This window comes from Xanthomonas sp. NCPPB 1068 (assembly GCF_041479385.2).
Taxonomy (GTDB): Bacteria; Pseudomonadota; Gammaproteobacteria; order Xanthomonadales; family Xanthomonadaceae; genus Xanthomonas; species Xanthomonas cannabis.
Map to the genome: position 1 here is coordinate 3,729,446 of NZ_CM192986.1, position 230,686 is coordinate 3,960,131.

Annotated in this window: 164 protein-coding genes, 2 other RNA genes, 8 pseudogenes and 1 riboswitch (1 of these 175 only partly in view); of the genes and pseudogenes, 80 read left to right on the top strand and 94 right to left on the bottom strand. The window is 65.7% G+C overall.

Annotation, left to right across the window (positions count from 1 at the left end; translation table 11 throughout):
* Nucleotides 1–26: 26 nt before the first annotated feature.
* The 12 genes and pseudogenes from ACCQ12_RS15835 to ACCQ12_RS15890 form a co-directional block, all read right to left on the bottom strand.
* On the bottom strand, nucleotides 27–1,781 hold the full coding sequence (locus tag ACCQ12_RS15835) for a BatD family protein (protein WP_372382206.1): 1,755 nt from the start codon (nucleotides 1,779–1,781) through the stop codon (nucleotides 27–29).
* Entirely contained in the window at nucleotides 1,778–3,601 is a 1,824-nt protein-coding gene (locus ACCQ12_RS15840) for a tetratricopeptide repeat protein (protein WP_372382207.1), read from the bottom strand. Before ACCQ12_RS15840 ends, ACCQ12_RS15835 begins: the two co-directional genes overlap by 4 nt.
* Nucleotides 3,598–4,605 carry a vWA domain-containing protein gene (locus tag ACCQ12_RS15845; RefSeq protein WP_039565391.1) on the bottom strand — a complete coding sequence of 336 codons (1,008 nt, stop codon included), beginning with the start codon at nucleotides 4,603–4,605 and terminating at the stop codon, nucleotides 3,598–3,600. The genes ACCQ12_RS15840 and ACCQ12_RS15845 overlap by 4 nt, the downstream gene beginning before the upstream one ends.
* Nucleotides 4,602–5,063 (bottom strand): DUF4381 domain-containing protein, encoded by a 462-nt coding sequence (locus ACCQ12_RS15850; RefSeq protein ID WP_372383639.1) that lies wholly within the window; start codon nucleotides 5,061–5,063, stop codon nucleotides 4,602–4,604. The genes ACCQ12_RS15845 and ACCQ12_RS15850 overlap by 4 nt, the downstream gene beginning before the upstream one ends.
* Nucleotides 5,064–5,065: 2 nt before the next feature.
* Entirely contained in the window at nucleotides 5,066–6,028 is a 963-nt protein-coding gene (locus tag ACCQ12_RS15855; protein ID WP_372382208.1) for a DUF58 domain-containing protein, read from the bottom strand.
* A 22-nt stretch (nucleotides 6,029–6,050) separates the two neighbouring features.
* Nucleotides 6,051–7,070 (bottom strand): AAA family ATPase, encoded by a 1,020-nt coding sequence (locus ACCQ12_RS15860; RefSeq protein WP_372382209.1) that lies wholly within the window; start codon nucleotides 7,068–7,070, stop codon nucleotides 6,051–6,053.
* A gap of 160 nt (nucleotides 7,071–7,230) precedes the next feature.
* Nucleotides 7,231–8,715, bottom strand: a complete 1,485-nt coding sequence (locus ACCQ12_RS15865) for a type IV pilus secretin PilQ (protein WP_372383640.1) — start codon at nucleotides 8,713–8,715, stop codon at nucleotides 7,231–7,233.
* Nucleotides 8,698–9,141, bottom strand: a pseudogene (locus ACCQ12_RS15870) (AMIN domain-containing protein); the annotation flags it as partial. The pseudogene ACCQ12_RS15870 and the gene ACCQ12_RS15865, both read right to left, overlap by 18 nt.
* Nucleotides 9,131–9,664, bottom strand: coding sequence for a pilus assembly protein PilP (locus ACCQ12_RS15875; protein ID WP_011038332.1), 534 nt, complete (start codon nucleotides 9,662–9,664; stop codon nucleotides 9,131–9,133). The pseudogene ACCQ12_RS15870 and the gene ACCQ12_RS15875, both read right to left, overlap by 11 nt.
* On the bottom strand, nucleotides 9,661–10,326 hold the full coding sequence (locus tag ACCQ12_RS15880; RefSeq protein WP_047695637.1) for a type IV pilus inner membrane component PilO: 666 nt from the start codon (nucleotides 10,324–10,326) through the stop codon (nucleotides 9,661–9,663). The genes ACCQ12_RS15875 and ACCQ12_RS15880 overlap by 4 nt, the downstream gene beginning before the upstream one ends.
* Nucleotides 10,323–11,075, bottom strand: a complete 753-nt coding sequence (locus ACCQ12_RS15885) for a PilN domain-containing protein (RefSeq protein WP_184438467.1) — start codon at nucleotides 11,073–11,075, stop codon at nucleotides 10,323–10,325. The genes ACCQ12_RS15880 and ACCQ12_RS15885 overlap by 4 nt, the downstream gene beginning before the upstream one ends.
* Nucleotides 11,075–12,133 carry a pilus assembly protein PilM gene (locus ACCQ12_RS15890; protein WP_039409920.1) on the bottom strand — a complete coding sequence of 353 codons (1,059 nt, stop codon included), beginning with the start codon at nucleotides 12,131–12,133 and terminating at the stop codon, nucleotides 11,075–11,077. The genes ACCQ12_RS15885 and ACCQ12_RS15890 overlap by 1 nt, the downstream gene beginning before the upstream one ends.
* Nucleotides 12,134–12,348: 215 nt before the next feature.
* On the opposite strand from ACCQ12_RS15890, the gene ACCQ12_RS15895 reads away from it, so the two are divergent.
* Together ACCQ12_RS15895 and ACCQ12_RS15900 are read left to right on the top strand one after the other, a co-directional pair.
* On the top strand, nucleotides 12,349–14,775 hold the full coding sequence (locus tag ACCQ12_RS15895) for a penicillin-binding protein 1A (protein ID WP_506191667.1): 2,427 nt from the start codon (nucleotides 12,349–12,351) through the stop codon (nucleotides 14,773–14,775).
* A gap of 250 nt (nucleotides 14,776–15,025) precedes the next feature.
* Nucleotides 15,026–15,676 carry a hypothetical protein gene (locus ACCQ12_RS15900; protein ID WP_372382210.1) on the top strand — a complete coding sequence of 217 codons (651 nt, stop codon included), beginning with the start codon at nucleotides 15,026–15,028 and terminating at the stop codon, nucleotides 15,674–15,676.
* Between the two features lie 130 nt (nucleotides 15,677–15,806).
* Here the strand turns inward: ACCQ12_RS15900 and ACCQ12_RS15905 are convergent, their stop codons facing one another.
* The 11 genes from ACCQ12_RS15905 to kdgD form a co-directional block, all read right to left on the bottom strand.
* Nucleotides 15,807–17,096, bottom strand: coding sequence for a citrate synthase (locus ACCQ12_RS15905; RefSeq protein WP_039409911.1), 1,290 nt, complete (start codon nucleotides 17,094–17,096; stop codon nucleotides 15,807–15,809).
* A gap of 229 nt (nucleotides 17,097–17,325) precedes the next feature.
* Complete coding sequence (locus ACCQ12_RS15910; protein WP_039409907.1) at nucleotides 17,326–17,568, bottom strand: type B 50S ribosomal protein L31; 243 nt, start codon at nucleotides 17,566–17,568, stop codon at nucleotides 17,326–17,328.
* 72 nt (nucleotides 17,569–17,640) lie between these two features.
* Nucleotides 17,641–18,579 (bottom strand): nucleoside hydrolase, encoded by a 939-nt coding sequence (locus tag ACCQ12_RS15915; RefSeq protein WP_047695641.1) that lies wholly within the window; start codon nucleotides 18,577–18,579, stop codon nucleotides 17,641–17,643.
* 135 nt (nucleotides 18,580–18,714) lie between these two features.
* Nucleotides 18,715–20,859 carry an ATP-dependent DNA helicase RecG gene (recG, locus tag ACCQ12_RS15920; protein ID WP_372382211.1) on the bottom strand — a complete coding sequence of 715 codons (2,145 nt, stop codon included), beginning with the start codon at nucleotides 20,857–20,859 and terminating at the stop codon, nucleotides 18,715–18,717.
* Between the two features lie 30 nt (nucleotides 20,860–20,889).
* On the bottom strand, nucleotides 20,890–21,270 hold the full coding sequence (locus ACCQ12_RS15925; RefSeq protein WP_022972872.1) for a RidA family protein: 381 nt from the start codon (nucleotides 21,268–21,270) through the stop codon (nucleotides 20,890–20,892).
* 349 nt (nucleotides 21,271–21,619) lie between these two features.
* The gene (gene garD / locus ACCQ12_RS15930; protein WP_372382212.1) at nucleotides 21,620–23,161 is read right to left on the bottom strand and encodes a galactarate dehydratase; all 1,542 of its coding nucleotides are present in this window, start codon (nucleotides 23,159–23,161) and stop codon (nucleotides 21,620–21,622) included.
* Nucleotides 23,162–23,196: 35 nt separating this feature from the next.
* Nucleotides 23,197–24,468, bottom strand: coding sequence for an OprD family porin (locus tag ACCQ12_RS15935; protein ID WP_372382213.1), 1,272 nt, complete (start codon nucleotides 24,466–24,468; stop codon nucleotides 23,197–23,199).
* A gap of 76 nt (nucleotides 24,469–24,544) precedes the next feature.
* Complete coding sequence (gene gudD, locus ACCQ12_RS15940) at nucleotides 24,545–25,900, bottom strand: glucarate dehydratase (protein WP_372382214.1); 1,356 nt, start codon at nucleotides 25,898–25,900, stop codon at nucleotides 24,545–24,547.
* 19 nt (nucleotides 25,901–25,919) lie between these two features.
* Entirely contained in the window at nucleotides 25,920–27,299 is a 1,380-nt protein-coding gene (locus ACCQ12_RS15945; RefSeq protein ID WP_372382215.1) for an MFS transporter, read from the bottom strand.
* A gap of 116 nt (nucleotides 27,300–27,415) precedes the next feature.
* Nucleotides 27,416–28,996, bottom strand: coding sequence for an aldehyde dehydrogenase (NADP(+)) (locus ACCQ12_RS15950; protein WP_372382216.1), 1,581 nt, complete (start codon nucleotides 28,994–28,996; stop codon nucleotides 27,416–27,418).
* Complete coding sequence (gene kdgD / locus ACCQ12_RS15955; protein WP_166749216.1) at nucleotides 28,996–29,913, bottom strand: 5-dehydro-4-deoxyglucarate dehydratase; 918 nt, start codon at nucleotides 29,911–29,913, stop codon at nucleotides 28,996–28,998. The genes ACCQ12_RS15950 and kdgD overlap by 1 nt, the downstream gene beginning before the upstream one ends.
* Nucleotides 29,914–30,209: 296 nt before the next feature.
* Between kdgD and ACCQ12_RS15960 the strand changes: the two genes are divergently transcribed.
* Complete coding sequence (locus tag ACCQ12_RS15960) at nucleotides 30,210–31,079, top strand: LysR family transcriptional regulator (RefSeq protein ID WP_039410367.1); 870 nt, start codon at nucleotides 30,210–30,212, stop codon at nucleotides 31,077–31,079.
* A 178-nt stretch (nucleotides 31,080–31,257) separates the two neighbouring features.
* Here the strand turns inward: ACCQ12_RS15960 and ACCQ12_RS15965 are convergent, their stop codons facing one another.
* From ACCQ12_RS15965 to ACCQ12_RS15980, 4 genes are all read right to left on the bottom strand, one after another.
* Entirely contained in the window at nucleotides 31,258–33,429 is a 2,172-nt protein-coding gene (locus tag ACCQ12_RS15965; RefSeq protein WP_104580719.1) for a RelA/SpoT family protein, read from the bottom strand.
* 128 nt (nucleotides 33,430–33,557) lie between these two features.
* Entirely contained in the window at nucleotides 33,558–33,857 is a 300-nt protein-coding gene (rpoZ, locus tag ACCQ12_RS15970) for a DNA-directed RNA polymerase subunit omega (protein ID WP_002812428.1), read from the bottom strand.
* Between the two features lie 290 nt (nucleotides 33,858–34,147).
* Nucleotides 34,148–34,759 carry a guanylate kinase gene (gene gmk, locus ACCQ12_RS15975; RefSeq protein ID WP_005996765.1) on the bottom strand — a complete coding sequence of 204 codons (612 nt, stop codon included), beginning with the start codon at nucleotides 34,757–34,759 and terminating at the stop codon, nucleotides 34,148–34,150.
* Nucleotides 34,760–34,925: 166 nt separating this feature from the next.
* Entirely contained in the window at nucleotides 34,926–35,786 is an 861-nt protein-coding gene (locus ACCQ12_RS15980) for a YicC/YloC family endoribonuclease (RefSeq protein WP_372382217.1), read from the bottom strand.
* 109 nt (nucleotides 35,787–35,895) lie between these two features.
* Here ACCQ12_RS15980 and rph point away from each other — a divergent pair, with 109 nt between their 5' ends.
* From rph to ACCQ12_RS16020, 8 genes are all read left to right on the top strand, one after another.
* Complete coding sequence (gene rph / locus ACCQ12_RS15985) at nucleotides 35,896–36,621, top strand: ribonuclease PH (RefSeq protein ID WP_228335568.1); 726 nt, start codon at nucleotides 35,896–35,898, stop codon at nucleotides 36,619–36,621.
* Nucleotides 36,618–37,010 carry a VOC family protein gene (locus ACCQ12_RS15990; RefSeq protein ID WP_372382218.1) on the top strand — a complete coding sequence of 131 codons (393 nt, stop codon included), beginning with the start codon at nucleotides 36,618–36,620 and terminating at the stop codon, nucleotides 37,008–37,010. Before rph ends, ACCQ12_RS15990 begins: the two co-directional genes overlap by 4 nt.
* Complete coding sequence (rdgB, locus tag ACCQ12_RS15995; protein WP_372382219.1) at nucleotides 37,007–37,606, top strand: RdgB/HAM1 family non-canonical purine NTP pyrophosphatase; 600 nt, start codon at nucleotides 37,007–37,009, stop codon at nucleotides 37,604–37,606. The genes ACCQ12_RS15990 and rdgB overlap by 4 nt, the downstream gene beginning before the upstream one ends.
* Before the next feature lie 15 nt (nucleotides 37,607–37,621).
* The gene (gene hemW / locus ACCQ12_RS16000; RefSeq protein WP_372382220.1) at nucleotides 37,622–38,779 is read left to right on the top strand and encodes a radical SAM family heme chaperone HemW; all 1,158 of its coding nucleotides are present in this window, start codon (nucleotides 37,622–37,624) and stop codon (nucleotides 38,777–38,779) included.
* A gap of 182 nt (nucleotides 38,780–38,961) precedes the next feature.
* Nucleotides 38,962–41,373, top strand: coding sequence for a DUF1631 domain-containing protein (locus ACCQ12_RS16005; protein WP_372382221.1), 2,412 nt, complete (start codon nucleotides 38,962–38,964; stop codon nucleotides 41,371–41,373).
* Nucleotides 41,370–41,717 carry a PilZ domain-containing protein gene (locus ACCQ12_RS16010; RefSeq protein ID WP_047696865.1) on the top strand — a complete coding sequence of 116 codons (348 nt, stop codon included), beginning with the start codon at nucleotides 41,370–41,372 and terminating at the stop codon, nucleotides 41,715–41,717. The genes ACCQ12_RS16005 and ACCQ12_RS16010 overlap by 4 nt, the downstream gene beginning before the upstream one ends.
* A gap of 61 nt (nucleotides 41,718–41,778) precedes the next feature.
* Entirely contained in the window at nucleotides 41,779–43,104 is a 1,326-nt protein-coding gene (gene pepQ, locus ACCQ12_RS16015; protein ID WP_372382222.1) for a Xaa-Pro dipeptidase, read from the top strand.
* A 139-nt stretch (nucleotides 43,105–43,243) separates the two neighbouring features.
* Complete coding sequence (locus tag ACCQ12_RS16020; RefSeq protein ID WP_372382223.1) at nucleotides 43,244–43,642, top strand: XVIPCD domain-containing protein; 399 nt, start codon at nucleotides 43,244–43,246, stop codon at nucleotides 43,640–43,642.
* Nucleotides 43,643–43,800: 158 nt separating this feature from the next.
* Here the strand turns inward: ACCQ12_RS16020 and ACCQ12_RS16025 are convergent, their stop codons facing one another.
* Together ACCQ12_RS16025 and ACCQ12_RS16030 are read right to left on the bottom strand one after the other, a co-directional pair.
* Nucleotides 43,801–45,129 (bottom strand): aminopeptidase P N-terminal domain-containing protein, encoded by a 1,329-nt coding sequence (locus ACCQ12_RS16025; RefSeq protein WP_372382224.1) that lies wholly within the window; start codon nucleotides 45,127–45,129, stop codon nucleotides 43,801–43,803.
* Nucleotides 45,130–45,142: 13 nt separating this feature from the next.
* On the bottom strand, nucleotides 45,143–45,685 hold the full coding sequence (locus ACCQ12_RS16030; RefSeq protein WP_372382225.1) for a YecA/YgfB family protein: 543 nt from the start codon (nucleotides 45,683–45,685) through the stop codon (nucleotides 45,143–45,145).
* A 235-nt stretch (nucleotides 45,686–45,920) separates the two neighbouring features.
* On the opposite strand from ACCQ12_RS16030, the gene ACCQ12_RS16035 reads away from it, so the two are divergent.
* From ACCQ12_RS16035 to ACCQ12_RS16070, 8 genes are all read left to right on the top strand, one after another.
* A complete protein-coding gene (locus tag ACCQ12_RS16035; protein ID WP_039410450.1) occupies nucleotides 45,921–46,142 on the top strand; it encodes a TIGR02449 family protein in 222 nt (73 codons plus the stop codon).
* Nucleotides 46,139–46,438, top strand: a complete 300-nt coding sequence (locus ACCQ12_RS16040) for a cell division protein ZapA (protein WP_166745248.1) — start codon at nucleotides 46,139–46,141, stop codon at nucleotides 46,436–46,438. Before ACCQ12_RS16035 ends, ACCQ12_RS16040 begins: the two co-directional genes overlap by 4 nt.
* A gap of 96 nt (nucleotides 46,439–46,534) precedes the next feature.
* Nucleotides 46,535–46,718: non-coding RNA, 6S RNA (gene ssrS / locus ACCQ12_RS16045), on the top strand.
* Between the two features lie 405 nt (nucleotides 46,719–47,123).
* Entirely contained in the window at nucleotides 47,124–47,714 is a 591-nt protein-coding gene (locus ACCQ12_RS16050; protein WP_372382226.1) for a 5-formyltetrahydrofolate cyclo-ligase, read from the top strand.
* Nucleotides 47,711–48,181, top strand: coding sequence for an EVE domain-containing protein (locus ACCQ12_RS16055; protein ID WP_372382227.1), 471 nt, complete (start codon nucleotides 47,711–47,713; stop codon nucleotides 48,179–48,181). Before ACCQ12_RS16050 ends, ACCQ12_RS16055 begins: the two co-directional genes overlap by 4 nt.
* 94 nt (nucleotides 48,182–48,275) lie before the next feature.
* Complete coding sequence (gene rpiA, locus ACCQ12_RS16060; RefSeq protein WP_039410440.1) at nucleotides 48,276–48,923, top strand: ribose-5-phosphate isomerase RpiA; 648 nt, start codon at nucleotides 48,276–48,278, stop codon at nucleotides 48,921–48,923.
* 421 nt (nucleotides 48,924–49,344) lie between these two features.
* Nucleotides 49,345–49,791 (top strand): DUF192 domain-containing protein, encoded by a 447-nt coding sequence (locus ACCQ12_RS16065; protein ID WP_047696879.1) that lies wholly within the window; start codon nucleotides 49,345–49,347, stop codon nucleotides 49,789–49,791.
* 40 nt (nucleotides 49,792–49,831) lie between these two features.
* Nucleotides 49,832–50,713: a SirB1 family protein gene (locus tag ACCQ12_RS16070; protein ID WP_039410446.1), complete on the top strand. Its 882-nt coding sequence runs from the start codon at nucleotides 49,832–49,834 to the stop codon at nucleotides 50,711–50,713.
* Nucleotides 50,714–50,794: 81 nt separating this feature from the next.
* Here the strand turns inward: ACCQ12_RS16070 and ACCQ12_RS16075 are convergent, their stop codons facing one another.
* Entirely contained in the window at nucleotides 50,795–51,007 is a 213-nt protein-coding gene (locus ACCQ12_RS16075) for a rubredoxin (protein WP_047696986.1), read from the bottom strand.
* 51 nt (nucleotides 51,008–51,058) lie between these two features.
* Here ACCQ12_RS16075 and thiE point away from each other — a divergent pair, with 51 nt between their 5' ends.
* Nucleotides 51,059–51,679 (top strand): thiamine phosphate synthase, encoded by a 621-nt coding sequence (gene thiE, locus ACCQ12_RS16080; RefSeq protein WP_372382228.1) that lies wholly within the window; start codon nucleotides 51,059–51,061, stop codon nucleotides 51,677–51,679.
* Between the two features lie 1,014 nt (nucleotides 51,680–52,693).
* Here thiE and ACCQ12_RS16085 read toward each other — a convergent pair.
* Nucleotides 52,694–55,873 carry an outer membrane beta-barrel protein gene (locus ACCQ12_RS16085; protein ID WP_372382229.1) on the bottom strand — a complete coding sequence of 1,060 codons (3,180 nt, stop codon included), beginning with the start codon at nucleotides 55,871–55,873 and terminating at the stop codon, nucleotides 52,694–52,696.
* Nucleotides 55,874–56,178: 305 nt separating this feature from the next.
* Here ACCQ12_RS16085 and hemL point away from each other — a divergent pair, with 305 nt between their 5' ends.
* Both hemL and ACCQ12_RS16095 read left to right on the top strand, forming a co-directional pair.
* Nucleotides 56,179–57,468, top strand: coding sequence for a glutamate-1-semialdehyde 2,1-aminomutase (gene hemL / locus ACCQ12_RS16090; RefSeq protein ID WP_166749227.1), 1,290 nt, complete (start codon nucleotides 56,179–56,181; stop codon nucleotides 57,466–57,468).
* 538 nt (nucleotides 57,469–58,006) lie between these two features.
* Complete coding sequence (locus ACCQ12_RS16095) at nucleotides 58,007–60,778, top strand: winged helix-turn-helix domain-containing protein (protein ID WP_372382230.1); 2,772 nt, start codon at nucleotides 58,007–58,009, stop codon at nucleotides 60,776–60,778.
* Nucleotides 60,779–60,930: 152 nt separating this feature from the next.
* Here ACCQ12_RS16095 and azu read toward each other — a convergent pair whose 3' ends face one another.
* From azu to ACCQ12_RS16125, 6 genes are all read right to left on the bottom strand, one after another.
* Nucleotides 60,931–61,380: an azurin gene (gene azu, locus ACCQ12_RS16100; protein ID WP_047696891.1), complete on the bottom strand. Its 450-nt coding sequence runs from the start codon at nucleotides 61,378–61,380 to the stop codon at nucleotides 60,931–60,933.
* Nucleotides 61,381–61,600: 220 nt separating this feature from the next.
* On the bottom strand, nucleotides 61,601–62,797 hold the full coding sequence (locus ACCQ12_RS16105) for a pyridoxal phosphate-dependent aminotransferase (protein ID WP_372382231.1): 1,197 nt from the start codon (nucleotides 62,795–62,797) through the stop codon (nucleotides 61,601–61,603).
* 30 nt (nucleotides 62,798–62,827) lie between these two features.
* Nucleotides 62,828–63,331 (bottom strand): RidA family protein, encoded by a 504-nt coding sequence (locus tag ACCQ12_RS16110; RefSeq protein WP_372382232.1) that lies wholly within the window; start codon nucleotides 63,329–63,331, stop codon nucleotides 62,828–62,830.
* A gap of 23 nt (nucleotides 63,332–63,354) precedes the next feature.
* The gene (locus tag ACCQ12_RS16115) at nucleotides 63,355–63,780 is read right to left on the bottom strand and encodes a c-type cytochrome (protein WP_166745255.1); all 426 of its coding nucleotides are present in this window, start codon (nucleotides 63,778–63,780) and stop codon (nucleotides 63,355–63,357) included.
* The gene (locus tag ACCQ12_RS16120) at nucleotides 63,777–65,360 is read right to left on the bottom strand and encodes a flavin monoamine oxidase family protein (protein WP_372383642.1); all 1,584 of its coding nucleotides are present in this window, start codon (nucleotides 65,358–65,360) and stop codon (nucleotides 63,777–63,779) included. Before ACCQ12_RS16120 ends, ACCQ12_RS16115 begins: the two co-directional genes overlap by 4 nt.
* 94 nt (nucleotides 65,361–65,454) lie before the next feature.
* A complete protein-coding gene (locus ACCQ12_RS16125; protein WP_372383643.1) occupies nucleotides 65,455–67,737 on the bottom strand; it encodes a TonB-dependent receptor in 2,283 nt (760 codons plus the stop codon).
* A 297-nt stretch (nucleotides 67,738–68,034) separates the two neighbouring features.
* On the opposite strand from ACCQ12_RS16125, the gene ACCQ12_RS16130 reads away from it, so the two are divergent.
* The gene (locus tag ACCQ12_RS16130) at nucleotides 68,035–68,652 is read left to right on the top strand and encodes an HAD-IA family hydrolase (protein ID WP_372383644.1); all 618 of its coding nucleotides are present in this window, start codon (nucleotides 68,035–68,037) and stop codon (nucleotides 68,650–68,652) included.
* A 336-nt stretch (nucleotides 68,653–68,988) separates the two neighbouring features.
* Here ACCQ12_RS16130 and ACCQ12_RS16135 read toward each other — a convergent pair whose 3' ends face one another.
* Nucleotides 68,989–70,215, bottom strand: a complete 1,227-nt coding sequence (locus ACCQ12_RS16135) for an acetylornithine transaminase (protein ID WP_372382233.1) — start codon at nucleotides 70,213–70,215, stop codon at nucleotides 68,989–68,991.
* Between the two features lie 72 nt (nucleotides 70,216–70,287).
* Here ACCQ12_RS16135 and ACCQ12_RS16140 point away from each other — a divergent pair, with 72 nt between their 5' ends.
* Nucleotides 70,288–71,160: an ion transporter gene (locus ACCQ12_RS16140; protein WP_372382234.1), complete on the top strand. Its 873-nt coding sequence runs from the start codon at nucleotides 70,288–70,290 to the stop codon at nucleotides 71,158–71,160.
* Between the two features lie 114 nt (nucleotides 71,161–71,274).
* Here ACCQ12_RS16140 and ACCQ12_RS16145 read toward each other — a convergent pair whose 3' ends face one another.
* Both ACCQ12_RS16145 and ACCQ12_RS16150 read right to left on the bottom strand, forming a co-directional pair.
* Nucleotides 71,275–72,090: an SDR family oxidoreductase gene (locus tag ACCQ12_RS16145; RefSeq protein WP_372382235.1), complete on the bottom strand. Its 816-nt coding sequence runs from the start codon at nucleotides 72,088–72,090 to the stop codon at nucleotides 71,275–71,277.
* Nucleotides 72,091–72,253: 163 nt separating this feature from the next.
* Complete coding sequence (locus tag ACCQ12_RS16150; RefSeq protein WP_372382236.1) at nucleotides 72,254–72,913, bottom strand: serine/threonine-protein kinase; 660 nt, start codon at nucleotides 72,911–72,913, stop codon at nucleotides 72,254–72,256.
* A 162-nt stretch (nucleotides 72,914–73,075) separates the two neighbouring features.
* Between ACCQ12_RS16150 and ACCQ12_RS16155 the strand changes: the two genes are divergently transcribed.
* Complete coding sequence (locus ACCQ12_RS16155; protein ID WP_372382237.1) at nucleotides 73,076–75,163, top strand: bifunctional DedA family/phosphatase PAP2 family protein; 2,088 nt, start codon at nucleotides 73,076–73,078, stop codon at nucleotides 75,161–75,163.
* Between the two features lie 875 nt (nucleotides 75,164–76,038).
* Nucleotides 76,039–76,961: pseudogene (locus tag ACCQ12_RS16160) on the top strand (IS110 family RNA-guided transposase).
* 502 nt (nucleotides 76,962–77,463) lie between these two features.
* On the opposite strand, the gene ACCQ12_RS16165 reads toward ACCQ12_RS16160, so the two are convergent.
* The 4 genes from ACCQ12_RS16165 to ACCQ12_RS16180 form a co-directional block, all read right to left on the bottom strand.
* On the bottom strand, nucleotides 77,464–78,348 hold the full coding sequence (locus ACCQ12_RS16165) for a bestrophin family protein (protein WP_166749235.1): 885 nt from the start codon (nucleotides 78,346–78,348) through the stop codon (nucleotides 77,464–77,466).
* Nucleotides 78,349–78,495: 147 nt separating this feature from the next.
* Nucleotides 78,496–79,092 carry an LON peptidase substrate-binding domain-containing protein gene (locus ACCQ12_RS16170; RefSeq protein WP_166752144.1) on the bottom strand — a complete coding sequence of 199 codons (597 nt, stop codon included), beginning with the start codon at nucleotides 79,090–79,092 and terminating at the stop codon, nucleotides 78,496–78,498.
* Complete coding sequence (gene mpl / locus ACCQ12_RS16175) at nucleotides 79,092–80,459, bottom strand: UDP-N-acetylmuramate:L-alanyl-gamma-D-glutamyl-meso-diaminopimelate ligase (RefSeq protein ID WP_372382238.1); 1,368 nt, start codon at nucleotides 80,457–80,459, stop codon at nucleotides 79,092–79,094. Before mpl ends, ACCQ12_RS16170 begins: the two co-directional genes overlap by 1 nt.
* A 347-nt stretch (nucleotides 80,460–80,806) precedes the next feature.
* On the bottom strand, nucleotides 80,807–81,370 hold the full coding sequence (locus tag ACCQ12_RS16180; protein ID WP_039407312.1) for an adenylate kinase: 564 nt from the start codon (nucleotides 81,368–81,370) through the stop codon (nucleotides 80,807–80,809).
* Nucleotides 81,371–81,529: 159 nt separating this feature from the next.
* Here ACCQ12_RS16180 and ACCQ12_RS16185 point away from each other — a divergent pair, with 159 nt between their 5' ends.
* Nucleotides 81,530–82,786, top strand: coding sequence for a 6-phosphofructokinase (locus ACCQ12_RS16185; RefSeq protein ID WP_372382239.1), 1,257 nt, complete (start codon nucleotides 81,530–81,532; stop codon nucleotides 82,784–82,786).
* A gap of 258 nt (nucleotides 82,787–83,044) precedes the next feature.
* Here ACCQ12_RS16185 and ACCQ12_RS16190 read toward each other — a convergent pair whose 3' ends face one another.
* Both ACCQ12_RS16190 and ACCQ12_RS16195 read right to left on the bottom strand, forming a co-directional pair.
* A complete protein-coding gene (locus tag ACCQ12_RS16190; protein WP_372382240.1) occupies nucleotides 83,045–83,716 on the bottom strand; it encodes a PA4824 family protein in 672 nt (223 codons plus the stop codon).
* A gap of 232 nt (nucleotides 83,717–83,948) precedes the next feature.
* Nucleotides 83,949–84,473, bottom strand: a complete 525-nt coding sequence (locus ACCQ12_RS16195) for a hypothetical protein (protein WP_166752147.1) — start codon at nucleotides 84,471–84,473, stop codon at nucleotides 83,949–83,951.
* A gap of 247 nt (nucleotides 84,474–84,720) precedes the next feature.
* On the opposite strand from ACCQ12_RS16195, the gene ACCQ12_RS16200 reads away from it, so the two are divergent.
* A complete protein-coding gene (locus tag ACCQ12_RS16200; protein WP_166745263.1) occupies nucleotides 84,721–86,748 on the top strand; it encodes a sodium-translocating pyrophosphatase in 2,028 nt (675 codons plus the stop codon).
* Nucleotides 86,749–87,020: 272 nt separating this feature from the next.
* Here ACCQ12_RS16200 and ACCQ12_RS16205 read toward each other — a convergent pair whose 3' ends face one another.
* Entirely contained in the window at nucleotides 87,021–87,503 is a 483-nt protein-coding gene (locus tag ACCQ12_RS16205; RefSeq protein WP_372382241.1) for a hypothetical protein, read from the bottom strand.
* Nucleotides 87,504–87,700: 197 nt separating this feature from the next.
* On the opposite strand from ACCQ12_RS16205, the gene ppa reads away from it, so the two are divergent.
* Together ppa and ACCQ12_RS16215 are read left to right on the top strand one after the other, a co-directional pair.
* The gene (gene ppa / locus ACCQ12_RS16210) at nucleotides 87,701–88,237 is read left to right on the top strand and encodes an inorganic diphosphatase (protein WP_005990841.1); all 537 of its coding nucleotides are present in this window, start codon (nucleotides 87,701–87,703) and stop codon (nucleotides 88,235–88,237) included.
* 146 nt (nucleotides 88,238–88,383) lie between these two features.
* Nucleotides 88,384–89,499: an HDOD domain-containing protein gene (locus ACCQ12_RS16215; RefSeq protein WP_039407294.1), complete on the top strand. Its 1,116-nt coding sequence runs from the start codon at nucleotides 88,384–88,386 to the stop codon at nucleotides 89,497–89,499.
* Nucleotides 89,500–90,033: 534 nt separating this feature from the next.
* Here the strand turns inward: ACCQ12_RS16215 and ACCQ12_RS16220 are convergent.
* From ACCQ12_RS16220 to ggt, 6 genes are all read right to left on the bottom strand, one after another.
* The gene (locus tag ACCQ12_RS16220; RefSeq protein WP_372382242.1) at nucleotides 90,034–92,925 is read right to left on the bottom strand and encodes a TonB-dependent receptor plug domain-containing protein; all 2,892 of its coding nucleotides are present in this window, start codon (nucleotides 92,923–92,925) and stop codon (nucleotides 90,034–90,036) included.
* Between the two features lie 48 nt (nucleotides 92,926–92,973).
* A complete protein-coding gene (locus tag ACCQ12_RS16225) occupies nucleotides 92,974–93,867 on the bottom strand; it encodes a helix-turn-helix domain-containing protein (protein ID WP_184367575.1) in 894 nt (297 codons plus the stop codon).
* Between the two features lie 110 nt (nucleotides 93,868–93,977).
* Nucleotides 93,978–96,320, bottom strand: coding sequence for a winged helix-turn-helix domain-containing protein (locus ACCQ12_RS16230; RefSeq protein ID WP_372382243.1), 2,343 nt, complete (start codon nucleotides 96,318–96,320; stop codon nucleotides 93,978–93,980).
* A 423-nt stretch (nucleotides 96,321–96,743) separates the two neighbouring features.
* A complete protein-coding gene (thiC, locus tag ACCQ12_RS16235) occupies nucleotides 96,744–98,621 on the bottom strand; it encodes a phosphomethylpyrimidine synthase ThiC (protein WP_372382244.1) in 1,878 nt (625 codons plus the stop codon).
* A gap of 92 nt (nucleotides 98,622–98,713) precedes the next feature.
* Nucleotides 98,714–98,811, bottom strand: a riboswitch (TPP riboswitch).
* Nucleotides 98,812–99,214: 403 nt separating this feature from the next.
* Entirely contained in the window at nucleotides 99,215–101,053 is a 1,839-nt protein-coding gene (locus ACCQ12_RS16240) for a methyl-accepting chemotaxis protein (protein ID WP_166749239.1), read from the bottom strand.
* A 77-nt stretch (nucleotides 101,054–101,130) separates the two neighbouring features.
* Nucleotides 101,131–102,840, bottom strand: coding sequence for a gamma-glutamyltransferase (gene ggt / locus ACCQ12_RS16245; protein ID WP_372382245.1), 1,710 nt, complete (start codon nucleotides 102,838–102,840; stop codon nucleotides 101,131–101,133).
* A gap of 481 nt (nucleotides 102,841–103,321) precedes the next feature.
* On the opposite strand from ggt, the gene ACCQ12_RS16250 reads away from it, so the two are divergent.
* The 6 genes from ACCQ12_RS16250 to ACCQ12_RS16275 all read left to right on the top strand — a co-directional run bounded on the left by ACCQ12_RS16250 (nucleotide 103,322) and on the right by ACCQ12_RS16275 (nucleotide 109,281).
* On the top strand, nucleotides 103,322–103,456 hold the full coding sequence (locus tag ACCQ12_RS16250) for a hypothetical protein (RefSeq protein WP_372382246.1): 135 nt from the start codon (nucleotides 103,322–103,324) through the stop codon (nucleotides 103,454–103,456).
* 48 nt (nucleotides 103,457–103,504) lie between these two features.
* Nucleotides 103,505–104,506 (top strand): ketol-acid reductoisomerase, encoded by a 1,002-nt coding sequence (gene ilvC / locus ACCQ12_RS16255; protein WP_184438382.1) that lies wholly within the window; start codon nucleotides 103,505–103,507, stop codon nucleotides 104,504–104,506.
* Nucleotides 104,507–104,550: 44 nt separating this feature from the next.
* A complete protein-coding gene (gene ilvG, locus ACCQ12_RS16260) occupies nucleotides 104,551–106,272 on the top strand; it encodes an acetolactate synthase 2 catalytic subunit (protein ID WP_372382247.1) in 1,722 nt (573 codons plus the stop codon).
* Nucleotides 106,256–106,513, top strand: a complete 258-nt coding sequence (locus ACCQ12_RS16265) for an ACT domain-containing protein (protein WP_166752157.1) — start codon at nucleotides 106,256–106,258, stop codon at nucleotides 106,511–106,513. Before ilvG ends, ACCQ12_RS16265 begins: the two co-directional genes overlap by 17 nt.
* 138 nt (nucleotides 106,514–106,651) lie before the next feature.
* Entirely contained in the window at nucleotides 106,652–107,722 is a 1,071-nt protein-coding gene (locus tag ACCQ12_RS16270; RefSeq protein ID WP_228888285.1) for a threonine dehydratase, read from the top strand.
* Nucleotides 107,719–109,281, top strand: coding sequence for a 2-isopropylmalate synthase (locus tag ACCQ12_RS16275; RefSeq protein ID WP_047696942.1), 1,563 nt, complete (start codon nucleotides 107,719–107,721; stop codon nucleotides 109,279–109,281). The genes ACCQ12_RS16270 and ACCQ12_RS16275 overlap by 4 nt, the downstream gene beginning before the upstream one ends.
* Before the next feature lie 670 nt (nucleotides 109,282–109,951).
* Here the strand turns inward: ACCQ12_RS16275 and leuB are convergent.
* The 3 genes from leuB to leuC form a co-directional block, all read right to left on the bottom strand.
* Nucleotides 109,952–111,025 carry a 3-isopropylmalate dehydrogenase gene (gene leuB, locus ACCQ12_RS16280; RefSeq protein ID WP_184385939.1) on the bottom strand — a complete coding sequence of 358 codons (1,074 nt, stop codon included), beginning with the start codon at nucleotides 111,023–111,025 and terminating at the stop codon, nucleotides 109,952–109,954.
* A gap of 67 nt (nucleotides 111,026–111,092) precedes the next feature.
* Nucleotides 111,093–111,740, bottom strand: a complete 648-nt coding sequence (gene leuD / locus ACCQ12_RS16285; RefSeq protein ID WP_166752179.1) for a 3-isopropylmalate dehydratase small subunit — start codon at nucleotides 111,738–111,740, stop codon at nucleotides 111,093–111,095.
* Nucleotides 111,741–111,808: 68 nt separating this feature from the next.
* Nucleotides 111,809–113,248, bottom strand: a complete 1,440-nt coding sequence (leuC, locus tag ACCQ12_RS16290) for a 3-isopropylmalate dehydratase large subunit (protein WP_372382248.1) — start codon at nucleotides 113,246–113,248, stop codon at nucleotides 111,809–111,811.
* A 120-nt stretch (nucleotides 113,249–113,368) separates the two neighbouring features.
* Here leuC and ACCQ12_RS16295 point away from each other — a divergent pair, with 120 nt between their 5' ends.
* Nucleotides 113,369–114,247 carry a LysR family transcriptional regulator gene (locus ACCQ12_RS16295; protein WP_047696994.1) on the top strand — a complete coding sequence of 293 codons (879 nt, stop codon included), beginning with the start codon at nucleotides 113,369–113,371 and terminating at the stop codon, nucleotides 114,245–114,247.
* 207 nt (nucleotides 114,248–114,454) lie between these two features.
* Here the strand turns inward: ACCQ12_RS16295 and ACCQ12_RS16300 are convergent, their stop codons facing one another.
* Nucleotides 114,455–117,457 (bottom strand): two-component regulator propeller domain-containing protein, encoded by a 3,003-nt coding sequence (locus ACCQ12_RS16300; RefSeq protein WP_372382249.1) that lies wholly within the window; start codon nucleotides 117,455–117,457, stop codon nucleotides 114,455–114,457.
* A 314-nt stretch (nucleotides 117,458–117,771) separates the two neighbouring features.
* On the opposite strand from ACCQ12_RS16300, the gene ACCQ12_RS16305 reads away from it, so the two are divergent.
* The 3 genes from ACCQ12_RS16305 (at nucleotide 117,772) to ACCQ12_RS16315 (ending at nucleotide 120,613) form a co-directional block, all read left to right on the top strand.
* On the top strand, nucleotides 117,772–118,425 hold the full coding sequence (locus ACCQ12_RS16305; protein ID WP_372382250.1) for a TetR/AcrR family transcriptional regulator: 654 nt from the start codon (nucleotides 117,772–117,774) through the stop codon (nucleotides 118,423–118,425).
* Between the two features lie 128 nt (nucleotides 118,426–118,553).
* Nucleotides 118,554–119,210 (top strand): protein-L-isoaspartate O-methyltransferase family protein, encoded by a 657-nt coding sequence (locus ACCQ12_RS16310; protein WP_047696996.1) that lies wholly within the window; start codon nucleotides 118,554–118,556, stop codon nucleotides 119,208–119,210.
* A gap of 20 nt (nucleotides 119,211–119,230) precedes the next feature.
* A complete protein-coding gene (locus tag ACCQ12_RS16315; protein WP_039406284.1) occupies nucleotides 119,231–120,613 on the top strand; it encodes a TolC family outer membrane protein in 1,383 nt (460 codons plus the stop codon).
* A gap of 277 nt (nucleotides 120,614–120,890) precedes the next feature.
* Here the strand turns inward: ACCQ12_RS16315 and waaA are convergent, their stop codons facing one another.
* Nucleotides 120,891–122,207, bottom strand: coding sequence for a lipid IV(A) 3-deoxy-D-manno-octulosonic acid transferase (gene waaA, locus ACCQ12_RS16320; protein WP_372382251.1), 1,317 nt, complete (start codon nucleotides 122,205–122,207; stop codon nucleotides 120,891–120,893).
* Between the two features lie 60 nt (nucleotides 122,208–122,267).
* On the opposite strand from waaA, the gene ACCQ12_RS16325 reads away from it, so the two are divergent.
* Nucleotides 122,268–123,188, top strand: a complete 921-nt coding sequence (locus tag ACCQ12_RS16325; RefSeq protein WP_166744304.1) for an LpxL/LpxP family Kdo(2)-lipid IV(A) lauroyl/palmitoleoyl acyltransferase — start codon at nucleotides 122,268–122,270, stop codon at nucleotides 123,186–123,188.
* A 60-nt stretch (nucleotides 123,189–123,248) separates the two neighbouring features.
* On the opposite strand, the gene ACCQ12_RS16330 is transcribed toward ACCQ12_RS16325, so the two are convergent.
* From ACCQ12_RS16330 to ACCQ12_RS16340, 3 genes are read right to left on the bottom strand one after another with little or no spacing between them, the layout of a single operon-like run.
* Nucleotides 123,249–124,583, bottom strand: a complete 1,335-nt coding sequence (locus ACCQ12_RS16330; RefSeq protein WP_372382252.1) for an O-antigen ligase family protein — start codon at nucleotides 124,581–124,583, stop codon at nucleotides 123,249–123,251.
* A complete protein-coding gene (locus ACCQ12_RS16335; RefSeq protein WP_372382253.1) occupies nucleotides 124,564–125,676 on the bottom strand; it encodes a glycosyltransferase in 1,113 nt (370 codons plus the stop codon). Before ACCQ12_RS16335 ends, ACCQ12_RS16330 begins: the two co-directional genes overlap by 20 nt.
* A 10-nt stretch (nucleotides 125,677–125,686) precedes the next feature.
* On the bottom strand, nucleotides 125,687–125,884 hold the full coding sequence (locus tag ACCQ12_RS16340; protein WP_039406274.1) for a zinc-finger domain-containing protein: 198 nt from the start codon (nucleotides 125,882–125,884) through the stop codon (nucleotides 125,687–125,689).
* Nucleotides 125,885–126,563: 679 nt separating this feature from the next.
* Between ACCQ12_RS16340 and ACCQ12_RS16345 the strand changes: the two genes are divergently transcribed.
* Entirely contained in the window at nucleotides 126,564–129,908 is a 3,345-nt protein-coding gene (locus tag ACCQ12_RS16345) for a GH92 family glycosyl hydrolase (protein WP_372382254.1), read from the top strand.
* Between the two features lie 299 nt (nucleotides 129,909–130,207).
* Here the strand turns inward: ACCQ12_RS16345 and ACCQ12_RS16350 are convergent, their stop codons facing one another.
* Nucleotides 130,208–132,517, bottom strand: a complete 2,310-nt coding sequence (locus ACCQ12_RS16350) for an NADP-dependent malic enzyme (protein ID WP_039406270.1) — start codon at nucleotides 132,515–132,517, stop codon at nucleotides 130,208–130,210.
* Between the two features lie 211 nt (nucleotides 132,518–132,728).
* Nucleotides 132,729–134,075: a dicarboxylate/amino acid:cation symporter gene (locus tag ACCQ12_RS16355; protein ID WP_047696964.1), complete on the bottom strand. Its 1,347-nt coding sequence runs from the start codon at nucleotides 134,073–134,075 to the stop codon at nucleotides 132,729–132,731.
* A 419-nt stretch (nucleotides 134,076–134,494) separates the two neighbouring features.
* On the opposite strand from ACCQ12_RS16355, the gene ACCQ12_RS16360 reads away from it, so the two are divergent.
* The 8 genes and pseudogenes from ACCQ12_RS16360 (at nucleotide 134,495) to ACCQ12_RS16395 (ending at nucleotide 143,329) form a co-directional block, all read left to right on the top strand.
* On the top strand, nucleotides 134,495–135,667 hold the full coding sequence (locus ACCQ12_RS16360) for an OprO/OprP family phosphate-selective porin (protein WP_047696965.1): 1,173 nt from the start codon (nucleotides 134,495–134,497) through the stop codon (nucleotides 135,665–135,667).
* Between the two features lie 160 nt (nucleotides 135,668–135,827).
* Nucleotides 135,828–136,679: pseudogene (locus ACCQ12_RS16365) on the top strand (OprO/OprP family phosphate-selective porin); the annotation flags it as partial.
* 228 nt (nucleotides 136,680–136,907) lie between these two features.
* Nucleotides 136,908–139,553, top strand: coding sequence for a hybrid sensor histidine kinase/response regulator (locus ACCQ12_RS16370; RefSeq protein ID WP_372382255.1), 2,646 nt, complete (start codon nucleotides 136,908–136,910; stop codon nucleotides 139,551–139,553).
* 289 nt (nucleotides 139,554–139,842) lie between these two features.
* Nucleotides 139,843–140,679, top strand: a complete 837-nt coding sequence (locus tag ACCQ12_RS16375) for a DUF1460 domain-containing protein (RefSeq protein WP_179455444.1) — start codon at nucleotides 139,843–139,845, stop codon at nucleotides 140,677–140,679.
* A gap of 504 nt (nucleotides 140,680–141,183) precedes the next feature.
* Complete coding sequence (locus ACCQ12_RS16380; RefSeq protein ID WP_179455443.1) at nucleotides 141,184–142,254, top strand: aldo/keto reductase; 1,071 nt, start codon at nucleotides 141,184–141,186, stop codon at nucleotides 142,252–142,254.
* Nucleotides 142,255–142,270: 16 nt separating this feature from the next.
* Nucleotides 142,271–142,816, top strand: a complete 546-nt coding sequence (locus ACCQ12_RS16385; RefSeq protein WP_372382256.1) for a nuclear transport factor 2 family protein — start codon at nucleotides 142,271–142,273, stop codon at nucleotides 142,814–142,816.
* An 11-nt stretch (nucleotides 142,817–142,827) separates the two neighbouring features.
* Nucleotides 142,828–143,193 carry an Atu4866 domain-containing protein gene (locus ACCQ12_RS16390; protein ID WP_372383645.1) on the top strand — a complete coding sequence of 122 codons (366 nt, stop codon included), beginning with the start codon at nucleotides 142,828–142,830 and terminating at the stop codon, nucleotides 143,191–143,193.
* Nucleotides 143,194–143,252: 59 nt separating this feature from the next.
* Nucleotides 143,253–143,329: non-coding RNA, sX9 sRNA (locus ACCQ12_RS16395), on the top strand.
* Between the two features lie 86 nt (nucleotides 143,330–143,415).
* Here the strand turns inward: ACCQ12_RS16395 and ACCQ12_RS16400 are convergent.
* Genes ACCQ12_RS16400 through ACCQ12_RS16415 form a run of 4 tightly spaced genes read right to left on the bottom strand, consistent with a single transcriptional unit; the run spans nucleotide 143,416 to nucleotide 147,231 of the window.
* A complete protein-coding gene (locus tag ACCQ12_RS16400) occupies nucleotides 143,416–144,054 on the bottom strand; it encodes a response regulator (RefSeq protein WP_047696977.1) in 639 nt (212 codons plus the stop codon).
* Nucleotides 144,055–144,102: 48 nt separating this feature from the next.
* Nucleotides 144,103–145,152, bottom strand: a complete 1,050-nt coding sequence (locus tag ACCQ12_RS16405) for an ABC transporter substrate-binding protein (RefSeq protein WP_372382257.1) — start codon at nucleotides 145,150–145,152, stop codon at nucleotides 144,103–144,105.
* The gene (locus ACCQ12_RS16410; RefSeq protein ID WP_179455441.1) at nucleotides 145,152–146,537 is read right to left on the bottom strand and encodes a sensor histidine kinase N-terminal domain-containing protein; all 1,386 of its coding nucleotides are present in this window, start codon (nucleotides 146,535–146,537) and stop codon (nucleotides 145,152–145,154) included. The genes ACCQ12_RS16405 and ACCQ12_RS16410 overlap by 1 nt, the downstream gene beginning before the upstream one ends.
* Entirely contained in the window at nucleotides 146,530–147,231 is a 702-nt protein-coding gene (locus ACCQ12_RS16415) for a response regulator transcription factor (protein WP_179455440.1), read from the bottom strand. Before ACCQ12_RS16415 ends, ACCQ12_RS16410 begins: the two co-directional genes overlap by 8 nt.
* A 255-nt stretch (nucleotides 147,232–147,486) precedes the next feature.
* On the opposite strand from ACCQ12_RS16415, the gene ACCQ12_RS16420 reads away from it, so the two are divergent.
* From ACCQ12_RS16420 to ACCQ12_RS16435, 4 genes are all read left to right on the top strand, one after another.
* Nucleotides 147,487–148,680: a porin gene (locus tag ACCQ12_RS16420; RefSeq protein ID WP_166749256.1), complete on the top strand. Its 1,194-nt coding sequence runs from the start codon at nucleotides 147,487–147,489 to the stop codon at nucleotides 148,678–148,680.
* Nucleotides 148,681–148,894: 214 nt separating this feature from the next.
* Nucleotides 148,895–150,223, top strand: a complete 1,329-nt coding sequence (locus ACCQ12_RS16425) for a CitMHS family transporter (protein ID WP_166744294.1) — start codon at nucleotides 148,895–148,897, stop codon at nucleotides 150,221–150,223.
* A 119-nt stretch (nucleotides 150,224–150,342) separates the two neighbouring features.
* The gene (gene phbB / locus ACCQ12_RS16430) at nucleotides 150,343–151,083 is read left to right on the top strand and encodes an acetoacetyl-CoA reductase (RefSeq protein ID WP_039406241.1); all 741 of its coding nucleotides are present in this window, start codon (nucleotides 150,343–150,345) and stop codon (nucleotides 151,081–151,083) included.
* Between the two features lie 227 nt (nucleotides 151,084–151,310).
* Nucleotides 151,311–152,342, top strand: a complete 1,032-nt coding sequence (locus ACCQ12_RS16435) for a LacI family DNA-binding transcriptional regulator (protein ID WP_039406238.1) — start codon at nucleotides 151,311–151,313, stop codon at nucleotides 152,340–152,342.
* Nucleotides 152,343–152,611: 269 nt separating this feature from the next.
* On the opposite strand, the gene ACCQ12_RS16440 is transcribed toward ACCQ12_RS16435, so the two are convergent.
* Together ACCQ12_RS16440 and ACCQ12_RS16445 are read right to left on the bottom strand one after the other, a co-directional pair.
* Nucleotides 152,612–153,592, bottom strand: a complete 981-nt coding sequence (locus tag ACCQ12_RS16440; RefSeq protein ID WP_372382258.1) for an IS5 family transposase — start codon at nucleotides 153,590–153,592, stop codon at nucleotides 152,612–152,614.
* A gap of 72 nt (nucleotides 153,593–153,664) precedes the next feature.
* Entirely contained in the window at nucleotides 153,665–154,990 is a 1,326-nt protein-coding gene (locus ACCQ12_RS16445; protein WP_372382259.1) for an MFS transporter, read from the bottom strand.
* A 266-nt stretch (nucleotides 154,991–155,256) separates the two neighbouring features.
* Between ACCQ12_RS16445 and ACCQ12_RS16450 the strand changes: the two genes are divergently transcribed.
* Nucleotides 155,257–157,710: a TonB-dependent receptor gene (locus ACCQ12_RS16450; RefSeq protein WP_372382260.1), complete on the top strand. Its 2,454-nt coding sequence runs from the start codon at nucleotides 155,257–155,259 to the stop codon at nucleotides 157,708–157,710.
* Between the two features lie 35 nt (nucleotides 157,711–157,745).
* Nucleotides 157,746–159,665, top strand: coding sequence for an alpha-amylase family protein (locus ACCQ12_RS16455; protein ID WP_372382261.1), 1,920 nt, complete (start codon nucleotides 157,746–157,748; stop codon nucleotides 159,663–159,665).
* 178 nt (nucleotides 159,666–159,843) lie between these two features.
* On the opposite strand, the gene ACCQ12_RS16460 is transcribed toward ACCQ12_RS16455, so the two are convergent.
* The 9 genes and pseudogenes from ACCQ12_RS16460 to ACCQ12_RS16500 form a co-directional block, all read right to left on the bottom strand.
* Nucleotides 159,844–160,524 carry a type 1 glutamine amidotransferase domain-containing protein gene (locus tag ACCQ12_RS16460; RefSeq protein WP_372382262.1) on the bottom strand — a complete coding sequence of 227 codons (681 nt, stop codon included), beginning with the start codon at nucleotides 160,522–160,524 and terminating at the stop codon, nucleotides 159,844–159,846.
* Between the two features lie 139 nt (nucleotides 160,525–160,663).
* A complete protein-coding gene (locus ACCQ12_RS16465) occupies nucleotides 160,664–161,926 on the bottom strand; it encodes a flavohemoglobin expression-modulating QEGLA motif protein (RefSeq protein ID WP_166744290.1) in 1,263 nt (420 codons plus the stop codon).
* A 2-nt stretch (nucleotides 161,927–161,928) separates the two neighbouring features.
* Entirely contained in the window at nucleotides 161,929–163,020 is a 1,092-nt protein-coding gene (rsgA, locus tag ACCQ12_RS16470; RefSeq protein ID WP_104581395.1) for a ribosome small subunit-dependent GTPase A, read from the bottom strand.
* A 255-nt stretch (nucleotides 163,021–163,275) separates the two neighbouring features.
* Nucleotides 163,276–164,256 carry an IS5 family transposase gene (locus ACCQ12_RS16475; protein WP_372382263.1) on the bottom strand — a complete coding sequence of 327 codons (981 nt, stop codon included), beginning with the start codon at nucleotides 164,254–164,256 and terminating at the stop codon, nucleotides 163,276–163,278.
* A gap of 78 nt (nucleotides 164,257–164,334) precedes the next feature.
* Nucleotides 164,335–165,443: pseudogene (locus tag ACCQ12_RS16480) on the bottom strand (IS3 family transposase).
* Nucleotides 165,444–165,573: 130 nt separating this feature from the next.
* Nucleotides 165,574–174,867, bottom strand: a complete 9,294-nt coding sequence (locus ACCQ12_RS16485; RefSeq protein ID WP_372382264.1) for a calcium-binding protein — start codon at nucleotides 174,865–174,867, stop codon at nucleotides 165,574–165,576.
* A 15-nt stretch (nucleotides 174,868–174,882) separates the two neighbouring features.
* On the bottom strand, nucleotides 174,883–175,374 hold the full coding sequence (locus ACCQ12_RS16490) for a hypothetical protein (RefSeq protein WP_146093304.1): 492 nt from the start codon (nucleotides 175,372–175,374) through the stop codon (nucleotides 174,883–174,885).
* Between the two features lie 40 nt (nucleotides 175,375–175,414).
* Nucleotides 175,415–176,836 carry an HlyD family type I secretion periplasmic adaptor subunit gene (locus ACCQ12_RS16495; RefSeq protein WP_372382265.1) on the bottom strand — a complete coding sequence of 474 codons (1,422 nt, stop codon included), beginning with the start codon at nucleotides 176,834–176,836 and terminating at the stop codon, nucleotides 175,415–175,417.
* Nucleotides 176,833–178,998 carry a type I secretion system permease/ATPase gene (locus tag ACCQ12_RS16500; RefSeq protein WP_372382266.1) on the bottom strand — a complete coding sequence of 722 codons (2,166 nt, stop codon included), beginning with the start codon at nucleotides 178,996–178,998 and terminating at the stop codon, nucleotides 176,833–176,835. The genes ACCQ12_RS16495 and ACCQ12_RS16500 overlap by 4 nt, the downstream gene beginning before the upstream one ends.
* A gap of 289 nt (nucleotides 178,999–179,287) precedes the next feature.
* Here ACCQ12_RS16500 and ACCQ12_RS16505 point away from each other — a divergent pair, with 289 nt between their 5' ends.
* The 3 genes from ACCQ12_RS16505 to ACCQ12_RS16515 all read left to right on the top strand — a co-directional run bounded on the left by ACCQ12_RS16505 (nucleotide 179,288) and on the right by ACCQ12_RS16515 (nucleotide 182,204).
* Nucleotides 179,288–180,559, top strand: coding sequence for a pyridoxal phosphate-dependent aminotransferase (locus ACCQ12_RS16505; RefSeq protein ID WP_372382267.1), 1,272 nt, complete (start codon nucleotides 179,288–179,290; stop codon nucleotides 180,557–180,559).
* On the top strand, nucleotides 180,559–181,209 hold the full coding sequence (locus tag ACCQ12_RS16510; RefSeq protein WP_372383646.1) for an SGNH/GDSL hydrolase family protein: 651 nt from the start codon (nucleotides 180,559–180,561) through the stop codon (nucleotides 181,207–181,209). Before ACCQ12_RS16505 ends, ACCQ12_RS16510 begins: the two co-directional genes overlap by 1 nt.
* A gap of 323 nt (nucleotides 181,210–181,532) precedes the next feature.
* Complete coding sequence (locus ACCQ12_RS16515) at nucleotides 181,533–182,204, top strand: methyltransferase (RefSeq protein WP_039406302.1); 672 nt, start codon at nucleotides 181,533–181,535, stop codon at nucleotides 182,202–182,204.
* Nucleotides 182,205–183,084: 880 nt separating this feature from the next.
* On the opposite strand, the gene ACCQ12_RS16520 is transcribed toward ACCQ12_RS16515, so the two are convergent.
* Together ACCQ12_RS16520 and ACCQ12_RS16525 are read right to left on the bottom strand one after the other, a co-directional pair.
* Nucleotides 183,085–185,268, bottom strand: coding sequence for a TonB-dependent siderophore receptor (locus ACCQ12_RS16520; RefSeq protein ID WP_372382268.1), 2,184 nt, complete (start codon nucleotides 185,266–185,268; stop codon nucleotides 183,085–183,087).
* A gap of 444 nt (nucleotides 185,269–185,712) precedes the next feature.
* Complete coding sequence (locus tag ACCQ12_RS16525; RefSeq protein WP_372382269.1) at nucleotides 185,713–186,489, bottom strand: polysaccharide deacetylase family protein; 777 nt, start codon at nucleotides 186,487–186,489, stop codon at nucleotides 185,713–185,715.
* A 60-nt stretch (nucleotides 186,490–186,549) separates the two neighbouring features.
* Between ACCQ12_RS16525 and grxD the strand changes: the two genes are divergently transcribed.
* Both grxD and ACCQ12_RS16535 read left to right on the top strand, forming a co-directional pair.
* Nucleotides 186,550–187,476: a Grx4 family monothiol glutaredoxin gene (grxD, locus tag ACCQ12_RS16530; protein WP_039406216.1), complete on the top strand. Its 927-nt coding sequence runs from the start codon at nucleotides 186,550–186,552 to the stop codon at nucleotides 187,474–187,476.
* Between the two features lie 175 nt (nucleotides 187,477–187,651).
* Nucleotides 187,652–188,521 (top strand): hypothetical protein, encoded by an 870-nt coding sequence (locus ACCQ12_RS16535; RefSeq protein WP_372382270.1) that lies wholly within the window; start codon nucleotides 187,652–187,654, stop codon nucleotides 188,519–188,521.
* Between the two features lie 149 nt (nucleotides 188,522–188,670).
* On the opposite strand, the gene ACCQ12_RS16540 is transcribed toward ACCQ12_RS16535, so the two are convergent.
* A complete protein-coding gene (locus tag ACCQ12_RS16540) occupies nucleotides 188,671–189,231 on the bottom strand; it encodes a DUF924 family protein (protein ID WP_104581764.1) in 561 nt (186 codons plus the stop codon).
* Nucleotides 189,232–189,372: 141 nt separating this feature from the next.
* Between ACCQ12_RS16540 and ACCQ12_RS16545 the strand changes: the two genes are divergently transcribed.
* From ACCQ12_RS16545 to ACCQ12_RS16555, 3 genes and pseudogenes are all read left to right on the top strand, one after another.
* The gene (locus tag ACCQ12_RS16545) at nucleotides 189,373–190,773 is read left to right on the top strand and encodes an amidohydrolase (RefSeq protein WP_166744283.1); all 1,401 of its coding nucleotides are present in this window, start codon (nucleotides 189,373–189,375) and stop codon (nucleotides 190,771–190,773) included.
* The gene (locus tag ACCQ12_RS16550) at nucleotides 190,770–192,050 is read left to right on the top strand and encodes an amidohydrolase family protein (RefSeq protein ID WP_372382271.1); all 1,281 of its coding nucleotides are present in this window, start codon (nucleotides 190,770–190,772) and stop codon (nucleotides 192,048–192,050) included. The genes ACCQ12_RS16545 and ACCQ12_RS16550 overlap by 4 nt, the downstream gene beginning before the upstream one ends.
* A gap of 675 nt (nucleotides 192,051–192,725) precedes the next feature.
* Nucleotides 192,726–194,257 (top strand): annotated as a pseudogene (locus tag ACCQ12_RS16555) (rhamnogalacturonan lyase B N-terminal domain-containing protein).
* A 421-nt stretch (nucleotides 194,258–194,678) separates the two neighbouring features.
* Here ACCQ12_RS16555 and ACCQ12_RS16560 read toward each other — a convergent pair.
* Nucleotides 194,679–195,494, bottom strand: coding sequence for a GH12 family glycosyl hydrolase domain-containing protein (locus ACCQ12_RS16560; protein ID WP_047694982.1), 816 nt, complete (start codon nucleotides 195,492–195,494; stop codon nucleotides 194,679–194,681).
* 471 nt (nucleotides 195,495–195,965) lie between these two features.
* Between ACCQ12_RS16560 and ACCQ12_RS16565 the strand changes: the two genes are divergently transcribed.
* Together ACCQ12_RS16565 and ACCQ12_RS16570 are read left to right on the top strand one after the other, a co-directional pair.
* Nucleotides 195,966–196,910, top strand: coding sequence for a DegV family protein (locus ACCQ12_RS16565; protein ID WP_166744279.1), 945 nt, complete (start codon nucleotides 195,966–195,968; stop codon nucleotides 196,908–196,910).
* 86 nt (nucleotides 196,911–196,996) lie between these two features.
* The gene (locus ACCQ12_RS16570; protein ID WP_372382272.1) at nucleotides 196,997–197,335 is read left to right on the top strand and encodes a hypothetical protein; all 339 of its coding nucleotides are present in this window, start codon (nucleotides 196,997–196,999) and stop codon (nucleotides 197,333–197,335) included.
* A gap of 39 nt (nucleotides 197,336–197,374) precedes the next feature.
* On the opposite strand, the gene ACCQ12_RS16575 is transcribed toward ACCQ12_RS16570, so the two are convergent.
* Both ACCQ12_RS16575 and ACCQ12_RS16580 read right to left on the bottom strand, forming a co-directional pair.
* Nucleotides 197,375–198,295 carry a DMT family transporter gene (locus tag ACCQ12_RS16575; RefSeq protein WP_104581768.1) on the bottom strand — a complete coding sequence of 307 codons (921 nt, stop codon included), beginning with the start codon at nucleotides 198,293–198,295 and terminating at the stop codon, nucleotides 197,375–197,377.
* Nucleotides 198,292–198,486, bottom strand: a pseudogene (locus ACCQ12_RS16580) (PhzF family phenazine biosynthesis protein); the annotation flags it as partial. The gene ACCQ12_RS16575 and the pseudogene ACCQ12_RS16580, both read right to left, overlap by 4 nt.
* Before the next feature lie 190 nt (nucleotides 198,487–198,676).
* Between ACCQ12_RS16580 and ACCQ12_RS16585 the strand changes: the two are divergent.
* Nucleotides 198,677–200,086 (top strand): aminotransferase-like domain-containing protein, encoded by a 1,410-nt coding sequence (locus ACCQ12_RS16585; protein ID WP_372382273.1) that lies wholly within the window; start codon nucleotides 198,677–198,679, stop codon nucleotides 200,084–200,086.
* 353 nt (nucleotides 200,087–200,439) lie between these two features.
* Here the strand turns inward: ACCQ12_RS16585 and fghA are convergent, their stop codons facing one another.
* The 6 genes from fghA to ACCQ12_RS16615 all read right to left on the bottom strand — a co-directional run bounded on the left by fghA (nucleotide 200,440) and on the right by ACCQ12_RS16615 (nucleotide 208,846).
* Nucleotides 200,440–201,270 (bottom strand): S-formylglutathione hydrolase, encoded by an 831-nt coding sequence (gene fghA / locus ACCQ12_RS16590; RefSeq protein ID WP_166744276.1) that lies wholly within the window; start codon nucleotides 201,268–201,270, stop codon nucleotides 200,440–200,442.
* Nucleotides 201,271–201,328: 58 nt separating this feature from the next.
* Nucleotides 201,329–201,904: an S-(hydroxymethyl)glutathione synthase gene (gfa, locus tag ACCQ12_RS16595; RefSeq protein WP_047695008.1), complete on the bottom strand. Its 576-nt coding sequence runs from the start codon at nucleotides 201,902–201,904 to the stop codon at nucleotides 201,329–201,331.
* Between the two features lie 69 nt (nucleotides 201,905–201,973).
* Nucleotides 201,974–203,083, bottom strand: a complete 1,110-nt coding sequence (locus ACCQ12_RS16600; protein WP_039411211.1) for an S-(hydroxymethyl)glutathione dehydrogenase/class III alcohol dehydrogenase — start codon at nucleotides 203,081–203,083, stop codon at nucleotides 201,974–201,976.
* Nucleotides 203,084–203,146: 63 nt separating this feature from the next.
* Nucleotides 203,147–203,422 carry a metal/formaldehyde-sensitive transcriptional repressor gene (locus ACCQ12_RS16605; protein WP_039411209.1) on the bottom strand — a complete coding sequence of 92 codons (276 nt, stop codon included), beginning with the start codon at nucleotides 203,420–203,422 and terminating at the stop codon, nucleotides 203,147–203,149.
* 286 nt (nucleotides 203,423–203,708) lie between these two features.
* Nucleotides 203,709–207,332 carry a PAS domain S-box protein gene (locus ACCQ12_RS16610; protein ID WP_372382274.1) on the bottom strand — a complete coding sequence of 1,208 codons (3,624 nt, stop codon included), beginning with the start codon at nucleotides 207,330–207,332 and terminating at the stop codon, nucleotides 203,709–203,711.
* A gap of 398 nt (nucleotides 207,333–207,730) precedes the next feature.
* Nucleotides 207,731–208,846, bottom strand: coding sequence for a glycosyltransferase (locus ACCQ12_RS16615; protein WP_372382275.1), 1,116 nt, complete (start codon nucleotides 208,844–208,846; stop codon nucleotides 207,731–207,733).
* 137 nt (nucleotides 208,847–208,983) lie between these two features.
* On the opposite strand from ACCQ12_RS16615, the gene ACCQ12_RS16620 reads away from it, so the two are divergent.
* From ACCQ12_RS16620 to ACCQ12_RS16630, 3 genes and pseudogenes are all read left to right on the top strand, one after another.
* Entirely contained in the window at nucleotides 208,984–209,703 is a 720-nt protein-coding gene (locus tag ACCQ12_RS16620) for a response regulator (RefSeq protein ID WP_081422439.1), read from the top strand.
* A pseudogene (locus ACCQ12_RS16625) lies at nucleotides 209,700–210,024 on the top strand (two-component sensor histidine kinase); the annotation flags it as partial. The gene ACCQ12_RS16620 and the pseudogene ACCQ12_RS16625, both read left to right, overlap by 4 nt.
* Nucleotides 210,025–210,212: 188 nt before the next feature.
* A pseudogene (locus tag ACCQ12_RS16630) lies at nucleotides 210,213–211,193 on the top strand (ATP-binding protein); the annotation flags it as partial.
* Between the two features lie 204 nt (nucleotides 211,194–211,397).
* Here the strand turns inward: ACCQ12_RS16630 and ACCQ12_RS16635 are convergent.
* Complete coding sequence (locus ACCQ12_RS16635; protein WP_228314524.1) at nucleotides 211,398–212,762, bottom strand: glutamate--cysteine ligase; 1,365 nt, start codon at nucleotides 212,760–212,762, stop codon at nucleotides 211,398–211,400.
* 303 nt (nucleotides 212,763–213,065) lie between these two features.
* Nucleotides 213,066–213,689 (bottom strand): ribosome biogenesis GTP-binding protein YihA/YsxC, encoded by a 624-nt coding sequence (gene yihA, locus ACCQ12_RS16640; RefSeq protein ID WP_039411921.1) that lies wholly within the window; start codon nucleotides 213,687–213,689, stop codon nucleotides 213,066–213,068.
* 144 nt (nucleotides 213,690–213,833) lie between these two features.
* Here yihA and ACCQ12_RS16645 point away from each other — a divergent pair, with 144 nt between their 5' ends.
* The 9 genes from ACCQ12_RS16645 (at nucleotide 213,834) to ACCQ12_RS16685 (ending at nucleotide 224,417) form a co-directional block, all read left to right on the top strand.
* Complete coding sequence (locus tag ACCQ12_RS16645; RefSeq protein ID WP_039411918.1) at nucleotides 213,834–214,631, top strand: c-type cytochrome; 798 nt, start codon at nucleotides 213,834–213,836, stop codon at nucleotides 214,629–214,631.
* Between the two features lie 93 nt (nucleotides 214,632–214,724).
* Complete coding sequence (locus ACCQ12_RS16650; RefSeq protein WP_372382276.1) at nucleotides 214,725–215,375, top strand: thiol:disulfide interchange protein DsbA/DsbL; 651 nt, start codon at nucleotides 214,725–214,727, stop codon at nucleotides 215,373–215,375.
* 91 nt (nucleotides 215,376–215,466) lie between these two features.
* Complete coding sequence (locus tag ACCQ12_RS16655; RefSeq protein ID WP_372382277.1) at nucleotides 215,467–216,282, top strand: thiol:disulfide interchange protein DsbA/DsbL; 816 nt, start codon at nucleotides 215,467–215,469, stop codon at nucleotides 216,280–216,282.
* A gap of 49 nt (nucleotides 216,283–216,331) precedes the next feature.
* Nucleotides 216,332–217,069, top strand: a complete 738-nt coding sequence (locus ACCQ12_RS16660) for an endonuclease/exonuclease/phosphatase family protein (RefSeq protein ID WP_047694993.1) — start codon at nucleotides 216,332–216,334, stop codon at nucleotides 217,067–217,069.
* Nucleotides 217,070–217,203: 134 nt separating this feature from the next.
* Entirely contained in the window at nucleotides 217,204–219,183 is a 1,980-nt protein-coding gene (gene betT, locus ACCQ12_RS16665) for a choline BCCT transporter BetT (protein WP_104581642.1), read from the top strand.
* A 39-nt stretch (nucleotides 219,184–219,222) separates the two neighbouring features.
* Nucleotides 219,223–220,695: a betaine-aldehyde dehydrogenase gene (gene betB, locus ACCQ12_RS16670; protein ID WP_372382278.1), complete on the top strand. Its 1,473-nt coding sequence runs from the start codon at nucleotides 219,223–219,225 to the stop codon at nucleotides 220,693–220,695.
* 143 nt (nucleotides 220,696–220,838) lie between these two features.
* Nucleotides 220,839–222,509: a choline dehydrogenase gene (gene betA / locus ACCQ12_RS16675; RefSeq protein ID WP_372383647.1), complete on the top strand. Its 1,671-nt coding sequence runs from the start codon at nucleotides 220,839–220,841 to the stop codon at nucleotides 222,507–222,509.
* 194 nt (nucleotides 222,510–222,703) lie between these two features.
* The gene (locus ACCQ12_RS16680; RefSeq protein ID WP_047695012.1) at nucleotides 222,704–223,156 is read left to right on the top strand and encodes a MarR family winged helix-turn-helix transcriptional regulator; all 453 of its coding nucleotides are present in this window, start codon (nucleotides 222,704–222,706) and stop codon (nucleotides 223,154–223,156) included.
* A gap of 58 nt (nucleotides 223,157–223,214) precedes the next feature.
* Nucleotides 223,215–224,417, top strand: a complete 1,203-nt coding sequence (locus ACCQ12_RS16685; protein WP_372382279.1) for an FAD-dependent monooxygenase — start codon at nucleotides 223,215–223,217, stop codon at nucleotides 224,415–224,417.
* Between the two features lie 190 nt (nucleotides 224,418–224,607).
* Here the strand turns inward: ACCQ12_RS16685 and ACCQ12_RS16690 are convergent, their stop codons facing one another.
* Nucleotides 224,608–227,487 carry a TonB-dependent receptor gene (locus ACCQ12_RS16690; RefSeq protein ID WP_047694996.1) on the bottom strand — a complete coding sequence of 960 codons (2,880 nt, stop codon included), beginning with the start codon at nucleotides 227,485–227,487 and terminating at the stop codon, nucleotides 224,608–224,610.
* 317 nt (nucleotides 227,488–227,804) lie between these two features.
* On the opposite strand from ACCQ12_RS16690, the gene ACCQ12_RS16695 reads away from it, so the two are divergent.
* The gene (locus tag ACCQ12_RS16695; protein ID WP_372382280.1) at nucleotides 227,805–229,778 is read left to right on the top strand and encodes a transglycosylase SLT domain-containing protein; all 1,974 of its coding nucleotides are present in this window, start codon (nucleotides 227,805–227,807) and stop codon (nucleotides 229,776–229,778) included.
* Between the two features lie 171 nt (nucleotides 229,779–229,949).
* Here the strand turns inward: ACCQ12_RS16695 and ACCQ12_RS16700 are convergent, their stop codons facing one another.
* Nucleotides 229,950–230,686 carry the 3' portion of a pectate lyase family protein gene (locus ACCQ12_RS16700; RefSeq protein WP_228314561.1) on the bottom strand. Its footprint extends 361 nt past the window's final position, so 737 of the gene's 1,098 nt are visible here — the last part of the coding sequence; its start codon lies off the right edge, out of view; its stop codon occupies nucleotides 229,950–229,952.

Sequence of the window (230,686 nt, forward strand, 5' to 3'; positions counted from 1 at the left end):
AACCGCCATCGCTTCATTGCAGCCGATCAAGACGCCGGCGGATACAACGGCGCCAGCACCTCGGGCTCCGCCGCGCTCGCATGCCGCCAGCGGGGACCCTTGGCAAATGCGTCGCGCAGCGCGGCGCGTGCCCCTGCCACATCCCCGTCGCCACCCCAGCGCGCACGTTGCATTCGCGCCACGGCGTCGCGCTGGGCGGGATCGGCCAAGGCGGCCAATACGCTGTCGATATCGGCCACACCGGCCATGCCACAGAGCACGTTTGCCACATCGTCCATGCCCCCGCTGTCCAGCGCGCGGCGCAGCTCGGCCACGCCATGGGTTGCACGCTTGCCGGGCATGGGCGCGTCGCCGACGGCGGCCTCGGTAGCACTGCGTGCCGTGCCGCACCGGCGCCGCAACGCCCATACCAACGTCACCACCCACAACATCGCAAAGCCTGCGGCGGCGGCCATCCATCCCCACGGCTGTTGCGTAGCTGGCGACGGCTGCTGCTGCAACGTCAGCGCACTGGCTGCTGGCGCAGGCGCCGCGTCGTTGCTTGCCGGGCTGCCTGTCGGCGCAGGTGCCGGGGCCGGTGCCGCAAAGGCCCCGCTGCCCGCCGCAACATCCAATGTCAGATCCGGCACCGCTGCAGTCTTGGCCGCGCCTGCGCCGACATCCCACCAGGCCACCTGCAGCCCAGGCACGACCAGCGGGCCGGCGCGGTTGGGCACGATCGAATAGCGGCGCGTCAGGCGCAGCTGCGGCGAGCCGTCCACAAAGCGTTCTTCGTATTGCGGCGGCTCGGCGAACACCTGCGCATCGGGCACGCTTGGCGTGGGCAACTCGGGGAACTGCGCCTGGGTGGCGCCGCGCGCGCTGGCTTCCACCACGAACTGCGTCGCCTCCCCGGCAGTGGCGCGTTGCGGCGTGGCCGTGTAGCGCAACTGCAGGCTGCGCAGCGGCAGCCAGGGCTGCGGCGCGTTGGCCGGCTGGGCGCGCACCTGCAGCGGAATGCTGGCGCTGCGCGCGCTCAGCTCACCATTGCCGCGACCGAAATAATCGTCGAAGAATCCGCCGACCGATCGCCCGTTGAATCGCGCCGGGGGCAGCACCAGCCGGCCGCTGCGCTCGGGCACCAGCAGATAGCGCCGCTCCACCACGTTGTACTGGCGGCCGTTGACCAGCTTGACCGAACTGACGTCATCGCCGATGCGTTGCAGCGACGCGCCATCGGGCGCTTCCAGATCCAGCTCGCCCGATGCCAATTGATTGGCAAAGTACAAGCGCACCACCACCCCCACGCTCTGCTGCACATAGGGCTGCGGGTCGTCCACCCGGGTCTCGACGAAAGCTTCTTCATTGCCCTGCGCCGCACTCGGCCCGCCGGCAGCGCCGCTGGAACTGCTGGCGGCATCGTTCGCCGCTCCAACCACCTGCAGGCGCAGCGGTTCGGTGCGCTCATTGCCCACCCGTATCGCCGGCACGATCAGTTCACCACTCTTGCGCGGCGTCAGCACCACACCGAACAAGGCACGCACCGTCACCGAACCGTTGGTCACCTGCATCTGCTGATTGGCGCTCTTGGCGCCCAGCGAAAAATCGGTGCGCAGCGGCGTGTAATCCGGATCGACGCCGCGTTGGTCGGTTTCGATGTTCAACATCACCACGTCGCCAGCATTGGCGCTATCGCGATCAAGCCACGCACGCGTGACCGCGCCCGCTGGTGCGCCAACCAGCAGCATCATGCAGGCCAGCATGCCGATCGCCGCGCGGCGCAAGTGGTGTCTGCCGATCATCGTCCGTCCCGTTGCCTGCGTTCGTATTCCAGCCTGAATTTGGTCCGCAGCAAGCTGCCCGGATCGTCCGGTACCCGCCGCAACCACGCATCCACCGCCTGGCGTTGCTCGCGTTGCTGCGGCGTCTCGCTTGCGGCGGCGGCCTCCTGCGTGCCGCCTGCGTCCGCCTGTTTGTCGCCCGCCTGCGCCATGGCTTGTTGCATCTTGCGACGCTGCGCCTCATCGGCCTGCTGCTGCGCCCTGGCATCGGCAGACTGCGGTGGCGTGTCCTGCCTGCTCTGCTCGCCTTGCCCGCTTTTGGACTGCGCATCCTGCGACTTGCCGTCCTGCGGGATCTGCGCGTCGGAAGGCTGCTGCTTGCCGTCCTGCGGCTTCTGCCCATCCTGGCCGGACTGCGCGTCCTGCTGATTCTGGCCCGCCTGCTGTTGCCCGTTTCCATCCTGGCCGGGTTGTTTCTGATCCTTGGACTGGCTCTTGCCGTCCCGACCTTTGCCGTCCTCGTTGTCCTGCTGCTGCCGCTTGCGCGCCGCGTCGACTGCCGCGCGATTGGCGATCGCATCCTGCTGGTTGGGATGTTGCTTGAGCGCGCGATCATAGGCTGCAATTGCCTCGTCGTAGCGGCCCTGGCGCGCCAGCGCATTGCCCAGGTTGTACAAGCCCTCGTCGGTCGGCACCGCTTCGAACGCCTTCTGCGCAGCGGCAAAGTCCCCTTTGCGATACGCCTGCACCCCGGCATCCAGACGCCGTTGCTGCACCTGATCGGCACGCTGCCACAAGGTGCCGTCCGCCGCCCGTGCAGGTTGCGCCAGCGGCAACATGCACACCAGTGCCAGCACCGCCACAACCGCGCGCCGACGAAACGCCAGCAGCGCCAACAGCATCACCGGCATCACCAGCCAGTAACCCTCATCGAGCCAGGTCTTGCCGCCGCCGGCTTCGGCCGCCTCATCGGCAAGCGGCTGCTGGGCAGGATCGAGCACGCCCAGCGCCTGCAGATCCGAGTCGTCCGGGGCAATGCGCGCATAGCGCCCGCCACCCTGACCGGCGAGATCGCGCAGGCTGCCCTCGTCGAGTCTTGCCTGGGCGATCTCGCCGCTACCGGTACGGTAAGCGGCACCACGCACACTGCCGATGCCCAGGGCGGAGACACGGAACCCACGTGCGCGTGCGGTGCGGGCAGCGCTTTCTGCCGACCCATCGGCACTGTCACTGACCACCAGGATGTCGCCCTGTTTGAAGCCGGCCTGCTGCAGCAACTGGCTCGCCGCCGTGATCGCCCGATCGGCGCGTTTGCCATCGACCGGCATCACCGACGGCGACAGCGCATCCAGAAACACGGCCACGTTGGCGGCGTCCTGCGTCAGGGGCGCGACGGTGAAACTTTCGCCGGCATAGACCAGCAACGCCACATCGCCACCGGCGCGCTTGCGCAGCAACGTGGCCAGTTTCGCGCGCGCCTGGAGCAGGCGCGAGGGCGGCAGGTCGGTGGCGAGGCTGCTGGAGGACAGATCCAGCACCACCACCAACGGCATGCTGGATTGAAACACCGGGCGCTCGGTCTGCCGCCAGCTCGGCCCGCTCATCGCCACCACCGCCAGCGCATAGGTCAGCGCGGCCAGCGTGAAACCCAGCCATCCGCGCCGCCCGCCGGCCACCAGCAAGGCCGGCAGCAGGTGCGCGTCCACGCTGTGACGCCACACATCGGCACTGCGCCGGCGCACGTGCCACAGCAGCGCCGCCGGCACGATCGCCAGCAACGCCCACAGCCAGTCGGGGCGCAACAGATGCAACGCTGCCAGCAGTTCGGTGGGCGCGCTCATCGCCATCTCCGCGGCAACACGTATGCCAGCAACGCGATCACCATGGCTGCGCCCAGCGGCCAGTAGTAGCGTTCGACCCGCGGCTGCACCGACGGACCCAAGGCCTTCACCGGCTCCAGGCGATCGAGTTCGGCATAGATGCCCGCCAGCTCTTCGGTATCGCGGGCACGGAAAAAACGTCCGCCAGTTTGCTCGGCGATCTTGCGCAGCCCATCCTCGTCGATATCGTCGTTTCCGCCAGCCGGAATCGGCACGCCGAACAGCGAGTACCCGCCGCTGCCACCGAAAGCGATGGTGTGCACACGCACGCCCTCGGCCTTGGCCAGTTCGGCCGCCTTCAACGGGTTGAGCACCCCGGCGGTGTTGACGCCATCGGTGAGCAGGACCACCACCCGCTGGCCCTGCTTCTGCTCGCGCAGCCGCTTCACCGACAACGCGATCGCATCGCCGATCGCAGTCTCGCGCCCGGCCAGCCCCACCACGCTGTCGGCCAACTGGTCGCGTACGGAGGTCAGATCCGCGGTCAGCGGCGTCAGTGCATACGCGCGCTGGCCGAACACCAGCAAGCCGACGCGATCGCCGTCGCGCCGATCCAGAAAGTCCGACAGCACCGCCTTGGCGGCGGTGAGGCGATCGACCACGTTGCCACCGAGCACCATGTCCGGTTCGCTCATGCTGCCGGAAAGATCCACCGCCAGCATCATCTGCCGTGCTTCGCGCGGCGGCTGGATCACCTCGCCCAGCTGCTGCGGACGCGCCAGCGCGGCGCACAACAAGAACCAGCCCAGCCACGCCAGCCAGCGCGGCATGCGCAACGACGGCGCGCGTTGCGCCTGGGCTACCGCATGCAGCTGATCGGCATACGGCACGCGCAGCGCCGCAGACTCCTGGCCGCGTTGCGGCCAGAACCACATCAGCAGCGGCAGCGGCATCAACCACCACGCCCAGGGCCAGGCGCAATGCGCCAGCGCGTCCTGCCACTGCGACCACTGCAGCCAGTTCATCGCTGGCCCCGCATCAGACCCAGAAACCGGGCACGCGCCAGTGCCTGCACCGCGTCCAGGTCGGCCACCGCCGGGGCGCGCTGAAAGCCGCCGTCGAGCAGCGCGCGACCCGGCCCTTGCGAAAATGCGCGCGTCTTGCTGTTGCGGCCATCCAGAAACTTCAGCCAGGCATCGCCCTGCAACCGATCGGCCTGCGCATCGACGCGCCGCGCAGCGCGGCGCAGCAGGGCCGACAGCGCTGCCAGACGCTGCGCAGGCGTTGCGGCACGCTGCAGCTCTGCATCGAAAGCCGCCAGCCAGCGACGTTGCCGTTGGCGGCGACGCCACCACCAGAACCACACACCGGCCAGCACCAGCACGAATGCCGCGATCAGCAGCCACCAGCCCGGCGCCAGCGGCCACCACGGCGGCGACGGCGGCAGATGAACATCGCGCAGCGGCAGTGCCTGCGGGCTCATCGTCATGCGCCCCGCATGAGGGTGCTGCCGCCCAGCCACGCGTCGCTGGCATCGTCGGTGGACAGGCGATGCACGCGTACGCCGCGCGATTGCAGCAGTGTGGCCAGCTGCTCCAGCGGCGCGACGAACTCGGCCTGCCAGCGCGCGCGCGCAGCCTGGCTGGCAAGATCCACCGCAATGCGCTCACCGCGCACATCGAAACTCAGGGCGCGGGCTGGCGGCGACAGCTCCAGCGGGTCAACCAGCACGATCACCACCACCTCGTGATGCAACGCCAGGCCGGACCAGCGCGTTGCGGAGATCCGGCTCGCACTGCGCGCATCGGCCAGCACGGTCAGGCGCGCGCCTGGCCGCAGGAGCCGCGCCGCATGATCCAGGGCAACCTCCAACCCGGCGTCGCCAGCAGGCGGCTGCGCATACCAGCGCGCCAGGGCATCGAGCACCGGCAGCACACCGCGCTGCCCCGACCGCGGCGCGATCGGCGCCTCGCTGGCGGTGCCGCGCAAGGCCGCGACACGGTCGCCCTGGCGCTGCGCCAGCCATGCCGCCACGGCGCCGGCACGGGCGGCCTGCACCGACTTGTAACGCACGCGGGTACCGAAGAAGAGCGCAGGCGAGGTGTCGGCCACGATCAGGCTCAAGCGCTCGCGCTCGGCCTGAAACAGCTTGGTATGCGCCCGCCCGGTGCGCGCGGTGACGCGCCAATCGATATGCCGCGCATCGTCACCGGCCACGTACTCGCGCGACTCGGCATATTCCATCCCACGCCCGCGCGTGGCGGCCGGCACCGGCCCCACCAGCCCATGCCGGCCACGCCCCGGTTGCCCGCGATGCTGCGCGGTGCCGCGCAACGCGATCAACTCGGCAAGACTGGGCCGCAGGCCGTCACCGGCCACGGATGCCGGTGGGTTCGCTGGGAGGAAGGACGGAATCGAAGACATCGGGCTCGGGCGGGAGGGCCGCATACCTCGGTAGCACGCTGCCCGATCAGGGCAGCGGAATCTTGTCCAGCAACGCGGTGACCAGGCGCTCGCCATCCCACCCTTCGGCGGTGGCTTCGTAGCTGGGCAATACGCGGTGGCGCAACACGTCCGGCGCAATGGCCCGGATGTCGTCGGGGGTGACGTAGTCGCGCCCGGCCAGCCACGCGCGCGCACGCGCGCAGCGCTCCAGGGCGATCGAACCGCGCGGGCTCGCGCCCCAGGCGATGCGCCGCGCCAATGCCGGGTCGTAGCGCTGCGGGTCGCGCGAGGCCAGCACGATCTCGATCAGATACCGCTCAAGCTGCGGCGCCAGGTGCACATCCAGCACCACGCGGCGTGCGGCGAAGACGTCGTCCAACGGAATCCTGTCGGGGACGGTCTCGTGCTTTTCCAGAGTGTCGCGGGCCGCCTCGCGCGCCAGACGCAGGATTTCCGCCTCGGCATCGGCCTGCGGATAGCCAATGCGCACATGCATCAGGAAACGGTCCAACTGCGCTTCGGGCAGCGGGAACGTGCCCTCCTGCTCGATCGGATTCTGTGTCGCCATCACCAGGAACAGCTGCGGCAGCGCGTACGTATGCCGGCCAACGGTCACCTGCTGTTCGCCCATCGCCTCCAGCAGCGCCGACTGCACCTTGGCCGGCGCACGATTGATCTCGTCGGCCAGCAGGATGGGGTGGAAGATCGGCCCCGGCATGAACTCGAACCGGCTGTCCTGCGGCCGCCAGATCTCGGTACCGGTCAGATCGGCGGGCAACAGATCCGGGGTGAACTGCACCCGTGCAAAATCCGCTTCCAGCCGCGAGGCCAGCGCGCGGATCGCGGTGGTCTTGGCCAGGCCCGGCGCGCCCTCCACCAGCAGATGGCCATCGGCCAGCAGGGCGATCAACAGCCGTTCCACCAGCGCGGACTGGCCAACGATGCGCTGCGCCAGCGACTCGCGCAGCGAGGTGAATTGACGATGCAGCCGGTCCTCGGCGGGCGCGGCGGCGGCTTCTGGCGGGAGGAGCGGCGGTGCGTTCATAGGTCCAGTGTGACCGATTCGAACGCGATTGGTTCACCTTCAACCCACGCATTGTTCAGTGAGTGACGGGGGTCATGCCCGGGATTAGCCAGCTGCAGGCATCCATACACGACAAAGCCTGGCAGCGAGTCGCATGCCAGGCTTTGTCTAAGCCAGCAGATCAGCGAACCGCGGACGCGACGCGGAGCACCTTCGGTGTAATGAACACCAGCAGTTCGGCCTTGCTCTTGCTGCGGCCGCGACTCTTGAACAGATTGCCAAGGAACGGGACGTCACCAAGAAACGGAACCTTGTTGACACTGGCGCGATCAGTGAACTCGTACACGCCACCAATCACGACCGTCTGCCCGTCGTCCACAAGCACGGCCGTGTTGATTTCGCGACGGTTGATCGACGGCACCGTGCCGTAGTTGGGCAGTTCGATCAGCTGATCAACTTCGTCCTTCTTTACATTCATGTTGAGAAAGACGCGATTGTCGTTGGTGATCGTCGGCGTTACCTTCAGCTCCAGGAGCACTTCCTTGAACTGGACATTGGGCGTCGCCGCCTGGCCCGCAGTACCGCCGGTAATAGTGACATAGCCAATTTCACGCCCCTGCTTGATCACACCTTCACGCTGATTGGACGTCACGATGCGAGGGTTGGAGATCACCTCGCCTCGACCTTCCTGCTGGAGGGCGGAGAGCTCAAGATCCAGATTGAAATTGGAACCCAGCAGCGTGTAGGCGAGGCTCGGCGCAGAAGCGCCGCTGGTAAAGGCGCCCGTCGGCAGATTAACGTTCAGGCCTCGACCCGCAGCAGTTCCACCGCCGCTAACGGTATTGCCGATAGTCGCAACGTTATCGCCATAAGTATGCGTACCGCCCAGCCCGAATCGCGCACCCAAATCACGCGCAAACGTATCGGTTGCAATCACGATACGACCTTCGATCAACACCTGATCCACCGGGCGGTCGATATGCGAGATCAGCTCGCGCATCTGCGCGACCTTTTTCGGAATGTCGCTGATCATCAAGGTGTTGGTGCGTTCATCAGCAACCAAACGTCCGCGAGGCGACAAAAAGCCATTATCTTGCTGACCGGCACCACCTTGCCCGCCTTGCCCACCACCACCACCGCCAATCCCCTTCGCCTCCGTCAGCGCCTTAAAGATCACCGCCGCATTGTGGTAATTGATCTGCACATAATCGGTGATCAGATCCTCGCGGTTCTCGATCGCGATACGCGCGTCTTCCTTGTCCTGCTCGAACTTGGCCAGCTCCGGCTGCGGGGCGACCCAGACCACGCCGCCATCGCGGCGCTTGTCCAGGCCCTTGGCGCGCAGCACGATGTCCAGCGCCTGGTCCCACGGCACGTTCATCAGGCGCAGGGTGACGTTGCCCTGCACGGTGTCGGAGGCGACGATGTTGAGGTTGGACTCTTCGGCGATCAGCTGCAGCACGGTGCGCACCGGCACGTCCTGGAAGTTGAACGTCACCGGGCGACCACTGTAGCCGCGCGCGGCAATCTGCGCGGCGGCCTGGGTGACCGACGCGGCGCTCACGCCGCCAACGGCCGGCTGGCCCTTGCGCGGAGTGATTTCCACCACGTATTCGTTGCCGGTCTGGTAGGCCAGCGAGTCGAAGGCGCCCTTGGTCGACAGCACCAGCTGCGAACCGGAACCGGACGGCTTGACCTCCACCCGCTGCACCGGCGTGGCGAAGTCGGTGACGTTGAGCGGGCGCTGCAGCTCGGGCGGCAGCTTGGCGTTGCTGATGTCCACCAGCACGCTGTCGCCCTGGGTGCGCAGATCGGGGCTGGCGCCCTGCCCGTCGAACTTCAGGATCAGGCGGCCCGCGCCATCGTCACCGCGTTTGAAATCGATCTTGGACACCGCCAGGCTCGCCGGAGCGGTCTTGGCAGGGTCCTGCGCGGGCTGTGTCAGCGCGGCGGCGGCAAACGCGCTGCCGCCGGCCAGCGCCAGCGCGCATCCCAACGCGCAGGCCTGGAGCATCGCGTGGCGTCGAACCGGACGCAGCCGCTGGGCATTGGAAAACGTCATCGTGCTATCCCCTATCACTTTATTGATCATCCAATGCGAGCGCGGCCGGCCGTTCAAGCCATCCACCCGCACCGTCCGGCACAAGTTCAATCAGCTCGATGCGGTCTTCGTAGACCCCGGTCACCCGGCCATCGCTCTGTCCCAGATACACACCCGGCCGCACGCGGTAGGTCACCTTGTCCGGTGCCATCACCAGCGCGATCAGACCCGAGCCGCCCCCAATGGTCCCCACCATGTCGAGAGCGTCGAGCGGAAAGGCCTCCAACGGCTCCTTGCGCCGGTTCGGATCCGGACGCGTGCCGTTGCCGCCTTCCGCACTGACCCAGGCGTCGCTGAACGGGTCGCGCATCACCTGTGCGGCATATTCGAACGTCTCGAACTGCTGCATCACCGGCAACGGCTCCAGCGGCGGCGCAGGGCGCGCGCGCACTTCGGCCACCCAGGCTTCCAGATTCGGCGCATCGCCCGGGGTGCTGGTCACACCGCGCGTGCACGCCGGCAATACAGCAATTAGCGCCACGCAGGACAGGATCTTGAGCAGTTTCATGGTCATTGGCCGCCCTTCTTCGCCGCGTCGGCCGCCGCCTTCTCCTGCTCGGCCATTTCCTCATCGTCCAGATAACGATAGGTCTTGACCGTGCCGGACAGCTCCAGCGCGCCGCGCGGTGTGATGCCGGCCTTGGCATCCTTGGGCTTGAGGTTGATGTCGTGCATGGTCAGGATCACCACGCGCGGCAGCGATGCCACGCCGCTGACGAAGGCGCCAAACTGGTGGTAGCTGCCCACCATGCGCAGGGCGATCGGCTTCTCGGCATAGAACTCCTTCGGCGATTCCGGTCCCGGCTGGAACAGCTCGTTGGACAGGCCGCTGGACAACGCGGTCTGCGAGATGTCGATGATCAGATCCGGCATTTCGGTCTTGCTGGGTAGCTGACGCAGCATCTGCTGCAGCACCTGCTCCATCTGCGCGAGCTGCTGCTTGAGCGGCTCCAGATTCACCGCGCGCCCCTGCTGGGTCTCGAACTCGGCGCGCAGCTGGGATTCGGTGCCTTCCAGCCCTTCCAGCTCATCGCGCTTGCCGCTGATCAACAGGAACCAGGCCAGCACCAGGATGAACAGGCCAACCACCACGCAGAACACGATGCGTGCCTGCTGCGGCCAACCGCCGATGTTGTTGAAATCCAGATCGCTGAGCTTGAATGATTTCTTACTCATGACGCCGCCCCCTCCTGCGGCCGGTTGGCGGGCGCCGGTGCTGCCTGCGTCGGTGCAGGCGCCGCTGCCGGGGCAGCAGGCGTGGCACCGGCAGGTGCTGCACCCGGTGCAGTGGTACCCGGCGCGGCCGGATCCACCACGCCCGGCGTCGTGCCGTTCTTGTCAGCTTCGTTCGGGTTGGCCAGCTTGACCTTGAGCGTGAACACGTACGGCAGCGTCTTGGTGTCCATCGACGAGGTGGCAGGCTGCCCGGCCTTGTCCTGGCTCTTGGCCTCGATGATCGACAGGTCCGGATTGGTCATCCAGCCCGAACCTTCCAGGTTGCGCATGTAGGCACTGACCCGGGCATTGGATTGCGAGCGGCCTTCCAGCGTCAGGATGTCGCCGTCCTGCTTGATGTTGGTCAGCGCCACGCCATCGGGAATGGTGCGCACCAGCGAATCGAACAGGTGCACCATCTGCGAGCGGTTGGCCTGCAGCTCCTCGATCACCTTCTTGCGCGCAAGCAGGCGGTCCTTCTTCTTGTCGAGTTCCTTGATCTCTTCGTTCTGCGCCTTGACCTTGTCGATCTCGGTGGTCAGGAACGCATTGCGCTCGGTCTGGCCGGTGATCTGCGCGTCGTAGTAGAACCAGATCAACGCCGACAACAGCACCCCGCCCAATGCGGCGAAGCCCAGCATCGAATAGAACTCGCGCTCACGCGCCTTCCGGCGCTCGGCGCGCCAGGGCAATAGATTGATTCTTGCCATCAGTCAAAGCTCCTCAGGGCCAGGCCGGTGGCGATCATCAAGGCGGGCGCATCCAGCGCCAGCGCATGGGCCTGAACCTTCGGGCCCAGCGTCATCTGTGCGAGCGGGTTGGCGACCACGGTGGTCACGCCCAGCTGCTCTTCCACCATCTCCGGCAGGCGTGACAGCGCGGCGCACCCGCCGGCCAGCACGATGCAGTCGACACGATTGAATTCGCTGCCCGCATAGAAGAACTGCAGCAAACGGCTGATCTGCTGCACCGTCGCTTCCTTGAACGGCTCCAGCACTTCGACCTCGTAACTTTCCGGCAGCCCGCCCTGGCGCTTGGCCAGGCCGGCTTCTTCGTAGGTCAGGCCATAGCGGCGCATCACTTCGTCGGTGAGCTGCTTGCCACCGAACACCTGTTCGCGGCTGTACAGGCTGCGCCCGGAGCGCAGCACGCTGAGCGTGGTCATGGTGGCGCCGATGTCGACCAGCGCAACCACCGCATCGGCGGCGACCGGCAGTTCGCTGGCGACCAGGGCGAACGCGTTTTCGACCGCGAAGGCCTCCACGTCCATCACCTTGGCGGTCAGGCCACCCAGTTCCAGCGCCGACTGGCGCAGTTCCACGTTTTCCGAGCGCGAGGCGGCCAGCAGCACCTGGACCATGTCCGGGCTGTTGGGCATCGGGCCCAGCACCTCGAAATCGAGATTCACTTCCTCGATCGGGTACGGAATGTAATTGGTGGCTTCCAGTTCGACCTGGGCCTCCATGTCGCTGTCGTCCAGGTCGGCCGGCATCGGGATCAACTTGGTGATCACCGCCGAGCCAGCCACGGCAGCTGCCGCGTTCTTGGCCTTGCTGCCGGAACGGTTGATGGCGCGGCGAATGGCTTCGCCGACCGCCTCCACTTCGACGATGTTCTTTTCCACCACCGCATTGGGCGGCAACGGTTCAACCGCGTAGTGCTCCACGCGGAAACGATTCCCGCTGCGCGACAGCTGCAACAGCTTGACCGCAGTGGAACTGATATCGACACCAATCAGTGGCGACTGACTCTTGGGTAGAAGCCCCACGGTAACTCCCCTGCCGACGGGCACTTGGACGCATGTCTGCGCCCTCGTATTAATAATCAAATTTTAACAGTTGACAAGCCCTTCACGCGCAAGGCAATGACCCCGCGACCGTGACCCCTTTGCTGTCTTCTGCGATCCCCAGAGTTCGGCCCCAGCCAAACCCGGCGTCATCTATACTCTGTGACCAAGAAATCTGCAATCGGAATCTCTCTTACATGCCCCGTATTCGCCGTTGGCTGGGCTGGATCCTGGCCGCGCTCGTCGTGCTCGCACTGCTTGGCGCTATCGCTGCCGGCGGCCTGTATTACGCCATTTCCTCGAAGTTGCCCGATGTGCAGTCGCTCAAGCAGGTCGAGCTGCAGGAGCCGATGTACGTGTATGCCAGCGACGGCCGCCTGATGGCCGTGTATGGCGAGACCCGGCGCTATCCGATCCAGATGAAGGAGGTGCCGTTGCGGCTGAAGCAGGCATTCCTGGCGACCGAGGACGCGCGCTTCTACGAGCACGGGGGCGTGGACTACAAGGGCATCGGCCGTGCGGTGTGGCTGCTGGCCACCACCGACGCCAAGCGCGTGCCGGGCGGCTCGACCATCACCCAGCAGGTGGCGCGGCAGTTCTTCCTCAGTTCCGAGTACAGCTACACCCGCAAGCTCGCCGAGATCCTGCTGGCACGCAAGATCGAGAGTGAGCTGAGCAAGGACGAGATCTTCGAGCTCTATCTCAACAAGAGCTTTTTCGGCAATCGCGCCTACGGCGTGGGTGCGGCCGCCGAGTACTACTTCGGCAAGAAGATGAGTGAGCTGAGCCTGGACGAGATGGCCTCGCTGGCCGGCATTCCCAAGTTCCCGTCCAGCGGCAACCCGATCAGCAACCCGGAACGCGCCCGCGAACGGCGCGACTACTACGTGCTGCAGCGCATGGCCGACCTGGGTTTCGTCAGCCAGGCCGAAGCCGATGCGGCCAAGGCGGTGCCGATGCATGCCAAGCCGCACGAGCCGCCGGTCGAGGTCTACGCGCCGTACGTGGCCGAACTGGTCCGCCAGGAGATGATCGCCAAGTACGGTGGCGATGTGCTCAACAAGGGCTACCACGTCACCACCACCATCGATGCCACCCTGCAGACGGGCGCGGACGTGGCCATCAACGACGGTTTGCGGTTGTACGACCACCGCCACGGCTGGCATGGCGTGGAGCAGCATTTCGACGTCGCCGCCGAAGCCGACGCGGCCGCGCTGGCCAAACATCTGCAAGGCGCCTATACCCAGGGCGGGCTGCGCCCGGTGATCGTGGCGCGCAGCAACCCCGATGGCGGCGTCACTGTCGTGCAGCACGACAAGACCGAGCTCACCCTGCCTGCCTCGGCCAGCCGCTGGACCGGCAGGACGCCCGCCAAGCTGCTGACGCGCGGCGACCTGACCCGCATCCGGCCAGGCGAAAAGGACGGCGAGTGGATCATCGACCAGCTGCCGCGTGGCCAGGCGGCCCTGGTGTCGCTGGACGCCAACAGCGGCGCACTGCGCGCACTGGTCGGCGGGTTCAGCTTTGCCGGCAACAAGTTCAATCGCGCCACCCAGGCACGCCGCCAGCCAGGCTCGAGTTTCAAGCCCTTCGTGTACGCGGCGGCCTTCGAAAAGGGCTTCAACCCGGCCTCGATCGTGCTGGATGCGCCGGTGGTGTTCCGCGACCGCCGCGGCAAGACCTGGTCGCCACAGAACGATGGCGGCGGATTCCGCGGCCCGATGCGCCTGCGCGAGGCGCTGGTGCAGTCACGCAACCTGGTGTCGGTGCGGCTGCTGGATGCGATCGGCGTCGATTTTGCACGCAAATACATCAGCCAGTTCGGTTTCCAGGAAGCAGAGCTGCCGCCCAACCTGTCGATGTCGCTGGGCACCGCATCGCTGACCCCGCTCTCGGTGGCACGCGGCTATGCGGTGTTCGCCAACGGCGGCTCACGCGTGGACACCTGGATCGTGGACGAGATCAAGGACCGCGATGGCAACGTCATCTTCAAAGAAGTGCCTGCCGTGGCCTGCCGCACCTGCGCACTGCAGGGCGGCAATGTCGCCCCGGTCAGCCAGGTGGTGGACGGTTTCAACTTCGGCGCGCAGGCACCGGCAACACCGCCTGCACCGGTAGCCGATGCCGCACCCACGCCGGCAGACGCCCCGCCGGCACCGATTGCCGAAACCAAGATCGCCCCGCGCGCCATCGACGAGCGCACCGCCTACCAGCTGGTGTCGATGATGCGCGACGTGGTCCAGCGCGGCACCGGCACCGCGGCCAAGGTGCTCGGCCGCGAGGACGTCGGCGGCAAGACCGGTTCCACCAACGACCACCGCGACGCCTGGTTCTCCGGCTTCGGCGGCCCCTACGCCACCACCGTGTGGGTGGGCCGCGACGACTTCCGCTCGCTGGGCTATCGCGAATACGGCGGCAAGGCCGCCCTGCCGATCTGGATCGACTACATGCGCGTGGCACTCAAGGACAAGCCGATCGCCGCCAACGACCCGCCCGATGGCATGACCCAGGCCACCATCAATGGAGCGGTCGAATGGGTCAAGAACGAGGACCTGGATCGCCTGCAGGATTACGACTACGGCCTGCAGGAGCAGCAGGACGAGAAGGCCTTCGATATTTTCTGACGACCGGGAATCGGGAGTCGGGATTGAGGAATGGGGAATCGGAACAGCGGGGCTGCTCCGGTTCCCCTTTTTCCTGGGCGGGTGAGGCAGGTGCAGTGACGCGAACAGGCAGCTGCCGTTGTGGCTGATTGCCTGATTGAGCGAAATCGGCAGTACGACGCGGTTCGTGCGCGACATGGCGCGACGCATTCGCCATGTCTTCATGCAGCTGTTGTAGAGTCGAACCCAGGTTCATCAGGGGAGCCGGGTCATGCAACACGCACGCGAGCACGCCGATACACGCACCCGGGAGCGTCGCCATCGTCTGGCGCATGAGGCCGCCCGCCTGATGGCCGAGGGCGGTATCCGCGATTTTCATCAGGCCAAGCTCAAGGCCGCCAGCCGGCTCGGCATTCATGACGATGCCTCGTTGCCGCGCAACCGCGAGATCGAAGATGCATTGCGCGAATACCAACGCTTGTTCGCCGGACCCGGGCATGGCATGCGTCTACGCCAACGCCGCGAAGCCGCCGTGCGTGCACTGGAATTTCTCAGCCCGTTTCAACCGCGACTGACCGGCCCGGTGCTGGACGGCACCGCCGATGCGAACGCGCCGGTGCAATTGCAGTTGCATAGCGACGACACGGATGCAGTGCAGCGGTTTCTGGAAGACCACCGCATTCCGGCCGAGGCGCGCACCCGCCGTCTGCGCCTGGATCGCGACCGCACTGGTGACTTCCCGGTGTGGCTGTTCAGTGCCGAGGAGCTCACCTTCGACCTGACCGTGCTGCCCTACGACGCGTTGCGGCAGGCACCGCTGTCGCAGTTGGACGAAAAACCGATGCCGCGCGCCTCGGCGGCGCAGGTGCGGCAGCTGCTGGCCGATGACGAGCGCCAGGGTTACGTACAGCAACTGCCCTGAGCCGTACCGAACACGCGGCGCCACCGGGCCCAGGCGTGCAGACCCAGTCACTCATCCGGCAGACCGCAAGCCACGACGCAAAACGCCCCGCGGTGCGGGGCGTTTGCTTACGCAGACAACTTGAAACCGCTTAGCGCTTGGCGCTGTCGGTGTAGTCGCGCTTGTCGTAGCCGGTGTAGATCTGGCGCGGACGGCCGATCTTCATTTCCGGGTCGACCTGCTGCTCCAGCCAATGCGACACCCAGCCGGCGGTACGCGCAATGGCGAACATCACGGTGAACATTTCCACCGGGATATTGAGCGCCTTGTAGATCAGGCCCGAGTAGAAGTCGACGTTGGGGTACAGCTTGCGCTGCACGAAGTAGTCGTCCTTCAGAGCGGCTTCTTCCAGCTTCAATGCCACTTCCAGCAACGGGTCGTTGACGCCCAGCTCGCCCAGCACCTTGTGGGTCATCTCGCGGATGATCTTGGCGCGTGGGTCGAAGTTCTTGTAGACGCGGTGACCGAAGCCCATCAGACGGAACGAGGAGTTCTTGTCCTTGGCCTTGGCAACGGCGGACTCGACGTTATCGGCGGTGCCGATCTCTTCGAGCATCTTCAGCACCGCTTCGTTGGCGCCGCCGTGTGCCGGGCCCCACAGTGCGGTGATGCCGGCAGCCACCGACGCGTACGGGTTGGCACCGGTTGAACCGACCAGGCGCACCGTCGAAGTGGAGGCGTTCTGTTCGTGGTCGGCGTGCAGGATGAACAGCAGATCCAGCGCCTTGGCCACGACCGGGTTGATCTCCAGCGGCTCGCTCGGCACTTCGAACATCATGTGCAGGAAGCGGTCGACGTAGTTCAGGTTGTTGCGCGGGTAGCGGATCGGCCAGCCGATCGAATAGCGGTACGCGGCAGCTGCCAGGGTCGGCACCTTGGCGATCAGACGGATGGCGGCCTGACGGCGCTGCTCCGGATCGTTGAGGTCCAGGGTGTCGTGGTAGAACGCCGACAGCGAAGCGACCGAGCCGGCCAGCATGGCCATCGGGTGCGCGTCGTGGCGGAAACCGCCGAGGAAGTTCTTCAGCGACTCATGCATCATCGTGTGATGCGTCACTTCGTGGTCGAACTTCTTGAATTCGTCCGCCGTCGGCAGTTCGCCGTTCATCAACAGGTACGAAACTTCCAGGAAGCTGGACTTCTCGGCCAACTGTTCGATCGGGTAGCCGCGGTACAACAGCACGCCATTGTCGCCATCGATATAGGTGATGGCCGACTTGCAGCTGGCGGTGGCGGTGAAGCCCGAGTCGTAGGTGAACAGACCGGTTTCTTTGGTCAGCTTGGAAATATCGACGCAGTCATTGCCCAGCGTGGGCTTGAGAACCGGCAGAACGACCGACTTGTCGCCGGCGTTGAGCGTGACCTGATCAAGATCGGACACTGTGTACGCTCCTTCAGTGGAAGGCGCCTGATCCCACATGGGCAGGCACGTGATGGAAGTCCAAGGGGTCGCCTCGGATCACGTCATTATCGCACAGCAGCATTTTGGCCGTCGCTTGGACAGAAGTCGTAGACGCACTGGCCGGGGGCGCGCAAACGAAGCGCGGGCGACCCAAAAAACAACGGCCGCGCAATGCGCGGCCGCTGCCGGTACAGCCCGTCCTGCAAGTTCAGCGCGCGTAGCGCTTCTGGAACTTGTCGATACGGCCGCCGGTGTCGATCACCTTGTGCTTGCCGGTATAGAACGGGTGCGACGCCGAGGAAATTTCCACCTTGACCAGCGGATATTCCTGGCCGTCTTCCCACTTCACGGTCTCTTTCGAGCTCATGGTGGAACGGGTCAGAATCTTGAAATCGGACGTCACGTCGTGAAAGACGACGTCTTTGTAGTTGGGATGCACGTTATCTTTCATGGACTTGGCGCCGGGCTGCCTGGATAAGCCGGGCATTATAGCGGCCCCCACTTGCCCGGCGCAAGGCGGGCCCTAACTGGCGGCCAGGGCGGCCCCGACCAGGCCGTAGAACTGCTGAAGGTCATAGGCCAGCAGCAGGTTGGCGTTGTCGGGCGCCCCACCCTGGCGGTTCCAGTCCACCAGGGTCATGCCGCGGGTATGGGTGCCCGAAAGCTCGATGTGCACCGGGCGCTGCTCCAGCTTCTGCGCGCCTTCCGGATGCAGGGCGAACGCCATGGCCAGCGCATCGGCCGCATACCAGTACTCGCCGCGGCTGTCTTCCGACCACAGCCGGGTCTTGCGCGAGATTTCCTCGTAGAAGCGGGCGCGGGGGGTGTCGGCGGCCAGCCACTGCTCCACGTCCCGGTGCAGCAGGCCGTGCGCGATGGTGGCCTCCCAGTCGGCGACGTCGAACTGCGGGAAGCCGCGGAACACGATGTGGGCGGCCTCCGGGTCGAAGCCGATGTTGAATTCGGCCGCCGCGGTGATGTTGCCGTGCCCAGTCAGCGCCCCGCCCATCACCACCAGCCGTGCCACGCGCTGCGGCAGGGTCGGGTCCAGGGTGAGCGCCAGCGCAAGATTGGTCAGCGGGCCAAGCGCGACCAGCAGCAGCTCGCCGGCGTGTTCGTGCGACAGGCGCAGGATGGCGAGCGCCGCATGCTCGGCCTCGGCAGTGCGCTTGGCCGGTGCCAGCCCCACGTCGCCGAAGCCGTCGATACCGTGCACGTGCGCCGCATCCACCGAGGGGTGCAGCAGCGGCTGCGGGCAGCCGGCGTAGACCGGCACATCGGTGCGCCCGGCGATCTCGCACACCTTCAAGGCGTTGCGCACGGTGTGATCCAGGCCGACGTTACCGGCGGCGATGGTCAGCCCGACCACCTCGTGGCGGGTGTCGTTGAAGGCCATCAGCAGCGCCAGCGCGTCATCCACGCCCGGGTCGGTGTCGATCAGCAGCGGTATTCTTTTTGTCATGGGATTCGGGATTGGGCATTCGGGATTCGTTACCGCATCTTCGCAAGGATCGGCCGGCCACGCGAATCAACGACGCCCAGGTCGCAGCAATCCGCTTTGACGATTCCCCAATCCCGACTCCCGATTCCCGGCCGCTCAAGCGGCCGCATACCGCACCGCGCCACCGATCCAGCGCGCGACGACGCGGTCGGCGATTTCCGGCGCGTCGGCGAGCAGCCGTTCGGCCAGCACCTGCACGCGCGGCAGCAAGCCGGCGTCACGCGCTAGGTAGGCGATGCGGAAGCTGGCAAGGCCGGTCTGCCGTGTGCCGAGCAGTTCGCCGGGGCCGCGCAACTCCAGATCCTTTTCCGCGATCACGAAGCCGTCGTTGGTCTGACGCATGGTTTCCAGACGCTGGCGCGCCATCATCGACAGCGGGCCCTGGTACAGCAGCACGCAACTGGAAGCGGCCGCGCCGCGACCGACCCGGCCGCGCAGCTGGTGCAACTGTGCCAGGCCCAGGCGCTCGGCGTTTTCGATGATCATCAGCGAGGCATTGGGCACGTCCACGCCGACTTCGATCACGGTGGTGGCCACCAGCAGATCGCTGCGGCCCTGCTTGAAATCGAGCATGGCCTTTTGTTTCTCAGCCGGCTTCATGCGGCCATGCACGAGTGCGACGCGCACGCCGGGCAGTTGCGCCGACAAGGCCTCGAAGGTGACTTCTGCGGCCTGCGCTTCGATGCGTGGCGGCCCGTTTGGCGCACCCTTGCCGGGGTCTTCGCTTTCTTCGATCAGTGTGCACACCCAGTACGCCTGCCGTCCTTCGGCGCAGGCGGCGCGGATGCGTTCGACCAACTCGGGGCGGCGTTCTGCGCTCAGCACGATGGTCTGCACCGGCGTGCGGCCAGGCGGTAGTTCGTCGATGGACGAGACGTCCAGATCGGCGTAGGTCGACATCGCCAGCGTGCGCGGGATCGGCGTGGCGGTCATCACCAGCTGATGCGGCACGCTGCCGGCGCCCGCACCCTTGTCGCGCAATGCCAGGCGCTGATGCACGCCGAAGCGGTGCTGCTCATCGATGATGGCCAACGCCAGGTCATGGAAGACCACCGCCTCCTGCATCAACGCATGCGTGCCGACCACCACCTGCGCCTGGCCGGAGGCGACCTCGGCCATCGCCGCAGCGCGCGCCTTGCCGGTGACCTTGCCGGCCAGCCAGACGATGCGCACGCCCAACGGCTCCAGCCAGCCGCGCAGATTGGTGAGGTGCTGCTCGGCCAGCAGTTCGGTGGGCGCGGCGAGTGCGACCTGTTTGCCCTGTTCCACCGCCAGCATCGCCGCCAGCGCAGCAACCACGGTCTTGCCGCTGCCGACATCGCCCTGCACCAGCCGCAGCATCGGCGATGGCTGCGCAAGGTCGTGCGCGATCTGTGCGAACACGCGTTGTTGCGCGCCGGTGAGCTGGAACGGCAATACGCTGCGCAATTGCTGCACCAACGTGCCATTGCCGGGCAACACCGGCGCATGAAACCGCTGCAGCGCGATGCGCTGGCGACGCAGGCTGAGCTGGTGTGCCAGCAGTTCTTCGATGGCCAGGCGCTGCTGGGCCGGATGCCCGCCGGCGAGCAACTGCTGCGGGTCGGTATTCACCGGCGGGCGATGCATGGTCAGCAATGCCTCGCGCAGCGATGGCAGTTGCTCGTCCTGCAGCCAGTGCGGCGGCAGCAATTCCAGCGCCGCTTCCGGCGGCAGACGCTCCAGCGCCTGGCCGATGAGCTTGCGCAACGTGGCCGGGCCGACACCTTCGAGCACCGGATAGACCGGGTCCAGGCTGTCGCCCAGACCCGCGTCTTCGTCCGGCGCGAGCACGCGGTAGCTGGGGTGCACGATTTCCCAGCCCTGCTGGCCGGGCTTGGGGGTGCCGAACACGCGCACGCGCGTGCCAACGGCAAACTGCGCCACCTGTGCGGCGCGGAAATGGAAGAAGCGCAGGACCACGCTACCGTGCGAATCGTCCGAGACCGCCACGCGCAGCACCGGGCGGAAGCGGAAGCCGCGTTCCACCGCATCGACCCGCCCTTCGATCTGCGCCGGCACGCCGCTCTGCAGCTGCGCGATCGTGGTCAGGCGGGTGCGGTCTTCATAGCGTAGCGGCAGATGCAGCCACAGGTCCTGCACGCTCAGAATGCCGCGCGCGGCGAATTTGTCGGCCACCTTCGGGCCGACCCCGGGCAGGCTGGACAGCGGTGCCTGGCCGGCGGCGGCCAGGGCCGGGGTGACGGGACGCGCGCGCGGCACGACGGATCGAATCGGCTCAGTTGCGCACGATCACTCGAGCACCATCACCGCATCGACTTCGAAGCCGGCGCCCTTGGGCAGGCCGGACACTTCGATGGTGGAGCGCGCGGGGAACGGGGCCTGGAAATAGTCCTGCATCACCGCGTTGACGGCGGCGAACTGGCCGAGGTCGGTGAGATACAGGCCCAGGCGCACGATCTTGTCGAGCGAGCCGCCGGCCGCTTCGGCCACCGCCTTGAGGTTGTCGAACGCGCGACGTGCCTGCGCACCGATATCGCCCGGCACGATCTCGCCGGTGGCCGGGTCGAGCGGAATCTGGCCGGAGAAATACACGGTGTTGCCGGCACGCACGGCCTGCGAATACGGGCCGATGGCGGCGGGCGCCTGGTCGGTATGGATGATCTGGGACATGGCGACTCCGTCAACGCTGAAAACGAACGCGCATTGTATCGGCGCATGCGGTTGACGGGCGAATGGGGGAATGAGGGATGGCTGCGCGCGGGCGGTAGCTGGCGGACTAGCGGCGCGTTGCTCGGTGGACTGGGCGTCTTGCCATGGTATTGGTTGCGGCTGGCTTTCGCTTGCGCGCGCCATGGCTTCAGTGAGGCTGTGGGTGTGCGCTGCTGGACGCTTGTGGCGTAGTGCGTGAGGCTGCGCACGTACCCTCATCCGCCCCTTCGGGACACCTTCTCCCCCATGAAGGGGGACAATGTCCCGACGGGAGAAGGGAGGCGCGCCTTCTCCCGTGAGAGGGCCAGGACTAGGTAATCGGCGCCGGATTGAACAGCGCCAGGTCGTTGTGCAGGCGGTGGTGCTCGGTCCAGGTGCGCTGGCCGCTGGCCACATCCAGATAGCGCTGGAACAACTCCCAGCCCAATTGCTCCAGCGTCTTGGTGCCGGTGGCCACGCCGCCGGCATCGATGTCCATCAGGTCGGACCAGCGCTGCGCCAGTTCGCTGCGGGTGGCCACCTTGATCACCGGGACCATGCCCAGGCCGTAAGGCGTGCCGCGCCCGGTGGTAAACACATGCAGGTTCATGCCGGCCGCCACCTGCAGCGTGCCGCAGACAAAATCGCTGGCCGGGGTGGCGCAGTACTGCAGGCCGCGCCCTTTGACGCGCTCGCCCGGCGGGACAACGCCATTGATCGGGGAGGAGCCGGACTTGGCGATCGAGCCCATCGCCTTTTCCACGATATTGGCCAGCCCGCCCTTCTTGTTGCCCGGTGTCGTGTTGGCGCTGCGGTCGGCCTGGCCGCGTGCCAGATAGGCGTCGTACCAGGCCATTTCGCGCACCAGCGCCTTGGCCACATCGGCATTGGCCGCGCGCGGCACCAGCAGGTGGATGCCGTCGCGCACTTCGGTGTTTTCGGAGAACATCACCGTGGCGCCGGCACGCACCAGCAGGTCGGCGGCCACGCCCAGACCCGGATTGGCGGTGACGCCGGAAAACGCATCGCTGCCGCCGCACTGCATGCCCACCACCAGCTCGCTGGCCGGCACGGTTTCGCGGCGGCGGGTATCCAGATGGCGCAGCCGTTCTTCGGCCATGGTCATGATCGAGCTAACCATGTCGGCAAAGCCCAGGCTGGCTTCCTGCAGCCGGTAGACGCCGCTATCGTCGGCGCTGGCATCGTCCGGGAGCAGGCGTTCGGGGGCGAGCTTTTCGCAGCCAAGCCCAACGATCAGCGCCTGCCCACCGAAGTTGGGACTGCGGGCGATGTTGCGCAGCGTGCGGATGGGAATGATCGCCTCCGGCGCAGTGATCGCCACGCCGCAGCCGTAGACGTGGTTGATCGCCACCACGTCATCGACATTGGGATACCTGGGCAGCAGCTCGGTGCGGATGCGCTCTACCGCATGTTCGAGCACGCCGACCACGCATTGCACGCTGGTCATGATGCCCAGGATGTTGCGCGTGCCCACGCTGCCATCGCGATTGCGGTAGCCCTGGAAGGTGTAGCCGTGAAGCGGCTCAGGCTCCGGCGCGAGGTGCAGCGCCAGATCCAGTGCGGCCAGCTCTGGGGCCTCGGGCATCGCCAGCAGCTGCTCGCTGACCCACGCGCCGCGCGCGATGTCGGCGTTGGCGGTGCCGATCACCGCGCCCAGGCGGATCACCGCTGCGCCCGCGGGCAGGTCCACCAGCGCGATCTTGTGGCCTTGCGGAATGTGCTCGATGGCGGTCAAGCCATCGGCGAAGGCGGCACCGGCCGGCGCGCCGTCATCGTTGACCACGATGGCGACATTGTCGCGCGCATGGGCGCGGATGCTGAGCCAACGGGTGGGTTGCCGGGTTGCGGACATCGTGGGGCTACCTTGCAAACGTGGGGTGGACTGCATTACCGGTCGGGGCTGTCGAACTGGCGCTGGTACTGCAGGATCAGGCGGTTCTCATCGACATTGCGCTGGTAATTGGAGCGGAAGGTGCCGTTGAACCAGATGACGCTCACATGTTTGAAACGCTCGCCCTGGAATTGATATGTAGTCAACACATCGCGCGCCCATTCGCGGCCTTCGCCCGCATAGGTTGCCGGGCGTGCACTGTCGCCACTGATGTAGCGCGCCATGATGCTGAGCCCGGGGATGCCGATGCTCTTGCCATCGATGCTGTAGCGCAGCTGCCAGCTGCGTTCGCCGCGTTCGAGAAAGTCGTTGATGAAGGTCCAGTTGAAGACATTGCCGTCGGTGCCGCCCGGCCACGGCATGGCGCTGAGCCCGGTCAGCTTCTGATAGCCGGCACCGAATTCCTGCCCACCCGTGCGCCAGGACAGCATGCTGCTGAACATGCGGTTGTCGATGAGGCCGGCACGTGACTGGCCGATGTCGTCGGTGCGGAAATAGCGCAGGTCGACGCGGAGCTGGTCCTTGCCGAACGTGTGCGTCTGGATCAGGTTGTACAGCTGCTGGCGGTAGATGTCTTCCATCACCGCGCCCTGATAGCGCAGCTGCGTTCCGGGCACCAGCGTGTAGGTGGCCGATACCAGGTTGAGCGCATCCGAATCCGGCGTACCCAGAAAGCGCCGGTTCTTGTTGGTCAAGGTGATCGGCACGCGCGAGTCGCCATCGCGATACCAGGCGCTGGTGAAGCGGGCAAGCAGCAGGTCGAGCTTGGGGATGTCCTTGGATTCCAGCGTCACGCCCTGGAACGTCTCCGGCATGATGCGGGTGATGCTGGCGCGTACCAGCGGCTCGTTGGGAATGAAGCTGCCCCATTTCACCTCGGTCTGCGAGGCGCGCAGCTTGAGCGTGGGTGCCACGCGCACCAACGCATGTTGCGCGGTGCCGTCGTCATTGTTGGGCAGCAACCCGGTGCCGCCTTCGGCACGCACGCCATCGAGCTTGAAGTCGCCGATGCCGAGCAGATCCAGCCCGGCACCGATCGGGCCGCGCGCGTAACCGCTCTTGGCATCCACCACGAAGCCCTGTGCCCATTCGGCGCGCTTGCCCTGCCCGTCGCCGCTGCGGAAATCGCGGTTGTAGTAGAAGTTGAGCGCGGTGACCTCGGCCGTTGCGCCGTTCCAGAATCCCGCGTCCGGTTCCTGCGCCCGCGCACGGCCGCCCGCACCGACCGCCAGCAGCGCCGCGCCGCTGAGTGCCATCATGCTTTTCATTGCTCGGTTCTCCACCTGCGGTGACCACGCGGTCAGGCGCTGCTGCCCACGCGCGGGCAGCAGGCGTCGGCACGCTTCAGCGCACCAGGCACGGCCGCTTGTTGTCGAAGGTCCAGTCGGGAATCAGCGCCTGCATGGCGGCCGCGTCATCGCGCGCGCCCAAGCCCAGGCTTTGATAGGTGCGATGCGCCGCGTCCAGTGCATCCAGGTCCAGTTCCACACCCAGGCCGGGCTTGGCCGGCACCTGGATCTGGCCGCCTGCAATCTGCAACGGGTTGCGCGTCAACCGTTGGCCGTCCTGCCAGATCCAGTGCGTATCGATCGCCGTCACCTGCCCCGGCGCTGCGGCGGCCACGTGGGTGAACATCGCCAGCGAAATATCGAAATGGTTGTTGGAATGCGAGCCCCAGGTCAGGCCCCAGTCGCGGCACAGTTGCGCCACCCGCACCGAGCCCTGCAGCGTCCAGAAATGCGGATCTGCCAGCGGGATGTCCACCGACTGCAGCTGGATGGCGTGACCCATCTGCCGCCAGTCGGTGGCGATCATGTTGGTGGCGGTGGGCAGGCCGGTGGCGCGGCGGAATTCGGCCATCACTTCGCGACCGGAATAGCCCTGCTCGGCGCCGCACGGGTCCTCCGCATACGCCATGACCCCGTGCATGTCGCGGCACAGCGCGATGGCCTGCTGCAACGACCATGCGCCGTTGGGATCGAGCGTGATGCGCGCCTGCGGAAAGCGCGCATGCAAGGCGTGGATGGCCTCGATTTCGGCTTCCCCGCGCAGCACGCCGCCCTTGAGCTTGAAATCGCGGAAGCCGTATTTTTCGTACGCGGCTTCCGCCAGCCGCACCACCGCTGCCGGGGTCAAGGCTTCCTGGTCGCGCACCGCTTCCCAGGCATCGCTCGCATCGCTGCCGTCGCGGTAATCGAGCCCGGTCTTGCGGCGGTCGCCGATGAAAAACAAATAGCCCAGCACATCGACCGCATCGCGCTGCTGACCTTCGCCGAGCAGTGCGGCGACCGGTTGATCGAGAAATTGCCCCAGCAGATCCAGCAACGCCGCTTCGATGGCGGTGACCGCATGGATGGTGATGCGCAGATCGAAGGTCTGCAGCCCGCGTCCGGCGCTGTCGCGATCGGCGAAGGCGGTGCGCACCTGGTTGAGGATGCGCTGGTAATCGGCGATGGAGCGGTTGCGAATGAGTGCGGCTGCTTCGTTCAACAACCCGGCGATGGCAGCGCCGCCCGGCACTTCGCCCACACCAATGCGCCCGGACGAATCGCGCAACACCAGCACGTTGCGGGTGAAGTACGGCGCATGCGCGCCACTGAGGTTGAGCAGCATGCTGTCCTGGCCGGCCACCGGCACCACGCGCACGTCGGTGATGCGTGGCGTGGTGCCGATGGCTGCAGGTGATGTGTGGATGGTCATGAGGATTCTCCGAGGATGGTCACAGCGGTGCGGGCACGGGCATGGACGGGCCGCCGGGAGGCGCCTTCAGTTCCACGCGCTTGATGTCGCCCACGATCACCAGATAGGACACCACCGCCAGCAATGCGTTGAGCCCGACGAACACCAGGGCCCACTCGAAGCTGCCGGTGGTGGAGACGATGTAGCCAATGACGATTGGCGTGGTGATGCCGGCGATGTTGCCGAAGGTGTTGAACAAACCACCGGACAAGCCGGCGATCTCCTTGGGCGAGGTGTCGGCCACCACCGCCCAGCCCAGCGCGCCGATCCCCTTGCCGAAGAACGCCAGCGCCATCAGCCCGACCACCATCCATTCGGCCTGCACGTAGTTGCAGCCGATCATCGTCACCGACATCAGCATGCCGATCACGATCGGCGTCTTGCGCGAGACGGTGAGCGAATAGCCGCGCCGCACCATGCGGTCGGACACATAGCCGCCCAGCACGCCACCGATGAAGCCGCACACCGCCGGCAGCGAGGCCACGAAACCCGCTTCCAGGATCGACATGCCACGCTCCTTGACCAGGTACACCGGGAACCAGGTCAGGAAGAAATACGTCAGCGTGGTGATGCAGTACTGGCCGATATACACGCCCAGCAACATGCGGTTGCACAGCAGCTGTTTGGCGTAATGCCACTGGGTGCCTTTGGGCTGACTGCCGGGCTTGTTGCCCTGCTCCATGTCCACCAGTGCGCCGTTGCGCTGGATGTAGTGCAGCTCCTGTGCGCTCAGGCGCGGATGTTCGCGCGGTGCGTAGATGGTCTTGCGCCATAGCGCTGCCAGCAACACGCCCACGCCTCCCATCACCAGGAACACGTGTTCCCAACCCCAGGCATGCACCAGCCAGCCCATCAGCGGCGCAAATGCCACCGTGGCGAAGTACTGCGCGGAATTGAAGATGGACGCGGCCAGGCCGCGCTCGGCGGTGGGAAACCAGGCCGCCACGATGCGGCTATTGCCCGGGAACGACGGCGCTTCGGCAATGCCGACCAGAAAGCGCAGCACGAACAACGTGGTGACCGCCCAGGCCACCGGCACCCAGCCGATGAAGCCCTGCAATGCCGTGAAGACCGACCAGATCAGCAGCGACAGGCCATACACGCGGCGCGAGCCGAAGCGGTCGAGCAGCCAGCCACCGGGAATCTGCCCGGCCACATACGCCCAACCGAACGCAGAGAAGATGAAGCCCATCTGCAGCGCGTCGATGCCCAGCGCATCCTGGACCGCGGAACCTGCGATGGACAAGGTGGCGCGATCGGCATAGTTGATCGTGGTCACCACGAACAACATCAGCAGGATCAAATAGCGCCTGCGCGGAACTGTCGTCGAACCGACAGTCGTTGAATCGGTAGCCATCATCGTTCCTCACCTATGACGATGGAAGCGCAGTGCGCTTCGGTACTCCAAATGGCGCCTGCAGCTGGCATGCCGGACCCTCCTCCGGCACGCCTCAGGCATGGTTGCCGCCGGTGCTGTCAGTCGTGCCCCAGTGCGCCGTCGACGCGTCGCCACACGCCGAGCGGATTGCCGTGCGCCACGGCAGCAGGCAGCAACGCGGCGGGCAGGTCCTGGTAGCAGACCGGCCGCAGGAAGCGATTGATCGCCAGCGTGCCCACCGAGGTGCTACGGCTGTCGGAGGTGGCCGGGGACGGGCCACCGTGCACCATGGCGTGACAGACCTCCACGCCGGTCGGCCAATCGTTGACCAGGATGCGGCCGGCCTTGCGTTCCAGCACCGGCAGCAGCGTGGCAGCCAGCGCGGTGTCGTCGGCATCCATGTGCAAGGTGGCGGTGAGCTGGCCTTCCAGGTGCTCGCTCAGCGCGCGCAGCTGATCGATATCCCTGCAGCGGACCAGCAACGACGAGGCACCGAACACTTCGGCTTGCAGTGCCTCGTCGGCCAGAAATGCATCGGCATCGGTGCCGAACAACGCAGCCGGGCAGCGCCCGGATTCCGCCGCAGCGCCGCGCGCCAGCGTGGCGACCTGTGGATGTGCCGCCAGGCGTTGGACGCCTTGCGCAAAGGCATCGCCGATGCCTGCGGTCAGCATCGCCGCCGGCGAGACGTCCTGCAGCGCCTGTGTCGCAGACGCGATAAAGGCATCCACCGCCGGAGAATCGATCGCCAGCAGCAAGCCGGGATTCGTGCAGAACTGCCCGGCCCCCAGGGTCAGCGAACCGACGAAGGCCTTGCCCAGGGCCGGCGCGCGCGCCTGCAATGCCTGCGGCAACAGGTACACCGGGTTGATCGCACTCATTTCCGCGTACACCGGAATCGGCTCGCGGCGGGCGGCGGCGACCTTGACCAGCGCCAGGCCGCCAGCGCGCGAGCCGGTGAAGCCCACCGCCTTGATGCGTGCATCGGCCACCAGCTGCGTCCCGATCTCGATGCCTGCGTCGAACAGCAGCGAGAACACACCCTCGGGCAGGTCGCATTGCGCCACGGCGGCCTGGATCGCGCGGCCCACCAGTTCGGAGGTGCCCGGATGCGCGCCGTGCGCCTTGACCACCACCGGGCATCCGGCTGCCAGCGCCGACACCGTATCGCCGCCAGCCACCGAAAACGCCAGCGGGAAATTGCTGGCACCGAACACTGCTACCGGCCCCAGCGCGATATGCCGCTGGCGCAGATCCGCACGCGGCAACGGCGTGCGCTGCGGCAATGCCGGGTCGATGCGCGCCTGCAACCAGCTGCCTTCGCGCACCACGGTGGCGAACAGGCGCAGCTGCCCGACCGTGCGACCGCGCTCGCCTTCGAGCCGGGCGCGCGGCAGCCCGCTTTCGCGCATGGCGCGCTCGATCAAGGCATCGCCCAGCGCCAGGATCTGCTCGGCAATGGTTTCCAGAAAGACCGCGCGTGCTTCCAGCGTGGTTTCGCGGTAAGTGTCGAAGGCCGACTGCGCCAACGCGCAAGCCTGCTCCAGCTCCTGCGCGCTCACCGAGCCGAAAGCCGGCTGCAGCGATTCGCCGCTGGCCGCATCCACGCCATGAAAGTGCGCGCCGGTGCCTTGCACGCAGCGCTGCCCGATCAGCGATTGACCTGTGATGGCATGCATCAGCGGCGCCCTCCGATCAGTTGCTTGAGCTGCGCGGATTCTTCATCGGTCAGGTCCGCCAGCGGCGTGCGCACCGGCCCGGCCGGGCGGCCGACCGCGCGCATGCCGGCCTTGACGATGGACACCGCATAGCCGGCGCGGCGATTGCGCAGCACCGTGTACGGCAACACGAAGTCGTTGAGCTCGCGGTAGATGGTGGCGTGGTCGCGCGCGCGCACGGCAGCGTAGAAGTCCAAAGCCCATTCGGGCAGGAAATTGAAGATGGCCGACGAATACGTGGTGACGCCCATTTCCAGATACGGCAGCGCGAAGGTTTCGGCGGTGGGCAGGCCGCCCACGTACAGCAAGCGGTCGCCCAGCCGCGCGTAGATGCGGGTCATGCGGTCCACATCGCCGATGCCGTCCTTGTAGCCCACCAGGTTGGGGCAACGCTCGGCCACGCGCGCCAGCGTCACATCGTCGAGCCGAGCGTTGGCGCGGCCGTAGACGATCACGCCCAGCGAGGTCGCCTTGCAGACGCGCTCGACATGCTCGGCCACGCCGTCGGCATCGCACTCGGTCAGGTACGGCGGAAACAGCAGGATGCCGTCGGCGTCGTTGCGTTCGGCGGCCTGCGCCATCTCGATCGCGATCGAAGTGCCGTAGCCGGCCGGCGCAATCACCGGCATGCGGCCGGCGGTCTGGGTCACGGCGGCACGCACCGCGCGGTTCACTTCATCCAGCGTCAGCGAAAACAGTTCGCCGGTCCCGCCGGCGGCAAACAGGCCGGCAGCCGGGTGCGAGGACAACCAGTCCAGGTTGCTGCGGTAGGCGGGCTCGTCGAAGGCGAAGTCGGCATCGAAATGGGTGACCGGAAACGACAACAGACCGGAGCCAAGCGCCTGGGCCATTTCGGTCGGGGTGTATCTGCTGCTCATTGGACAAACGCTCCTGGGCGGGGGATGCGATTGATCCTGGGACGGCAGATCGTTGCCGGTCCAAACCAAAGGACGTATTGTTTGATACATCAATTGAATCAATAGCCTCACCAGCCGCCGCAATGAGCCGCAAATGACTGCTTTGCAACGGTTTTCTCGAGTCTTTGTAATTACCAATGGTTGCGCCCGTCAGCCACTGCACGCCTGCCCATGCGCCCATTCATCGGCGCTGGCGATACGCAGATGTTGCGGGTGCAGCATCCAATTCCAGCACTTCGACAGCCAAGACCTTCGCCATGTTCGATCTGCAGCAACTGCGTTGCTTTGTGGCCGTCGCCGACGAGCTGCACTTTCGGCGCGCGGCCGAGCGCCTGAACATGACCCAGCCGCCGCTGAGCCGGCAGATTCAGCTGCTGGAGCACAGCGTTGGCACCGCGCTGCTGGAGCGCAATAGCCGGCATGTGCGACTGACCCAGGCCGGGCGCAGCCTGCTGGCCGAAGCGCGCGCGATCCTGCGCATGGCCGAAAACGCCGGCTTGCGTGCACGGCGGATCGGCACCGGCGATGCCGGCAGCGTATCGGTGGGCTTTACCGCTGGCGCCAGCTACCGCTTCCTGCCCGAGGCGATTGCGCGCTGGCGCAGCGAAGCGCCGGATGTGGACCTGCAACTCAAGGAAATGGTCAGCCTGGCGCAGCTGGATGCGCTGGACGCCGGGCGGCTGGATATCGGCCTGCTGCGTCCGCCGATCCAGCGCCAGGGCCTGCACAGCCGCTGCGTGGCCCGCGAACCGCTGATCGCCGCGCTGCCGGAAGACTCGCCGCTGGCGCAACACGACAGCCTGCGCCTGCAGGATTTCGACGGCCAGCCACTGGTCAATTACGCGCCAGACGAAGCGCGCTATTTCTACGACCTGCTGGCGCAGCTGTTCGGCGCACGCGGCATCGCACCGCGCTCGGTGCAGTACGTCAGCCAGATCCATTCGGTGTTGGCGCTGGTGCGCGGCGGCATGGGCATGGCCTTGGTACCGGAAGGCGCCAGCGGCCTGCGCTACGCCGGCATCGTCTACCTGCCGCTGCGCGATGAAACGCCGGCCACGCCGGTGGAATTGCATCTGGTGTGGAAGCAGGACAACGACAACCCGGCGCTGCGCCGGTTGATTGCCTGAGCGCAACGAATGAAGCGCATGTTCACCGGCAGCAACGTCGAGCGGCAAACAAAACGACGGCGCTCACCGGCAGGCGAGCGCGTGCGATACCCCTGCCGCATCTGCCACGCATGCACGGCAGTTGCTGCCTATCGTCCGTGACTCACTTCGTCCGCGACTCGCTGACGACGGCCAGCTCTTACTGCCGCCCCACGCTCTGCACCACATGCAGGCGGCGCAGCCGGCGCATCACTTCGGCCAGATGGCGGCGGTCGCGCACCTGGATATTGAAACGCAGCACGGCCGCGTTGAAGTCGCGGTCCAGGTAATCCACGCGTTCGATATTGGACTGGCTCTGCGCAATGGCCGCGGCCAATTGCGCCAGCACGCCGGTGCGGTTTTCCACTTCCACCACCAGCGCGGTGTCGTAGTCACCGGTCACGCTGGAATCCCAGTCGATCGGCACCCAGCGCTCGGGCGACTTGCGCAGCTCGGCCAGGTTCGGGCAATCCAGCCGGTGCACCACGATGCCCTTGCCGGCGGTGTGGTAGCCCATGATCTCGTCGCCAGGAATCGGCTGGCAACAGTTGGCGAAACTGATCACGCCGCGTTCGCTGCCGTCGATCAGGATCTTTTCGTGCGAATGCTTGGAATGGCCGCCACCACGCAATTCCGCGTAAGCCATCAACGCCTGCGCGGCCTGGGTCGGCATCCAGTTGCCAAGTGCAACATCGGCCAGCAAGGCTTCCAGGCGTGGGTAGCGGTGCTCGTTGAGGAAGGCGTCCAGGCGGCCCTTGGGCAGCCGCTCCAGCGAGGAGTCCATCGCCTCCAGCGCACGATCGAGCATGCGGTGGCCCAGCTGCACGGCATCTTCGTGCTCGAGCTGCTTGAGCTGATGGCGGATGGCGGTGCGCGCCTTGCTGCTGACCACAAATTCCAGCCACTGCGGCTTGGGCGTGGCCGAGCGCGCGGTGATGATTTCCACCGCCTGCCCGCTGACCAGCTTGGTGCGCAGCGGTACCAGCTTCTTGTCCACGCGCGAGGCCACCGCGCGGTTGCCCACGTCGGTATGCACCGCGTAGGCGAAATCCAGCGCGGTGGAATTGCGCGGCAGCGCCAGGATCTTGCCCTTGGGCGTGAACAGATAGACCTCGTCCGGGAACAGGTCGACCTTGACGTTGTCCAGGAATTCCAGCGACGAGCCGGCGGCGCGCTGCGAATCGATCAGCTCCACGATCCAGTCGTGCGCGCGGCTCTGCGCGCTATTGGGCGAGGCCGAGCCGACCTTGTAGGTCCAATGCGCGGCAACGCCGCGTTCGGCGATCAGGTCCATCTCTTCGGTGCGGATCTGCACTTCGATCGGCGAGCCGTAGGGCCCGAACAACACCGTGTGCAGGGATTGGTAGCCGTTGGCCTTGGGGATCGCGATGAAATCGCGGAAGCGCCCGTCCAGCGGCTTGAATGTGGCATGCACCGCGCCGAGGGCGTGGTAGCAATCGGCCACTGAACGCACCACCAGGCGGAAGCCGAACACGTCCATCACCTGGTCGAAGGATTTGTTCTCTTCGTGCATCTTGGAATAGATGCTCCAGGGCGTCTTGATGCGGCTGACCAGCCGATGTTCCAGCCCTTCCTTGGCCAGGCGCTGCGACAGCTGCACTTCCACCTGCGCCATCGATTCGCGCCGCACCACCGGCTGGCTGCGGATGTGTTTCTCGATGATGGCGTGGCGCCACGGATACAGCGCGCGGAAGCCCAGGTTCTGCAGCTCGGACTTGATCAGGCTCATGCCCAGGCGCTGCGCGATGGGTGCGTAGATCTCCAGCGTCTCGCGTGCGATACGGCCGCGCGCTTCGGTGCTTTGCGCGCCGAGCGTGCGCATGTTGTGCAGGCGGTCGGCCAGCTTGATCATGATCACGCGCAGGTCGCGCGACATCGCCAGCAGCATCTTGCGGAAACTTTCCGCCGCCGCTTCCTGGCGGTCGCGGAACTTGAGCTTGTCCAGCTTGGTGACGCCATCGACCAGCTCGGCCACCGCTTCGCCGAATTCGGACGCCAGCTCCTCGCGGGTCAGCGGCGTGTCTTCGATGGTGTCGTGCAGGATCGCGGCGATCAGCGATTCCATGTCCAGGCCCAGCTCGGCCAGCACGCCGGCCACGGCCACCGGATGGGTGATGTAGGGCTCGCCGGATTTACGGGTCTGGCCGGCATGCGCGGTGGCGCCAACCTCCCAGGCACGGCGCAGGATCGGCAGCTGCTCCCTGGGCAGGTAGCTGGCGGCGCGTTCGAAGTGCAGGACGTAGTCGGGAATGGCCTGGTCGGAAGACGGAGACGTCACGACGGTCGCCTGGGCAGTGGGGCCTGGGTTCATGGCGGAAGACTATGCCAGCGGCGCAGTGACGGCAAACGTTTGCACACCCCGGCGTACTGCCGGAGCCCCAAACGAAAACAGCCCGCGTGGATGCGGGCTGTTCGAATCGATCGCCGTGACGCGGGCAATCAATCGTCGTTCTTGGACATGTCTTCGTCGGCGACCACTTCGGCGGCGGCCCATTCCAGTGCTTCGCGCTCGGCACGCTCGCGCTCGGCTTTCTCGACTTCGTCGATCAGCGCGTTGTCGATCCGGCGTGCGGCGATCTCGCGCAGTGCCATCACGGTGGGCTTGTCGCTGGCGTCGGCGTTTTCGATCAGCGGCTGCACGCCGTTGGCGAGCTGACGGGCGCGCTTGGAGGCCATCATGACCAGCTCGAAACGGTTGTTCACGACTTCCAGGCAATCTTCTACGGTAATGCGGGCCATGCGGGCTCCCGGCGACCAGCAACGGCCGCGCATCGAATGAGGGAAAGGGGGCGGAGTGTACGCCTGCACGGTTGAGCGGGCAACCGATGGCCGTTCAGTTTCCTTTGGAATCAGCGACTTGGACCCGTGCACCAGGCCAGGGAATCCTTGCCGGTGCGCAGACCCGGCCCCTGCCCACCCGCTGAGCGCGTCCACTGCACCCGAATGCGAGCCGCCTGGCGCCCTGCCGCATGGCCGGATCAGTGCCCGCCACGCCACCCACGCTGCGGGCGACGGTCACGCATGCGCCGTCAGTCCAGCAAGGCCTGGATCAGCCCGGCATGCCGCTGCTGCTGCGCCTGCCGGCGCAAGCGGCTGGCGGTGAAGATGGCGCACATCTCCGACACGGCGGTGTCGAAGGTTTCGTTGATGATCACGTAGTCGAACTCTTCGAAATGCAGCATCTCCTCGCGCGCGGCAGCCAGACGCTGTGCCATCACGTCCTCGCTGTCCTGCCCGCGCTTGCGCATGCGCTCGTCCAGCGCCTGGCGCGACGGCGGCAGGATGAACACGCTCACCGCATCGGGCACCTTCTGGCGCACCTGGCGCGCGCCCTGCCAGTCGATCTCCAGCAACACGTCGTGCCCGGCGGCCAGCTGCGGCTCCACCGACTGCCGCGCAGTGCCCTTCCAGTCGCCATGCACCAGCGCGTACTCGAAAAAGTCGCCCGCCTCGATCATGCCCTGGAACTCGTCGGCAGAGACGAAATGGTAGTGCTCGGCATGCCGCTCGCCCGGCCGAGGCGCGCGCGAGGTGAACGAGATCGACAGGGCGATCTTGGGATCACGCGCCAAGGTGGCGTTGACGATGCTGCTCTTGCCGGCGCCCGAGGGGGCCGCAACGATATAGAGGGTGCCGCGCATAGGATCAGGGATTCGGGATTGGGGAGTCGGGATTCGCGAACGGACTGCGGACCGGTACCACCGGGGTCGACATGCTACCGGGATTGGCCGCAGCCCGCAGACATCGGGAACCGGCAACTGCCCCATCCCGAATCTCGAATCCCGAATCCCGAATCCCGAATCCCGGCTACTCGATGTTCTGCACCTGCTCGCGGATCTGGTCGATCAACACCTTCAGATCCACGGCGGCGTTGGAGGTGCGGCTGTCTACCGACTTGGAGCCCAGTGTGTTGGCTTCGCGGTTGAACTCCTGCAGCAGGAAGTCCAGGCGGCGGCCCACCGGCTCGCGCTGCTTGAGCACGCGACGGATCTCGGCGATGTGGCTGGACAGGCGGTCGAGCTCCTCGTCCACGTCCAGCTTCTGCAGCCACAGCACCAGCTCCTGCTCGGTGCGGCCGGGGTCCACCGGATGCGGCAGATCGGCCAGGCGTGCGGCCAGCTTGACGCGCTGCCCTTCGCGAATTGCCGGAATCAGCGTGCGCACCTCGGCGGCGATACGTTCGATCGCATCCACCCGCTCGCTGATCGCCGCGGCCAGCTTGCTGCCCTCACGCTCGCGCGCAGCAACAAAGCTGTCGACCACCTCGTCCAGCAAGGCCAACGCCTGCGCCTGCAGCGCGGGCGCATCCACGTCCTGTACCTGCAGCACGCCCGGCAGCTGCAGCAGGTCGGTGAAGCCCACCTGCAGCTTGGGGAAGACGCCTTGCAGCCGCGCGGCAAGCGCGCCCAGTTCCTGCAGCAGTGCTTCGTTGACGGCCAGAGTCTGTGCGTTTTCCGGCGCGCGCAGGCGCAGCGTCAGGTCCAGCTTGCCGCGGCTGTTCTTGGCAGCCACGCGCTCGCGCAGCAGCGGCTCCAGCGCACGCAATTCTTCCGGCAGGCGCGTGCCCACTTCCAGAAAGCGGTGGTTGACCGAGCGCAGCTCGCAACCGAGCGTGCCCCAGGGCGTGATGCGTTCGCCGCCAGCAAACGCGGTCATGCTTCGGATCATCGTGAATCCCGTGCCGTCAAAGCGCGAATGGTACCCTAGCCGCCCTTGCCGGCTGCCTGCACGCCGCGCACTGACGCCCGACCCACCTCCCGACTTCCGGACTCATCGCATGACCTTTTCCCGTCCCAGCGGCCGCACGGCCGACCAGCTGCGCCCGGTGCGCATCGAACGCGCCTTCACCCGCCATGCCGAAGGCTCGGTGCTGGTGAGCTTCGGCGACACCCGCGTGCTGTGCACCGCCAGCGTGGAAAACCGCGTGCCGGGCTTCCTGCGCGGCAAGGGCGAAGGTTGGGTCACCGCCGAATACGGCATGTTGCCGCGCTCCACCCACACCCGTTCCGATCGCGAGGCCGCCCGTGGCAAGCAGGGCGGGCGCACGCTGGAAATCCAGCGACTGATCGGCCGCGCACTGCGCGCCTGCGTGGACCGCAACGCGCTGGGCGAGCGCACCATCACCCTGGACTGCGACGTGCTGCAGGCCGATGGCGGCACCCGCACCGCGGCCATCACCGGCGCCTACGTGGCGCTGGCCGACGCAGTGAACCTGCTGCTCAAGCGCGGCGACATCAAGAAGCACCCGTTGATTGGCGCGGTGGCTGCGGTGTCGGTCGGCATCTATCGTGGTGAACCGGTGCTGGATCTGGATTACCCGGAAGACAGCGACTGCGATACCGACATGAATGTGGTGATGAACGATGGCGGCGGCTTCATCGAGCTGCAGGGCACGGCCGAAGGCCATGCCTTCCGTCGCGACGAACTCAACGCGCTGCTGTCGCTGGCCGAAAAGGGCATGGGCGAGCTGTTCGCGTTGCAACGCGCCGCACTGGCCGGATGAGCCGTCGCATCGCCCTGACCACCTTGCTGGTTGCCGACTACGATGCGGCGATTGCCTGGTACACCGGCGCGCTGGGCTTCCACGTGCTGGAAGATCGCGCACTGGGCGATGGCAAACGCTGGGTGGTGATCGGCCCGGGCGGCACGCGGGATGCCGGCCTGCTGCTCGCGCAGCCGGCCGACGCCGCGCAACGCGCGCGCATCGGCGATCAGACCGGTGGGCGCGTGGATCATTTTCTCTACACCGACGACTTCTGGCGCGACCATGCGGCCATGCAGGCCTTCGGCGTGGAATTCCTGGAAACCCCGCGCGACGAGCCGTATGGCACGGTCGTGGTGTTCCGCGATCTGTACGGCACCAAGTGGGATCTGCTGGAGCCCAAGCAATGAAGCAACTGGTATTGGCCAGCGGCAACGCCGGCAAGCTGGAAGAACTGCGCGCCATGCTGGCGGCACTGCCGCTGCGCATCGTCGCGCAGGGCGAGCTGGGCGTGGAAGACGTGCCGGAAACCGGCCTGACCTTCGTCGAGAACGCGTTGATCAAGGCACGCCATGCCAGCGCGGTGACCGGCTTGCCGGCGCTGGCCGATGATTCGGGCCTGATCGTCGATGCGCTGGGCGGTGCGCCCGGTTTGTACAGCGCGCGCTACGCCGGCAGCCCCACCGATGCGCAGGCCAACAACGCCAAGTTGCTCGATGCCATGCGCGACGTGCCCGCCGAACGCCGCAGCGCGCGGTTTTATGCGGTGATCGTGTTGCTGCGTCACCCGGAAGATCCGCAGCCGCTGATCGCCGAAGGCAGCTGGGAGGGCGTGATCACCACGCAACCGCGTGGCGATGGCGGCTTCGGCTACAACCCGGTGTTTCTGGATCCGGTATACGGCCTGACCGCCGCGGAGATGGACACCGCCTTGAAGAACCGCCTCAGCCATCGCGCGGTGGCCTTGGCCACGCTGCAGCACAAGCTGCATGCGTTGGCGTTGTGAATCACGCCTAGCGTAATGCCCCAACTGATCCCGCCGCCATTGTCGCTCTACGTGCACCTGCCCTGGTGCGTGCGCAAATGCCCGTACTGCGATTTCAACTCGCATGCGGCCAAGGGCGTGCTGCCGTTCGAGGAATACGTAGATGCGTTGATCCGCGACCTGGATGCGGACCTGCCGCTGGTGTGGGGGCGCGTGGTGCATTCGGTGTTCTTCGGCGGCGGCACGCCGAGCCTGTTTCCGCCACAGGCGATCGACCGGTTTCTGCAGGCGGCGGCCGCGCGGCTGCGCTTTGCACCGAATCTGGAGATCACCCTGGAAACCAATCCAGGCACCGCCGAGCATGGCCGCTTCGACGGCTATCGCGCCGCCGGCGTGAACCGCCTGAGCTTCGGCGTGCAGAGCTTCGACGATGTGGCATTGCAGCGGCTAGGGCGCATCCACGATAGCGCCGAGGCCGAACGTGCGATCAAGCTGGCGCAGGATGCCGGCTACGAGAATGTCAATATCGACCTGATGTACGCGCTGCCCGAGCAGACCCTGGCGCAGGCCGAGCGCGACCTTGAACGCGCCTTCGCGTTGCAGCCCACCCACATGTCGCATTACCAGCTCACGCTGGAGCCGAACACGGTGTTCTTCGCGCGGCCGCCCAAGGGCATCCCCGACGACGATGCGGCCTGGGATATCCAGGAACATTGCCAAGCGCTGCTCGCCGAGGCCGGCTATGCGCAGTACGAAGTCAGCGCCTATGCCAAGCCGGGCCGGCAGTGCGCGCACAACCTCAATTACTGGCGGTTTGGCGACTACCTGGGTATCGGCGCAGGTGCGCACGGCAAGATCAGTTCCGGCGCCGAACAACACGTGCTGCGGCGCTGGAAGCACAAGCATCCGCAGAGCTACCTGGCCAGCGCCGGCACGCCCGCATCGGTCGGTGGCGACGAGGTCGTGCCGCGCGAGCGGCTACCGTTCGAATACATGCTCAACCTGCTGCGGCTGCACGAAGGGTTTCGCCTGGGCGATTTCGAAGCGTGCACCGGCCTGGCCGCGTCGGCCATCGCCGCACCGGTCGCGCGTGCGGTGGCACAGGGTTGGCTGGTCGAACAGGACGGGCGCGTGCTGCCCACCGAGCTGGGCCGCCGCTTCACCAACGATGTGGTCGAGCTGTTTTTGCCCTGAGCACGCGCCCCCTGCTGCGCCGGCAAGATTGCGGTGCGGCGAACATGCGCCAGCGTGGGCTCGTGCCCCGTTGACACGGCGCGGCCGGCACCGGGCTCCTGGCACCTCGCATCGCGATGATCGCTGCGCGGCCGGAAAACATGCTACATAGCTCACGCTTCGCACCGAGCCCATCTCCCCGGATGTCCACGCCCCTGTCCTCCCTGCAGCCCACGCTCAGCGGCCCGATCGCCGACGCGCCCGTTTCCGCGCGCGGCCGGCGCCTGCTTGGCATGTTGCATGCGCAGTGCGTGCAGGCGCTCGGCGGCCCGCTACGGCTGACCATCGTCGAGCTGGAACGCGCGCTGCTGCATCAGGCCGAGCACGCACGCAACAGCCAGATTCAGGCCGATACCTACGCGCAGATGCGCGGCCTGCGCGATCATATCGACCGCTTTCCGCAGCTGTTCCTGCAGCATCTGGCGCAGGACCTGGCGGCATTGCAGGAGCGCCCTGCGCTGATGCCGCCCGCCGATGCGTCCACGCCACCGCAGACGCTGACCTTGGTGGAAGACACCGACATCGATCGCGACATCGTGCTCAGCGACATCGCCCGCCGCGAGACCTCGCGGCGTGCCGATGCGCTGCAACTGCTCGCGCAACGTCTGGCAGTGATCGGCGCAGTGCCGGAATTCGAGCTCGACGCCCTGCCGCTCGGGCCTTATGCCCTGTGCCGGATCGTGCGTGAGTGCGGCCAGTGCCTGGGTCTCGGCCTGGATGGGCAGCTCGCGCTGTACAAGGTCTTCGAGCATCAGGTGATGGATCGCCTGGGCGATGTCTACGAGAGCGCCAATGCCACGCTCGCGCAGGAAGGCATCCTGCCCGGGCTGATCTATCACCCCTACCTGGTCAAGCCCACCCATGTGCAGACGCGCCGCACCGCGCCAGCCGGTGCGGCGACACCTGCAGGCAACGCCGCAGCAGGCACACACGGCAGCGCGCAGCGCCCCCCGCGGCCGGCCAACGGCTGGCACGGGCACGCCGCTCCGAACGCCTGGCAGAGTGCCCTGCTCGATCCGCAAGGCCTGCCCCCTGCAGCGTCGGGTGCTACCAGCAGCATGCACGCGGCCTCGCCCGGGTTGAACGAGGCCGCACACGCACTTGGCGGCCTGATGTCCTCGGCACGCCACTGGCAGGCAGCCGGCACCGCTGGCGCGCATGGCGCTACCGCCCCGGGCAGCTTGCTGCAGGCCGCCGCCCAGCCGGCTGCAGCGCCGGCAGCCAGCGCTGCGCCCTGCGTGCCCAAGGCCGCGCTGGGCAAGGCACTGGCCAGCCTGCAGGGCGCGCCGGGCGCACGCCCCGGTGCATTGTCGCCGGCACCCGGTATCGATGCGGTGCAGCGCCAGGTGCTGGAGCTGCTGCGCGCCGAGCACGGCGCAGACGCCACGCTGTCGCCGCAGGACAACGACACCTTCGACCTGCTTGGTCTGCTTTACGCACAGATGCAACGCGAAGTGCGCGATCACACACCTGCGCAGGCCCTGCTCGCCAGGCTGCAGGTGCCGGTGGTACGCGCAGCCCTGGCCGACACGCATTTCTTCGTGCGCGACCAGCACCCGGTGCGCGAGCTACTCAACACCGTGGCCGAGTCCGGCGCGGTGTGGCTGGGCGAGGACGATGTGGACCCGCAGCTGCTGCACAAGCTGGGCGCCGCGGTCGACACCATCGTCAACGATTACCAGGGCGACGAGGCGACCTTTGCCGCCGCCAACGATGACATCCAGGCGCATCTGCGCACCCTGGCGCGCAAGGCCGACGTGGCCGAACGCCGGCATGTGGATGCCGCGCGCGGCAAGGAACGGCTGGAAACTGCCAAACAGCAGGCGCAGGCGCGGATCGAGCAGGTGTGCGACGACAGCGCACCGCCGCGGTTCGTGCAATCGCTGCTGCGCCAGGCCTGGTCCGACGTGCTCACGCTCACCCTGCTGCGGCAAGGCGAGCAGTCGCCGGAGTGGGACGAGCGCCTGGCGCTGACCACGCGCATCGCCGAGGTCACCTGCCGCAACAAGGGCGAGCCCACCGACATTGCGCTCGGCACCGATGTCGAAACCGCGCTGCTGCAGGTGGGCTATCACCACGACGAAGCGGCCGCGATTGCGCGCCGCCTGTCCACACCCGGCGGCGACGATGCGCTTAGCTCGCGCACCGAACTGGCCGCCAAGCTCAAGGCGCGCGCGCGCCTGGGCGAGCAGGCCGACACTGCAGCGCACAAGCCCGCCGCCATACCGCGCACGCCGGCCGAAGATGCCTGCTACACGCAGCTACGCAGCCTGCCGTTCGGGACCTGGTTCGAATTCGTGATCAACCAGCAAGGCGACCTGCGCCGGCAACGCCTGTCCTGGTACAGCCCGATGACCGGCCATGCATTGTTCGTCAATCAGCGCGGGCAAAAGATCGGCGAGCACTCGCTGGACGGGCTGGCGCGGCTGATGGCCGGCGGCCAGGCGCGCCTGCTGGTCGAAGAGAAATCCCGCCTGATCGACCGTGCCTGGCATGCCACCGTGCGTACGCTGCGCAGCCTGGCCGGCCACGCTCCCGCAGAGGCCTTGCCATGATCCAGGACACCCGCCGTGCGCCGCGCCGCCAACCAAACGACATGGTGCCGGTGATCGACATGCTCAGCGAAGCGCAGATCGGCCGGGTCGGCAATGTCTCGGAAACCGGCATGCTGCTGCTGGCCTCGGTTGCCCTGCACGACGACGCGCTGTACCAGCTGCGTTTCAGCCTGCCCGAACGCGTTGGCCGCGCCACCGAGATCGACGTCGGCGTGCACCTGCTGTGGTCGGAGCCGGCGCATGCGCCCGGGCAGGCCTGGGCCGGCTTCCGGTTCCTGAGCATGTCCGAGCCGCATCGCCAGCGCCTGCGCGCCTGGATCGCCGAAGAACACATGGTCGGCTGACGCAGCGCAGTGCGATTGCGGCAAACTTGCGCATTGCTTCGCATTGCCGATCGAGTCCCGCATGACCCAGCCCTCCTTGAGCCACCTGTATTCCGACCACCTGCGCACGCTGACCGCGCGTGCCGACCAGGCGCTGCAACGCGGCGGCTTCGATCATCTGGTGGTCCCCAGCGGCAGCACGCACTACCAGGTGTTCGACGACCGCGATTACCCCTATGCGGTCAACCCGCAGTTCAAGACCTGGGTGCCGCTGACGCGGGTGCCCGACAGCTGGCTGGTCTACACCCCGGGCCAGCGGCCGACGGTGATCTTCCACCAACCGTTCGACTACTGGCACGTGGTGCCCGACGCGCCCAGCGGCTGGTGGGTGGAGCACTGCGACATCCACATCATCCGCACCCCGGAACAGGCGCTGGCGCTGCTGCCCAGGCAGGTCGAGCGCTGCGCCATCCTCGGCGAGGCGCGCAGCGCACTCGGCGCCTACGTGCCGAACAACCCGCAGCCGGTGCTCGACTACCTGGACTATCAGCGCGCCTTCAAGACCCCGTACGAGCTGGCGTTGATGCGCATCGCCCAGCAGCTGGCAGTGCGCGGCCATCGTGCCGCCGAAGCGGCGTTTCGCGCCGGCCAGAGCGAATTCGGCATCCATATGGCCTACTGCGCGGCCGTGGGCCAGGATGCCAACACGCTGCCATACGGCAACATCATCGCGCTCAACGAGCATGGCGCAGTGCTGCATTACACCGAGCTCGGCCAGCAGCCACCGCAGCCGCTGCGCAGCTTCCTGATCGATGCCGGCGCGTCGGCACATGGCTATGCCAGCGACATCACCCGCACGTACGCCGCCGATACCGGCAGCGAATTCCAGGCCCTGATCGATGCAGTCGACGCCGCGCAGACCCGCATGGGCCAGGCCGTGCGCGCCGGCGTGGACTACAAGCAGCTGCACATCGATGCGCATCTGGCGTTGATGGGCATCCTCCAGCAGTTCGGCATCATCACCGTGTCGCCGGAGGCCGCGCTGGCCACCGGCGTCAGTGCCGCGTTCTTCCCGCATGGCCTGGGCCACCTGATCGGCCTGCAGGTACACGATGTGGCCGGCTTTGCCGCCAGCGACCGCGGCGGCCGCATCGAACGCCCGGCAGGCCATCCCTACCTGCGCCTGACCCGCGTGCTGGAACCAGGCATGGTGGTGACCATCGAGCCGGGTGTGTACTTCATCGACATGCTGCTGGACGAAGTGAAGAAGAACGGCCACGCCGCCAGCATCGACTGGCAGCGCGTGGAGCAGTTCAAACCGTACGGCGGCATTCGCATCGAAGATGAAGTGGCGTGCACCGACGACGCGCCGGAAAACCTGACCCGCCCGGTCTTCGCCGCCGCTTGAGCAGCAGGCGCGGCCGACCACACCACGGTGTGCAATGCCGGGCCACAATGGCGAAAGACCTGAAATGGGCGCCCAACCGCGCCATCCACCACCCGATCACGCCCCGCTACGCTGCAGCACCACCACACGGAACACTGCCATGAACGACCCACGCCAGAGCGCGCACCCGGACCACGCGATGTACCAGCAGATCGAACGCGGCGTGCATGCGATCGATGCGGCGCACGGTCGCACGCCCGATCAGACCAGCGCACGTCTCACCGCCGCCTTGTTGCCGCTGGCCAAGGAAGGCGGGCTGTCGCGCGTGGATCACGTGCTGATGAGCGAAGCAAACCATCGCGGCGTGCACGGCGGCGAGAACGTGTTCGTGGTGCAAGGCGACCCGTCCAATCCGGCGCACCTGCGTGCGCACATGAAAACCGAACAGGCGCTGGGCACACCGGAAGAACAATCCTTCGAGCGCGCGCGTCAACTCGCCGGGCCGAGCGAGCCGGTGCAGCACCCCGACCGCACCCAGACGCCGCAGCTGGGCCAATAAACGCAGCCGACAAAACGCCTGTGCAGTCGCCAGGCGGGCGCAGCTGGTGCCTGGGATCGGCGTAAGCACGCGTCCATTGCGGCGACTGCGTTTTGCCTGCGCCTTCATGACGCTCACTGCGGTGTGTTGGCCGCTGCGACCCTGCCGCGCGCCGGCGGTTACGCGCTGCCGGCCATCACCGCTTCGATCTCGTCGGCGCTGCGCGCCAGTGCATCGGTCAGCACGCGGTGGCCATCGCCGGTGATCAGCACGTTGTCTTCGGTGCGGATGCCGATGCCGCGCCACCTGGGCTCCACCGTGGTGTCGTCGGCAGAGACATAGAGCCCCGGCTCGATGGTGAACACCATGCCGGGTTCCAGCAGGCGCGAGTCGCCGGCCAGCCGGTAATCGCCGACATCGTGCACGTCAAGGCCCAGCCAGTGGCCGGTCTTGTGTCGATAGAAGCGCTTGTAATGCCCCTCGGCGATGTTGCGTTCCAGCTTGCCCTTGAGCAGGCCCAGGCGTAGCAGGCCCTCGGTCAAGGTCTCCACCGCGGCCAGATGCCCGGCCTCATAGGCCACGCCGGGGCACGCCTGCGCGAGCGCCGCCGCCTGCGCCGCACCGACCAGATCGTGCAGGGCGCGCTGTGCCGGCGTGAAGCGGCCGTTGACCGGGAACGTGCGGGTGATGTCGGCCGCATACCCACGGTATTCGGCACCGGCATCGATCAGCACCAGATCGCCGTCGCGGCTGCGCGCGTTGTTGGCGCGGTAATGCAGCACGCAGGCGTTGCTGCCGGTGCCGACGATGCTGCCGTAGGCCGGCCACCCATCGGCGGCGCGAAATTCGCGCTCCACTTCGGCCTGCAGTTCGTACTCGTGCACGCCCGGGCGTGCCAGTCTCATGGCGGCCAGGTGCGCACGCACGCTGATGTCGGCGGCCTGCTGCATCAAGGCGAGTTCATCGCGCGACTTGAACAGGCGCTGCTCGTGCAGTAGATGCCCCAGCTCCAGGAATTCATGCGGTGGCTGCGCGCCATGACGCACCTGCTCGCGCACCCGCTTGAGCCAGCCGATCAGCTTCAGATCGAAATCGACATCGCGGCCGAAGTGGTAATAGACCCGGCTGCGCCCTTCCAGCAGACCCGGCAGGATCTCGTCCACATCGTCGATGGGGTACGCGTCGTCCATGCCGTAGCGTTCCACCGCCCCTTCCTGCCCCTCACGCGGGCCGTCCCAGGCTTCGCGCTCGGCATCGCGCTCGCGGCAGAACAGGATGGCTTCGCCGTGCCGGCGACCGGGCACCAGCACCAGCACCGCCTCGGGCTCGGGAAAGCCGCTCAGATACCAGAAGTCCGAATCCTGCCGGTACGGGTAATGGGTGTCGTGGCTGCGCACGCGCTCGGGAGCGGCGGGCAGGATCAGGATGGCGTGCTCGCCGGCCATCTGCATCAGTTGCTTGCGCCGGCGCGCATACTCGGCCGCGCCGATCCCGGTGAGCTTCTTCATGACGGAACGACGATCAGTTCAGACGTTGGCGAAAACGCGGCCCCATGACGCAGTCGCCGTGCAGCAACAGCACCGCCACGCGGACGAATTCCTCTATCTCGGCCAGGGCGGTGTCGTCTTCTTCGCCGGCATCGAAATCGTCGCTGGATGCCTGCGCCAGGCGGGCCAGATCCTGCAGCGCTTCTTCGCCTTCTTCGGTGAGCGCCGGGCGCTGCTGCGCGGCCAACCCGAAGCCGCCCAGAAACGCGCGGCACCAATCGAACAGCGCATCGGTACGCGCCGGCAACGGGGCGCCATCTTCGACCAGCAGCAGATCGAACGCAAAGTCGCGGTCTTCCAGCTGTGCCACGGTGGCCTGGTGCAACCGATCCAGCGCGCCGCCCTGCCTGGGCGCCGCCTGGGCGTTGTCGGCCAGGATGCGGGCCAGCCAGTCGCCGCTGTCGGCCCCACCACCGGACAACCACCCGCATAGCCCACCGTGCAACTCCGCCGCAGAGGACGCCAGCCCAAGCTGACGGCTTTCAGTTTGCACAGCGGTTACGTCAGGCAGATCCATCGGGTCATCCAGGCTAGGAACAGAAGGCACCCGCGCGAGGCGGGCGACGAGACTTTCCAGTGTATCAAGGCCGCCCGTCCCAACCGCGATCCGGTCGCTCCATGCAGCGTTCCAGGGGCCACGCGCTGCAGCGGGTCAGGCCGGCGGCAGCCCTTGGCAGGCTTGGCTTCATGGCGCGTGACCGGCCTGTGAGCGGCGCTTGACCGTGACGCGCGCGCGCCCCTATCGTGAGCGCATGGACAACGCTGCCGCCCTCGCTCAGATCCGCGCACTCGCCGCCCGCGTGGAGGCGCTTGTGGAGCGGACGCAACGGTTGACCGACGAGAACCGTAGCCTGCGCCATCAGCAGGAACAATTGATCGGCGAGCGTTCGCAACTGCTGACCAAGAACGAGCAGGCACGCTCGCGGGTGGAAGCCATGATCGTGCGGTTGAAGTCACTGGAGCAGCACACGTGAGCAGCAACGAACCGGTCAGCGTGCGTATTCTGGATCGTGAATACACGGTTGGCGTGACTGCCGAAGAACGCGAGAGCCTCACCGCTGCAGCACGCCTGCTGGATTTGCGCATGCGCGAGATCCGTGGCAGCAACCGCATGGCAGCGGTCGATCGTGTGGCGGTGCTGGCTGCGCTCAATCTTGCACATGAGTTGCAGCAGTTGCGCGACCAACAAGCGCTCTACGATCGTGAATTGGCGAATACGCTGGACAGCTTGAACCGTCGCCTGGACGGCCTGGCCGACACACCACGTTGAGCGCGACGTCGCACTGCCGTCGCAAAGATGAATTTTTGCGACCGCGTGCCGACGAATGGGCTAGCCATCGCGCAGCAGAGGTCTATACTTCACCTGCGTTCTCTGCTGTAAACGACAGCGTGCAAAACATTCGCCTTGTCCCTTAATTACGACCACGGGGGCGCGACGAAGCCGGGTGTGCAAGTCCGCCTTGTAGCGGGAAGCCCGATGGCCTCACAACGTCCCCACTTGAACCCCGGGTTCAAGGTCGTTTCGCCCGCATCGTCACCGCGGAGAATGCAAATCTGAAACGGCGCCTTCGGGCGTCGTTTCTTTTTGTGTGTTTGGCGAAGCGTTTGGGCATGACGCCTGCCGCGCGCAGCGATGCAGCCTTTGTGTCCTGGGGCGCTGATGCGGACTTGGCCTGTCAATGATGCGACACCCTGGAGGGCAGCCTCAGGAGCGCACGTGCGCAGCATGTCATCGGACGGAACGCACGAAGACATGTTCTCTACGCCAAGCGCGTGAGCACCGCGCTCCGCCAACCGGCCACGAGGCGATTGCCCGGCGGCACGTCCAGACCTGGTGCCCGACGTTCCGACCGGACGCCGGACGTTCGAACGAGATGTTGAACATTGCGACATGGCGCTAGGCAGCTGGACCTGGGCCATCGACAATATGCGCCTTCGACCGCTGCGAGACACCGATGACCCAGGACCGAGACGCGCTGCGTCAGCAGTTGCGTGCGCAACGCCGCAGCCTGCCGGCCACGCAGCGACTGGCCGCCGCCGATGTATTGGCCGAACGCTTGCTGGCGCTGCCGTTCGCGCCGCGGGCCGGTGCGGTGGCCGGGTATTGGGCGATGGATGGCGAGATCGCACTGCACCGCTGGCAGCTGAGCTTGCCGGCCGGCGTGCGCTACTGCCTGCCGGTGCTGGACGGACGTGTGCTGCGCTTTGCGCCATGGCGGCCGGGCCAGGGACTGGTCAGCAATCGCTACGGGATTCCCGAGCCGGACGTGGATCTGGCCGATACGCTGGCGCCACAGGACATGGCCTTGGTGGTGACCCCGCTGACCGGTTTCGACGCGGCGTGCCGGCGGCTGGGCATGGGGGGCGGCTGGTATGATCGCAGCTTCGCGTTCCGGCATCGCCAAGCGCCGCCGCCCTGGCTGGTGGGCGTCGGCTTTGCCGCACAGCAGGTGCCTGCCTTGCCGACCGAATCCTGGGACGTGGGCGTGGACGCCATTTGCACCGAACACGCCACTTTCCTGAAAGACGACAGCCTCTCTGCATGACTGCCCGCAAGCGCTACTGGTTGATGAAGTCCGAGCCGGATACGTTCTCCATCGATGATCTGGAACGCGTCGGCACCGAGCCGTGGAACGGCGTGCGCAACTACCAGGCGCGCAATTTCATGCGCGACGGCATGCAGGTGGGCGACGGGGTGTTCTTCTATCACTCCAACTGCAAGGTGCCCGGCATCGTCGGCATCGCCAAGGTCGCCAGCACTGCGTATCCGGACGACACCCAGTTCGACCCAAAATCCGACTACCACGACCCCAAGTCCACGCGCGAAGACCCACGCTGGATGCTGGTGGACGTGGCGTTCGAGCGCAAACTCAAGCGCACGATTTCGCTGGATGAAATCAAGCAACACGCCGATGCACTGGGCGAAGGCTTCCCGCTGATCGCGCGCGGCAATCGCCTGTCGATCCTGCCGGTGACCGCCGCGCAGTGGAAGTTGCTTTTAGGGCTCGAATAACCGGGATTGGGGCTTGGGGATTCGCTCAATGCCCGCCCGCGTTGCACCGCCTAGACGAATCCCAAATCTCCAATCACTAATCCCGAGCTCCCAAATGTCCGACGCAAAACGCCTGGCCGCCGAGAAGGCACTCGATTACGTGGAAGACGGCATGATCGTCGGTGTCGGTACCGGCTCGACGGTGGCCTACTTCATCGATGCGCTGGGCCGTATCGGCCACCGCATCAAGGGCGCGGTCTCCAGTTCCGAACAGAGCACCGCACGCCTGCGCCAGCACGGCATCGAGGTGCTGGATCTCAACCACACCGGCAATCTGTCGGTGTACGTGGACGGCGCCGACGAGTGCGACCCGAACCGCTGCCTGATCAAGGGCGGCGGTGCGGCACTGACCCGCGAGAAGATCATTGCCGAGGCCAGTGAACGCTTCATCTGCATCGTCGACCCGAGCAAGCAAGTGCCGGTGCTGGGCAAGTTTCCGCTGCCGGTGGAGGTGATTCCGATGGCACGCAGCCTGGTTGCTCGCCAGATCCTGGCGTTGACCGGCGGCCAGCCGGTGTGGCGCGACGGCGTGGTGACCGACAACGGCAACGTGGTGCTGGACGTACACAACCTGCAGATCACCGATCCGGTGGCGTTGGAGCGCAGCTTGAACCAGATTCCGGGCGTGGTCTGCGTGGGCCTGTTTGCGCGCCGCCCGGCCGATGTGGTGATCGTCGGCGGCACACCGCCGCGCGTGCTCTGAGGCACGACGCGGACGATGTTCGTGCGCCCGACGGCGCGCAGACATTCCGACACCAGGGCCGCGCCGGCAGCGCAGCGTTGCAGATGGTCTCTTCACAGCGGTGGCCAGTGCCGCGACTCTCGAACGCTGCACGCCCGGCGCAACTTGCTCGCTGTCTACATACAGAGGTCCGCACGCGGCGCATCTGTAAGCGGAACGTGTCTCCCCGCTCGCAGGCGGATGCAGTGCGCTACCGTTGCGGAGCGACCTTCCCGCATCCCGCGCGCTGGGCGAGGCGGCACCGTGGCCGCGCGATGCGCAGCGGGCAATCAGCCCGTCCCGATGCCTTGCCCGGCACCGCACTGCATCGCCTGCCGCCGCGACTTGACGCACGCCGGTGCATGGCAGAAGGTGCGCCATCCCCGCCTCATCGGTTTGCCGCATGCGCCCTGCCCGCTTCCTTGGTCTTGCCTGTCTGCTCCTGCTTGGCGGCTGCGCCAGCGGCGGCTCCTGGGTGGAACTGGCCGGTACGCGCTATCAGGTAGAACTGGCACAGAACGATGCCGACCGGACCAAGGGGCTGATGTTCCGCGACGCCATGGACGAAGACCGCGGCATGCTGTTCATCCACGACCGCCAGGAACCGATGGCCTACTGGATGAAGAACACCAAGATCGCGCTGGATATCCTGTATTTCGACAACCAGCGCCGGCTGGTGTCGCAACAGCGCGATGTGCCGCCGTGCTCGGCCGGCGACGCCTGCCCGCCTTACCCCAGCAAGGCGCCGGCCCGCTATGTGCTGGAGCTCAATGCCGGCCAGGCCGCCAGGCTCAACCTGCAGGACGGCGCCGAACTCACTTTCAGCCCGGATATTCCCAAGCTGAAGTGATTCACAGCGATGCGGTGTCTCCTGTCAGGAAGTACCGGACTTGAACCCCGCGCCGCTTGCCGACACTCTTGTCAGCATGGTCGACATGCTCCCACTTCCCCATTGGACCGCGCTCGCCAGCCTGGACGACGATGCGGTGCCACTGATGTCCACCGCGTTGCTGATCGCACGCGACGAGTATCCACAGCTGGATGCCGAGCTGTATGACACGCTGGTGCAGAGCCACGTCGAGCACCTGCGCCGCGAGGTGGAGGCGATCGATCTGTGGCCGCTGAAGATGGCGGCAGTCAACCGCTACCTGTTCGATGAACTGGGTTATTCCGGCAATCACGACGAGTACTACGACCCCCGCAACAGCTATCTGAACCAGGTGTTCGAGCGCCGGCTGGGCAATCCGATCTCGCTGGCGATGGTGCAGATCGAGGTGGCCCGGCGCCTGGGCATCCCGCTGGCGGGGGTGTCGTTTCCAGGACATTTCCTGGTGCGCCTGCCGGTCGACGACGGGGTCCTGGTGATGGACCCGTTCAACGGTGGTCGCCCGCTGGGCGTGGACGAGCTGCGCGAGCGCGCGCGCCCGCACCTGGGCGGCGAAATCCCCGACGACCGTGCGCTGGCGCAAATTCTCGACCCGGCACCGCACCGCGCGATCCTGATCCGCATTTTGCGCAACCTGCACGGCGTGTACGCCGATGCCGAGCACTGGGACCGCGCCGCACGCAGCGCCGACCGCATCCTGAAGCTGGTGCCCGACCAACCCGAAGCACTGCGCGACCGCGGCATGGCCTATCTGCATCTGGGCCATCGCAATGGCGCCCGCCACGATCTCTCGCGCTACCTGCTACTCAACCCGAGCGCGCAGGACGCGGCCCATCTGCACGAGCACCTGGTGGAACTGAACAGCCAGCGCGCGCGGGCGCACTGAGCCCCCCGCGCACTTCTACCCGCTCAGCCGCTACGGCATGGCGCGGCAGGTGGTCGATGCCCGGTCCGGGCAGGCAAGCGGTCAGTCGACTTCCACCATTTCGAAGTCGTCCTTGGTGACACCGCAATCGGGGCAGGTCCAGCTCTCGGGCACGTCCTGCCAGGCGGTGCCGGGCGCAATGCCTTCTTCGGGAATGCCGTCGGCCTCGTGGTAGAGGAACCCGCAGACCACGCACATCCAGGTGCGGTAGGTGGTGGTGGATGTGTCGCTCATCGGATAATCGCGGTCACGCAACGGTGGGGCCAGCATTGTCCCATCCCATCCACCGCTTTCGGAAGCGCTGCCATGCCCCAACGCCTTGACGCCCGCGGCGTGTACCTGATCACCCCGGACGAGCCCAATACCCAGCGCCTGCTCCTGCGCACCGTGCCGTTATTGCCAGCAATCGCCTGGCTGCAATATCGCAACAAGCAGGCCGATGGGGCGCTGCGGTTGCGCCAGGCCAGCGCCCTGCGCGAGGCCTGCGCGGCGCACGGTGTGCCCTTGATCATCAACGACGATGCGCAACTGGCCGCGCAGGTCGGTGCGCAGGGGGTGCATCTGGGCGAAGACGATGGCGAGGTGGCAGCCGCACGCGGGCGGCTGGGGCCGCAGGCGATCATCGGGGTGTCGTGCTACGACGAGATCGAGCGCGCGCGCGCCGCCGCCGCCGCGGGTGCCAGCTATGTCGCGTTCGGTGCGTTTTTCCCGACCACCACCAAGCAGACCACCCGGCGCGCGACGCCGGCGCTACTGCAGCAAGCGGCCGAGCTTGGTCTACCCCGGGTGGCGATCGGCGGCATCGCAACTGCGCAGGTGCCCGCGCTGGTGACTGCAGGTGCCGACCTGATTGCCGTGGTCAGCGGCGTGTATGCGGCGCCAGATCCGGTCGCAGCAGTGCAGGCATACCGCGCAGGGTTTGCGTGATAATGCGGCAAGCGTTGAAGACGATCGATGCTGGCTGCGTCGTACGCCGTCGCGCAGGATTGATGCCTTGCTTGCACCAGGCACACCGACCATCGTGACGGGGCCTTGCCCGCTCACCGTCGCGGGACCCTTGGCGTCCCGCAATCGGTGAGGACACCGCATCACACACCTGGCTGGTCGTTTTGTCGAAAAACGAAGATGCCGCGTCGCCAGCTTGCCGGCTGCTTGTTGAAACCTGTGCGCACCGACCATCTCCGTTGGTCCTTGCCCGCCCACCGTCGCGGGACCCTTGGCGGCATGGATGCCGCCACGGAGCTACATGGCGTACTTGCAGCGTGTCCCGCGATGGTGGGCGGGCAAGGGCCCTGCAGCAAAGGCGAAGATGATCCGCTCTCCGCCTGATCTGTCCGTAGCGAGCAACCAGGTTGAGACACCTGCACCGTGCGTATCGCGATCGCTTGGCTGTCTTCACGTCTGGTCGAATGCGCGGTGCCCTCACCGCTTGCGGGACACGCCGTGAATCCGTCCCTGGAGGCTCGGTGGCGGCATCCATGCCGCCACACGGTCCCGCAATCGGCGAGGACACCACGCCAGACAGTTGGTTGGTGGTTTTGTTGAAGAGCAAAAGCACCGCGTCGCCAGTTTGCCAAGCGCTGGTTGAGAGCCTTGCCCACCGACCATCTCGACTGGTCCTTGCCCGCCCACCGTCGCGGGACCCTTGGCGGCATGGATGCCGCCACGGAGCTACATGGACGTACTTGCAGCGTGTCCCGTGATGGTGGGCAGGCAAGGGCCCTGCAGCAATTCGCAGATCATCCGCTCTGCGAAGTTGCTGCAACCTGCGCGTCGGGGCTGTTCGACTACATCGGACAATCCGCTTAGCCAAGCCATCACCCAGGCTGCCTGCCTTCACTCATCACGGTGACGTCAATTCGGCCGCCATCACCCAAAACGAAAACAGCGACGCGTGCTTTCACGCGTCGCTGCCGGGACTGCCTTTGTCGCGTGATCCGATCAGAAATCGTAGCTCAACGTCACCCGGCCAGAGCGCGGTGCCTGGTAGGCCACCACCTGATTCCATAGCGGGTTGGTGGTGTTGTCGGGCAGCTGCGAGAACGGATAGATGTTCGTCGCGGTCTGCTCGTTGGTGATGTTGAACACGTCGAAGCGCAAGGCCAGCTTGCCGTCGGCAAAGGCCGGCTTGTAGGTCACGCCCATGTCGAGCTGGGCGATCCAGCCCAGGCGCCCCTGCGAGCCCGGGGGCGATGCCACGCCGGTGCCGGTTTCCGGGTTGTAGCAGTAGTGGTACGGACCGCCGGTGATGGCGCTGCCGCCGTAGCCGGCCGGATCGCGGCCGCTGTATTCGGTGCCGTAGTAATTGCCCAGGCAGTTATGCGGCGCGCCGGAGATCAGGCTGAAATTGGCCGAGGCGCCCCATTGCGGGTTGAACTGGTAGAAGCCGAACAGCTTGAGCTGATGGCGGTGATCGTTGGATTGATCGCCGTTGAAATGTTCCATCAGTGCTGCGTGGTCCCAGCTCTGCGTTGTGGAAACCGACGCCTGACCCTGATAGCTGCCGAGTGCGCCGCCGGTACGCCACAGGTCCGAACGCACCTGGCCTTCGGTGGTGCCGTAGCTATGCGACCACACGTAATTGACCTTGGCGTACCACTGGCCGTCGAACGGACGCTCCAGGTTGAACTCCACGGCCGAGTAGTTGCGCTTGAACTTCGGGAAGCCCGCCGCTTCGCGGCTGACCGACACCTCGTGGAACTGGCCGTCGGTGCCGATCACGCCCCAGGTGTTGGTCTGGCCGGGATTGATCAGCGAGGCGCCTGCGACTTGCGAGAAATCGATGGTCACGCCCTGCGCGGCGGCCGCGTTGATCAGCGCAGTGTTGGAGACGTCGTAGTTCTGGTCGTCGATACCGGCATTGAGACGCCGGTGGGTGCCGCGCACGCCGAGCACCCAGCCGCTTTCGAGCTGCTTGGTGAAACCCAGGATGACTTCATCCTGGTTCTCGCCTTCGATGTCCTTGGCCACTGCGGTGCGCACATCGGCGATGCGGCCGAAGCGCGAATTGGCCGATACGGCCGAGCCGAGCTGCTGCGCCAACACCGGCGTGCCGTCGGCATTGATGCCGCTGTAGGTGAAATAGGTATCGGTGGTGGTGGCCGGTGTGAACAAGCTGACGGCCGACAGCGGCAGACCGAGGTAATAGCGGCCAACGTTACCGAACACCTTCAGGCTGGAATCGCCATTGACGTCCCAGCTGAAGCCCAAGCGCGGCGCCCACGCGTTATCCACTTCAATATAGGGGTCGCCGAACGGGGTGTAGTTGGTGAACTCGTCCTTGCGCAGGCCGATGCTCAACAACAGGTTGTCGGTGACCTGCCACTTGTCTTCGATGTAATAGGCGCGTTGCTTGGCCTCGTAGGAGTACAGGCTGGTGTTGATGTTGCGCACCACGTAGTAGCCACTGGACCCGTTGACCGGATCGACCAGGCCCGGGCTTGGCGCGCCGATGCCGCCGGCTTCGTTGGCAGACTGGCTGACCAGCCCGCCGGTGGCCAACCCGTTGGGGTCGTTGGTCTGGCCGTAGGTCCAGGCGAAGCCGGGGCCGGACAGCACCGAGCCGACGTCGATGCCTTCGGACTTCTGGTTGTCGATACCGAAATTGAGCGTGTGGTGGCCGAGGCGCCATTCCAGATTCAGGCGCTGATTGTCTTTCTTGTATTCGCGATCCGGCGAACTGACCGAGGTGACCAGCTGGTTGCCGATACGCGGCGTGCCGCCGGTGTAGGCCGGATTCTGCAACGCCGCGCTATTGATCACCGGTCCCCCGGCCGCGTTGTAGTTGAACGGGGTCAGCTCGTCGGGGGTGCGCATCTTGCCGTACAGCGCGGTCACGGTGAGGTTGTCACCCAGGTAGCCGGTGTACTTGCCGGTAAACAGCGTTGGGCCGGTCTTCCAGGTGGATTCGTCGGTGAAATAGCTGCCACGCGTGCGGTTGACATAGTCGTAGCGATAAATCGAGCCGTTGGTCTCCGCCTCGTCGCTGGCACCGGTCACCTCGATCAGGTGGTTGTCGGTGATGTTCCAGTCCACCTTGGCGTACCAGCGCTTCTGCTTGTAGTCGTAGTCGGTCAGGCCGCCGGTGCGGCCGTTGTCGGTGTCGCGATTGGTGCCCACGCGCACGCCATCCGAATCCACCTGCTCTGCGGCCAGGAAGAAGAACAACTTGTCCTGGATGATCGGGCCACCGACGTAGGCGCTGTAAGTGGTCTGGTTGGCCTCGGCTTCGCTGGCCGGCTGGTACAGGCCATTGGCCGCACGCGCGTAGCGGTAGGCGGCGTTGTTGACGGTGCTGGCCTGGCTGTCCGGGCGCCAGTAGATGTCGCCCTGGTTGGCACGCAGGCCGTTCGGCTCCCAGATCACCGCCGCGCCGAACTTCCACTCGTTGGTGCCGCGCTTGCCGATCTGGTTGATCACACCGCCGTTGGCGCGCCCGTACTGTGCGCCATAGCCGCCGGTGAAGATTTCCTGCTGGTCGATGGCTCCGTACGGCAGGGTCAGGCCGCCGAGATTGTTGCTGATGGTGGTGGTATTGAAACCATTGAGGTAATACGCGTTTTCGCTGGCGGCCGAGCCACCGAAGCTGGGCAGCGAGCCGCCGAGCGGGCCGTTGTCGAAACCGCCGCTGTTGACCACCACGCCCGGCGCCAGCAGCGCGATCGCTTCGGCGGTGCGGCCCAACGGCAGCTGCGCCAGCTGCTCTGCAGTGACCACGGTGCGGGTATCCACGCTGCTGACGTCGATGGTGGCCAGGCTGGCCGCGTTGACGGTGACGCTGTCCAGGGTCTGCACGCCGCTCCCCGCGGCGCTGGCGGCGAACGACACGTCGGTGTTGGCGCCCACGGTAATGGCCACGTTCTCGCGGGTTTCCACTACCGCGCCGTCGCGCTTGACCGTCACCTTGTAGGTGCCCAACGGCAGATTGCCGGCGGTGTACCGGCCACGCGCGTCCACCGGCACTTCGCGGCTGAGGCCACTGTTGTTTTCCACCACCACGCTGGTGCCGCTGCCCTGCCCCACGCTGCCGACGATGCTGCCGGTGGTCGACTGCGCGTGTGCACCGCCGATGGCCACCACCAGGGCCAACGCCAGCGCACGCTTCTGGATACTACGGTTCATGCTTTCTCCCCAAGTCTGGAACGGTCGGCAAGGCGACTGGATGAACGGGGCCAACGGCCACCGGAATCACACTTTCTGAACATCTGCAGCGGGGCGCCAATGACCGCATGCCATCAGCTCATGCCCAAACGCCCGGTCCCCTTGTGTCCGATCATAGGCAGCCGGGTTGCCCTACCCGCCGGCTCCGACGGGTAGGCAGGCCTCTGCCGGGTAGGCGCGCGAGGCCGCAGGCCTGACAATGGCGAACGCGATGCCCGCTGCCGGGCATCGATGTCCCCACTGGTATTCCTCAAGGATCTGCGCGCATGAACCACACCCGCTCCCACGCCCTGTTCGCCCAGGCGCAGACGCTGCTGCCCGGCGGCGTCAACTCACCCGTGCGGGCGTTCAAGTCGGTGGGCGGCGAGCCGTTCTTCGTGGCCCGTGCCGACGGCCCGTACCTGTACGACGTCGACGACAACCGCTATATCGACTACGTGGGCTCATGGGGTCCGATGATTGCCGGGCACAACCACCCGACGGTGCGCGAGGCGGTGGAACGCGCGATCCGCGACGGGCTGTCGTTCGGCGCGCCGTGCGCGGCGGAAGTGACGATGGCGCAGACCATCACCCGGCTGGTGCCCTCGTGCGAGATGGTGCGCATGGTCAACTCCGGCACCGAGGCCACGCTGTCGGCGGTGCGCCTGGCGCGCGGCGCCACCGGGCGTAACCGCATCATCAAGTTCGAAGGCTGCTACCACGGCCACGGCGACTCGTTCCTGGTCAAGGCCGGCAGCGGCATGCTGACCCTGGGCGTGCCCACCTCGCCGGGCGTGCCGGCCGGCTTGAGCGAGCTGACCGCCACGCTGAGCTTCAACGACTTCGAAGGCGCCACCGCATTGTTCGACGAGATCGGCGCCGACGTGGCGGCAGTGATCATCGAGCCAGTGGTGGGCAATGCCAACTGCATTCCGCCACTGGCGGGCTATCTGCAGCACCTGCGCACGTTGTGCACGCGGCATGGCGGGCTGCTGATCTTCGACGAAGTGATGACCGGCTTCCGCGTGGCGCTGGGTGGCGCGCAGGCGCTCTATGGCGTCACGCCGGATCTGACCACCTTCGGCAAGATCATCGGCGGCGGCATGCCGGTGGGCGCGTACGGCGGCCGGCGCGAGCTGATGGAGCAGATCGCCCCGGCCGGGCCGATCTACCAGGCCGGCACCTTGTCGGGCAATCCGGTGGCCATGGCCGCCGGCCTGGCGATGCTGGAACTGGTGCAGGAACCGGGCTTCCACGCCCGCCTCAGCGAGGCGACCGGCGTGCTGTGCGAAGGCCTGGAAGATGCCGCGCGCGCGGCCGGCATTGCCGTCACCACCAACCAGGTGGGCGGCATGTTCGGGCTGTTCTTCAGCGACGAGATCGTGGAGAGCTACGCGCAGGCCACCGCCTGCGACACCACCACCTTCAACCGCTTCTTCCACGCGATGCTGCAGCGGGGCGTGTACCTGGCGCCGTCGGCGTACGAGGCCGGCTTCATGTCCAGCGCGCACGACGAGGCCGTGATCGAGGCCACGCTCGCCGCAGCACGCGAGGCGTTTGCAGACGTCGCACGCTGACGCGTCATGGGGTAAGACGGCGTCCGCGCCGCGCTTCGCCTTCAGCACGTGCCGAGGGCGCAGGTGCGGCGCTGAGACAGCCAGCCAAGCCAGACGCCCGCAGCCGATAACGGCCGCCCCGATGGCGCCGGACGTGGATGCCGGCGCGGGCCCAGCGGGGCCGGGCATGCACCGCAGGGACCGAAGTGAATGCGCACGCCGCGGGCTGGGCGCGCCGGTCGGTGACGCCGGATCAGACACACCTGTTCTACGCACGCCGCTGGCGCGGGCAGACGCCACCACAACCCGATCCACCCGATGGCCCGCCTCGACCCTGGCGGCGATGGCGTGAAAACCGCCACACACTTTGCTTTTGTCGTGAGGCTGTCATACCTTTCTGAAAGGTGCTCAGGGACGGGCATGGGTGGGGACCCGCGAAGCAGCCGATCCGTCGTTGTCGCCGTCTCGGTGACCTGCGTGCCGTCGCCGCTGTTTCATCACGTTGTGCAGCGTGTCGAGCCGGCGCGCTGTTGACGCTTGCCACGGCCGCCCTCGCCTCATGCTCAAGCCTGTTGCGTTGCTCACTCCGCGCCCGTCACCGCCGCGCGACCCCGCTCTTCCGGATTGGCTGCTTGCCAGCAAGCTGGAGCCGCCTTCGCCGCACCCGGGCGCGGTGATGCGCGAGGCATTGCTGAGGGCACTGGATCAGGGCCAGATGCGTCCGTTGACCCTGCTGCTGGCCCCGCCCGGGTTCGGCAAGACCACGGTGCTGGCGCAATGGCATGCGCAGCTGCGCGCGCGTGATGCGGCGTCGGTGGCCTGGCTGTCGCTGGACGAAGCCGATGCCGATGCCGCGCGCTTTGTGGGTCATCTCGCCCTGGCGCTGCAGGGTGCAGGCGCCGATGCCGCGCTGTGCACCAGCGTGATGCACCACTGCGAGCAGGACCCGCGCGATGCGGTCGCGGTGCTGATTCGCGCCCTGCGCGCGGCACCGCGGCGCATCAGCGTGATCGTCGACGACTACGACCGGCTCGGAAGCGGCCTGGTCGATGAGCTGGTGCTGCGCCTGGTGGAACACAGCGGCGGGCGCCTGCATCTGTTGCTTGCCACCCGTCGCGTGCCGGCGCTGCCGCTGGCGCGGCTGGAACTGCAGGCACAGCTCGGTCGCATCGGCAGCGCGCAACTGGCACTGGACACCGACGAAGCGCGCACGCTGCTGGGGCCGCAGGTCGCGGCGCCGGTGGTGGAGACCCTGCTGCACTACACCGAAGGTTGGCCGGTAGCGCTGCATCTGGCGCGGCTGTGGCTGGAGGGCGATGCACAACGTCAGCAGGAAGTGACCGCACGCTTCTCCGGGCGCAGCACGCAGATTGCCGCGTATCTGGCCGAGCAAGTGGTCAACGACCTGGATGCATCAACGCGCGACCTGCTGTTGCGCACCAGCCTGCTGGAACGCCTCAACGCCTCGCTGGCCGATGCGCTGCGCCAGCGCGACGACAGTGGACGGCTGCTCGCCCGGCTGGAGCATTTCCACGGCCTGCTGGTGCCGCTGGATGGCGAGCGCGAATGGTTCCGCTATCACCCCCTGTTTGCCGACTTCCTGCAGCAATTGCTCGATCGCGAACACCCTGGCCAGGCCGTCCAGCTGCATCAGCGTGCAGCCCGCTGGTTTGGCGACCATCAGCACCTGGCCGACGCGGTACGACACGCCGCGCATGGCCAGTGCGGCGATCTGGCGGCCAGCTACATCGCGCGCGCCGGCACCTGGCAGTTGCTGCTGACGCACGGACTGCACGAGGTGCGTGCATTGCTGCGCCATTTCGACCACCGCACCATCCGCGAGACGCCGGCGCTCAACCTCACCCAGGCGCATCTGCACATCAAGCTGGGCGAGTTCAGCCATGCGCGCCTGTTGCTGGAACGCTTCCGCGATTTCCCGGCGGCCCTGCGCGAACCGCTGCAGCGCGACTACACCGTGGTGGTGGCCGTGCTGCGCGACCGCCTGGACGAAATCTGCGGCAACCCCCATGGCCTGACCCAGATCGCGGCACAGGCGCGCGCACTGGACGAGGACGACCAGCTTGGCCGCGGCATGCTGCTCTGCATCTGCGCCACCACCGCCATCGCACAGGGGGCGTTTGCAGTGGCAGAACGCTACGCACTGGCGGCACGCGAGGCGATGCAGCGCGGCGGCAGCGATGCGGGCGCCGGCCAGGCGCTGCTGGCGCTGGGCCAGAGTTTTTTCTACCGTGGGCAGCTCGGCGACGCCGAGGCATGCTACCGGCAAGCGCTGCACGGGTGCGCGCACACGCCACAGCCAGACCGCGTGCTGGAGGCGGCCGGCCAGTGCCTGCTCGCGCAACTGCATTACGAGCGTGGCCACCACGACGACGCGGCGGACCTGCTGCATCCGGCACTGGAAACGCTCGAGCAACACGATGCCGGCGTGGATGTGCTGGCAGCCGCGTACGACACCGCATTGGGACTGGAGCGCGTACGCGACCATAGCGGACGCAGCGCCCTGGCGGTGCTCGACCATATCGAGCAGATCGCCCACGGGCGCAAGCTGATGCGGCTGTCCGAGCTGGCGTCGGCGTGGCGCTTGATGCTGCTGCTGGAACATCCCGGCAACGCGGCCATCGATGTGCTGATCGCGCGCACCGGCGGCGAATCCTCGCTGGCACACACATTGCGCGCGGCGCACCGGTGGCGCGATCGCGCGGCGATGGGGTTCGCACTGGCACGCTGGCACCGCCTGGCCGGACGCAGCAGCGCAGCCCTGGTCATCCTCGGCCAGATCGAGCAGGCCTGCCTGAGCAACGACAACCTGTGCCATCTCGCGCGCACCCGTGCCCGCATCGCGTTGGTGCTGCAGCAACGCGGCGAACTGCTCGCCGCCCTGCCCTACCTGTACAGCGCCCTGGACCACGTGGCGCTGACACAGAGTTGGCAGGCGATCGTCGAACTCGGCCTGCCCGCCAAGGCGATGCTGCGCTCGCTCCGGCAGCACGACCCGCACACCGTGGGCGGCACCACGCGTGCCTTGACCATCCAGGCCCTGCTCGAACGCCTTAGCGGCGACGACGATCCTTCCAGCGACGTGTTCAGCGAGCGTGAGCTGGAAGTGCTGGCACAGCTGGCGCGTGGCTATTCCAACAAGCAGATCGCCCGCCACCTGCACCTGTCGGAAAACACGGTCAAATTCCATCTCAAGAATCTGTACCGCAAGCTCGATGCACGCAGCCGCGAAGGCGCATTGGCGCAGGCGCTGCAGCGCGGTGTGTTACGCAGCGGGGACGTCCAGCACGCAACGGACGCACCGCCACCGTGAGGGGCGTGCACGTCATGGTGCCTGCCTGGCGCGCCTGACATGGCGGGAACGGCGCGCGACCACGTAGCGATGCAGCAGCGTCGTTCACACGATGCCGGAGGCAGCCAACCGATGCACCGCGCCACAGGGACCGGCCCCGTGGCGCGCCGCGGTCATCCGAAGCTCAGCGTGCCCTTCATCATCGCCCAGTGCCCGGGAAACGAGCAGAAGAACGTGTACGCGCCGCCCTTGGTCAATGCGCTGGTGGGAAAGCTGACGGTGGTGCTGTCGCCGCCGCCGATGACCTTGGTATGCGCGATCACGCGCGCATCGGCCTTGGGCAGGTAGCTGTCGGCAATGGTCGAGCGCACGCCGGCGTTGGCAACCGCCTGGAAATCGGCGGACTTGGTCAGCACCCAGTTGTGGCCCATCACCGTGGCGGCCATCTTGCCGGAGTGCTTGAGCGTCAGGTCCACCTGCGTGCAGTCGGGCGCCAGCTTGATGGCGCTCTGGTCGAACTTCATCTGGTCGTTGCCGGTGATGGTCACCGCACATGTCCGGGCCCAGGCCGAAGGTGCCATCAGCACCAGGCCGAGCACAGCAATCGTCGAAAACAGCTTCAAGGCACACTCCTGCGGTAAGAAATACGCGATGCATCCAACCCCACCGACGCTCGCGCTGCGCCGGCCTTGCCAGGGTACTGCCTGGCCGCGATCTACAGAACCTCGGCTGCAGCTCGCGTGCGCGTAGCGAGCACGGGCAGCGAGCAGATGCCACCGGGGCATCGCATGTTGCAGATCGCGCCTGCCACCGCGCACACCATGCCAGCGCGCAATCCCTGCCTCAGGCGTAATGGAAACACCCATCCAGTGACGCATGCGCCGCGGCCTGCGGCACCGGCAAGGGGCCGCGCTTGCCGGCCATCACCTGCACGAAGGCCTGCTTGAAGCGTGCCATCTCCGCCTCGGTACCCACCGTGATCCGCGACCACGTGGGCCACACCGGCCAGCTGCGGCCGATGAAGACTCCATGCGTTGCCATGTCGTCCTTGAAGCCTGCGGCCGGCCGCCTCACATCGACCATGAAGCAATTGCTCTCCGAGGCCGTGCAGGCATAGCCCTGCCGGACCAGGAACTCGATGACATCCTGCCGGGTGGCCGCGGTGCGTGCACGCCGCTGCGGCACCAGCGCCGGATCGCGCAGACTGGCCAGGCCTGCGGCCGCTGCGGTCACCGGCAGGCTGTTGACGCTGTAGAACATCAGTTTGGCCAGCAGCTCCGGGCGTGCGGCCGCGTACCCCAAGCGGATGCCGGCCATACCGTAGAGCTTGGAGAAGGTGCGCAGCACCACCACGTCCTCGTCGGCAGCGACCATGTCGACCACGCTGCGCGTGCTCTGTGCGAAGTGGATGTAGGCCTCGTCCACCACCAGCACGCTGCCCTTGGGCTTGTGCGCGAGCGCATAGTCCAGGTCCTTGCGCGCAGTCACCGAGCCGGTGGGATTGTTGGGGTTGCAGATGTAGATCACGCCTGCGTTGGGGTCGGCCGCGCACATGGCCTGCACGTCGTGCGAAAAATCCTTGCGCAACGGCACCTTGATCAGCCGTGCACCATTGCGGGTTGCCGCGCGCCAGCCCGATTCATAGGTCGGGTCGGCGGTGACCAACGCCGCACTCGGCGAAGTGAAGGCCAGCATCGTGTAGTCCAGCGGTTCGGTGGAGCCGGCGTAGGCCATCAAGTGGTCGACCGGCAACATGAGTTCCGCGGCCAGGGTGTTCATCAGTTCCATCTGCACATCGCGCAAATAACGCCCGCCCTGCGGTGCGATCTGCGCGATGGCCTTCACTGCGGCCGCCGACGGTCCGTCGGGGAACTCGTTGGAGCCGATCATCACCGGTGCCAGCGTGTTGGCCGCGGTCGGTGCAACGACGACGGAACGTTCGGCGGCACTGGCCAGTAGCGGCACCGTGCCGGCACCCGCAGCACCGGCGAACAGGGCCGAGTCCCGCAGGAACATGCGGCGCGACATATCAGGTTTCATCACAACCTCCAGCAAGGCGCCGATAACGGCTCAGGGACGTACGGCGACCACTTCGATCTCCACGCGGTACAGCGGGTTGCCCAACGCCGCGATCTGGAACGCCGAGCGCGCCGGCAGGTTGGGCTGTTCCTTGGTGCCGAAGAACTGGCGATACCCTTCCATGAAACCGTTGAAGTCCATCTTGCCGCCCAGCGCGGGGTCGCCGACCAGAAAGACCTGCATCTTCACCACATCACCCATGCCCAACCCGATCGCGGCCAGCTGTTGCTTGATCTGGTTCAACACGCTCACCGTCTGCGCCTTGGTGTCGCCATAGGCGGCAGCGGAGTCCTTGGGCGCACTGGCATCCACCACTGCCGGCACCTTGCCGCTGACGTACACCGTGGCCTTGCCAGCGGGGATTTCCACCGCCGCGGCAATGGGGAAATCGCTGTTGGGAATCTTGTGGCGAATCACCTCGGCCGCGTCGGCGGCGGCAACACCCGCAGAACAGATGAGGGTGGCGATGAGGGCGAGTGCGATGGGACGGTACATGGCAACTCCTTGGCAGGGAAAGATCAATGGCGTAGCAGCTTCACGTCGTCGGCGGTGACACGTTCGCTGTGGTCGTTGCCGAAATGGGTGCGCACATAGCTCACCACTTCGGCCACCTGGCGATCGTCGAGCATGTCACCGAAGCCAGGCATGCCGGCGTGGCCGTCGAGCACCATCATGGTCACATAGGGGCCGGCCGCCAGCTTGGGGTTGGCGGCAAGCGCGGGATACTCGCCCGCACCTTGCGCACCGTGCCCGGCCGGCATATGGCAACCCTGGCAGATGGCCTGGTACACCTCCTGTCCCGATGCCTTGGCAAAGCCTTGCTGCGGAAACAGCTGGGTGGCATCGGAACTTTGCGCCCGCGCATCGCGCAGACCCGGCGGCAACAGCAACGCGCCAATGACCAGCGCGACGGCGGCGACCAGCGTGCGTGGCAACAGGCTCATGCGCGGCCTCCTGCGGCAAGCACCCTGCGATGCAGACGGCCGACGACATCGTGTGCAGACAGGATCGCGCCCTCCTGCCAGGCCGGGATGTACGACACGTGCTCGCCGGCCAGCGCCAGGCGCCCGTCGATCTGGCACAGCGGTTCGTAATGTTCGGCGCGCGCCTGCTCGGTCCACATGCCGAAGCAGCCATGCGTGAACGGCACACGGTGCCAACCGACGGCGACACCGTTTTCGAATTCGCGCGGATACTGCGGATGCAGCTGCGTACCGTATTCCACCGCCTTGCGCACGCGCTGCTCCGGCGTCATCGAGGTGAACTGGTAGGCATCCAGCCCCCAGACATAGGCACCGAGCAATACACCTTTGCCGGGGCTGTGATAGCCGGTGCTTGGGTAGCTGATCAGGGTGATCGGCAGATCGGTGTAGCTGATGCCGCCGTAGATCGCTTCGTCCTCTTCCCAGAAACGGCGTTTGAATTGCAGCCCCACCTTCATCGATGCCGCGTACGGCACCTTGCCGATCGCGGTGGTCATCGCGTCGCTGGCGGTCACCGGAATGCGGCTGAGTACCGACAACGGAATCGTGCAGACGCACCACTCCGCGCTGGCGATACGTTCATCGCCGCCATGCGCCGCATCCTGCCAGGACACGCGCACGCCGCTGCCGTCCTGGTCGATCCTGGTGACCTTGGCGTTGTAGGTGATGGCATCGCCGAGCTGACGCGCGAACGCCTTGCCGATCTGGTCCATGCCGCCCACCGGCTGGAACATGGTGGTCTGCATTTCGTAGTTGTTGCCGGCCGCCAGCGTGGTCCACAGGCGCGAGCGCAGCACGTCCTGCACGCTGAAGGGGTCGGAGAACTCCGGTTTGCCCGACAGACCGCCACCGGGATATCGCGCAAAGCCGCGCCGCTCGCTGCTGTCCTTGCCTTTGACGTAGCCAAACTTCTGATCGAGCGCGCCCCAGGTGCGCAGCGATTCCAGCAGCAGTTCCTGATCCTCGCGGCTGACGGCCGTGTCCAGGGCGTGCTGCTGCGTGCACTTGGCCAGCAACTCCGAGACATGGCCCTTGTAATCGGCATCGATGGCGCGAAAGCGCTGCGGTTTGCCGCCGAAGCCTTTTTCGCTATGCAACAGCGCGTTGTAATTGACTTGGTTGAAGGCTTCCAATGCCACCCCGAACTGCTTGCAGTAACTCAACACCGCCTTGTGGTGATGCGGAATGCGCCACGGCCCCGGGTTGAGATACAGCCCGTCGTCGAACTGGCAGTGCTGGGCGGCACCGCCCAGCTCGGTGTAGCGGTCGCCGCCACGCAGGGTCCAGTTACGCCCGCCGGGCCGGCCGTTGTATTCCAGCACCTGCACGCGGTAGCCGGCCTTGCGCAACTCGAAGGCGGCGCTCATGCCCGCAAGACCGGCGCCCAGGATCAACACCGATGCGCCCTTGGGGTCGCCATCCAGCTGCAATGGCCCTTTGAAATTGGATTCGGCCGCCATGCCCAGGCTGCTCATCGCCTGGTACATCATGGCGCCGCCGGCGGTCATGCCGATGCGCGCCAGCAATTGCCGCCGCGTCATCGCCCCAGAGTAATTGCCTTGCGTCACTGCATAGTCCCCTGCATGTCGTGGACAAACGCACGCGATCGGCCGCACGGCCGGTCGCGGCTGTGTTTCAAAACCGGTAGGACAGGCTGGCGAACAACTGGCGTGGCGCGATCAGCTGATACGAGCCGGAGCTTTCGTTGGGAAACACCGCACCGATCGCATCGTCCTTGTCGAACAGGTTATAGACCGACAACTGCAACCTGCCGCCTGCCAGGAATCCCGCGTCGCCGCCCTGGTAGCCCACGCTGCCGTTGACGATGAAGGTGGCATCCACCTGATCGGTGTTGAGCGTGTCACCGTAGCGCTTGCCGGTGTATTTGGTATCGAGGTTGGCGAAGAAGTGCTCGCCTTCCCAGCCACCGTTGACGCTGAACATCACCTTCGGTGCGTCGGGCACGTCGTTGCCTTTGACCTGTACCAGATTGCCGCTGACCGGGCCGAAATAGTTGTCCTGGAATTCGGACCTGTTCCAGGTCAACGATGCACCCAACCGCCAGCCCGGCGCTGGCTTCCACATGCCCGACAGTTCCGCGCCATAGGTCTGCACGTCGCCGACATTGGCGTACACCGTGGGAGCCACCACCAGCGGGTCCGGGTCGGTCAGCGCGATGATGCGGTTTTCGTAGTCGATCTTGTAGGCGGCCAGATAGCCGCTCCATTGCGTGGATTCGGCGCGGATGCCGATATCGATGTTGGTGGACTCCTCCGGGGCGATGTCCGGATTGAACGCGCCGGAGGTCAGCGCCAGGCGCGGCGCCGAGCTGAAGTTTTCGGCGTAGTTGGCAAACACCTGCACACCATCGGCCAGCTGGAGACTTGCACCCACCTGCGGCTGAAACCAGTCGCTGTTCTTGATGGTCACATTGCGCCGCACACCGATATTGAAATCGTCCAGGTTGGCGATGCCGTTGTAGTCGCGTTTGACATCCAGACCCTTGGCACCGAACTCCATCGTGAGCCGGTCATCGAGCAGGCGCAGCGTGTCCTTGATGTAGAGCTGCTTCACTTCGGTGGAGAAGTGGTTGTCGTAGTAGATGACGATCGGTCGCAAGCCCTTGAGCAAGGCACCGGTCGCCGGGTCGAGGTTGTAGAGCGGGCGCACCTGATCGAAATCGTAGTTTTCGTACCACGCACCGACTTCGAGCTTGTTGTGCTCGGTCTCCCACGCCACCGCACCGGTGATGCCGTAACGGTCGCCGCCCATGATCTCTTCGCGCCGCGTCATGGCGCCGACGCGGGTGACATTGCCGTTGGCATCGACGATCTGCGGGTCGTTGATGGCGATATCGGTGCGCCCGGGTGTGCCGGCGATTGCATCGTTGTACAGGCCGGTGGCGGTGCTGGGCGGCGTACCCCCGACGCCGTAGCCATGCTTGTTTTCGTAGTAGCCGGTGAACGTGGCGCCGATGGCGTCGTTGAACATGAAGTCGCCGTGCAGGCTGAGCAGCGAATCGCGCCGGCCGTTCTGCCATTCGCTGTAATGCTCGGCGTCCACTTCCGGGTTGCCGGTGATGCGTTCGTGCAGGTCCCACGCCACCGACCCGTCGGAGTTGTACGACTGCACGTCGTAGTCCTTGCGGTTGTTGTAGATCCAGCCGAGCGTCAGGGTGCCCGCGTCCCAGGCCTGGCGAATCTTGGCTTCGAAGTGATCGCTTTTCTGCGTGGCCGGCTCCATGTCCCACACCCCGCCCTGGGTGCGCGAGGCAGAGACATACGCAGTCGGGCCGCCATCCCACCACTGCGGCGTGTCCAGGCGCACGAAGCTGCGCACCAGATCGTCCGAACCGATGGTCTGGGTGAGATTGCCGCTCCAGCTGTCGCCGCCCTTCGGCGGCAGGCTGGTGTAGCGGATCGCACCACCGAGTGCGTGATACGACGGCTGGGTGACATCGCCCGAGCCGGCCGACACGGTGACGTCGAGCAGGTTCTCGCTGGAGACATAGCGGGTGATCGGCCCGCCTTCGCGGGTGTCGAAGGTCTCGATCGGAATGCCGTCGAGCGTCACGCCGATCTGGTTGGCGGAGAACCCGCGGATGGTCATCGAGTCGCCGAATTCGTATAGCCCGAACGGGTCGGTGGTCTGCACATTCACGCCGGGCAAGCTGGCCAGCAGTTGCTGCGGTGCAACGCCCGGGACCTGTGCCTGGATCTCGGCAACCGAAATCGATGCGGTGGTCCGCGTGGAGCCGGTGCCCACCACGCTGACCGCATCCAGCGTGCGCGCATCCTGGGCGGCGGCTGGCAGGCTGTGTGCGCCGGCCAGCAACAAGGTCATCGACGCCAGCGTGTGGCGCGAGCGGGTGGTGCTGAGGATGGCGGCGACCGAGGCCGCCAGGTGATCGGTATTCAGGCACTTTCGCATGCAATCAAACCCCTGGAGACGTGTAGCGTGCTGAGTGACCGGGCGCTCCCCCGAGACCGGCTGACACCGCAAATGCGGCATGCATCGACCATAACCAGCACAGTTCCGCCGCAACCGCGGTGCGGAGGGTAGGGTTGGCGCAGGCGGGTAGGTTCCTGCCGGATTCAAGACTCTGAATAGGTCTCGCAGCGACCTACCTGCGCGGTTTCGGGCATAACAGGTCTTGCGCGCTTGCCATGCCGCGACAGATCGACAACGCTGCGCAGCCACCGCATGAGCACACCTATGCCGCCCGCACCGCCGTCGCTGCTGTTGCTCGATTTCGATGGCGTGCTCGCGCACTACGCGCGGCCACGGCGCATGGCCGCGCTGGCGGCGGCGGCGGGCTGCACACTGCAGCGGGTGCACGAGGTGCTGTTCGTGCAGGGTCTGGAGCGCGCCTACGATGCCGGCGCGATCGACACGCAGGCGTATCTGGCGCAGGTGAGCCAGGGGCTTGGGCACACGATCGATCGCGCCACCTGGCTCGCGGCCCGCGTCGCCGCCTGCCGCGCCGACCCATCGGTCGTGGCGCAGGTACTGGCGGTGTCGGCGACCACGGCAGTGGCAGTGCTCACCAACAACGGCCCGCTGATGATGGACGCGATCGAGCGGATCGTGCCGCCGCTGTTCCCGCTGTTGCAGGGCCGCGTGCTATGCAGCGGCGCACTCGGCGGCCGCAAACCAGATGTACAGGTGTATCAGCGCGCGCTTGCGCAGCTCGGCGAACGCGCCGAGCGCACGCTGTTTGTCGACGACCTGTTCGTCAACGTGCGCGGCGCACGCGCGGCCGGCCTGCACGCCGACACCGTGCGCGACGCCCGCGCCTTGCGGCGGGTGTTGAAGCGGCACGGCGTGGGATAAGTGTCGGGAATCGGGAATCGGGAATCGGGAATCGGGAATCGGGAATCGAAGCGTCGCAAACCGCAGCCAAGAGCGGTACTGCATGCAGCTCCGACAACCCAGCGCACGCCACCAGACAACACCGCGATGCCTTCAGCCCCTCTCGCCTCGGGAGAGGGGTTGGGGTGAGGGTACGAAGGACGACACCCAACTCGCAGCAGCGAGCTGAGCCCCCGCATTACGCCGGAACCTCAACATCAAATAAGCGACAGACCACGCAATCACGCCCGCCAGACTGCGCACGCTCACCCCAAGCCAAGCCCCATCATCCTGCACTTCGCAGGACGCAGGCATCCATCACGACTGCGCGACATACTCGGCAATCGCCAGCCGCAAACGCGCCAACCCCTCAGCCAGCTCGGCATCGGTCAGATTGAGTGCCGGCACAAAGCGCAGCACATCCGGTCCAGCCTGCAGCACCAGCAAGCCGTGCTTGGCGGCCAGATCCAGGATTGCCCCCGCCTGACCGGCATGCGCCGGTGCCAGCACCGCGCCCAGCATCAGGCCGCGTCCGCGGATCTGCGCAAACACATCGAACTTGGCATTCAATGCTTCCAGCCCTGCGCGCAACGCCGCCGATTGGCGCTCCACGTTGGCTGCAATCTCCGGCGAGGCCAGCTTACGCAATGCCACCCGCGCTACCGCCGCGGCCAGCGGATTGCCGCCGAAGGTGGTGCCGTGCGCGCCGAACTGCATGGTCTGCGCCACCTTGGGACCGGCCAGCATCGCACCGATCGGAAAACCGCCGCCCAGCGCCTTGGCCAGCGTCACGATGTCCGGCGTCACCTGCTCCTGCCAATGCGCAAACAGCGTGCCGGTGCGGCCCATGCCGCATTGAATCTCGTCCAGCACCAGCAAGGCGTCGTGCTGATCGCACAGCGCGCGCGCACGGGCCAGGAAGCCCGGCGCGGCCGGCATCACCCCGCCCTCGCCCTGGATCGGCTCCACCATCACCGCTGCCACGTCGCCGGAGGCCATCGCCGTTTCCAGCGCCGCCACGTCGTTGAAATCCACATAACGGAATCCACCCGGCAACGGCTCATAGCCTTCCTGGTACTTGGGCTGCGCGGTGGCCGTCACCGAGGCCAGCGTGCGGCCATGGAAGCTGCCGCGGAAGGTCACGATGACGCGCCTGTCGGCCGGGCGCCCCTGGCTGCTGGCCCACTTGCGCACCAGCTTGATCGCCGCCTCGTTGGCCTCGGTGCCGGAATTGCACAGGAACACGTTTTCCGCAAAGCGCGAGGCGGTGACCAGTTCTTCGGCCAGACGTAGCGGCGGCGCGCTGTAGAAGATGTTGCTGGTGTGCCACAGCTTGCCGGCCTGCTCGGTGAGCGCCGCTACCAGGTCCGGATCGTTATGGCCCAGCCCGCTGACCGCAATGCCCGAGGACAGGTCCAGGTACTCGCGCCCCGCATCGTCCCACACGCGACTGCCCTGACCGCGCTCCAGCACCACCTGACGCGGGCGATACACCGGCAGGTAGTAATGCGCGAGGGACAGGGGCGAATCGGCAGCGGTGCTCATGATGGTGGGTCACAGACGCGGAAGGGAGACCGGCATTCTCGCGCATTCGCGCGGCTGCGGCACAATGCGCGCATGCGCCCCTTCTCCGATCCTCAGCTCACCCCCGCCACCGACGACGGCTGGCGCCGGCAGTGGTTCGACATCATCTACCGGCACGACACCCGCCCTTCGCGCAATTTCGACCTGTTGCTGGTCGCGGCCATCCTGGCCAGCGTGGTGGTGATCATGATCGACAGCGTGCCGCGCATCCATGCGCACTCGGCGCACTGGCTGGTCCCGCTGGAATGGGCATTCACGGTGCTGTTCACCGTCGAATACGCGCTGCGGCTGTCGGTGGTGCGGCGCCCGCTGCATTACGCGCTCAGCATCTGGGGCGTGATCGACCTGCTCTCGATCCTGCCCAGCTATCTGTCGTTCTTCGTGCCCGGCGCACAGACGCTGCTGGTGGTGCGCGTGCTGCGCATCCTGCGGCTGTTCCGCATCCTCAAGCTCACCCGCTACATCCAGGAAAGCGGGCAATTGGTGGACGCGCTGTGGCGCAGCCGCCGCAAGGTGCTGGTCTTCCTGTTCAGCGTGCTTACCATCACCGTGATCGCCGGCGCCACGATGTATGTCATCGAAGGCCCGCAGCACGGCTTCACCAGCATCCCCACCAGCATGTACTGGGCCATCGTCACCATGGCCACGGTGGGCTTTGGCGACCTGGTGCCGCAGACCACGCTGGGCCGTTTCGTCACTTCGGCGCTGATCCTGATCGGCTACAGCATCATCGCCGTGCCCACTGGCATCTACACCGCCGAACTGGCCAGCACGCTGCGCGACGGTGGCCACACCGGCAAGCGCGCTACGCGCAACTGCGCCCGCTGCGGGCTGGAAGGCCACGCGGCCGACGCACGCTATTGCCGGCAATGCGCCGAGCCGCTGCCGGCGCTCGCGAACGGCTGAAGCGACTACGCAGCCAGGCACCGCGCGCAATCGGCAGGCGCGGTGCCGCAACGCACGTCAGCACTGCGCGATCCCAGCAGGCGAACCAGGCTCGCGCAATCGCGTGCACCACGCTCAATCCAGAAACAGATCCGGCAACAACGCATGCGACGGGTCGACCGCATAACTGCGCAGGTCGGTGATGCCGGCCTTGGCCAGGACGTCGTCGTCGATCAGGAACTGGCCATGAAATCCGGCCGCCTTGCGCGTCAGCACCGCATGCGCCGCATCGGCCACGATCTCCGGGCGACGGCAGGCAGCGGCGTCTACGCCGGGCAACATGTTGATCGCATCGGTGGCGATCACCGTGCGCGGCCATAACGCATTGACCGCCACGCCTTGCGGGCCGAACTCGGCGGCCAGCCCCAGCGTGACCAGGCTCATGCCCATCTTCGCCAACGTGTAGCCGGTATGTGCACCCCACCATGCCGGATTCAATGAAGGTGGCGGCGCGAGGGTGAGGATGTGTGGATTGGATGACCGTAACAGATGCGGCAGGCAGGCTTGCGCGCACACAAAACTACCCCGCGCATTGACCTGCTGCATCAGGTCGAAGCGCTTCATGGGCGTCTCCAGGACGCCGCGCAACCAGATCGCGCTGGCGTTGTTGACCAGGATGTCGACCCCGCCAAACGTCTCCACGGTTGCAGCAACGGCGGCCTGCACCTGCGCGTCGTCGCGGATATCGCATTTGAGCGCAAGCGCCTGCCCACCGGCCGCAGTCACCGCCGCGGCCGCGCTATGGATGGTGCCGGGCAATTTGGGATTGGCCACCGCCGATTTGGCCGCGATCGCCACATTGGCCCCATCGCGCGCCGCGCGTAGCGCAATCGCCAAGCCAATCCCGCGCGAGGCGCCGGTGATGAAGAGGGTTTTGCCTTTTAAGGTCATGGGATTGGGGAATCGGGATTAGGGATTTGTCAGAGCTTACAGCCGGTGACCGGCGCCGAATCGGAACGCGTCATGTGCAGCTGCTGGATTCAACCGACCAGCCACCAGCCCTGCACCATCCGCCTTTACGAATCCCCAATCCCGAACAACCAATCCCCGCCCCTCAGGGCTTCGGCCCCTGCCCCTCGTTGTCTTCCCAGTGCAACACGCGACGGGTCACGAAGCGGTAGATCGGTTTGCCGGTGGCGAACCACAGCTCGCGCACCCAGGAGGTACGCTTGAGCACGCGCCGTTCCACCGGCGTGATCGAGGCCGGGCAGTACATGCGCTTGTGCTTGAGCAGATGGCGCAGATCCTCGCGTGCAAGCAGGCGCATCCAGCGCGCGCGCGGGTTGCCGCGCACGGCCAGCTGGAAATCGATCACCGCCGGGCTACCGTCGTCCTGTACCAGCCAGTTGGCTTCCTTGGCCAGATCGTTGTGGGCAACACCACGCCGATGCAACTGCTGCAGCAACCGCCGCGCACTGCGAAAATAGGCCAGGTCGCCACGCGGCGGACGCTGGTACATGGCATCGCCCGCCAGATAGCTGCGGTCCAGATGGCGCCCGTCCCAGTGCAGCAACCGTGGCGTGCGCGGCAGCCCGTCCAGCTGGCGCAAGGCCAGCGCTTCGCGACGCGCCAGCCACCAGGCCACGCCGCGCAACAGCCACGGCGCCACGCTCAGGTCGCGCCGCACGAACACCCGGCCGGCGTCGCGGATCAACAGGATGCGTCCGAACGTATCGGACTTCAGTGGCAGATTGCCGGCGCGGTCGTCACTCATCCCCCATTGTAGGCGGGCGCCGTGCATCGCCATACCGCCCCGGGCGTGCCTGCAGGTGGCACCGGCAGGCGCCGGCGCCTGGATGCAACCTCAGGTGAAGCGGACAGCCGGATGTGAGCACCGCGCAAGTCAGCCGTCGCCGTGCCCACCTATAATTCGGGGATGAACTCATGGATCGACGCCACGCTGGAGTGGATCGGACACCACCCCACCTTTGCTGGCGTGGTGATCTTTGCCATCGCATTCTGTGATGCGGTGATCGTGCTCGGCGCCATCGTGCCCGCGCTGCCCCTGCTGTTCGCCATCGGCGTGCTGATCGGGCTTGGCCAGATCAACGGACCGTATGCGGTGGTCTGCGCCACGCTGGGCGCGTTCGTCGGCGATGCGCTGAGCTTCTGGGTAGGCCACCGCTGGGGCCATCAACTGCATACCTACTGGCCGTTTCGCCGCTATCCGCAATTGCTGGAACGCGGCGAGTTGCTGTTCCGGCGCAACGCCTTCAAGAGCATCCTGATCGCCCGCTACGTCGGTGCGGTGCGGCCGTTCGTGCCGGCCATTGCGGGCATGTCGCACATGCCGTTCAAGCGCTACCTGGTTGCCAGCGGCCTTGCCTGCGTGTCGTGGGCCTTGCTGTTTCTGGTCCCGGGCTGGGTGCTGGGAACCGCCTACGACGCGGTGGCGGCCGTGGCCGGGCGCTTGTTCGTGGTCGTCACATTGCTGGCCGCGGTCATCGGCCTGGCCTGGGCGGTGGTGTTGTATTCGTATCGCTGGTCGGCAGGCCATCTGGATGCCTTGCTGGCACGCTTGCTGGAGTGGTCGCACCGGCACCCGGTGCTGGGCAACTGGTCGGTCAGCGTGTTCGACCCGCGCCGTCGCGAGTCCGTGCCGCTGGCGATGATGGCGCTGATGCTGTTGCTGCTGGGCTGGGGCTGGTTCGTGCTGCTGATGGTGGTGCTGGCGCATGGCGAACCGCTGCGCGTGGACCTGGCCGTGCACGACCTGATGCTGGCGCTACGCAACCCGCTGGCCGACTACCCGATGGTGGCGCTGGCCTCGCTGGGCGACTGGCAGGTGCTGCTGCCGGCGATTGTCGCGGCCATGGGCTATCTGGCCTGGCGCCAGCGCTGGATGGCAGTGACGCACTGGGTGATCGCGCTGGCCTTCGGTCTGGCGCTGACCCAGCTGCTGGGCGCCACCGTGCAGGTGGTGCGCCCGCCGGCAGCCAGCAGCGGCTTCGGGTTTCCGTCGGTAGCGGTGACCATGGCCACCATTGGTTTCGGCTTCTTCGCGCTGCTGATCGCGCGCGAGCTGCCCGGGCGTCGTCGGGTATGGCCGTACCTGGTCAGCGGCGCCATCGTTTCGCTGATCGGCTTTGCGCGCCTGTATCTCGGCGCGCACTGGCTCAGCGACGTGGTGGGCGGCATGTTGTTCGGCATCTTCTGGCTGCTGGTGCTCGGTATCGCCTACCGCCGCCGCGCCACGCGCGCGTTCTGGGTCAAGCCGGTGTCGTGGATCTTTTACGGCGTGTTCGTGAGCTGCGCGATCTTCTTTGCGCCGCGCAATCTCGAGACCAAGCTGGCCAAGTTCGAACCGCCGCCGCCGTTGCTGATGGATCTGCCCGCCAGCGATTGGTGGAACGGCCAATGGCGCCTGCTGCCGGCGCGACGCAACGAGTTCGACGACGACCAGCGTTGGCCGCTGGACGTGCAAGTCGCCGGGCCGCTCGCACCGCTGCAGCGCCAGCTGGAATCGCGCGGTTGGCGGGCCCAACCGCAGGCGGGCTGGGAACAGGCACTGCATCTGCTCGATGCCAGCGGTCGCCCGGACGAAGTGCCGATCCTGCCGGCCACGCTGGATACCCAGGTCGAAGCCTTGTTGATGGTGCGCCACGCGGCGCCCGGGCACGTGCATGTGCTGCGCCTGTGGCCCGCGGCCGCGCGCCTGCAGCCCGGCGCACAACCGCTATGGGTCGGCAGCACGCAGACCTTGCGCTACAGCCGCCACTTCAGCCTGATCGGCCTGTGGTATCCGCTGCGCGGCGTGGACCCTGCCCTGAGCGCGTTGCGCGATGCACTAAGCCCGCTTCCGCATCGCGTCGAACAGCGGCGACGCTCCAAGTTCCCGGTGATCCTGATAGACAGCACCTCGGGCAATGCGGTACGTGGCGAGGACAGGGACAACCCTGCACCGCAGACAGAAATCACTGCGTCCAGGCCGGCGGCATCAGGACCGCCACAGCGCGGTGATTGATCGGGCAGCAATCGCTAGCGGCCTGCATTCGCGGAGGCCGCTTGAAAAGAGCTGGCAGCACTAACTCTTGAAGGCTGTCTCGGTAGCGGTCACGTCCTGGCGTCGTCCGGATGCAACTGAACTTTCAGGGTGAAAGGCTGCTGGTCGCTGGTTGAGATCCATGCCCACCGACCATTTCGACTGGTCCTTGCCCGCCCACCGTCGCGGGACCCTTGGCGGCATGGATGCCGCCACGGAGCTACAAGGACGTACTTGCAGCGTGCCCTGCGATGGTGGGCGGGCAAGGGCCCTGCAGCAACGGAGCAGACCATCCGCTCTGCGCCGTTGCTGCGGGTATTGAGCAATCAGGTAGCGACGACTGCATCTTTCGTATCGTGATTGCTTGGTTCTCTTCAAGCCTGGTCGAGGGCGCGGCGCCCTCACCGCTCGCGAGACACGCCGTGAATCCGTCCATGGAGGCTCGATGGCGGCATCCATGCCGCCAACGGTCCCGCAATCGGTGAGGACACCACGCCAGACAGTTGGCTGGTGGTTTTGTTGAAAAGCAAACACACCGCGTCGCCAGCTTGCCAGTCGCTGTTGAGATCCATGCAGACCGACCATCTCGACTGGTCCTTGCCCGCCCACCGTCGCGGGACCCTTGGCGGCATGGATGCCGCCACCGAGCCTTATCTGTTGGAATTCTGCCAGTGTGGGTGTCGAGAGCCGACGTGGGCCACCGTGAGAGCCTAGATCCTTGCCGATCGTCTTGTAGCAGGGTGCCCACGTCGGTATCTCCCCTGTGTCGCCCGAACAGTTGCCGGAGTTGACGCTCGTAGACGTAAGGCTGGGCAGGCAGGGGAGCTCTCGACCCTTCAAGCCTAACGGAGTTCGCTATGAATGGCATCGGGATTGATGTGTCCAAGGCCATGTTGGATGTGGCCGTCCATTGCGGCCCTTTCGCACGGTTTCACAACACCCCTGCCGGTCACAGAAAGCTGTTGTCCTGGCTGGCCAGGCGGGAAGCTGGCCAGATTATCCTGGAGGCCTCTGGCGGTTATGAGCAGCGGGTGCTGGATGCCCTGTTCGACGCCGGTCACCAGGTCGTGCGGGCCGATGCGCGGCGCTGCCATGCCTTCGCTGCTGCCACCGGTGTGTCGGCAAAAACAGATCGCCTGGATGCGGCGAATCTGGCCTGCATGGCCGCCACGCTGGAGCTGCGTCCCTATCAGCCGATGGAACCTTGGCGGCGAAAGCTACGCGAGTTCGTGCGCGCACGACAGCAGCTCGTGGACCTGACGATGAGCGCAGAAAACCAGTTGGAACACGTAACAGAGACGACGTTGCGCCGCGCATTGCAGGCCAACATCAACCAGATGAAAAAGAACTGCCTGCGATTGGAAAAGCACATTGCCGAACAGGTCCGCCAGCAACCGCAATTGGAGGCGATGCGCGCGTTCAAAGGCGTGGGAGCGACCCTGCAAGCCGTGATCGCCAGCTATTTGCCAGAGCTAGGAACCCTCGATGGCAAGGCCATTGCCAAGCTGGTCGGCGTCGCCCCCATCGCCCACGACAGCGGCAGCATGCGCGGCGTCCGCCGGATCCGCGGCGGGCGCATAGAGGTACGCAACGTGCTGTACATGGCGTGCCTGTCGGCCATCAGCACGAGCCACGGATCCGTGAGTTTTATCGGTCCCTGCGAGCACGCGGCAAGCCAGGCAAGGTCGCCGTCGTGGCGGCGATGCGCAAGATGCTGGTCATCCTCAACGCCCGCGCCAGAGACACTCTAGCTGGAGTGGCCCAAGCCATCCCGACCTGAGTGTCCATGCGCTGGACGGGGCGACGGCTGCCGACCAGCGGCCGGTACCACCGTGCCCGGCTTATGGACTAGCCAGAGCCACTCCAACAACACAGTTGCTACATGGACGTACTTGCGGCGTGTCCTGCGATGGTGGGCGGGCAAGGGCCCTGCAGCGAAGGCGCAGACCATCCGCTCTGCGCCTGATCTGTCCGTCATGAGCAATCAGGTCGAGATGCCTGCATCGTGCTTATAGCGATCGCTTGGCGATGTTCAAGTCCGGTCGAGTGCGCGGTGCCCCCACCGCACCAGACAGTGGGCCGGCGGTCTTGTTGAAGAGCAAAGACACCGCATCGCCAGCGTGCTAATCGCTGGTTGAGATCCATCCAGAGCCACCATTTCGACTGGCCCTGCAGCCAAGCAACAGATCCGGCGCGCTACAACCGTCCGCACCACCTGTTGAGGCAACAGGCCAATGCGCCTCAGCGCCGTTCGGACGATCCCGTTGGGCAAGCGCGAACACTCACCACAACACGCCATCCACCGGCTGCATCGGCTCCGGCGCCTGCTCGCCGATGGCCTGCAGCGCATCGATTTCGACCGTGCGGCACATGGTGTCCAGCGGCAGATCGTGGATGGTGTTGGCAAATGGGTCGACCAGCTCGTCGCCGATCTTGAGTACGGCCAGGAACATCAGCCCGGCCACTGTCGATCCCACCGGCGTGGCGTACTGCAACGTCTCCACCAGGCCGATCGGCAGCAGCACGCAGAACAGCCGCGTAAACAGGTTGGGATAGAAGCGATATTGATACGGCAGCGGCGTATTTTTCAGGCGTTCCATCCCGCCCTGCGCATTGGCGATGTCCACCAGGATGCGCTCCACGCTGGCCTGCTGGATGCTGTCGATCCAGCCATCACGTCGCGCCTGCTCCACACTGCGTCCGGTGGTGTCGAGCAGACCGTTGGCCACGTTGGTACGCGTGACTATCGCGGCCACTTCATCGGCGTCCAGGCGCGGCTCCAGGGCCATCGCAACCGGTAGGCGACGCAGCTGGCAGCGCAATGCGTTGACATAGGCGATCTGTCGCAGCGCAATCGTGCGCCCCAGCGCTGCAGCTTCCGGCGCGGACAGGATGCTCACACTCAGACGCACCAGGTTGCGCGATGCGTTGATCATCTGGCCCCACAGCACCCGCCCTTCCCACCAGCGTTGATAGGTGGAATTGGCGCGAAAGCCCAGAAACAACGCCAACGCCGAACCGAAGATGGTCAACGGCAAGGCAGGCGCCCGGAATGGCAGCACGTAATAGATGATCGTGATCAATACGTCCCAGACGAACAAGACGGCCAGAGTCCGCCAGACCTGGTTGAACACATCCGCCACACGCGGTTTGACATCGATGATCAAGGCTCACTCCGTGGATCGATAGCGCGTGCCGCGATGACGCGCATCCGGTGCGTGGATGCCATCGCTAGCGCACTCAAGCGCGGCGAGTGTGCCGTTGCAGCGGTGCAAGCGCGGTGAGGGAAGCACGCGCGCAGGCGCATGGCTCGCTTACGGCATCCAGTCCAGCAATTGGTCCAGGCGCCGATGCGGATCGTCCTGCTGCAACAGCGATAGACGTTGTTGCTCGGTCAGCGGCAACAGCTCGGCCAGCCGCCACCCCACCCACGCAGACTGATCCAGCAGGCCCGGGCCCACCGATGCGAATTCGCCACCGACCTGCTCGAGCATGCGCTCCAGCACGGTTGCCAACAGGCCATGCTCGGGGCGCAATTCGTCGTCGGGATCGGGCTCGCACCAGCTCACCTCGCCCACCACCAGACCGTTGTCGCGGATACGCGAGCGCTGTACATGAAAGCGCCGCGTGCCACGCAGCCGCAGCACCAGCACCCCATCGGCCCCGACATCGAAATCCTCGATGCGCACCTCGGTGCCAAACGCGGCCGGCGTCGCCGGTGCCCCGACTTCGTTGCCGTCCAGAATCAGGCACACACCGAAACTGGTGCCGTTGCGCCCGCATTCGCGCACCAGATCCAGGTAGCGGCGTTCGAACACGCGCAGCCCCATCGCAGCGCCGGGCAACAGCACGTTGTGCAGCGGAAACAGCGGCAGGGCGCTGGTTTCGGCACTGGCGGTGACCGGTGCCATCAGGACAACTGCGCCAGAAAACGACGCGGCGCACCATCGAACCCGCCGTTGGACATGAACACCACGTGGTCCCCCGGCTGCGCAATGTTGCCGAGTGTCTGCAGCAATGCGTCCACATCGTGCGCCACGCGTGCATCGCCACGCACCTGCGCGATGATCGGCGCCGCATCCCAGGGCAACTCGGGCCGATGCAGGAACACCACCGCATCGGCGTCGTGCAACGACGGCGCCAACGCCTGCGCGTGCGCGCCCAGCCGCATCGAGTTGCTGCGCGGCTCCATCGCCACCAGCACGCGCGCCGCACCCACTTTCGCGCGCAGCCCCTGCAAGGTGGTCGCAATGGCGGTGGGATGATGTGCAAAGTCATCGTAGACAGTGATGTCGCGCGCCCGGCCCAGCACTTCCAGCCGCCGCTTGACGCTCTGAAAACGTGCCAGCGCCGGCATCACCGTCGCCGGATCCACGCCCACCGCATGCACGGCCGCCAGGGCAGCCAGGCCGTTGAGTACGTTGTGCCGGCCCACCAGCGGCCAGCGCACCTGACCGATCTCCACGCCACGATGCAGTACCGCAAACACGCTGCCATCGGCTTCGATCAGGCGTGCACTCCACTCCAGCGTTGCGTCGAACCCGAAGCGTTCCACCGGCGTCCAGCAGCCCATCGCCAACACCTCGGCCAGGCGCGCGTCCTCGCCGTTGACGATCAGACGGCCACGCGCCGGTACCGTGCGCACCAGATGATGGAACTGGCGCTGGATGGCCGCCACGTCCGGGAAGATATCCGCGTGGTCGTATTCCAGATTGTTGAGGATCGCCACCAGCGGCCGGTATTGCACGAACTTGCTGCGCTTGTCGAAGAACGCGGTGTCGTACTCGTCGGCTTCCACTACGAATTCGCGCCCCTGGCCCAGCCGTGCCGACACGCCGAAATCTTCGGCCACCCCACCGATCAGAAAGCCCGGCGCACGCCCGGCCGCCTCCAGCAGGTAGCTCAGGATGGTGGTGGTGGTGGTCTTGCCATGGGTGCCGGCGACCGCAAGCGTGTCGCGGCCCGGCAGCACCCGCTCGGCCAGCCACTGCGCACCGGAGGTGTAGCGGCGGCCGGCATCCAGTACCGCTTCCACAGCCGGATTGCCACGCGACAGCGCATTGCCGATCACCACATCGGTGGCGTCCGGCGAGATGTTGGAGGGCGCGTACCCCTGCGTCAGCGCGATGCCCAGCGTTTCCAGCTGGGTGGACATCGGCGGATAGATGGCCTGGTCGCTGCCTTCCACCTGCCAGCCCAGCTCACGTGCCAGGGCGGCCACACCGCCCATGAAAGTCCCGGCGATGCCGAGGATGTGGAGTTTGGTCATGCCGTACATTGTCGCCGATCGCCGGAGTTGCGGGACATTCCAGTCCGCGCCACCTCTAGACGTCAGGAAACCCCTACCGTACTGTCGGGAATTTCCCGATATGCGAACTGCGTCACATCCATCACTATGCTGAACGCCAGTCGCAGCACCCTTTGGTCCTACTCCCCAAGAGGCCAAATCCCCAGGGAGCTCATGCTGTCGGGGCTCTGAGCAAGCCCATTACTGGCGTTATTCTGCCCCGGTCGTCTTGTACGACCGGGGTTTTTCTTTTGGGCGAACCGATTGCGAGCGCCAATAGCGGCGCGGCGGGCGTGGCGACTGTAAAGGACCGGGCCTTGCGCCCGGTCCGTGTCGACTCAGCGGCCGAGCGCCTTGCTGATGCGCTCCAGCACTTCATCCAGCGAGCCCACGCCATCCACGCGTGCCAGCTTGCCGCGCTGCTCATAGAAGCCGATTACCGGCGCGGTGGAATCGGTATAGACCTGCAGGCGCTTGCGCACCGATTCCGGGTTGTCGTCTTCGCGGCCTTCGGCCTTGGCGCGGCCGGCGATACGCTCGACCAGCAGCTCGCTGGCCACGTCCAGCTGTACCACCGCATCCAGCGGCTGACCGATCTTGCTGAGCAATGCATCCAGCGCATTGGCCTGGGCCACGTTGCGCGGGTAGCCGTCCAGGATGAAACCCTTGGCCACATCGGCCTGGCCCAGGCGCGCTTCCAGCATGCCGAGCAGGATGTCGTCGGAGACCAGGTCGCCGCGTGCCATCACTTCCTTGGCCTTCAGACCCAGCGGCGAGCCGGCGGCCACTTCGGCGCGCAACAGGTCGCCGGTGGAAATATGCGGGATGTCAAACGTGTCTTTGAGACGTGTCGCCTGGGTGCCCTTGCCCGAACCGGGCGGTCCCAACAGAACCAATCGCATCAGTGGACTCCACTTTCGAAAAAAAACGCGTTGCGGTTGGCGGCGTTAGACTCAAGCCTTCGCCAGCGCTGACCGTATGGTCGTGCAGCTTACCGCATCCGGGGAATGTCCCGGCACTGTCCCCTGCGCCATGTTTCCATGTGAGGAGCCTGTCCCCCTATGACCACTGGCAACTTGTTGTATGCCCAATCCGGCGGCGTCACCGCCGTCATCAACGCCACCGCCGCCGGCGTGATCACCGAGGCGCGTGCGCGCAAGGTCAAGGTGTTGGCCGCCCGCAACGGCATCCTGGGCGCGCTGCGCGAGGAGCTGATCGACACATCCAAGGAATCCGCCGCAGCCATTGCCGCCCTGGCGCAGACACCGGGCGGCGCCTTCGGCTCCTGCCGTTACAAGCTCAAGTCGCTGGAAGACGACAGCGCCAAGTACGAGCGCCTGCTCGAGGTGCTACGCGCGCACGACGTGCGCTGGTTCCTCTACAACGGCGGCAACGACTCGGCCGACACCGCCTGGAAGGTCTCGCAACTCGCCAAGGCCTACGGCTACCCGCTGCACTGCATCGGCGTGCCCAAGACCATCGACAACGACCTGGCGGTAACCGACACCTGCCCCGGCTTCGGCTCGGCGGCCAAGTACACCGCGGTATCGGTGCGCGAGGCCGCACTGGATGTCGCCGCCATGGCCGACACCTCCACCAAGGTCTTCATCTATGAAGCGATGGGCCGCCACGCCGGCTGGCTTGCCGCCGCGGCAGGCCTGGCCGGGCAAGGCCCCGACGACGCACCGCAGATCATCCTGCTGCCCGAACGGGCCTACGATCAAACCGCGTTCCTGGCCAAGGTGAAGCAGGTGGTGGACAAGGTCGGCTGGTGCGTGGTGGTGGCCAGCGAGGGCATCCAGGACGCGCACGGCAAGTTCGTCGCCGATGCCGGCGGTGCGGCCGACTCGTTCGGCCACGCACAACTCGGCGGCGTCGCCTCGTTCCTGGCAGCGCAGGTCAAACAGGAACTCGGCTACAAGGTGCACTGGACGCTGCCCGACTACCTGCAACGTTCCGCACGCCACCTCGCATCCAAGACCGATTGGGAACAGGCGCAAGCCGTCGGCAAGGCCGCCGTGCAATACGCGCTCAAGGGCATGAATGCCGTCATCCCGGTGATCGAACGCGTCAGCGATGCCCCGTACCGCTGGAAGATCGTGCCCGCCCCCCTGCACAAGGTGGCAAACCATGAAAAGAAGATGCCGCCCAGCTTCCTGCGCAAGGACGGATTCGGCATCACTGAGAAGGCGCGCCGCTACTTCGCTCCGTTGATCAAGGGCGAAGCCCCGCTGGCCTACGGTAGCGATGGGTTGCCCAAATACGTCAGCCTGAAGAATGTGGCGGTGACGAAGAAGTTGCCGGTGTGGGAGGGCTGAGCTCAGGCAGGCGGCTCTGCTCCTGGGGCCGATGCGTCGGCACCAGGATCGACAGACGCTGGCATACGGTGGCGTCGGTAACGCAGTTTGATGGTCCGTCGATATCGGCCTTTCCCTTTCAGGGACGCCTTCAGGCTAGACCAGTAGCAGGCAGCCGAGCGGCGCGCCGATGTTTTCGCATTGCAGCTCGGCGCCAGGACGCCGGCAGCGACAGATGCCCACCCAGCTGTGTCTCGCGCCTCGATCCGGCGAGCGGCGTTATGGCGCCATCCCCACGTTGATGCCCAGCGTGATCCATCCGCGTGGTGCGTTGAGACGGTCACGGCCGGCGACCAGATCGATGCTGGATGCCTTGCCGACCAGCCTGCGCAGTCCGACTTGCCCCCCCTGCCCGCGATGATCGTCGACGAACGCCTCGCCCAGCACGATCCATGGCGCGGTGACGGTGCGCTCGACTCCGATACCGGCATTGGTAGTGTCTGGCCCGGCATGGGATGCAACGAGGCCGGCATTGAGGTGGAGTCGCGTGGCCGCGGCCTCGCCGAATGACCAGGTCAACGGCACCGTGATGTAGCTGGCACGTTGGTGTGGATCCTGCCACGACCGTTGCATGCCCACTGACAACGCCAGGCCCAGGACGTGGTGATCGGGATCGCGCAGGACCCGCTTTGCGCCGATATCCACGGACGTCGCACCGTGCCGCATAGTGCTGAGGCCCATGGCGATCTCCGTGCCAGCGACATTGCAAGCCGGCACCAGCGTGCTTGACGCACTGGCCGGCATCGCCCGCCACCACGCCTCCAACTGACACTGGCCACGCGGCGTAACGCTCGCATCGTCGACGACCATGCTGGCCGCTGCACGCGCCGACAACGGATGCCACAGCGCGAGGGCCACCAGCAGCACGGGGAAATGACGCAATTGCTTCATGCGGGTTATTCGATAAAGACGCACTGGACCGCCATCGACGTGACACAGACCGCCGGCTCGGCATCGCAACAGGCAGGTCCAGACACGTCGCCGGGCCTGGCCCTGCCTGGCAGCAGGCATCAACCGGGCATTGGGTTGGCGTTACTGCCAGGGAATGGGCCGTCTGATGAGGGGGCTTCCCTGCTCCACGGGCGCGCCAGAGGCGGTATCACTGCAGTCACCCAGCCTTACCTCACTGGCAGGCTTTGCCTTCCATGACTTGCTGCGCGGCGAACATCGGCACCTGCGGCATCTTGCCTGCGGCTGCCTGCTGCTTGGCGTCTTCCAGATAGATGCGCGATTGGCCCTGGCCATCGAGTTGCGGCTTGGCGTCCACCGGCTTGCGCCAGATGCGCACCACTGCCTGCTGAGTTGGGCAGGCGGCGCTGGGGACGCGGATCACGTCGTTGTAAATCCAGCCCGACGCGACGCTGGGAGCGGCCTTGGCGTAGTCAACGAAGCGTGCGCGGGGCTGGCAGTTGGGGCTGCTCCGCACGACAGACAAGGTGTACGGCTGCGCGGCGTTGCCGGTGAACACGCCTTCGAGGCGTGCACAGGCTTCCGGGATCTGTCGCAAGGTATGCACGGCACCGACAGCTTGCGCGGTACCGGGCGCACGCGCCTTCAACTCTGGCGCAGGCTCTGCGGCGAATGCGCTGCCGGTCAGCAGCAGGGTGGCAAGCAGCGCGGCATGCCTGGACGCGGTAGGGTTCGACATGGAGACTCCTGGATCGGCTCGATCACGTTGGCCGCAGGCTGTCACGCGGCAACTGAACCACGCGCCAAAACCCTGAGGGTGGCAGGTCTGCAAGTCGCGGCGCATACTCGGTCGCGATCCGGCCACCTGAACATCGCGACGCGCATTGTGGCCCTTGCGGCCGTCGAGTCCGTATTGGCTGTCACTCGTCGTGTGCATCGCCCCTGGTTCATCCCGACCGGATGACATCCATTCTCTGGGAGGGGTCATGCTGGAACACTACGGGTTGTTGCTCGCGCTGGGTTGTGCGGTCTTGGCAATCGTCTATGGAATCGTGTCGGCGCGCTGGGTGGTCGCCCAGCCGAGCGGCAACACGCGAATGCAGGAGATCGCCGCGGCGATCCAGGAAGGTGCGCGCGCGTATCTCAACCGGCAGTACCTCACCATCTCGATTGCCGGTGGTGTGCTGTTCGTGTTGGTCGGACTTTTTCTGAGCTGGTACACCGCAATCGGGTTCGCACTGGGTGCCGTGTTGTCGGGGCTGGCCGGCTATATCGGAATGAATGTCTCGGTGCGTGCCAATGTGCGCACCGCCGAGGCCGCGCGGCAGGGGATCGGCAAGGCGATGGATGTGGCTTTCCGCGGCGGCGCGATCACCGGGATGCTGGTGGTGGGGCTGGGCCTGCTCGGCGTGGCCGGCTACTACGCGGTGCTGCAGGCCATGGGACTGCCGTTGGAGCAGAACCTGCATGCATTGGTCGGGCTGGCCTTCGGGTCGTCGTTGATTTCGATCTTCGCGCGCCTGGGCGGCGGCATCTTCACCAAGGGCGCGGACGTGGGTGCGGATCTGGTCGGCAAGGTCGAAGCCGGCATTCCCGAGGACGACCCGCGCAACCCGGCGGTGATTGCGGACAATGTCGGCGACAACGTGGGCGACTGCGCCGGCATGGCCGCGGATCTGTTCGAGACCTATGCGGTCACCGTGATCGCCACCATGCTGCTCGGCAGCCTGACGCTGGCCGAGGCCGGCCCGCACGCCGTGCTGTATCCGCTGGTGCTCGGTGGCGTGTCGATCATCGCGTCGATCGTGGGCGCAACGTTCGTCAAGGTCAAAGCCGGTGGCTCGATCATGGGAGCGCTTTACAAGGGCGTGATCGTGTCCGGCGTGCTGGCTGCGCTGGCCTACTGGCCGATCACCCAATCGCTGATGCGCGACAACCTCCATGGCGCTGCCGCATTGTATGCCTGCGCGCTGATCGGCCTGGTGCTTACCGGGCTGATCGTGTGGATCACCGAGTACTACACGGGCACGCAATACACACCGGTGCAGCACGTTGCAGCGGCGAGTACCACCGGCCACGGCACCAACATCATCGCCGGACTCGGCATCTCCATGAAGTCCACCGCGCTACCGGTCATTGCGGTGTGCGCGGCCATCTGGGGTGCATTCCACTTTGGAGGCCTGTACGGCATTGCGATCGCCGCCACGGCAATGCTGTCGATGGCCGGCATGATCGTGGCGCTTGACGCCTATGGCCCGATCACCGACAACGCCGGTGGCATCGCGGAGATGGCCGAGCTGCCGCCGGAGGTGCGCGATATCACCGACCCGCTGGATGCGGTGGGCAACACCACCAAGGCGGTCACCAAGGGGTATGCGATCGGCTCGGCCGCACTTGCAGCGCTGGTGTTGTTTGCCGACTACACCCACAACCTGCAGGCAGCCAATCCCGGCCAGGTTTTCGCCTTCGACCTGTCCGACCACACGGTGATCATCGGATTGCTGATCGGTGGATTGATTCCGTATCTGTTCGGTGCGATGGCGATGGAAGCAGTCGGCCGCGCTGCAGGTGCAGTGGTGGAAGAGGTACGCCGCCAGTTTCGCGAAATCCCCGGCATCATGGCCGGCACCGCCAAGCCGCAATACGACCGTGCGGTGGACATGCTGACCCGCTCGGCCATCCGCGAAATGATCGTGCCTTCGCTGTTGCCGGTCGTGGTTCCGGTCGTGGTCGGATTACTGCTCGGACCACGCGCGCTGGGCGGTTTGCTGATCGGCACGATTGTCACCGGCCTGTTCCTGGCAATTTCGATGACGACCGGCGGCGGCGCCTGGGACAATGCCAAGAAGTACATCGAGGATGGTCACTTCGGCGGCAAGGGCAGCGAGGCGCACAAGGCGGCAATCACCGGCGACACCGTGGGTGACCCTTACAAGGACACCGCAGGGCCGGCCATCAACCCGTTGATCAAGATCATCAATATCGTGGCCCTGCTGCTGGTGCCGCTGCTGTAGGCAGGTGGTCACCGGGGTTGCGTGACCTAGCGCCACGTTACCGGCTGCACAGGCCGCAGGCACGGAGCCTGCGGCCTGTGCAAACCCTATGGCGATCAACGGCAACGCTTGGAGCGCCAGGACGGAGGCAGGGTCCCTGCCCGCGCCTGCGTCCAGGCAGGGCCGACCCGCATGACGATGGTCCCGTCGTGTCACCACTCACCTGCCGCCGGACACGCGGCTCTGACTGGAGAGCCCTGACTTGCCCAAAAGGCGCGCGCCGCGACCATCGGTCACAGGCAGCCGATCAAACCGTCGTAAATCGGCGGTGCGCCGCCCGGCAACGGTTCGAACAGCGGATTGGTCACCGCCAACGTGCGATACAGCTCGTCCAGGTGGGTACCGGCCTTCAAGGGCGCCGTGCAACGCCAGACTCGGCTATTCGAACGCAGGTAGCCACTGCCAGGGTCGACGCTGACCTCGCTGGCACCGAAGGTCCAGATGCAGCTACGCACCACGCCGGTGACGCGGTGGACCGAGCAGCGAAAGCGTAGCGGTTGGTAGTCGCTGAATTCGCCACCGCAGAAGGTGTCGCCGCAGATGTCGTCGAAATCCCGGTCGAGCCGCTGCTCCAGATCGATGAACGGCTCCCAGCCCTCGCCGTTGGCCGGCCAGTCCACCGCATCGACGTACGTTAGCGGCGGTGTTGCCGCGGCGGCAACCTGTGCAGCGAGAGACAGCAGCAAGACGACGAGCAAACGCGTGAGCCTGGTCATGACGATTTCCCGAGCGGTGGATGAGCCTGCAGCCTGCGCCGCCGGCCCGTTCGCAACGATCGGGAAGCCACTCGCGATGAATGCGGGCTATGCCGCATCGCCCCCTCAGAAGACTGCCCATTCAGTGTCGCTGCAGCGCAACAGCCGAACGCGTAGAATCGCGCTCCACACACTGCTGACGTCTCGGAGCTACCCGCATGGGCCTTGAACTGGTCACCTCTGGCAAGAATCTGCCGGAAGAAATCAATGTAGTCATCGAAATCCCCAAGGATTCGGAACCGGTCAAGTACGAAGTGGACAAGGCCAGCGGCGCGATCTTCGTGGACCGCATCCTGTCGACCCCGATGCGTTACCCCTGCAACTACGGCTACGTGCCCAACACCCTGTGCGGCGATGGCGACCCGGCCGATGTGCTGGTGGTGCTGCCGCTGCCGCTGGTCCCGGGCTCGGTGGTGCGTTGCCGTCCGGTCGGCGTGCTGCGCATGAGCGACGAAGCGGGCAGCGACGAAAAGATCCTGGCGGTGCCGATCGAGAAGATCTTCTCCGGCTACGCGCACATCGAAGACATCAACCAGGTCTCCAGCCACTGGATGGAGCGCATCGGCCACTTCTTCGAGCATTACAAGGACTTGGAGAAGGGCAAGTGGGTCAAGCTCGACGGTTGGGGCGGCGCGGCCGAGGCCAAGCGCATCCTGGTCGAGTCGGTCGAACGCTATAATTCCGACGCGCCCTGAGCCGTTGGCTGTGACACTGCTCCGCACTGCGGAGCGACCGGGATCACGCTTTTGCCGTGATCCCGGTGACCGCCTTCGGCAGATTGGGTACATTTGCCGACTGCGTTTGGCCGGCGTCCGCCGCCGGTGACTTCTGGGGAAGTGTCTTGCGTATTCTGTTTGTTGGGGACGAAGCCAGTCTTCCGTCCGACCTGATCGACTATGTCGCCGATCTCGGCGATCAGTGGCAGGCGCAGCAGGTGGCCGATGGAAATTCGGCGATCGAAGCTGCCGCGTTGTCGCCGTTCGATGCGGTCATCGTTGCACCGGTGTTGCCGGACCTGACTGCCGCCACCTTGCTGGGGCAGATCCGCACCTTGCGCCCGGACACCATCCGGATCGCGCTGATCGATGCGCAGGATGGCCAGCGCACGCCGCCGGCCCGCATCATCGGCGTGGCCCATCGTTTCCTGCCGATGCCACTGGCCCCGGAAGTGCTGCTCGAGGCGGTAACCAGCCTGGAAGAATTGCGCGACCTGCTCAGCAACCCGCGCTTGCGCGCTGCCATCGGTCGCATCGAAAAACTGCCCTCGCCGCCGCATCTGTATCTGAGTCTGATGCACGCGCTGGAAGAAGACGATGGCGCCGATGCGGCCGACATCGCCAAGTTGATCGCCGGCGACCCGGCGATTGCGGCCAAGGTGCTGCAATTGTGCAATTCGGCGTTCTTTTCCGGCGGCCGCAGCATCACCGACCTGCGGACCGCGGTAACCCGTCTGGGCGTGGCGACCTTGCGCGATCTGGTGCTGGCCAGCGAAGTCTTCTCGGTACAGACATTGACCCCGGCCGAGCGTAGCGCGATGCAGCGTCGCGCCCTGCTCTCTTCGCGACTGGCAGCAAAGGTGTTGCCACCGACCAGTGCAGAGTTGGGGTCCACGGCGGCCCTGCTGGCCGATATCGGCCTGCTGCTGCCCGGCGTGCGCGACGAGCGCGAGCCGCTGCTGGAAGGCGGCGACGAGCGCCTGGGCCACACCGAAGCCGGCGCGTATCTGCTGGGCCTGTGGGGCCTGCCGATGCCGATCATCGAGGCAGTGGCGTTCCATCGGCATCCGCAGCGCTCCAGCCTGCGCAGCTTCTGGGTCACCGGCGCGGTGCACGTGGCCACCGCCCTGGCCAGCGGCGAAGCGGTGGACGAAGAGTATCTGTCCAAGGTGGGCGTGATCACCCGCCTGCCGGCCTGGCGCGAGCAGGCCGATACCTTGCTGGGGCTTGCCGAGGCATAAGCGGCGGCGGTAAACGCAGCGATTGAAGGATGAAAGGCGCGATGACATCGCGCCTTTTTCTTTGGCGTTTCGCCACAGCGTGACGCGGGCAGGATGCACGACGCGCATCTGCAGGGCGCCGGCCTGCAGGGTCAGCAACTCCGCGCGTGGCAGGACCCAACGGACATGCAGACCCTGCAATGATGCAGCCGAATCCATCCCAACGCGGTAGCGATTGGCCTTTGGACCAAGCATGGCACCAGCCATGGCTTCAGGCACCTGCGGTGGTGACGCTGGTAACCGGCATCAGTCCATATCGGACTGCTCGTACGCAGTCGGATGCTAGTAAATCCCCCACGCACCGCAGTGGTGTGCGCAGCAAGCCCTCCACAGGCGCTGGAGCAGCGCGTACGCATCGCACCGGAGATGCAGCAGCTTGGCGCTCACCAGCGCGCCTCATAGGCCCGCCGCACGGAAGGCACGCTCAGTGGCGGGCACAAAAAAAGCGGGCCTTTCGGCCCGCTTTCTTTCGACACACTTACATCGCTTCGATGATCAGAAGCGCTGGTTGTACTGCACGAACAGGAAGCGGTCGTAGTCGAGCATCGGATCGATCGCCGCGGTGCTGCTGTTGGTGATCGAGTAGGTGATCGGCGGCTGCTTGTTCCAGATGTTGCGGGCGCCGACGGTCACGCTGCCATCCCACGGAGCCTGCCAGGTGACCGAGACGTCCTGGTAGGAGATCGAGCCCTTCTTGTTGGAACCGGTGCCGCCGCCCCAGCCCGGATTCGGCGTCTGGTAGTTCGGGTTGTTGCACTCGATGCCTGCCGCTGCATCCCAGCAGTAATCACGGAAACCGCCGTAGTAACGCAGGTTCCAGTTGGCCGACAGCGAACCCAGCGACCAGTCCAGACCCAAGGTGGCACGCACGCGCGGGAAGTTCCAGTAACCGGCCGCGTTTGCCCACTCGGCGCCGGCTTCCGCCTGCGACTTGTAGGTTGCCAGGTAGTTGGTGTCCAGGTTGACGGCGAACTTGCCGTAGGCGGTTTCCGGCATGCGGTAACGCACGCCGAAGTTGTAGCCTTCGGTTTCCAGACGACCCAGGTTGACGTTGCCGCGGCTCAGCGTGGTGACCTGACCGCTGATCGGGTCGCGACCGTAGTCGGCACAGTAGCTGGCCAGGTTGTTGAGGTAGCAGTTGTTCAACACATCATTGGCAGTGAGCGAAGTGATGATGTTGGAGATCGAAATGCGATACCAGTCCAGCGAGAAATCCAGACCCTGCACCCAATGCGGGCTGTACACCATGCCCACGGTACGGGTGATGCTGTATTCCGGCTCCAGCTCGGCGTTGCCCACGCCCGAATTGAACGGCGCGTTGCCCTGCACGTCGCGACGGGTCACCGGGTTGCCCGCGGTGTCGGTCTGACGGTAACCGGCCGGCAGGCCTTCGCCGGCGCAGCGTGCTGCCACGCCTGCGTTGCCCAGCGAGCCGAAGGTCGCATCACACGGATCGGTGAAGGTATCGAACGTCTGCGAACCGCCACCGAAGGTGTCCGACAGGGTCGGCGCACGGAAACCGGTGCCGTAGGTACCACGCACCAGCAGGTCGTCGATCGGCTTCCAGGTGAAGCTGAACTTGCTGTTGGTGGTGTCGCCGAAACGGCTGTAGTTGCTGTAGCGCGCAGCCACGTCGAACGACAGTTCCTTGGCGCCCGGCAGATCCTTCAACACCGGGATCAACAGCTCCAGGTAGGCTTCATTGGTCTGGTAGCGACCTTCGGTGGCCTGTGCAGCCAGGTCGGTGGTGTAACCGGCGCTGGACAGCTGATCCGGATAGTCGTAACCGCTGATTTCGCGGTGCTCGACGCCTGCGGCGAAGCCCAGCTCACCGGCCGGCAGATCGAACAGGCCACCGGTGACGTTGGCGGTCCACTGCTTGCTCAGGCTCTGCTGCGTTGCCTGACCCAGCGCATTGATGTACTGCAGCGCGTTCGGCGTGGAGGCCGACGGGCCACCCAGGATGTTGAACGGGGTGCACTGGCCCAGCGCATTGCTGGTACCCAGGGCGATCGGAGCCGCTGCGGTACCGCACTGCACCTGACCCTGCGCATTGAGGAACGAAGGACCCAGTGCCTTCTGCAGCGCCAGCAAGTTGATGTTGCCGCGCGACACCTGCGTCACATCGTACTTGTTGTAGTTGAAGCCCACGTCCCAGTTCCAGCCGTGGCTACCAACGTCGAATACGCCTTCCAGCGCCGCATCGAAATGCAGGGTCTTGACGTTGCTTTCGGTGGTGCGCGGCAGTTCGATGGTGCGGCGGAACCAGCTGGTGATGTCCTGGCCGACCGGGTTGTAGTAGCTGCTGCCACTGATGGCGACCGGGAACTGCGGCTGCGAAGACGCCTGCAGCGGGTAGCCGGCGATCTGACGGTTCGAGTCGCGCTCGGAGTACATCGCAGTCGACTTGAAGGTCAGGCTGTCGGTCAGGTTGTAGCTGCCGGTGGTGAAGATCGACTTGTTGCGGCTGGACTGCTGCAACATCATCTGGTCGACGGAGTTGTAGTAGTCGTCGGTGGTGATGTCGTTGTGGTAGTTGGCGATGTTGCGCGAATCCGCACCCACGCCACGGCCGTCGAACGAACCGGTGTGGTTGAGGATGTAGGTTTCGCCGTTAGAGGTGAAACGGCCCCACGGACCGGTCGCGCTCAGGCTGTCTTCGATGTGGTTCGGGCCGGCCGAATAACGGGTCAGCGCGCGATCCTTGGCCCACACCGGATCTTCATTGGTGTAGTTGGCACCGAACACCAGCGAGGCACGGTCGGTGGTGGTGCCGGCGGTGAAGGAGTACTGCTCCTTGGAACCGTCGCCACGACCGTTCTGGCCGAAATACGCCGACGCTTCCGCGCCGTCATAGTTCTGGCGCAGGATGATGTTGACCACACCGGCAACGGCATCGGAGCCGTAGATCGCCGAGGCGCCGTCCTTCAGGACTTCGATGCGCTCGATCAGCGAGCTGGGAATGGTGGACATGTCGGTCAGGCCGTTCAGGCTGCTGGTCCAACGCTTGCCGTTCACCAACACCAGGGTGCGGTTTTCGTTCAGGTTGTAGAGATTGACGTACTGGCCGCCCTGTTCCGGGTCCGAGGTCAGCACGGCAGCCTTGCTGTAAGTCTGCGTGCCGGCAATCGACAGGTTCTGGAGGATATCGCCAACGCTCACCAGGCCGGACTTCTGGATGTCCTGCTGGGTAACGGTGAACACCGGCTGTGCGGTTTCGACGTCGACCGAGCGAATGCGCGAGCCGGTGATTTCGATGCGGTCCAGCGTCGTGGTCGACGGGGCGGCGGACTGCTCTTGTGCATTGGCGGCAAAAGCCGGCGTCAACGCGATCGCAATACCGGCGGGCAAAAGGCCCAGCCGCACTGCGGAAGTGCGAAGGTTCATCAATCTCTCCAGGGTTCGTTAGTGGCGCGTTAAGCGCCCCTGTGCAAATTACGATTGCGTGAACGCCGTCGCTTTGCGCGTCACGTTACGTGGCTTTGCCGAATCTGGCGGATTGGTCGCCTGGTCGCGGTAGTGCGATGCGGAGACACCAAAGCGCGCACGAAATGCACGCGCAAAACTGCAGCAATTGTCGAAGCCGCTGGCGGCTGCCACTTCGCCGATCATCATCGAGGTATCGCGCAACAAGTCGGAGGCGCGCTCCAGGCGCAAGCGGGCCGATAAGGCCTGCGGGCTCTCTTCGTACAGGCTCTGGAAGGTCTTGGAGACATACCAGCTGGAGAAGTTGGTCAGCTGCGCCAGTTCGCTGATGCGTACTACCCGGTCGCTGTTGCCTTCCAGGTACAGCCGCGCACGCTGCATGCGACCGAACACCTGACGGCGGCGGCTACGCGAGCGACCTGGGCAACGCTGCTCTTGTTCGATGAAGTCGCGCTGCATCGCCGCCAGGTGCAGCAACAACGGGCGCGCGGACGCGCCACCGTTCTGCAGGGCCGCATTGCGCCAGAGCCGTAACGCGATGCGCAGATCGCTGCGCGACAAGTGGCTGCGCCCCGGGTAGAGCGTGGCATCGGTCAACTCGGCCAGCGACTGCAGGCTGTCGCCATCCAGGCTGACGCCCACGCACAGGGCACTGCGATCGGCCTGCACGGTGGGGTGCGAATCCTTGTCGAAGGCAATCCAGTCGCCGGCACGCAAACGGAAGCGGCCCTCTTTGGATTCCACCCAGGCACGGCCGCGCAGCTGCACCCACAGCGTGAAGGTGGCGGACGTCGTGCGGATGCTGCCCAGACGCGACACTGCCAGACACGTGGTCGAGGTCGACTCGCCGGCGCCGTCCAATGACAGCGCGAGCCCGCGATCGGCAGTGATGACCTGTTGCATGTTGGCAGCCCCGTTTACAAAAGAGGGCGTAGTGTTTTGCCGAATCTGGCGTGAGTCAGGAAGTTCCGACGAAGGTGTGCCGAAATCGATCCGAAGCCTTTCCGAATAAATTACGAGGCGACTTTTCTCAATATCGTCAACAAGTTGGATATGAAGCCGACAGAGACTGACGAACGTTCGGGCAGTGCCATATAGGCGATCGAACTGCCGTCCTCTTCCGCCAGCGCGACATACATCGCGCCGCTGCGCTGGTCGAGGCTGAAACCGTTGATGGTGGTGAACTTCGCTACGTCCAGGCATTGCGCATGCTGGCTGCGCAGCTCGCTGTCATGCGTCGCGCAACTGTCACTGGACGACAGGTAGTGCACCTGGCCATTGGCTCCGGGCGCCCAGCTGCGATACCGCCAACGCGTCGGCTGCTGCGGGTCCACCGGCCGCAGCGTATCGGCCGCCAGCGTCGGCGCGATCTGCCACAGCCCGCCGCCACTCAGATGCGTGAACAGCACCTGCCCGCTGACCCGGTCCAGCCGTAGCTGCGACACGTCCGCCAGCGTGGCCAGCGCGCGCCACGGCGTACTGCGGCGGTCGTACAGCGTGGCGAAGGTGTGGCCATCGTCGGCCGCAGCCACGACCAGCAAGCGATCAGGATCGGGAAGATGGATCGCCTGCAACGGCCGCGCCTGGGGCACCGCAAGGCGCACGGCCTTGCCAGTCCCCGGGGTCACTTCGAACAGCGCCGCATGCCCGTCGGCATCGCTGCCGCTGACCAGCACCTTGCGCGAGTCGGCGGACCAATCCGCCGCCTGCCGCGCATCTGGCCGCAGGCCTTCGATCAGCCGCACCGAGCTGGGCTGGGTGACGTCGCCCCACCACAGCCCATATGCACCGGAGCGGTTGGAGGCGAAGATGAGTTGGCGACCGTCCGGCGCGATCATCGGCTGGTCATCGCGCCCGCTGGAGGGAAACAGGCGGCGCCGGATGTAGCCGCCATTCATGGGGTCATGAATGACCTGATACACACCAAACTGCGGCTTGCGCTGCACGAAGACCAGGTGGTCGTGCGCCACGTCCGGCGCCTGCGCATCGTCCACGCCCAGGTCATGCAGGCTGCGATCGACCAGATCCAGCCGATACAAACGCGCCTCGCTATCCACGCGGCGCCCGAATACCAGCCCGCTCCCGTCGCGTAACCAGCTCCAACCGCGAATATCGGCATTGTCATGCGTCAACCGCTCGGCGGTGCCGCCCTGCGCAGGCATCCGCCACAGGTCGCCAAGCTGCGGGTTGCGCAGGAATACGATCCACTGCCCGTCCGGGGAATAGCGCGGCGCGTAGTCGAAGTCGCCCGGCTCCGCGCTGTAGCGCAGCGCCTGCCACTGCCCGGTGTCCAGATCCAGGCGCCGAATCCGCGCGCCCTCCTGTGCGCCGGTCATGCTGCCGAACAACAACGCACGCCCGTCGGGCGACCAGCTGAAACTGAGCATGTCCGCGCCATCGCAGCGGACCACCTCGCGCGCTGCGGCCGGGCCGCTTGCCGCCGCAATCATGACCCTGCAGCTTCCATCCGGAGCCTGCCTGGAGAACGCAATCTCACGGCCGTCCGGCGACCACGCAGGCAGGCGATCGGAGATGCCGGGCGCCGGTGTTTCCAGCACGCGCGGGTAGGCGTTGTCGGTCGTCTTGACCAGGATCGACGTCCCCGGACGATCGCTGGTCAACGATGCATACGCGACCATGCGGCCGTCCGGCGACAGGCTGGGAGTGAGATCGAATCCGCCGCCTGCGGTAATCACCTGATACGGTCGTTTGGGGCTGCCCGGCACCGCGCTCGATGTCGCCACCGGGTCGGCCGGCACATGCAGCCAGAGCGCGCGCAGCGCCAGCCCGAGCACCGCCAGCAAGGCCACACCCGCGATCGCCAAGGCCATCCAGCGCCGCCACCGCGGCGTCATCGCAGCAGCGCGCAAAGATGGGCCTGCCGCCGGTGCGGGAACAGGGATGGTCGGCGCTGTTGCACTCACGCGCGCTGCAGGCGCGGGCAGCGCTGCATCCAGAACTGAGGGCGCCTGCGCATGCGACGGCGATTGCGCGCCAGGCACCTGCGCCACCAGCGAGTCACTCTCCGTCTCCCACGCCACCGGCGCCATCAGCCGATAGCCGGTCTTGGCAATCGTTTCGATGTGCTCCGAGCGCTGGCTCCCATGAGTGGCCAACGCCTTGCGCAGCTGCGTCACCGCCTGGGTAACCACATCGTTGGTGGGCAAGGTATCGGGCCACACGTCAGCGAGCAGCTGCTCACGCGTGACCACCTGCCCCGGCTGCCGCGCCAGGCTCAGCAAGACCGCCAGGGATTTGGGCGCCAGCCGCGCCACACGTCTGGCTCCGGGCGCATGCACTTCGCGCGAGGCAACGTCGACCACGCACGGGCCGACACGCAGCCGGCCAGAGGGCATTGCAGTAACGGGAGGAACACTCATCGGCAAAAAACACGCATCGGCATGCAAGGACAACAAAGGACGCATCACGCAATCCGCGCGAAACGCCAAATTCAGCAAAGGACCACGACCAACTGTGTCATGCATCCATTTGTTGCAAATTTTACCCTATGCCCCGTTGCTTCCTATGACAGGCGGCGACGTCAGGCTCTCTCTCTCTCGCCGACGAATTCAAATAACGACGATGTTCCCTTCGCGCCTTCTGGCGCGATTTTTTTATCTGCGATTCAGGTAGAAGCGTCAAGAGCCTTGTGTTGTGTAATCGCTTGCAGCGCGATCGCACCATGGCACTTGCGCACCACGATGCGATCTGCGCGCGATAACCTGAATTCCTGCTAAGCGACCTCGTCGCGCGAGCCAGGCGGCGGGAGCCTGGCGGCATCAGGACGCGCGATACACCTGTGCGCCCTGCGCCAGGAACTGCGACGCCTTTTCTTCCATGCCGGCCGACAACGCGTGCTCGGCGCCCATGCCGTGCTCGGCCGCGTAGTCGCGTACGTCCTGGGTGATCTTCATGGAACAGAAGTGCGGCCCGCACATCGAGCAGAAGTGCGCCAGCTTGTGCGCGTCCTTGGGCAGGGTTTCGTCGTGAAACTCCCTGGCCTTTTCCGGATCCAGCCCGAGATGGAACTGGTCGTCCCAACGGAATTCGAAACGCGCCTTGCTCAGGGCGTTGTCGCGCACCTGCGCCCCGGGATGCCCCTTGGCGAGGTCGGCCGCGTGTGCGGCGATCTTGTAGGCCATGATGCCGTCGCGCACGTCCTGCCGGTTGGGCAGACCCAGGTGCTCCTTCGGCGTGACGTAGCAGAGCATCGCCGTGCCGAACCAGCCGATCATCGCCGCGCCGATCGCACTGGTGATGTGGTCGTAACCGGGCGCGATATCAGTGGTCAAGGGCCCCAGGGTATAGAACGGCGCTTCGCCGCATTCGCGCAACTGCTTGTCCATGTTCTCCTTGATCAACTGCATCGGCACATGGCCCGGGCCTTCGATCATGGTTTGCACATCGTGCTTCCAGGCCAGTTTGGTCAACTCACCCAGCGTTTCCAGCTCGCCGAATTGCGCCGCGTCGTTGGCATCGGCAATACAGCCCGGGCGCAGGCCGTCACCCAACGAAAACGCCACGTCATAGGCCTTCATGATCTGGCAGATGTCTTCGAAGTGCGTGTAGAGAAAATTCTCTTTGTGATGCGCCAGACACCACTTGGCCATGATCGAGCCACCACGCGAGACAATACCGGTGACGCGTTTTGCGGTAAGCGGCACGTAGCGCAACAGCACACCGGCATGGATGGTGAAGTAATCCACGCCTTGCTCGGCCTGCTCGATCAAGGTGTCGCGGAAAATCTCCCAGGTGAGCGCTTCGGCGCGCCCGTCCACTTTTTCCAGCGCCTGGTAGATCGGCACCGTGCCGATCGGCACCGGCGAATTGCGGATGATCCACTCGCGCGTTTCGTGGATGTGCTTGCCGGTGGACAGGTCCATCACCGTGTCGCCGCCCCAGCGGATCGACCACACCAGTTTTTCCACTTCTTCGGCGATGCCCGAAGACACCGCGCTGTTGCCGATGTTGGCGTTGATCTTGGTCAGGAAATTGCGACCGATGATCATCGGTTCGCTTTCCGGGTGATTGATGTTGTTGGGCAGAATCGCGCGGCCGCGTGCAATCTCGTCACGCACGAATTCCGGCGTGATGCGCTGCTGGATCGCCGCACCGAACGACTCGCCGGGATGCTGCTTGCGCAAGATCGCATCGGTCACCGCCTCCAACCGCTGATTTTCACGGATCGCCACGAACTCCATCTCCGGCGTGATGATGCCGCGCCGTGCGTAATGCATCTGGGTGACGTTGGCGCCTTCCCGAGCCACGCGCGGCAGACGACGCGCCGGGAAACGCACCGCATCCAGCCGCGCATCGTGCTCGCGTCCGCGCCCGAAGCTGGAACTCAATCCATCCAGCGCCACGGTATCGCCGCGCTCGGCAATCCACTGCGTGCGCAGCGGTGCCAGACCGGCAGCCAGATCGATGGCCGCCTGTGGGTCGGTGTAGGGCCCGGAGGTGTCGTAGACGCTGAGCGGCGCATTGTCTTCGCCACCGAACAAGGTGGGCGTGCGCGTCAACGCAATCTCGCGCATCGGCACCTGCAGATCCGCGCGCGAGCCTTGCACGAAGATCTTGCGTGAGCCGGGAATCGGCTGAGTCACAGCCTGCGACAGCGACTGGGCTTGTTGCTGCAAAACGGTGGGCGCGGCATTCATGGCATTCGTCCTGTGTGCTGGCCCTGCGAAGGAGTCGCAGTGCGGACGAAGCGGCGGCGCTCAACACTCAGGTGCCCGTGCAGGCACGGACCCTCGCATCTAACGAAGCTTCCCTACGCCGGTATGAGCCGGATCAGGTTCGAAGGGACTATCTCAACCGCAGCGCGCTGCGGTACCCCCACTTCGGCGGCGATTAAACCACATCGCCTGCGCTCACGGCGCGCGCGCAGCTTTGCGGGAGGGACTGACGAGAAAGCGCATCCGCAGGGAGGCAGCGTTCACCCCGTTAACCGGATGAGGCGTAGCCAGCTGGACGCGCTTGTTGTTGCCGAACGATCCCGGACGGCCGGCGACCATGATTCGCGATCGGCAGCAGTCTGAATACGAAGCGACCTTGCAGATCACCAAGAGCTGAACAGGACGCTTGGTGCCTGCTCGCTGACATGCGCAGACATTTCCGCGGCACACCGTGCAACTAGCCTGCCGGCACTACAACAAGAAACCTGCTCTCTCTCCCTGCCGCCGATTCCGGCGGCTTTTTTTAGGTTGCCGCGTTCACGCACGGCAGCCAGGGTCCGGCCGGATGCCGCCGGTCACTCCAGCGTGTAACCCACCCGCAGGCCGCCCCAGTGCTTGCGATCGACGAAGATCGGGGCCGACAGGTCGAACATGATCTGACCGGTGTCGCGGCGGTAGACCTGCAGGCGGTACGGGTCGGTGTGTGCGCCGACGCTGCGGCCGACGCGGTCAGTGAACTTGCGCTTGGTGCGGTTGCCGACCAGGTCGCGCTTGGCATCGCCGGTCAGCGCTTGGGTGAAGCGCAGGTTGTGGGTGGGCACGTAGCCGTCGGGATTGGCGCAGATGGCAAACACGATCCACGGGTGCGCATCCAGCAGCGGCTCCTGCAACGGCGGCAACACCTGATCGCAGAGCGCGTCGAAGTCGGTAGTGAACTTGGGCGGTTCGACACCGGCGATCGGCGTGTAGGTACGGGCAAACAATGCGGCTTCATCGATCTGGCCGCGCGCAATGGCCTGCGCCAATGCCGCCCCGATCTTGCCCGCGGTGGCTACGGCCAGCTCCTTGACGCGCGCGTGCCGGGGCACCTGCAGCGGGTCGGCCGGCAACCGGAACAACCCCACGCAGTCGCGCAGGGTTTCGGTACCGCGCTCCAGCGCTTCGCTGCGTTCGGCCACATGCGCGGCGTGCTGCAGGTTGCTGCGGCCCAGGGCCACCACGCCATCCACGGCGCGCTCGATGCCGCGGATCTCGCCGTCCTGCGCCTGGATGCGCCCGGCCACCGTGGTCATCGCGCTGCTGGCCTGCCCAAGCACGCGGGTGATGCCGTCGAGCACCGCTTCGGTGCCGCGCGCAGAGGCCGCGCCCTCGCCTACTGCGGCGCTGGTTTCGGCGAGGATGGCGCGCACGTCGCGTGCCGCCGCTGCGGCGCGCTCTGCCAGGCGGCGGATTTCGGTGGCGACCACCGCAAAGCCGCGCCCGGCATCGCCAGCATGCGCCGCTTCGATGCTGGCATTGATCGACAGGATGTTGGTCTGGAACGCCACCGAATCGATGACTTCGATGACCTCGCCGGCGCGCGCGGCCCGGCGCTCCACTTCGTGCATGGCCTGGCCCAGCGCGTGCGCCGCCGCCACGCCCTGCCGCGCACTGTCATCGGCACTGGCCGCCAGCGCGATCACCTGCCCCAGCTCGGCATTGACGTCGTGCAGGCTGGACGAAAGCCGTTCCACCGCCATGCGCGCGCCGTCCAGCGCTTCGGTCTGTGCTTGCGACTGGCGCACCATGTCGTCGTTTTCGGCTACCAGCGGCGGCACTTCAGCGGCGATCTGCACCGACAGCGCCACAGCCTGCCGGATCGCTTCGGCCAGATTGCCGAAGCCGGCCTGCAGCCGGCGTCCCATCTCGGTCTCCGCCAGGCCGGGCGGCAACAGCAACTCCAGTTCGCAGCCGGCCAGCGCCTGCGCGGTGCGCTCCAGCACCGTACGATCTTCATGCTCGGCCTGCAGGCGCGCCACCAACGGCTGCAATAGCGGCGAAATCGGCACCGGGCGGCTGTCATCGGCCAGGCGGGTGGCTTCGCGCAGCAGGATTGCGGTTTCCACGTGCGGCAGCGACAGCATCCAGCCGCCGTGCGCGCGCTCGCGCACGTAGCGCACGCGCCGCGCCGGATCGTCGCCCGGTGCCGCCCAGACGCCCTCTTCGCCGACCAGATCCGCTGCGCTCAATCCCCACAGCACCGATGCCGGCGCGCCCTGCAGCTCGCCGGCGGTCTTGCCCAGTACATCAAGGCCGGCGCGGTTGCACGCCACCAGACACGCCTCGGCCGAAAGCCGCAGCAGGGCCACCGGCGCGTCGGGAAGCTGGGCCGCCTGTATCTGCGACGGCGGGTCGGGCGATTGCATCGAGCTCATGGGGACTCCTAATCCATCGATAGCATTAGCGGCGCGCCGGGCCTGGAGTTGAGTCGCGCGGCACCGCGCCAGCCCGCTCAATATCCGGCGGCCTGCCCATCCTTGCGGCTTTCCGAGGCGCCGTAGTACACCCCGCTGGCAGGATCGCGCGAGATCGCCTGATAGCCGCCATATGGGCCGTCGGCAAAGATCACCCGGTGGCCCTTGCGCATCAACGCACGGATGGTGTCGTAGGAGAAGCCGGTCTCCAGATTGACCTCGCCACCATCGCTCATCGCCGTGGCCTGGCCGGTCGGCTCGGTGGAGCCTTCATGCTGGATGCGTGGCGCGTCGCCGGCTTCCTGCAGATTCATGTGGAAGTCCACCAGGTTCATCACGATCTGCACATGGCCCTGCGGCTGCATCGCACCGCCCATCACGCCGAAGCTCAGCCACGGCTTGCCGTCCTTGGTGACGAAGGCCGGGATGATGGTCTGGAACGGCCGCTTGCCCGGCGCGTAGCCGTTGGGGTGATCCTTCTTCAGCACGAACATCTCGCCGCGGTCCTGCAGGATGAAGCCCAGCCCCGGCGGCGCCATGCCGCTGCCCATGCCGCGGTAGTTGGACTGGATCAGCGACACCATCATGCCGTCGGCATCGGCCACGGTCATGTAGATGGTGTCGCCCTCTTCCAGTTGCTTGGGTGTGCCCGGCTGTACTTCCTTGAGCGCCTTATCCATGGAGATCAGCGCGCGGCGCTGGGCCGCGTAGTCCTTGGACACCAGCCTGGCCAGCGGTGCGGGCTGGAAGGCCGGGTCGGCGTAGAAGCGCGCACGGTCGGCAAACGCCAGCTTCTTGGCCTCGGTGAACAGGTGCACATGCTCGGCCGAGCCGAACGGGATCTTGGAAAAATCGTAGCCTTCCAGGATGTTGAGCATCTGCAGCGCGGCGATGCCCTGGCTGTTGGGCGGCAGTTCCCAGACGTCGTAGCCGCGATAGTTGGTGCTGACCGGCTCCACCCACTCGCCTTGATGGCTGGCCATGTCTTCGTAGCTCAGGTAGCCGCCATTGGCCTTGAAGTAGGCACCGATGGTGCGCGCGATCTCGCCCTTGTAGAACGCATCGCGGCCGCCGTCGGCGATCTGCTGCAGCGTGTTGGCCAGGTTCGGGTTCTTCCACAGCTCGCCCTTGCGCGGGGCGTGGCCGTCGATGGTGAACTGCTCCTTGAAGCCGGGGTATTGCGACAGGCGCGGTACCGAACGGTCCCAGTAATAGGCAATGGTTTCGGCCACCGGATGGCCTTCGCGCGCGTAACGGATGGCCGGCGCCAGGTTCTGCGCCATCGGCTTGCGCCCGAAGCGCTCATGCAGGGCGAACCAGCCGTCCACCGCGCCCGGCACCGAGACCGGCAGCGGGCCGGTGGGCGGAATGTCCTTCAGGCCGCGACGCTGGAACTCGGCCAGGGTCAGCGACTTGGGCGAGCGGCCCGAACCGTTGTAACCGTAAAGTTTGCTGGTCTTGGGGTCCCACACGATCGCGAACAGATCCCCGCCCACCCCGTTGCCGGTGGGCTCCATCAGGCCCAGCGCCGCATTGGCCGCGATCGCCGCGTCGACCGCCGAGCCGCCGTTCTTCATCACGTCCAGGGCGATCTGGGTCGCCAGCGGTTGCGAGGTCGCGGCCATGGCATGCGGCGCAATGACCTCCGAGCGGGTGGCGAAGGGCTGCCCGGTGATCCGGTCGGCGGCGCCGAGAGGCGGCGCGAGTAGGGCCAGGGCAGACACCAGCAAGACAGGTACGCGACGCATGATCAACAGCTCCCCATGACACGACGGATGAAGGACTCACCATACCAGCGGCCTCTGTCGCGGCGCTCGTTCGATGCCATCGCGCACGGAAAAACCGCGCAGTTGGTGATGTCCGTTGACGATTCCGGCGCGCGGGCGATCCGGTTTCAGCCGCAACCATGCTGCTGTCATGCGGCCTGGCGCACCGCCGGCCGCATGAATGCGGATGTTTCAGCCGCAAGGGTTGACACCTCACCGGCCGCGGTGGTTATCTCAGGCCCATGCCGCACCGCCACACCACCTCGAACGCTCCGATGCCCGCGCCCTTCGGCGTGCCGGCAGCGTCGCTTCTCGTGCTCGTACTTATTACCTCGCCAACCGGTGCGGGACGAGACTTCGTGTAGGCAACAAACACACAAGGCTTCGATCAGACCCCGCGCCGGCAACGGCGCGGGGTTTCGCGTTTCAGGGATCACCAAAAGTTTCGAATGACATGAATGACATGAACGACATCACCAACATCGCCAGAACGTCTTCCAGCAATGCCCGCACCGGTGCTGCTGTCTGCGCCTGCATGTGCGGCGGCGTTGCTCATCCCCGCTTTGCTCAGCCGGCCAGTGTCTGCACTGCCGGCTGATCTCTTTCCACTGCCCATCTCCACTGCCAACCCCGCAAGGACACCTTCATGAGCAACGACATCCAACCGAAAATCGCGATCATCGGCTACGGCAGCCAGGGCCGCGCGCATGCGCTGAACCTGCGCGATTCCGGCTTCGACGTCACCGTCGGCCTGCGTGCCGGTGGCCCGACCGAATCCAAGGCCCAGGCCGACGGCTTCACCGTCGTGGCCCCGGCCGAGGCGGTCAAGAGCGCGGACCTGGTCGCCATCCTGACCCCGGACATGGTGCAGAAGAAGCTCTATGAAGAGGTCATCGCCCCGAACATGAAGCAGGGCGCCTGCCTGTTGTTCGCGCATGGCCTGAACGTGCATTTCGACATGATCACCCCGCGCGCCGATCTGGACGTGGTGCTGGTCGCGCCCAAGGGCCCGGGCGCGCTGGTGCGTCGCGAATATGAAATCGGCCGCGGCGTGCCGTGCATCTATGCGGTGTACCAGGACACCAGCGGCAAGGCCGAGCAGTTCGCGCTGACCTATGCCGGCGGCCTGGGCGGCGCGCGCGCCAACATCATCAAGACCACGTTCAAGGAAGAGACCGAAACCGATCTGTTCGGCGAGCAGGCCGTGCTGTGCGGCGGCGCCTCGTCGCTGGTGCAGGCCGGTTTCGAAGTATTGGTGGAAGCCGGCTACCAGCCGGAAATCGCGTACTACGAAGTGCTGCACGAATTGAAGTTGATCGTGGACCTGTTCTACGAAGGCGGCATCACCCGCATGCTGGAATTCGTGTCCGAAACCGCCCAATACGGCGACTATGTCAGCGGCCCGCGCGTGATCGACGCCAGCACCAAGGCGCGCATGAAGGACGTGTTGACTGACATCCAGAACGGCACCTTCACCAAGAACTGGGTGGCCGAATACGAAGCCGGCCTGCCGAACTACAGCAAGTTCAAGCAGGCCGATCTGGAGCACCCGATCGAAGAAGTGGGCAAGAAGCTGCGCGCCAAGATGGTGTGGCTCAACGGCGAACAGCAGGCCGCCGCCGCACCGGCGAATCAACAGGCGGCGTAACGCCGCCGCATCCCCCACCGCTTAACACCGAAGGTCCGCAACGCATGAACACCTCCGCACACAGCACGCCCCGCAACGGCGCGCGCTGGCTGACGCAGGCCCTGGAAGCCGAAGGCGTGGAAACGCTTTTCGGCTATCCGGGCGGCACCATCATGCCGTTCTACGACGCCCTGGTGGATTCCAGGCTCAAGCACATCCTGGTCCGTCACGAGCAGGGCGCCGCACTAGCCGCCAACGGCTATGCACGTGCCAGCGGCCGGGTCGGCGTGTGCGTGGCCACGTCCGGCCCGGGCGCGTCCAACCTGGTCACCGGCATTGCCGACGCCATGCTCGATTCGGTGCCGATGGTGTGCCTGACCGGCCAGGTCGCCACGCCGTTGCTGGGCACCGACGCGTTCCAGGAACTGGACGTGTTCGGAATGACCATGCCGATCGTCAAGCACAGCTTCCTGGTGCGGCGTGTGGAGGATCTTCCGGAGATGGTGCGCGAGGCATTTCGCATTGCGCGCGAGGGTCGCCCGGGCCCGGTGTTGATCGATCTGCCCAAGGACGTGCAGATTGCCGATGCGTCGCACCTGCCTGAGCACGTGCCAGCGGCCGTGTTGCCGCCGCCGGCACCTGCGGACGCGAAACTGGCCGATGCACTGGCGGCAATCGCCGGTGCCGAGCGCCCGGTGGTCTATGGCGGTGGCGGGATCGCATTGGCCGGCGCAGTGGACGCATTCCGGCGCTTTGTCGAAGCCACCGGCATCCCGACCGCGCTCACCTTGCGCGGCCTGGGCGCGTTACCGCATGCGCATCCGGATTACCTGGGCATGCTGGGCATGCACGGCACCCGTGCGGCCAATATGGCCATCCAGGAATGCGACCTGCTGGTGGTGGTGGGCGCACGGTTCGACGACCGTGCCACCGGCAAGCTGAGCGAGTTCGCCCCGTTTGCGCGTGTCATCCATCTGGATGCCGACGCGTATGAAATCTCCAAGCTGCGCACCGCCGATATCGCGGTGCCCGGCGACGTGGCAACGAGTCTGAAAGCATTGAGTGCGGCGCGTGGCAACTGCCAGGCCTGGCGCACGCGCTGTTTTGCCAACCGCGAAAAATTTGGCGCGCGCTACGACGCGCCCGGCACCGATATCTATGCGCCGGCGCTGCTGAAGCGCCTGAGCGAAGTGGCGCCGGCCGACACCATCATCGCCTGCGATGTCGGCCAGCATCAGATGTGGGTGGCCCAGCATTGCCGCTTCAACGATCCGCGTAATCACCTCACCAGCGGCGCGCTGGGCACCATGGGCTTCGGCCTGCCGGCGGCGATGGGCGCGCAGTTCGCCTGCCCCGACCGCACCGTGGTGCTGGTCTCCGGCGATGGCAGTTTCATGATGAACGTGCAGGAGCTGGTGACCATCGCGCGCTGCAAGCTGCCGGTGAAGATCGTGCTGCTGGATAACAGTTCGCTGGGCATGGTGCGGCAGTGGCAGGAGTTGTTCTTCGCCGAGCGCTACAGCGAGATCGATCTGTCCGACAACCCGGATTTCGCGGCCTTGGCGCAGGTGTTCGGCATCCCGGCCAAGCGCATCATCGCGCGTGGCGACGTGGATGCCGCGCTGGCCGACCTGCTGGCGCAACCGGGCCCAGGCCTGCTGCATGTGGCCATCGATGCGCGTGCCAACGTCTGGCCACTGGTGCCGCCCAACAACGCCAACAGCACCATGCTGGACAGCAACCCCGCATACGCGGCCAAGGAGACGACGCATGCGTTACCGGCTTGATCTGGTGCTGAAGCCGGCCGAAGGCGCACTGGTGCGGGTGATCGGCATGACCGAGCGCCGCGGGTTCCGCCCGTGCGCCATCCAGGGCGCTGCGGCGCCGGACGATGCCGGCCGCTGGCATCTGCAACTGGACGTGGACAGCAGCCGTCCACCGGAGACGCTGCGCCTGCAGCTGGAAAAGGTCTACGACTGCGAATCGGTCAGCATCACCACGCTGGAATCGGTCGAGGCCGCTGCATGAGCACCCAGGCTCCGCGCATGCAGACCTCGCGTGACCACCAGACCGCTGTCCGGAGGTGTCTTCTTCCGGATCGGCCGCGCGCGTGCCGCAATGCCTGATTCCGGCCGCCCCACCACGCAGGAGCCCGACGTAGGCGACGTGGCCGTCAGTGTGGCCGACGTGCTGGCTGCACAGGCACGCCTGCGCAAGTACCTCTCGCCCACGCCGCTGCATTACGCCGAACGCTTCGGCGTGTGGTTGAAGCTGGAAAACCTGCAGCGCACCGGTTCCTACAAGGTGCGCGGCGCATTGAATGCCTTGCTGGCCGGACTGGAGCGCGGCGACGAACGTCCGGTGATCTGCGCCTCGGCCGGCAATCACGCGCAAGGTGTCGCGTGGTCGGCCTATCGGCTGGGTGTGCAGGCCATCACGGTGATGCCGCACGGCGCGCCGCAGACCAAGATCGCCGGCGTGGCGCACTGGGGCGCCACCGTGCGCCAGCATGGCAACAGTTACGACGAGGCCTTCGCCTTTGCCCGCGAGCTGGCCGACCAGAACGGCTATCGTTTCCTGTCCGCCTTCGACGACCCGGACGTGATCGCCGGCCAGGGCACGGTGGGCATCGAGCTGGCGGCGCATGCGCCGGACGTGGTGATCGTGCCGATCGGCGGTGGTGGGCTGGCCTCCGGTATTGCGTTGGCGCTCAAGTCGCAGGGCGTGCGCGTGGTCGGCGCACAGGTCGAAGGCGTGGACTCCATGGCGCGCGCCGTGCGCGGCGACCTGCGCGAAATCGCCCCCGTGCCCACGCTGGCCGATGGCGTCAAGGTCAAGATCCCGGGCTTCCTCACCCGCCGCCTGTGCTCGAGCCTGCTCGACGACGTGGTGATCGTGCGCGAGGCCGAATTACGCGAAACCCTGGTGCGCCTGGCACTGGAAGAACACGTAATTGCCGAAGGCGCCGGTGCCCTGGCCCTGGCCGCCGGTCGCCGTGTGGCAGGCAAACGCAAATGTGCGGTGGTCTCTGGCGGTAATATCGACGCAACCGTGTTGGCCACACTCTTGTCCGAGGTGCGGCCGCGTCCGCCACGCAAACCGCGTCGTCGCAACACCGAGCGGCTTCGCAACGAACGCAGCGTCAAGCCACCCAACCAACCACCCGCTCTTTCCCGCCCATCCGCAGTCGCTTCAACGCCTGTCACCGCCATCGCCGTAGAGGAGTCTTCCTGGTGAACACGAACGTATCCAACCAGACCCCGCGTATCCGAATTTTCGACACCACCCTGCGCGACGGCGAGCAATCCCCCGGCTGCAGCATGACGCCCCAGCAGAAGCTGGTCATGGCGCGCGCGCTGGACGAACTCGGCGTGGACATCATCGAAACCGGTTTCCCGGCCAGCTCGCAGTCGGACCGCGAAGCGGTGGCGATGATCGGCCGCGAGCTGCGTCGCCCGACGCTGGCCGTGTTGTCGCGCTGCCTGCAAACCGACATCGAAACCTCGGCCAAGGCGCTGGAAGCGGCTGCCAATCCGCGGCTGCATGTCTTCCTGTCGACCAGCCCGTTGCACCGTGAGCACAAGCTGCGGATGAGCCGCGAGCAGGTGCTGGAATCGGTACACAAGCACGTGACATTGGCGCGCAGCTATATCAACGATGTGGAGTTTTCTGCCGAAGACGCCACACGCACCGAGGAAGATTTCCTGATCGAGGTCACCCGCGTGGCGATTGCGGCCGGCGCCACCACGATCAACCTGCCCGACACGGTGGGCTTCACCACGCCCGAAGAAATCCGCGGCATGTTCTCGCGGCTGATCGCCAGCGTCGACGCTGCCGACAACGTGATCTTCAGCGCGCACTGCCACAACGACCTGGGTCTGGCCGTGGCCAATTCGCTGGCCGCCATCGAAGGCGGCGCACGCCAGGTCGAGTGCACCATCAACGGTATCGGCGAGCGTGCAGGCAACTGCGCGCTGGAAGAAATCACCATGGCACTGAAGGTGCGCGGTGCGTTCTACAACATCGATACCGACATCAATACCCCACGCATCGTCTCCACCTCGCAGTTGCTGCAGCGCCTGGTCGGCATGCCGGTACAGCGCAACAAGGCGGTGGTGGGCGGCAATGCGTTCGCGCACGAATCGGGCATCCACCAGCACGGCATGCTGCGCCATCGCGGCACCTACGAAATCATGCGTCCGGAAGACGTGGGCTGGGAGTCGTCGCAGATGGTGCTGGGCCGCCACAGCGGCCGCGCCGCGGTGGAACAGCGCCTGCGTGCACTGGGTTACTTGCTGGAAGAAGAAGAAGTCAAGCTGGTGTTCGAGCAGTTCAAGGCGCTGTGCGAGAAGCAGCGCGTGGTCACCGACGCCGACCTGCAGGCGATGATGCAGGACGCCACCGTGCAGGAAGGCTACCGCCTGGCGTCGATGACCATCAGCGATGTGGGCAGCCGTGCGAACGCCTTGGTGGAATTGTCCGACCCGGAAGGCAACCGCGTGGCCGAGACGGCGCAGGGCAACGGGCCGGTGGATGCACTCTTCGGGGCCTTGGCCTCGGCGACCGGCGTGAAGCTGGAGCTGGACAGCTACCAGGTGCACAGCGTAGGCATCGGCGCGGATGCGCGTGGCGAAGCCAGCCTGAGCGTGCGCCACGACGGCGTGGAATACGAAGGCACCGGCACCAGCAAGGACATCATCGAAGCCAGCGCCCTGGCGTGGCTGGATGTGGCCAACCGCCTGCTGCGTCAGCGCGAGCGCGGCGTGATCGCCGGCAAGACCGCGGCGGTGGCATAACACTGCTCATTCGCTGGACGATGCAAACCTGACGGCCGGCAGAGTGATCTGCTGGCCGTTTTGGTTTTGGTGTTCCAACTTTCTTGCAAGTGCGTCGGGCTACTGCGGGCGCGTGCACGTGTACCGGCGTGGGACACGCCGCAAGTACGTCCATGTAGGCTCTGGCGCGGCATCCATGCCGCTCAAGGTCCCACACCGGCACCCGCGCAAGCACCACCAATTGCTATCGGTTGCGGAAAGAAATGCAGAGGGCATGTTGAGCTGAAGGTCCTTGGAGCGTCCATCCTGGCGACGTGAGCAGATAGATGGCTTGCCGATCACATCGGCTGGGAAGTCTGCAGGCATCAACACGTGCTTGAAGCATTGCTTGCCGATCAACGATAGCAATGGTGGAAGCGTGGTGTCGCGTCCGGGGGCGGGACCGTGTGGCGGCATGGATGCCGCCACCGAGCCTCCACGGACGGATTCACCGCGTGTCCCGACACTGGATGCGGCGCCGCGCTGCCGACCAACTTCGCACCGATCAATCTTGCGCACAGCATCTAGAATTTCCATGCGAGTGCTTCGCTTGACTGATGTGATCACACATGGAGAGCCACCAAACGAAAGTGGCTATCGCCCGAAGAACGATAGCCACCAGAACAGCTACAACGCGTCGGAAGCAGGCGCTTTACAGCGCGGCCACCACTGCATCGCCCATAGCCACGGTACCAACCTTGGTAGTGCCTTCCGACCAGATGTCGGCGGTGCGCAGGCCCTGGTCGAGCACCTTGCCGACAGCCTGCTCGATGGCGTCCGCTGCAGCCGATTGCGCGAAGGTGTAGCGCAACATCATTGCCACCGACAGGATGGTCGCCAGCGGATTGGCGATGCCCTTGCCTGCGATGTCCGGCGCCGAGCCGTGGCAGGGCTCATACATGCCCTTGCTGTTGGCATCCAGTGAGGCCGACGGCAGCATGCCGATCGAGCCGGTGAGCATGGATGCCTGGTCGGACAGGATGTCGCCGAACATGTTGTCGGTCACGATCACGTCGAACTGTTTGGGCGCACGCACCAATTGCATGGCCGCGTTGTCCACGTACATGTGCGACAGCGCGATATCCGGGTAGTCCTTGGCGACTTCTTCGACCACTGCACGCCAGAGCTGGCTCGATGCCAGCACGTTGGCCTTGTCGACCGAGCACAGCTTCTTGCCGCGCAAGCGCGCCATGTCGAAGCCGGCCTTGGCGATGCGGCGGATCTCGCTTTCGCTGTACGGCAAGGTGTCGTAGGCCTGACGCTCGCCGTTATCCAGCGTGCGCGTGCCGCGCGGCTGACCGAAATAGATGCCGCCGGTGAGCTCGCGCAGGATCAACAGATCCAGCCCGGACACCACCTCCGGCTTGAGCGTGGACGCATCGGCCAATTGCGGATACAGCAACGCCGGGCGCAGGTTGGCGAACAGGCCCAGCTGCGAGCGGATCTTGAGCAGGCCGCGCTCCGGCCGCAGCGACGGGTCGATGGTGTCCCACTGCGGGCCACCGACGGCGCCCAGCAGCACCGCATCGGCAGCGCGCGCACGCTCCAGCGTTTCATCGGCCAGCGGGCTGCCGTACTTGTCGTAGGCCGCGCCACCCAGTTCGTCGTACACCAGGGTGAAGCCCAAGCCGTGTTGCGCATCGATGCGCGTCAGCACCTTGACCGCTTCGGCCATGATTTCCGGGCCGATGCCGTCGCCGGGAAGAATCAGAATCTGCTTGCTCATGCAATCCTCGTGGAAGGGCGCTACCGCACCCGTTTTTCATTGTGCTGCGGCGTTCACGACGCAAGCATTACTGCAACGCGCCGAACAACCACGGTTGGCGTGCGCGATGCCCTTGCTCGAAACGACCGATTGCATCGGCGTCTTGCAGGGTCAGGCCGATATCGTCCAGCCCGTTGAGCAGGCAGTGCTTGCGGAAGGCGTCGATGTCGAAACCGTATTCCACGCCATCGGGACGGCGCACACGTTGTGCGGCCAGATCCACGGTGAGCTGATAGCCCTCGGTGGCCAGGCATTGCTCGAACAAGGCATCCACTTCCGCTTCCGCCAGCACGATCGGCAGCAGGCCGTTCTTGAAGCTGTTGTTGAAGAAGATGTCGGCGAAGCTGGGCGCGATCACGGCGCGAAAACCGTACTCGTCCAGTGCCCACGGCGCATGCTCGCGCGAGGAGCCGCAGCCGAAGTTCTCGCGTGCCAGCAGCACGCTGGCGCCCTGATAGCGCGGGAAATTGAGCACGAACTCCGGATTGAGCGGGCGCTGCCTGTTGTCGCGGCCGGGCTCGCCGATATCCAGATACCGCCATTCGTCGAACAGGTTCGGCCCGAAGCCGGTGCGCTTGATCGACTTGAGGAACTGCTTGGGAATGATCTGGTCGGTATCGACGTTGGCGCGATCCAGCGGCGCGACCAGTCCGGTGTGTTGGGTGAAAGGAGTCATTGGAGTGCCGGGAATGGGGAATGGGGAGTTGGGAATAGGCAGAGCAGGAAGCGGGCTTTGGCGATTCCCTATTCCCGATTCTCGATTCCCTGCAAGCCACGCACATCGACAAAGTGTCCGCTCACCGCCGCGGCAGCGGCCATCGCCGGGCTGACCAGATGCGTGCGTCCACCGGCGCCCTGGCGGCCTTCGAAGTTGCGGTTGGAGGTGGAGGCGCAATGTTCGCCGCTGCCGAGCTTGTCCGGGTTCATGGCCAGGCACATCGAGCAACCCGGCTCGCGCCATTCGAAACCGGCCTCCAGAAATACCTTGTCCAGGCCTTCTGCTTCGGCCTGTGCCTTGACCAGACCCGAGCCCGGCACCACCAACGCCTGCTTGATGGTGGAAGCGACCTTGCGGCCCTTGGCCACTGCGGCGGCGGCGCGCAGGTCTTCGATGCGCGAGTTGGTGCACGAGCCGATGAACACGCGATCCAGGCGGATCTCGGTGATCGGCTGATTTGCACGCAAGCCCATGTATTTCAGCGCGCGCTCGATCGAGTCGCGCCTGGTCGGGTCCTGCTCGGCGGCCGGGTCCGGCACCTGCTGATCCACCGCCAGCACCATTTCCGGCGAGGTGCCCCAGCTGACCTGCGGCTTGATGTCGTCGGCGCGCAGCTCCACCACGGTGTCGAAGTGCGCGTCCGAATCGGAGACCAGCGTGCTCCACAACGCGACAGCCGCATCCCAGTCGGCGCCCTTGGGCGCGAACGGGCGGCCCTTGACGTAGGCAATGGTTTTTTCGTCCACCGCCACCATGCCCACGCGGGCGCCGGCTTCGATGGACATGTTGCAGATGGTCATGCGCCCTTCCATCGACAGGTCGCGGATCGCGCTGCCGGCAAATTCCAGTGCGTGGCCGTTACCGCCGGCGGTGCCGATCTTGCCGATCACCGCCAGCACGATGTCCTTGGCGGTCACGCCGAACGGCAGCGTGCCTTCCACGCGCACCTGCATGTTCTTCATCTTCTTGGCGATCAGGCACTGCGTGGCCAGCACATGCTCGACCTCCGAGGTGCCGATACCGTGCGCCAGCGCACCGAATGCGCCATGCGTGGAGGTGTGCGAGTCGCCGCAGACCACGGTCATGCCCGGCAGCGTGGCGCCCTGCTCCGGGCCGACCACGTGCACGATGCCCTGGCGCGCATCGTTCATCTTGAACTCGAGGATGCCGAAGTCGTCGCAGTTCTCGTCCAGGGTCTGCACCTGCAGGCGCGAGACTTCATCGGAAATCGACTCCAGCCCACCCTGGCGCTCGGCACGTGTGGTCGGCACGTTGTGGTCGGGGGTGGCAATGTTGGCATCGATGCGCCATGGCGTGCGCCCGGCCAGACGCAGGCCTTCGAAGGCCTGCGGCGAGGTCACCTCGTGAAGGATGTGGCGGTCGATGTAGATCAGCGAGGAGCCGTCGTCACGACGGGCGACCTCATGCAGTTCCCACAGCTTGTCGTACAGCGTCTTGGCAGTCATCGCGGCAATCCGGGTGGCGAATGGTGGGTGCGCCCACCTGGCTGAGATCGATGCTAGGAGCTTGCCTTGGATAACGCAAATTCATATTGTTTATTCAACAAATGAATTTCAGGAATGCCAGTGGATCTCGCAAGCCTCAACGCATTCGTGGCCATTGCCCAGAGCGGCAGCTTCTCGGCGGCCGGCGAGGCGCTGCACCTCACCCAACCGGCGGTGAGCAAGCGCATCGCCTTGCTGGAGGGCCAGTTGTCGGCGCGGTTGTTCGATCGCCTGGGCCGCCAGGTGGTGCTGACCGAGGCCGGGCAGGCCCTGTTGCCGCGCGCCCAACGCATACTTGCCGAGCTAGAGGACACCCGCCGCGTGCTCGAGCACCTCGGGGCCTCGGTTGGCGGGCGCCTGAGCCTGGCCACCAGCCACCACGTGGGCCTGCACCGCCTGCCGGCGTTGCTGCGTCGCTTCGCTGCGCAGCACCCGCAAGCCGCGCTGGACATACAGTTTCTGGATTCGGAACTGGCATATGCGGCGGTGCTACGCGGCGAGGTCGAACTGGCTGTGACCACCCTGGCACCGGACACGCGCGCGCCGCTGCGCGCGCGGCCAATCTGGCACGACCGTCTGCAGTTCGTGGTGGCGCCCGACCATCCATTGGCCGCCCTGCGGGAGGTGACCCTGGAACACGTGGTCGCGCACCCGGCAGTGCTGCCGGACCCCGGCACGTTCACCCATCGCATCGTCGCCGGGCTGTTTGCCGAGCGGGGCCTGGCGCCACACCTGCGCATGACCACCAATTATCTGGAGACGATCAAGATGCTGGTATCGGTGGGGCTGGCCTGGAGCGTGTTGCCCGAACGCATGATCGACCATCAGATCGTCGCGCTGCCGCTGGCCGATGTGACGCTGTCGCGCGAGCTGGGCTGCGTGACGCACGGCGGGCGTACCTTGTCACGTGCGGCGCAGGCGTTTGTGGCGTTGTTGAACGCACAGGCAGACCAGACGTGACGCGTTCCCTGGAGCGCATGGTGCACGACATGCTCCGCTCGCATCCGCACCCACATGCCAGCACTGCTGCGCCGCTGGTCCGCACAGTGTCACAAGGATAAAGACATTAGCGGAGCGCTCACGCATCGCACGCAAGAACAGGCGCATCCAGCCACCGCTGTTCTGCACTGCTATACGCGACAGACAACGTAATACGCCGGCACGAGGTCAGTGGTCGACCAGCCGATCGCGCCCCTGCCGCTTGGCCTGGTACAGGCGACGGTCCGCCAATGCCAGCAGTTCGCGCCGCGTCGGCGCTTCGTGGCTCATCGCCATGCCCATGCTTGCGGTGCACTGCACGCTGGTGCCGTGCGCATCCACTTCGATCGCCGCCAGGCGTTGCCGCATGCGCTCGAACAGCGCGCGTGCCTGCACCGCGTCCAGCCCGGTGGCGGCCAGCAGGAACTCTTCGCCGCCATGGCGCGCGGCGAAACACTGCGCCTGATCCTGGGCGCTCAAGGCATCGCCCAGCGCGCTCAACACCGCGTCACCGACGTCATGGCCGTACGCGTCGTTGATGTGCTTGAAGTGGTCGATGTCCATCAGCGCCAGCGCCAGTGCCGGGCCACCGCTGCGTGCAGCGTCGAACCACTGCTGCAGCACACGCTCGGCTTCGCGCCGGTTGGGCAATGCAGTGAGCACGTCATGGCTGGCACGGTATTCCAGTTGCTGCATCAGGGCTTCACGCTCCGCGCTGGCCTGCTGCAGGGCCAGATTCTTCTCGCGCAGTTCGCGTGTGCGCCGGTCGATCACGGTATTGAGCTGGCGCTGGCTTCGCCGGTAGCTGGCCGTACGCCACAGGTAAAACCCGTAAATCAGGCTGGCCAGCGCAAGGACGCCCAGCGCGATCACCTCGCCACGGCGCCACCACGGCGGAGCCAGTGCGATGACCAGACTGGATTCGCCAAGGAGCGCGGTCTGTCGCCAGTCCACCGGCAGCGACATCGCCTGCACACGGAAACGGAAGCGGCCCGGCGGCAGGTTGGTGTACACCGCCTCGGTGGCCGTGTCGGCGTCCACCCATTCCGGGTCGAAGCCTTCCAGGCGATAGCGGTAACGCACCTTGTCGGGCCCGCGGAAATTCAGCCCGGCATAGCCGATGGCGATGCGCCGCGTCTCGGCGCCAAAGCGATGCGGGCCGCTCACCGGCTGCACCATGCCATCGACCAGCAAGCGCTCGAACACGATGGGCACGCGGTGACCTTGCAAGGTGCCGACGCGCGCCGGATCGATCACGCCCAGGCCGGCGGCGGTGGGAAACAGCAATTGCCCGGACAAGGTCAGCCAACCGGCCGGTGAACTGCTGCCGTTGCCCTGGTTCCCGGGCATGCCGTCGCTGCGGTCCACCACCTCCACACTCAACTGCTCGCGGGTGCCGGCATCGATCTGGTCAAAGTCGCTGCGCGCGATGCGGAACACGCCGTGATTGCTGGACAGCCACAGGTAGCCGCGGCCATCGTCGATCACGCGGAACACCTTGTCGCGCGGCAGGCCTACGCGGTGGTCGTAGACGCGGAACTGCTCGCCATGCAGGCGCAGCAGGCCACGATCGCTGGCGATCCACAGATCGCCGCTGGCGTCACGCAGGAAGTCGAAGGCGTTCTGCCCAGGGAAATCCTGCTCGCCCAGCCACGCACGCGTGCTGCCACCCGGCGACAGACCGGTCATGCCGCGATCGGTCCCGATCCAGATGATGCCCTGTGCATCGCGGTATAGCGCCTGCACCGAACCATCAGGCACACCGTCGGCCGCGGTGTAACGACGCGCCTTGCCATGCCGCCAGCGCACCAGCCCGCCGGTGGTGCCGATCCACAGATCCTCGCCATCGGGCAATACCGCCCGCACCGACAGCGAGGGCAACCCATCGTCCGCACCGATGCGCACCAAGACCCTGCCCTGCGCGTCCAGCCGCAGCACGCCCTGGCTGTAGGTGCCGGCCCAGACCCCGCCGTCGCCGGCATCGGCCAGCGACAGCACCGATTGCTCCAGGATCCGGCCACCTTCGGACGGCAACAGCGACACCCGGCTGATCTGATCGTTGCGCCAGCGGTCCAGGCCGACCGCACTGCCGACCCACACAGTGCCATCGCGGGTCTGCAACACCGTGCGCACGTAATCCGAGGCCAGCCCGTCATCCTGGGTGACGCCGTGCGCGGCGCCTTCGGCAATCCGGAACAGGCCATGGGTGCTGCCGACCCAGATCAGGCCCTCGGCATCTTCCAGCAATGCCGGGCTGGCGACACCGGAGATCTGCACCTGTTCGTCGGGCACCCCGGCGCTACGATGCACCAGCAGCGTGCCGCTGGGCATGCTCATCCACAGATGCCCGCGCCGATCCAGCAACAGCGCATCCACCCGCTGGCCCTGGCGAAACCGTTGCAGCCCGCCGGCGCGGCCCCACCACCACACGCCATCGTCGCCAGCGACCAGCAGGCCGCCCTGGCGATCGCTGGCAAGCCGTCGGACCGGTACGGCCTGCATACCATGCGCCTTGCCCCAGGCTTCTGCTGCACCGCCGGTGCGCGGCAGCCGGTACAAGCCGACTTCGGTGCCCACCCACAGCTCGCCGGTGTCGTCGGCCGACAGCGCGGTGATGCGCGCGTGCGGCAACCCGGCCTGGCGCCCGACATCGACCAGGCGCCCATCCGGCTCGATCCGGTACAGCGACTGCGGCGTGCCCACCCATAACGCGCCATCGGCACGACGCAGCAACGCGCTGACCGCCAGATGGCGCGCCGAGGCATCGCCCAATTGCTGCCACTTGCCATCCCGGTACCGGTAGACCCCGTCGAAGGCGGTCCCGAACAACATGCCGCCGGTGCTGTCGCGCAACACCACGAACACGCCCCCCAGTTCCACGCCCGGGGTGTTCTGGCGGTCGTAGACGGTGAAGTCGCGACCGTTGAACCGCGCCACGCCTTCCCAGGTGCCGAGCCAGATCAGCCCGTCCTCGCCCTGGGCTACCGCATGCACCAGGTTGTGCGGCAGGCCGTCGTCCATGTTCCAGCGCGTGACGGTGTGATAGGCGGTGTGGTCGAGCTCCTGCGCGCCAGCCAGCGGCAACCCGAGCGTCGCGCAGCACAGCGCGACCCACAGCCACAGCAGCGCCGCCCGCAGCACACCTGTGCTGCGAACGCAGCCTGCATGCGTCTGCGCCCCGACCCTGTCCACGCTTCCGTCCCCTCGTCCGTGCCTGCTGGCCCCGCCTGCCGGTATGCACTGACAGGCCTGCGGCAAATCTATCACCGGGGTTTTCGGCCCGCCCTAGGTGGATTCCCCACAGCTGCCGGGACCACCATGACACCGGGAGGCATTCGGCCGGGACGGTGATGGCCCATCACTATTTCAGCGGCAACGGGCGCGCGGGGCGTGGGCATCTGCCGCCCGCTTCCACGCGGTGCAGACCTGTGGATTTGCGACGCGCGCGCTGATGCATTCAGGCCACCGAGTATAAATATAGAACCCGATGGTCTAGTATTGGCGGCATGTCCAGCTCGCCCCCCCTCAAGTCCAAGGCCAAGAGCAACGGCCCTGGGCGTCCCAAGGATCTTGGGAAACGCGCCGCCATCCTGGGCGCTGCGCGCACCATGTTCATGGAGCAAGGCTATGCCGGGGTCAGCATGGATGGGATCGCCGCACAGGCCGGCGTCTCCAAGCTGACCGTCTACAGCCATTTTGGCGACAAGGAGAGCCTGTTTTCCGAGGCGATCCGCGCGCAATGCCAGCACATGATGCCGGACGACCTGTTCGACCATGCCCCCGAGGGTGCATTGCGCGACCAGTTGATCGAGATCGCGCATGCGTTCTTTGCCATGGTCAGTACCGACTCGGCCATTTCCACCCACCGCATGATGATGGCGCCCGGCACCGGCGACGTGCATGTGCGCGAGATGTTCTGGGACGCCGGCCCCAAGCGGACCCAACAGGCGCTGGCGGATTTCCTCTCCGCACGGGTGGCCGATGGCCAGCTGGAGATCACCGACCTGGCCCGCGCGGCGTCGCAGTTCTTCTGCCTGCTCAAGGGCGAGTTGTACGCCTTGATGATGTGCGGCCTGCACGGCCAGCCCAGCCGTGCGCAGGTGGACGAACACATCGAATCCAGCGTGGACTTCTTTTTGAGGGCCTATGCACCCCGCTGACCGCCCCCGGCCTTTGGTGGCGATGACTTCCGGCACTGCGCCGGTGGTCCATGCGCGGCGATGCTAGATGCGCCAGTTGCCCCGCGCACCGGTAAAATGTCCGCCCCACCGCGTTGGATAACCGCACCATGACGATCGATTTCACCCAGGCCCGCGAAAAGATGGTCGAGCAGCAGATCCGGCCGTGGGACGTGCTGGACCTGCGCGTGCTCGACGTGCTGGCGCGCATGCCGCGCGAGGCCTTCGTGCCGGAGGCTTACAAGACCCTGGCCTATGTCGATGTGGAGATTCCGCTGTCGGCCGGCCACAAGATGATGAAGCCGGTGGTCGAAGGCCGCATGTTGCAGGCGCTGGATCTGCAGCCGGGCGAAGACGTACTGGAAGTGGGCACCGGTAGCGGCTTTGCCACCGCCTGCCTGGCGGCGCTCGCGCGCGAGGTCGTCAGCCTGGAAATCGACCCCGCGCTGGCCAGCGCCGCGCGCGCCAATCTGGACGCAACCGGCCTGGGCAGCAATGTCCGGATCGACACCGCCGATGTGTTCGGCTGGCAGAGCGAACGCCGTTTCGATGCCATCTGCGTGACCGGCGCAGTCGACACCCTCCCCGTCCAGTGGCTGCAATGGTTGCGCCCGAATGGCCGGCTGTTTGTCGTGCGCGGTCACGAACCGGTGATGGAAGCGGTCCTGGTCCGTGGCGATGTCAACGCCCCGCGCATCGAATCGTTGTTCGAAACCGACCTCGCCTATCTCCAGGGCGCCGCACCCACGCCCCGATTCCAATTCTGATTCCCAAGGAAGCTTCCCCGATGATTCGCCGATCCCTCGTTCTGGCCCTGGCCGCCGCCCTGTCTCCCATGGCTGCGCACGCCACCGACCTGCTGCAGGTCTACGAAATGGCCCGCAACGGCGATCCGCAGCTGGCCGTGGCCGAGTCCACGCGCCTGGTCAATCGGGAAGGCCAGGTACAGGCGCGCGCGGCATTGTTGCCGCAGCTGGACGGCACTGCCGGATTCACCCAGGCGCATCGCGAATTGGAAGGGGTTGACGGTCGTTCGACGACCAAGCAGCGGCAGTACGCGATCCAGGGCAGCCAGACCATCTTCAACTGGGCCCAGTTCGCCAACCTGCGCGCCCAGCGCGAAATCGCCAAGGCAGCCGATTTCACGCTGGCGTCGGCGAACAACGATTTGATCACCCGTACGTCGGCGGCGTACTTCCAGGTGCTGGTGGGCATCGAATCGCTCGCGGCAGCAGAGACCAACGAAGCAGCCGCCAAGAAGCAGTTCGACTACGCGGACAAGCGTCTGGAGGTTGGCCTGGCGCCGATCACCGACGTGCACGAAGCCCGTGCCCAGTACGACCAGGCGCGCGCGGACACCATCAACGCACGCAATACGCTGAAGGATTACTACCAGGCGCTGACCGAACTCACCGGCCAGCCGGTGGTGGGCTTACGTGCGCTGCCGGAAGACTTCCGCCCGGAAGTGCCGGCGGCCTACAGCAATGTCGATCAACTGGTATCCACCGCCATTGCCGATAACCCGGCATTGAAGGCACAGCAACTGCAGGTCAGCGCGGCCGAAGCGCAGGTCAACGCCGCGCGTGCCGGGCATTACCCGACCCTGAATCTCGGCGCCAATATCGGCCGCAGCAACAGTTGGGGTGGCCAAGGAACGGTAGATCAGGCAGCTGGCAACTTCACCACCAACGGCCGCGACATCGATACCGATTCGATCGGCGTGACCTTGTCGATCCCGATCTTCGCTGGCGGCGCAACCCAGTCGGCCGTGCGTCAGGCGCTGTCACGTCGTGACATCCAGCAGGACACCTACGAGCAGCAGAAGCGCGCGCTGGATCGCAATACGCGCAATGCCTATCAAACCGTGGTTGCCGGCATCAGCGAAGTGGAAGCGCGCCGCCTGGCGGTGGTCTCCGCACAGGCGGCCTATGACGCCTCGCAGGTCGGTCTGGAAGTCGGCACCCGTACGGTGCTGGACGTGGTGCAGAACCAGCGCACGCTGTTCCAGGCACAGCTGAACTACGCACAGTCGCGCTACACCTTCCTGCAGAACCGGCTGTTGCTGGGCCAGGCCATCGGCAAGCTCGATATCACCGATCTGCAGGACGTCAACCGTCTGTTGTCGCAGGATGCCGAGTCCAGGCTGCAGGGCAGTGGCTCGCTGCAGTAAGACGAACCACAGGTAACGCGAAAGGCGGGCCCAGGCCCGCCTTTTTTGTACGCGCCAGGCAATTGCATGTGCGCTTTTCGTGGCGACTGCTGCAAGTACGGTTAGTACGGTAAAGCGGTCGTTACGACGCCCGACGCGATGCGTTGGATAAAGCCAGGCTCGCGTCAGTCACCGTTGCACGCTCTCACTGGTGAACGCAACGACGCTGCAATCTGGCAGCTGGCGGCGGCAGGACCGCGGCATGTCATGCACGCAGCCACATGCGGATCAACAAGCCTCACGCAGCAGCGCCGTCGTTCGCCACCGGCGGCAGATCCGGCGCAATGTGCAGCAGCGTGCGCGCGACGGCGCCCTTGCCATTGGCGACCAAGGCCAGGCCAGCGGCGGCCATTGCGTCACGCTGTGCAGGATCGCCCAACAAGCGGGCAAGGTCGTTGTACACGCACTCGGCGTCCTCGCAGATGGCCACCGCATCGGCTTCGCGCATGCGCCGCGAGATTTCGGAAAAATTATGCAGATGCGGGCCGGTAACCGCGGGCGTGCCGACTGCCGCCGGCTCCAGCAGGTTATGCCCGCCGATCGGCTGCAGGCTGCCGCCGACGAAGGCCACCTGCGCGCAGGCATAAAAACTCATCAGCTCGCCCAAGGTATCGATGACAAACACCTTGTCGCGCGCGTGTGGCCATTGCTGGGTCTTGCGCGTGGACACGGCCCAGCCACGTTCGCGCGCCAGCGCCTCGACCTTGGGAAAGCGTTCCGGATGGCGCGGCGCCCACAGCAGCAACAGGTCGGGCCATTGCAGCAGAAGCCGCGCATGGATATCGGCCACCGCTGCCTCTTCGCCTTCGTGGGTACTGGCGGCAATCCACACCGGGCGGGTGGCCGGCACATGCGCGCGAAACTGCGCGACCAGCGCCTGCAACTGCGCCGGCGCAGCGATATCGAACTTGAGATTGCCCAATGCCACCACCTGGTCCGGACGCGCGCCAAGGGTGATGAAACGCTCCGCATCGTCCTGCGACTGTGCCGCCACGCAGGTCACCGTGCGCAGCGCGCGGCTGATCAACGGGGCCAGCACGCGATAACCGCGCAACGACCGCGCCGAGAGCCGCGCATTGAGGATGTACAACGGAATCTTGCGGTCGCGACAGCCGAACAGCATGTTCGGCCACAACTCGGTTTCCAGGATCAGCGCCAGCCGTGGCCGGAAATGCTCCAGAAACCGGCCCACGCTACCGGGCACGTCGTAAGGCAGATACACATGATCGACCGCATCGCCCCACACGGCGCGCACGCGCTCGGAGCCGGTGGGGGTGATGGTGGTGATGACCCAGCGGATGTCCGGCCGCTGCGCACGCAAGGCATTGACCAGTGGCGCAGCGGCGTTGACCTCGCCCACCGACACCGCGTGCACCCAGACCCGTGGACGGCCACAGGCATGCGTGTACGAGGCATAGCGCTCGTTCCAGCGGTTGAAATACTCGCGCACGCGAAAGCCTCGCCACACCAGGTGGTACACCGTGACCGGCAACAACAGGTAGAGCAGCGCCGAGTACAGCCCGCGCAACAGCCATTCGATCGGGTCTTTCCGCATGCGTGCAGGATACGGGAGCGTCCGCAGGTGCGCATGTGCACGATCCCTTAGAATTGCCGCATGTCAGAACCCGCCAACGTCGCCGTCCGCCCGTCCCTGCGCAATCCCAGGCACTGGCCCATGTATCTGGGCCTGGCCGTCATGGTGCTGGCCGGGCGCCTGCCCTGGACGCTGCAACGCGCGTTGGGCCGCGGCGTGGGCTGGATCGCGATGCGCGCGGCGGGCACGCGGCGACGCGCTGCCGAGGTCAACCTCAAGCTGTGTTTCCCCGAGCAGGACGATGCCTGGCGGGCACGACTGCTGCGCGACAGCTTCGATGCGCTGGGCGTGGGCCTGTTCGAGTTCGCGCGCGCCTGGTGGGGCAGCATCGACGCCATCCGCCCGGGGGTGCAGATCGAAGGCCTGGAACATCTGCAGCGGCTGCAGGAGCAGAAGCGTGGCGTGCTGCTGGTGTCCGGGCATTTCATGACGCTTGAGATGTGCGGGCGCCTGTTGTGCGACCACGTGCCGCTGGCCGGCATGTACCGCAGGCACCGCAATCCGGTGTTCGAATGGGCGGTCAAGCGCGGGCGGTTGCGCTATGCCACGCACATGTTCGCCAACGAGGACCTGCGCGCCACCATCAAGCATCTCAAGCGCGGCGGTTTTCTGTGGTACGCGCCGGACCAGGACATGCGCGGCAAGGACACCGTGTTCGTGCCGTTTTTCGGGCACCCGGCCTCCACCATCACTGCCACCCATCAGCTGGCGCGGCTGACCGGTTGCGCAGTGGTGCCCTACTTCCATCGCCGCGAAGGCGGCCGCTACCTCCTCAAGATCGCACCGCCGCTGGCAGGCATCCCGTCCGAGGACGTGATCGCCGATACCACGCAGGTCAATGCGGCGATCGAGGACATGGTGCGCGAGGCGCCGGACCAATACCTGTGGATCCATCGCCGCTTCAAGCGCCAACCGGGCGGCCGCAGCGCGTTCTACCAGTGACGCCCGCGGCCCTGTAGCGTGCTGCAGGTGCAGGTGCAGGTGATCGATCGGCCGGCGTCGCTAGCGCGGCGGTGCCTGCTCCGCGTTGTCGTTGAGCAGCGCACCCGCATACAGGCCCGCCAGCATCAGGCTCAGCCCGCCCCAGAAGCTGGAATAGAACGCCAGGTGGGTATTGAGCGGGAACACGGTGGCCACCAGCGCAATCATCGCCGGCCGGGCCTGCTCACGCGCGCCCACACTGGAATAGCGCCACGCACGCCACGCCTGCGCCGCCCCGGCCAGCCACAGCAGCAGGCCGATCACCCCGGTTTCGGCCAGGATTTCCAGCACGATCTGGTGCGCATGGAAGGCCGGGCCATCGCCCCAGGCCGGTGGCTGCGACGGCGCCGGATTGCAGGCCGGATACGCCTGCCTGAACCCGCGCGCGCCGACGCCGTTGAAGGGATGCTCGCGAATCATGCACAGCGCGGCGCCCCAGATCTGGCCGCGCCCGGACAACGCGTGGTCCACGCCCTGCTCGCCGTTGCCGAATGCCAGTGCCGTGCGCTGCAGCCGCTCGCGTGCCTGCGGTGCCACCGCCACCACGGCCCCGCCCAGCAGCACACCGGCCACGGCCACCACCACCAGACGGCGGCCGCCCAGCAATTGCCAGCCCGAGAGCAGCACGATCACGCCGTAGGTGATCCACGACGCGCGCGAACCCGCCAGCACCAGCACCACGCCGACGGCTGCCGCCGCGCCCGCCCAGGCCCAGCGATTGCGCCGCCCCAGCGCCAGCAACAGAAACGGCGACAGGCTGGCCAGGGTCTGCCCGAACTTGAGATTGCACGGCCCCAGCACGCCGCTGAGGCGGTCCACCAGCGCCAGCTCCTGCGGCGTGCACAGTCCGTGACCGCTGATCAGCTGCTTGAGTTCATCCAGCGCGAAGAACAACGGGCTGATGCCGAAGGCAGCCTGCAACAACGCATCCAGCGTCCATACCGCGCCGATCACCGCCAGGCCGGTGAAGGTCCGGCGGCGGCGCTGTGCATTGGCCACCGCAATCGCGCACAGCCACATGAAAGGCAGATAGCGCAGGTCGGTGGCCGACTTGCGCAGCGCCCGCCCGGCATCCACCGCATCCAGCGCCGACAGCATCTGCGGCAGCCAGTAGGCAAAGAAGAGCACGCTGGTCAGCGCCCAGGCGGCGCCGCTGAGCAGGCCGGTGCCGCCACGGAAGCGGGCATGCGCCAGGCGGTAGGCCGCGAACAACGCGCCCAGCGACAGCACCGTTTCGGCCAGCCCGGGCGTGGGCCACAGGGCGACGAACAGGATCACCCACAGCGGCGCCCAGCGCCCGACGTCGGGCGTCAAGACAGGCGCTTGCGCGATGGGCTCAGCGGCGGAGTTCGTCATAGACCTTCAAGGTGGCCGATTGCATGGCCTGCAACGTATAGGGAAGCACCGCCGGCGGCGCGGGCGGGCGCTGCAGGAGCCCGAGCGCCCGCGCGTGCAGCGCGGCGGTATCAAAGGCCGGCACCGCGCCGGCAGGCTGCAGCTCGGCGAGCAATTCGTCAACGCCGCCATGCGCCCACCCCAGGACCGGGCGGCCCACCGCCAACGCTTCGACGACAGTGCGGCCGAAGGCCTCGGGCTTGCGCGAGAGCTGCAACACCAGATCGCTGGCGGCGTAGGCCTCGGCAATGCGTGCGGTGGGCTCGGTGAAGGCGACCGCCGCGGCCACACCCAGGCGCGCGGCCTCGGCTTCCAGTTCGCGTACATAGGCTTCGCGCCCGGGCTCGCGCGCGCCCGGCAGCCATAGCCAGGCCGGCACGCCGGACGCGCGCAGCGCGGCCAGCAGTTGCAGGCCGTCGGCATGGCCCTTCAGACGGGTGCCGCGCCCGGGCAGCAGCAGCAACGATGCGTCGGCCGGCAGGCCGGGCAGCAGTGTCTGCGCCCAGGCGCGCGCGCGCCGGTCGGCCCCGAGGCGGCGCGGAAACTGCGCGATATCCACACCGCGCGGGATGATGCGCACGCGCGCCGGGTCGGTCTGCGGGTAATGCGCGCGGACGTAGTCACTCACGGTCTGCGAGACGCAGATGACCCGCTCGCCATAGGTCATGACCGCGCTGTAGCGGCTGGGCGAATTGAGCCCGTGCACGGTGGTGACAAAGCGTGGCCGGGTCGCGGCCGGCATTCCGCGCAACGCGTACCAGCCCAGCCAGGCCGGCAGGCGCGACCGCGCATGGACGATGTCGGCACCGAGCTCGGCAAACAACCGGCGCAGGCCGACCACATGCCGCAGGGTCAGCAACGACTTGCGGCCGATATCCAGGGTGAGATGCTCGCCACCGGCATCCAGCAACGGCTGCACCAGGCGCCCGCCGGCCGATACCACCACCGCACGATGCCCGGCACGCACCAGCGCCGCGGCAATTTCCAGGGTGGAGCGCTCGACGCCGCCGGACTGCAGCGCCGGCAGCAATTGCACCACGGTCAGGCGGTGCATCCGGCCAGGATCAGTCGGCGAGCACGAACAACGCGCCGCAGTACGGGCACTTGGCTTCGCCGTTGGGTTCGTCTTCGATCGGCAGGTACACGCGCGGATGCGAGTTCCACAGCGCCATCTGCGGCGTCGGGCAGCTCAGCGGCAGGTCTGCCCGTTGCACGGTGTAGCGCGTTTCGGCATTGGCGGGCGCGGTGGCGGTCTGGCTCATGGCGGTGCAGTCGGGAAACGAAGACAGAGCGCGGATTCTAGCAGCCTGCCCGCACCCGCAGGGTGGCGCGGTTGCCGACGCTGTGCCCTACCGGCATGCGGTGTGCTCGACGGCCCGCGGCAGGCCTGGGGTGGAGACGGCGTGTTGCCGCGGGCAGACGCGGTGCCTGGGCGCCTGAAGCGGCATGGGCCATGCATGGATGATGTCGATTGACGCGCATCGATGATCTGCAGCACGACGTCGCTTGATGTGCGTACTGCCTTCTGCAGTGACGCAACGCCATGGCTGGTGACTACGCGGCCTTGCCTGCCATGCGCATCATGCCCTCCTCCTTGCGCTGCGAGATGGTCAGCCGAGTCGATCAGCGGCGTGGCAGCTTCCGCGTCGCAAGCCACTGAGTGCCAGACGCCGGTCAAGACACACGGTGACACCTGCGCAGCCCCGATCGGATCTGCCCGCGGTGCCTCCTCCACACGCGCGCCGCGCGCCGGGCCAGGCAGTGCACAGCTCGCTTGCGTGCCTTGCGTGTTTTGTCCACGATCGGCCAGCACCGGCGCTGCGGCGACCACGCCGGCAGGACCTGGTTGGATCGCCACGCGCAGGTCCGAGCGCTGCAACTCGGCGCTGCGGCTCCGCGCAACACTGCGCGCCCTCGGACGCCCCCAGGAGAAATCAGCACGTGAGTCTGTCTGTCGTTGTGCGGCACTTGCCGTTGGTTGCGGCGCTGGCCGTCGCCTCGCTGCCTGCAGGGGCCGCCACCGGCTTTGCAAGCTCGTTCGAGCAGGGCCAGCCCGTGCCCGCCGCGGCAAGTGCTGGCGGGGTGCAGATTGCGCTCGGCAATGGTCCTGCCGCGCCCTCTGCGGCCAGGCCAGGTGCCGGGTACAGCGGCGCACGCGCGTTGCGCTACGACAGCAGCGGTGCCGGCGGCCGACGTGTGTTGTTTGCCACCGATCTTGCAATCGATGCGCAGACCACGCTGTCGTGGATGGTGCTGCCGGAAAGCGTCGGCAGCGATCATGTGGCATCGACGTATGTGTCGCTGGATCTGGTGTTGGACGACGGCACGCGGTTGTCCGACACCCTGGCGCGTGACCAGCATGGCGTGGCCGTGGGAGCGCGTGCGCAGGGGCTGTCGAAGACGCTGTACCCCCAGCAGTGGGCACGCAAGCAGGTGCGGCTCGGCGAGGTGGCTGGTTTGCGCGGGCGCCGTGTGCGTGCGATCGAGCTGGATCTCGCACCACCTGCTGGCGCAACCGCTGCCGGCTGGATCGACGACGTGGCCATTGCCGATGTGCCCGTGATCGCGCCCGCGCGGCCATCGGATCGGGTGCTGACCACACGTGGCACGCACTCCAACGGCACGTTTTCGCGTGGCAACAACTTCCCGGCGACGGCGGTGCCGCATGGCTTCAACTTCTGGACACCGGTGACCGATGCCGGGACGCTGACCTGGCTGTACCGGTGGAACGAACACAACGATGCGGACAACCGGCCGCGCCTGCAGGCGCTGTCGCTCAGCCATCAACCCAGCCCCTGGATGGGTGACCGGCAGACCTTCCAGGTCATGCCTTCGCTCACTGCCGGGGTGCCGGAGGCCGATCGCGGCAAACGCGCGCTGGCGTTCTCGCATGCCAACGAGGTAGCGCGCCCGTACCGCTATGCGGTGCAGTTCGATAACGGCCTGCATGCCGAGATCGCACCGACCGATCATGCGGCGCTGTTCCGCTTTCGCTTCCCGGCGCGAGGCGATGCCAATCTGCTGTTCGACAACGTGGATGCACGCGGCGGGTTGCGCCTGGATGCGGCTACCCAGACGCTGGCTGGTTACACCGATGTGCGCAGCGGGCTGTCCACCGGGGCGACGCGCATGTATGTGTATGCCACCTTCGATCGCCCGTGGAAGGGCAGCGGCCGCATCGACACCGGCCGGCCCACCGGTTGGATCAAGTTCGATGCCGGCAGCGCGCGGCAGGTGCAGATGCGCATCGCCACCTCGCTGATATCGCTCGACCAGGCCAGGCACAACCTGGCGCTGGAAATCGCTCCGCAGGCCAGTATCGAGCAGGTCGCCGCGCGTGCGCGCGATGCCTGGGATGCGTTGCTCGGCCGTTTCGAGGTTGCCGATGCGACGGACGATCAGGCCACCACGCTGTATTCCAACCTGTATCGGCTGCACCTGTACCCGAACTCGGCACACGAAAACGTCGGCAGCGCCGACGCGCCCGATTGGCGCTACGCCAGCCAGAACAGTTGGTCGGACGACAACATCGATGGCAGCGCGGTGCGCAGCTTTGCGCCGATCCGCGATGGCCGGGTCTACGTCAACAACGGGCTGTGGGATACCTTTCGCACCGCATGGCCGGCGTATGCGCTGTTTGCACCCGACCAGGCCGGAACATTGGTACAGGGGTTCATCGAGCAGGCGCGCGCCGGGGGATGGATTGCGCGCTGGTCTTCGCCCGGCTACGCCGACCTGATGGTGGGCACCAGCTCGGACGTGGCGTTTGCCGATGCCTGGCTCAAGGGCGTGCGCGGCTTCGACCCGGCCGAGGCGTACGCTGCGGCGCTGAAGAACGCCACCGTGGTGCCGCCGGATCGGCATGTGGGCCGCAAGGGCATGGCGCGCTCGACCTTCCGCGGCTATGCCGACACCGACACGCACGAAGGCATGTCGTGGTCGATGGAAGGCGCGCTCAACGACTTCGGTATCGCCAACATGGCCGATGCCTTGTCCAGGCAGGCAACCACCGCACACGAGCGTGAGCGCTACGCAACCGAAGCGGTGTACTTCCGTCATCGCGCGGCCGGCTATGCGGCCCTGTTCGACCCCTCCGTGGGTTTCTTCCAGGGCCGCACGGCAGATGGTGAGTGGCGGGTGGATGCCGCGCACTACGACCCGCGCGTGTGGGGCCATGATTACACCGAATCCAGCGGCTGGACCTTTGCGTTCACCGCACCGCACGATGGCCAGGGACTGGCCGCGCTCTACGGTGGCCGTGATGCCCTGGCGGCAAAGCTGGACCGCTTCTTTGCCACGCCCGAAACCGGCGAAGCCGCGTTTTCCGGGTCCTACGGTGGCGTCATCCACGAAATGACCGAGGCACGCGACGTGCGCATGGGCATGTATGCGCACAGCAACCAGCCGGCGCACCACATCCCGTGGATGTACCTGTATGCCGGGCAACCGTGGAAAACACAGCAGCTGACGCGTGAGATCCTGGCGCGCCTGTACCTGGGCAGCGAGATCGGCCAGGGCTATGCGGGCGACGAAGACAACGGCGAAATGTCGGCGTGGTACCTGTTCGCATCGCTGGGGCTGTATCCGCTGCGCATGGGCGCGCCGGAATACGTGATCGGCTCGCCGCTGTTCAAGCATGCCAGCGTGCGGTTGCCCAATGGCGGGACACTGGTCGTCAATGCACCGCAGAATTCGCCGCAGAACGTGTATGTGCAATCGCTAAAGGTCAACGGCAAACCCTGGCGCAAGACCTGGTTGCCGCATTCGGCCATTGCCGACGGTGCGAGGCTGGACTTCGAGATGGGACCGGCGCCTTCACGCTGGGGGAGCGAGCCGGAGGCTGCGCCACCGTCGCTGACGCCAGCCGGGCACCGCCCTGCTCCGTTGCATGACCTGCTGGGCGCCAACGCACGCGTGACGTCGGCCGATGGCCGCGTGCTGGCGGCATTGCATGACGATGATGCCGGCAGCGCGAGCGCGGTGTCGCCGGCCACGGTACTGACGTTGAGCGGTCTTGATCGCGGTGAGGCCACGCTTTACACCTTGAGCAGCGGCAACGCCGCGATTGCGTCGGCCGGCTGGACGCTGGAAGCACGCACAGCAGAAGGCACGTGGCGCGTCGTCGATGCGCGCCGCGAGGAGCGTTTTCAATGGCCGCTGCAAACGCGTCCGTTCCGGATCGCGACGCCGGGTTCGTATGCGGAGTATCGGCTGCGTTGGACGGCGCCCGCGCGTGCGCAGGTGGCGGAAATCGAGTTACTGGGTGCAGTGCCGGATGGGCGCTGAGGCCTGAGGTCTTGAACGTGATCGGTTGGGATGACGACGATGCACGACGCCTGGCGCCTGTGTCGCTCTCCATCGCTTTGGGTGGTCGACGCTGAGTCGATACCAAGGGTAGGCCTTGCCCTCACCCCAACCCCTCTCCCGCGGGGAGAGGGGCTTTTGAGTCGTTGCTGCGGGCTGGGCACTGAGTTGTTGGGCGCCCTGCAACACCATGTCGTGCGCGAGACTTGTTGGCCGTTGTCTTGTCGACCGAGCGCTTGTCGCTTCAACTCAAGCAACGCTCGGTCAACCAAGTCTTTGACTCAGTCGTTGCCTTTCTCGGTTGCCGCCTTTTCCGCGTCGCGCTGCCTGCGGATCTGCGCATCCACGGCGGCGATCGCGGTCATGTTCATCACCCGGCGCGAGGTGGCGCTGGTGGTGAGGATGTGCACCGGCTTGGAGATGCCCATCAGGATCGGGCCGATCGCCACGCCGTCGGTGAACACGCGCACCAGGTTGTAGGCGATGTTGGCCGCTTCCAGGTTCGGCAGCACGAACAGGTTGGCGCGGCCCTTCAGCGTGCTGTTGGGCATGATCTGCTTGCGCAGCGCTTCGTCCCAGGCGGTGTCGCCCTGCATTTCGCCGTCGATGTTGAGCTCGGGCTTGCGCTTGAGCAGCGCTTCGCGCACCTGGCGCATCTTCAGTGCGTCGCGCGAGTCGTGGCTACCGAAGTTGGAATGCGACAGCAGCGCGATATTGGGCTCGATACCGAACAATTTGAGACGATACGCCGCCTGCAGCGTCGCTTCGACCACTTGCTCCACGGTCGGGTCTTCCTGCACATGCGTGTCCAGGAAGAAGAACACGCCCAGCTGGTTGATCACGCCGGTCATCGCCGAGGTGGAGCTCACGCGCGGTTCCAGCGGGATCACGCTGCGTGCATAACCCAGCTTCTTGTGGAAACGGCCAACCACGCCGGACAGCATCGCGTCGGCTTCGCCGCGTGCCACCATTACCGCGGCAATCAGGGTCGGACGCGAGCGCATCAACTCCTTGGCGGCGGTGACGGTCACGCCGCGACGCTCGGTGAGCGCGTGGTAGTACTGCCAGTATTCGTTGAAGCGGGGGTCGTCGAGGATGTTGGTGATCTCGAAGTCCACACCGGCGGTCAGGCGCAGGCCCATGCGTTGGATGCGCGCTTCGATGACGTCCGGGCGGCCGATCAGGATCGGGAACGCCAGGCCTTCGTCGACCACGTTCTGCACCGCGCGCAGCACCACTTCTTCTTCGCCTTCGGCATACACCACGCGCTGCTTGTCGGCGCGGGCGCGGTCGTAGACCGGCTTCATCATCAGGCTGGTGCGGTAGACGAACTGACCGAGCTTGTCGCGGTAGGCCTCCATGTCGGTGATCGGGCGCGTGGCAATGCCCGAGTCCATCGCCGCCTGCGCCACGGCAGACGACAGCTCCACCAGCAGGCGCGGGTCCAGCGGACGCGGAATCAGGTATTCCGGGCCGAAGCTTGGGGTCTCGCCGCCGTAGGCTGCGCCCAGGTCGGAGGCCTCGCGCCGCGCCATCGCCGCGATCGCCTTGACGCAGGCGATCTTCATTTCCTCGTTGATGCCGGTGGCGCCCACGTCCAGCGCACCGCGGAACAGGTACGGGAAGCACAGCACGTTGTTGATCTGGTTCGGGTAGTCCGAGCGGCCGGTGCCGATGATGCAGTCCGGGCGCACCGCCTTGGCCGCCTCCGGGGTGATCTCCGGGTTGGGGTTGGCCAGCGCGAAGATCACCGGTTGGCGCGCCATGCTGGCGACCATTTCCGGCTTGAGGATGCCGGCCGCCGACAGGCCCAGGAAGATGTCCGCGCCTTCGACGATTTCGGCCAGGGTGCGTTTGTCGGTGTCGCGCGCGTAGCGCTGCTTGTCCGGGTCCAGGTCGGTACGGCCGGTGTGGATCACGCCGTCGCGGTCCAGCGCCAGGATGTTCTCCGGCTTCAGGCCCAGCGAGACCAGCATGTTCACGCAGGAAATGCCGGCCGCGCCCATGCCGGTGGTGGCCAGCTTGACCTCTTCGATCTTCTTGCCGGTGACCACCAGCGCGTTGAGCACGGCGGCGCCGACGATGATCGCGGTGCCGTGCTGGTCGTCATGGAACACCGGGATGTTCATGCGCTCGCGCAGCTTGCGCTCGACGATGAAGCACTCCGGCGCCTTGATGTCTTCCAGGTTGATGCCGCCGAAGGTGGGCTCCAGGCTGGCGATGATGTCCACCAGCTTGTCCGGGTCGTTCTCGTTGATTTCGATATCGAACACGTCGATGCCGGCGAACTTCTGGAACAGCACGCCCTTGCCTTCCATCACCGGCTTGGACGCCAGCGGGCCGATGTTGCCCAGGCCCAGCACCGCGGTGCCGTTGGTGATGACCGCCACCAGATTGCCGCGCGCGGTGAGCTCGCTGGCCTGGGTGGGTTCTTCGACGATCGCTTCGCAGGCGAAGGCCACGCCCGGCGAATACGCCAGCGACAGATCGCGCTGGGTCAGCATCGGCTTGGTCGCGGTGACCTTGATCTTGCCGGCCGGCTGCTGGCGGTGATAGTCGAGGGCGGCCTGTTTGAAGTCGTCGGTGGACATCGGCTGTGTGGGTCTCGAAGGCGCAGGAGGGCTGAATTCTACCCCCCTGCCTGAACAAGGGCCTGTCGCGCAGCTGTCAGCGCGGCAGGGAGATTCATGCTGCAGCGCGGCGTTCGGCGTAGCCGGGTTGCAGCGCAGAGCGGCTAAATCAATGTAAAACGGCCCTGTACCCCGCCGGACATGCCGACGGAGAACAGGGCCGTAGGAAGCATCAGCGCGCGCTGATCGGGGCGACGACGTCGGTCGAGCCCACCGGGGCCTGCAGCGGCGGCGAGCCGCCGTCCAGCACCAGCTTGAGCTGGTCGCGGTTCAGCGCATTTTCCCAGCGCGACACCACCACGGTGGCCACTGCATTGCCGATGAAGTTGGTCAGCGAGCGGCACTCGCTCATGAAGCGGTCCACGCCCAGGATCAGTGCCATGCCGGCCACCGGCACGTCCGGCACCACCGACAGCGTGGCGGCCAGGGTGATGAAGCCGGCGCCGGTCACGCCGGCCGCGCCCTTGGAACTGAGCATCGCCACCGCCAGCAGGGTGATCTGCTGCCCCAGGGTCAGGTCCACGTTAGTGGCCTGGGCGATGAACAGCGCCGCCAGGGTCATGTAGATGTTGGTGCCATCCAGATTGAACGAGTAGCCGGTCGGCACCACCAGGCCCACCACCGACTTCTCGCAGCCGGCCTTTTCCATCTTTTCCATCAGCGAGGGCAGCGCCGACTCCGAGGACGAGGTGCCCAGCACCAGCAGCAGCTCGGCCTTGAGGTAGCGGATCAGCTTGAGCACCGAAAAGCCGCACAGACGGCAGACAACGCCCAGGATCACCAGCACGAAGAACAGCGAGGTCAGGTAAAACGAACCCACCAGCCAGGCCAGGTTGACCAGCGATTCCACGCCATACTTGCCGATGGTGAAGGCGATCGCCCCGAACGCGCCGATGGGGGCGGCCTTCATCAGGATGTGCACCAGGCGGAACACCGGGGCGGTCAGCGCTTCCAGGAAGCTCAGCACCGGACGGCCGCGCTCGCCCACCAGGGCCAGCGCAATGCCGAACAACACCGCCACGAACAGCACCTGCAGGATGTTGCCATCGACGAAGGCGCTGATCAGCGTGGCCGGGATGATGTCCATCAAAAAGCCGACCAGGCTCAGCTCGTGCGACTTCTGCACGTAGGTGTTGACCGCGCTCTGATCCAGCTCGGCCGGGTTGATGTTCATGCCGGCGCCGGGCTGCACCACGTGCGCCACGATCATGCCCACGATCAACGCCAGCGTGGAGAAGAACAGGAAGTAGGTCATCGCCTTGGCGAACACCCGGCCCACCGTCTTGAGGTGGGTCATGCCGGCGATGCCGGTGACGATGGTCAGGAAGATCACCGGGGCGATGATCATCTTCACCAGCTTGATGAAGGCGTCGCCCAGCGGCTTGAGGCTTTCGGCGAAGGCCGGTTCGAAATGGCCGAGCAGGGCGCCGAGGACGATGGCCACCACGACCTGGAAGTACAGCTGGCGGTAGAAGGGCACGGACGCCGGCAACGGGCCGGCAGGCTTGCTGATGTGCATGGCACCACTCCGAGGGAACTGGAGGGTGCCTGAGCAGGCACCCGGTGCGGGCATTCTGGCCGCACGTCACAGCCCGGGCCGATAACCCATTGGTACTACGGATGCGCCGCAGCGCCGCGGGCGCCTGCCCGGTGCCGCGCGGCATGCGTTGCAACCCCGTGCCAGACAAGGACTTTCTGCACGACCTGCCGCGCCGGCGGGGGGCGCGTGGACACCGCGGGCACCCAGCTGCAGCACTGTCCGTCGGATGACCCTGGTCTTACACTTCAGCCGCGCCGCCGCAGGCCGTTAATTGCGTTTAACGCAGACACCGATGTTTCTGTGCAGTCGCCGTCCGGAACCTGCGCGCTTGCTGAAGCTGTTCACCGCGATCGCCATGGCAGGACGCCCGGCCCCTTTCCTAGCCGAAGACCATTCCTATGCGCCTCAACCTGCTTGTCCTGGCGTTGGCTCTCGCCATCGTCCCCGCCGCTGCCACTGCAGCCACCTCGATCGAAAACTGGCCGACCAAATACACCTTCGGTGATGGCACCGAGCTGGGTCTGACCGGCAACTACGCCTACGACGACAACAACTTCTCCGGCGACGATCGCCTGGAAGACCGCACCGACTTCCGTCGCAAGGAATTCGGCGCCACCATCAAGAAGAAGGGCGTCTACGACGCCATGGTGTACTTCGACTTCGAGGCCAAGCTGTGGCTGGACGTGTTCTACCGCTTCGAGACCAAGGCGCTGCTGGGCCAGGACTATGGCCGCGTGCGCCTGGGCTACATGAAGGTGCCGGTGGGCCTGGAAGCGGTGCAGAGCTCGCGTGCGGGTAGCTTCATGGAACTGGGCCTGCCGGTGCAGGCGGTGTTCCAGGGCCGCCGGACCGGCGTGGAATGGACGCTGGAGCGTCAGCAGTACCTGCTGCAGGCCGGCGCTTACGGCGGCAAGGACCTGCAGGGCGACAACCCGGGCACCACCCAGGCCGTGCATGCGGCGTGGACCCCGGTCAAGGCCGAAGGCGACGTGCTGCACCTGGGCATCGCCGGCTCGATCGAGAACCCGCGTGGCTTCAGCGACGGCCGCGGCGTGTCGTTCAGCCCGCGCGTGCGTCTGCGTGCCCGCCCGGAAGCCGGCCTGACCGACGTGCGTTTGATCGACACCGGCACCATCCTGGATGTGGACCACGTGATCCGCAGCGGCGTGGAAGCGGTGTGGATCCATGGCCCGTTCTCGCTGCAGAGCGAAGCGCTGCGTGCCGAAGTGGCGCGTAATGCCGGCCAGCCGCACTTCATCGCGCAGGGCCAGTACGTGTACGGCACCTGGTCGCTGACCGGCGAGTCGCGCAGCTATGCCGGCGGCGTGCCGGGCAACCTCAAGCCGGCGCACGACTACGGCGCGGTGGAGCTGACCGCCCGCTACAGCCGCCTGAACCTGGAAGACAACAACGTGCACGGCGGCCGCCAGCACGACACCACCATCGGCGCCAACTGGTACCTCACCAGCCACTTCAAGTTCCAGGCCAACTACAGCTGGGTGGATTCCTCGCGCAACGGCGTGCATGAGACCCCGCACGTGATGGAACTGCGCGCGCAGGTGCAGTTCTAAGCAGCGCCGGGGCGCTGCAAGGCGCCGGCCATTCGCTCCGGCGCCAACTGCAGCGGAGTCATTGCCGGGCAGCGGTTCGCCGGTGCATTGCCGGCATCGCGTAGCGCACTCGGTGTTCGACACGGCCGCATCCGCTCACGGGTGCGGCCGTTCTCGTTGCCAGGACTATGGCCGCGTGCGCCTGGGCTACATGAAGGTGCCGGTGGGCCTGGAAGCGGTGCAGAGCTCGCGTGCGGGTAGCTTCATGGAACTGGGCCTGCCGGTGCAGGCGGTGTTCCAGGGCCGCCGGACCGGCGTGGAATGGACGCTGGAGCGTCAGCAGTACCTGCTGCAGGCCGGCGCTTACGGCGGCAAGGACCTGCAGGGCGACAACCCGGGCACCACCCAGGCCGTGCATGCGGCGTGGACCCCGGTCAAGGCCGAAGGCGACGTGCTGCACCTGGGCATCGCCGGCTCGATCGAGAACCCGCGTGGCTTCAGCGACGGCCGCGGCGTGTCGTTCAGCCCGCGCGTGCGTCTGCGTGCCCGCCCGGAAGCCGGCCTGACCGACGTGCGTTTGATCGACACCGGCACCATCCTGGATGTGGACCACGTGATCCGCAGCGGCGTGGAAGCGGTGTGGATCCATGGCCCGTTCTCGCTGCAGAGCGAAGCGCTGCGTGCCGAAGTGGCGCGTAATGCCGGCCAGCCGCACTTCATCGCGCAGGGCCAGTACGTGTACGGCACCTGGTCGCTGACCGGCGAGTCGCGCAGCTATGCCGGCGGCGTGCCGGGCAACCTCAAGCCGGCGCACGACTACGGCGCGGTGGAGCTGACCGCCCGCTACAGCCGCCTGAACCTGGAAGACAACAACGTGCACGGCGGCCGCCAGCACGACACCACCATCGGCGCCAACTGGTACCTCACCAGCCACTTCAAGTTCCAGGCCAACTACAGCTGGGTGGATTCCTCGCGCAACGGCGTGCATGAGACCCCGCACGTGATGGAACTGCGCGCGCAGGTGCAGTTCTAAGCAGCGCCGGGGCGCTGCGAGGCGCCGGCCATTCGCTCCGGCGCCAACTGCAGCGGAGTCATTGCCGGGCAGCGGTTCGCCGGTGCTTCGCAGGCATCGCGTAGCGCACTCGGTGTTCGACACGGCCGCATCCGCTCACGGGTGCGGCCGTTGTCGTTTGGGCGCCTGTGCATCGCGCGCTGAGGCGATGGCTGCGCGATCCGGCGGCAGCCCCCCATACTTGCCGGCATGTATGCCTCGCAACGCCGCCGCCTGTTGCTCACCCTGGTCATCGTGCTGGGCGGCATGGTCGTGGCCATGCTGGCGGCCGGGCACTTCGTCGAACAGAGCGCACTGCGCGAGGAAAGCGCCACCGTGCGCCGGCAACTGGGCCTGTATGCGCAGGCGCTGCAGCAGCGCATCGACCGCTATCGCACCCTGCCGCAGATCCTGGCGCTGGACCCGGAGCTGCGCGCGGCCGTCTCCGGCCCGCTGTCGGCCGCGCAAGTGGATCAGCTCAACCGCAAGCTCGAACGCGCCAACAACGTCACCCGCTCGTCCACGCTGACGCTGATCGACCGCGGCGGCATTGCGCTGGCGGCCAGCAACTGGCGTGCGGCGCGCAGCAATGTCGGCGTGGATTACGCCTTCCGCCCGTATTACCAGCAGGCGCTGGCGACCGGCAGCGGCAGCTTTTACGGCATCGGCATGACCACCAGCGAGCCGGGCTATTTCCTGTCGCAGGCCATCGTCGATTCGGCTGGCCAGGTGCAGGGCGTGGTGGTGATCAAGATCGCGCTGGCCGCACTGGAGCGCGAATGGCTGCAGACGCCGGATATCGTGCTGGCCTCCGATGCCCACGGCGTGGTGTTTCTGGCCAGCCGCGCGCGCTGGCGCTACCGCATGCTGGCACCGCTGACCCCACGCGACCGCAACGAATTGCAGAGCACCCGCCAGTACGCCAACCAGGGCCTGCTGCCACTGCGGCGCCGGCTGATCGAGCAGACCGGCAATGGCGGCGTGCTGGCCGATGTGCTCGACCCGCCGCTGGGCGCGCCGGTGTTGTGGCAGACGCAGCAGGTACCGGAAAGCGGCTGGCGCCTGCATCTGCTGCACGACACCCGCGCCAGCGCCGCCGCCGGCCGCGCCGCCGCCATTGCGGCCGCAGGCGCCTGGCTGGCACTGGCGTTGCTGTGGTTGTTCGTGCAGCAGCGTCGCCGCCTGTCGGCACTGCGCCAGCGCAGCCGGCACGAGCTGGAAACCCTGTTGCAACAACATGCCGAAGAACTGCGCACCGCGCAGGACGGCGTGGTCGCCGCCGCGCAGCAGTCCAATGCCGGCTTGAGCCGCAGCCTGGAGCATCTGCCGCAAGGCGTGGTGGTCATCGACGAGGCGCTCAATCTGGTGGCGTGGAATTCGCGCTATGTGGAGCTGTTCCGATTCCCGCCGGAGCTGCTCAAGATCGGCCGGCCGATCGAAGACCTGTTCCGCTTCAATGCGCGTCGCGGGCTGTTGGGGCCCGGGCCGATCGAAGCGGCGATCGAGCGGCGGCTCAATCACCTGCGCAGCGGCAAGCCGCATATGCGCGAAAGCGAGAAGGAAGACGGCACGGTGCTGGAGATCCGCGGCAACCCCTTGCCCGATGGCGGATTTGTCACCAGCTACGCCGACATCACCAGCTACAAGAACGCCGCACGCGAACTGCGCTCGCTGGCCGATGCGCTGGAGCACCGCGTGGAAGAGCGCACCCGCGACCTGGCCGCCGCCAAGCGCGAGGCCGAAAGCGCCAACCGCTACAAGACGCGGTTTGTGGCCTCGGCCGTGCACGACCTGCTGCAACCGCTCAATGCCGCGCGCATGTTCGTGTCGGTGCTGCGCGGGCAGGTGCGCGAGCCCGGCAGCGCGCGCGTGGTGGACAACATCGATGGCGCCCTTGCCGCACAGGACGCCATCCTCAACAGCCTGCTGGACATCTCGCGCCTGGAGGCCGGCAGCCTGAACACGCAGGTACGCGACTTCGCCCTCGCGCCCCTGCTGGAGACCCTGGCGCGCGAGTTCGGCATCCTGGCCGAAGACCGTGGCCTGGTGCTGGACTGGGTGCCCACCTCGGCGGTGGTGCTGAGCGACGAGAACCTGCTGCGCCGCATCCTGCAGAACTTTCTGTCAAACGCGATCCGCTACACGCCGCGTGGGCGCGTGCTGATCGGCTGCCGTCGCCGTGGCGGCTGGTTGCGCATCGAAGTGCACGACCAAGGCCCGGGCATTGCCGAGGCGTTGCAGCAGGAAATCTTCGAGGAATTCCGCCGCCTGGACGACGGGGTTGCCAACGACCGCGGCGCCGGCCTGGGCCTGGCCATCGTCGAGCGCATCGGCCGCCTGCTCGGCCACCGGATCGGGCTACGCTCCACCCTCGGCAGCGGCAGCGTGTTTTCGGTCAGCGTGCCGCTGGGCGACCGCGCCGCCATCGCCGCCGGGTTGCCGCCGCCCTCACCCACGGCCGAACACGGCAACGACCCCATCCTGCACGGCTGCCGCGTGTGGTGCGTGGACGATGACCCGCGCGTGTGCGAGGCCACCCGTGCCCTGCTGGAGCGCTGGGAATGCCGCGTGGATTTTGCCGGCGGCCCGGATGAGGCGCTTGCCACTGCCAGCGCCGACGACGCGCCTGAGCTGGTGTTGCTGGACGTACGCATGGGTGGGCATTACGGCCCCATGCTGTTGCCGCAACTGGTGGAGCGCTGGCAACGCGAGCCACGCATCATCCTGATCACCGCAGAGCCGGACCCGGCATTGCGCGAGCATGCGCAGGAATTGGGATGGGGGTTTCTTTCCAAGCCGGTGCGCCCGCCCGCGCTACGCGCGCTGATGACGCAGATGCTGTTGCGCCGCGGGTGAAGCCGCGTGCCACGTCCCGACCGATGTCGCGTCGCGCGCCTGCGCTGATTCCGTGTGCAAATGTCGGCTTCTTTACTGTGTAAATCGCGACATTATCTCGGTGTTTCTCATAATTGCTATGCGGGGTTTCCTGTCGCCTGTTGCGCTACAGTGGCAACCGAGCGCGCGCTTTCTCAGCGAATAAACACGCAGACGATTGCGACACCGTGCACCGCCTTTGCAGTGTTGCTGGTTTAGATTCCACGCTTGCGCGTTGGTCGATTTCCTCCCCCCGGACGATGGAGTCACCATGTTCAGACACACGTCACTGCTAGCGGCCTCGTTGCTGTCTGCAGGCTGCGCGGCGAGCCTGCCCGCACAGGCGGCCACGCCTGCGGCGACCGTGCAGCCCGTCGGGCCGATCCGTGCGGACTTGAACCCTTACACGGTGCAGCGCTTGAACACGGTGCTGGACCAGGTTTCCCGGCACCGCGGCCTGAGCGCGGGGCATCTGATCAAGCGCATTTCCGCCCTCTTTCTCGACACGCCTTACCAGGCCAACATGCTGCAGGGCTCGGCGACGACGCCGGAAAAGCTGATCATCGATTTCACCGGTCTGGATTGCTTCACCTATCTGGATTATGTCGAAGCCGGGCGCAGGGCGTCTTCGCAGCAGGATTTCGTTGATCGGCTGGTGCTCACCCGCTATGTCGATGGCATCGTCGGCTTTCCCTATCGCAAGCATTTCTTTTCCGACTGGGTCGCCCGCCCCTACGAGCTGGCCGACGACATCACCGCCACGCTCAGCCCTGCTGCAGTCAGCGTGGACAAGGCGCTGAATCTCAAGGCCGATGGCAGCAACTACCTGCCCGGGTTGCCGATCGTGCAGCGGACCATCACCTACATCCCGGCCGCTGCCGTGGACAGCAACGTCGTGCGCCAGCTGCGCACCGGCGACTACGTCGGCAGATACTCGCCCGCGGCCGGGCTGGATGTCAGCCATGTCGGCATCTTCCTGATGACCGACGCCGGCCCGGTGCTGCGCAATGCGTCCTCGCGGCCGGAAAACAACAAGGTGGTGGACTCACCATTCCTGGAGTACGTCGCCAGGACCGCCGGCATCGTGGTCTACCGGCCCAAGCCCTGACGTCGCCACGCGCGCAGAGCGCTGTCATACCCGTTGGCTTGCGTGGTTATTGCGACGGCCGTTGTAGGAGCGGACCTGGCCGCGAGGGCTCGCCCGTCACCGGGAAAGGCCCTCGCGACCAAGGTCGCTCCTACAGGAGCAAGGGCAGCCTGGGATTATGCGGCCGTTGTAGGAGCGGACCTGGCCGCGAGGGCTTGCCCGTCACGGGAAAGGCCCTCGCGACCAGGGTCGCTCCTACAGGAGCAGGACAGCTTGGGCTTCTGTACTTGCGTCTGTACTTGCGTCCGCGCCTGCGTCCGCGCCTGCGTCCGCTTGAACCTCGCCTCCTGACCTCAACACGCACCCAGCCACGTCGCTGGGTCACGCAATCAACGTGGCGGCGCGGTCGGGACCGTGGATCCGGACGATCAGGCAAGACTCCCGGATAACCGGGCTCACGCTGGTCGCACTGCCAGCGGCAAAGTGCATCGCATGACGCACAACGCCACTGCCGGGAGACACCCCATGACACAGACACATTCGCTGGATCGCTATCGCCTGCTCGGCCGCTCGGGGCTGCGGGTGTCGCCGCTCGCGCTGGGCACCATGACCTTTGGCGAGGCGTGGGGCTGGGGCGCGGATGCGGGCGAAGCCAGGCGCATCTTCGATGCCTACGCAGACCGCGGCGGCAACTTCATCGACACCGCGGTGAACTACACCAACGGCGGCTCCGAACGCATCCTCGGCGAGTTGATCAAAGGCCGCCGCGAACGCTTCGTGCTTGCCACCAAATTCACCATGGCGCGCGACGCGAGCAACATCAATTCCGGCGGCAATCATCGCCTGAATCTGATCCGCTCGGTCGAGACCAGCCTGCGTCAGCTCGACACCGATCGCATCGACCTGCTGTACCTGCACGCCTGGGACTTCACCACCTCGCCGGAGGAAGTCATGCGCGGGCTGGACCATCTGGTCCAGGCGGGCAAGGTGCTCTACATCGGCATCTGCAACACGCCGGCCTGGCGGGTGGCGCAGCTGCAGACGCTGGCCGACCTGCGTGGCTGGTCGCCGCTGGTGGCGCTGCAGATCGAATACAGCCTGGTCGAGCGTAGCGTCGAACACGAACTGATGCCGATGGCGCGCGAACTCGGCCTGGGCGTGTTGCCGTGGTCGCCGCTGGGCGGCGGCATCCTGACCGGCAAATACAGCCGCGCGGACCTGTCCGACGACAATTCGGCAGATGTGTCGAGCAGCCGCAAGGGCGTGATTGCCTCGACCGGGCATCTCAATGCGCGCTCGCTGGACATCGCCGATGCGGTCGGTGCGGTCGCCGCTGAAGTGGGCGCTTCCCGCTCGCAGGTGGCGCTGGCCTGGACCTTGCGCCACCCGGCAGTGGTCTCGCCGGTGATGGGCGCACGTACCCTGCAGCAGGCCGAAGACAACTTCGGTGCGTTGGACATCGGGCTCAGCGACGACCAGCTTGCGCGCCTGGAGAGCGTCAGCGCCTTGCCGCCGATCTTCCCCGAACGCTTCATCGGCAGGCCGATGGCGCAGCAGTTGATCTACGGCACCCATCCGCTGCAGCTGCGCAGCTGATCGCCACGGAGCAGCCATGACCAGACCTTCAGCCATCGCGGCGGCAGCGCTGCTTGTCGCCGCAACGTTCGCAGGCAACGCCGGTGCCATCTCGAAGGACGCTGCATCCGCAGAGGTTTGCGCGGGGCAGCCGGCACACGTGTGCAACAAGCGCATCGTCGAAGCGGCATTTGCGCAGTGGCAGGCCGGCGGCAGCGACCTCTTTCAAACGCTGCTGTCGCCCGAGGTAGTGTGGACCATCGAAGGTTCCGGCCCAAGCGCAGGCAGCTTGCGCGGCAGCGATGTGTTGATCGCCACCGCAGTCCGCCCGCTGGCCGAGCGCCTGGCCTCGCCACTGCGCCCGGTGCAGCAACGCATCTGGGCCGATGGCGAGCATGTCATCGCGCAGTGGGAAGGCGTGGCCACGCTGCGCGACGGCGGCAGCTATCGCAATCGTTACGCATGGATCATGCGGATGCGCGACGGCAAGGCTGTCGAGGTCAACGCGTTCCTGGACCTGCCCGCCTACGACGCCGTGCTGCAGCGCGGTCAACGCCCCATGCAACGCAGGGCCAGCCCATGAGCGACATGCCGATGAAAGCCGCCATTGCGGTGGCGCTTGGCGCCGGCTGTGCGCTCGCCTGCCCGTCGGTGGTGGCCACGCAGCCGGCCAAGGCCACCAGCACATCGCCACAACACTCAGGACACACCATGCAAGCGCACCCGTATATCGGCATGTGGGTCACCGGCGACGGACGGATCCGGCAGGAATTACTGCCGAACGGCCGCTACGACGAGGCCCGCGGCACACGCCAGAGCGCCTACCAGGGCCGCTACGAAATCACCGGCACTCACATCGATTACTGGGACGACACCGGGTTCACCGCCGATGGCCAGTTCGTCACCGACGACGAGCTGCATCACGGCGGCATGGTGTTCTATCGGCAGCCGCCAGCGTAGAGCGACCAGCACAACGGCCGCGCAGTCGTCAGGCGGGCGCGGCCGGTGCCCGGTGCGGCATGGACCACGCGTACATTGCGGCTCTGCGCGCGCTGTGCATAACCACCTGACGATTGCTCGCTACGGTGTTGCAGTCGCACTTGACGGGCGGGCGCACTGGCTGCGTGCGCGGTGCGCCATGTGTGGTGTGGCTGCAGGCCGCAACCCGCAGCGCACGCGCAATCAACCCTCGCCTTCCGGCTCCAATGACTTGACCAGCACTGCCGCCTGCGTGCGGCTATAGCAGTCGAGCTTTTTCAGGATCGCGGTGACATGCACCTTGACGGTGTTTTCGGCCAGGCCCAGTTCGTGCGCGATCTGCTTGTTGAGCAGGCCATCGGCCAGGCTCAGCAGCACGCGAAATTGCTGCGGGGTGAGCTGGGCGAGTTTGGCGGCCAGCTGCGCATCGGCTTCCGAGCGCTCGGCGGTCATCGGCGGAAACCAGGTGCCGCCATCCAGCACGCTGGCTACCGCCGTGCCGATCGATTCGGCCGGAGTGGATTTGGGAATGAAGCCGGCCGCGCCGAACTGCTGGGCACGCCGGATCACCCGCGGATGATCGTTGGACGAGATCACCACCACCGGGATGTCCGGGTGCTCGCCACGCACATGCAGCAGCGCCGAAAAGCCGCGCGCGCCGGGCATGGCCAGGTCCAGCAGCACCAGCTCGGCCTGCGGGTGCGAGCGCAGCATCGCGCTCAACGTGGCGGCGCTGGACGCTTCCACGACCTGCGCCTGCGGCAGGGTCTGCTGCAACACATGGATCACCGCCGCACGGAACAGCGGGTGGTCGTCGGCGACGAGAATGGTGAGATCGGCCATGCGCCAAGTCTGGCACATGGCCGCCGCCGCTGCCTCGCCTTGCCTTGCCTAACGCGGCGGATGCGTGCTCGCACGCCAGGCGTCCAGAAACTGGCGGCGCTTGAGCTTGTCCAGATACACCAGCAGGCCGGGGCCGAGCGGAATCGGCCGGAACGGTGGTTGCGCCGAGCCGCCGCGGCCGCCGGCGGCCGGCAGTATCGGCATCAGGCGCGCCTCGCGCGAGAGCACCTGCTGACCGCGTGGCGACAGCAGATAGTCGAGGAACCTGCGTGCTTCCGGCGCATGCGGCGCGGTCTTGGGGATTACCGCGGTGCGCAAGGCCACCAGCGTGTAGTCCTGCGGCTGCACGATGCCCAGCGGGGCGCCGGCATCGATGCGGGTCTGCGCGTAGGAGCCGAGCACGTTGTAGGCCAGCAGCAGGTCGCCACGGCTGACGCGGTCGAGCAAGGTGCCGGTGCGTTCTTCCAGCCTGACCTGGTTGGCCCCCAACGCGGCCAGCAACGCGCCGGCAATGCTGCCCACCTGCCCGTCCTGGGTGGCGAACAGATACCCCACCCCGCTGCGTTCGACATCATAAGTGCCCACCTTGCCGCGTAACGGCGCATCGGGTGCACGCAACAAGGCCAGCAACTGCCGCCGGGTCCGCGGCACCCGCGCCGCATCGAGCTTGCGGGTGTTGTAGACGATGGCCACCGGCTCGTAACTGATCCCGAACACCTCGTGCCGCCACTGCGCCCAGGCAGGCAATGCCTCGGTCTGCGCCGAGCGGTGAGCGAGCGCATGGCCGTCGTTCACCAGCTTGGTCTGCAGGTCCATGCTGGCGCTGATCAGCATGTCTGCGGTCGAGGTGCCGGCGCCGGGCTGCAGATAGTGCGCGTAGATATCCCAGGCGATCACGTCTTCGTAGATCACCTCGGTGCCGGGATGCAGGCGCTGGTAGTCCTGGATGACGGCGCCGAATACTTCCAGATCGGTGGAACCCTGTACGCGCAGCTGCGCATGCACCGGCCCCTGCGCGGGGAAGCGCCGCACATCGCCTGGCGCCGCGCACGCGACCCCCTGCATCAGCAACAAGACGATGAGCCACAGCACACGCATCACGCCGTTCCTCCAGGAAAATGCAACGAAGCGATCAACCCGCCGCCGATGCGGTTGGCCAGATCGATACGCCCGCCATGCGCCTCCACCACGCGCTTGACGATGGCAAGCCCCAGCCCCGCGCCGCCGGCCGGCGCATCGGGCCCACGCACGAAACGCTCGAATACGCGCTCGGCCTCGGCGGCCGGGATACCCGGGCCGTGGTCGGCAATGGTGAGCACGTGATGGCTGCCGTCGGTGGTCAGCGCCACCTGCAGCGGCGCGCCGGCGCCATATTTGCAGGCATTGTCGATCAGGTTCTTGAGCGCTTCGCGCAGCAGCAGCGCATCGCCACGCAACAACGCCGGTTGCGGGTCGATGGCCAGTTGCACGCGTGGTGCGCCCTCGCTGCGCGGCAGCGCTTCGTGCAGGGCCTGGTGCAGCACCTCGGCCAGATCCACGGTGGCAAAGCGCTGCAGGTTTGCACGGTGAATCACGCTGGCATCGCTGAGCAACTGATTGAGCAGCCGGCTCATGTGGCTGGCGTTGCGCTCGATCGCCACCAGGCTGCGTTGCATCTCGCGCGGGTCGTCGTCGTCCATGGCCAGCTGCGCCTGCGCGCGCAATGCGGCCAGCGGCGTGCGCATCTGGTGCGCGGCTTCGGCCATGAAGGCGCGCAGGGTTTCGTTGCTGGACGAGAGCCGTGCCATGAAGCGGTTGAGCGCGGCCACCATCAACTGCATTTCCTGCGGTGCCGGCACGGTGAGCGGCTTCAGCTCCGACGGTTCACGCCGGGAGAGGTCACGTTCGATCCGTTGCAGCGGCCGCAGTGCGCGATACACGCCCAGCCACACCAGCCCCAGCGCCAGCAGCGACAACACCCCGATCGCCACCAGGGCATTGAGCACCACATCGCGCGCCACCGCATCGCGTGCGCGCCGGGTCTGGCCCACCTGCACACGCACTTCGCCCTGCCCGGAGGCCGAGGCCACGCGGTGCATCACCACCGCAAAGCGCACCGGCTCACCGCTGTAGAGGGCATCGAACAGCACCGGGCGCTCATCGCCGGGCGCACGTGCCGGCGACGGCAGGGTGTCTTCACCGGTGATGGTGCGGCCCTGCGCGTCGAACACGCGGTAGAACACACGGTCTTCCGGCGCCATGCCGAGCAGGTCGAGCGAGGCATACGGCAGGTCCACCTGCCAGTCGCCGCCGACCAGCGCCACGCTGTCGACGATGGACAGCGCCGAAGACACCAGCAGGTGATCGTAGGACCGGTTGGCCGCGCGCTCGCCGTAATCGCGTGCCGCAAAGAACAGCACCACTGCGCCCAGCAGCGACAGGCTGCCCAGGTACAGCAGCAAGGTGCGCCGGATCGACGGCGCTACCGGCAGCGGCTCAGCCATCGATGACCGGCTCTGCGGGCGCATGCGGGTCGGCTTCCTCGAGCTTGTAACCGGCGCCGCGCACGGTGACGATGCGCAACGGCGCACCGGCCAGCTTGCGCCGCAGCCGGCCGACATACAGCTCGATCGCATTCGGCCCGGCGTCGTCGTCGAAGCCGAACAGGCCGTTGCCGATCTCGTCCTTGCCCACCACGTGGCCCAGCCGCCCGATCAATATCTCCAGCAGGCGGTATTCGCGGTTGGGCAGGTCGATCGGGGCACCGTCAAGTGCCACCGTGTGCGCCGCGTTGTCGAATACGAAGCCGCCGATCTGCACCACCTCGCTGGCCTGGCCACGATTGCGGCGCAGCAGCACGCGGCAGCGTGCTTCGAACTCGCGAAAATCGAACGGCTTGCCCAGGTAGTCATCCGCACCGACGTCCAGCGCCTGCACGCGGTCTTCGATGCCATCGCGCGCGGTCAGCATCAGCACCGGCGTGGTGTCGCCGCGCTCGCGCATCCCGGCCAGCACCCGCAGCCCGTCGAGCTTGGGCAAACCGATATCCAGCACCACCAGATCGAAACTCTGATAGCGCAACACGCTCGCCGCCGCCAACCCATCGGCCTGCCAATCCACCGCATGCCCGCTCCGGCGCATGCGCCGCACGATGGCATCGGCGAGATCGGCATTGTCTTCGACTAGCAGCAGGCGCATGCGGCAGGGATTCGTGAATAGGGATTGGGGATTCGTAACAGCGGTTGGCTGCGGCCGGAAGGTAACAGGCCGCGCGCACAAAAGCTTGCCGCTGCTGCAGTTCTGCTCTTACGAATCCCCAATCCCGACTCCCCAATCCCCGCCCAGCAACGACAGGTCCATGACAGCTTCACCGGACTAGGCTGCTGCCAACGCGCCGCGGCGGTTGTGCGGCGCATCGCTGAACGTGATTCACACATGTACCTGGGAGGGTCTGTGAGCAACGACACCTTGCGCCTGCGTGCGTTCACCGCCTGTGCGGCGCTCTGCCTGGCACCGGCGGTGCATGCGGCCGATGGCGAAGGCCCGGTCACTGCGGAAGTGGGCGGGCGTATCCACTGGGATTTCACCGTGTTCGACAACGATGATCGCGGCACGCCCGAGCGCAACGACACCCAGTTCCGCCGCGCGTGGCTGGACGTGGCGGGCAAGTTCTACGGCTTCAACTACAAGGCCGAGGCGGAATTTGCCGGCCTGCAGTACGAGCCGGGCAGCCGCGGCATCCTGGCGCGCGATGTCTATATCGCCAGGAAGTTTTCTGCCGGTACGCTGACCGTGGGCCAGTTCAAGCAGTACTTCTCGCTCGATGACCGCACCGGCTCCAATTACGGCCCGTTCCTGGAGCGCGGCTATGCCTCCACCACGCTGGCGCCGATCTACCGCAAGGCGATTTCCTGGCAGGCCAACCGCCCGGATGCCACCTGGTCCACGGCGTTGTACAGCCTGGAAAGCATCGATAATTCCGCCACCAAGGGCGGTGCGCTCGGCACCCGGCTGACCTTTGCGCCGGAGATGGGCGAAGCGCGCCTGCGCCACCTGGGCATCTCGCTGGCGCACGAGCGTTATTCGCACCCGGGCAGCGCCGGCGCAGCACCGCTGCTGATCCGGCCACGCCCCGAAAACGATCTGGCCAACAACAGCCGCATCACCCTGGCGCGTTTTGCCGACGGCCGCGATACCGACTTCGACAAATGGTCGCTGGAATATGCCGAAGTCATGGGCCCGTGGTCGTGGCAGAGCGAATTCAGCGGCGGCCTGCTCGACGATGGCAGCCAGCATGCCAAGGTGTTGGCGAGCTACGGGCTGGTCAGCTGGTTCGTCACCGGCGAATCGCGCGGCTACGACCGCAAGACCGGCCGCTTCAGCCGCATCGCCACGCCCAACCGCCCAAGCGGCGCGTTCGAGCTGGCGCTGCGTTACGACTACATGCGCGGCGACCAGCATCTGGATGGGCAGCCCAACTTCATCGATGCCAGCACGCAGTCGTGGACGCTGGGCGGCAACTGGTACTTCAAGCCCAACCTGCGCGTGATGCTCAATGTCATCGACAGCCGCAACCGCGACCGCACCATGAATGCGGTGGTCGATCACACGCTGGCGGTCACCGGCCGCTTCCAGTACGACTTCTGATGCGGTGCCCACCCGCACCTTGCAGTGAAGTGAGCGCTTTGCATGTCATCGCTGCGCGTGTGCAGCGCGGTCCTCGCAAGTCGCTGCATCGTTGCAATGCGCGTGCGCTTGTAACACCGGTGGTTCCCACATCACCGCATCACCAGCACTGCGCGTCCTGTGCAGCGCTGCGCTTCGCCCTCCCCCTGCTGTACGCCTCAAAGGATTTGCCCGCATGCTGACCGCGCTCGGTTTCGGAATGGTGATCACCTTCATGTACCTGATCATGAGCAAGCGGCTGTCGCCACTGGTGGCTCTGATCACGGTGCCGATCGTGTTCGCGTTGCTGGGCGGCTTCGGCACCGGCATCAACGACATGATGCTCGAAGGCATCAAGAAGATCGCGCCCACCGGCGTGATGCTGATGTTCGCCATCCTCTACTTCGGGGTGATGATCGATGCCGGGTTGTTCGACCCGCTGGTCGGCCGCATCCTGCGCCTGGTCAAGGGCGACCCACTGAAGATCGTGATGGGTACGGCGATCCTGGCGATGCTGATCTCGCTCGACGGCGACGGCTCCACCACCTACATGATCACCGTCTCGGCGATGTTGCCGCTGTACCAGCGCCTGGGCATGAACGCGCTCAACCTCACCTGCGTGACCATCCTGGCCAGCGGCGTGATGAACCTGACCCCCTGGGGCGGCCCCACCGCGCGCGCCGCCACTGCCTTGCATGTGGACCCGGCCGATGTGTTCGTGCCGCTGGTACCGGCCATGCTGCTGGCCATTGCCGGCATCCTGACGCTGGCGTGGTACCTGGGCATGCGCGAGCGTCGCCGCCTGGGCGTGGTACGGCTGCCGGCCGACGGCAACTGGCTGGAGACCAGCATCCCCGAAGACAACGACGCATTGCCGCGCGTGGAAGATACCGAAGACATGAAGCGGCCCAAGCTGCTGTGGGTGAACCTGATCCTGACCCTGGCGCTGATGGGCGCGCTGGTGGTGGGCGTGCTGCCGATGCCGGTGTTGTTCATGATCGGCTTTGCGCTGGCGCTGATGATCAACTACCCGAACCTGGCCGAACAGCGCCGCCGCCTGGTCAACCACGCCGGCAACGTGCTGTCGGTGGTGTCGCTGATTTTCGCCGCGGGCATCTTCACCGGCATCCTGTCCAACACCGGCATGGTGGAGGCGATGTCGCGCAGTTTCCTGGCGGTGATCCCCGATAGCTGGGGCCCGTACCTGGCGGTGATCACCGCGATCGTCAGCATGCCGTTTACGTTCTTCATGTCCAACGACGCGTTCTATTTTGGCGTGCTGCCGATCCTGTCCGAAGCGGCCGGCCACTACGGCATCACCCCGGTGGAAATGGCCCGCGCCTCGCTCGCCGGCCAGCCGGTGCATCTGCTCAGCCCGCTGGTGCCATCGACCTATCTGCTGGTCGGCCTGGCCAAGGTCGACTTCGCCGACCACCAACGCTTCACGCTGAAGTGGGCGGTGCTGATCTCGCTGTTGATGCTTGGCGGCGGGTTGGTGTTTGGCTTGTTTCCTTTGGCGCGCTAGCCGCGCGCCGGGATTCGGCATTCGGGATTGGGGATTCGCCAAGCCAGAGCGAATCACTGCCCGCTGTTACGAGTCCCGTTATCCCCAATCCCGAATCCCAACTCCGAAGGAGTTACTCAATGACTCTCCGCATCGCATACGTCACCAGTGGCATGGGCAGTGTGGGCACCGCGATCTGCCAGAAGCTGGCGCGCAGCGGGCACACCGTGGTTGCCGGTTGCGGGCCCAATTCGCCACGCAAGTCGGCCTGGTTGCGCGAACAGCGCGAACAGGGCTTCGATTTCGTGGCCTCCGAAGGCAACGCCGCCGACTGGGAGTCAACCGTGGCCGCGTTTGCCAAGGTCAAGGCCGAAGTCGGCGAGATCGATGTGCTGGTCAACAACGCCGGCGGCAGCCGCGACACCTTGTTTCGGCAGATGACCCGCGACGACTGGAACGCGGTGATCGCCAGCAACCTGCATTCGTTGTTCAACATCACCAAGCAGGTGGTCGATGGCATGACGTCGCGCGGCTGGGGGCGCATCGTCAATATCGGTTCGGTCAGCGCGCACAAGGGCCAGATCGGACAGATCAACTTCGCCACCGCCAAGGCGGCGATGCATGGCTTCAGCCGCGCCCTGGCGCAAGAAGTCGCCTCGCGCGGGGTGACCGTCAACACCATCTCGCCCGGCTACATCGCCAGCGCATCCATCAGCAGCTTTCCGCCGGATGTGCTCGACCGCCTGGCCACCTCGGTGCCAGTGCGCCGGTTGGGCAAGCCGGCCGAAGTGGCGGGGCTGTGCGCGTGGCTGGCCTCCGACGAGGCCGCCTACGTGACCGGCGCCGACTACGCGGTCAATGGCGGCCTCTACATGGGCTGACGGCCGCCGCCGCATGCACTGCCGGCATCTCTTCGGTGGCTCGGGCACAGGCCACGGCGACGCAGCCGTCGTGTCCGCCTGCCACGCGCGTCGACCGATCGAGTGCAAACGCTAGGACATGGGTGCGCGATGACGTAGCGCATCCGCGCACAAGCGGCCGCCACTACGCGAACAACCCGCCTCTAGTGCGAACTGATTACACTCTGGCTTTTCCGCAGTGCGCTGCCATGGCCAAACCTTCAGAACGCACCACGCACAATGCCCGCCCGCAGATGGCCGACATCGCCCGCATGGCCGGCGTCTCCGAGTCCACCGTGTCGCGTGCACTGGCCGGCAGCCCGGTGGTGGCCGAGCGCACCCGCGCCTACATCAAGCAGATTGCCGCCGATGCCGGCTATCAGGTCGACCCGGTCGCGCGCAGCCTGCGCGCCAAACGCTCCAACACGGTGAGCGTGGCGGTGCCGATGATGCATGCGCTGGATCAGCCGCTGTCCGATCCGTTCCTGATGACCATGCTGGCGCTGCTGGCCGAAGAACTCACCGGCCGTGGCTACAGCATGCTGCTGTCCAAGCTGGACCGGCACCAGGACGGCTGGGTGGAGCAGCTGGCGCGCGGCAACCGCTCCGATGGCGTGATCGTGCTGGGGCAAAGCTCCGAGCATGCCGCACTGGACGAGGCCGCACGCGACGGCCTGCCGATGGCGGTCTGGGGCAGCCGCATCGATGGGCAGGCCTACATCAGCGTAGGCAGCGACAATTTCCAGGGCGGCGCTTTGGCCACCGAACATCTGATCGCCAGCGGCCGCCAGCGCATCGCCTTTCTCGGCGACGACCAGCTGCCGGAAGTGGCACCGCGCTTTGCCGGCTACCGCCACGCGCTGGAGCAGCACGGGCTGGAATTCGACACCCGCCTGCATGCGCGCAGCCATTTCGTGAGCGAAGACGCCTACCGGCTGACCCGCGCCATGCTCAAGAAGACCGACCCGCCGGACGGCTTGTTTGCCGCCTCCGACGTGATTGCCGTGGGCGCCATCCGCGCTCTGGTGGAAGCCGGCCACCGCGTGCCGCAGGACATTTCGCTGGTGGGCTTCGACGATATTCCGCTGGCGGCTTACAGCCAGCCACCATTGACCACGGTGCGGCAGGACCTGGGCCTGGCCGCACGATTGCTGGTGGACCGCCTGCTGGCGCTCATTGCCGGCGAAACGGTGCAATCGGTTGAAATGCCGGTGAAGCTGGTGGTGCGCGAGTCGGCGTGAAGCGGGGATTCGGGATTCGGGATTCGGGATTCGGGATTCGGGATTGGGATTGCCGATTCGGAGATACCAGCCGGCAGCCCGCTTCCTTCTCCCGCCTGCGGGAGAAGGTGCCCGAAGGGCGGATGAGGGGGGCAGGCAGCCGGCGATGTCAGCTAGGGATGGTCTGATCAACGAGACCTGAGGATGAGCAACATGCGTTGCTCCGAGGAGTCGCGTCCGGATAGGCGGATTTACACCATTTCCGGCGCAGTCCGGAGGTCATCTCCGGATTACAGGCACACGCCTCCCGCAGTCGGCAGTAACTGCTTTCTCTTCATCCACAGGTTCGACAGCGCAAACAACGTCATCACCTGCGCGGTGTTCTTGGCCAAACCGCGATAGCGCACCTTGGTGTAGCCAAACTGCCGCTTGATCACCCGGAATGGATGCTCCACCTTCGCACGCACGCTGGCCTTGAAGTGTTCCCAACGCTGCTCCCGAGCACGCTCGTGTTTGTTGCCGATGGCTTGGACTGTCGAAGGCCTGGCGGCGATGAAGAATGCAGCCTCGCAGCGCTGCAGCTCGTCGCGTTTTTCCGCACCGGTATAGCCGCTATCGCCGAACACGCTGTCTTCCTTGCCATGCAGCAACGCGTGCATCACCGTCACATCGGACACATTGGCGGCCGTGCAACGGACGTGGTGCACCAGCCCAGAAAACTCATCTACGCCGATGTGCGCCTTCATTCCGAAATACCACTGGTTGCCCTTCTTGGTCTGATGCATCTCAGGGTCGCGCGCATGATCGGCATTCTTGGTCGAGCTGGGCGCAGCGATCAGCGTCGCATCGACGATCGTTCCCGCCCGCAGGCTCTGGCCCCTGCGCGCCAGATGCGCGTTGACCGCTTCCAGCATCCGTGCAGCAAGGTCATGGGTCTCCAGCAGGCGCCGAAAGTTGAGAATCGTGGTCTCGTCGGGAGCGTTGTCCAAGCCGCCGAGCTGGGCAAAACGCCGCAGGGTTGGGATCTCGTGCAATGCCTCTTCCATCGCCGGATCACTCAACGCATACCACTGCTGCAGTAGATGAATCCGCAACATTGTCGCCAGTGCGTACGGCTGCCGACCGGGCCTCCCTGACACCGGATAGTGCGGCTCAATCAGACCAAGTAATTGCTGCCACGGAACGACCCGCTCCATCTTGGCTAAAAAGATCTCGCGGCGGGTTTGCTTACGCTTGCCCAAGCCCTCGGCGTCACCGAACGTCAGTTGCATGCATGCCTCCTCGCTCCAAACCGGTAGTGTCGCGCTTTTGTGGCCCGTTGTTCAGAGATTCCCTAGGTATTCCTAAGAATCTGGCAGGATCACTTTCGGCTTGCGGACGCGCACGCACAGCATCGCTACCGCGGCGGCCAGCATCAGTGCGCCGGCAAGCTTGATCACGTTGCGCGGGTCGCCGTGCAGCAGGCGCTCGTAATACAGCGGCAAGGTGACGATCTGGATCAGCATCGGCAGCACGATGAACAGGTTGAACAAGCCCATGTACACGCCGGTACGCTCGGGCGGAATGCTGTCGGCCAGCATCAGGTACGGGTTGCCCATCATGCTGGCCCAGGCAAGACCAATGCCGATCATCGGCAGCAGCAACAGCCAGCGGTTCTCGATGCCCGGCAACAGCCACATGCCGGCGCCCGCCGCCAGCAGGCACGCGGCATGCGTGTACTTCGGGCCGAAGCGGCGTACCACCGGCACCATCGCAAATGCAGCCAGAAACGCGATGAAATTGTAGAAGCCGCCGATCTGCCCGTTGACCAGCCCCGCCTCGCGGAACCCGTGCGAGGTGGGGTCGGTGGTGCCGAACAACGTGGTCGACAACGACAGCACGATGTATTGCCAGTAGCAGAAGATCGCGTACCACTGGAACAGCATCACCGGGGCCAGCTGGCGCATGGTCGGCGGCATGTCGCGCAACGCACCGCCGATCTCGCGTATCACCGCGCCCAGGCCGGCGCCGCGCTGGCGCATCCGCGCGATCTCTGCCGGCGCAATCGCCGGCTCGCGCACGCTGCGAGCGGTGAGCAGGATGGAGGCGGCCGAAAATCCCGCGCCGATCACGAACGCAGCGATGGTGACGTACGGAATATGGTGGGCGTTGGCGGCATCCTGGTTCATGCCCATCCACACCAGCAACGGCGGCGTGAGGTAGGCCAGCGTCTGCGCCAGACCGGTGAAGGCGCTTTGGGTCAGATAACCCAGCGGCCGCTGCGGTGGCGCCAGCACGTCGCTGACCAGTGCACGGTACGGCTCCATCGCCACGTTGTTGGCCGCATCCAGGATCCACAGCAGGCACACCGCCATCCACAGCGCGGTACTGAACGGCATCGCCAGCAGGCACAGGCTGCACACCAGCGCGCCCAGGACCATGTACGGCATGCGCCGGCCCCAGCGGGTGACCGAGCGGTCACTCCATGCACCCACGAATGGCTGCAGCACCAGCCCGGTGATCGGCCCGGCCAGCCACAGGTACGGCAGGCTGGCGTGGTCGGCGCCCAGGTAGTTGTAGATCGGGCTCATGTTGCTTTGCTGCAAGCCGAAGCTGTATTGCACGCCGAAGAAGCCGGCGTTGAGCGCCAGGATGCGCGCAAAGGAAAGCGGAGGAGCGGTCGACGACATGCAGGGCCCTGGGCATCGGTGCGGCTCCCAGCGGCCGCAGCGCACTGTACCCTGCCGTCTTTGCAATCGATTGTAACGCTGCGCCGCAGCACGTTGGTGCTTTGCCTTACGGGCGGCCGGGCAGCCATCCGAATGCTGCAATGCACGATTGCAATCGATTGTATTGACGCGTATTACTGCGCTCGCACTGCAGGCCGCACGGCCATTCCCTGGGAGGGGACGATGCAGGCGTCGGCACACCACCACCTGTGAGAGAGAGAATCGCGATGTCCACCTTACACACCCTGCGCCTGCATGCCCTGGCCTGCGCGATCGTTTCCTGCCTGTGCGCGCCCGCCGCGCTGGCCCAGGACGCCGCTGCCGCACCCGCCACTCCGCCGGCCGCCGACAGCGCCGCGGTCAATCTGGATTCGGTGTTCGTGACCGGCACCTCCACCGCCACCACCAAGCTGAAATCCAGCGTCTCGGTCAGCACCGTCGGTGCCGAGGCCATCGAACAATCGGCGCCGCGCAGCACCGCCGAAATCTTCCGCAACATCCCCGGCATCCGCTCCGAGTCCAGCGGTGGCGAAGGCAATGCCAACATCGCCGTGCGCGGCCTTCCCGTCGCATCGGGCGGCGCCAAGTTCCTGCAGTTGCAGGAAGACGGCCTGCCGGTGATGGAGTTCGGCGATATCGCCTTCGGCAATGCCGACATCTTCCTGCGCTCGGATTTCACCCTGGACCGCATCGAGGCCATCCGCGGCGGCTCGGCGTCCACGTTCACCAGCAACGCGCCCGGCGGCATCATCAACTTCATCAGCAAGACCGGTGATACCGAAGGCGGCAGCGTCGGCGTCAGCCGCGGCCTGGACTACGACAACACCCGCATCGACTTCAATTACGGCACGCCGTTCGCCGAGCAATGGCAGTTCAACATCGGCGGCTTCTTCCGCCAGGGCGATGGCGTGCGCGATGCCGGCTACACCACCGACAAGGGCGGCCAGATCAAGGCCAACCTCACCCGTCTGTTCGACAACGGCTATGTGCGCCTGTACGGCAAATACCTCAACGACCGCGCCGCCGGCTACCTGCCGGTGCCCACCTCCGTGCGTGGCCGCGACGGCTCGCCGGACCTGGGTGGCTTCCCCGGCTTCGACCCCGGCAACGACACCTTGTACAGCCGCAATTTCCGCAGCGATGTCGGCCTGGACGGCAACAACCGGCCGCGCCGCACCGACCTGGGCGACGGTATGCACCCAATCTCACGCACCATCGGCGCCGAAGCCTGGTTCGACCTGGGCAACGGCTGGAACCTGAGCGAGAAATTCCGTATCGCCGACAACAGCGGCCGCTTCGTCAGCCCGTTCCCGGCCGAAGTCACCGATGCGGCCACGCTGGCGGCCTCCATCGGCGGTGCCGGTGCGCAGCTGGTGCAGGCCAGCGGCGCCGATGCCGGCCAGGCCTATACCGGCAACGCCATCCGTACGCATCTGTTCAATGTCGCCATCAACGACCTGGGCAATGTCACCAACGATCTGAGCGTCTCGCGCGAGTTCGGCGGCGACGGCCGCACGCTCAACCTGCGCATGGGCTATTACAGCTCGCGCCAGACCATCGACATGGACTGGACCTGGAACTCCTACGTGCAGAGCCTGGGCCGCGATTCGCGCCTGCTCAACGTGGTCGACGCTGCCGGCGTGTCGCGCTCGCAGAACGGCCTGTACGCCTACGGCACCCCGTTCTGGGGCGACTGCTGCATCACCCGTAGCTACGACGTGCGTTACGACGTCAACGCACCGTATGTGGCGCTTACCTTCGACAGCGGCAAGTTCAGCGTCGACGGCAGCCTGCGCTACGACATGGGCGACGCGCGCGGCAGCTACAACGGCACCGCCATCGCACAGAACCTGGACGTCAACGGCGACGGCGTGATCCAGCCGGTAGAGCAGCGCGTGGCCACGGTCGACACCGCCAACTCCCGCCCGGTGGACTATGACTGGAATTACCTGTCGTACTCGCTGGGCGGCAACTACCTGATCACCGACGATTTGGGCGCCTTCGCGCGCATCAGCCGCGGCGCACGCGCCAACGCAGACCGGTTGTTGTTCGGCGTGGTGCGCGACGACGGCTCGGTGTCGTCCGATGAAGGCGTCAACGTGGTGCGCCAGGCCGAAGCAGGCCTGAAGTGGCGCCGCGATGGATTGAGCCTGTTCGCCACTGCGTTCTCCGCGCGCACCCAGGAACAGAACTTCGAAGTCACCAGCCAGCGCTTCTTCAACCGCAGCTACGAAGCGCACGGCGTGGAGCTGGAAGCCAGCTACCGCTACGAAGGCTTCACCGTCAACGGCGGCCTGACCTGGACCGATGCAGAAATCTCCCGCGACCAGATCACCCCGGAAAACACCGGCAATGTGCCGCGCCGGCAGGCCGATGTGGTGTGGCAGTTGACGCCCAGCTACCGCGGCGACGGCTATCAGTTCGGCGTGAACCTGATCGGCACCACCGATGCCTACACCCAGGATTCCAACCAGCTCAAGATGCCCGGCTATACGCAGGTGAACCTGTTCGGCGACTACCGCGTGACCGATGCGCTCACCGTCGCACTCAACGTCAACAACCTGTTCAACACCTTCGGCCTGACCGAAGCCGAAGAGGCCAGCATTCCGGCCAACGGCATCATCCGCGCGCGCTCGATTGCCGGCCGCACCACCAGCATCAGCCTGCGTTACGACTTCTAAGGACCCCACGCCGGGCCCAGGCCCGGCGTCTGCCGATGAGCACCTCCCCTATCCGTTTGACCACTGCGCGCGCAGCATTCGCTGCGCCGTTGGACGCATCACGTGCCGATACGCTATTGGCGCGCTTCGATGCACATGCGCCCCGCCTGCTGGATGCCCTGCAGACGCTGTACGGCGAACGCGGCGATTTCTCGACCTGGTTGACGTCCTGGCTGGGCGCGCTCGGCAACAGCGCGCAGCAGCGGCCGGCGGCATTGCAACAGCTCGATGCCACACGCCAGCCGGGCTGGTTCGGCGAACAGCACATGCTGGGCTACAGCGCCTACTCGGACCGCTTTGCCGGCACGCTGCAGGGCGTGGCAGAACGCGTGCCGTACCTGCAGGAACTGGGCGTGCGTTACCTGCACCTGCTGCCGTTCCTGCGTGCACGCGCCGGCGACAATGACGGCGGCTTTGCGGTCAGCGATTACGGCCAGGTGGAACCACGCCTGGGCAACAACGACGACCTGGTCGCACTCACCACCCGCCTGCGCGAAGCCGACATCAGCCTGTGCGCCGACTTCGTGCTCAACCACACCGCCGACGATCACGCCTGGGCCCAGGCCGCACGCGCGGGCGATGCACGCTATCTCGACTACTACCATCACTTCGCCGACCGCTCCCTGCCCGACCAGTACGAACGCACGCTGGGGCAAGTGTTCCCGCATACCGCGCCGGGCAACTTCACCTGGGTGGACGACACCGCGCAATGGATGTGGACCACGTTCTATCCCTACCAATGGGATTTGAACTGGAGCAACCCAGCCGTGTTCGGCGACATGGCGCTGGCCATGCTGCAGCTGGCCAATCTGGGCGTGGAAGCGTTCCGCCTGGATTCCACTGCGTACCTGTGGAAGCGCACCGGCACCGACTGCATGAACCAGCCCGAGGCGCACACCTTGCTGGTGGCGTTGCGCGCGGTGACCGACATCGTGGCGCCGACGGTCGCAATGAAGGCCGAGGCGATCGTGCCGATGACGCAACTGCCGCCGTACTTCGGCAGCGGCATGGACCAGGGCCACGAATGTCATCTGGCTTACCACAGCACGCTGATGGCAGCCGGGTGGTCGGCACTGGCATTGCAACGCGGCGACATCCTGCACAACGTCATCGCGCACAGCCCGCCATTGCCTGCCAATTGTGCATGGCTAAGCTATGTGCGCTGCCACGACGACATCGGCTGGAACGTGCTGCAGCACGAAGCGGCCGGCAACGCGACGCAGCCGCCGTTTTCACTGCGCGATGTCGCGCGCTTTTATGCCAATGAAGTACCGGGCAGCTACGCACGCGGCGAAAGCTTTCAAAGCAGCGGCGATGGCGTGCACGGCACCAACGGCATGGCCGCTGCGTTGGCTGGCATCCAGGCGGCGCACGATGCAGACGATGCGGCGGCGTTGACGATTGCGGTGAACCGGCTGGTGCTGCTGTACGCGGTTGCGCTTGCGATGCCGGGCGTGCCGCTGATCTACATGGGCGACGAATTGGCACTGGTCAACGACATCGGTTACCGCACGGATGCCGAGCGCCAGCACGAAGGCCGCTGGCTGCATCGGCCGGCGATGGATTGGCAGGCCGCCGCACAACGCCACGATGCAGATAGCTTGAGTGGTGCGGTCTATCGCCGTCTGCGTGGGTTGATCCAGCAGCGTGCCGCACTTCCCGCATTGGCTGCCGGTCAAACGCTTGGCAGCGTTGCGCTGGGCAATCCGCAACTGTTTGCGTTGACGCGTGGCGACAGCTTTGTGGCCGTGCATAATTTCTGCGAGCAGCCGCTTGCGGTTGAGCTTGCGGCGATCGACGGTGGCGGTTGGACGCTGCTGGAGACCGGCGGCGAGGTGGACGTTGCAACGCCGAGCGATAACGTGTCGCTTTTGCTCCCGGCTTATGGGGTGCGTTGGTTGCAGCGTGGGGCCTGAGCGAGCGGGCGGTGGTGCGTTGAGCAGCGGCTTGCCGCGTTACAGGCAAACCGTACCCTCACCCCACCCCCCGCTCCGCGCCCCGGCCTGCGCTCGCGGCGCAGGCGCTCCAAGGCACGCGCGCCTGTGGCGCGCAAGCTGTGCCTTTTCGCCCCGACGGAGAGGGGCTTTCGCAAGATCAGCGCTTGGCCAACGTAAGCAAGGTCTCTGCGGTCTTCTCGGACGAAGCGGGGTTCTGCCCGGTGACCAGGGTGCCGTCGGTGACCACGTGCACGCCCCAATCCGCGCCCTTTTCGTACTTGCCACCAAGTTCGGTCAGCACGTCTTCAACCAGGAACGGCACGATCTTGGTCAGGCCCACGCCTTCTTCTTCGCCATTGGTGAAGCCGGTGACGCGGCGGCCGTTGACCAGCGGCTTGCCGTCGCTGCCCTTGACGCGGCGCAGCGCGCCCGGTGCATGGCAAACCAGCCCATGCGGCTTGCCGGCCTTGGCGAATGCCTCGATCAGTGCGATGGAATGCGCATCTTCGGCCAGGTCCCACAGCGGGCCGTGGCCACCCGGGTAGAACAGCACATCGAAGTCGTCGGCCTTGACGTCGGCCAGGCGGTGCGTGCTTGCCAACGCCTTCTGCGCATCCGGGTCCTGCTTGAAACGCTTGGTGGCGTCGGTTTGGGCGTCTGGCTCGTCGCTCTTGGGGTCCAGCGGCGGCTGGCCGCCCTTGGGCGAGACCAGGGTGATGTCTGCACCCGCGTCCTTGAACACGTAATACGGCGCGGCGAATTCTTCCAGCCAGAAGCCGGTCTTCTTGCCGGTATCGCCGAGCTGGTCGTGGGAAGTGAGCACCATCAGGATTTTCATCGCATTGCCTCGCGTCGTTGCCCGTCTCGGGCGAGGCAGGCAGTGTGCAGTCCAGCTCGTTGCAGCCTCGTGTAGAGCGCGTGGGTGTGTGATGCAATATTCACCAATGTCATCGCTGCGTTCTTGCCACTGCGGCGCTTCACACATTGATCGCCGGCGGCTGCAGTTGATCCATGCGGATGCGATTGGCAAACAACGAGAACGCCAGCATGCCGGCCAGCCCGCTGGCCCGGCTCACCCACGGCGGCAGCCAGCGTGGGGCGACCAGCACGCCGCTGTCGAACAACGGCGCAAAACGCGCTACATCCCCGAGCGCCATCTTGCCGGCGAACAGGTAACGGCATAGCTGCAGCTGGTCGCGCTGCAAGGCATGCCGGAAAAAGGTGTGCACGGCCACCAGGCCGCGCAGGTAGACGGTGTCCTTGGTGAATGCACCGCCGCCGCCGGTGGGCACGCCGCGGAACACGCGCTGGGCGGATGAAAAACTCTCCGCCGCGCTCTGGCCACCATTGGTGAAATAGCGAAACACCTCGATGAAGTCGGCACCCGCGCGCGCCATCGCAATCGCCTCGATGCGCAGGCTGATGCGTTTCATGCGTTCGATATCGATGCTGCCGGTGATCTGCTCGGCAAACGTCGCCAGACCCTCCTGCGTGGCGGTAGTGCGCGGCGAGGAAATGCCCAGGCTCGGCAGGTGCACCTGCGCGCGGCCATTGAGCGCGGTGAGCGAATGCACCAGCGCTTCGTGATGGAACAACTGCGCGCGGTCGTAATCGCTGAAGGTGGCGCCGGTACGCAGGCGGATGCGGTGTGCACCGGCGGCCGCCTTGGCCAGCAGATCCGGGTCGAGCGTGACGGTGATGACGCGTCCGTCGAAGAACGCGTCCAGGTCGTTCTGCAGCTGCATGCGCAAGGCGGTGGCCGAGACCGGCACCTGCTCTTCCGGCGCCAGCAGCTCGCGGTCCAGTTCCTGCGCGATCTGGATGAAATGGCGCGCCGCCTCACGCGTGGTCGGGCCGTTGCCCGGCATCGGGTCGTCGGGCACGCCGAACAGCTGCGCCGAGTAATCGCTGACCGCGGCAGTACCCAGCGACTCCAGCAGTCCGGCCGCCAGGTCCCAGCTATGGGTCGAATCGATCAGATACGCACCGATGGGATGATGCGGGTCGGCGGCTTTTGCGATGGCGGACAGTTCGCGCCGGGTGTCGCCGAAATCGAGCGAGGGGTACTCCACCTGCGGTAATTCCGGCTGCCCACGCGCCACGCTGTGCAGAAACGGTTCCTGCAGCGAGCGCGGCCAGCTGGCCAACGCCAGCAGGCGCACGCCGCGCACCGCCTTGACCAAACGCGCGTCCAGCGCCGCGTGATGGACGATGTCCGGCGGGCCTTTGCGCGAAGGCATGCTCAGCGCCGCCCGGGGCGATCGACGCTGGCCGGTCGCTTGCCCGATCCCTTGCCGCGCGTGTTCTGCGCGACCCGAGTGGCAAGCTTTTCGGCGGCGGCGGCCACTTCCACGCGCAGCTTCATGTAGTTGGCCACCCGCTCCGGATCCAGCGTATCGGCCTCGATCGCCGCACGCACCGCGCAACCGGGCTCGGCGATGTGTGCGCAGTCATTGAAGCGGCACTGCGCCGCCAGCGCCTCCACATCGGAAAAGCCGCCTTCGGCCAGATCCTCTTCACCGGTGGGCTTGAGCTCGCGCATGCCCGGCGTATCGATCAGACATGCACCGGTGGGCAGCGGGATCAGCGCACGATGCGTGGTGGTATGCCGGCCACGCGAATCGTTTTCGCGCACCGCATTGGTCTTCATCTTCTGCGTGCCGAGCAGCGTATTGGTCAGCGTCGATTTGCCAGCACCGGACGAGCCCACCAGTACCGCCGTGCGCCCATCGCCTAGCCACGGCCGCAACGCGGCCACACTGTCCGGGTCCTTGGCGTTGACCGCGCGCAACGGAATGTTCTGCGCCTCCAGCTCCTCCAGCACCGCCAATGCATCCTCGGCGTATTCGGTCTGGTCGGCCTTGGTCAGCACCACCACCGGTTCCGCACCGCCGCCGCCGACCAGCAGCAGATAGCGCTCGATGCGGCGCGGATTGAAGTCCGCATCCAGCCCGCACACGATGAACACCGTATCGATATTGGCCGCGATCACCTGCTGGTGATAATGCTCGCCGGCCGCACCGCGCTTGATCGAGGTGCGCCGCGGCAGCAGCGCCACGATGCGCTTGCCCTCCATCAGCACCCAATCGCCCACCGCCGCCCGCTCATGGCTGGGAAAGCGCGGCCGCTGCCACTCCTGCAACGACTCCGCCTTCAGGCTCGCCTCCGGCGTATCGGCCACCACATAGCCGGTGCGATGCTGTTCCACCACCCGCGCCGGCAACGCCTGCGGATGCGCAGCGAACACCGCCTGCCAGGTCGCCTCCTCCGGCGGCCCGGGCCAGGGCCAGCCGATGGATTGGAGGGTGGGGTAATCTGGAGGTGCGTTGCTCATGGGGGAATTCTAGTCTGAATCTCGGCGGCGCTACCCGACCTGCACCCGATACCAATGTCGGTATGCGTAGCAAGCCTCTATAGAAACAAACAACAAAAGCCCTCATGCTCCAGCCCGGTGGCATGCCACTACATTACCTAAGGAAGGTCTGAACAACGATGCCTGACAGGGCGGAAGGTGGCATCGTTCCGGAGAGTCGGGTTTGAAGTTTCGGATTTCTCGCCATTTATGGCGTTTTTCGTAGAATTTCCTGGGTTACGGGCGCACGCTCCCCATCGCAGGCAGTAACTGCTTTCGCTTCATCCACAGGTTTGACAGCGCAAACAAGGTCAGCACTTGTGCCGTGTTCTTGGCCAGGCCGCGATAGCGGACCTTGGTGTAGCCAAACTGGCGCTTGATCACCCGGAATGGATGCTCCACCTTCGCGCGCACGCTGGCCTTGAAGTGTTCCCAACGCTGTTCCCGAGCACGCTCGCGTTTGTTGCCAATGCGTTGCATCGTCGAGGGTCTGGCGGCGATGAAGAATGCCGCTTGGCAGTCCTGCAGTTCTTGGCGTTTGTCCGCGCCGCGATAGCCGCTGTCGCCGAACACGCTGTCTTCTTTGCCATGCAGTAATGCGTGCGTCACCGTGACATCGCCGACATTGGCCGCTGTGCAATGCACATGGTGCACCAGTCCGGAAAACTCATCCACACCGATGTGCGCCTTCATCCCGAAATACCACTGGTTGCCTTTCTTGGTCTGATGCATCTCAGGATCACGCGCATGGTCTGCGTTCTTGGTTGAGCTGGGCGCAGCGATCAGCGTTGCATCGACGATCGTGCCCGACCGCAAACTTTGACCCTTGCGCGCCAGATGCGCGTTGACGGCCTCCAGCATCTGCGTGGCAAGGCCATGGGTCTCCAGTAGGCGCCGAAAATTGAGAATCGTGGTCTCGTCGGGAATGTCGTCCAACCCACCGAGCTGGGCAAACCGCCGCAAGGTCGGAATCTCGTGCAGCGCTTCTTCCATCGCCGGATCGCTCAACGCATACCATTCCTGCAACAGATGAATCCGCAACATGGTCGCCAGTGCGTACGGCTGCCGACCGGGCCGCCCCGACACCGGATAGTGCGGCGCGATCAGCGCAAGCAGTTGCTGCCACGGAACGACCTGCTCCATCTCGGCCAGAAATATCTCGCGCCGGGTTTGCTTACCCTTGCCCAGGCCCTCAGCGTCACCGAACGTCAGCTGCATGGATGAATCCTCTACATGAGGCGGTAGTGTCGCGCATCTGTAGTGAGTTGATCAGACCTTCTGTCGACTCCCCTTAATTCAGTGCCAGCCAAAACTAGAGGTCTGCGGTTGATGTTGATCGCGGAACTCGGCGGGCGTTAGCCCGCCCAGGCTGTCATGCGGGATCTGGTGGTTGTAGTCGGCCAGCCAGTGTTCGGTCTGTTCGCGAACCTCGCTTAGCGTGCGGAACAGATGCATGTCCAGCACGCCGCGCCGGTAGCTGCCGTTGAAGCGTTCGATGAAACCGTTTTGCATTGGACGCCCCGGCTCGATGAAGTCCAAGGCGATGCCCTTGCGCTCGGCCCACTCGGCCAATGCCAATGCAACAAACTCCGGGCCATTGTCCAAGCGAAGTTTGCCGGGGTAGCCTCGCCAGGCGGCGATGCGTTCCAAGGTGCGGATGACGCGGGCGGCCGGAAGATTCAAGTCCACTTCGATCGCCAAGGCTTCCCGGCTGAAGTCGTCGATGACATTGAACGTACGGAAGCGTCGGCCATCCCACAGCGCATCGGACATGAAGTCGATCGACCATCCAGCATTGGGTCCATCGCCGCATGCCAGCGGCTGCGGATGACGGGTCGGGACCCGGCGCCTGCTGCGACGCCGTTGATTGAGCTTCATCAGGCAGTACACGCGCCACACCCTTTTGTGATTTCACACGTGTCCGCGACGGCGGATGATCTGAAAAAGCTTTCCAAAACCACGCTCGGGAAAGCGCTCGGCCAATTCGGACAGCAGCGCAATGACCTCCTCGTCGCGATCGGGACGGCGCCGATAGCGCGCTGTCGAGCGAGCCACGCCAACAACCGCACAGGCCCGGCCCTCGCTCCAACCATGCTGCTCGACGAGCCAGGCAAGAAGCGGGCGTTTGTGCGCCGGGTCTACAGCTTTTTTGCGATGACATCCTTCAATGCGTGGTTTTCCATCGCAAGCTCGGCGTACATGCGTTTGAGCTTGCTGTGCTCGGTCTCCAGGTCGCGAAGGCGCTGCACATCAGCAGCCTCCATGCCACCGTACTTGGACTTCCAGACGTAGTACGTCGCGTCGGAAATACCCAGCTCACGGCACACATCCTTGACCTGGCGGCCGCCCTCAACCTGCTTCAGCGTGGCGACAATCTGGCTCTCGGTGAACTTGCTCTTGCGCATCGTTGGTCTCCTCAGTGGCTAGTGTGCCCGGAGACCTTTAAGTATGGATGGACCAATTTTACGGGGAGTCGACACTTCCTTAGTGGCCTCAGGTGGCCAAAAAAAGCCCCGCATAAGCGGGGCTTTTTAATTACCAGCTAGCTACGATCACGGGGATCAGCTTTTCGTACTCTGGCGAGCTTAGTGTCGTCTGACCACCAACAGGCGCATTGTAACTGGACATTGCGGCTACCAAGTTAGCTACTTCACTTACGTCAAGGACCCTCCCCTCAGCCGTCTGCAACTGATCCACCTGATAGCCGGAATCGGAGAACCAGTTTGCGATAGATAGCTGGTCATTCGTCCCGGCAATCGAAAGCACGAGGTCATTACCAGTCCGCGCCAACCAGATCTGATCAATCGCAACTCCGTCGCCAAAGATAACTTTGTCGCCGCTAGACGAATAGTCGTAGCTAGAAATACGATCGCTACCAGACCCACGACCGAAGCGGTACACGTCGTTGCCGTAGCCGCCGTCGAGTGTGTCATTGCCAGCACCGCCGTCCAGGATGTCATCGCCCTCATCACCAGACAAACCATCGTTACCGACGCCGCCAAGCAGCACATCGCTGCCGACGCCACCATAAAGACGGTCGTTCTGATCCCCACCATCGAGCGTGTCATTACCCTCATTGCCATAGAGCGTATCGGCACCAATCCCGCCCTGGAGAACATCGTCCCCTCCATAGCCTGACAAGGTGTCATCACCCAGACCACCGTTGAGCACATCGGTAGTGGCATAGCCGGTCAGTGCATCGTTGCCGTCCGTTGCCACCTGGACCAGCGCCTTGATTGCAGCGATATCCCAGGTCGTGCCGTCGGCAAAGCGAACCTCTTCCACCTGGTAGCCGTACGTGGCATCAGCGTAGAAGTAGCTGTTGACGCGCACGGTATCAGACGTGCCCTTGAGATTCAGCACCAGCGTATCGCCATCCCGTGCTACCGCAACATCACCGGCAGAGATCCCTTCGCCCATGACGATCGCATCGCGCTTGCCTGCCGTCCAATCGTAGTTGGTGATGGAGTCACCTCCAGATCCACGACCAAACCGGTACACGTCGTTGCCGTAGCCGCCGTCGAGTGTGTCATTGCCAGCACCGCCGTCCAGGATGTCATCGCCCTCATCACCAGACAAACCATCGTTACCGACGCCGCCAAGCAGCACATCGCTGCCGACGCCACCATAAAGACGGTCGTTCTGATCCCCACCATCGAGCGTGTCATTACCCTCATTGCCATAGAGCGTATCGGCACCAATCCCGCCCTGGAGAACATCGTCCCCTCCATAGCCTGACAAGGTGTCATCACCCAGACCACCGTTGAGCACATCGGCAGTGGCATAGCCCGTCAGTGCATCGTTGCCGTCCGTTGCCACCTGGACCAGCGCCTTGATTGCAGCGATATCCCAGGTCGTGCCGTCGGCAAAGCGAACCTCTTCTACCTGATAGCCGTAGGTCGCATCAGCATAGAAGTAGCTGTTGACCCGGACACTGTCCGAGGTGCCCTTGATGCTCAACACCAAGCTATCACCGTCCCGTGCTATCGAGACGTCTCCGGTAGAGATACCTTCACCCATGACGATCGCATCGTGCTTACCAGCGGCCCAATCGTTATTCGTGATGATGTCGTTGCCGGAGTCACGACCAAACCGGTACACGTCGTTGCCGTAGCCGCCGTCGAGTGCGTCATTGCCAGCACCGCCGTCCAGGATGTCATCGCCCTCATCACCGGACAAACCATCGTTACCGACGCCGCCAAGCAGCACATCGCTGCCGACGCCACCATAAAGACGGTCGTTCTGATCCCCACCATCGAGCGTGTCATTACCCTCATTGCCATAGAGCGTATCGGCACCAATCCCGCCCTGGAGAACATCGTCCCCGCCATAGCCTGACAAGGTGTCATCACCCAGACCACCGTTGAGCACATCGGTAGTGGCATAGCCGGTCAGTGCATCGTTGCCGTCCGTTGCCACCTGGACCAGCGCCTTGATTGCAGCGATATCCCAGGTCGTGCCGTCGGCAAAGCGAACCTCTTCCACCTGGTAGCCGTACGTGGCATCAGCGTAGAAGTAGCTGTTGACGCGCACGGTGTCAGACGTGCCCTTGAGATTCAGCACCAGCGTATCGCCATCCCGTGCTACCGCAACATCACCGGCAGAGATCCCTTCGCCCATGACGATCGCATCGCGCTTGCCTGCCGTCCAATCGTAGTTGGTGATGGAGTCAATTCCAGACCCGCGACCAAACCGGTACACGTCGTTGCCGTAGCCGCCGTCGAGTGCGTCATTGCCAGCACCGCCGTCCAGGATGTCATCGCCCTCATCACCGGACAAACCATCGTTACCGACGCCGCCAAGCAGCAGATCGTTCCCGCTGCCGCCGTAAAGGCGATCGTTCTGATCCCCACCATCGAGCGTGTCATTACCTTCATTACCATAGAGCGCATCGGCACCAATCCCGCCCTGGAGAACATCGTCCCCTCCATAGCCTGACAAGGTGTCATCACCCAGACCACTGTTGAGCACATCGGCAGTGGCATAGCCCGTCAGTGCATCGTTGCCGTCCGTTGCCACCTGGACCAGCGCCTTGATTGCAGCGATATCCCAGGTCGTGCCGTCGGCAAAGCGGACCTCTTCTACCTGATAGCCGTAGGTCGCATCAGCATAGAAGTAGCTGTTGACCCGGACACTGTCAGAGGTACCCTTGATGCTCAACACCAAACTATCGCCGTCCCGTGCTACCGAAACGTCTCCAGTAGAGATGCCCTCACCCATGAGGATCGCATCGCGTTTGCCTGCGGTCCAATCGTAGTTGACGATGAGATCGTTACCAGAGCCACGTCCGAAGATGTAGACGTCGTTGCCGAAGCCACCGTCAAGGGTATCGTTGCCTGCACCACCGTCTAAAAGGTCGTCGCCATTCTCGCCAGATAAACTATCAGTGCCGACGCCACCGAGCAGAAGGTCGTTCCCACTGCCGCCGTAAAGGCGATCGTTCTGATCACCGCCATCGAGCGTGTCATTACCCTCATTGCCATAGAGCGTATCGGCACCGATCCCGCCCTGGAGAACATCGTCTCCTCCATAGCCTGACAAGGTGTCATCACCCAGACCACCGTTGAGCACATCGGCAGTGGCATAGCCGGCCAGTGCATCGTTGCCGTCCGTTGCCGCCTGGACCAGCGCCTTGATTGCAGCGATATCCCAAGCTGTGCCGTCGGCAAAGCGGACCTCTTCTACCTGATAGCCGTAGGTCGCATCAGCATAGAAGTAGCTGTTGACCCGGACACTGTCAGAGGTGCCCTTGATGCTCAACACCAAGCTATCGCCGTCCCGTGCTACCGAAACGTCTCCGGTAGAGATGCCTTCACCCATGACGATCGCATCGTGCTTACCAGCGGCCCAATCGTTATTCGTGATGATGTCGTTGCCGGAGTCACGACCAAAACGATACACGTCGTTGCCGTAGCCGCCGTCGAGCGTATCATTGCCAGCCCCACCATCCAGCACATCGTCTCCGCCGTACCCATATACATAATCAAGCGACGACGCACCCTGGAGGATATCTGATTCGGCCGTGCCATAAATGTAGCTTTGCGTAACTGGTTGCTGCATTACTAAATTAAGTACGTCCGCATAGGCCCAAGAAGTTCCATCAGCAAAATTGATCTTTCCGACTGTGTAGGAAGTGCTTCCAGATTCATAGAAATAGCTACCCACTGTGATCTGCGCATTTGTCCCCTTAATTGCTATTATCAGGTCGTTGCTATAACGCCAAACCATAAGGTCAGCCACAGCAACATCCGCAGCCAGCTCCAGCACGTCAGTGGAGCCACTGTCATAGCTGTAGTTGCTAATCGTGTCCTGCCCAGAGGTGCGACCAAACACATAGGTGTCAGCTCCGACGTCTCCGCTCAGGTAGTCATTGCCGGCGCCGCCATCTAGACGGTCATTGCCTTCTCCACCGTACAGCCTATCGTTTTGGGCACCACCGAGCAGCAAGTCATTGCCGACTTCACCATAAAGGCTATCCGAGCCCTCACCGCCATCGAGTAGATCGTCTCCACCTTGGCCGTTGAGGGTGTCATCGCCACGCCCCCCAGAAAGGCTGTCGCTGCCCTGGTAACCAATTAGCTGATCATCTCTTGCTGTGGGGACCTGCACCAATGCTTTGATCTGTGCACCATCCCACACCGTTCCATCAGCAAAACGTATCTGGCTGACTGCATACAGCTCCCTACCATCGTTGTAAAAGTGACTGCCAACTCTGACCTGCGCATCGGTTCCCTTAATGGTCAGCATGAGATCGTTGCTGTAGCGCCAAATGGTGACATCGTCCACAGCAACATCCGCAGCTAGCTCAATGACGTCGGTAGACGTGCTTTCATAGCTATAGTTGCTGATCGTGTCCTGGCCTGAGTCGCGGCCGAACACGTAGGTGTCGCTTCCGGCATCACCGCTCAGATAGTCATTGCCGGAACCGCCCTCCAGGCGATCATTGCCGCCGCCACCATACAGAGTGTCACTATTGGCTCCGCCCTCCATCTGGTCGTCACCTTCGCCACCATAAAGCGTGTCGTTCTGCATACCGCCGAACAGTCGATCATTGCCCGCATCGCCAGAAAGATTGTCGGCACCTTCACCACCGTCAAGCAGGTCATCTCCGCCACGTCCGTTGATGGTGTCGTCACCGCGTCCGCCGGAAAGACTGTCATTGTCCTGGTAACCGGTCAGCTGATCGTTTCCGGCCGTCGCGATCTGCACCAGTGACTTGATCTGTGCCGCATCCCACACCGTTCCATCTGCAAAACGCACCTGAGTGAGCGCATATGGCCCGTTGCCATCGTTATAAAAGTGACTGCTCACCGTAACGCGCGCATCGGTCCCATTGATTGCAAGCACCAAGTCGTCGCTATAGCGCCAGATCGTCACATCTGACACCGCAACATCTGCAGCCAACTCCAGAACGTCAGTGGAACCACTGTCATAGGTGTAGTTGAAGATCGTGTCCTGACCGGAGGTTCGGCCAAAAACATAGGTATCGCTTCCGACGTCTCCGCTTAAATAGTCATTTCCGCTACCGCCATCCAGACGGTCATTACCGCCACCACCGTATAGCGTGTCGTTATTTGCCCCTCCGTCAAGTCGATCATCGCCCTCACCACCATAAAGCGTGTCGTTTTGTGTACCACCAAACAATTGATCGTTGCCCGCTTCCCCGGAAAGGTTGTCAGCACCTTCGCCGCCATCAAGCAGATCGTCTCCGCCTTGCCCACTGATGGTGTCATCGCCACGTCCACCGGAAAGACCGTCATTGCCATCATAGCCGGTCAGCTGATCATTCCCGGCCGTCGAGGTCTGCACCAATGACTTGATCTGTGCAGCATCCCAAACCGTTCCGTCGGCAAAACGCACTTGAGCGAGCGCGTATGGCCCATTGGCATTGTTGTAGAAGTGGCTGCTTACCGTGACGCGAGCATCCGAGCCCTTGATCGCCAGCACCAAGTCGTCGCTATAGCGCCAAATCGTCACATCTGAGACGGCAACATCCGCTGCCAACTCCAACACGTCAGTGGAACCACTGTCATAGGTATAGTTGCTGATCGTATCCTGCCCAGAAGTGCGACCAAAGACGTAGATGTCGCTTCCTGCATCCCCGCTCAAGTAGTCGTTGCCGGTACCGCCATCGAGTCGGTCATTGCCGCCGCCACCATAGAGCGTGTCATTGTTTGTCCCGCCATCCAGCTGATCGTCGCCCTCGCCACCGGAGAGCATGTCGTTCTGCGCGCCACCGAACAGCAGGTCATTACCCGCGTCGCCTGACAGGCTATCACCACCGTCGCCACCCTGAAGCAGGTCGTCTCCGGCTTGGCCATAGATAGTGTCGTCCCCACGTCCACCTGAAAGGCTATCGTTGCCTTGGTAGCCGGTCAGCTGATCATTCCCGGACGTCGAGGCCTGCACCAACGACTTGATCTGTGCAGCATCCCAAACTGTCCCATCAGCAAAACGCACCTGATTGAGCGCATATGGACCGTTAGCATCGTTATAGAAGTAGCTACTGACAGTAACGCGAGCATCCGTCCCATTGATCGTCAGCACCAAGTCATCGCTATAGCGCCAAATCGTCACATCTGACACGGCAACATCCGCAGCCAACTCCAACACATCAGTGGAACCACCGTCATAGTTGTAGTTGCTGATCGTGTCCTGTCCGGAAGCGCGACCAAACAGGTAGATGTCGCTTCCTGCGTCCCCGCTCAAGTAGTCATTGCCGGCGCCGCCCTCCAGGCGGTCATTGCCACTGCCACCATAAAGCGTGTCATTGTTCGCTCCGCCATCGAGCTGGTCGTCACCCTCACCGCCATAGAGCGTATCGTTCTGCGTACCACCGAATAGGCGATCATTGCCAGCCTCACCAGACAGGCTATCGCCCCCCTCACCACCCTCAAGCAGATCGTCGCCACCTTGTCCGTTGATGGTGTCATCACCGCGCCCACCAAAAAGGCTGTCGTTGCCTTGGTAGCCGGTCAATTGATCACTTCCGTCACCTGCGACCTGCACCATCTCTCTGAGCTTTGCAACGTCCCAGATTGTACCGTCAGCGAATCGAATCTCTTTTACCGAGTAAGGACCATTTCCATCGTTATAAAAATAGTTCGACACAGCCAAGCGGTCGTTAGTCCCAGCTATCTCAATGATCAGATCGTCACTGTAACGGGAAACCTTGATATCAGCTGCAGACAAATCGTCTGCAATCAGAATCCGATCCTCCTCGCCGGCAGAGTGATAGTTGGAGACAGTATCCCTACCAGAACCTCGGCCGAACAGGTAAACGTCACTACCAGCATCCCCGCTTAGATAGTCGTCACCCGCGCCACCGTCAAGACGGTCCGTACCGGCACCACCGTACAGCGTGTCATTTCCGACCCCACCATCCAGCAAGTCATTGCCCTCCCCACCGAATAGCACATCATTTCCATCTCCGCCAAACACCTTATCGCCTCCGGACTCGCCGTAAAGCGAATCATTGCCACGCTCACCGACAATGAGGTCGTCACCAAGTCCTCCTCGCAAATCATCGCCGCCAGCACTTCCCCAGATGATGTCATCGCGTGACCCCAGCTGCGCGACCCCAGACACGAGGTTAATATCCGAGCTTACCAGTGCAGCGAGTCCTTCCGGCGAAACTTTGGCTTGATCGATCATTGCCCGAAGAGCATCAACACCGTTCCAGCCTGTGTCCGCAAGAAAGCCTCCGCCGTAGCGATACAAATCGATAGCGTCTTGCAGAGCCTCGCTCTTACTTTCTTTCCACTTATCCGAAAGCTTGGCTGTCAATCCGAGGACATCGAACTTGAATTCACCATCCACGAGCTTAATGCTAACGCCGTCCAAATAACCTTTCAGACGCGTCTCCATCACCAAGCCTGCATACACCGACTCTTTTAAGCTCGCATAGGCAGCTCTGAGCGCTTCGATCTGCTCGGGCTGCAATAAAATACTCATAGAAAAAAACTTAGTTCCGTCCAACTTGGACAACTCGCTCCATGAATAGGAACTGCCCCCGGTCGACGCTTGGTCATAACGATAGCTGATCAGACTGGAGCCATTGAATTTTTCCAAGATGGCAATCATTGGACCAAGCTCTGCATGCTGCTGCTTAATCCAAGCATCTATAGCTTCGGGGCTCTGGGCCGCGACATCGGCTGGGAGAACGCCACGATAAAGCAGCTCGCGCGCGCCCCCGACAGATTCAAGCATCTCTTCACTGCTCTGCATTGTGGAGGTCGCCGCCCATTGGGTGAGGATAGCGTCAAGCGAGGCTCTCATCGAATCGCGAGATGTTCCAGGTGAAATCGCTTGTATAGAAGCCAACAACTCTACAGATAAGCTCCCAGCTTCCTTTAAATCTCGTACGGCACCGCTACCCTTTAGGTTTGGCAGCAAGCTAGCTTTACTCGTCGCGTCAATAGGATTCAGCGACCCACTAAAATCACGAAAAAAATTATTCATAGCAAGCTGAAGATCGCCAGCGAGCCCTATAGTCCCATCAACACGCTCATAAGCACCCCGATTATCCACTACATTTCCGTTACCGAGATCCAAATCATCAGTAACAGTCGGCCTCAATGTAATCCTAGAAACATTCAAACTTTCAAATGCGAATAATTCATTGGACTGCGAAATACCGTCCTGATTCAAATCGCGCCATAAACGGACGTCACCGAATTGACTATCAGCCGAACTAAAAACACCATCCTTATTGCTGTCTAGATCGGCAAGCGCAGAAAACCCAGAGGAAGCCTTCACTCCAGACGAAAGATCGGTATCCGCTCCGAAAAGTTCGGATCCGTCATCAATCCTACCATTTCCGTTCCTATCCATAACTACAAATGCGTCGTCAGACTTAATCCACCCAGTTCCGCTTTTTACACCGTCACCATCATGATCAAAAAGGATTGAGCCGTTCGCTTCTACTGTCTCGATTCCGTCATCGTCAAGGTCGATAACCAGAGGATCGCGGCGTGGCACAAAGTTTCTTGCACGATCGAACATATCTCTTAGTGAGTCGCCTAACTCATCAAAACGGTCGCCCCACCACTTAGCCGTATCACTCCACGCGTCCTCAAACCAATCTGCCACATCTTTGATTGCTTCTTTACCCCAGTCTCCCAATTTATTCCATTCACTGTCAGGAACAAAATCCGGAGCCAATACTCCTACACCAATAGCTACAGCGGCGACGACTGCTATAGCAGGAGCTCCAGTAATTCCTAAGAATCCGAGGACTCCGGTCGCAATAGTTCCTGCAGCTGCTCCCATTGCGGCGCCTACAACCGCTTTAGCCACATCTCCAGGTGTACCATACAAAGTGGCAGCACCAATATCCACCAAATCCCCCACTGGCCCCCCGTGTTTTGCAGCAAACCGCAGAGCGGGACTTGCATTCATTAAAGATGCATATTTTGAAGTTGACTCTAAATAATATGCATTCAACACATCAGACATTGGTCCTTGAGCACCAGCCAAAGCACTCGCTTCACGCGCAGCTGAAACTGCAGCCTCTGAATAAGCAGCCTTCCATCTTGGATCACTAACTGATTCCGCCGCGCTAGCATAGTCCAAAAAAACTTGGGACTGTCTATTATGCCCAGCTACCAGTGCCTGCCTGATTGCAGCTTGAGCATCCGCCCCATCCGCAACCGATTGCGCGTACTGTTTCTCGTATTGAGCTACAAAGGCGAAAGTGGCCGACCGATACGCACTCCCTAGCTTATTGGCATCTTCAAATCCAAAAGGATCGGCCGGCTTTGAATCACCCCCACCATTATTATTACCACTGCTATTATTGCTATTGCTGCTACCTTCTTGACTAGTCATCGCTATCATTCCTTTTTATTTTTTAATTACCTGCCGCAGTATGGCGACAGAACCGTAAGCCATTACGACACAAGCTGCGACCATAATCCCGTAGCCAAGACCAAATAGAAAATGCGATTTCCCCAAAAGTATAATAAGCCTTACTCCCTTAGTTGGATTTTCAATTGAACTTACGGGGAGAGCTAAAACCAAGACTACTGATAAAATAGAAGCAATAAATAATCCGCACACGCCCAATGCAAATGCTTTTGATTTATTATCAATCTCTTTAACATCTGAATTTGCACGCACCCAAATTACAACAAGGGGAGATAGAATCAGAGAAGAGAGGACAGTGAAGTAATATCCGCCTGCATCACCCCATGCAGCCTTATAGAAATTTTTCCACCCATCAATAAACTGCAAGTCGTGAATTTTTAATAATAGAGAGAGTTTTCCAACTAGAATTGGGAGAAAGAAGAAGACAAACAGCAAAAATCCACTCTTTTTTTTAGTTAAGGCATTCAATTTATTAATCTCCATAGACTTCGATAGAATTCCTAGGCTCTCACCGTTCTCTTAACGACTCGGATCCGTGATGACGAAGTGGACTAAGCAGATAGTCAATCACTCGCCTCTTCCCCGTCTTCACTTCCGCACTCAAGCTCATCCCGGCACTCATCCGCACCTTGACCCCATCGATCTTCAGCGTGCTGCCGTTCAATTTGATGCGTGCAGGAAATACCAGGCCCAGCTTTTCGTCCTGCGCGGCATCGTGCGAGACGCTTGCTACCGTTCCGGTCAGATAGCCGTAGCGGGTGTAAGGGAAGCTGTCGACCTTGACGGTGACCGGTTGGCCCGGGCGCATGAAGCCGATGTCCTTGTTCAAGACGGTGACTTCAACCTCCAGTGCTTCTTCGGCAGGCACTACGACCAGTAGCGGCTGTGCGGGCGTGACTACACCGCCTACGGTGTGGACGGCTAACTGCTGGATGGTGCCGTCAACGGGTGCGTGCAGCGCCATCAGCTTGTCGCGCTGGCCGGTCTTGGCGACGTCCTGGGTCAGCTGGCCGGCTTGCTCGCTTGCCTGGCGCAAGGCATCCAGTGCCTGCTGGCGTGTGTCGGTGACAAGCACGCGCAACTCCTCTTGCGCCGCGCTGGTCGCCGAGCGGATCTCCTGCAGGCGATTGCGCTGGGTGGCGAGCTGGCTTTCTGCGGCGATGCGTTCCTGTTCGCGCAACAGGTAGTCATGGCGGCCGACGTACTTGCCTTCGACCAGGCGGGCGTAGTCCTCTGCGCGCACTTTGGAGATGCGTGCGGATTCGGCCAGCGGTTCGATCGCGTCCTGGGTGGTCTGCAACTCGGCCTGGCGTTGGGCGATGCTGGCTTGCAGGTTGTGTCGGCGCGCCTGGAATGCATCGAATTGACTGCTGACCAATTGCTGCTCGTTGGCTACGCGCTCTGCGGGTAGATCCGGTGCCGCGCCCAGCTGCGGTGGCTGCCCGGTGGCGATGGCGGTTGCCAGGGCGGCCTGACGCAGCGCAGCGAGACGTGCGTTGACCAGTGCGTCGCCGGCCTGAGCGAACTCGGCGCCGGTGGCGGTGGCATCGAGTTCGACCAGCAGCTGGCCTTTCTTCACGGCTTGTCCGTCGCGTACCAGGATCCTGCGTACCACCGCGGTTTCCGCGGTCTGCACCACCTTGGTTCGCGAATCGACCACGGTCTTGCCTGGTGCCACCGCGACGATGTCGAGCTTGCCCAAGCATGCCCACAGCAGCGCCACACAGAAGAAGCCGATGATGATGCGCATTGTCCAGCGCGCGGTGGGCGAGACCGGTGCTTCGGTCAGCTCAAGATGTGCGGGCAGGAATGCACGCTCATCGGCGCTGCGCGCGGGCGGGTCGAGCTGGCAGCGCACCGCCCAGGCCGATTTGAAGATCTTGAGGTAGCGGAGGACGAAATCGCGCCATCCCTGGAGCTGGTGCTTCATGGTGTCCCCTGTTGCAGTCTGTACAGATGCGCGTACTGGCCTTCCGGACGGTCGACCAGCTCGGCATGCGAGCCGCTCTCGACAATTCGCCCTTTCTCCACCACGACGATGCGGTTGGCCTGCCGCACGGTAGACAGGCGATGGGCGATGATCAGCACGGTGCGGCCCTTGCAGATCGCGCGCATGTTGCTCATCACCGCGTGCTCGGACTCGTAGTCCAGCGCACTGGTGGCCTCGTCGAGAATCAGGATGCGCGGGTCGCCGATCAACGCACGTGCAATTGCGATGCGCTGGCGTTGCCCACCGGATAGACCAGCGCCATGTTCGCCAACCTTGGTGTCGTAGCCCTCGGGTAATTCGAGAATGAAGTCGTGCGCGCCAGCCAGCTTGGCGGCGTGAATCACCCGCTCCAGCGGCATGCCGGGATCGGTCAAGGCGATGTTCTCCCGGACGCTGCGGTTGAACAGGAAGTTCTCCTGCAGCACCACGCCCAGCTGCCGGCGGAGCCAGGCAGGATCGGCCAATGCCAGATCCTGCCCATCGATCAGCACCCGCCCACGTTCGGGCGTGTAGAGCCGCTGCACCAGCTTGGTCAGCGTGCTCTTGCCGGAGCCGGACCGGCCGACGATGCCGATGATCTCGCCCGGGCGAACGTCCAGCTCGATGGCATTGAGCACTTCCGGCGCGTCGGGCCGGTAGCGGAACGTGACCCGCTCGAACGTCACCTGTCCGCGAATCGGCGGCAAGGCCAGGCGACTGCCCGGCACCTCGGTGCGGGTATTGAGGATGTCGCCCAGCCGCTCGACCGAGATACCGACCTGCTGGAAGTCTTGCCATAACTGGGCCAGGCGGATGATCGGTGCGGTGACCTGGCCCGCCAGCATGTTGAAGGCGATCAGCTGGCCGATCGACAGCTTGCCTTCCATCACCAACTTGGCGCCCCAGAACAGCACTGCCACTGCGGTGAGCTTCTGCACCAGCTGCACGCCCTGTTGTCCCAGGGTGGCGATGCGGGTGACGTTAAAACCGGCGCTGACATAGCCGGCCAGCTGGTTGTCCCAGGTGCGGGTCACGCGTGGATCCACCGCCATCGCCTTGACCGTGCCGATACCACTGACGGTCTCCACCAGGAACGATTGGTTGTCCGCACCGCGCGCAAACTTGTCGTTCAAGCGCTTGCGCAGCACCGGGGTGATCAGTCCAGAGATCGTGGCGTACAGCGGCAAGGACAGCACCACGATCAAGGTCAACCAGCCGCTGTACCAGAACATCACCGACAGAAAGACCACCGTAAAGAACAGATCCAGCACCGAGGTCAGCGCCTGCCCGGTAAGAAAGTTGCGGATGTTCTCCAGTTCGCGGACACGCGCGATGGTGTCGCCAACGCGCCGCGACTCGAAGTACGCCAACGGCAACGACAACACATGCCGGAACAACCGCGCCCCCAGCTCCACGTCGATCTTGCTGGTGGTATGGGCGAAAACATAGGTGCGCAGGCCAGACAGCAGCACATCGAACACCGCCATGGAGACCAGCCCGATCGCGATGACGTCCAATGTGGTCAGGCCGTTATGCACCAGCACCTTGTCCATCACCACCTGGTAGAACAGCGGGGTGATCAGAGCAAACAGCTGGATGAAGAACGAGACGACGAAGACCTCGATCATCAACTTGCGATACTTGACCACCGCCGGGATGAACCAGCTGAAATCAAATTTGGCCAGATCGCCGAGCACTGAGGCCCGCGAGGCAACCTGCAACAACCGGCCCTGGTAACGCGCCTCGAACTCGGCCGGCGAAATGGAGCGCGGCCGCTTTTCGACCAGATCGTGGATCAGGATCTGATCCGCACCGACCTTGGCCACGATGAACGCGTCACCTCCCGGCACCAGTGCCAGAGCCGGCAGTGCAGCCATGCCAATGCGCGCGGCTGGTTGAGCAACGACCTTGGCTTTCAAGCCCAGTTGCTTGGCCGCCAGCAGCAGTGTGGTCTCGTCGAATGGCTCACCCCCACGGCCAAAGCCATGCGCCAGCTGCGTCGCATCGGCGGCAATGCCATGAAATTGCGCCAGAAGGACAAGTCCCTGCAGCCCCAGATCCGGCCGATCGTGCACCGACGAGCCGCCCTCGACTAACGAGAGCGACGCACTTCCCCCTGACATAACGCGATCCTTGCTGAGAGCCGACGGGCTCAAGTGACGGAATAGAATCTTGGGATGTTAAGAACCTGTCAATCAGCCAATCCCGTGCTGACGATCTATTTTCTCAATCAGCCGTCTCTCGGGCTGAGACGCAGCCATTGATGCGGACCCGGTCATTCCCTAAGGGCAATACCTGCTAATAGTGAGCAGCAGGGGGCGCCGCCCCTTGACATCGTTGCCGATGCAAGCATGTCCGCCTGGCGCATTTCCGCTACCATGCCAAGCCTCACGCCTACAACCGGCCCGTCGCATGTCCACTGCCCCGCAAAAGCCGCTCGCCATCCGCGAGCGTCTGTCCGAAGTCCGCTACGAAATCCGGGGCGAGCTGGCGCGACGAGCGCGGGAGCTGGAGGCGCAGGGCCGCAAGCTGATCAAGCTCAATATCGGCAACCCGGGGGCGTTCGGGTTCCGGGCGCCGGAGCATCTGCAGCGCGCGATCGCCGATGACATGGGCCGCACCGATCCCTACACGCATCAACAAGGCCTGCCGGAGGCGCGCGAGGCGATCGCCACCGCGTATTCGCGCCGCCAGCACCCGGACGCGCACCCGGATCGTATTTTTGTCGGCAACGGCGTCAGCGAGTTGATCGACCTGTCGCTGCGGGCGCTGCTCAACCCCGGCGACGAGGTGCTGGTGCCCTCGCCCGACTATCCGCTGTGGTCGGCCGCCACCATCCTCAACGATGGCCGCCCGGTGTACTACCGCTGCGCGCCGGAAAACGGCTTCCAGCCGGACCCGGTGGAGATCGAGACGCTGGTGTCTTCGCGCACCCGCGCCATCGTGCTGATCAACCCGAACAACCCCAGCGGCGCCAGTTATTCGCGCGAGCTGCTGGAGCGCATCGTGGCTATCGCCACCAAGCACAATCTGCTGCTGATGGTCGATGAGATCTACGACCAGGTGCTCTACGACGGCGCGGCCTTCGTGCCGGTGGCGCCGCTGGCCGGCGCGCACCCGTGCATCACCTTCAGCGGCTTGAGCAAGGTGCACCGCGCCTGCGGCTGGCGGGTCGGCTGGGCGCTGCTGTCCGGCGAGCAGGCGCGCATCAACGACATGCGCAACGCGATGGACCTGCTCGGCGCTCTGCGCCTGTGCGCCAACGTGCCGGGGCAGTACGCCATCGATGCCGCGGTGAACGGGCCGGACACCATTTCGGCGCTGTGCGCGCCGGGTGGCCGCTTGTACGAAACCCGCCGCGCGGTGATCGAGGCCTGCGCGGCCAGCGAGCATCTGCAACTGGTGGCACCGGCCGGGGCGCTGTACGCATTCCCGGCGGTGGTGGGTGCGGCGGCACGCAACTTCGACGATCACGAGTTCGCACTCGATCTGATGAACGAGGAAGGCGTGCTGGTGGTGCCCGGCTCCAGCTTCAACGTGCCGTATCGCCACCATTTCCGCGTGACCCTGATGCCCGAGGCCAGCGTGATGCGTGATGTGTTCGCACGCATCAACCGTGCCCTGGCGCGCCGCGCTGAGGCGGTGACCAAGGTGGTGCCGCTCAAGTCGCGCAGCGTGGCGTGATGGCCGCGCCCGGCACGCCGCAGCGCTATCTGGCGCTGGGCGATTCGTACACGATTGGCGAAGGCGTCGACCCCGCGCAGCGCTGGCCGGTGCAGCTGGTCGAGGGCCTGCGCGCGCACGGCTGGCCGGTGCAGGCGCCGCAGATCATCGCCACCACCGGCTGGACCACCGACGAACTGCAGGCCGGCATCGACGCTGCGGCGCCGCAGGGTCCTTACGACCTGATCAGCCTGTTGATCGGCGTCAACAATCAATACCGCGGGCTGGCGCTGGACGACTACCGCAGCCAGTTCGATGCATTATTGCAGCAGGCCATTGCGTTGGCCGGCGGCCACGCGGCACGCGTGCTGGTGCTGTCGATTCCCGATTGGGGGCTGACGCCCTTTGCGCGCGCGCAAGGCCGCGATGCCGGGCTGATCGCCGCGCAGATCGATGCCTTCAACGGTGTGGCGGCCGAGCGCTGCGGCGAGCGCGCCGTCCGCTTCATCGATATCACCGCCACCAGCCGCGACGGCGGCGATGCGATCGCGATGCTGGTCGACGACGGCCTGCATCCCTCGGCTGCGATGTATGCGCGCTGGGCAGCCGTGGCGCTGCCTGCGGCGCGCGATGCGCTGGGCGCATTGGGATCTGTCGACACGATTGCCTGAGCCAACGGCGTGCGCTTGCGCTTGGGCGAAGCAGGCGCGCGTACTGGTCTGGCGCTGCATGGTCATCGGCCCGAGGCACGGGTGGCAGTTGCCGCCGTCTCGCAACCGCCCAGCTGGTCGGCGCTGCCGCACATCGCCGACACGGCGCGCCGCGCGGCAAGGGCGCAACAAGCGCACTATCGACGCCGGGCAGGGCTGCGCGTGACCAGGCACTGGGAAAACGCCAACCGGGCCTACCGCAATCACGCCGGCAGGCCCTAAGCTACCCGCGCAGCACGCCTGATTGCCAAGGAACGACATTGCACAGCACCGCCACCCAGCCGATGAGCCGCGCACAAGCGCTGGCGATCGCACGCGCGTTTTTGCCCAAGCACCCGCTGGGCAACCGCTACGACTACTATTACACGCACGCCAAGTTGCGCACCGACCCGCTCTACCCGGGTGTACTGGCGCAGCTGCGCACCACCACCGCGCCGGTGCTGGATCTGGGCTGCGGGCTGGGCCTGCTGGCGCATGCCTTGCGCGCCGACGGGCAGGCGCTGGCGTATTACGGAGTGGATGTGGATGCGTCCAAGATCCGCCGCGCGCAACATATCGCGCAGCGCTCGGCACTGGGCAATACCAGGTTCGAGGTGGTCGACCTGAGCCTGGCCTGGCCGCAGCATCAGGGCAGTGTCACCATCCTGGACGTGCTGCAGTATCTGCAAGCGGACATGCAGGCCGGCCTGCTCCGCAGCGTGGCGCAGATGCTCACGCCCGGCGCCAAACTGGTGATCCGCAGCGCCTTGGGCGATGCCAGCAGCCGCGGCCGCACCAGCCGCGTCACCGACGTACTGGCGCACCTGAGCGGCTGGATGCAGCGCATGCCGCGTAGCTACCCCACCCGCGACAGCCTGCAGGCGCAGTTGGACGCGGCCGGCCTGCGCGCCACGTTTGCACCGCTGTACGGCAATACGCCGTTCAACAACTGGTTGATCGTGGCCGAGCCGCGCTGAGCCGTACACAACGAGGCTTGCTCGATTCAGAATGGCTGCCAGACGTAACGCGCGGTCGCCGGACGCATGTGGACGGCACGCAGAGACCGGGACATACGCGTATACATGCGGGCTGGTTGAGATCCATGCACACCGACCAACCTCACGGGTCCTTGCCCGCCCACCGCCACGGAGCTACATGGAGGTACTCGCAGCATGTCCTGCGATGGTGGGCGGGCAAGGGCCCCTGCAGTAAAGGCGCAGATGATCCGCTCTCCGCCTGATCTGCCGTTATTGAGCAATCAGGTAGCGACGACTGCATCGCGCCTATCGCGGTCACTTGGCGATCTTCAAGTCTGGTCGAGCGCGCGGTGCCCTCACCGCTCGCGGGACACGCCGTGAATCCGTCCGTGGAGGCTCGGTGGCGGCATCCATGCCGCCACACGGTCCCGCAAGCGGCGAGGACACCACGCCAGACAGTTGACTGGTGGTTTTGTTGAAGAGCAAAGACACCGCGGCACCAGCTTGCTAGTCGCTGGTTGAGATCCATGCACACCGACCATCTCGACTGGTCCTTGCCCGCCCACCGTCGCGGGACCCTTGGCGGCATGGATGCCGCCACGGAGCTTACAAGGACGTACTTGCAGCGTGTCCTGCGATGGTGGGTGGGCAAGGGTCCTGCAGCAACGGCGCAGACCATCCGCTTTGCGCCTGATCTTCCAGTATTGAGCAATCAGCTAGCGACGACTGCATCGTGCGTGTCGCGAGCACTTAGCGATCTTCACGCGTCAAGTCTGGTCGAGGGCGTGATGCCCCCATCGTTTGCGGGACACGCCGTAAATCCGTCCGCAGAGGCTCGATGGCGGCATCCACGCCGCAACGCGTGTCGCCTGGAGCAAGGTCAGAACTTCCAGGACAACGTGAGCTCCACATCGCGCGGGTCGCCGTAGATCAGCTGGCTCTGGTAGACGATGTTGGCGTAGTAGCGGCGGTCGAACAGGTTGCGCACGTTGAGTTGTGCCGACCAGGCCTGGTTGAAGTCGTAGCGTGCCATGGCATTGGCCAGCACCACGCTGCCTTGCGTCAGCCGTTGCGTGTTGCCCTGCGGCGCGGCCATCAGCTCGTGGATGGCCGACTGCCAGCTCAGTCCCCCACCCAGCCGCCACGGCCCGGTCTGCCAGCTGGTGAACAGCGTCGCCTCACGGCGTGGGCTGGCAGGGTTCACGTCCGCGCCGCTGGCGTCGTTGGCATCGAACTGCGCGAAGCCGAACGCAAGACGCCACTGCTCCGACAGCTGGCCATCCAGCTGGAACTCCACGCCCTGGCTGACAGTGCCTCTGGCAGCGAGATAGGCCTGATTGGTGGTGCCTGGCACCAGCTGCCCGGGGTCGTTGACGGCCAGATTGTCCTGCTCGATGCGGAACAGCGCCAACGCGGCATTGAGCTGGCCGCCGAAATATTCGCCCTTGGCACCCACCTCGTAGCTATCGCCTTCCAGCGGGTCGAGATAGCGTCCGCCGCGGTCGCGGTTGTTCTGGGGTTTGAAGATGCCGGTGTAGCTGGCGTAGAGCGCATGGTGGTCGTCCACATCGAAGATCAGGCCGGCGTACGGCGTGGTGCGGCCCCGGCGCTCGTACGAATTTTCCGGCACCAGCTGGTCGGTGCTTTTCCAGTCGGTGACGCGTGCACCCACGATGGCCTTCAGCGTGTCGGTCAGCTGGAATCGTCCGGCGGCGTAGGCGGCTACCTGACGCACATCGCGGTCTTCCCCCTTGCTCAGCGGCGTCCACTGCGGTTGCGCCATGGTGCCGGTCCAGGCGAAGACGCTTTGTGCGATCAACGGTTGCAGCGGCAGGTTGGACCAGTTGCGCACATTGCGATTCAGCCAGGTGGCACCGGCCACGATTTCGTGTTCGCGGCCCCACAGCGTCAACGGCAGGGTGAGGTAGGCGTCCAGACTGTTTTGCGCGCTGAGCGCGGGGTAGCGCCCGCCAAAGGTGCTGGCAAGCCCCAGGCCGGTCTGTGCGTCCGGATAATCCAGGTAGCCGAACAACACCGATTTCCAGTCGGTTTCGAAGCGCTGGTGCGCGTACTCCACCTGCAGCTGCGCACCATTGTCGAAACGATGGGTGAGCCCGGCGAAGGCGTTGGTGGTATCGGCCACGCCCCGCGCCCAGCGTGGCGTGAACGCGTCCGAGCGCGCGAAATCGGTGCGGCTGCCGTCGCTGAAATACGCCGGGACGCCGCCCCAGGTGGTGCCGCGCCCATCGTTGCGCTGCTTGTTGATGCCGATGTAGCCGCTGGTGGCCTCGCTCAGATCCGCATCGACGATGCCGTAGAACAGCGACGACTGCTTGCCGTAGTAATCGCGGAAGGACTGCTTGTCTTCATAGCTGGCCACCACGCGGCCGCGCACCGTACCAGCGGCGTTGAGCGGCGATTGCAGATCGAGCGTGCCGCGATAGCGGTCCCAGCGGCCGGCCGACAGATCCACGCGGCCGGTCAACACGTCGCTGTCGGCATGCTTGCGCAGCAGGTCGATCGATGCCGCCGGGCTACCGGCACCTGAGGTCAGCCCGTTGGCACCACGCACGATCTCGACGCGGTCGTAGATGGCCATGTTCTGCTGCACATCGCCGCTGTAATCGGTGGGAATGCCGTCGATGCGGTAGTAATCCACCTCGAAGCCGCGTGCGGTGATGTAGGTGCGCTCGGTATCCCAGGTCGGCGAGTTGAAACCGGCCACGGTGTCGGTGACGTCCTGCAGCGATTGCAGGTTACGGTCGACGATCTGCTGGCGGGTCACCACCACGACCGACTGCGGCGTGTCGCGTAACGACAGCGACAACTTGGCCGAACTGCGTGCGATATCGGCGGTGTAGGAGTCGCTGCCCTCGGTGGTGGCACTGCGGTGCGCCTGGATCTGCAGCCGATCCAGATCGACCGGATCTCCGGGATGCGATTGCGCGCTTGCCAGCGCCGGGCAGGCACAGGCCAGCGCAAGCACGGCGCGTCGGGGGGTCACGCGCGACAGGCGCAGATCGGCACGCGCACCAGCGCGCGCAGACACGGGACGAGAGAACATTGGTGTCAGCCTCATGATCGAAACACTGCCGTCGAAGACGGCCGCTGAGGCTGGCGCGGTCACACCGTGCGAGGTGCGGCCCGTTGGCTGGCTGGGCGCGCATGGTCGATCCATGCCCCATCGCTGTCAATAGACGCCGGCACAGGGGAGCTGCAAATTGCGAGAAAAATGCCGTCTGGTTTGCACGCTGGGTTGCCACGCATTGGCAACCGATTGGCGGCCGCCCGCGATCCATTCCTTGCCGCGCGATGTCGCTTCATCCTGACGCAAGAGCGCCCGACACCGCGCTCGTACGCAGCGTCCCTGGCGCGCTGCCATACCGGCGGCGAAGTGCGTTACGGCGCTGCGCCAGTGCCGCATTGGACACCGGCGATCAACACAGACCAACCGCAACGCAGCAGCGCAGCAGCACTGCACCCGCCACACCACGCGCCGAGGCAGCGTTCAATCCGGACGTTGCCCCACCAGCCCGCGCGCCTGCATCGCCTCCAGCACGCCGCGCAGGATGGTGAGGTTGTGGCCGTGTGCGGCGCCTTCGTGCAGCAACACGATGGCACCGGGCCGCAGGTCGCGCACGATGCGCGCCACGGTGGTGTCCGGTTCGCAGCGCACGCCGTCGAAACCGCGCGCGCTCCAGGCCACGCGGGTCAGGCCATGCGCGCGTAGCGGCGAGGCGACGAACGGGTTGGTCATGCCGACCACCGAGCGGTACAGCCGGGGCGCCTGGCCGGTGATCCGGGCCAGGGTGCGCTGCGCCAGCCCGATTTCCTGGGCCATGCGGCGCGGCCCCAGCGCCCAGAACCAGGCCTGCGGATGGGTATGGCTGTGGTTGCCGATGCCGTGGCCGCGTCGCACGATCTCGCGCACCAGCTCGGGCCGCCGTTCGGCGCGCGCACCAACCACGAAGAAGGTGGCCTTGGCGCCGTAGGCGTCCAGCAGGTCGAGCATGGCCAGGGTGTCGTCAGACGGGCCGTCGTCGATGGTCAGCCACACCTGCGGCGCGCGGCCTGGCAGCCGTGCCAGGACCGGCGCATACAGGCGCGCACGCGGCAGGAACACCGGCACCACGAACAACGCATGCGACACCAGCAGCGTCGGCAGGCCCCACGCCCAGCCCAGATGCCACCACAGCACCGCCACCGCCAGCTGCGACAGGGCGAACAAGCCCACCCAGCGGTACGGGCGGGAGGGGATGCGATACAGCGTTTCCGGCGTGGTCATGCCGCATGATGCCACGCGGCGTAGAATGTCCGGTCTCCACGATCTGACCGAAGTGCTGCCATGTCCCTCGATCCCGCTCTGCGTTCCCGTATCGATACGCTGCTGCAATCCAGCCGCGTGGTGCTCTTCATGAAAGGCCAGCCCGGCATGCCGCAGTGCGGCTTTTCGGCCAAGGCGGTCGGCGTGCTGGACGGGCTGGGCATCGACTATGCCCACGTCAACGTACTGGCCGACCAGGACATCCGCGAAGGCATCAAGGCCTACGGCGACTGGCCGACCATCCCGCAGCTGTACGTGGACGGCGAGCTGATCGGCGGCAGCGACATCATCGTGCAGATGGCCGACAGCGGCGAGCTGAGCAACATGCTCGGCCTGCAGGCGCCCGACCGCAGCCCACCGAAGATCACCATCACCCCGGCCGCGGTCGAGATGCTCAAGGGCGCCTTGGCCGATGCGCCGGACGCGTCGCTGACGCTGTCCATCGATGCCAACTTCCAGCCGAACTTCCAGCTGGCGCCGACCAACCCGAACGCCATCGCCGCCGAATCCAACGGCCTGCGCGTGCAGTTCGACCTGGCCAGCGCGCGCCGCGCAGACGGCATCACCATCGACTGGGTGGACGACATCCGCGGCCGCGGCCTGGCGATCGACAACCCCAACGCGCCCAAGCCGGTGCAGGAGCTGTCGGTGCGCGATGCCGACGACCGCCTCAAGGCCGGCAGCCTGACCCTGGTGGACGTGCGCCCGGCCGACGAGCGTGCGCTGGCCACGGTGGCCGCACCGTTCCGCACCCTGGATGCGCACGAGCGCGCCGCCATCGAACAGTTGCCCAAGGACACCCCGCTGGCGTTCCTGTGCCACCGCGGCGGGCGCAGCCTGCAGGCCGCCGAGCACTTCCGCGGCCTGGGCTTCACCAACGTCTACAACGTCACCGGCGGCATCGATGCGTGGTCGGACGAGGTGGACAACGGCGTGGCGAAATACTGAGCAGACGCGAGCGGTCGCGGTAGCGCTCAGGCGTCAGGCTGCTCGTGCAGCCTGCCGCGCTTGCGTGACCCGTGTGACCACGGCCTGCACAGCTGCGGCACACCGCACACCGAAACGGGCGCTCCTTGGAGCGTCCGTTTTTTCATGGATCAACCCGCACAAGGACACCGCCGCAATGCACACCCGCCTGCTCCCGCTCGCCCTGGCCGCGCTGCTACCGCTGGCCGCCCACGCTGCCGAACCGTCGCGCGCGGTGCTGCTGGTCCAGACCTACGACAGCCAGCCATCCGACGATCCGCTGGAATACATTCCAGTGTGGCTCGGCAAGGCGGTGGCAAAGGAATCGACCCTGCCCAAGGCGTTGCTGGGCCAGCCGCTGCAGGTCTTCAATACCGGCGTATCCACTGGCACCGTGCGGCTTGCGTCGCTGACGGTGGACGACAACAGCATGTGCGGCGGCACCGCGAAGCTGCGCATCAAGGGCAGCACCGCGCTGTCCGATTCGCCGCTGCTGTCGACGGTAGATCTCAACCCCGGCAAGCGCTTTGCGTCGCGTGCAGCCACCGCCACCGAACAGAGCGAATTGTTTCGCCAGGTGAGCGACACCGCGCAGCTGCGCAAGCGCGTCAAGCCGGCGGCATTGGCGCAGGCACTGGCCGCGTTCAATGCCGACAGCACGCAGGATCTGGCCGCGCTGCAGATCATCACCGATGCGCAGCAGCCACAGCGGCGCGTGGCCGTGCTGACTTCCAACCACCCGACCAAGACCGGCAATCCGGAGAACCCGACCGGCGTGCTCGCGGTGCTTGCGATCTTCGACCATGACGGCAGCCGTTGGCAGTTCCGCCACGGCCACGCCGCCAGCGGCTGCGACGATTGCGAAGACCTGCCGCAGCGCACCCATCTGCTGCAGTTCGGCGATATCGACGGCAACGGCACGCTCGATCTGGTGCTGTCGGAAAGCGGCTACGAAAGCTACGGCTTCTATCTCTTGCTCGGCGGAGGTGCCAGCTGGCGGTCGGAAGGTTTGCCAGGCGGCTGCTGATCGATTGACTGCATGCGCGGTGCCGGTGGCGGCATCGCGCGTGGTGCCCGTCCCCGCTGCAGTACCCGCAGCTGTTCGGCGATCACGCTGGCATGCAGACACGGTGTACAGCCGTTACCCGCCGCCATGCAGCGCGTGGATGGCGGCCTTCAGCCGGCAAACCCGCCGTCATCGAGAAACTGCTGTTCCGCTGCGCTGGTCGCGCGCCCCAGCACGGTATTACGGTGCGGGAACCGGCCAAAGCGCTGGATGATGCGTTGATGTTCCAGCGCCCAGTGGGTGGTTTCCGCATCGTCCAGTGCGCTGATCAGCTCCACCGCGCGTGCCTGCTCCTGCAGGTCTTCGGCATGCTCGAACGGAAGATAGAAAAACAACCGCAGTTGCGCCGAGACCTGCTGGTCGAAGCCGCGCTCCACCGCCTGCTTTGCGCACTGCAACGCCAACCCGTCGGTGGCATAGGCATGCGCGCTGCCACGGAACGCATTGCGCGGAAACTGGTCCAGCAGAATCAACAAGGCCAGTGCGTCTTCGGCGCGCGCCATCCAGTGCGCATACTCGCCCCGTGCGGCGGCAAAGTGCTGCTCGCTGAAATGCTGGCGAAAGTTGGCATCGAAGGCATCGTTGTGCGTGAACCAGCGGGCCGAGCCGGCCAGTTCCCAGAAGGCCAACACCACGTCGGCCTGTTTGTTGCGTTCTGTCTTGGCAATCATCGACGTCCCCCCTGAGGAATACGGCACAGCATGCGCTCTGGCATGTGATGAGACAGCCGCGACCGCAACCTCCAGCACTTGGCAAGCACGGCGCTGGCAGCTAGGTTTGCGGCCTGTGCTTTCGTGTCACCGGGGAAATCCATGCGTTCCATCCTGTTCGCCGCCCTTGGCGCGGCGCTGCTGTGCGGGCCTGCGTCTGCGGCATCGCGGTTCGTGCAAGACCCTTACCCCAGCACCTACCGCGCGCTCGCGTCCGGTCCGGTGCTGATCCAGCACGCCACGGTGCTCACCGGCACCGGCGAGCGGCTGGACGATGCCGACGTGCTGCTGCGCGACGGCAAGGTGGCCGCCGTCGGCCGCGCACTCCAGGCACCGGCCGATGCACGCCGCATCGACGGCACCGGCAAGTGGGTGACGCCCGGCATCATCGATGTGCACTCGCATCTGGGCGTGTACCCAAGCCCGGGCGTCAGCGCGCACAGCGACGGCAACGAGATGACCGCACCGGTGACGCCCAACGTGTGGGCCGAGCATTCGATCTGGCCGCAGGACCCGGGCTTTGGCACCGCGCTGGCCGGCGGCATCACCTCGCTGCAGATCCTGCCAGGCTCGGCCAACCTGATCGGCGGCCGCGGCGTCACGCTGAAGAACGTCGCCTCCACGACCTACCAGGGCATGAAGTTCCCCGGCGCACCGTGGGGCCTGAAGATGGCCTGCGGCGAAAACCCCAAACGCGTCTACGGCGAAAAGGGCGGCCCCGGTACGCGCATGGGCAATGTGGCCGGTTACCGCGCTGCGTTCATCGATGCGGCCGAGTACCTGCAGAAGAACGCACCGAAGAAGAAACCCGCCAAGAAACGTCACTGGTGGAGCCGTGGTGGCGACAACGACAGCAGCGGCGATGCCGGCGGCAAGCGTGATCTCAAGCTCGATACGCTGGCCGGCGCCATCAATGGCGATATCCGCGTGCACATCCACTGCTACCGCGCCGACGAAATGGCCACCATGCTGGACTTGTCCAAGGAATTCGGCTTCCACATCGCCGCCTTCCATCATGGCGTGGAGGCCTACAAGCTGGCCGACCGGCTGGCGCAGGAAAACGTCTGCGGCGCGCTATGGGCCGATTGGTGGGGCTTCAAGATGGAAGCCTTCGACGGCATCCAGGAGAACATCGCCATGGTCGACCGGCCTGCCAACAGCTGCGCCATCGTGCATTCGGATTCGGAAGAAGGCATCCAGCGCCTGAATCAGGAGGCCGCCAAGGTGATCGCCACTGCGCGCCGCAGCGGCATGGAGATTGCGCCCGAGCGCGCGATCCGCTGGCTCACCAGCAACGCCGCCAAGGCGTTGGGCATCGAGCAGCAGACCGGCGCGCTGGAGCCGGGCAAGATGGGCGATGTGGTGGTGTGGAATGGCAACCCCTTCAGTTCCTACGCATTGGCCGAACAGGTGTATATCGACGGCGCGCAGGTTTACGACCGGCATCAACGCGCGTTGCAACCGGTGTCGGACTTCATGCTGGGCCAGGAGGTGGCACGATGAGCCGCCGCATCCTGACTCGCCCGCAGCGGCGTGCCCTGTCGGCGCTGGTGCTGGCCGCGCTGGCGTTGCCGGCGTTGGCACAGCAGGTGCTGATCCGCGATGCCACCGTGCACACCGCCACCACGCAGGGCACGCTGCAGCACACCGACGTGCTGGTGCAGGGCGGCGTGATCCGCGCGATCGGCAGCAACCTGGCCGCGCCGGCCGATGGTCGCGTGATCGAGGCCAAGGGCCGCCCGCTGACGCCGGCCTTGTTCGGCGGCATTACCGAGATCGGCATCGAAGAAGTCTCCGGCGAAGACAGCACCGTGGACAGCGGCGTCAAGCTGGCCGATCAACCGATGCGCCCGGAGTTCGATGTCACCCTGGCCTACAACCCCGACTCGGTGCTGGTGCCGGTGGCGCGCGTGGAAGGCATCGGCTTCACGGCGCTGGGCGCAACCACCAGCGGCGCCTTCATCGCCGGCCAGGGCGGCATCGTGCGGCTGGATGGCAGCCCGGACCCGGTGGGCCCGCATGCATTGTTCATCCGCATCGGTGCAGCGGCGTCCGACCTCACCGGCAGCTCGCGTGCCGCGCAATGGATGCTGCTGGATCAACTGGTGGCCGAAGCACGCGGCCGCGTGCCCGCCGAGTCGCCGCATGCATTGCTGACGCCGATGGGGCGCAGCGTGCTGGCCCGGTATCTGGCCGGGCAAGGCCGCATCGTGGTGCAGGTCGAACGTGCCGCCGACATCCGTCAGCTGTTGCGCTGGGCGCAACGCGAGAAGGTGCGCATTGCCATCGCCGGCGGCGCCGAGGCGTGGAAGCTGGCCCCGCAACTGGCGCAGGCCAGGGTGCCGGTGCTGGTGAACGCGCTGGCGGATTTGCCGGCGACCTTCGACCAGATCGGCGCGACGCTGGAAAACGCCGCACGCCTGCGCGCGGCCGGTGTGGAGGTCAGCTTCAGCCAAAGCGGCGACGCCTCGCACAACGCCCGCAAGCTGCGTCAGCTGGCCGGCAACGCGGTGGCCAATGGCTTGCCGTGGGAATCGGGGCTGGCCGGCCTGACCCGCGTGCCTGCGGAGATCTTCGGGGTGGGCGATCGCATCGGCAGCATTGCCGTGGGCAAGCAGGCCGACCTGGTGCTGTGGGAAGGCGACCCGCTGGATGTCGCCCATTACGCCGAGCAGGTCTGGCTGGGCGGGCGCGAGATGCCGATGCGCTCGCGCCAGAGCGAACTGCGCGACCGCTACCTGCAGCAGGCCGGGCAGCTGCCACGTGCGTACCTGAAGTGAGTGCGTGCGGCGTGCGCTGATGCGTACGCCGCAAAGCGCTGCCATCACACCCGCAACCCGCACATGCAGCGGCCTGGCAGCGCCGCCCAAAGCGCGCTCGGCAACACCGCCACCCTGCACGACCTGCTGTTGCACGTGGGAGGGCGGTGGACTGGCAGACATGGACGCTGCGCTGTCGTGGCGTCTCGCCGCGTGCCGCCGGCGGCATTCGTCGCAGTGATGCAGCCATCGGGCTTATCGCCTGTTGCCGGTTTGGCGGCTGGCACTACCCGGCAGCCTTCGTTCCCTGGCAGCTGCCAGCTGCGGGCACCGTTGCTGCACGACCGCGGCCCCGCTGGTTCGGCCCGGCGGATGACGTTGGCTCGATTGCGACGTGCTGCGCCAAGCCGGCCACATCGCGACGCAGATCGACGCAGGCGGCAGGTGCTGCGGCACATGCCATACGTCTGCCGGTCGCAGCCGAAGCGTGACCGGCACTTAGGTTCATTGCTGAAGTTTGAACGCGCCGCACGCTCTGCTGCTTGCGCGCTCGCCGTCGTGGTCCAGCCCGCCTAGCATCGCCCATCGGCATCCGGCTTGCCGCCTCACGTCGCCATGGAGACCCACATGTTCTGCCCGACCCTGCGCATGCTGGCGTGCGCGTTGTGCCTGTACGCCGGCGTCAGCGCCCCGGCCATGGCGGCATTCGGGTTCACCCGCAGCGGCGACCGCGTGGTGGTGGACAGCGGCGCCGAGCTGGTGTTTTCGGTCAACGCCAACAATGGCGACATCGTGTCGATGCGCTACCGCGACAACGAGCTGCAGACCACCGAATCGAAGGGCTCGCACATCGCCTCCGGGCTGGGCAGTGCCAGCGTGGACGCGCGCGTGGTGGGCGGGGCAATCGTGGTATCGGCCAAGGCCGGCGATCTGGTTCAGTACTACATCGTGCGCAAGGGCCGCAATGCGATCTACATGGCCACCTATGCGCCGACCTTGCTGCCGGTGGGCGAACTGCGCTTCATCGCGCGCCTGAATGTGTCCAAGTTGCCGACTGCCCAGCAGGAACCCGATTCCAGCGTCGGCACGGCGATCGAAGGCGAAGATGTCTTCCTGCTGCCGGACGGCCGCACCAGCTCCAAATTCTATTCGGCGCGGCGCATGCTCGACGACCAGGTGCATGGTGTCAGCGGCTCCGGGGTTGCGGTGTTCATGCTGATGGGCAACCGCGAACGCAGTTCCGGCGGGCCGTTCTTCAAGGACATCGCCACGCAGAAAACCCGCGTGACCCATGAGCTCTACAACTACATGTATTCCGACCATACCCAGACCGAGGCCTTCCGCGGCGGCCTGCATGGTGTCTACGGCCTGTTGTTCACCGATGGCGGCGCGCCATCGAGCGCGCAGCTGAGCACCGACTTCGTCGATGCCACGCTGGGCTTGAACGGCTATCTGGCCGCTGACGGGCGGGGTGCGGTGAGCGGCCGCGTCGGCGGCGTGCTCTCCGGGCAGCCGGCCGTGATCGGGCTGCGCAACGAGCAGGCGCAGTACTGGGCCAGAGCCAATGGCAGCGGTGATTACCAGATTGCCGGCGTGCGCCCGGGGCGCTATCGCATGACGCTGTACCAGAGCGAGCTGGAGGTGGCGCAGCGCGATGTCGAAGTGTTTGCCAATGCCACGGCGCAGGCCGCGTTGCAGGCGGTGACAGCGCCAGGAACGGTGAAGTGGCAGATCGGCGTGCCCGACGGCACCCCGGCCGGATTTCGACATGCCGACTTGCTGCCGCGCGCGCACCCGTCCGACCGGCGCATGAGCTGGTCACCGCTGACCTACACCGTGGGCGCCAGCAGCATGAGCAGTTTTCCGGCGTTGCAGTGGCGCAGCATCAACACCCCACCCGCATCGACTTCGCCCTGGCCTCCAGCGAGGTGCGCGGCTATCGCCTGCGCATCTTCGTGCCGTTGGCCCAGGTCAGCGCACGCCCGCAGATCAGCGTGAATGCCCGCTGGAACGGCCCGGTGCCCGCTGCTCCCAACCAGCCCAAGACGCGCGGCATCACCCGTGGCACCACACGCGGCAACAACACGCTGTATGAGGTGGACATCCCCGCGTCGGCGCTGCAGGCCGGAAGCAACCGCATCGAGATCGGGCTTGCCTCCGGATCGCCGGATAATGGGTTCCTCAGCCCGGCCGTCGTGTTCGACAGCATCCAGCTGGTGGCGATGTAACAGCGGTGAACACGACTACGTAATCGCCAGGTACGCGCTGCCGGTGCATGGGTGAGCTCCGATCAGGGATGGGGACGCCTGCAACCTGGCAGGACGCCAGGCGCCGGACACACGACCATTGCGTCATCCGCCTGCGCAACAGATTTGCGTCACGAAGCGGATGTCCACGCACTGACGGGGCGCAGACACGACCATCCATGCGGACCGATCACCGTGGCCTCCTCCGATGCGCGCCACCTGCATGACAGGCGCGGCGCAGACGGCCACCTCATTGGCGTGATGCACCTCATGCCCGGCGAAGCTGCGAGCAGGTAGTGCCTCACGCAGCTGCCGGCGATGCACACGCGAGATGCACACGCGAACAGGCAGCGCGCACGCAGGCCGCCGCACTGGCGGCCCACGCGCACCTCAGCCCATCGCGTTACTTGGCATCCATCGTGGCGCTGACCTTGGCCCAGCCATTGCCACGCACCACTTCAAAGCCCGCCTCGGCCGCATGCAGATACATGCTGTTGTTGTATCGGCCATCCTTGGAGCGGTTGTTCTGCAGCCAGGTCAGGAACGGCTTGGCGTCGATGTTGAGGCTGCCGCTGGTCTTGAGCGTGGGCTGGCCGGCGGTGCCGGTCGGGATGAAGGTGTAGACGTAATAGCCGGCACCGGAGTTGAAGCCTTCCCACAGATCGAAGGTGCGGCCACCGGCGGTGATCACCTTGGTCGCGGTGACGGTGCCGATCGGCCAGGAGTTGTGGTCGCCCCAGATCATCACTTCCAGCTGCGGATTGCCCTTGGCGGTATCCCAGCGGAAGAAGATGTCGTAAGCGAAGTCGCCGGCCAGATTGCTGCCGCCGGCGCTGTAATTGAACTTGAACGGCAGCGAGCTGATCGACGAGATCTGCTTGGGGAACAGCTTGTCGGTGGTCGGATTCCAGTCGTAATGCCAGCCGCGTACGATGGCCGGGTAGCCGTAGAGGTTGTAGTCGGCAAAGTTGAAGGTGACGGTCAACTCCGGCGTGCTGCCGGTGCCAAAGGTGCCCTGGATGATGTTGTTGGGGTCGTTGAAGTTGTTGACCCACGCGTAGTGGTTGCCGAAGATCTTGTACGGGCCGGCCAGGGCCACGGGGGCGAGCGCCACCAGGCCAAGGGCCAGTGCCGCCTTCCACCAGCGCGATGCGCGCCGCCGTGTGGTGGTCGCCTTGGGCGCGGCCTGCGTGAGGGTGTTGGATGGGGTGGTCTGCATCTCTGTCTCCATTGTGTTCGGCGCGGCGGCGCCAGTGCGGCGCCACCAAGACCCGCCCTGCAGCGGTCGTGACCGACCCTAGCAGCGGTGCTGTGAGAGGAGCTATAGCGATTCCGGCAGGCCGGAGCGGCCAAGCGCGATAGCGGGCGCTACCTGGCAAGCCAAGCGTGTCCTGGTCCGCAGTTCGCTGCCATCTCCCGGCGGTGGCGACATGTATCGGTCAGGCACCTGGGCGCACCCGCGAGGGGGAATGCTGCAGGGCGGCATGGCAGGCAACGCACCGCCGACGAGTGTGATGCCACCGCAGCGTGGCCCGGGCTGCCGGACAATGGGCATGCAAGGGGCCGGCAGGCGCGGCTGAAGGCGCGCGAGCAGCCTGCCGGCACGCCGCGCGCCAACGGGTCTACGCGCGGCGGCGGTTTTGCGATAGCGTTCGCAGTACAGACGACGCAACAGCCGGAGGGGGCGACGATGCGCATCGGAATCGTGGTGGATAGTGCGTGCGACCTGCCGCAGGAATTTCTTCAACGCAACAACGTCATCGTGCTGCCGATCAGCGTGCGCATCGGCGAGGCGGTGCTGGCCGATCACCGCGATGAAGAGGCCACGCTGAGCTTTCTGCAGGCGCATGTGGCCGAGCGCGGCCACGAAGCCGAAACCACGCCGTTTTCGGTCAACCAGATCCGCGACCTGTTTCTGCAGCGGTTGGTCATCGACTACGACCACGTGTTCTGCCTGACCATCTCCAAGCTGCGCAGCCAGATCTTCGACAACGCGATGCAGGCCAGCTTTGCGATTCTCAACGACTACAAGCCGATCCGTCAGGCCGCCGGCCACGGCTCGCCGTTTGCACTGCGCGTGATCGACACGCTCAACCTGTTTGCCGGCCAGGGCATCACCGCGGTGGAGGCCGTGCGCCTGCGCGAGCAGGGCCAGGGCGTGGCGGCGATCCGCACCCGCCTGGAACAGCTGGCCGAGCACACCTACGGCTACATGATCCCGCGCGATCTCTACTACCTGCGCGCGCGGGCGCGCACCAAGGGCGACCGCAGCGTGGGCCTGATCGGTGCGGCGCTGGGTAGCGCGCTGGATATCAAGCCGGTGCTGCGCGCGTACCGCGGCGTCACCGAGCCGGTGGCCAAGCTCAAGGGCTTCGAGCCATCGGCCGACAAATTGTTTGGCTTCACCGTCCGCAAGATCCGCGACGGCCTGATGACCCCGACCGTGTGCGTGGGCTATGGCGGCGAGCTGGCCGAGCTGCATGCCCTGCCCGGCTACGCGGCACTGCAGGGCGCCTGCCAGAGCCACGGCGTGGAACTGTTCGAAAGCGTGATGAGCCTGACCGGCATGGTCAACGTCGGCAAGGGCGCGCTGGCGGTGGCCTTCGCGGCCCAGCCGCATGGTTTTTCCGCCTGAGGCACGTGCCTGGCGGCACCTGGCCTTCGACGGCGTTCTCACCCGTCCTCGGCTAGTGTGCCGCCGTCATTCAACGGAGCGTGTCCATGCCTGTCAGCTACTCGATCAGCCTGCCCGACCCCAATCTCGCCCGTGGCAGCGCGCCCTCGGTGAGCTTCACCGCCAACGGCGCCGAGGCGTTTGCCGAGCAGTTACAGGCCGCCCTGCGCGATCCGGCGTGGTTCGATCGCTGGCGCCAGCTGCAGGCCGACCCGGACGAGGTGGACCCGAGCCTGGGCATCACCGACCCGGCCGCCACGGTCACCGGCAAGCAGCAGGACCTGCGCATCGATCTGGTTGCGACCACCAGCATTCCCGGCGACCTGTTCAAGCAGCGCATGCAGGCCCTGGCCGGGTCGCACTGGCAGATGCGCGACGTGCGTTGAGGCTGTGCGCCGCCATGCGGGACGCGTGGCGGCGTACGGTCACGCCTGTGTCGAGGCACGGCGTGGCCAGTGCCACTTCAGGTTGACCGCCAGCGTGCCCAGCACGATCAGTGCCAGGCCCAGCCACTGCACCGGCACCAGGGCGTGGCCGTACAGCAGATAGTCCAGCAGCAGCGTGACCAATGGATACACGAACGCCAGCACCGCGATCGTGGCCACCTGCAGATGCCGGTACGACGAATAGAACAGCACGTACACGATGCCGCTGTGGATCACGCCCAGCCCCACCAGCCAGACCCAGTGCAGGCCGGGATGCAACGCGCTGCTGCTGGAAAATCCCGCCAGCAGGAACGTGCCGACCCAGCATTGCACCGTCACCACCGCCAACGGCCGCTCACGGCTGATGCGGCGTGACATCAGCAGCGAGGCGCCGCACAGCAGCGCGGCCAGCAGGGTCAGCGCAATCCCGAGCAGATAGCCGCGGTCGGCGGCCTGCCACAGCCGCGCCGGGTCGGCCGAACACGCAACGCCCACAAACGCCAGCAGCGTCCAGCCCAGGTCGGCGCGACGGGTGCGCTCGCCCTGCAGCAGCGCCGCCAGCAGCAACATCACGAACGGAAACACGTGGTAGACCATCGTCGCCACGCCGATCGACGAGCGCGCCATGCCGGCGAACAAGGCCACCCAGTTCAGCACCAGCAGCACGCCACTGATGACGGCATCGCGCAGCAGCGTGCGGTCGCGCCACACCCCACGCAACTGTCCGCCGATCAGTCCGCAGATGGTGAGAAACAGCGCGCCGAACAGGCAGCGGTAGAACACCGCCGTCACCGGATCCTGCCCGCTTTCGTGCACGAATACGCCCACCGACCCGATCAACACCTCGGCCACCAGCAATTGCCAGATCGCACGTCGCGCAGTGCCGACGGATGTCGCTTGAACAGACAAGGCGATGCTCATAGCGCAATCGTTCCCTGCAGATACTGCACAGCGCTGCCGTGCACAGACACATGCCGCGGCTCCGCCCGGCATGCAAGTTCGCCGGCGCGCGCAGATGCCTGCAGTGCGGTCAACTGCGTCCTGCCCAGCCTGCCCGCCCATGGCGGCGCCAGCGCGGCATGGATCGACCCGGTCACCGGATCTTCGCTACCGCAGGATTGCCCTTGAAGCGCCGCAGTGAACGCATCGACGATAAACACGGGAAGCAGCACGACCAACCTCGCAGAAGAGGACACACGCCTGGCGCATTCACCGGGCACAGCGAGTCTGCAATGCACGACACGACCATGACAGATTCAGATACGCTGCAAATTGACCAATACAGATGAAAGGCACCAGCACATGCTTCTGTATGAATCGCTCGCCATGCAGCTGCGACAGCAGATCGAAGGTGGCACCCTGCGTGCCGGCGAGCGTCTGCCCTCGATCCGGCAATTGGCCGCCACACACGGCATCAGCACGGCAACGGCAGTGCAGGCCTGCCTGCAGCTGGAACGCGAAGGACGCGTGCAGGCGCGGCCGCGCTCCGGCTACTTCGTGCGCACCACCGCCTCTGCATCGCCTGTATCAGTACCTGCAACGCGTCGGCGTAAACCCGGCATGGTGGACAACCCGGCCTTGCAGCGCGTACTCGACACCCTGGCGCGTACCGACCTGGTGCCCTTGCATACCGCCACTCCCGCGCCGGCGCTGTTGCCGGCTGCACAGTTGGCGGCAGCATTCTCGCGTCAGTTGCGTCGCCAACGTACCGCCGCACTGGACTACGCACCGCCACAAGGCTATGCCGCACTGCGCCGGCAGATCGCACAGCGTTATGCACACTGCGCAACCACCGTGGCTGCGGAAGAAGTCGTGATCACTGCCGGTGCGATGGAAGCCATCAGCCTGGCCTTGCGCACGCTCACCGCACCGGGCGACGTGGTGCTGGTGGAAACGCCCACTTATCACGGCATCCTGCAGGCGGTGGCCGCCTTGCGGCTCAAGGTACTGGAAGTGCCCAACCGCGCAGGCCAGGGCATCGATGTCGCGCGCCTGGACGCGCTGCTGCAACGCACGCCGGTGCGCGCGGCGGTGCTGGTGCCCAACTTCAACAATCCCAATGGCAGCCTGACGTCCGACAGCGCGAAGCGCGCACTGCTCGACAGCTGCGCCCGCCATGGCACCGTGGTGATCGAGGACGACATCTACGGCGAGCTGGATTGGTCGGCCCAGCGACCGCGCCCGCTACGCCACTTCGACACCCATGCCAATGTGATCACCTGCGGGTCGTTTTCCAAGGTGCTGGCACCCGGCTTGCGCGTGGGCTGGTTGCTCGGTGGCGACTGGACCGAGGCCTTGGTACGCGCCAAGTATTTTTCCACCGTGGGCAGCGCCAGCCTGCCGCAACTGGCCTTGGCCGATTATCTGGCGCAGCACGACCTGGAACGGCATCTGCGCAAGCTGCGCCGCACCCTGGCCGACAACGGCCAACGTCTGCGCGATGCGGTCGTGCGGCATTGGCCCGATGGCACACGCATCGGCGACCCGGCTGGCGGTCTATCGCTGTGGCTGCAATTGCCCGAGGGTGGAAGCGGCCAAGCATTGTTCGAGGCCGCACTGGCCGAAGGCATCGGCACCTCGCCCGGCCATCTGTACTCCAGCCGCGGCGACTACGCGGATCACATCCGCCTGACCTGCGGCCAGCCATGGAGCGAGACGCTGGAACGCGCAATGCGTCGATTGGGGAAGCTGGCAGCCCAGGTGGCGCGCTAGCGCGTTGCAGGCATCAGCTTGGTTGGTGTTGGGTGACGACGATACCCGCACCAACGCGCCACTAACGTTCAGCGAAGTAGCGAGCCCCTCTCCCGCCGGGAGAGGGGTTGGGGTGAGGGTACGTGGCGAAGCCCTCGCTACGTTCAACCGCATGCGGCTTCGCCCCGCCCTCATCCGCCCCTTCGGGGCACCTTCTCCCGAAGGGAGAAGGGATCACTTGCGGTCTGCGCTCGTGTGCGTTGCCACCAATCGGTGTAACCCCGGGACTACGAGATGTCTGCCACTTTGCCGTGCCGCGCCATCCCGCCCCGCCCCGCCCAATCACATCCTCGACCGCCCGCAACCGCACCCCATCAGCCGCGCAGCGCCGCCGCATGGTGCGCGATGTGCTCGCCGATAAAACTGGCGATGAAGTAATAGCTATGGTCATAGCCTGGCTGCATCCGCACGGTGACCGGATAGCCGGCCGCGTTGGCGGCATCTTCGAACAGCGCGGTCTTCAGTTGGTTCTGAAGGAATTCGTCCGCATCGCCCTGGTCGATCAACAGCGGCAACCGTTCCTGCGCCTGCGCGATCAGCGCGGTGGCGTCGTAGGCCTTCCACGTCGCGCGATCGTCGCCCAGGTACTGCGCAAACGCCTTCTCGCCCCACGGCACCAGGCTCGGTGCGACGATCGGCGAAAACGCCGATACGCTGCGATAGCGGCCCGGGTTCTTCAATGCAATGGTCAGCGCGCCGTGCCCGCCCATCGAGTGGCCGCTGATCGCGCGCGCACCGGTGGTGGCGACATTGGCTTCGATCAATGCCGGCAATTCGTTCACCACATAGTCGTACATGCGGTAGTGCGCGGCCCAGGGCTGCTCGGTGGCATCGACGTAGAAACCGGCGCCCTTGCCGATGTCGTAGCCGTCCGCGTCGGCCACATCGTCGCCGCGCGGGCTGGTGTCGGGCGCAACCAGGATCACGCCGTGCTCGGCCGCGTAGCGCTGCGCGCCGGCCTTGTTGATGAAATTCTGTTCGGTGCAGGTCAGGCCGCTCAGCCAGTACAGCACCGGCAAGGGGCCATCGGCAGCCTGCGGCGGCAGATAGACGCCCACCTGCATGCTGCAATTCAAGGTCTGCGACTGATGGCGATACACGTCCTGCCAGCCGCCGAAGCAGGCGCGGTGTTCGATACGTTCCATGAAGATTCCTTACGAAGAGAAACCCTGCAGCCGGTGCACCGGCCGCAGGGTTGGACAATCAATGCAGCAGGCCTTTCTGGCGCGCGACCTGGGTCGACAGCGCATCCATCAATCCCGGCGACAGGCAGTCGTATGGGGTCAGCCCCAACTCGGTCAGCCGCGCGCGCACGCCGTCCATCTGCTCCGGTGGCGTGCCGGTTTCGATGATCGACGACACGAAGGCCGCAAAGCCCGGTGCCGACCAGCCCTGTTGCTTGGACAACTCGGTGTGCACGAAGTCCAGACCGTAGAACGCATGGTCCTTGTTTTCGATGCGGCCATACAGATGCACACCGCATCCGGTGCATGCGTGGCGCTGGATCGTCGCGCTTTCATCGACGATCTTCAGCTTTTCGGGATGCGCGGTCACCGTGACCTTGTCGCGCGGCGCCACCGCCACCACCGAAAATTTCGCGCCCGCAGGCTTCCAGCACTTACTGCAACCGCAGGCGTGGTTGTGCGCGGTCTGCGCGGCCACCTCCACGGTCACCTTGTCGGTCGCGCAGTGGCATTCGAGGGTTCCCCCCTGAAAGCCCTCCGCACCTCCACGCGCAACACCACCATCTACCGAAGGATGAATCGACACGTTTGTCATCATGTCCCTCCCGGGAGTCTCGGGTACCACGTGCGCGGAGGCGGCCGCGCGCCGCTCCTGGCCGTCTGGTCAGAAATGAATCACGGTGCGGATCGACTTGCCTTCATGCATCAGGTCGAAGGCCTCGTTGATCTCTTCCAGCGGCATGGTGTGGGTGATGAACGGATCGAGATCGATCTCGCCCTTCATCGACTGCTCCACCATGCCCGGCAACTGCGTGCGTCCCTTGACGCCACCAAACGCGGAACCGCGCCACACCCGGCCGGTGACCAGCTGGAACGGACGGGTGCTGATTTCCTGGCCGGCACCGGCCACGCCGATGATGACGCTCTCGCCCCAGCCCTTGTGGCAGCACTCCAACGCCGAACGCATCACGTTGACGTTGCCGATGCACTCGAAGCTGAAGTCCACGCCGCCATCGGTCAGCTCGACGATGACCTCCTGGATCGGCTTGTCGTAGTCCTTGGGGTTGATGCAATCGGTGGCGCCCATGCTGCGCGCCAGATCGAACTTGCCCGGGTTGGTGTCGATGGCAATGATGCGCCCGGCCTTGGCCTGCACCGCACCCTGGATCACCGCCAGCCCGATGCCGCCCAGGCCGAACACCGCCACGCTTTCGCCCGGCTTGACCTTGGCGGTGTTGTGCACCGCGCCGATGCCGGTGGTGACGCCGCAGCCGAGCAGGCAGACCTTTTCCAGCGGCGCATCGGGGTTGACCACGGCCAGCGAGATCTCCGGCACCACGGTGTATTCGCTGAAAGTGCTGCAGCCCATGTAGTGATAGATCGGCTCGCCGTTGTAGGAGAAGCGCGTGGTGCCATCGGGCATCAGGCCCTTGCCCTGGGTGGCGCGCACGGCCTGGCACAGGTTGGTCTTGCCGGACAGGCAGAATTTGCACTTGCGGCATTCGGCCGTGTACAGCGGGATGACGTGGTCGCCGACCTTGACGCTGGTGACGCCTTCGCCCACCTGCTCGACGATGCCGCCGCCTTCATGCCCCAGCACCGAGGGAAAGATGCCTTCCGGGTCGTCGCCAGACAGGGTGAAGGCATCGGTGTGGCAAACGCCGGTGTGGGTGATGCGGACCAGCACTTCGCCGGCCTTCGGCGGTGCGACGTCGATTTCGACGATTTCCAGCGGTTTGCCGGGTCCGAATGCGACTGCTGCACGGGATTTCATGGGGTAGCGCTCCTGACGAGATGTTCAAGGACGGAGCCGGCAAGCGCCGGCCCGGTGGGAGATTTATTTGAGGTAGGACCGGACCAGGCCCAGCAGGTCCTGCACCCGTTCGGCGCGTTGCGCATCGGATGCGGCGGCATGCCCGAAGTCCTCGCGGATATGCGCTTCAAGCACCTGCGACATCAGCCCGTTGACGGCCCCGCGGATCGCAGCGATCTGCTGCAACACCGGGGCGCAGTCTGCGCCCGACTCCAGCGCCCGCTCAAGCGCGTCGCACTGCCCGCGCAAGCGCCGTACCCGCGCCAGGGCGCGCTTCTTTTCCAGCGGCGAATGCGGCATGCCGGCCTCCGGCCAAAATACTGGGGGGCAGTATAGGCATTTCCAGCAGAAAAGCGATGCCGCCGCCGGGTGCGTTAGGCGCGCAGACGGTTTTCGGTGCCGCCGTGATGGTTTTCAGGTCAGCACGGGGATGGTTGTCGCGTGCCAGGCTGAACCCGCCTGCGTCGGTGGACTGTTGCGTTGCCGCATGCCTTCGCGCACCGCCCTGCGCCGCAAAACCGCATGCGACAGGTGCGGTCCCGACGGGACCACGGCAGCGTGCGTCGGGCCGCGGCACCCGCGTGCGCTACGCATCGCCGGCAGCACGTCCTTCGTCGCCGGCGGCAGGTGGCGTGCTGCCGTCGGCTGCAAGCCGCATGCTTTCCGAGACCGGCAGCGCGATCGTGCAATGCACGCCATCGGGGCCAAGCACATACGTGGTCTCGGCCTGCAGCTGATACGGCAGCGCGCGCTCGATCAGTTCGCGGCCGTAGCCGGACCCCTGCGGGGCGGCCCCCGGTGCCGGCATGTCCACGCCGGATTCGCGCCATTCGATGCGCAGGCGCATGCCATCGTCGGTGCGATGCAGCCGCCAGCGCACCAGCAGGTGCCCGCCAGGCTGCGCCAGCGCGCCGTATTTGTTGGCATTGGTGGCCAGCTCATGCAGGGCCAGCGCAAAGGTCTGCACGGTACTGGAGCGCAGCCGCACCCCGCGCGGCCCCTCCAGCACGACCCGCTCACCGCGCCCCTGCGCATCGATTGCGCCCATCGCCGATAGTTCGACCTGCAGCAACTCGTCGAACACGATGCGGTCGCCGTCGTTCAAGCGCGACAACAGGCTCTGCACGCGCGCCAGCGCATCCAGACGGTCGTTGTAGACCAGGGCCAGCTCGGCAATGCTCTTGCTGCTGCGCTGGGTGCGGTTGAAGACCACGCGCACCACGCCCATCAGATTGCGCGTGCGGTGCTGCAGCTCGGCCAGCAATACCTGCTGGCGATCTTCCCACTGCCGTCGCCGGGTCACGTCCTGGCCGATCTTGAGATAGCCCAGCGGCTCGTCGTTGCCATCGCGCAACGGGCGCGTGGCACCTTCGATGAACACCCGGCGGCCGTCCTTGCATTGATGCCAGCGGATGTTCGGGGCCACGCCGCTACGGCGCGCCTGCTCAAGCTCGTGCTGCGGCACCTTTGCCAGCCGGTCTTCGGCCACGAAGGTCATCGCCATGTCCTGCCCCACCGCTTCCTCGGCGGTCCAGCCGAACACCGCTTCGGCGCCGGGTGGCCAGGTCTGAATCCGCCCGCCGGGGTCGACGGTGAAGATGGCATAGTCCAGCGCGCTCTCCAGGATCACCCGGTGACGCTCCTCGCTGTCCCGCAATGCATCCTGCGCACGTGCACGTTCCAGGGCCTCCCAGGTGCGCGCTGCGGTCTCTTCCACCAGCCGCACCTCGGCCACCGTCCAGTCGCGCGCGTTGCGCTGATTGACCACGAGCGCGGCCACCAGTTGCCCGCGCTTGATCAACGGCACCGCGATCAGCGCACCGATGTCGTTGCCACCGGCCGCCGCGCGCTGGTCGTCGGGCAGCGCGCCGTCGGTGCGGATGTCACGCACCACCCAGGTACCCGGCTCGCTCGGCCAGGACAGCGGCCAGGCGGTCAGCACCGCGCCACGCGCCTGGCTGGCCTGGCCCGGTTGATGCCAGTGGCGCGCGACGAGCGGGCGCCCGCCATCGCCGTCCACTTCCACGTAATAGGCGCATCCGGCGTTCATGTGTTCGCCGAGCAGGCACACTGCCTTGCTCTGGATCGCCGCCGGATCGGACAGCAACCGCAGTGCATCGGAGAGCTTCAGCAGGAAGGCGTTGCGGTCCTGCACTTCGCGCAGCGCCGCCTCGGTGGCCCTGCGGTCGGTGATATCCAGTACGAACTCGAATCCGGTCCCGTCGGGCAGCAGCTTGGAGGCGAACAAGGCCCAACGCAGGCTGCCGTCCTTGCGCCGATATTCGCGCTCGTACGGTGTGGCACTTCCCTTGGTCTTGAGCTCGTGGAAGGCATGCGCCGACAACGCGCTTGCCGCCGCCGGCGTCAGGTTCTGCCAGGTCAGTCCACCCGCCTCCACCTCGGCGCGGCTGTAGCCGGTCATCTTGAGGAATGCATCGTTGGCATCGATCAGGCGGCCGTCCATGTCGAAGTACGTGGCCCCCACCGTTTCGATGGTCAGTGCGGTGCGGAAGCGTTCCTCGCTGGTACGCAGTTGCTGCTCGGCATGCTTGCGATCGGTGATGTCGCGGAAATACACCGACAGGCCGCCGTCGCCGGTGGGATAGATGCTGATGTCGACCCAGTGCCCGGGCACCGGCGATGCGGCATCCAGGCGCATCATGCGGCCGCTCTGCGCCGCCTGCAGGTGCGCACGGTGCGTTGGCGACCCCACCATCTCCGGGAATTGGTCCCACAGCACCTTGCCGAGCAACGCTGTACGCGTGCGCCCCAACACCGCTTCGGCCTGCCGATTGACGTAGGTGAAACGCCACTGCGCATCCACGCCGTAGAACGCATCGGAAATGCTTTCCAGGATGTCGCGGTTGCGCTCGGCAAGCTGCCATAGCGCTGCCTGCACCTGTCGCTGCTCGGTGACGTCCTGCACCACGGTCAGCCCGCCGGTCACCTTGTCGCCATCGCGCAGCGCCACGGCGGTGACGCGCAGCCAGCGCTCGCTGTCGCCCCCCACATGCACGAAGTCCACCGGCAAGGTGGAGTCCACCCCACGCAAGGCCAGCGCGCCTGGAAAGTCCTCGCTTGCCACCGGGCAGCCCTGCTGGTCGAAGCCCTTCCAGTGCCCACCATGCACGTCGTCGCGCGACGGAATCCGGTCACCGAGCTGGCTGTGCAGGCGCGGATTCTTGTAAGTGAAGATGCCGGCGGTATCGAACAATCCCACGCCGATGGGAACCTGATCGAGCACATAGGCCAGCCGCGCCTGGCTGGCGCGCAGCTGCACATCGGCCTGCTTGCGAGCGGTGACATCGACACCCGCCACGAACCATTCGCGGATGCGGCCATCGGCCTCCATCACCGGCACGGCCTTGGTCGACATCCATGCGACGCTGCCATCGCTACGGCGGACACGGTGCTCGAGCATGATCGCGCTCCTGCCCTGGATGCCTGCATCGATGCGATCGCGTACCTGCGCCTGATCCTCCTCGGGGATGTAGTCGGTGATCCAGCGCCGGTCCGGATCGACAACCCCCGCGAACGCGTCCGCACTGCCCAGCCCGCACATCTCGCTCCAGTCCGGGCTCACCCGGTAATGCACCTCGGAGCTTGCCGCAGACAGGGCCAGCAATCGCGATTCGCTGGCGCGCAGCGCGCGCTCGGACCGGTAGCGCTCGATGAAATCGGCCGCCGTCCATGCCAGCAGCTCCAATAGCCGTAGCTCATGGTCGGCGGGACGATACGGGACGCTGAACTGCGTCCCGAGCAAGCCCAGCAGCGTGCCGTCGCGACTGAACAACGGCGTGAACTGGGCGGCGCGGATGCCGCTGCACAGCGCTGCGTCGTAGTCCGGCGTGTGCTTGAGCGGCGCGAACGTTTCGATATCTTCGATCACCAGTTGCCGGCGTTCGCGACGCATGGCCTGGCAGGTCGCCTGAAACCCGTCCTTGAGGAAATGCTGCACGAACGGGCTGTTTTCGTCGTGTCCTTGATAGACGCGCAACTCCATCTCGCTACTGTGCGCATCGACCAGCTGCACGCAGCCACAGGCTGTGCGCGCGAATGCGCAGGCAAGCGCGGTGATCTCGCTCAACGCAGCGCGCGCGTCCGCTTGCGCCGCCAGGCTGACCTGCAACGCATGCAGCTGGCGCATGCCCGCCAGCTCGTCGCGCAACGCCACCTCACTCTCGACCTGTGGCCCGGAGGGACTCTTCATTGTGACGGGATCTTTCCTGCAGGAGCCATGATCGATCACTCGCAATCCTTGGCAACCACAATGCGTGATCAACAGCGAAGAGGTTGTCAGCAGCGTGCTCGACACGGAACAAGCGCTGCACGATGACGGCAGCTGCAGCGCGTTCTCGATCAGCGCAGTCCAGGCACCCTAACCCATCGGCGCTTGGCGATACACCACGCAAGGCGCACCTACGGCAACGTCCGCTTGCCGCCCGCCGCAGGCGTTGCGATGCAGTCAGATGCTGATGAGGATCAGCCGACCGGCAATCTGGCGGAGAGGTGGAAGCACGTCACGCGCATGCGCACACCGATCGATGGCAGCTCGGCACACGCAGGCGCTGCAGCATGTGCAGCGATGCAGGACGTCGACGTCGAACGTCAACGCTCGACCACCACTGCTTCGACACCGACCGGTTCGACACCGACCGCGTCGTCTGCCACATGCCCGGGCAGCGATGCCAGCACCGCATTCCGGAAGCGGGCCGCAAATGCGGCATCGTTGGCCTGATAGAAGGCGCGCGCATTGGCCGATAGCGCATCCAGCTGCACCTGCGGCATGGCGAGTGCGGTATCCACCGCCTGCGCAATGCCCGCTGCGTCCACGTAGTAATACGAGGCCAGGCGCCGCTGGCGCACCTCCGCCGCAGGAATCAGCACGCCATGCTCGGGCCGCACCAACTCGTTCATGGGCTCGCCATCGGTCGCCAGCGTCACCGCGCCGACGCTGAGCGCCTCCATCAGGTAGTGACCGAATCCTTCCGCCTCGGAAGGACACAGATGGAACAGATGGGCATTCTGCAGCCGGCGCAGTTCCGCATCGTCCAGATAACGGACGCGGTGATCGATGTTCGGCGCCACCACCGGCTTGCCGGCGGTGCGCGGGTTCTGCACCACGGTCAGCAGCGGCCACTCGGGGTGTTGCTTCCAGGTCTCCAGCAGCACGCGGGTGCCCTTGGCGGTGCTGCGCCCGGCCAGGTGGAAAAACGCGCGCTGCCGCGGCACCTGCGGGTCGTAGCGATCCGGGCTGGTGAAACCGATGAACCGCGTGGTGCAACCCAGGTTCTGGAAAATCCGCTCGGCATGATGGGTCTTGCACAGCACCGCATCGAAGCGCGGCAACAACGGCAGCCACTTGGGCAGCAGCCATTCCGGATTGGGCACCAGCAGATTGATCTGCCCCAGCGCCAGGCAGCGCGCGTAGACGCGTTCGGAGAAGATCTGCAGCGGCACCCGCCCGAACAGCGCGCGGCTGGCCCACAGCCGCGCTTCGCGGCCGGTGTCCTGCAGCCGCTGGCTGGTGAACCCCAGTTCCTGCACCGGCACGCCGCCGGCGCGCAGGGTCTGCGCCATCAGCACCATGTCGCGGGTCAGGCCCACGCCGTTGTCGCGGCTGATCACCCGCATCATCGGAAACGCCCTGGCCTGCGCACGCACACCGTCGGGCTGGCGCGGTGTCGAAGCGATGATGTCCTGCGCGATGTCCCGTCCCGTCATGGTGCCTTGCACGTGTGCCAATGGTTGACAAATTCCATCATTATTATGTTTGTTCCAGCCTTGCATCTGCGAGCACCATGTATCCGGTAGCCACCACCCTGCGCGGGCCAACCTCCGCGCCACCGACGATGACCTCCATGGATATGCAACAACCCCGCGTTCTCGTGGTCGACGACGACCCCGACCTGCGCAAGCTGATCGGCGAATTCCTGAGCGCCCACGGCTACCAGGTGGACGTGGCCGAAAACGTGGCGGACATGCGCACGCGCATGGCGCAGCACCGCCCGGACCTCATCGTACTCGACGTGATGATGCCCGGAGAAGATGGGTTGAGTGCGGCACGTGCCCTGGCCAGCGAGCGCGGTTCACCTGCGGTCATCATGCTCAGCGCGCTGGGCAACGACACCGACCGCATCATCGGCCTGGAAGTGGGCGCCGACGACTACCTGGCCAAACCCTGCAATCCACGCGAGTTGCTGGCCCGGGTCCGCGCGCTGCTGCGGCGCAGCCAGGCCAGCAGCGAGCAGGCCGACCAGCGCGGCAACGTCTACGAATTCGCCGGCTGGCGGCTGGACGTGGTACGCCGCGACCTGCGCGACCCCACCGGCATCTTCATCAACCTGTCCGACGGCGAATTCGCCCTGCTGCGCACCTTCGTCGAGCACCCGCAGCGGGTGCTCAGCCGCGACCAGTTGCTGGACTACGCCCGCGGCCGCGACACCGACGTCTACGACCGCGCCATCGACAGCCAGATCAGCCGCCTGCGCCGCAAGATCAATGAGCGCGTCCATACCGAGTTGATTCGCACCGTACGCAACGAAGGCTACATGCTGCTGCCGAGCGTCTCGCGCCTGTGAGCAAGCCGGCACGGCGCGGGCTGTCGATCTTTGCCCGTACGTTCGTGTTGCTGGCGGTGGCCCTGTTCACCGCCCAGGTGATCGGCATCGCCCTGCTGGTGATGCGCACGCCGGTGTACGAGCCACCGGTGCATCCGCCGGAGGTGGTGGCGCTGCTGTCCACGCGCATGCCGGCCGGTACCCAGACCCTGAAGGTGCACGATGGTGCGCAGGCGCCGACACCGCCGTCTGGCCAGGTGCGCGACCCATTCGCGGAGATGCTGCTGGCGCATTGGCTGGACGTGGACGCACGCCATGTGCGGTTCTATCGCAGCGCCGACGAGCGCCAGATCCCGCGCCTGGACGAGCAGCCGTTGCAGCGCGCGCGCAGGCTGCCGCAGATGGCCGATGCCGCCGCTGGCGACCACGGACAGCGGCCGACGGAATGGCCGCCCGCCCGTGCGGGTGCGGTCACGACCGACGGCCGGCCCTTCGGCAGTGAAGCAGCGCCGGGCCAGGCGCCGGAAGACTGGAAAAACGAACGGCTGACACCCGGCGTGCCACTGCTGGACGGCTTCACCGCCGCCCTGCAGCAGCCCGATGGCCGCTGGCGGACGGTGGAGTCGCCGCGCCGGCGGTTGTCGGCCGAATTCAAGACCCACGTCGTGTTGCTGTTCCTGGCAGGCCTGCTCGCCAACGTACCGCTGGCGTGGTGGTTTTCGCGCGCGCTGTCGGCGCCGATCAAGCGCTTTGCCGAAGCCGCCGACCGGCTGGGCCGCAACCCGCATGCCCCTGCACTGCAACGCAGCGGCCCGCCGGAGATCGTGCGCGCGGCCGATTCGTTCAACGGCATGCAGGCACGCCTGAACCGCCTGATCAACGAGCGCACCCACATGGTGGCAGCGATCGCGCACGACCTGCGCACGCCGCTGGCGCGATTGTCGTTTCGCCTGGACGACCTGCAACCGCCGCTCCGCGACAAGGCGCTGGCCGATATCGACGAGATGAAGGCGATGATCTCTGCCGCACTGGATTTCATCCAGAACGATCGTCATCGCGGCGAGCGCGCGCCGCTGGACCTGCGCCTACTGGTGGAAAGCGTGGTCGACAACGCCACCGATATCGGCGCCGACGCGGTGTTGTTGCCGGGCCCGGCGATCACCCTGGACGGCGACCCGCTGGCGTTGCGTCGGGCGGTGATGAACCTGCTCGAAAATGCGCTCAAATACGGCAAATGCGCCCGCCTGCACCTGCAGCGCGACGGCGAGGACGGCGTGCTGTGGATCGACGACGACGGCCCCGGCATCGACCCGACCCAGCGCGAGCAACTGCTGCTGCCGTTCGTGCGTGGCGAGTCCTCGCGCAACCGCGGCACCGGCGGCATCGGCCTGGGCCTGTCTGTGGCGCACAGCATCGTGCTGGCGCACGGCGGCGATCTGCGGCTGGATAATCGCGCCCAGGGCGGATTGCGCGTGACCGTGCGCCTGCCGTGCATGCCGGAGCGGCGCTGAGCGCAGAGCGGGCCGGCCAACGGCGGATCAGTGCGCGGGACCAGTGACGGCGGTGGCGACAACGCCTGGCGAGCAGTTGTGCGATGCGCATGGAGGGCGCACCGCAAAACGCAATCTTTGCGCTACCGGCAATCCATTGCGCGCACCGTCACGCACGGCAACGCGTCCCGCCTCGCGGCACGCCTTCCAGCGCGTACCGCTCACTCAGTAAGCAAACTCGCGAAACACGCGGTCGATATCGCCCTTCCAGGCGCCGTGATACAGCGCCAGCTTGCGCTCGGCGGCGGTGACGCCGCTTTCGGCGATCTCGGCAATCACGTCCAGGAACCCGGTCTCGTCCTGCCCGTCGCGGTTCAGGCGTGCGCGACGACGCAGGCCTTCGCGCGCGATGTTGACCGCCTCCACTGCCAGATCGCGCGCAGTGCCGTTGCGGAACGGCAGGCCCAGCGCGTGCCTGGGCACACCGTCGCGCAGCGCATGCCGCTCGGTGGGGCTGAAATCCTTGACCAGGTCCCAGGCCGCATCCAGCGCGGTCTGGTCGTACAACAGGCCCACCCAGAACGCCGACAACGCGCACAGGCGATCCCACGGGCCGGCGTCGGCGCCGCGCATTTCCAGATATTTCTTCAAACGCACTTCCGGGAACGCGGTGGTCATGTGGTCGGACCAGTCGCGCAGCGTCGGCAGTGCACCCGGCAGCGCCGGCAGCCTGCCCTGCATGAAGTCGCGGAAGCTCTGCCCGCTGGCATCGTGATAGACGCCATCGCGGTAGGAAAAATACATCGGCACATCGAGTAGGTAATCGACGTAGCGCTCGTAGCCGAAGCCGTCTTCGAACACGAAATCCAGCATGCCGGTGCGATCGGCGTCGGTGTCGGTCCAGATGTGCGAGCGGTAGCTCAGGTAGCCGTTCGGCTTGCCTTCGGTGAACGGCGAATCGGCGAACAACGCGGTGGCGATCGGCTGCAACGCCAGCGAGACGCGGAACTTCTGCACCATGTCCGCTTCGGTGGCGTAATCCAGGTTGACCTGCACCGTGCAGGTGCGCGTCATCATGTCCAGGCCGAGCGAGCCGACCTTGGGCATGTAGTTCTTCATGATCTGGTAGCGGCCCTTGGGCATCCACGGCATCTGGTCGCGGCGCCACTTGGGCTGGAAGCCCATGCCCAGGAACCCGAGCTGCAACTCGCCGGCCACCTGCGCCACCTCGTCCAGATGGGTACCGGTTTCCACGCAGGTGTGGTGCAGGGTTTCCACCGCCGCGCCGGAGAGCTCCAGCTGGCCTGCCGGCTCCAGGGTCACCGAGGCGCCGTCGCGCAGCAACGCGATGGTGTGGCCGTTTTCCTGCACGGGCTCCCAGCCGAAACGGGTCAAGCCGGTCAGCAAGGCCTCGATGCCGCGGGCGCCTTCAAAGGTGGGCGCACGCAGGTCGTCGAGCTGGAACCCGAACTTTTCGTGCTCGGTGCCGATCCGCCAGTCCGCACTCGGCTTTTCGCCGGAGGCCAGCACCTGGACCAGTTCCGCGCGTTCGGTGATCGGCGTTTCGGCAACGTGGCTGGGACTCGACAAGGGCAGGCTCGCAAACGTAGGGGGTGGGACGATGTGGGGGTCCTCCCCAGCCACCGCAAGGCCCGCACTATACCCGCAGGGCATGGAAGAATTGCCGCCATCGGCCGGGTCTGAGATTTCCATCCATGCGCATGGCGTGGTCCAGGTACGGAATGCGCAGGGGCATGGCGCCTACCGGGGCGTCGCCTGGCTGACGACACACTGTCACGCCGGCCGTCGCCAGCCGTGGCTGCGAAAACGGCGAGCCTTCGCCCGCCGTCGCGCATCGTATCGATGGGCCGCAGCCGTCACGGCCGCCGGGCATCACTCGGCGGCGGGCGTTTCCACATCCAGCCCCAGCCAGCCACCGACAATCCCGCGCAGTTCATCCACGCCCTGGCGCGATTCGCCCGAGTAGGTCTGCACGGTCACGCTGTCGCCGAAGCGCGAGGTCACTTCCTTCTTGACCTTCTGCAGCGTCTGCATCTGCTGGCCACGGCCGAGCTTGTCGGCCTTGGTCAGCAAACCGTGCGCGGGCAGGCCGCGTTCGGCGGCATAGCCGAGCATCTGCAGGTCGTAATCCTTGAGCGGGTGGCGGATGTCCATCACCACCACCAGCCCGCGCAGCGCCTCGCGGGTGCGGAAATAGCGGTCGATGAAGGCCTGCCAGTGCGCCTGCAGGTCCTGCGGCACCTTGGCGTAGCCGTAGCCGGGCAGGTCCACCAGGTAGCGCTCGGGCTGGATCTGGAAGAACACCAGCTGCTGGGTGCGGCCAGGGGTCTTGGACACGCGCGCCAGCGAATTCTGGCGGGTCAGCGCATTGAGCGCGCTGGATTTTCCGGCGTTGGAGCGGCCGGCGAAGGCCACCTCGTAACCGCCATCGTCGGGCAATTGCCGGGCGTTGTGGGCGGACAGGTGGTAGCGGGCTTGTTCGATAAGGAGCGACATCCCCCTAGGATCGCACGTTCGGGCTCTGCCGGTTTTGCTGCACTGTTCGTTGACCCTGGCGCAAAGGCGTGTCGATAATCGAAGCACGCCTGCCACAGCCAGCACCCAACGCGCGCGGGCCGGGTCCATACGGAGCTTTAGCTGATGCGCCATGCTCGTGTGCTAGTCCTCGCCACCCTCGCCGTGCCGGTCATCGCGGCCGTGGCATTTGCGCAGTCGGCGGTCACGCCGATCCCCGATCCGCCGCCCGTGCGCGTTGCGCCGCTGGAGGTGGATCTGGCCAAGACCACCTGGGGCGATGCCAAGGCCGGCCAGGCCAAGGCGGCGGCCTGCGCGGCCTGCCACGGCCCGGACGGCAACCCGGCGGTGGCGATGTACCCGCGCATCGCCGGCCAGACCGAGCGCTACGTGGCGCATCAAGTCGCGCTGATCGCCAGCGGCGAACGCAACACCGGCATGTCGGCGGTCATGGTGCCGTTCGTCAAGGACCTCACGGCGCAGGACATGCGCGACCTGGGGGCCTACTTCGCCACCCAGAAGTCCGCCGCCGGGGTGGCCGACGATGCGGCCATTGCCGAGGGCCCGTACCAGGGCATGAAGTTCTACGAGGTCGGCGAAAAGCTCTACCGCGGCGGCGACATCGCGCGCGGCGTACCGGCCTGCATGGCCTGCCATGGCCCGTCCGGCGGCGGCAATCCCGGCCCGGCCTACCCGCGCCTGGGCGGCCAGCATGCCGAGTACGTGGCGCGGCGCCTGAAGGAATACCAGGCCGGCACCACCCAGGAGCGCAATCCGGCGCTGTTCAATATCATGGCGCAGGTAGCGCACCCGCTGACCGAGCAGGAGATCCAGGCGCTGGCCAGTTATCTGCAAGGTCTGCACGACCGCGCCGACGATGCGGCCGCCGCCCAGATGCCCGCCGGCACCCCGGCACGCTCATGAGCTGACGGTCGCACCTGCCCCACCGTGTCACGACGCCGGTCCCGAGACCGGCGTCGTCGTTTCCCGCTCTCCCCCTCGCCCCACGGAGCCCGCATGAATCTGCTTTCCCGCCTGTCCCTGCTGTTGTTGATCCTGGTACCGCTGGCGGCCTGCGCCGCCGACAAGACGGCGCCACCGGTCGAAGGCGAGGACTACACCCTGATCGACGGCGGCCAGCCGTATGCACCGCTGGCCGGCAAGGTCGAAGTGGTCGAGGTGTTCGGCTACACCTGCCCGCATTGCGCGCACTTCGAACCCACGCTGGAGGCCTGGGCCGCCAAGCAGCCCGCGTATGTGCGCTTCACCCCGGTGCCGGCGGCCTTCGGCGGGTTCTGGGATGCGTTTGCGCGGGCCTATTTCGCCGCCGACCTCCTGGGCGTGGCCAAGCGCAGCCACCGTGCGATGTTCGATGCCATCCATGAAAAGCAGAGCGTGCCGACCCAGAACGTGTCCGCAGACGAACTGGCCGTGTTCTATGCCGACTACGGCGTGCCGCAGCAACGCTTCGTCGACACCTTCAAGAGCGAGGCGGTGGACGCCAGGCTCAAGGCCGCACGCGAGTTCGCCCTGCGCAGCAAGCTGCCCGGCACACCGGCCCTCATCGTCAACGGCCGCTATCTGATCGGCGCGCGCAATTATCCGGACATGCTGCGCGTGGCCGACTACCTGATCGCCCGCGAACATGCCGCGCCTGCCAAGCGCTGAACCGCGTAACCGCCACCGACAGCCGCCCGTGGCATCATGCGCCCCGCGGCCGTCCGGCCCTTTCCTCGCCCCACGCTGGAGATCCAATCCGATGAAGACCCGCTTCGCCCTGACGCTGATGGCGCTGCTGCCGATCCTGGTCGCCTGCAAGGCCCAGGACGGCTCGTCCGACACTGCGCCCGCCGCCACCACGCCGGCGGCCGAGACGGCGCCCGCTCCGGCCGCTGCCACACCGGCCGCCGACCCGGCCGCCCCGCCAGCGGTGGGCGAAAGCGCCACCACCCCGCCACCGGCCGCATCCAGCGCCGCCCCGCGCGCGCCGAATGGCCCGGAGCCGGTCGCCGGCACCGATTATCTGGACATCGACGGTGGCCAGCCTTACCAGCAGGCCGCCGGCAAGATCGAAGTGGCGGAGGTGTTCGGCTATGTCTGCCCGGCCTGCAACGCGTTCCAGCCGCTGATCGGGCCGTGGAAGGCCGGGCTGCCGTCGGACGTGCATTTCGTCTACGTGCCGGCGATGTTCGGTGGTCCGTGGGATGACTACGCGCGCGCCTTCTACGCCGCCGAAACGCTGGGCGTGCAGGAAAAGACCCACGAAGCGCTGTACAAGGCCATCCATGTCGACCAGAGCCTGAAGGGCGAGCGCGGCAAGGACTCGGTGCAGGACATCGCCGCGTTCTACGCCAAGTACGGCGTGGACTCCAAGACCTTCATCGACACCATGAGCAGCTTCGGCGTCTCGGCCAAGACCAACCGCGCCAAGCAGTTCGCCACCCGCAGCAAGATCACCGGCACGCCGTCGCTGATCGTCAACGGCAAGTACCTGGTCAAGGGCCAGAGCTTCCCGGACATGCTGCGCATCGCCGATCACCTGATCGCGCGCGAACGCGCCACGCTGGCCAAGTGAGCCGGACGACCACAACGCCGTGAACGCTTCGGACTCGCGCACCCTGCGGGTGCTGACCGCCAATATCCAGGCCGGCTCCAGCACCCGCCGCTACAGCGATTACGTGACCCGCAGCTGGTCGCATGCGCTGCCGCTGGGAGCAAAGCGCACCAGCCTGGACAGCATCGCCAAGCTGGCCGGCGAACGCGACATCGTCGGCCTGCAGGAAGCCGACCCGGGCAGCCTGCGCTCGGGCTTCACCAACCAGACCCACTACCTGGCCGAACGCGCCGGCTTCCATTACTGGAGCCACCAACCCAACCGCCGCATGGGTGGAGTGGCCTCCAGCGCCAACGGCCTGCTCAGCAAGCTCGAACCGCTGGAAGTGCAGGACCATGCCTTGCCCGGCCGCATCGGCGGGCGCGGCATCCTGCTGGCCAAGTTCGGGCAGGGCCGCGAGGGGCTTGCGGTGGCGGTGGCGCATCTGTCGCTGGGCGCCAATTCGCGCATGGCGCAACTGGCCTTCATCGCCGAGCTCCTGTCCGAGCATCCCAACGCCATGCTGATGGGCGACTTCAACTGCGTGGCCGACCGGCCGGAAATGCAGGCCCTTTACCGCCACACGCGCCTGCAGCCGCCAAGTTGCGTGGTGCATACCTTCCCGAGCTGGCGGCCGGACCGGGCGATCGACCATATCCTGGTCAGCGACAGCCTGGTGATCGAACACACCGAAGCCATACCGGCAGCGTTTTCGGATCATCTAGCGGTTGGCATGGATATCCGCGTGCCACTGCAGCTGCTGCGCTAGCGCACGCAAGCTGCCAACGGGTTCGCACTGGCGAACTCGACCGATGACACCCCCTCGACACCGTCTGTGCGATAACGCAGGCGGTTTTTTGTTGGGAGCACATCACGTGATACGCATCGTATGAGTGCGTTGCCATGAGTGCGACAGCGCCGCACACCCAGCCGGTGCGTACCCTGCGCCCGGTGTTCGTGCTGGCGGCCACGGTCGTGTGCACGTTCGCCGTGCTGGTGTCGTTGTTTCCGCTTGAATCAGGCCGCGTGCTGCTGGATGCGCAGACCTGGGCCTCGCGCAATGTCGGCTGGTACTACCTGCTGGCAATGACGGTGTACCTGGTGTTCGTGCTGGGCGTGGCCTTGTCCAGCTACGGCAACATCAAGCTCGGTGCCGATCACGACGAACCGGAATTCAGTTATCTCTCCTGGGCCGGCATGTTGTTCGCGGCCGGCATCAGCATCACGCTGTTCTTCTTCTGCGTCTCCGAACCGCTCACCCATTATCTGCAGCCGCCCCAGGGCGGCACCGGCAACGGCGAAACATCCGCCCGGCAGGCCATGCAGTTGCTGTTCCTGCACTGGGGCCTGCATGGCTGGGGCGTGTTCGCACTCGCCGCGATGGCGCTGGCCTATTTCGCCTTCCGCCACAATCTGCCGCTGGCGTTGCGCTCGGCGCTGTATCCGCTGATCGGCAAGCGTATCAACGGGCCGATCGGTTACACCGTGGACGCACTGGGCATCGTGGCCACCGTGTTCGGCCTGGGCGCGGACATGGGTTTTGGCGTGCTGCACCTCAACGCCGGCCTGGGCACCTTGATGGACGTGCCGCATGCGCACTGGGTGCAGGTCGCGCTGATCGCGGCAATGATGGGCGCGGCAATCATTGTCGCGGTCTCCGGCGTGGAAAAAGGCGTGCGCTGGATGTCGGACATCAACATGCTGCTGGCGATCGCGCTGTTGCTGTTCATGCTGTTTGCCGGCCCCACGCAGTACCTGCTCAATGCCTTGATGCAGAACCTGGGCGACTACCTGGGCAGCGTGGTCGGCAAGAGTTTCGATGTATATGCCTATGGCGGCCGCGCCGACTGGCTGGGCAACTGGACGGTGTTCTACTGGGCCTGGTGGATCGGCTGGGCGCCATTCGTGGGCTTGTTCATCGCGCGCATTTCGCGCGGGCGCACCATTCGCGAGTTCGTGCTGGGCGTGCTGTTGATACCGCTCGGTTTCACGCTGGCGTGGCTGTCGATCTTCGGCAATAGCGCACTGGATCAGCTTCTGCACCATGGCCAGGCAGCATGGGCACAGCAGGCCATCGACGCCCCTGAAACGGTGTTGTATTCGCTGCTGCAGAGTTACCCGTGGAGCCGCACGGTGATCACGGTGACCGTGGCGATCAGCTTCGTATTCTTCGTGACCTCGGCCGATTCCGGCACGGTGGTGTTGTCCACGCTGTCCTCGCATGGCGGCGAACCGCACGACGACGGGCCGCGCTGGCTGCGCGTGTTCTGGGGCGTGCTCACTGCCGTGGTCACCGCAGGCCTGTTGCTGGCCGGCAGCATGGACGCGCTGAAATCGGCGGTGGTGCTGGCATCGTTGCCGTTCTCGGCGGTGTTGCTGTTGATGGCGTGGGGGCTGTCGCGCGCGCTCAGCGAGGAATCGCAGCGCAAACGTGCGCAGCTGCATAGCCCCAGTCCGTTGATCGGGCAATCGCGCCATCATGGCGGCTGGCGCCAACGCCTGGGCCAGGCCATGCATTTCCCGGCGCGCGACGAGGTCTATCGCTTCATGCGCGACCAGGTGCGCCCAGCCATCGAGGCGGTGACCGCACAGCTGCAGGAAGAAGGCTGGAACGTCAGCAGCCGCATCGACGACGGCGACATGGACATCAGCGTCGATCATGGCGAGCAGCAGGGTTTCCGCTACCAGGTGGTCCTGCGCGGGTATCTCACTCCGTCGTTTGCCGCACAGCGCCTGCGCAACCAGCGCTATTACCGCGCTGAAGTGTATCTGTACGAAGGCAGCCAGGATTACGACCTGGTCGGTTACAGCCGCGAGCAGATCATCAACGACATCATCGATCAATACGAGCGTCACCTGCAGTTCCTGCACCTCACCCGCTGAGTTGCAGCACTACGGCGCCTGTCCCCCAGGAGGTTTGTCATGCCACGTTTTCCCGACCAGTTGCTGTACATCGGCGGCCGTCATGTTCCCGCCCGCGGCGGCCACACGTTCGAAGTGGTCAACCCAGCCACCGGCGAGGTGCTGGCCAACGTGCACAATGCCGGTGCCGACGACCTGGATGCCGCCGTCGACAGCGCCAGGGCCGGCCAGCACGAATGGGCAGCACTGACCACGGTGGAGCGCTCGCGCATCCTGCTGCGCGCGGTGGCATTGCTGCGCGAGCGCAACGATGCGCTGGCCGAGCTGGAAACGCTCAACACCGGCAAACCGCTGAGCGAAACCCGCAGCGTGGACGTCGTCACCGGCGCCGACGTGCTGGAGTACTACGCCGGTGTGGCGCACGCACTGCAGGGTGCGCAGGTGCCGCTGCGCGAGGGCAGTTTTTTCTATACGCGGCACGAGCCGCTGGGCGTGGTGGGCGCCATCGGCGCGTGGAATTACCCGATCCAGATCGCGCTGTGGAAGGCCGCACCCGCGCTGGCGGCCGGTAACGCGATGATCTTCAAGCCCAGCGAAGTCACCCCGCTCACCGCACTCAAGCTTGCCGAGCTGTTCACCGAAGCCGGCCTGCCCGATGGCGTGTTCAACGTGCTGCCCGGCGATGGCGCCAGCGTGGGCACCGCGCTCACCGAACACCCGCAGATCGAAAAGATCAGCTTCACCGGCGGTACCGCCACCGGCCGCAAGGTGATGGCCAGCGCATCGAGTTCGTCGCTGAAGGACGTGACCATGGAACTGGGCGGCAAGTCGCCGTTGATCGTGTGTGCCGATGCCGACCTGGATCTGGCCGCCGACATCGCGATGATGGCCAACTTCTACAGCTCCGGGCAGGTGTGCACCAACGGCACCCGCGTGTTCGTGCCGCGCGCGCTGCGCAACGCCTTCGAAGCGCGGCTGCTGGCGCGCGTGCAACGCATCCATATCGGCGACCCGCTGGATACGCGCACCACCTTCGGCCCATTGGTCAGTGCGACGCACATGCAGCGGGTGCTCGACTACATCGAACAGGGCAAGGCCGAGGGTGCACGCCTGCTGTGCGGCGGCGAGCGCCTGCGCGATGGTGCGCTGGCGCAGGGCTATTACGTGGCCCCGACCATCTTCAGCGATTGCACCGACGTGATGGCCATCGTGCGCGAAGAAATCTTCGGGCCGGTGCTGAGCCTGCTCACCTACGACGACGAGGACGAAGCGATCACACGCGCCAATGCCACCAGCTATGGCCTGGCGGCCGGCGTGGTCACCCCGGATCTGGTCCGTGCGCACCGGCTGATCCATCGCCTGGAAGCGGGCATCTGCTGGATCAACACTTGGGGCGAATCGCCCGCACCGATGCCGGTGGGCGGCTACAAGCAATCCGGCGTGGGGCGCGAGAACGGCCTGGCCACCTTGCAGGCGTATACGCGTACCAAATCGGTCCAGGTCGAGCTGGAACGCTACGCCTCGGTGTTCTGAGGGGTTCGCCCCAGGTCGCAGTCGCTCGGCGGCTGCCTCCTGCCAACCAGGCGCGGGGCGTGGCTACACGTCGCCGCGGCAAGCCCGCACACCTGCGCAGCACCTCGACTGCCGCTGCACCGCAGATGCTTCAGGAGACCACCATGCAACGCGAATACGACTACATCATCATCGGCGCAGGTTCGGCCGGTAACGTGCTGGCCGCGCGCCTGACCGAAGACCCGGGCGTGACCGTGCTGTTGCTCGAAGCGGGCGGGCCGGACTACCGCCTGGACTTCCGCACCCAGATGCCCGCAGCGCTGGCATTTCCGCTGCAGGGCCGCCGCTACAACTGGGCCTACGAGACCGAGCCGGAACCGTACATGGACAACCGGCGGATGGAGTGCGGGCGCGGCAAGGGCCTGGGTGGCTCCTCGCTGATCAACGGCATGTGCTACATCCGCGGCAACGCGCTGGACTTCGACCATTGGGCCAGGCGCCCCGGCCTGGAGGACTGGAGCTACCGCGATGTGCTGCCGTACTTCCGCAAGGCAGAAACGCGCGACATCGGCGCCAACGATTACCACGGCGGCGAGGGCCCGGTAAGCGTGGCAACGCCGAAGAACGACAACAACGTGTTGTTCCATGCCATGGTCGAGGCAGGCGTCCAGGCGGGCTACCCACGCACCGACGATCTCAACGGCTATCAGCAGGAAGGCTTCGGGCCGATGGACCGCACCGTTACCCCGCGCGGCCGCCGCGCCAGCACTGCGCGCGGTTACCTGGACATGGCCAAGCCGCGCGATGGCCTGCACATCGTCACCCACGCCACCACCGACCGCATCCTGTTTGCCGGCAAGCGCGCCATCGGCGTGCATTACCTGGTCGGCAACAGCAGCGAAGGCATCGATGCGCATGCCCGCCGCGAAGTGCTGGTGTGCGCCGGCGCGATCGCATCGCCGCAACTGTTGCAGCGCTCCGGCGTGGGCGCGCCCGATCTGCTGCGTGCACTCGACGTACAGCTGGTGCACGACCTGCCAGGCGTGGGCCAGAATCTGCAGGACCATCTGGAGGTCTACATCCAGTACGCGTGCACCAAGCCGGTGTCGCTGTACCCGGCCTTGCAATGGTGGAACCAGCCTGCGATCGGCGCCGAATGGCTGTTCGCCGGCACCGGCACCGGTGCCAGCAATCAGTTCGAAGCCGGCGGCTTCATCCGCACGCGCGATGAGTTCGACTGGCCCAACATCCAGTACCACTTCCTCCCCGTCGCCATCAATTACAACGGCAGCAATGCGGTGAAGGAGCACGGCTTCCAGGCGCATGTCGGCTCGATGCGCACGCCCAGCCGCGGACGCGTGCATGCCAAGTCGCGCGATCCGCATCAGCATCCGTCCATCCTGTTCAATTACCAATCCACCGACCAGGACTGGCAGGAATTCCGCGACGCGATCCGTATCACCCGCGAGATCATCGCCCAGCGCGCGCTCGATGCGTACCGCGGCCGCGAAATCAGCCCGAGCGCCGATTGCAGGACCGATGCGGAACTGGATGCCTTCGTCCGCGCGCGTGCGGAAACCGCCTACCACCCGTCGTGTTCGTGTGCGATGGGCACCGACGACATGGCCGTGGTCGATGGGCAGGGCCGCGTGCACGGCATGGAAGGCCTGCGCGTGATCGACGCGTCCATCATGCCGCGCATCATCACCGGCAACCTCAATGCGACCACCATCATGATCGCCGAGAAGATCGCCGACCGCATGCGGGGGCGCACTCCCTTGCCGCGCAGCACGGCCGACTATTACATCGCAGGCGATGCGCCGGTGCGCCGTTGAGCCTAGCGCTTGATTGAAACTGTAAGCGCGAGCGCGCCGGGCACCACGCGCATCGGCAGCGACGCGTCGCGTTGCAGGCGCTCGGCGGCAGCACCGGGCGCCACTTCATCGTCAACGGTACTGCTGCCTGCAAGCTGGCCGCAGCGCCATTGACGCAAGCACCTAGCCCGGCACACGTGGGCTATGCTTTGCGCATGACCTCGGACATCCACCCGGAAGCCGCCATCGCGCCCGGCTATCTGGCCAACCATGCCGCGCGCGTCTTCAATCGTCTGGTCGATGCCCGCCTGCGCGAGCATGGACTGACGCTTGCGCTGATCGGGCCATTACTGCTGTTGTCCTGGAAGGGCCCGATGCTGCAGCGGGACCTGGTGCGCGAGTCCGCGGTGAAGCAGCCGGCGATGGCCGCGTTGCTGGACAAGCTTGAAGCGATGGCGCTGATCGCACGCGAAGCATCGTCGACCGACAAGCGCGCCGCCACCGTTCGCTTGACCGCGGCAGGGCAAGACGCCGCCGCAACCGGGCGCACCGTCCTGCTCGATGTCAATGCACTCGGCGTCTCGGGATTTTCCGGCAAGGACGCCGGCCTGCTGACGGCGCTTCTCGGCCGGCTCATCGCCAACCTGGAATCCGCTGCCGGCGAATAGCATCACGCATGATATTTACGTATCATGCGTGATGTAAATTCACTGCAGGAGTGGTCGCATGTCCCGCCGGATACTCATTACAGGCGCCAGCGTCGCCGGGACCACCGCTGCGTGGTGGCTCGACGCGTACGGGGTCGAGGTGGAGGTGGTCGAACGCGCACCGGCGTTTCGCGACGGCGGCCAGAACGTCGATGTCCGGGGCAGTGCGCGCGACGTGCTGCGCCGCATGGGACTGGAAGCCCGCGCATTCGAACGCAGCACCAGGGAGCTCGGCACCGACTGGGTGGACGCAGACGATCGCGTCATTGCGCGGTTCAAGGCAGACGCATCAGACACCGACAGCGGCCCCACCGCCGACCTGGAAATCCGTCGCGGCGACCTTGCGCGCATGTTGTACGAGGCCTCGTGCGAACGCGTGGCCTATCGCTTCGGCGACAGCGTGTGCGGTGTCGCCCAGGACCAGGCCGGTGTCGAGATCACCTTCCACAGTGGTCGATGCGCCCACTACGACGCGGTCATCGTCGCCGAAGGCGTTGGGTCGCACACCCGCGAGCAGGTGTTTCCCGGCGAGAACGTGCCGCGCTGGATGGACCTGACCCTTGCGTATTTCAGCATCCCCCGGCAATCGCACGACAGTGCCTATGCCAGGCAATACAACACGGTGGGCGGACGCGGCGCAACGCTCAAACCCGCACTCGACGGCAAGCTTGGCGCTTACCTGGGCATACAAAAAAAGCCCGGAGGCGAGAACGCCTGGACGCCGGAGCGGCAGCGGCGCTTCATCGAAACCCGGTTCGCCAACGATGGCTGGGAATTTCCACGCATTCTCGCCGCGATGCGGGACGTCGACGATTTCTATTTCGATGTGTTGCGCCAGGTGCACATGCCGCGGTGGTCCACCGGCCGGGTGGTGCTGACGGGCGATGCCGCCTGGTGCCCCACCTCGCTGTCGGGCATCGGCACGACGCTGGCGTTGGTCGGCAGCTACGTGCTGGCAGGCGAACTTGCCCAGGCCGTCTCGCCGATGCACGCGTGCATGCGCTACGAACGGATCATGCGCCCGTTCGTCAAGGAAGGTCAGAACATTCCCAAGCTCGTGCCGCGCCTGTTGTGGCCGCACTCCGCAGCCGGGCTGACGCTATTGCGTGGGGCGATGCGCGTGGCAGGCATGCCGATTGTTAGCCGTCTCATCACTGACGGCTTCGCACGCGATTCAAACAGGATTGCCTTGCCCGACTATCGCCCGATAGCAACCCTTTAAAGCGGCCGTTGCCGCCGGTCCGTCGAACCACTGCACGGCAGCGCTCCGTCCATCGATATGACGCCTGGCGGCCGGCTCCCAGGCCCGATGCCAGGAGCAAGGCGCAACGGCGATCATGCCTGTGCATGACCGCCGTTGCATGTCAGCACACGTGGGCCTCCCTGAGAACCACGCGGCGTCTGGTCGCCCCCTAGAACTTCAGGTCCACGCGCGCGTACCAGAAACGCCCGCCGGGAATGTCGTAGGTGGAGGCATCATAGCCGTTGAGGGAGCACGACAGGCAGATCGGTGGGTCCTTGTCGAACACGTTGTTCAAGCCGGCCGTGAGCTGCAGGCCCTTGAGCCAATCGACGCGATACCCGATCTGCGCATCGTGATAGGTGATTGCATCCAGCTGATTGGTGCCTTCGGCCGGATTGCCACACACCGCAAACTCCACCGCATCGCCGCACTGCTCGGTGAGCTTGGAGATGTGCCGCGCCGTCCACGACGCCGTCCAGTTACCCAGCGACCAATCCAGCACGGCGTTGCTGGTCCACTCGGGAATCGCGCTGTCGACCACTTCGATGCCCGGCCCCTGCGGCTGGCGCTGGCCCGCTGCGCCAAGCGCCTCGTAGCGGCCCACGAAGGTGTTCTGCCACGACAGCTTGAAGCGGCCGAACGCGGTTTCCGGCAATGTCCAGAACACGTCCACGTCCCAACCGTCGGTCTTGATCGAGCCCAGGTTGGTCAGGCGGTTGTTGAACGCATTGATGCCGCCGGTGGAGGCGCGTGCAATGCCGTCGCAATACAGCGCGTCCAGTGTATCCACGCACAGATCCAGCTGGGTCTGCGCGTTGATCGCCTGGATCGCACCGTCCACATGGTGGCGATAGAACGTGGCTTCCAGATCGAGCCGATCCGACCAGCTAGCGTTGCTGGCAAAGCCGGGGCTGAAGACGAAGCCGGCACTGAAGCTGCGTGAGCGTTCCGGGTCCAGCTGTTCATTGCCGCCGGTGGTCACCGAGATCTGCTGATTGGCCTGCTGGTACCCGCCCGGCACGCCCAGTGCGGCGCAGTTGGCGGCGCTGCCACGCGGTGCGGTGCCGCCCAGGCCGATCGAGCAGGGGTCCGACAGCTGCAGGTCGGCGCGTGCGGCCGAACCGAACAGCTCGCCGATGGTGGGCGCACGGAAACCTTCGGCGTAACTGGTGCGCAACACCAGCTCATCGGTCACCTGCCAACGCAGGCCGTACTTGGGCGTGAACTCGCCACCGAAGGTGGAGTAATCCGAATAGCGCCCGGCGATGTTCAGATCGAGTTTGTCGCCCAGCGAGGAGTTGGCGAAGATCGGGATGTTGAGTTCGAGATAGGCCTCGTTGACGTCGTAGCTTCCGGAGGTGGGCAACGACGGCACGCCGTTGTAGCGCCCGGCCACGGTCAGCGGATCGGGCTGATACGCGCCTTCGTACTTGCGGTATTCGTAGCCGGTGGCAAACGACACCGCGCCGCCGGGCAACTGGAACAGTTCGCTGCTGAGGTTGGCGGTGAACAGGCTCAATTCGTTCTGGCTGCGGTCGCGTACCACCGGCTGGATCCAGCGCAACATGTCCGGCGTGATGCTGCCGGCGCCGCTGAAGATATCAAGCGGCACGCAGCCGGCCACTGCCGCGCATGCAGCCGGGTCGCCGAGCGCCAGATTGATGTTGAACAGGTTGTAGCTGCCGTAATTGGTCTGCTCGGCCTTGTTCTTGCTGTACATGCCGTTGACGTCCCAGAACCAGGTCCGCGCGGCGCCCTCGAAGGTGCCCACCAGCCCGGTGCCGACGTATTGCGTATCCACCTGCTGCTGGTAGCGCCGCGGCCCGCCTTCCACCGGGCGCCGGCCGATCTGGATCAGATTGGTGGCCGAATCCAGATCGAAGCCGAACGGATTGAACGGATTGAGCGCCGAGATCCGGATGTTGTCGGCCAGCGGATTGCCGGTGCCTGCATCGGGGCCGAGAAAGATCGGCTCCGGTGCGGCCTGGTTGGTCGACTCGCGGCGATTGCCCAACGCCTTGACGTACCACTGCACATCGTCGTTGAAGTAATAGCGGAACTGCGCAAACACGCCCTTGCGCTCGGACGGCGTCAGCAGCAGGTTCTGTTCGGCAAAGTTGTAGCGATCGGCGGTGCCGAAGCAGTGGTAATCATCGCTGCGCGTGCAACCGGCGCTGCCATCGTATTGCGGCGTGCCCACACCGGCATTGGGGGTGAGGTTCTGGCGCACACCGGTGTTCGGGTCGACGAACTGGAAGCGCCCGTCCGGCGTGGCCGAGCTGCCGAAGGTCAGCCCGGTGCCGGGGATCGGGAAGCGCGCCTGCGCACGGTCACGCGCATAGATCGGATCCTGCTTGACGTAGCTGGCGCCCAAAAACAGGCTGAAATCCTCGCCACTGGTGCCCCAGGCCAGATCCACGCCCTGGTTGGCGCCATCGCCCTTGCCGTACTGGCCGTAGTTGAGCGTGACCTGCGCGCCATCGAAGGTGCGCCGGGTGATGATGTTGACCACGCCGGCGATCGCGTCGGAGCCGTACAACGACGAGGCGCCGTCTTCGAGCACTTCGATGCGCTCCACGATCGCCAGCGGAATGGTGTTGAGGTCGGTCGACGATCCCACGCCGGACGCCGAGGATTCGTTGACCCAGCGGATGCCATCGACCAGCACCAGCACGCGCTTGGAGCCGAGATGGCGCAGATCCACCTGCGCCGAGCCCGCGCCCACCCCGCCCCCATCGGGCGGAAAGCCGAAATTGCCGGACGAATTGAACTTGGCGTTGAGCGCCGAACCGGACGCGGTGAGCTCCTGCAGCACCTCGCCGATCGAGGTCAGGCCGGTGCGCTCGATATCGGCGCGGTTGAGCGTCTGGATCGGCACCTGGCCTTGCAGCTCGGCCGTCTTGATGCGGGTACCGGTGACCTGCACGCTATCGAGCGTGCGCGTGCCGGGTGCGGCCTCGGGCTGTTGCGCCCAGGCGAGTGTGGGAATCAAACACAACGACAACTGCACGGCCAGGCGCGACCGCGACGGGCAAATCAGACGCTTCATCCTTTCTCTCTCCGGAAGGATTCTTCAAAGTGTCCGCACGCCCCCGTGCCCTGCGGTCCCGCTCCAACTTGTAAACGAAACCTTAACGCATCGCAATCTGGCGGTGCAGCACTGCGATGCGTGTCGCGTTCGGGGCCGGCCTGGGACTGGGCCTGGCGCCAGCGCCTGCACATTCCGCGTCATGGCGATTGGGCGATCGCCATGACGCCGCGCTGCGGCCACAGCGTGGGGATCATGGTCAGGGCTGCATGGTTCGCCGACATGATTGTCTCGTGCGTTCACTCAGGTGCCCAGCCCTGCTTCGGTATCATCGCGCGATGACTTCTGCCCCCCGTTTCGCCGCTCTCCTCGCCGGCCTGCTGTGCCTTGGCAGCACCGCCTTGCATGCGCAAATCCTCGATCCCCAGCTGACCGCGATGCGCGACGCCATCGCCGCGGCAGAGCGCGGCCAGTCCGATCCCGCCCAGCTCACTGCCTTGAACCGCCATCCGCTGTATGGCTGGCTGGAGTTCGCCACCCTCAAGCGCAGCATCGACACCGTCTCGAACGCGCAGGCGCAGAGCTTTCTGCAGCGCTACGCCGGCCAGCCGGTGGCCGAGAGCTTCCGCAGCACCTGGCTGCCGGCAGTGGCACGGCGTCAGGACTGGACCACGCTGCTGGCCAATTGGAAGAACACCGACAATACCGGCCTGCGCTGCGCACACCTCACTGCGCGGCAGGCCACCGGACGGATGGACGCGCAGTGGAGCCGCGACGCGCTGGGGCTGTGGCGCAACGGCAAGGCCCTGCCCGATGCCTGCGAACCCGTCATCGCCGCCCTGGATGCGCGCGGCGATCTGACCCCGGCGCTGCGCTGGGAGCGCGTGGAAGCCGCCGCCGATGCGCAGCTGCCTGCGGTGATGCGTACCGCGGCGCGCGGCTTGCCGGCGGCTGATCTGGCACTGGCAACCGATTACGCTGCCTTTCTCGACAAGGTCCACCCGCGTGCACTGGGTTGGCCCAGGACCGAACGCAGCCGCCGCATCGCCGTCGATGGCCTGGCCAAGCTCGCCAAGAGCGACCCCGATGCTGCCGAACAACAGTTGCCGCCGCTGGCCAGCGCGCTGGATTTCAGCGACGCACAACGCGGCCAGGTGCTGTATCAGATCGCGCTCTGGACAGTCGCCTCCTACCTGCCGGACTCGGCGCGCCGGCTCAACGCGGTGCCCGACGGCGCCTATGACGAACGCCTGCACGAATGGCGCGCGCGAGAGGCGATGGCGCGTGGCGACTGGCCCGCGGCGTTGGCCGCAATCCGCAAGATGCCGGCCAGCCAACGCGCCGACTCGCGCTGGCAGTATTTCGAAGCGCGCCTCACCGAAAAGACCGGCGCGGCCGCCGCTGCCCAGCCGCTGTATCGCGCAGCGGCGCAGTCGCCCACCTTTCACGGCTTCCTGGCGGCCGACCGGCTGCAGCAACCGTATCGGCTATGCCCATGGGAGCCCAAGGACAGCCCGCAGGCGAAGGCCGCGGTGGCACGCGATCCCGCATTGATGCGCGCGATCGCCCTGTTCCAGATCGACCGCCCCGGCTGGGCGGTGGCCGAATGGAACGATGCCGCCAGCCGCTTCGATGACACCCAGCGCCGTCTGGCCGTGGAAGTGGCCAGTGACAACGGCTGGTTCGACCGCGCGGTGTTTGCACTTGGCAAGCAACCGGACGAGCAGCGGCTGTATTCGCTGCGCTTCCCGCTGCATCACGACGACAGCATTCGTCGCGAAGCCGCCAAGAATGCGATCGACCCGGCCTGGGTGGCCGCGGAGATCCGTGCCGAGAGCATCTTCAATCCGCGCGCGCGCTCGCCCGCCAATGCGATGGGCCTGATGCAGGTATTGCCGGGCACCGGCGCGGCGGTGGCCAAGGGGATCGCCCTGCCCGGCTATGCCGGTGCCGCCAGCCTGTACGAGCCGGACACCAATATCGCCATCGGCACCGCCTACCTGCGTCAGTTGCTCAACACCTACGGCCTGCCCTATCTCACCATCGCCGCCTACAATGCCGGCCCCGCCCCGACCGGCCGTTGGCTATCGCAGCGCCCCGGCTTCGAGCCGGACTTCTGGATCGAGACCATCAGCTACAAGGAAACCCGCGACTATGTTGCGCGCGTGCTGGCCTTCAGCGTGATCTACGACTGGCAACTCAACGGCGACATGCTCCCGCTCAGCGATCGCCTGATGGGCAAGCTGGTGGACAAACGCCAGAAGCCGGTCTGCGCGCCGGGCCAGGGCCCGAGCAACGCTGCGCAGGACTGAGGACGCGTCGGCCAGCAGACAAGGCGGCGATGGGGCTGAATGGCTGCGCTGCGCCAGTGCGCAGCGTGTCGTAGCGAATACCCAGGCTCACAATGACCAACGCCCGCAGTGTTGCGGGCGTTGGGTGTTGCTGTTCGGCGTTGCAGCCATCACAGCGTTGCCTGCACCTGGTTACAGCTTGCCGGCACCGGCCTTGGCCTTGACGTCTGCAGCGACCTTGTTGGCAGACAGCAGGTTGTAGGTGTACGGCGGCTTCCAGCCGATGTTGCTGTTCCATGAGCAGCTCAGCGCCTTGCCATTGAGCAGCGAGCCCTGGTCGCGGTACACGCTGCCCTTGTAGTCGGCAGCGATCTTGTCGCAGCTGCTCACACCGCTGATGTCGAAGGCATTGTTCTCGGAGAAGATCTTCGATTCCTTGCCCACGCCATGTGCGTGCGAGAACGGGTACACCTTATGGCTGGTGCTACCCACGTGGTAGTTGTTGTACAGATGCACCTGGCCGAAGCGCACCCGCGGCGCACGCGCGGAGATGTTCTCGAACAAGGTGTTGTGGATGGTGACCTTGAGCTTGCCGCTATCGGTGCTGGAAGCGCTGTCGCTGGAACCGATCAAGTCGTTCTTCTCATGCGACTTGAACGCCGAGTACGAGATGGTCACGAAGTTGGCGCCTTTCTTGACGTCCATCGCGCCGTCGTGGTGCTGCTTGGGGCGGCCGTTGGCGGTGCCGTTCTGGTCGTCGGTGCGGCGACCATCGGTGAAGGTGACATGGTCCACCCACACATTGGTGGCGCCTTCCACGGTCAGGCCATCGTACTCGGAATTCCAGTTGCCCTTGTCGCCATCGTCGGCATCCCACTTCGGCTCCGGATCCCACGGATTTTCGATGGTGAGGTTACGCACGATGACGT

What these genes read in the sequence shown, in the direction of transcription:
- ACCQ12_RS16315 (WP_039406284.1), top strand. Translation starts at nt 119,231, where the DNA reads ATGATTCGCCGATCCCTCGTTCTGGCCCTGGCCGCCGCCCTGTCTCCC.
- ACCQ12_RS16375 (WP_179455444.1), top strand. Translation starts at nt 139,843, where the DNA reads ATGTTCAGACACACGTCACTGCTAGCGGCCTCGTTGCTGTCTGCAGGC.
- betB (WP_372382278.1), top strand. Translation starts at nt 219,223, where the DNA reads ATGCCACGTTTTCCCGACCAGTTGCTGTACATCGGCGGCCGTCATGTT.
- ACCQ12_RS16035 (WP_039410450.1), top strand. Translation starts at nt 45,921, where the DNA reads ATGGACAACGCTGCCGCCCTCGCTCAGATCCGCGCACTCGCCGCCCGC.
- ACCQ12_RS16250 (WP_372382246.1), top strand. Translation starts at nt 103,322, where the DNA reads ATGAACGACATCACCAACATCGCCAGAACGTCTTCCAGCAATGCCCGC.
- ACCQ12_RS15915 (WP_047695641.1), bottom strand. Translation starts at nt 18,579, where the DNA reads ATGACAAAAAGAATACCGCTGCTGATCGACACCGACCCGGGCGTGGAT.
- ACCQ12_RS16030 (WP_372382225.1), bottom strand. Translation starts at nt 45,685, where the DNA reads ATGGATCTGCCTGACGTAACCGCTGTGCAAACTGAAAGCCGTCAGCTT.
- hemL (WP_166749227.1), top strand. Translation starts at nt 56,179, where the DNA reads ATGAACCACACCCGCTCCCACGCCCTGTTCGCCCAGGCGCAGACGCTG.
- thiE (WP_372382228.1), top strand. Translation starts at nt 51,059, where the DNA reads ATGCCCCAACGCCTTGACGCCCGCGGCGTGTACCTGATCACCCCGGAC.
- ilvC (WP_184438382.1), top strand. Translation starts at nt 103,505, where the DNA reads ATGAGCAACGACATCCAACCGAAAATCGCGATCATCGGCTACGGCAGC.
- ACCQ12_RS16120 (WP_372383642.1), bottom strand. Translation starts at nt 65,360, where the DNA reads ATGACGCGGCGGCAATTGCTGGCGCGCATCGGCATGACCGCCGGCGGC.
- ACCQ12_RS16535 (WP_372382270.1), top strand. Translation starts at nt 187,652, where the DNA reads ATGCACACCCGCCTGCTCCCGCTCGCCCTGGCCGCGCTGCTACCGCTG.
- ACCQ12_RS16390 (WP_372383645.1), top strand. Translation starts at nt 142,828, where the DNA reads ATGAAAGCCGCCATTGCGGTGGCGCTTGGCGCCGGCTGTGCGCTCGCC.
- ACCQ12_RS16010 (WP_047696865.1), top strand. Translation starts at nt 41,370, where the DNA reads ATGATCCAGGACACCCGCCGTGCGCCGCGCCGCCAACCAAACGACATG.
- pepQ (WP_372382222.1), top strand. Translation starts at nt 41,779, where the DNA reads ATGACCCAGCCCTCCTTGAGCCACCTGTATTCCGACCACCTGCGCACG.
- ACCQ12_RS16095 (WP_372382230.1), top strand. Translation starts at nt 58,007, where the DNA reads ATGCTCAAGCCTGTTGCGTTGCTCACTCCGCGCCCGTCACCGCCGCGC.
- ACCQ12_RS16240 (WP_166749239.1), bottom strand. Translation starts at nt 101,053, where the DNA reads ATGAGCTCGATGCAATCGCCCGACCCGCCGTCGCAGATACAGGCGGCC.
- ACCQ12_RS16610 (WP_372382274.1), bottom strand. Translation starts at nt 207,332, where the DNA reads ATGAAGAGTCCCTCCGGGCCACAGGTCGAGAGTGAGGTGGCGTTGCGC.
- betT (WP_104581642.1), top strand. Translation starts at nt 217,204, where the DNA reads ATGAGTGCGACAGCGCCGCACACCCAGCCGGTGCGTACCCTGCGCCCG.
- ACCQ12_RS16370 (WP_372382255.1), top strand. Translation starts at nt 136,908, where the DNA reads ATGTATGCCTCGCAACGCCGCCGCCTGTTGCTCACCCTGGTCATCGTG.
- ACCQ12_RS16615 (WP_372382275.1), bottom strand. Translation starts at nt 208,846, where the DNA reads ATGACGGGACGGGACATCGCGCAGGACATCATCGCTTCGACACCGCGC.
- ACCQ12_RS16305 (WP_372382250.1), top strand. Translation starts at nt 117,772, where the DNA reads ATGTCCAGCTCGCCCCCCCTCAAGTCCAAGGCCAAGAGCAACGGCCCT.
- ACCQ12_RS16645 (WP_039411918.1), top strand. Translation starts at nt 213,834, where the DNA reads ATGCGCCATGCTCGTGTGCTAGTCCTCGCCACCCTCGCCGTGCCGGTC.
- ACCQ12_RS16690 (WP_047694996.1), bottom strand. Translation starts at nt 227,487, where the DNA reads ATGAAGCGTCTGATTTGCCCGTCGCGGTCGCGCCTGGCCGTGCAGTTG.
- ACCQ12_RS16330 (WP_372382252.1), bottom strand. Translation starts at nt 124,583, where the DNA reads ATGACGAACTCCGCCGCTGAGCCCATCGCGCAAGCGCCTGTCTTGACG.
- ACCQ12_RS16440 (WP_372382258.1), bottom strand. Translation starts at nt 153,592, where the DNA reads ATGCAACTGACGTTCGGTGACGCCGAGGGCTTGGGCAAGCGTAAGCAA.
- ACCQ12_RS16020 (WP_372382223.1), top strand. Translation starts at nt 43,244, where the DNA reads ATGAACGACCCACGCCAGAGCGCGCACCCGGACCACGCGATGTACCAG.
- ACCQ12_RS16695 (WP_372382280.1), top strand. Translation starts at nt 227,805, where the DNA reads ATGACTTCTGCCCCCCGTTTCGCCGCTCTCCTCGCCGGCCTGCTGTGC.
- ACCQ12_RS15980 (WP_372382217.1), bottom strand. Translation starts at nt 35,786, where the DNA reads ATGATCCGAAGCATGACCGCGTTTGCTGGCGGCGAACGCATCACGCCC.
- ACCQ12_RS16110 (WP_372382232.1), bottom strand. Translation starts at nt 63,331, where the DNA reads ATGTACCGTCCCATCGCACTCGCCCTCATCGCCACCCTCATCTGTTCT.
- ACCQ12_RS16360 (WP_047696965.1), top strand. Translation starts at nt 134,495, where the DNA reads ATGCGCCTCAACCTGCTTGTCCTGGCGTTGGCTCTCGCCATCGTCCCC.
- ACCQ12_RS16650 (WP_372382276.1), top strand. Translation starts at nt 214,725, where the DNA reads ATGAATCTGCTTTCCCGCCTGTCCCTGCTGTTGTTGATCCTGGTACCG.
- ACCQ12_RS16475 (WP_372382263.1), bottom strand. Translation starts at nt 164,256, where the DNA reads ATGCAGCTGACGTTCGGTGACGCTGAGGGCCTGGGCAAGGGTAAGCAA.
- ACCQ12_RS16515 (WP_039406302.1), top strand. Translation starts at nt 181,533, where the DNA reads ATGAGCCGCGCACAAGCGCTGGCGATCGCACGCGCGTTTTTGCCCAAG.
- rph (WP_228335568.1), top strand. Translation starts at nt 35,896, where the DNA reads ATGACCTTTTCCCGTCCCAGCGGCCGCACGGCCGACCAGCTGCGCCCG.
- ACCQ12_RS16225 (WP_184367575.1), bottom strand. Translation starts at nt 93,867, where the DNA reads ATGCAACAGGTCATCACTGCCGATCGCGGGCTCGCGCTGTCATTGGAC.
- ACCQ12_RS16050 (WP_372382226.1), top strand. Translation starts at nt 47,124, where the DNA reads ATGACCCAGGACCGAGACGCGCTGCGTCAGCAGTTGCGTGCGCAACGC.
- ACCQ12_RS15935 (WP_372382213.1), bottom strand. Translation starts at nt 24,468, where the DNA reads ATGAAAAGCATGATGGCACTCAGCGGCGCGGCGCTGCTGGCGGTCGGT.
- ACCQ12_RS16585 (WP_372382273.1), top strand. Translation starts at nt 198,677, where the DNA reads ATGCTTCTGTATGAATCGCTCGCCATGCAGCTGCGACAGCAGATCGAA.
- gudD (WP_372382214.1), bottom strand. Translation starts at nt 25,900, where the DNA reads ATGACCATCCACACATCACCTGCAGCCATCGGCACCACGCCACGCATC.
- ACCQ12_RS16575 (WP_104581768.1), bottom strand. Translation starts at nt 198,295, where the DNA reads ATGAGCATCGCCTTGTCTGTTCAAGCGACATCCGTCGGCACTGCGCGA.
- ACCQ12_RS16140 (WP_372382234.1), top strand. Translation starts at nt 70,288, where the DNA reads ATGCGCCCCTTCTCCGATCCTCAGCTCACCCCCGCCACCGACGACGGC.
- grxD (WP_039406216.1), top strand. Translation starts at nt 186,550, where the DNA reads ATGTCCCTCGATCCCGCTCTGCGTTCCCGTATCGATACGCTGCTGCAA.
- rpiA (WP_039410440.1), top strand. Translation starts at nt 48,276, where the DNA reads ATGTCCGACGCAAAACGCCTGGCCGCCGAGAAGGCACTCGATTACGTG.
- ACCQ12_RS16425 (WP_166744294.1), top strand. Translation starts at nt 148,895, where the DNA reads ATGCTGACCGCGCTCGGTTTCGGAATGGTGATCACCTTCATGTACCTG.
- gmk (WP_005996765.1), bottom strand. Translation starts at nt 34,759, where the DNA reads ATGCGCGGCACCCTCTATATCGTTGCGGCCCCCTCGGGCGCCGGCAAG.
- ACCQ12_RS16310 (WP_047696996.1), top strand. Translation starts at nt 118,554, where the DNA reads ATGACGATCGATTTCACCCAGGCCCGCGAAAAGATGGTCGAGCAGCAG.
- rsgA (WP_104581395.1), bottom strand. Translation starts at nt 163,020, where the DNA reads ATGAGCAACGCACCTCCAGATTACCCCACCCTCCAATCCATCGGCTGG.
- ACCQ12_RS16545 (WP_166744283.1), top strand. Translation starts at nt 189,373, where the DNA reads ATGCGTTCCATCCTGTTCGCCGCCCTTGGCGCGGCGCTGCTGTGCGGG.
- ACCQ12_RS16510 (WP_372383646.1), top strand. Translation starts at nt 180,559, where the DNA reads ATGGCCGCGCCCGGCACGCCGCAGCGCTATCTGGCGCTGGGCGATTCG.
- ACCQ12_RS16200 (WP_166745263.1), top strand. Translation starts at nt 84,721, where the DNA reads ATGCTGGAACACTACGGGTTGTTGCTCGCGCTGGGTTGTGCGGTCTTG.
- ACCQ12_RS16620 (WP_081422439.1), top strand. Translation starts at nt 208,984, where the DNA reads ATGGATATGCAACAACCCCGCGTTCTCGTGGTCGACGACGACCCCGAC.
- ACCQ12_RS15855 (WP_372382208.1), bottom strand. Translation starts at nt 6,028, where the DNA reads ATGCGGCCCTCCCGCCCGAGCCCGATGTCTTCGATTCCGTCCTTCCTC.
- ACCQ12_RS16085 (WP_372382229.1), bottom strand. Translation starts at nt 55,873, where the DNA reads ATGAACCGTAGTATCCAGAAGCGTGCGCTGGCGTTGGCCCTGGTGGTG.
- gfa (WP_047695008.1), bottom strand. Translation starts at nt 201,904, where the DNA reads ATGACAAACGTGTCGATTCATCCTTCGGTAGATGGTGGTGTTGCGCGT.
- ACCQ12_RS16655 (WP_372382277.1), top strand. Translation starts at nt 215,467, where the DNA reads ATGAAGACCCGCTTCGCCCTGACGCTGATGGCGCTGCTGCCGATCCTG.
- ACCQ12_RS16265 (WP_166752157.1), top strand. Translation starts at nt 106,256, where the DNA reads ATGCGTTACCGGCTTGATCTGGTGCTGAAGCCGGCCGAAGGCGCACTG.
- ACCQ12_RS15950 (WP_372382216.1), bottom strand. Translation starts at nt 28,996, where the DNA reads ATGCATGCCATCACAGGTCAATCGCTGATCGGGCAGCGCTGCGTGCAA.
- ACCQ12_RS16385 (WP_372382256.1), top strand. Translation starts at nt 142,271, where the DNA reads ATGACCAGACCTTCAGCCATCGCGGCGGCAGCGCTGCTTGTCGCCGCA.
- ACCQ12_RS15850 (WP_372383639.1), bottom strand. Translation starts at nt 5,063, where the DNA reads ATGAGCCCGCAGGCACTGCCGCTGCGCGATGTTCATCTGCCGCCGTCG.
- yihA (WP_039411921.1), bottom strand. Translation starts at nt 213,689, where the DNA reads ATGTCGCTCCTTATCGAACAAGCCCGCTACCACCTGTCCGCCCACAAC.
- ACCQ12_RS16505 (WP_372382267.1), top strand. Translation starts at nt 179,288, where the DNA reads ATGTCCACTGCCCCGCAAAAGCCGCTCGCCATCCGCGAGCGTCTGTCC.
- thiC (WP_372382244.1), bottom strand. Translation starts at nt 98,621, where the DNA reads ATGAATGCCGCGCCCACCGTTTTGCAGCAACAAGCCCAGTCGCTGTCG.
- ACCQ12_RS16570 (WP_372382272.1), top strand. Translation starts at nt 196,997, where the DNA reads ATGCCTGTCAGCTACTCGATCAGCCTGCCCGACCCCAATCTCGCCCGT.
- ACCQ12_RS16540 (WP_104581764.1), bottom strand. Translation starts at nt 189,231, where the DNA reads ATGATTGCCAAGACAGAACGCAACAAACAGGCCGACGTGGTGTTGGCC.
- ACCQ12_RS16565 (WP_166744279.1), top strand. Translation starts at nt 195,966, where the DNA reads ATGCGCATCGGAATCGTGGTGGATAGTGCGTGCGACCTGCCGCAGGAA.
- ACCQ12_RS16410 (WP_179455441.1), bottom strand. Translation starts at nt 146,537, where the DNA reads ATGGCTGAGCCGCTGCCGGTAGCGCCGTCGATCCGGCGCACCTTGCTG.
- ACCQ12_RS16520 (WP_372382268.1), bottom strand. Translation starts at nt 185,268, where the DNA reads ATGTTCTCTCGTCCCGTGTCTGCGCGCGCTGGTGCGCGTGCCGATCTG.
- ACCQ12_RS16190 (WP_372382240.1), bottom strand. Translation starts at nt 83,716, where the DNA reads ATGAAGCAATTGCGTCATTTCCCCGTGCTGCTGGTGGCCCTCGCGCTG.
- ACCQ12_RS16180 (WP_039407312.1), bottom strand. Translation starts at nt 81,370, where the DNA reads ATGCGATTGGTTCTGTTGGGACCGCCCGGTTCGGGCAAGGGCACCCAG.
- ACCQ12_RS15965 (WP_104580719.1), bottom strand. Translation starts at nt 33,429, where the DNA reads ATGAACCCAGGCCCCACTGCCCAGGCGACCGTCGTGACGTCTCCGTCT.
- ACCQ12_RS15845 (WP_039565391.1), bottom strand. Translation starts at nt 4,605, where the DNA reads ATGAACTGGCTGCAGTGGTCGCAGTGGCAGGACGCGCTGGCGCATTGC.
- garD (WP_372382212.1), bottom strand. Translation starts at nt 23,161, where the DNA reads ATGTCCGCAACCCGGCAACCCACCCGTTGGCTCAGCATCCGCGCCCAT.
- ACCQ12_RS16185 (WP_372382239.1), top strand. Translation starts at nt 81,530, where the DNA reads ATGACCACTGGCAACTTGTTGTATGCCCAATCCGGCGGCGTCACCGCC.
- ilvG (WP_372382247.1), top strand. Translation starts at nt 104,551, where the DNA reads ATGAACACCTCCGCACACAGCACGCCCCGCAACGGCGCGCGCTGGCTG.
- ACCQ12_RS16065 (WP_047696879.1), top strand. Translation starts at nt 49,345, where the DNA reads ATGCGCCCTGCCCGCTTCCTTGGTCTTGCCTGTCTGCTCCTGCTTGGC.
- ACCQ12_RS16550 (WP_372382271.1), top strand. Translation starts at nt 190,770, where the DNA reads ATGAGCCGCCGCATCCTGACTCGCCCGCAGCGGCGTGCCCTGTCGGCG.
- ACCQ12_RS16220 (WP_372382242.1), bottom strand. Translation starts at nt 92,925, where the DNA reads ATGAACCTTCGCACTTCCGCAGTGCGGCTGGGCCTTTTGCCCGCCGGT.
- ACCQ12_RS16500 (WP_372382266.1), bottom strand. Translation starts at nt 178,998, where the DNA reads ATGTCAGGGGGAAGTGCGTCGCTCTCGTTAGTCGAGGGCGGCTCGTCG.
- ACCQ12_RS15900 (WP_372382210.1), top strand. Translation starts at nt 15,026, where the DNA reads ATGCAACACGCACGCGAGCACGCCGATACACGCACCCGGGAGCGTCGC.
- ACCQ12_RS16055 (WP_372382227.1), top strand. Translation starts at nt 47,711, where the DNA reads ATGACTGCCCGCAAGCGCTACTGGTTGATGAAGTCCGAGCCGGATACG.
- ACCQ12_RS16195 (WP_166752147.1), bottom strand. Translation starts at nt 84,473, where the DNA reads ATGTCGAACCCTACCGCGTCCAGGCATGCCGCGCTGCTTGCCACCCTG.
- ACCQ12_RS16150 (WP_372382236.1), bottom strand. Translation starts at nt 72,913, where the DNA reads ATGAGTGACGACCGCGCCGGCAATCTGCCACTGAAGTCCGATACGTTC.
- ACCQ12_RS15925 (WP_022972872.1), bottom strand. Translation starts at nt 21,270, where the DNA reads ATGTCCCAGATCATCCATACCGACCAGGCGCCCGCCGCCATCGGCCCG.
- ACCQ12_RS16405 (WP_372382257.1), bottom strand. Translation starts at nt 145,152, where the DNA reads ATGCGTGTGCTGTGGCTCATCGTCTTGTTGCTGATGCAGGGGGTCGCG.
- ACCQ12_RS16560 (WP_047694982.1), bottom strand. Translation starts at nt 195,494, where the DNA reads ATGCAGACCACCCCATCCAACACCCTCACGCAGGCCGCGCCCAAGGCG.
- ACCQ12_RS16445 (WP_372382259.1), bottom strand. Translation starts at nt 154,990, where the DNA reads ATGTCGTCGACCGCTCCTCCGCTTTCCTTTGCGCGCATCCTGGCGCTC.
- ACCQ12_RS15880 (WP_047695637.1), bottom strand. Translation starts at nt 10,326, where the DNA reads ATGAGTAAGAAATCATTCAAGCTCAGCGATCTGGATTTCAACAACATC.
- rpoZ (WP_002812428.1), bottom strand. Translation starts at nt 33,857, where the DNA reads ATGGCCCGCATTACCGTAGAAGATTGCCTGGAAGTCGTGAACAACCGT.
- ACCQ12_RS16435 (WP_039406238.1), top strand. Translation starts at nt 151,311, where the DNA reads ATGGCCAAACCTTCAGAACGCACCACGCACAATGCCCGCCCGCAGATG.
- ACCQ12_RS16155 (WP_372382237.1), top strand. Translation starts at nt 73,076, where the DNA reads ATGAACTCATGGATCGACGCCACGCTGGAGTGGATCGGACACCACCCC.
- ACCQ12_RS16455 (WP_372382261.1), top strand. Translation starts at nt 157,746, where the DNA reads ATGAGCACCTCCCCTATCCGTTTGACCACTGCGCGCGCAGCATTCGCT.
- ACCQ12_RS15840 (WP_372382207.1), bottom strand. Translation starts at nt 3,601, where the DNA reads ATGAGCGCGCCCACCGAACTGCTGGCAGCGTTGCATCTGTTGCGCCCC.
- ACCQ12_RS16325 (WP_166744304.1), top strand. Translation starts at nt 122,268, where the DNA reads ATGTCAGAACCCGCCAACGTCGCCGTCCGCCCGTCCCTGCGCAATCCC.
- ACCQ12_RS16115 (WP_166745255.1), bottom strand. Translation starts at nt 63,780, where the DNA reads ATGAGCCTGTTGCCACGCACGCTGGTCGCCGCCGTCGCGCTGGTCATT.
- ACCQ12_RS16105 (WP_372382231.1), bottom strand. Translation starts at nt 62,797, where the DNA reads ATGAAACCTGATATGTCGCGCCGCATGTTCCTGCGGGACTCGGCCCTG.
- ACCQ12_RS16170 (WP_166752144.1), bottom strand. Translation starts at nt 79,092, where the DNA reads ATGGCACCGGTCACCGCCAGTGCCGAAACCAGCGCCCTGCCGCTGTTT.
- ACCQ12_RS15885 (WP_184438467.1), bottom strand. Translation starts at nt 11,075, where the DNA reads ATGGCAAGAATCAATCTATTGCCCTGGCGCGCCGAGCGCCGGAAGGCG.
- ACCQ12_RS15910 (WP_039409907.1), bottom strand. Translation starts at nt 17,568, where the DNA reads ATGAAAGATAACGTGCATCCCAACTACAAAGACGTCGTCTTTCACGAC.
- ACCQ12_RS16605 (WP_039411209.1), bottom strand. Translation starts at nt 203,422, where the DNA reads ATGCCGCATTCGCCGCTGGAAAAGAAGCGCGCCCTGGCGCGGGTACGG.
- ACCQ12_RS16130 (WP_372383644.1), top strand. Translation starts at nt 68,035, where the DNA reads ATGCCGCCCGCACCGCCGTCGCTGCTGTTGCTCGATTTCGATGGCGTG.
- ACCQ12_RS16460 (WP_372382262.1), bottom strand. Translation starts at nt 160,524, where the DNA reads ATGAAAATCCTGATGGTGCTCACTTCCCACGACCAGCTCGGCGATACC.
- ACCQ12_RS16685 (WP_372382279.1), top strand. Translation starts at nt 223,215, where the DNA reads ATGTCCCGCCGGATACTCATTACAGGCGCCAGCGTCGCCGGGACCACC.
- ACCQ12_RS16415 (WP_179455440.1), bottom strand. Translation starts at nt 147,231, where the DNA reads ATGCGCCTGCTGCTAGTCGAAGACAATGCCGATCTCGCCGATGCCATC.
- leuD (WP_166752179.1), bottom strand. Translation starts at nt 111,740, where the DNA reads ATGACTCCTTTCACCCAACACACCGGACTGGTCGCGCCGCTGGATCGC.
- ACCQ12_RS16525 (WP_372382269.1), bottom strand. Translation starts at nt 186,489, where the DNA reads ATGACCACGCCGGAAACGCTGTATCGCATCCCCTCCCGCCCGTACCGC.
- ACCQ12_RS15990 (WP_372382218.1), top strand. Translation starts at nt 36,618, where the DNA reads ATGAGCCGTCGCATCGCCCTGACCACCTTGCTGGTTGCCGACTACGAT.
- ACCQ12_RS16485 (WP_372382264.1), bottom strand. Translation starts at nt 174,867, where the DNA reads ATGACTAGTCAAGAAGGTAGCAGCAATAGCAATAATAGCAGTGGTAAT.
- leuB (WP_184385939.1), bottom strand. Translation starts at nt 111,025, where the DNA reads ATGAGCAAGCAGATTCTGATTCTTCCCGGCGACGGCATCGGCCCGGAA.
- ACCQ12_RS15895 (WP_506191667.1), top strand. Translation starts at nt 12,349, where the DNA reads ATGCCCCGTATTCGCCGTTGGCTGGGCTGGATCCTGGCCGCGCTCGTC.
- ACCQ12_RS16355 (WP_047696964.1), bottom strand. Translation starts at nt 134,075, where the DNA reads ATGCACATCAGCAAGCCTGCCGGCCCGTTGCCGGCGTCCGTGCCCTTC.
- ppa (WP_005990841.1), top strand. Translation starts at nt 87,701, where the DNA reads ATGGGCCTTGAACTGGTCACCTCTGGCAAGAATCTGCCGGAAGAAATC.
- ACCQ12_RS16335 (WP_372382253.1), bottom strand. Translation starts at nt 125,676, where the DNA reads ATGCACCGCCTGACCGTGGTGCAATTGCTGCCGGCGCTGCAGTCCGGC.
- ACCQ12_RS16400 (WP_047696977.1), bottom strand. Translation starts at nt 144,054, where the DNA reads ATGGCCGATCTCACCATTCTCGTCGCCGACGACCACCCGCTGTTCCGT.
- ACCQ12_RS16495 (WP_372382265.1), bottom strand. Translation starts at nt 176,836, where the DNA reads ATGAAGCACCAGCTCCAGGGATGGCGCGATTTCGTCCTCCGCTACCTC.
- ACCQ12_RS16025 (WP_372382224.1), bottom strand. Translation starts at nt 45,129, where the DNA reads ATGAAGAAGCTCACCGGGATCGGCGCGGCCGAGTATGCGCGCCGGCGC.
- ACCQ12_RS15945 (WP_372382215.1), bottom strand. Translation starts at nt 27,299, where the DNA reads ATGATGGCTACCGATTCAACGACTGTCGGTTCGACGACAGTTCCGCGC.
- ACCQ12_RS16380 (WP_179455443.1), top strand. Translation starts at nt 141,184, where the DNA reads ATGACACAGACACATTCGCTGGATCGCTATCGCCTGCTCGGCCGCTCG.
- kdgD (WP_166749216.1), bottom strand. Translation starts at nt 29,913, where the DNA reads ATGAGCAGCAGATACACCCCGACCGAAATGGCCCAGGCGCTTGGCTCC.
- ACCQ12_RS16135 (WP_372382233.1), bottom strand. Translation starts at nt 70,215, where the DNA reads ATGAGCACCGCTGCCGATTCGCCCCTGTCCCTCGCGCATTACTACCTG.
- mpl (WP_372382238.1), bottom strand. Translation starts at nt 80,459, where the DNA reads ATGTACGGCATGACCAAACTCCACATCCTCGGCATCGCCGGGACTTTC.
- ACCQ12_RS15875 (WP_011038332.1), bottom strand. Translation starts at nt 9,664, where the DNA reads ATGACCATGAAACTGCTCAAGATCCTGTCCTGCGTGGCGCTAATTGCT.
- ACCQ12_RS15960 (WP_039410367.1), top strand. Translation starts at nt 30,210, where the DNA reads ATGTTCGATCTGCAGCAACTGCGTTGCTTTGTGGCCGTCGCCGACGAG.
- ACCQ12_RS16340 (WP_039406274.1), bottom strand. Translation starts at nt 125,884, where the DNA reads ATGAGCCAGACCGCCACCGCGCCCGCCAATGCCGAAACGCGCTACACC.
- waaA (WP_372382251.1), bottom strand. Translation starts at nt 122,207, where the DNA reads ATGCGGAAAGACCCGATCGAATGGCTGTTGCGCGGGCTGTACTCGGCG.
- phbB (WP_039406241.1), top strand. Translation starts at nt 150,343, where the DNA reads ATGACTCTCCGCATCGCATACGTCACCAGTGGCATGGGCAGTGTGGGC.
- ACCQ12_RS16600 (WP_039411211.1), bottom strand. Translation starts at nt 203,083, where the DNA reads ATGAAATCCCGTGCAGCAGTCGCATTCGGACCCGGCAAACCGCTGGAA.
- ggt (WP_372382245.1), bottom strand. Translation starts at nt 102,840, where the DNA reads ATGCGTCGCGTACCTGTCTTGCTGGTGTCTGCCCTGGCCCTACTCGCG.
- betA (WP_372383647.1), top strand. Translation starts at nt 220,839, where the DNA reads ATGCAACGCGAATACGACTACATCATCATCGGCGCAGGTTCGGCCGGT.
- ACCQ12_RS16230 (WP_372382243.1), bottom strand. Translation starts at nt 96,320, where the DNA reads ATGCCCTCTGGCCGGCTGCGTGTCGGCCCGTGCGTGGTCGACGTTGCC.
- ACCQ12_RS15860 (WP_372382209.1), bottom strand. Translation starts at nt 7,070, where the DNA reads ATGAACGCACCGCCGCTCCTCCCGCCAGAAGCCGCCGCCGCGCCCGCC.
- leuC (WP_372382248.1), bottom strand. Translation starts at nt 113,248, where the DNA reads ATGACTGCCAAGACGCTGTACGACAAGCTGTGGGAACTGCATGAGGTC.
- fghA (WP_166744276.1), bottom strand. Translation starts at nt 201,270, where the DNA reads ATGGAACGTATCGAACACCGCGCCTGCTTCGGCGGCTGGCAGGACGTG.
- ACCQ12_RS15835 (WP_372382206.1), bottom strand. Translation starts at nt 1,781, where the DNA reads ATGATCGGCAGACACCACTTGCGCCGCGCGGCGATCGGCATGCTGGCC.
- ACCQ12_RS16005 (WP_372382221.1), top strand. Translation starts at nt 38,962, where the DNA reads ATGTCCACGCCCCTGTCCTCCCTGCAGCCCACGCTCAGCGGCCCGATC.
- ACCQ12_RS16145 (WP_372382235.1), bottom strand. Translation starts at nt 72,090, where the DNA reads ATGACCTTAAAAGGCAAAACCCTCTTCATCACCGGCGCCTCGCGCGGG.
- rdgB (WP_372382219.1), top strand. Translation starts at nt 37,007, where the DNA reads ATGAAGCAACTGGTATTGGCCAGCGGCAACGCCGGCAAGCTGGAAGAA.
- ACCQ12_RS16680 (WP_047695012.1), top strand. Translation starts at nt 222,704, where the DNA reads ATGACCTCGGACATCCACCCGGAAGCCGCCATCGCGCCCGGCTATCTG.
- hemW (WP_372382220.1), top strand. Translation starts at nt 37,622, where the DNA reads ATGCCCCAACTGATCCCGCCGCCATTGTCGCTCTACGTGCACCTGCCC.
- ACCQ12_RS16205 (WP_372382241.1), bottom strand. Translation starts at nt 87,503, where the DNA reads ATGACCAGGCTCACGCGTTTGCTCGTCGTCTTGCTGCTGTCTCTCGCT.
- ACCQ12_RS16450 (WP_372382260.1), top strand. Translation starts at nt 155,257, where the DNA reads ATGTCCACCTTACACACCCTGCGCCTGCATGCCCTGGCCTGCGCGATC.
- ACCQ12_RS16465 (WP_166744290.1), bottom strand. Translation starts at nt 161,926, where the DNA reads ATGCCTTCGCGCAAAGGCCCGCCGGACATCGTCCATCACGCGGCGCTG.
- ACCQ12_RS16350 (WP_039406270.1), bottom strand. Translation starts at nt 132,517, where the DNA reads ATGTCCACCGACGACTTCAAACAGGCCGCCCTCGACTATCACCGCCAG.